Below are 229980 nucleotides of genomic sequence, written 5' to 3'. Positions count from 1 at the left end.
TCGTCTACGACTTCGGGGGTTTCCATCCGCGGTACTACGAGCTGACCTACCCCACCCCCGACGCGGCCGCGCTGGCCGATCGGGTCGCGGCTTCGATGCCGGACTCCGAGCCGGTGTTCCGCCACCCGCGCCGCGGCCTCGACCACGGCGCCTGGGTGCCGCTCATGGCCATGTACCCGCTCGCCGACGTCCCGGTGCTGCAGGTCAGCCTGCCCAGCCACGACCCGGCCCGGCTCCTGGCCATCGGCGCCCGGCTGCGGGAGCTGCGCGGCGAGGGCGTGCTCGTCATCGGCTCCGGCTTCATGACCCACGGGCTGCCGTTCATCACCCCGGCGATGTTCCGCGGCGAGGTGCCCGCCTGGTCGTCGGACTTCGACGCCTGGATCGCCGACGCGCTCGCCCGCGGCGACGTCGACACGCTCGCGCAGTTCGGCCGCGCGCCGGGCATGCCGTTCGCGCACCCGACGCCGGACCACTTCATCCCGCTGTTCGTGACGCTGGGCGCCGCGGCCGACCCGGCGGCCCCGGTGACCACGACCGTCGACGGCTTCATGTTCGGCTTCTCCAAGCGCTCGTTCCAGACCGCCGGCTAGATCGACGGGGTTGCGCTCACCGGGAATCCAGCCGCTTGACCCAGCGCCGCCACTCCGGCTCGGACGCGTAGCCCGCGGCCGCCCAGGCGTGGTGGGCGAGCGCGTTGTCCTGCCGCACCATCGCGTCGGCCCGGTGCCCGCCGAAGGCCCGGAAGCGCTCCTCGGCGGCGTCGAGCAGCAGGCGCCCGATGCCCTGGCGGCGCCGCTCGGGGTGGACGGCGAAGCGGTACAGGTGGCAGCGCCAGCCGTCGAAGCCGGCGATGAGCGAGCCGACGATCGCGTCGCCGTCCACCGCGAGCCGCAGGGCCTCGGGGTCGCGGGCGATGAGCGCGGCGACCGCGGCGCCGTCGTCGCCGACGCGGTTGGTGTCCTCGGCGGCGAGCTTCCAGAACGCGAGGACGGCGGGGATGTCGGCGGTCTCGGCCGCGCGCAGCGTGATCGTCATGTCAGAGCGCGATCGGCCGGTACCGCAGGATCTCGTCCACGACCGCCTCGGCCGGCTCGTCGCCCAGGGCGAGCGCGGCGGCGCCGGGACGGACGGTGTTCGTCTCCAGCACGAGCATGTAGTAGTCCTGGTCGCGGCCCACCACCCGCACGCGGCGCACGATCTCGACCAGCTCCGCCCGGCTGATGTCCGGCACCTTCGGCCGGGCCGGGCGGGCCGCCTCCAGCGCGAGGTCCTCGATGTCGCGCGAGGCGTAGTAGGTGCGGAAGTCGTGGGGCTCGTAGGCGTGGCCGGTGTCGGCGTTGAAGGCGGCGATCGCCTCGGTGGCGTCGCCCTCCTCCAGCAGGTCCTCGATGTGCGAGATGGCCGCGCACAGCCGCTCGATGCGGGACTCGGGCACGGCGGGCGCCGCGAGCGGGGGCCGCAGGTCCATCGTCAGGCCCTCCACGGGGCGCCGTGGGCCTCGCGCCGCGCGGACCGGCCCGCCTCCAGGTGCAGCACGTCGAGCAGCGTCGGATCCTCGTCCACGACGTGGTGCAGGTGCAGCAGCCGGGGGTTCGAAGCATCGGCGCCGTGCAGCTGCCACGTGTCGTCGTCGGCGTCGTGGCTGACGGAGAGCACCGGGTCGGGGCCGGCCTTGACGCACGCCGTGCCCAGCAGCCAGTGCCGCATCCACCAGGCCCGGCGGTCGCGCTCCATCACCTGCTCGGCGACCCACCACACGAACGGCAGGTCCTCGTGGGCGCGCGCCTGCTCGGCGGTCAGGTCCGGGCCGCCCTGGGGCACGTCCGCGAACGGCTCGTCGGTCAGCGAGAAGCCGGTGCCGCCGTCGTGCTCGATCACCTTGGCGTGGAAGGTGGCGCCGCCCGGGTTGCCGGCGCCGATGCCGATGCTCAGGCGGCCCACGCGCGGGTCCGCGTCGGTGGCCCAGCCGAACGCGTAGGACGCCAGCTCGCCCTGGGGGCCGACGAACTCGCCGGAGGCGCGGCGCTCCACGGCCCCCGCGCCGCCGGCCGGCGCCTCGGTGAGCTCGTCCTCCAGGACCTGCACGTCGGTGCGCCCGATCGCGTCGATGGTGACGTCGACGACGGCGGGGCGGTGCGGGTCGACCGGGTTGATCGCGGCGGACTCCAGGCGCTGCTCGAGCGCCTCCAGGCCGCGGGAGTGCCGGAACGTCTTCTCGTCCGCGGTGATGGGCAGCAGCCACAGCAGGCGCGCGTGGCCGCCCGGCAGCGGGCACGTCTCCAGCGCCGGTCCCCACGGGTAGGGCAGGCTGACGAGCAGGTGGTCGCACGCGGATTCGCCGGCCCAGGGCCGCCCGATCGAGACGGTGTGGCCGTGGTCGAGGGCGTAGTCGCCGCCGCTCGCGTGGTAGTACGCGACCATGGTCAGCGTCTCGGCGTGCAGCTCGTCGTCGGCGGCGGGGGCGTACAGCAGGAACTCGAGCCCGTGCCCGTTGCGCTGGGTGGCGTCCCAGAGGCCGCTGGTGACGTAGAGCCGGCCGCCTTCCTCCGGCGCCACGCTCAGGATGTGCAGGTCCGGGACCAGGTGGTGGACGGGCCCGGGCGCGGGCGGCAGGACGGCGACGTCGCGGCCGGGGAACCGGGCGCGCACATGCTCCAGCAGCGCCCGCGATGCCGGGGTCAGCTCGTGATCCACACCGGCAGTCTGCCACGGTCCGCCCACGGCCGGGACCCGGACCTGCTCCTCAGAGGCGCCCGCCGACTCGGTCCGCTCGAGGCCGGCGGCTGGCGCGGCAGCCGCCGCGCCGAGGGTCTCGTCGATCACGGCGACAGGATAGGGGGCACCGGCCAGACGGCCACGGGGTCCAGGAAGCAGGCGAGCCGGGAGCCGGAGACGGTGCACGGCACGGTCGTCCAGTGCTCGGCCCGGGCCAGCACCCGCACCGCCCCCGTCCCGGGGTCGAAGGCGCCGAGCAGCGCCGCGCCGTCGGCCAGCCGGGTGGCGACCAGGACGCCGTGGCGGCCGAGGGCGCCGGTGACGTACCAGTCGGGGACGCGCCGCAGCACGTGGCCCGTCGCGGGGTCGAGCACGACGATGCCCGGCTCGATCTCGGGGCCGGTGTGGACGAGCGGGGCGGCCAGCAGGTAGCGGTCGTCGGGGGAGCCGAGGCTGCCCAGCCGGTTGTGGCGCCAGCGCTCGCGGCCGGTGTCGGGGTCGAGCACGGCGATCTCGTCCCGGGTGCCGGTGCACATCATCGGGCCGCACCACCACAGCGGCGCGCCGCCCGGCCCGTCGTTGCGCTGCCAGAGCATCCGGCCCGTGGCCAGGTCGTAGACCGCGCTGGAGAGCATCTCGTTGCGCTCGGTCGTCTGGGCGAGCGTCAGCCGGTCGCCCCGGACCCCGAACCAGTTGAACGCGCCGGGGTGGTCCAGCCGGACCGTGCGTACCGCCGCCGCCGACTCGGCGCTGTGCACCAGCAGGGTGCCGTCGGGGCCGAGGTCCGCGATCGCGATCCCGGAGCCCCGCCCGGCGGGCACGAGCGACCGGGCGATGCCCGGCGATCGGGGCAGGGACCAGCGCACGGCCCCGGTGCGGATGTCGACGCCGGTGTCGGCCTCGACCGTGGCCGCGTCCGTGGTGGCGACCACGACGCCGGGGGCGCCGCCGGAGCCGTAGACGGCCGGGGTGAGGCCGGCCCGCCGCCACTGCCGGGCCCCGGTGGTCGCGTCGAGGCCGATGAGCGCCGCCGGCTGCTGCTCGGCCAGCACGACCCGGCCGTCCTCGACGCCGACCATCCGGGTGGTGGTGCCGGTCGCGGTCGTCCAGCGGCGGGCGCCGTCCGGCCACCGGTACGCCGTGAGCGAGTCGCGCGCGAGCACGAAGACCGTGCCGCCGCCGAATCGTCACGCCTCGCCGACGATGGTATCCGTGCGTAGCCGCGCGCGGGTGGGGCGTGACTCAGGCCGCGACGACGACGGCGAACTTGCCGCAGCCCCGTAGCCGTTCGCCGTCGACGGTGGCGTTGCCGACCATGAGCGACGTGAGCTCGCCGGTCTGGATGTCGAATTCGGCGTTGTCGACGGTACCGAGGCTGTCGCCGTCCGCCGTCAGCAGTTGCTTGCGCAGCAGGTGCCCGCCGGCGCCGGTGAGGCGATCGAGGGAAGCCGGCGGGGGCGCGATCCGGGCCGCCGACGCGATCGTGACCGCGTCCGCGCCGAATGCCGTCAGGTCCGACCACAGCAGGGTGTCGGCCCCGTGGACCTTGTGGCGCAGGCGGAGTGCCACGATCCGTTGTTCGTGCGGATCGACGACGAGATCGGCGACCGAGCCCACCGTGCGGGCCTCGTCCATGGCCACGACCGGGCGTCCGGCCGCCTCACTGAACAGCATCGGTACCGTCTCCCGTCTCGTGGCGCAGCGTGGCGACGGCATCGCCGAACTCGGCCAGGTTCGGCCGGACGAGCTCGACGGACTCGGTGGGCACGATGACCACCTCGCCCGACGCCGCGATGGTGTGGGGCAGCGGCAGCAGCACCCGGCGGCCGTCGCCGTACAGGGCCGGGCCGGCGACGATGTCGTAGCCGACCACGTCGACGACTCCGCCGGGCGCGACCTGCAGGATCACGTCGGCCACGGCGCCGAGGTCGGTCCCGCCCTCGGTGAGCACATGGTTGCCGAGCACGTCGCCGTTGCCGGCGCGGGCGGCCATGTCCCGCAGGCTCACGGTCGTCGTGGGGCCGGCGGTCATCACCGCGTCGCGGCCCACGCTGCTGACCGCGCCGGCCGGCAGGCCCTGGTCCAGCGGCCCCGCGAGCAGGCCCCGCCCGTTGAGCGTGAAGCCCCGCACGCGGCCGGTGTCGCCGTCGAAGACCACGTCCTTGATGTCGGCGATGTCGTCGCCGTCGAGCGTGACGACCGGCATGCCGATGATGTCTGTGGCACGTACGAGTCGCGTCATGTCCGACCGTCCCGATATCCGCCGGAGGCGTGCATGCCGCCCCGGATCACTCCGCCGCGCCGCTGCCGTCGCCGGCTCCACAGCAGCACCGCCGCGACGACCACCACCACGATGACCGCGATCACCAGCCAGATCCACCAGGCCATACCGCTTCGCTACCGCGCTGTGGTGGCCCGAAACCTGCGCGCCGGAACATTCCGATGCGGTCTCGGCCGGCCGCGAGCGTGACGCCGGGGTGCCCGGGTAGGTGGCCGCCGTGGCCGCTTGGCTGGACCGCTACCAGCGCCGGCACACCTGGCTCGGGTTTCCGGTGGCGGTGGTGTACAAGTTCCTCGACGACCGCGGCCCGCACCTCGCCGCGATGGTGGCCTACTACGGCTTCGTCTCGCTGTTCCCGTTGCTGCTGCTGTTTCTCAGCGCGGTGGGCTTCTTCCTGCAGTCCCACGCCGGCCTGCGCCACGAGCTCGTGCGCACGGCCGTCGGCGACCTGCCGATCATCGGGCCGCAGCTGCAGCACAACGTCGGCGAGCTGCGCGGCGGTGGCACGCGACTGGTGCTCAGCGTGCTCGGGGCGCTCTACGGCGGGCTGGGCGCGATACAGGCCGTGCAGGCCGGTTTCAACCAGATCTACGGCGTCCCGCGCTACGAGGAGCCCAACCCGGTGTGGTCGAGGTTCCGCAGTCTCGGGCTGCTGCTGGTGCTGGGCAGCGCGGTGCTGCTCTCGGCCGTGGCCGGGACGCTCGTTGGGCTCGCCGGCGCGTTCGCCGGCCACTTCGGGCCGGGCCTGCGGCTGCTGGGCTACCTGCTCACGTTCGCCATCAACACGGGGCTCTTCACGGCGGCCATGCGGCTGCTGACCGCCACGAAGCTGAGCACGCGGCAGGTCATCCCCGGAGGCCTGGTCGCCGCCGCGTCCTGGGTGATGCTGCAGACCGAGGGCGCCCAGCTCCTCGCGGCCTGGCTGCACCACGCCAGCGCGCTCTACGGCACGTTCGGACTCGTGCTCGCCGCATTCGCCTGGATCTACCTGCAGTCGCTCGTGCTGATGCTCTCCGCCGAGATCAACGTCGTCGCGCAGCGCGGGTTCTGGCCCCGGGCCCTGCTCACCCCGTTCACCGACGACGCCGAGCTGACCGAGGCCGACCGGCGGCTCTACACGATGTACGCCACCGCCCGGCGCTTCAAGGACTTCCAGACGGTGCGGGTCGGTTTCGACCGGCCCCCGCCGCGATGAGCCCGCCCGGCTGCGGCGCGGCCGGTCGGCGGGGTCACGACGGCGTGGCCGCCGGTGCCGAGCAGTTGAGGTTGCCGAGGTTCTTGCTGGCCAGCTGCAGATGCTGGCGCAGGACCGGCAGCTGGGCGGCGGCGAACTGGCGGACCTGGGCGTTGTCGGCGTGCTCCGCCTCCTGCTCGAACACGTGCACGTCCATCCCGTGCGCGGCGTAGATGGCCGGGGCGTACGAGCAGTCGAACGCACCCCCGCGCACGCTCGTCCAGATGGCGGCGAGATTGCGCTGATCGGTGCTGGGCGCGGACGACAAGGTGACGCCGAGCGTCTGGTCGAGCGACTGCAGCTGCTGCAGCTCCTTGCCGTGGTCGGTGACCATCCGCCGGCCGAACGACTGCACCGCCGCGCTCGCGGCCCGGTTGGCGGCGAGCCGCCCGGTGGCCACCTCGAACTGGGCTCCCTGCGCGGCCTGGTTCAGAAACGCCCGGTCCTGAGCGCTGACCGGGGTGCCGGTCGGCGTCGGCCCGCCGCCCGGCGCCGGGGTGGCCGCGCCGGACGCCGCGGCGGGCAAGGACGCCGCCGTCGCGCACGCGGCCGCGACGACGCTGATGGCGAATCGTGCTCGCATGACGTCCTCCCGGGGGAGTCGACTGCCGCTGAAGGCCCCCGACTACCCGCTCGGCGCGTTCCTACCGGGTTCCGGCCGCCTCGAATCGGCCGGCGGTCGCGCTCCCGCGAAGGGCGGGGCCGGGCCGCGGATCGCGTGCCAGACTTGAACCGTACCGACACCGCGGCACAAGGAGGTGCCATGGCTGTCCATGATCCGGTGACCTCGCCGGACCAGCGCAAGCCGGGACATCCACGCGCCGCCCGGCTCGGCGCGGCCGTCATCGCGGCGATGCTGATCGCCCTGGTGTTCGGCAGCGACCAGGAGAACAACGTCGCCACCATCTGGCTGGCGGCCGGCGCGGGCCTGCTGCTGATCGTCGTGACGCTCGACTGGGTGCTGCGCCGTCGCGGCCTGCGCTGATCCGGGACGGCGCGCGGCGATGTGCGATGCGTCGCCGGCACGCCTGAGGCCTGCCGTTTTCCGCCCGGCATCCGGCCGCGAGAAAGTGGTCGATCGGGCCGGCAGTGGGTAGGCGGAGCGGGTAGGCGAACGAACAGAGGAAGGCAGCAACGAACCAAGGAGGTGTGTCGTGGTCCAGACTTCGCAATATCAGGACCTCGCCGGACACCCGGACATCGCCGAGATGCAACAGCGCTATGAGCGGCTCGGCTCCAGCGGGCAGGCGGTCGTCATCGATGGCCTGGTGTTGCTGGCCGGCGCCTGGCTGGCGGTCTCGCCGTGGGTGGTGGGCTTCAGCGCCAGCGCGCCGAACCTGGCCATCAACGACCTGATTCTCGGGATCGCGATCGGCGTGATCGCCCTGGGGCTGACGATGGCGCCCGCCCGGATGTATCGGCTGAGCTGGGCTATGACGGCGATCGGCGTGTGGGTCATCATTTCGCCGTGGATCGTTCAGCGTGGGGCCACCGGGGCGACCACCGGCACCATCGTGTCGAACGTGGTGACCGGCGGCGTGACCGTGCTGCTGGGCCTCGGCGCCGTGGGTCTGCTGATGTCGGCCCACCGCCAGACCTCATTCAACCGCGGTATGGGAAGGCGCGGTCAGGAGCGTCCCGGCTATGAGCGCGGCTATGACCGTCCCGGCTATGACCGTGCCGGCTACGAGCGTGCCGGCACCGAACGGCCCGGCGGCGACCGGCCCGGGTATGACCGGCCCGGCTTCGACCGTGCCGGCGGCGACCGGCCCGGCTACGACCGGCTCGGCACGGAGCAGCGGCCCGGCTTCGACCAGCCCGGCGTGGAGCGCACCGTGTCCGACGCGGACCGTCCCGGCACGGAACGCCGGCCTCGCTAGCGATCGGCGTGGCGTTGCCGTGCGCCGCGGCGGTCATCCGACGACAGGAGCCCGTCCGCTGCCTACAGACGGGCTCCGTCGTGTGCCCGTGCACTGTGCGTGTTCGTCGATATACAGAAGGTTCGGCCGGGCGTAGCATTCGGCCATGAACAACTCCGGCGAGATTGCGCAGATCGAGGACGCGGAGGGCTACATCGCGTCGATCTGCTTCAAGACGGGTCCCCCCTCCGTCGGCGTCGAGATCGAGCAGCTCGTGCACGACGCCGATCATCCGCACCGGCCGCTCACCGCCGCGGCGCTCACCGCGGTCGTCGGCGGTCACGAGCCCGGCGACGGCGGGCGGGTATCGCTCGGGCCGGGCGGGCAGGTGACCCTCGCGGCGTGGCCGCAGGCCGGCCTCGAGCGGCTGCACGAGACCGTTCACGCCGAGGTCGACCGGCTCGATCTGCTCATCACGCGGGGCGGCCTGCGCCTTGCCGGGCTGGGCATCGATCCGCACCGGGCACCCCGGCGGGTGTTCGCCTCGCGGCGGCAGCGGGCCATGGCCGCCGCCTTCGCCCGGCGCGGCGGGGACGGGCGCATCCTGATGTACAGCACCGCCGGCCTGCGCCCCCTGCTCCCGGCCGGACCACCCGGCGAGCTCGAGGCGCGCTGGGCCGCCGTGCACGAGCTCGGGCCCGCGCTGCTCGCGCTGTTCGCCAACTCCCCGGTCCACGCCGGCCGCGACACCGGCTGGGCGTCCACCCGCATGCGCGCCTGGCAGGGCCTCGCCCGCGCCGGCGCCCGCCCGGCCGGAACCGACCCGGCCGCGGCCTGGGCCGACTTCGCGCTGCGGGCCCCGCTGCTCTACGCGCGCGGCCCCGGCGCCAGCTGGAGCGTGCCCGACGGGATCACGTTCGCGGACTGGATCGGCGGCGCGCTGCCCCGCCGGCCGACCTACGACGACCTCGACGAGCACCTCGGCACCCTCTATCCGCCGGTGCGCCCGCGCGGGCACCTCGAGGTGCGCTACCTCGACGCGCAGCCGGGCGGGGACTGGTTCGCGCCGGTCGCGGTGCTCTCGGCGCTGCTGGGCGACCCGGCCACGGTCGACGCCGCGCGCGGGCTGGCCGCGCCGGTCGCCGGGCGCTGGGTCGAGGCCGCCCGCTACGGGCTGACCGACGCCGCGATCGCCGCGGCCGTCCCGCCGCTGGTCGACCTGGCGCTGGGCGCGCTCGACCGCGGCGGGCTGCCGGGTCCGCTGCTCGAGGAGGTCTCGGGTGCGGTCCAGAGCCGGTTTCGTCGTGCCCATATGCTATAAATTCGATAGGAGACATCGGCTGATTGCGGGGGTCGTGATGGCGGTCGCGGCCCTGCTCTTCGCCGGCGCCCTGGTCGCGCTCGGCCTGCACCACGAGCTCGGGTTCTGGGTGCTCGCCGGGCTGGCGATCGGGTGGCAGCTGGTGGCGGTCGAGCGGGCGCTCAGCCGGTCGCGGCGCCGCGATACCGGAAGTCCGCCTCCGCCTGATGCGTGATGCGGTGCAGGGCGCGGTCCGGGGACAGCTCGGCCCACACGGGCGCCTCGGGCGGGGTGTCGACCCCGAAGCCGACGAGCTGATGGGCGAGCCGCACGACCCGGTTCACCACGAGCGTCATGGCCTGTTGTCTCATGCCAAAAGCATACTTCTCCGATAGGATTAAGTCGAGGGGTTGCCGGGCGTCACACGGGCTGCTGCTCGGTCATGCCGGGCCGGAGGTTGGCCGACGCGACCGCCTTGCCGTTGGGGCTGTAGACGGTGATCCGCGGGTACTGCGCCGCGGGCAACGGCGAGGTCTTGCCCTCGAAGGCGATGCTGGAGGGGGCCGGTTTGCCGCGCCGCTGGAGCCAGAAGACGACGACGGGCCCCTGGGCCGGCGCGGACCCGACGGGCGTGTCCGTCCAGCGGGCGAAGGTGGCATCGGTACTGGTGCCGTCGGCCTGGCTGGTGATCCGGGACACGGCACCCTTGTAGGCGCCGTACTCGATCAGCGAGCCGTCGGTCGCGACGCACTGGCGCAGCCCGAAGAACGGGTTCTGGTCGTCCGAGCCGGTGCCGGCCGTGCACAGGCCCTCGCCGTTCGGGTCGACCTTGCCGGTCGCGGTGTCGCGCACGGCCGCGTCGAGCTGGGGGCGATTGCCGAACACCAGGATGTACAGCACCAGCTCTTTGCCGTTGGCGGTGATGCCCGTCGGCATCGTGTTGCCGGCGACCTTGGCGCTGGGGCCGATGTCGATCGGGATCGACGTGGGAGTGACCGGCCCGCCCGGGTGCGACCCGTTGGTCGCCTTCGCGCAGGCGGCCGGGGCGAGCAGGAGCGGGACGAGAAGGAGCGGCAGGCTACGACGCATATCGACCAGACGCCGCGGGCGGGTCAGATGGTTGGCGGGGCGGTGCTGCCGCGTACGACGAGCTCCGTGGCCAGCTCGACCCGGGCCGGCTCGACGCTCTCGCCGACGGCGAGCCGCAGCACCATCCGGGCCGCGGTGGCGCCCATCTCCGCGAACGGCTGCCGGACCGTGGTCATCGGCGGGCCGCACCAGCGGGTCACCTCGATGTCGTCGAAGCCCACGACGCTCAGGTCCGCGGGGATGCGCAGCCCGAGGCGGCGCGCGGCCTCGTAGACCCCGAGGGCCTGCAGGTCGTCGCCGCACACGATCGCCGTCGGCCGGTCGGCCCGGGCGAGTAGATCGTGGCCCAGCTCGATGCCGTCCTCGAAGGTGAACCGCCCGTGCCGCACCAGCTCGGGGTCCAGGGGGCACCCGGCGGTCTCGAGCGCGCCGCGGGACGCCTCGAGCCGGGCCCGCGCGCACAGGTACTCCATCGGCCCCGTGACGACCGCGATCCGCCGGTGCCCGAGGTCGAGCAGGTGCCGGGTCGCGGCCACCCCGCCGCTCCAGTTCGTCGCGCCCACGGACGGGATGGTGTGCGTCGGCTCGCCGGTCGGGTCGAGCACCACCATCGGCACCCCGCTGGCGATGAGCTGCTCGTACTGGCGCATCCGGTACGCGGAGTTCACGGCGATGACCCCGGTGGGGCGGCGCGCGAGGAGCCGGTCGGCGGGGCGGCGGCCGCCGGGCGCCGGGCCCTGCAGGTCGGTGAAGCCGACGGCCAGGCCGCGTTCGCGGACGGTCTGCTCGACGCCGCGCAGGATCTCCATCGCCAGGTGGCTCTCGAGGCCGAAGAAGGCGACCTCGATGTTCGGGGTGGTGGTGGCGGTGTCGGCGCGGCGGTACCCGTGCTCGCGCAACAGCGCCTCGACCCGGTCGCGGGTCTCGGGCGCGATGCCGGCCCGCCCGTTGAGCACCTTGGACACGGTGGGGACGGAGACCCCGGCGAGCTGCGCGATGGCGGCCACGGTGACCTCCCCCCGGCGGCGCGCGCTCATGCCGTCACCTCCGCTTCGCTCCGGTGCCGGCCTGAGGGGAGGCTGTGCTGCTGATGAGCGGTCACTCCGCTTCGCTCCGTACCGCTCATGCGAGCGGGGCCGTGCTGCCGCGGATGACGAGCGGGGTGGCGAGCTCCAGCCGGGACGCGTCGAGGCGCTCCCCGGCGGCGAGGGTGAGCAGCATCCGGGTCGCCAGCGCGGCCATCTCCGTCAGCGGCTGCCGCACGGTGGTCAGCGGCGGGATCGCCCAGCGGGCCTGCTCGAGGTCGTCGAAGCCGACGACGGACAGGTCGTCGGGGACCCGCCGGCCGCGCTCGTAGAGGGCCTCGTAGGCGCCGCGGGCCATCTCGTCCGAGCACGCGAAGATGGCCGTCGGCGGGTTCGGCAGGTCGAGCAGGGCGAGGGTCTCGCGGTGCCCGGTCGGGCTGGTGAAGTCGCCGATGCGGATGAAGCCGGGCGGGATCTGCAGGCCGGCCGCGTGCATCGCGGCCCGGTAGCCGTCCATGCGGGCCTGGGAGCACAGCACGTCCTCGGGGCCGCCGATGACGGCGATGCGGCGGTGGCCGAGGCCGATCAGGTGCTCGGTCGCGGTCAGGGCGCCGGTCCAGTTCGTGGCGCCGACGGACGGTACCGCCGGATCGGGCTGCCCCACGGGGTCGATGACGACGACCGGGATGCCGAGCCCGGACAGCTGCTCGAGCTGCTGCGCGGACAGCTCCGACAGGACCAGGAGCACCCCGTCGGAGCGGCGCGAGGCGAGGCCGTCGAGCCAGCGGCGGTCCGGCTCGGTGCGCACCCGCCCGTGCACGGCGGAGACGACGACGCCGGTGCCGGCCCGGTGCGCGGTCTCCTCGACGCCGGCGAGGATCTGCATCGACCACGAGTTGCCCAGGTCGACGAAGACGACGTCGATGAGCCCGGCCGCGGTGGACGGCTGGGCGCGCCGGGGCTTGTAGCTGTGCCGGCGCAGCAGTTCCTCCACCCGGTCCCGGGTCGCCGGGGCGACATCCCGCCGCCCGTTGAGGACCTTCGAGACCGTGGGCACGGAGACGCCCGCCTCGGCGGCGATCTCCGCCATCGTGGCCCGTTGGTGCTGCGGCATCCGGTGTCCCTTCACGTGTACGGCCCGCAGAGTCTACGTCGAAACTTTCGCGAGCCATCGCACCTGGCGCGCCGTGTGCAGAGCCTCGCCGCCCTCGTGGCCGTTGAACTCGTACACGTGCATGGTCCGGTCCGCGCCGCCGTAGCGGTTGTAGGCCGCGAACGCGGTGCTGGGCGGGCACACGGTGTCGCGCAGGCCGACGCCGAAGTGGGCCGGGGCGGTGGCCCGGCGCGCGAAGTGCACGCCGTCCACGTAGGACAGTGTGCGCCGCACCCGCTCGTGGGCCTCGCGGTGGACGGCGAGGTACTGCGTGATCTCGCCGTACGGGGCGGCGTCGGTGAGCGCCAGGGCCCGCTCGATATGGCACAGGAACGGCGCCGAGGCGAGCACCGCGTGCAGGTCCGGCACCAGCCCGGCGACCGCGATGGCGAGCCCGCCGCCCTGGCTGTTGCCGGCCGCCGCGACCCGGGCGGGGTCGACCCCGGGCAGGGCGCGCACGGCGCCGACGGCGCGGACGGCGTCGACGATGAGCCGGCGGTAGTAGTACTCCGCCGGATCGAGGATGCCCCGCGTGGTGGGCCGGTGCCCGCCCGCGGCGCCGCGGTGCGGGTCGGGGGTGTCGCCGCCGTTGCCCCACTGGTCGCCCTGCCCGCGCACGTCCATGAGCAGGTGCGCGTAGCCGGCCGCGGGCCAGGTGAGCCGCTCGCCGGGCAGTCCCCGGCCGCGGCCGTAGCCGGGGAACTCCACGACCGCCGGCAGGTCTTCGGTGGCTCCCGCGGGCCGGGTGTACCAGGCCCTGATGGGCGCGCCGCCGAATCCTTCGAACACGACATCCCAGACGTCGACGAGCGTGAGCCCGGTGTCCCAGGGCCGGGCGCTGAGCACGGTGCCGCCCTGGGTTGACGCCCAGAACGCGTCGAAATCGGGCGGCTCGGGCACGTCGGGCGCGTAGTGCTCCAGTTCCGCCAGCGGCAGGTCGAACGCGGGCATGGCAGGGCCTCCGATAACCTCCGAAACTTTCCGATCGCCGGGCGGGCGGCGCCGCGCGCCATGGTAGCGCTACCAGGCTCTCCGCAACAGATCGGCGTTTGCAAGTGTTTGCAGCTCAAGGCGTCACCAGCGGGTCCCTTGACACCATCCATTGAAAAATCTACATTACGCGTTGCCTGACGACTGGTTTCCGAAACTTTCGGGAGGAAGCGTGATCCGAGCCCTGCGCCGGGACTGGCAGCTGTACTCCCTCGCCGTCGTCCCGCTCGCCTTCTTCGTGATCTTCCGGTACCTGCCCATGGCCGGAAACGTGATCGCCTTCCGCCGCTACAAGCCCGGCGGCGACCTCTTCGGCGAGCGGTGGGTGGGCCTGCACTACTTCGAGATGTTCTGGGACGACCCCACGTTCTGGCACGTCTTCACGAACACGCTCGTCATCGGCGCGCTGACGCTGGCGTTCACGTTCCCGCTGCCGATCGTGCTCGCGCTGCTGCTCAACGAGGTCCGCACCCGCTGGCTCAAGCGACTGGTGCAGACCGTCTCCTACCTGCCGCACTTCATGTCCATCGTGGTCGTGGCCGGCCTGGTCTTCCAGCTGCTGGCGCTCAACGGCGCGGTGAACGCGGGCATCAAGGCGCTCGGCGGGTCCCCGATCGCGTTCCTGCAGGAGCCGGGCTGGTTCCGCGGCATCTACGTCTCCTCGGAGATCTGGCAGACGGTCGGCTGGGGCACGATTTTGTACCTCGCCGCGCTCACCACGATCGACCAGGAGCTGTACGAGGCGGCCCGCATCGACGGGGCCGGCCGCTGGCGCCAGACCTGGCACGTGACCCTGCCCGGCATCCGGCCCACGATGATGACGCTGCTCATCCTCAACGTGGGCACGTTCATGGCCGTCGGGTTCGAGAAGATCCTGCTGCTCTACAACCCGCTGACGTTCCCGACCGCCGACGTCATCTCCACGTACCTGTACCGCGTCGGCGTCGTCTCGGGCAGCTTCAGCTACGCCGCCGCCATCGGGCTCTTCGAGTCCGTGATCGGGCTGGCCCTGGTGCTCACGACCAACTTCATCTCCCGGCGCACGGTCGGGGCGAGCCTGTGGTGAGGAGCCGCCTCTTCGGGGTCGTCAACGCGATCGTGCTCACCGCGGTCGTGGTGCTCACGTTGTACCCCTTCGTCAACGTCGTCGCCCGCTCCTTCAGCGCCGAGCAGTACATCCAGGCCGGCCAGGTCAACCTGTGGCCCCACGGGTTCAACACGACCACCTACCGGCGGGTCCTCGGCGACCCGGTGTTCTGGACCGGCTACGGCAACACCGTGCTCTACACCGTCGTGGCCACCGCGATCTCGATGGTGCTGACCACCACCTACGCGTACGTGCTGTCGAAGCGGCACCTCAAGGGCCGCCCGGTGCTCGTCGGCGTCGCGGTCTTCACGATGTTCTTCAACGGCGGGCTCATCCCCAACTACGTGCTGGTCAGCTCGCTCGGCCTGCGCAACTCCCTGTGGGCGATCGTGCTGCCCAACGCCATCAGCGTGTTCAACCTGCTGGTGATGAAGGCGTTCTTCGAGAGCATGCCGGCCGAGCTGGAGGAGGCCGCCGCCGTCGACGGGCTCGGCACCTACGGCACCCTCTGGCACATCGTGCTGCCGCTGTCGAAGGCCGTGGTCGCCACGATGACGCTGTTCTACGCGGTGTCGTTCTGGAACTCGTGGTTCTCGGCGTTTCTGTACCTCGACGACGCCGACCTGTTCCCCGTCACGATCTATCTGCGCAACCTCATCGCCGGGGCGACCGGCGGCACCGACATCAGCGCGCCCAGCGAGATGACGCTGCAGATCGCGGCCAACATCCAGGCCGTGACGATCGTCCTCACCGCGCTGCCGATCGTCATGGTCTACCCGTTCATCCAGCGCTACTTCGTCACCGGGGTCACCCTCGGCGCGGTCAAGGGCTGACGCGCCGCCCCGTTCGAGAAGGACCGAGGAGTCCACATGAAGGTTTCCAGACGGGCCGTGCTCGGCGCCGCCGGTGCCGCCGCGTTCGCCACCCTCGCCGGCTGCTCGGGCGACGACGGCGACGACACCGGCGACGGCAAGGCCCAGGACTACAGCGCCAACCGCGAGGGGGCGATGGACGGCTACGCCGCCGGCACCCAGTTCACCGCGAAGTCCCCGCTGACCTTCTCCATCATGATGCTCAGCAACGCCGCCTACCCGTACAAGGAAAACTGGACGTTCTTCCAGGAGCTCGCCAAGCGCACCGGGGTGACGCTTCAGTCGACGGTCGTGCCAGGCAGCGACTACAACCAGAAGCGCAGCGTCGTGGTCGCCTCCGGGGACGCGCCCACGATCATCCCGAAGACGTACCACCCCGACGAGGAGGCGTACATCGCCAGCGGGGCGATCCTGCCCGTCAGCGACCACCTCGACCTGATGCCCAACTTCAAGGAGCAGGTCGCGAAGTGGAAGCTGGAGCCGGACCTCGACGGCTTCCGGCAGGAGGACGGCAAGTTCTACCTGCTGCCCGGCCTGCACGAGGATGCCTGGCAGGACTACTCGCTGGCCATCCGCACCGACATCCTGCAGCAGCTCGGGCTGCAGATCCCCAAGACGTGGGACGACCTGCACGCCGTGCTCAAGGCCATGAAGCAGGCCTACCCGGACTCGTACCCGCTGTCGGACCGCTGGAGCACCCCGCCCCAGCCCGGCGGCAACAACCTGCTGAACCTCGTCGGCATGTCCTACGGGGCCCTGGCCGGCTGGGGCTTCCAGCACACCACCTGGGACGACGGGGCCAAGAAGTTCGTGTACTCGGGCGCCACCGACCAGTACAAGGCGATGATCCAGTATCTGAACACCCTGGTGGCGGAGAAGCTCGTCGACCCGGAGAGCTTCACCCAGCCCGACGACCAGGCCAAGCAGAAGTTCGCCAGCGGCAAGTCGTTCGTGATGAGCTGCAACGCGCAGACGCTCGTCAACGAGATCCGGCCCAGCATCAAGAACATCCCCGGCGCCACGGTGCTGAAGATCCCGGTGCCGACCGGCCCGATGGGCGAGACCATCTTCGTCTCCCGCCTCGAGTCCGGGGTGATGATCTCGGCCAAGGCGCGGCAGAGCAAGAACTTCGTCGCGCTCATGCAGTTCATGGACTGGCTGTTCTACTCCCCGCAGGGCAAGATGTTCGCCAAGTGGGGCATCGACGGCACCACCTATACGGGCAGCGTCGACGACGGCACCTTCAAGCTCGCCAGCGACGTCAACTGGGGCGGGCTCAACCCGTCGGGCACCAAGAACCTCCAGGTCGAGTACGGCTTCTTCAACGGCGTCTTCGCCTACGGCGGGTCCACGAAGCTGCTCAACTCCCAGTTCCCCAAGGAGGAGCTGGCATTCCAGGAGGTCATGAACAAGCGCACCAACCGGCCCCAGCCGCCCCCGCGGCCGCTCAACGCCGAGGAGCGCGAGCAGGCCACGCTGTGGGAGACCGCGCTGAAGGACACCGTCTACCAGCAGACCCTCAAGTTCGTCCTCGGCACCCGGCCGCTGTCGGAGTGGAGCGCCTACGTCGGCGAGCTCAAGGGCAAGAACATGGACAAGTACGTCGAGCTGGTCAACGGCGCCTACCAGCGCTACAAGAAGGCGCACGGCTGAGTGACCGCCCCGATGCACGTGCCGGACCGGCCCTCGGGCCGCCTCACCGACGCCTGGCGCCGCTGTGTCGGCGCCGGGCGGTTCGAGCTGGCGCTGCGCCGCGACTACCAGGACTCCCTCGCGCTCGTGCAACGGGAGATCGGGTTCCGGCACATCCGCCAGCACGGCCTGCTCAGCGACGGCGTCGGCGTCCACCGCCCCTACGAGTTCGCCGGCTCGCGGCGGGTCGCGCACACGTACACCTACGTCGACCAGATCGTCGACGCCTACCTGGCGCTGGGGGTGCGCCCGTTCGTCGAGCTCGGCTTCACCCCCGCCGCCCTGGCCTCGGGCGAGCAGACGGTGTTCTGGTGGCAGGGCAACGTGACGCCGCCGGAGTCGCCGAAGGAGTGGGCGGCGCTCGTACGCTCCACGGTGGCGCACCTCGTCGACCGCTACGGCCTCGACGAGGTGCGCGGCTGGCCGATCGAGGTGTGGAACGAGCCGGACCTGAGCGTCTTCTGGCCCGGCGCCGACCAGGACGCCTACCACCGCCTCTACGAGATGACCGCGCACGCGGTGAAGGAGGTCGACGCGTCGCTGCAGGTCGGCGGCCCGGCCCTGTCGCCGGGCGCCGACGACGACTGGCTGGCCCGCTTCGCCGACTTCGTCACCGAGCGTTCGGTGCCGATCGACTTCGTCAGCCGGCACGCCTACACGTCCGGGCCCGCGCAGCCGGTGCCGTTCGGGTCCTACCAGACCCTGCGCCCGGCCGCGGCGCTGCTGGAGCAGTTCGCGGCGCCCCGCCGCACCCTCGCCGGCACCGCGCTGGCCGGGCTGCCGGTGCACATCACCGAGTTCAGCTCCTCCTACCGCCCGGACAACCCGATCCACGACACCGCGTTCCACGCCGCCTACCTCGCGCCCGTGGTGGCCGCGGCCGGCGATCTCGTGGACTCGTTCTCGTACTGGACGTTCTGCGACATGTTCGAGGAGGCCGGCGTGCCGGCGACCATGTTCCACGGCGGCTTCGGGCTGCTGACCCACCGCCAGATCAAGAAGCCGACCTTCCACCTGTACGCCTTCCTCGCCCGCATGGGCCCCGACGTGCTCGCCCGCGGCGAGGACCACCTCGTCACCCGGGACGCGGCCGGGCACGTCACCGTGCTCGCGTGGGCGCCCGCCGACCACACCGGACAGTCCACCGTGGACGGCCACCGGGTGCGGCTGTCGGTGCCCGTCGGGCGGGCCGGGCACGCGTTCGCCGCCCGGTCCTCGGCCGGCGAGGACGCCGGGAACGCCCGGGCCGCCTGGGCCGCGATGGGCCGCCCGGCCTCGCCGAAGCCGCGCCAGCTCGACGCGCTGCGCGAGGCCGCCGAGCCGGTGCGCACCCACCGCCGCGTGCCGGTGCACGACGGCCGGGCCGAGCTCGACCTGACCCTCGGCCGCCACGAGGTGACCCTGGTCGAGGTGAGCCCCGTGACCGACGAGACGCCGCCCTGGTTCGACGACTCCCGGTTGTTCGGATGAGCACCCTCTTCCGCTGCGCCGCCCTGATCTACACGCTCCTCGTCGTCGAGCTGCTGTTCCTGCTCACGGCCGCCCCCGGGCTGGTGCTGCTGCTCCTGCTGGATCGCTCCGCGAGCAACGTGCCGCTGTTCGCCCTGTGCGCCGTGCCCCTGGCCCCGGCGGCGTCCGCCGCCGTGTACGCGTTCCGGCGTCGCAAGTCCGACCTCGCCGACCTGCGTCCGTTGCTGGATTTCATGCGCGGTTATCGGCTCAACGTCGTCGCGGTGCTTCGGATCTGGCTGCCCGCGCTCGGGCTTCTCGCGGTCCTCGGCGTCTCGCTGACGCATCGCGGCGCCGCGGGCATTCCGGCGTGGTGGGCGGCGCTGCTGGTCGCGCTGGGGGCCGCGGTGGTGCTGTGGAGCGTCAATGCGGTGGTCATCGCCTCCCTGTTCGTCTTCCGTACCGCCGACATCGCGAAGCTCGCGGCCTACTTCCTGGCTCGTCGTCCGGGTGTCGCGCTCGGCACCGCCGGGATTCTGCTGACGGCGGGCGCGATCACCGTGCTCGCCTCCGAGGCCGTCGCGCTGCTGCCGGCATCGCTGCTCATCGCCGGGCTGGTCCTCGTGAGCCGGCCGATGTGCGCCGAGATCGAGGAGCGGTTCTTGGCATGAGCAGCAGCATGAACGCGCGGATGGATGGCCTCCGGCAAAGGCTGGGCGGGTTCGCGTTCGGCGGGGACTACAACCCGGAGCAGTGGGACCGGGCGGTGTGGCGGGAGGACGTCGAGCTCATGCGCCGGGCCGGCGTCAACCTGGTCACCGTCGGCGTCTTCGCGTGGGCGTCGCTCGAGCCGGAGCCGGGCCGCTTCACCTTCGGCTGGCTCGACGAGGTGCTGGACCTGCTGCACGCCGGCGGCATCAGCGTCGACCTCGCCACCCCGACGATGGCCCCGCCCGTCTGGCTCTCCCACGGCCACCCCGAGGTGCTGCCGGTCATGGAGGACGGCGAGACCTTCGGCTTCGGCAACCGGCTGCACTTCGACCCGACCTCGCCGCGGTACCGCGAGCACGCCGGGCGCATCGCCGGGAAGCTCGCCGAGCGCTACTCGCATCATCCCGCGCTCGCGATGTGGCACGTGTCCAACGAGTACGGCCCGACCTCCTACGGCCCGAGCGCCGCCGAGGCCTTCCGGGCCTGGCTGCGGCGGCGGTACCGGGATCTCGACGCGCTCAACGACGCCTGGTACACCCGGTTCTGGGGGCAGCGGTACACCGACTGGGAGCAGGTCGCGCCGCCCGAGGTCCCGCGCTCGTGGTCGAATCCCGCGCGCCGCCTCGACTTCAAGCGCTTCACCTCCGACGCGCTGCTGGAGTGCTTCGTCGCCGAACGGGACGCGATCCGGCAGTACCGCGACGACCTGCCGATCCTCACGAACTTCATGCGGTTCTACCGCCATGCGGACTACTGGCGCTGGGCGCGGGAGGAGGACTGCGCCGCGCTCGACATCTACCCCGATCCCGGGCAGCCCGACGCGCACGTGTCGGCCGCATTGAACTTCGACCTCATGCGGTCCCTGCGCGGGGAGCCCTGGCTGCTCATGGAGCAGGCCGCGTCCGGGGTGTCGCAGTGGCGGGTCAACAACGTCAAGCGCCCGGGGCGGATGCGGCTGGGGTCGTACCAGGCGATCGCGCACGGCTCCGACAGCGTCCTGTTCTTCCAGTGGCGGGCGTCGCGGGGCGGGCACGAGCGCTTCCACTCGGCCATGCTGCCGCACTCCGGCCCCGCCTCCCGCACCTGGCAGGAGGTCTCGGCTCTCGGCAACGAGCTGAGGCGCGTCGGTCCGGTGGCCGGCTCCTCGTCCTCCGCGTCCGTCGCGTTGCTGTTCGACTGGGAGGCCTGGTGGGGCCTCGAGGACACCTACGGCCTGCCCCGCAACGACTTCGACTATGCGCGGATCGCGGTGGACCACTACCGGCCGTTGCTCGAGGCGCACTACGCCGTCGACCTCGTCTCGTTCGACTCGGCGCTCGACCGCTACCGGGTTCTTGTCATACCCAACGCCTATCTTGTTCCTGACGGGTTCGCCGAGCGCGTCCAGGAGTTCGCGGCGGCCGGCGGGACCGTCGTGATCTCCTTGTTCTCCGGTGTCGTCGACCGGGACAACCAGGTGCGGCAGCCCGCCTATCCGGGAGCGTTCCGGCGGCTCATCGGGGCCTCCATAGACGAATACTGGCCGGCCCGGGAGGGGGAGTCGTTCGAGGTCGAGTTCGCGGACGGGACCACCGCGACCGCCGACTGGTGGCAGGAGAGCGTGCACCCGGAGACGGCGACGGTGCTGGGGCACTACACGACCGGCGAGCTGGCCGGGCGGCCGGCGATGCTGCGCAACGACGTCGGCGCGGGACGGGTCGTCTACATCGGCACCCGGCTGCCGGCGGACGCGCTGCGGGACACGGTGCTCAGCGCGGTGCGGGCGGCGGGGTCCGCGCCGGTGGTCGAGGGTGCCCCGTCCCACGTGGAGGCGACGCGGCGGGAGCGGTTCCTGTTCCTGCTCAACCACTCCGGCGCCCGGACCGCGACGGTCGCCCTGCCGGGCCCGGGCGTCGACCTGCTGACCGGGTCCACTGTGGACGACGTCGTGGTGCTGGCGCCGCTCGCCGTGGCCGTGGTGGAGCTGTCGTGACGGGCGTGCACCCGGCCTGGCTGCCGCGGGACGTCGACGACAGCATCGTGCTCACCCGCGATCCGGACTGCGGGCTGGGGGAGGAGGGCTACACGATCGCGCGGGCCGGCGGGGTCACCACCGTCGTCGCCGCCGGGGAGCCCGGGCTCATGTACGGGGCGTTTCACGCGCTGCGGCTGCGCGAGGACTGTCCCGCCGCCACGCACCGGCCGGCCAAGGCCCGGCGGGTGATGCAGCACTGGGACAACGTGTTCGTGCACCCCGTGATGGGGCAGGTCGAGCGCGGGTACTCCGGCGGGTCCGTGTTCTGGGAGGACGGGGCGCTCACCGCCGACCTCGACCGGGTGTCGGACTACGCGCGGCTGCTGGCCGCGACGGGGATCAACCTGGTGTCGGTCAACAACGTTAACGTCCACGCGGGGGAGGCGCGGCTGCTCACCGACCGGATCGGGGAGGTGGCGGCGCTGGCCGGGCGCTTCCGGCAGTACCACATCCGGGTCCTGCTCTCGGTGTCCTTCGCCTCGCCGGTCACGCTCGGCGGGCTCGGCACCGCCGATCCGTGCGACCCCGCGGTGCGCGAATGGTGGGCGGCGGCGGCCCGGCGGGTGTACGCCGTCATTCCGGACTTCGGCGGCTTCGTCGTCAAGGCCGACTCGGAGGGGCAGCCGGGGCCGTTCGCCTACGGGCGCACGCACGCCGACGGGGCCAACGCGCTCGCGGCCGCGCTGGCGCCGTTCGGCGGGGACGTGTACTGGCGGGCGTTCGTCTACAACCACCGGCAGGACTGGCGGGACCGCTCCACGGACCGGGCCCGGGCCGCGTTCGACCACTTCGGCCCGCTCGACGGGCAGTTCGCCGACAACGTGATCCTGCAGGTCAAGCACGGGCCGATCGACTTCCAGACCCGCGAGCCCGTCTCGCCCGTGCTGCTCGGGATGGCCGCGACCCGGCTGGCGGTCGAGTTCCAGGCGACCCAGGAGTACACGGGGCAGCAGCGGCACGTCTGCTACCTGCCGCCGATGTGGTCGCCGGTGCTGTCGGCCGTGGCCGATCGCGTCGATGCCGTCGTCACCGTGTCCAACGTCGGCGAGGACCCCTACTGGACCGGGCACCCGCTCGCGCAGGCGAACCTGTACGCGGCCGGGCGGCTCGCCTGGGATCCCGCGCTGGACCCGATCGCGCTGCTGGACGAGTGGATTCGGCTCACCTTCCCGGCCGCGGCGGCCGGCGTGCTGCACGCGCTCATGGACTCGTCGTGGGCGGTGTACGAGTCGTACACGGCGCCGCTCGGGGTCGGGTTCATGGTCAAGCCGGGGCATCACTACGGGCCGGACGTCGACGGGTACGAGTACAGCCCGTGGGGGACCTACCACTTCGCCGACCGGGACGGGGTCGGCGTCGACCGGACCGTCGCGACCGGGACCGGGTTCTGCGGGCAGTATCCGCCGCCGTGGTCCGCGCGCTACGAGTCGCTCGAGACCTGCCCGGACGAGCTGCTGCTGTTCTTCCACCACGTGCCGTACAGCCACGTGCTGCACTCCGGCACCACCGTGATCCAGCACATCTACGACACCCACTTCGCCGGCGCGGCGGCCGTAACCGAGATGCGCCGGCGGTGGGATGCGCTGCCGCCCGCCCTCGTCGGGGAGGGCCTGCACGCGCGGGTCGGGGAACTGCTGGCCGAGCAGGAGCGGTCGGCCGGCGAGTGGCGGGATCAGATCAACACGTACTTCTTCCGCAAGTCAGGCGTTCCGGACGCGCTTGGCCGTCGCATCCACTGACGCCTCGATCGCGTCGATCACGGCCTCGAAGCGGGGGAGTGGAACAGGTCGAAGCCGTGCTGGCCGCCGGGCAGCTCGATGTAGCGCACGTCGGCGAGCCGCTCGACGAACGCCCGGGTGTGCTCGACCGGCACGAGCGGGTCGTGGGTGCCGTGGACGACGAGGAACGGCGGCGCGTCCGGCCGGATGCAGTCCCACGGCGACGTCCGGCCGTCGAGGCTGTCGTCGTACTTGCCGAGGTACGCGTTCATGCACACCGCCGCGTCCATCGTCGTGTCGGCGTCCTCGAAGCCCGGCTGCAACCGCGGGTCGTTCGGCGTGAAGGCGCACAGGGCGGTCAGGTGCGCGCCGGCCGAGCTGCCGGAGACCACGAGCGTCGACGGGCCCCGCTCGCGCGCCCAGGCCAGCACCCGCTTCGCGTCCGTGAGGTGGTCCAGGAAGCCGAACTCGGGCTGCAGGCGGTAGTACGGGGCCGTCATGATCCGCGCCCACGGCCAACGCCCCCTCCGCGGGGGCCGGTTTCAGGCCGGTTGCGCGGGCCGGTTCGCGGCTCGCAGCCGCAGGGCCGAGACGAGGAAGAAGATTCCGCCCACGGTCGCGTAGCCGGCGACGTTGGTCAGCGCCGGGTTGTCGGCGCCGGCCGCCAGGACGAACGACGCCCCGGCGAGGACGGAGAGGCCGCCGCTGAGGATCATCGCCCACTGGCCGCCCATCGCGCGCCGGCCGAGCGCCACGAACAGCTGGACGAGGCCGGCGACGATCGCCCACGCGCCCCAGACCCGCAGGACGGCCGGGATGCCGGACGCGCAGGCCACGGCGAGGCCGATCGCGGCGAGCGTGCTGATGGCGATGTTGGCGTAGAGGAGCCGGCGGTTGTGCGGCAGGGCGCCGCGGGCGTCGACGATCGCGGCCGCCACGTCGAACGCGGGGTAGAGCACGAGCAGCGCGACGGTCGCCGGTCCGAGGTGGTCCGCTCCGGTGACGAGCACGAGGGCGGCCCAGACGACGGCGAATCCGAAGCGGGCGAAGTAGAGCTGGCGCAGCGTCATCGGCGTTCCCTTGTCCTTCGAGGGGTAGAACGTTCTGTCTCTCTAAACCTGACTGCTGGGGGTACGGTTTGTCAAGACCGAACGTTCTATCTAGTACGATGGCGGCATGAGTCGCAGCGAGGCCGGGGCCCGGCCGTCCGAGGCGCGCTCGCGGCTGCTCGGCACGGCGAGCCGGATCTTCTACGCGGAGGGCATCCACGCCGTCGGCATCGACCGGATCATCGCCGAGGCGCAGGTGACGCGGGCCACGCTGTATCGGCACTTTCCGGGCAAGGACGACCTGATCCTGGCCTACCTGCACGCGGCCGACCGGGCGATCCGCGACCAGACCGAGCAGGCCCTCGCGGACGGGCGGCCCGCGGCCGAGGCCGTGCGGGCGATCAGCCGGGCGATCGCGGACGGCATCAAGGGCACGGGGTTCCGGGGCTGCGCCTTCCTGAACGCCGTGGCCGAGTACCCGGACCCCGGCCACCCCGTGCACCGCGCGGTCCTCGAGCACCGCCGGTGGTTCCTGGACACGATCACCGGCCTGCTGGCCCGGATCGGCAACGAGCCCCCGGAGCCCGCCGCGCGCCACTACGTGATGCTGCGCGACGGCGCGATGGCGTCGGGCTGCCTGTTCGACCCGGCCCTGATCGGCGACACGTTCCTGTCCGGCGTCGAGGCGCTGCTGCTGACCCGTCAGAACAGTGCTCGATAGGGGTTCTCCCGCACTTTGTCATAGATGGCGCGGAGCCACGGCTGGCGGAGTTCGGGCAAGCCGGCCAGGGTCGCCAGGAAGACGCGGCCGTCCGGCGAGAAGCGGTACAGCTCGGGCAGAGGCGGGTCGTCGTGATACACCTCCCCGGGCGGCAGCCCGGCGCCGGAAACCGGCCTGCGGTCCCGTTGAGCCGCCAGGACGGCCCAGACGTCGAAGGCGATCGGCACGGCGACCTGGCCGTCCTTCGGCGACCACGCCGCCCCGGTCTGTGGATGCTGCGGCACCAGCAGGATGTCGGCGACCGCCGGCAGATTCGGTCCGGCGACGGCGAGCGTCTTGGCGCCGGGTCCAGGCGGCAGGAGGCGCTCCAGTGCCCGGCGGAACGTGGCGGCGACAAGGCCGTCGGGGACCGTGACCGGGGCACCACCGGAGGCGGCCACCAGATGCGCCAGCGATGCCGCGACGGCAGCCGTCCACATCGGTTCCCAGTGACCGTTCGGGAGGGCCGGTGGCGTTCCGGGCCGCTGCGCGATCAGCGTTGCCCAGTCGGCGATCCGAGCCGGCGCGGCATCGTCGATCCGGCGCACGGCGGTCGGGTCGAGCCAAGTGGCCTGCCACAGGGAGCAGTCGTCGACGCGGGTCGCCACCGGTCGTCCGCATCGGGCGCAGTTCATGTTCGGACCGTCCCGGCCGTCCAGTCCGCAACAGAACCCGTCGAGCCCGAGGACGAGCACGGCCCCGTGGACGTCGCCGGGCGCCAGCGCGATGGTTCCACCGGCACCCTGCGGCGATGCGGGACCGTGCCGTGCCGGATCCACGGCGAACGTCCCCGGTTCCATCAGCGTGCCGAGGGGGTAGCCGTTGCCGTACACCTGATGGGCATGCACGGGCAGCGCCACCTGCGAGACCGGCACGGTGAGGACGGCGCCGCACCCCGCGCACGCGAACACGGTCATGAGCCCTCCAATACACCGGGCCGGGTCGGAAACGTACCCGGTGCCATAGTGCCGCAGCGGCTGAGGAGCTTCCCGACCCGCTTGCTCGGGAGCGCGTCCGTGCCGCTCACGCAGATCGTGGCGGCCACGCTCGCGCGGGTGGCGCAGGAGGCCCGCAACGTGGCCGGGGACGGGGTCGGCGAGCTCGCCATGACCCATCCGGCCGAGTGGGGCTCGGCACGCCGCTGGCAGGCCCGCCGCCTCGCCGACGGCCGGGTGCGGACGCCGACCTGGCGTCCCTCGACGCCCGCCGCGCCCCGGTGCTGGCCGCCGCCTCCCGGTACAGCAGCGCGTAGCGGCCGGTCTCAGGCGGTCTTGCTGGTCCAGACGGACTGCTTGGCCGCGGTGTAGAGCACGGCCGCCCCGGCGTCCTCGACCTGCAGGTACGCCGCGGCCTTGCCGGTGGTCTTCGTGCTCCACAGCGCCTTGTTCGCGCTGTCGTACACGACCAGGTTCCCGTCGCCCTGCAGCATCACCGACGCGCCGGGGTGGCCGCCCGTGCCGCTCTTCCACACGACGGTCTTGGCCGCGTTCCGCAGCACCAGGTTCCCATCCGGCTGCATGAGCAGCGTGAACCCGCCCTTCGGGGCCGTCCTCGACTGGCCGGCGTGCAGGCGCTGGCCCACCGTCAGCCGGCTGATGCCGTCGGTCGCGCTGGACCAGACCGTCTTGCCGCCGGCCGTGACGACCAGGTTGCCGCCGTCGCCGAGCACCGCCGCCGCGCCGGTGCTGCCGAACGTGCCCGAGGACCACTGGGGCTGCTTGTCGGCGCTGTAGACGACGAGGTTGCCGTCCGGCTGCATCAGCGTGTACCCGCCCTGGTGGCCGCTCGTCTGCGCGGTCCAGACGACCTTCTTGTCGGCGCCCGCGACCACGAGGTTGCCGTCGGGCTGCTGGGTCAGCGTGAACTTCCCGTCGGCCGTGCGGCGCTGCTGGCCGGACGTCAGCCCCTGGCCGGGGTAGAGCCGCGTCCGTTCGGCCCGGCTCGACCACGCCTCCTGATGGTCGGTCCGCGACACCACGGCGTTGCCGTCGTCGTGGACCTCGAGCAGGGCGCCCTGGCCGCCGGTGGAGCTGCGCCACAGTGCGAGGCCGCCCTTGCCGTAGACGACGAGGTCGCCGTTGCGGTCGAAGCTGGCGGTGGCGCCGGGGTTCGAGGACGTCTGGGACGACCACTGCACCCGCTTCTGGTCATCGGCAAGCACGAGGTTCCCGTCCGGCTGCTGCGTGAGGGTGTACTTCCCATTCGGCGACCGCAGCGCCTGCCCCGAGCTCAGCTTGGCGCCCGGCTTCAGCTCGGCCGGCACCGCCTGCGAGGCCGTGTCCCGGTCGCCGCCGGTCGGGATCTCGCCCGCGAACTCCGACTGGCTCGCGACGGCCGACGGGTTCCCCTGCTGGGCCGCGGCCGGCGTGGGGGTGCTGTCATGGGATCCGACGAGCTTGACGGCCACGACCGCCCCGGCCGCGACCGCGACGGTGAGCCCGGCGCCCGCCAGCCACAGCCCGACCGGCCGGCGCCGCACCGGGGCGACCGGCGGCGTGAACGGCGCCACCACGGGGAGCTCGGTGGTGGCCAGGTCGCCGGGGTTGATCCCGGGCGGGGCCGCCCACGGGGAGGAACCGTCGCCGCCGCTGCCGTACCCCGTCATGCCGCCCGCCCCCGCAGTCCCTCGTGTCGACGATCGAGAACCGTAACGCCTCGGCGCCGTCCGCTCCAGTCCGCGATCCTCGGAAACCGGCGAAACCCCAGCATTTGCCGTATAACGTGACCAATATGCGGATGAACGGGTTGACCTGGCCGGCCGTTGCCGCCACCTCCGTCGTGCTGCTGGCCGGCGGGTGCGGCTCGACGACGGAGGACACCGGCGCGACGACGCCGGCCACCACCGCGGCGGCGACCACGAAGGCGGCCAGCGCCACCGAGCAGCTGACCGCCGCGGCGGCGAAGACGAGCGCGGCGGCGTACACGTACAAGGCGGCCGACCCGAGCGTCGAGGGCACCATCGAGGGTGCGATCGACCCGGCCGCGGCCACCGCCACCGGCAAGCTCTCCGTCGGCCTCGACGCGAGCACCAAGATGTCCGTGGAGACCCTGCTCGTCGCGGGCGGGTACTACGTGAAGATCGGCGGGCTGCCGATCCCGGGCATGGACGGGTCGAAGTGGTTCAAGTACGACCCGGCGAAGGTCGCCGCGGACAACGCGCTCGGCCTCGGCGACGCCAAGGACCCGGTCCAGCTCTCCGCGATGCCCGCGAGCATCGCCGCCGCGCAGAGCACCGACGGCAAATCGTTCACCGGCACGCTCGACCTCACGAAGAAGGCCTGGGGCCCGTTCAACGACCCCGAGCTGATCACGGGCCTCGGCGACAAGGCGAAGGCGGTGCCGTTCACCGCGACCGTCGACGCCGAGGGGCACCTGGCGGCGCTGAAGGTCAGCCTGCCCGCGTACGCGGACACGCCGGCGTCCGACACGGAGGTGACGTTCGCGGGCTTCGGCCAGCCGGTCACCGCGACCGCTCCGGCGGCGGCGGACGTCATGGAGGCGCCGGCGGCGCTGTACGACGTGCTGAACAACAAGTAGCTACCGCGCGGCGCGGCGGTCGCGGCGGATCAGGGGCAGGGCCGGCAGCATCAGCGCGGCGGTGAGCAGGAACGTCGCCGGGTAGCCGGCCGCGCCCACGATCAGGCCGGCGGCCATCGCGCCCGCGGCCATGCCGAGGTCGTACGCGCTGTTCCAGATCGCGCTCACGGTGTTCTCGCCGCCGGCGGGCACCCGGTTGAACATCAGCGTCAGGGTCGCGTTCTGCAGCACGCCGAAGCCGGCGCCGAGCAGCAGCGAGCCCGTCACCATCGCGGCGGGGCTGTTCGTCAGGGCGAGCGCGGCGGTGCCGGCCGCGGCCAGCAGGATGCCCGGCGTGAGCAGGCGGGCCGGGCCCTTGCGGTCGCCGAGGCGGCCGGCGAGCCAGCGCGCGGCGGTCGCGGCGGCCGGCTGGGCGAGCAGTGCCGCCGGGGCCACCCACGCCGGGAGCCCGGCCGCGGCGAGCGGAAGGTACGTCACGATCACGCCCACGGCCGTCGTCGACGCCGCGAAGATGAGCGCCGGGCGGGTCAGCGCCGGGCTGCGCAGGCCCGCGAGCACGCCGCGGTGTCCCTCGGCCGCCGGGGTGCGAGCCGGCAGGCCCGGCACGGACAGCAGCGCGAGCAGCGTGGCCGCCGCGGTCGCGACGAACACCGGGCCGAAGCCCCAGCGGTGCGCCGCCCACACGCCCAGCGGCAGCGCGATCAGGCTCGTCACGCCGCTCACCACGCCGATGAGGGCCAGGCCCTCGCCGCGCCGCTCGGCGGGGATCAGGGTCGCGGTGAGGGCGCCGCCGGCGACGGTACAGACGGCGAACCCGGCGCCCCGCACGAGGCTCACGGTGATGATCGCCAGCGGCGAGGACTCGAACGCGAGCACCACCGTCGGGGCGCCCAGCAGGAACAGCCCCAGCCCCAGCGACCAGCGGTAGCCGATCCGAGTCACCAGCTGCGGCGTCACCAGCTCGACCACCACCGTGGCCACGAGCAGGGCCACGGTCGCCAGGCCGGCGCCGGCGGAGGAGTGCGCCAGCATCGGCACCACGGACAGCGGCAGGTAGAACCCGACGGCCGACCCGGCGATGGAGACCAGGCGCAGCAGCACGGGACGGGTCACGAGGCGCGGGCGAGGGAGCGTCTGAAGGGCCATGGACAGCACGCTATGCGCGGACCGGCACACTGGTAAGGTCCAGTTCCATGCCTGTGGAGTGGGCCGGTTTGGGTCCGGAGCTGCTGGTGACGATCGACCGGACCGGCGGCACCGGCCTGCGCACCCAGCTGGAGGAGGCCCTGCGCGCCGCGATCCGCACCGGCCGCCTGGCCGGCAACGACAAGCTCCCGTCGTCCCGCGAGCTGGCGCAGCTCACCGGCCTGTCCCGCGGCCTGGTGCAGGACTGCTACGCGCAACTGCAGGCCGAGGGGTACCTGACCAGCCGCCCCGGCTCCGCGACGCGCGTCGCGCTGGGCGCGGCCACCCGCCCCGGACCCCCGCCGCGGCGGCCGTCGTCACCGGTGCCGCCGGCGATCGCGGACTTCCGCACCGGCGTGCCCGACTTGGGCCTCGTACCGCGCGAGGACTGGGCCTGGGCGGTCCGCGAGGCCTGCCGCACCATGCCCAACGCCGCCTTCGACTACGGCGACCCGTCCGGCCAGCGCGGCCTGCGCGAGGTCCTGGCCGCCTACCTGACCCGCGTCCGCGCGACGGCCACGACTCCCGGCCACGTGATCGTCTGCGCCGGCATGGCCCAGGCCCTGGCCCTGATCCTGCCGGTGCTGCGGGCGGACGGGGTGGACACCCTGGCGGTGGAGGACCCGGGCCCGGGCTCCTCGACGGCGGACCAGGCGGCCTCGGCCGGCCTGCGGGTGCTGCCCGTGCCCGTGGACGAGCACGGCCTGCGGCCCGAGGCGCTGGGCGACGCGCGCGCGGTGCTCGTGACCCCGGCCCACCAGTGGCCGACGGGCGTGGTGCTGTCCGGTCCCCGGCGCCAGGAGCTCATCGCCTGGGCCCGCGAGCGCGACGGCATCATCATCGAGGACGACTACGACGCCGAGTTCCGCTACGACCGCGACCCCGTCGGCTCGCTGCAGGGCCTGGCGCCGGACCGGGTCATCTCCCTCGGCACCGTGAGCAAGTCCCTGGCCCCGGCCATCCGCCTCGGCTGGATCGTCGCGCCGGACCGCTGGCTGCCCGCCGTCGCCCACGCCAAGCACCTGGCCGACCGCGGGAGCCCGGGCATCGACCAGCTGGCGCTGGCGGCGCTGCTGGAGTCGGGCCGCTACGACCGGCATCTGCGCCGGATGCGCACCGAGTACGCCGCGCGCCGCGAGACGCTGCTGCGCGCCCTCGCGCGGCACGCCCCGCGGCTGCCGGTGACCGGCCTGGCGGCGGGCTTCCACGCCGTGCTGACCCTGCCGGACGGCACCGACGAGGCGCGCCTGATCCAGCGCGCCCGCGCTCGCGGCGTCGGCCTGTACGGGATGTCCGGGATGTACCGCGGGACGGGCGCGCCGAGCCCGCGCCTGGTCCTCGGGTTCGGCGACACGTCCCAGCGGGCGATCGAGGCGGGCATCGAGGCGATCGCCGATCTGCTCGACGCCCCGTAGCGAGCGCCGCTCACGTGACGAAGAGGACCACCGCCACCGTCGTGGCGAACACGACGATGATCCAGCGCAGCACCTCGCCCGGGAGCCGGCGGGCCACGCGCGCGCCCAGGTAGCCGCCGGCGATCGTGGCCGGGGCCAGGATCGCCACCACGGCCCAGTTCACCGGCCCGAAGACGCTGTAGAGCAGCACCGTGGTCACGCCGACGACGGCCGAGAACACGTTCTTCAGGGCGTTCAGGCGGCGGAGGGGCTCGGGCAGTACCAAGGCCAGAAACGCGATGAGCAGGACGCCCATGGCGGCGTTGAAGTAGCCTCCGTAGAGGCCGCAGCCGAAGACCGACAGCTGGGTCTGCACCGCGGCCCGCCGTGGCGAGATGTCGTGCGGGTGGCCGGCCAGGGCTCGCAGCCGGGTCTGGAAGGCCATCATCGCCGCGGCGCCCAGCAGCAGGAACGGCACGACGACGTCGAAGACCTCGTGCGGGGTGAACAGCAGCAGGGCGCTGCCGCACAGGGTGCCCGCGACGATCGTCGGCAGGATGGCGCGGATGCGGCGCGCCTGGCCCTCGAGCTCCGGGCGGCTGCCGACCGCGCTGGCGGCGTAGCCGGGCGCCACCGAGAGCGCGTTGGTGACGTTCGCGGCCACGCCGGGCAGGCCCAGGCCCACGAGCAGCGGGAAGGTGATCAGGGAGCCGCCGCCCGCGATCGCGTTGACGGTGCCGGCCAGGAGGCCGCCGCCGAGCAGGAGCAGGGCCTCACCGGGGTTCACACGATCATCATGCCGGATCCGGGGGCGGGCGGCCCGCCCCCGGCACCGCGTCAGGCCCGGCTGATGGCGTCCAGCACGTCCAGCCGGGCGGCCCGGCGCGCGGGCAGCAGGCCGGCGACGAGCCCGGCCACGGTCGCGACCGCCACGATCAGCGCGATCCGCCCGAACGGCACCTCCACCGCGAGCGGGGTGGTCGAGCCGAGGGCGGTCACCGCGCCGGCCCCGAAGCCGAGCCCCAGGGCCACGCCGATCACCACCGCCAGCACGGCCACGAGCACCGCCTCGCCCCGCACCATCCAGCGCAGCTGCGTCCGGCTCATGCCGACGGCCCGCAGCAGGCCGATCTCGCGGGTCCGCTCGACGATCGACAGGGCGAGGGTGTTCGTGATGCCCAGCAGCGCGATGGCCACGGTGAACAGCAGTAGGGCCGTGGTCACGCCGAGGATCTCGTCGACGCCGCGGGTCCGGCCGGCCACCGCCTCGGCCTGGTCGCGCAGCTGGGCGGTGGGCGTGCCGGCCAGCGCCGCCTCGATCGCGCGCCGGGCGGCGGCCGGGTCCGCCCCGTCGGCGAGCCGGACGAAGACGCTCGCGTCGACGTTCTCGGCGTACAGGCGGGCGTAGGTGTCCAGGCCGATGATGTAGTCGGTCGACAGCGCCTGCGCGTCCGCGTCCCGCAGCAGCCCGGCGACCGGCAGGCGCTGCTCGCCGGTGCGCGCGAACGTCATCGGCAGCGTGTCGCCGACGCTGAGGCCGCGCTCGCGGGCGACCCGCTCGGCCAGGATGACGCCGCCGCCGGCCAGCGCGTCGAGCCGGCCCGCGACCAGGTGCAGGGACGTGACCCGGGGCAGGGTCGCGGGGTCGACCGCGGTCAGGGCGCTGGTCATGGTGCCGTCCTTCCAGTGGCCGTACCGCAGCCGCGACGCCACCGCGACCTCGTCCAGCGCCGCGACATGGTGCTGCACGTCCGGCGGCAGGCCGCCGAGCATCTCGTTGCGGCTGCTCTCGATGACGTAGTCCGCGGTGATGGTCTCGCCGTAGGACTGGCGGATCGCGGACCGCACCGACGTGCCAACGACCGCCATGAAGCCGATCAGCGCCAGGCCGAGGGCCAGGGCCATCGCGGTCGCGGCGGTGCGCCGGGGCGCGCGGGCGGCGGTCTGCCGGGCGAGGCGGCCCGGCGCGCCGGCAAGGTCCAGCGGCCGTCCGGCGATCCGGGCCAGGACGGGAGCGATCGCCGGGCCGAGCAGCGTCAGGCCGCCGACGGTGACGAGCGCCCCGGCGCCGAGCAGGCCGAGCGACCCGCGCCCGGCCAGGACCACCCCGAGGGCCGCCGCGCCGGCGAGGGCGACGACCGCCCCGCCGAGCGCGCGGGCGCGGCTCGTCGCCGGGCCGGTCGCGGCCTCGCGCATGGCCTCGACGGGCGCGATCCGCGCGGCCCGGCGGGCGGGCGCGACGGCGGCGGCGACGGTGATCAGGACGCCGATGACGGCCGCGGCGGCCACGGTGCGGGGGAGCAGGACGAGGTCGCCGTCCGGCAGCGGTACGCCCACCCGTCCCGCGAGCGCGCGCAGCCCGGCCGCGGCGGCGACGCCGAGCCCGATGCCCGCGGCCGAGGCGGCGGCGCCGATGAGCGCGGCCTCGCCGAGCACCGAGCCGAGCAGCTGCCGCCCGGTGGCCCCGGCGGCCCGCAGCACCGCCAGCTCGCGGGTGCGCTGGCCGACGACGACGGCGAACGTGTTGGCGATGAGGAACCCGCCGACGAGCAGGGCGGCCCCGGCCAGCGCGAGGAGCATCGCGCGCAGGTACCCGACCTGGCCCTTGGCCGCCGCCGCGCTCGCCGCGGCCACGTCCTGGCCGGTGACGACCTCGGCGTCGGCGCCCAGCCGCTCCGCGAGGCGCTGGCGCACCTGCGCCACCGTCGCGCCCTCGGCGACGGCGACGGCGATCTCCGGCACGCCGTCGCCGAGCCCGAGCAGTCGCTGCGCGGCCGGCAGGGTGACCAGCGCGACCGTCGTGTCCGGCAGGCCGGGCCGGTCGCCGAACCAGGCGAGCCCCACCACCCGCAGCGCGGCGGTCGACGCGGCCTGCACGGTCACCGTGTCGCCGAGCGCGACGTGGTACTCGCGCGCGGTGGCCGCGTCGAGCACGACCTCGTCGCCGGTCAGCGGCGGGCGGCCGGTGCGCACGGCGAACGCGTTGAACGGCTCCGGCGTCCACGAGCGCAGCAGCGACGCCCCGGACGGCACGAGGGTGCGCCCGCCGGCGGTGAGCAGCGCCTGGCCCCGGGCGGCCGGCTGGGCGTCGGCGACGCCGGGCACCGCGCGGACGCGCTCGAGGGTCGCGGCCGGGAGCGGGTCGCGCTCGACCTCGACGCCCATCGCGTCGTCGAACGCGGTGGCGCGCCGGACGGTGAGGTCGGTGCCGGCGGCGGCGGTGCGGAACTGGGCGTCCAGCGCGCGGCCGGACGTGTCGGTGAGCACGAGGGTGCCGGTGACGAACATGATGCCGAGGGCCACGGCGAGCAGCGTGAGCGCGAGCCGGGCCGGGTGGGCGGCGGCGTTGCGCAGGGTCAGGCGCCACATCGCGGTCACCGCCCCGCCCGCGCCGGCGCGTCCAGGCGCGTCATGCGGGACAGGACCGCGTCGGCGGTCGGCTCGCCGAGCTCGTCCACCACGCGGCCGTCGGCGAGGAAGACGACCCGGTCGGCGTGGGCGGCGGCCCGCGGGTCGTGGGTGACCATCACGATCGTCTGGCCGAGGTCCCGCGCGGCGTGGCCCAGGAAACCCAGCAGGGCCTCGCTGCTGCGGGAGTCGAGGTTGCCGGTGGGCTCGTCGGCGAAGACGATGTCGGGCCGGGCGATGAGGGCCCGGGCCACCGCGACCCGCTGCTGCTGACCGCCGGAGAGCTCGGCCGGGCGGTGGTGCAGCCGGTCGGCGAGCCCGAGGGTGGCGACGAGCTCGTCGAACCAGGCCCGTTCGACCGGGCGGCCGGCCAGGGCGAGCGGCAGGCCGATGTTCTCCGCGGCGCTCAGGGCCGGGATCAGGTTGAAGCCCTGGAACACGAAGCCGAGCCGTTCCCGGCGCAGCAGGGTGCGGCGGCGCTCGTCGAGCGCGGTCAGGTCGGTGCCGCCGAGCAGGACCCGGCCGGAGTCGACGGTGTCGAGGCCGGCGAGGGCGTGCATGAGGGTCGACTTGCCGGAGCCCGACGGGCCCATGACGGCCGTGAAGCTGCCGGCGGTGATCGCCACGCTCGCGCCGTCGAGCGCCCGGACGGCGGTGTCGCCGCGGCCGTAGGTCTTGACGAGGTTCTGGGCCTGTGCGGCCAGGTCTGGTTGCATGCCCGGCAGCCTGCGGCCCGGCGCTGTCCGGCCCCTGGCGCGGCGCGGACAGCGGGCGGACAGCGGCCTGCGGGAGGCTGCCCGGGTGACGACGGTGATGATCGGCGGGCCGGTCTGCCGGCGCTGCGTACGGCGGATCAGCGCCCGGGTGCGGGACCTGCCCGGGGTGGTGTCGCTGGAGCTGTGCGGGGACTGCGGCCGGCTGCGCGTGGTGGGCGAGGCCGGCCGGGCGGCGCTGCTGGCCGCGGTCAGGGAGCCGTGAACGCCCGCAGCTTCTCCAGCGCCCACGGGAACTCGTGCTCGCCGAGCAGGTCCAGCGCCCGGCGGCCCTCCGCGGCGGCGGTCGCCTCGTCGCCGTCCGCGCGGGCGATCCGGGCCCGGCCCCACGCCGCCCATGCCTGGCAGCGGGGGTTGCGGGCCTGCCGGGCGACCGCGTCGGCCTCGGCGAGCAGCGGGGCCGCGGCGGCCGGGTCGCCCGCGTCGAGCCGGGCATGGGCGAGGTGCACGAGGGCGAACGCGAGCCCGTGCGGCGCCTGCAGCCGGCGCGACCGATCGACGACCCGCACCAGCACCCGCTCCGCCTCGCCGGGCCGCCCGGCGCCGAAGAGCGCCACGCCGAGGTGCGCCGCGGCCGCCTCGGCCATCATCGAGTCGCCGGCGTCGAGGAAGCGCGACTCGGCGCCGCGCCACCGGGTCACCGCGGTGTCGAAGTCGCCGATGCGCAGGTCCAGCATGGCCTCGAGGTACTCCGCCGTGGCCAGCCAGTAGGCGTCGCCGAGCTCGTCGCGGCTGCGACGCACGAGGGCCCGGTGGTGTTCGGGGTCGCCGGTGTACTGCCCCTCCCAGGCCACGACGAGCCGGGAGATCGCGGCGTTGCCCGCGTCTCCGAGCCGCTCGAACAGCGCGAGGCTGGTCCGGGCCGCGGCCCGGGACTCGGCGGTGGGGTAGTACACCCCGAGCAGGCCGACGCCCTGCAGCAGCCTCGCCCGCTCGGCGGGTGGCGGGTCGCCGGTGGCGAGCAGCACCGTCAGCGCCCGGACGCCCTCGTACCGCACGCCGTAGTTCCAGTACGGCATGAGCGCCTCCACCAGGCGCATCCCCGCCCGCAGGTCCCCGGGCGCCAGTTCCAGGGCCCGCTCGACCGCGGCGCGCAGGTTGTCGGCGTCCTCGCGCAGCCGCTGCCAGGCGGGCGCGGCGGAGCGCACGGACGGCCCGAACCGCTCGGCGAGCCGGGTGTAGTGGCCGAGGTGCCGGTCGCGGCAGGTGCCCGTCTCGCCGGCCTCGGCGAGGCGGTCGGCGGCGTACTCGAGCACCGTGGCGAGCAGCCGGAACCGCCCGGTGGCCGGGTCGGGCACCACCAGCGAGCGGTCGACCAGGCGCAGCAGCAGATCCAGCACGTCGCCGGCCCCGATGGCCCCGAACGCGCCCACGTCCTCGGCCGCGGCCAGGTCCCAGCCGCCCCGGAACACCGCCAGCCGGCGCAGCAGCACCCGCTCGGGCTCCGGCAGCAGGTCGTGGCTCCAGTCGAGCACGGCCCGCAGCGTGCGGTGCCGGGCCTCGGCGGTGCGGGGACCGCCGGTCAGCAGGGCGAACCGGTCGCCGAGGCGCTCGGCGATCTCGGCCGGCGGCAGCGCCTTGACCCGGGCCGCGGCCAGCTCGACGGCGAGCGGGATGCCGTCGAGCGAGCGGCAGATGGCCTCGACCGCGGGCGTGGTGCCGGCGTCGAGCGCGAAGCCGGGGCGCACGGCCCGCGCCCGGTCGGCGAAGAGCCGGGTCGCCGACGGCAGGTCCAGCGGCGCGACGGGCACCTGCACCTCGCCGGTGACGGCGAGCGCCTCCCGGCTGGTCGCCAGCACCCGCACCCCCGGGGCGGCCTGCACGATCCGGTCCACGAGCGCGGCGGCGCTGTCGACGACGTGCTCGCAGTTGTCGACGACGAGCAGCATGCGGGCGCCGGCCAGGTGACCGGCGAGGGCGTCCCCGTCCGGGACCCCGAACTGCACGGCCACGGCCTCGGCGATCTCGGCGCCGGGCGGCAGCGCGGCGAGCCGGACGAGCCGGACCTCACCGTCGGCGGCCAGCTGGCGGGCGGCCTCGACGGCGAGGGTGGTCTTGCCGACGCCGCCGGGCCCGACCAGCGTGACGACCCGGGCCGTGCGCAGCTGGTCGAGCACGAGGGCGAGGTCGTCGTCCCGGCCGAGCAGCGAGGTGAGCCGGGCCGGCAGCGCCGGGCCGGTCCGCACGGGCATCGGCACGGACACGGCCGCGGGGCGGTCCGGCACCTCCTGGCGCAGGATGGCCCCGGCGAGCGCCTCCAGCTCGGGGGAGGGATCGATGCCGAGCTCGTCGGCGAGCCGCCGCCGCAGCGCCCGGTGCACGGCGAGCGCGTCGGCCTGCCGCCCGGCGCCGTGGAGGGCGAGCATGAGTAGCCGGGCCGGGCGCTCCCGCAGCGGGTGCTCGGCCGCGAGCCGCTCCAGGTCGGCGACGGCGCCGCCGGGCCGGCCGGTCGCGGTCAGCAGCTCGAGGCGGTCCTCCACGGCGCCGAGCCGCAGCTCCTCCAGCCGGTGCCGCTCCCGCCCGGCCCACTCGGCGTCGCCGACGTCGGCCAGCGCCGGCCCGCGCCACCAGGCCAGCGCCTCGTCGAGCGCGTGCTCGGCGGCGGCCGGGTCGCCGGCGTCCCGGGCCGCGCGGGCCCGCCCGAGGGCCGCCTCGAACCGGTGGACGTCGACGGACTCGGGCGGCACCGCGAGCCGGTAGCCGGGCGCGCGGGTGAGCAGCCGGTCGCCCGCCTCGCCGAGCGCCCGCCGCAGCTTCGACACCCGCGTCTGCAGGGCGTTGGCCACGTCGACGGGCAGGTCCTCGCCCCAGAGCGCGTCGGTCAGGGTGTCGACGGAGACCACCCGGCCCGCGGCGAGGACGAGCCGGGCCAGCAGCGGGCGCACCGACGGCGCCAGCGCGACCGGCGGCCGCCCCGGCAGGCGGACCTCGACCGGCCCGAGCAGGCGGAAGACGACCTCGGTGCTGTCCAGCGTCACGGGGGATCATGCTAATCGCCGTGCAGGAGCCGGTCGCCGAGCCGAGCCGCGTCGCGCCCGACCCAGCCGAGCACCGCGGAGCCGCGGGTGCGCTGCCACGGCAGGCCGAGGAAGAACAGGCCGGGCCAGTCGGTCACGCCGTGGCGGTGTACCGGGGCGCCCGTGCCGTCGAGCACGGGCACCTCCAGCCACGGGTAGTGCGGCCGGAATCCGGTCGCCCACACGACGGCGTCGACCGGCCGGGCCGAGCCGTCGGCGAGCAGGAGGTTCCGGCCCTCGGCGCCGGTGACCCGGTCCAGCCGGTCCACCTGCCGCAGCAGGGCGCGCACGTCGGTACCGATGATCGGGTTGGCGGCCCGGATGCGGCGGCCCAGCGGGCTGTGGGGTCCGAGGCCCATCGTGCCGAGGCGCGAGAACCACCAGAAGATGTCGCGGCCGAGCCAGCGCTGCGGCATGGCCGGGCCGATCGCCGCGACCGACAGGGCGACCCGGCGGCCGGCCGCGGCGAGCTCCTGCGCGATCTGGACCCCGGTGTTGCCGGCCCCGACCACGACGACGTCCGCGCCGGGCACCTGGGCGGGGTTGCGGTACCGGCTGCTGTGCACCTGCACGACCCGCGGCGCGAGCCGGTCGGCGAACGCGGGGACGTGCGGGGTGTGGAACGCCCCCGCGGCCACGACGACCCGCCGGGCCGCGTAGGTGCGGCCCGGGGCCCGCACTGTGAACCCGCCGCCCGGCTCGGGCCGGACCGCGCTCACCGGGCTGTCGAGGCACACCGGCAGGTCGAAGCGGTCCGCGTACGCCTGCAGATAGTCGGCGACCTCGTCCTTGGTGGGATGGGCGTCCGGGTCGCCGGGGAACGGCAGGCCGGGCAGGGCGTTGAACCGGTTGGGCGTGAACAGCCGCAGCGAGTCCCACCGCCGCCGCCACGCGTCGCCGACCCGGGCGTGCGCGTCGAGCACGGCGAACTCGCGCCCGGCCCGGCGCAGGTGCCAGGCCAGCGCGAGCCCGGCCTGGCCACCGCCGACGATCACCACGTCGAGCATCGCGGCCTCACACCGTCTCGTAGCCGGCGTCGTCGATCGCGGCCCGCACCGCGGCGGGATCGGCGGTGCCGAGGGTCCGGACGGTCTTCGCGGCGACGTCGACGCGGACCTCGGTGACGCCGGGCACGCGGCCGACGGAGGCGGTGATGGCGGCGACGCAGTGGCCGCAGGTGATACCGGGGACGTTCAGCATGATCTCGTTCATGCCGGCCAGCCTGCGAGGGGCCGCTGTCCGGCCGCTGTCCGAGCGCGGGCAGGGGCCGGACAGCGCGGCCCGGGATCGTCCGGCGCATGGAGAACTGCACCCTGGAGATCGGCGGCATGACCTGTGCGTCGTGCGTGGGACGCGTGGAGAAGGCCCTGCTGCGGGTCGACGGCGTCGGTACGGCCACCGTCAACCTCGCCACCGAGCGCGCGACCATCACCTTCGACCCGGCCCGCGTCACACCTGCCGCGCTGGCCGCCGCGGTGAGCCGTGCCGGGTACCGGGCCGAGGCCATGGCCGCGGAACCGGTGGACCGGGATCCGCGCAAGCGGACGTGGATCACGACCCTTGCCGCCGGCGTCGCCATGATGATCCTGATGTACGTCCCGCTGCCGCTCGACGCGATGGACTGGCTCATGCCGCTGCTGCTCGTCGTCGCGACGGTCGTGCAGATCGGGCCCGCCCGGCCCTTCTACGCCGCGGCGTGGGCGGCCGCCCGGCACCGCGCGGTCGACATGAACACCCTCGTGGTCCTCGGCACGACGGTCGCCTACGGCTACAGCGCCTTCGTGACCCTCTGTCCCGCCCAGGCCGAACGATGGGGCCTGCCGCTGCACGTGTACTTCGAGATCTCCGTCATCGTCACCGCCCTCGTCCTCGCCGGGCGGTGGCTCGAGGCCCGGGCGCGGCGGCAGACCGCGGCGGCGATCCGGACCCTGGTCGGGCTGCAGCCCCGCACCGCCCGAGTGCTGCGCGGCGGCGAGGAGCTCGACGTCCCCGTCGAGTCCGTCGCCGTCGGTGAGCTGGTCCGGGTCCGCCCCGGTGAGCGGGTGCCCGTCGACGGCGTGGTCACCGAGGGCGCCTCCAGCGTCGACGAGAGCATGCTCACGGGGGAGAGCCTGCCCGCGGCGAAGGCCGTCGGCGACGTGCTCATCGGCGCCACGGTCAACCGCACCGGCGCCGTGGTCATGCGGGCCACCGCCGTCGGCCGCGACACGACCCTGGCCCAGATCGTCCGTCTCGTCGAGGACGCCCAGGCCGGCAAGGCGCCGATGCAGCGGCTCGTCGACCGCGTCTCCGGCTGGTTCGTGCCCGCCGTGATCGCGCTGGCGGTGCTCACGTTCGCGGTCTGGGCCGTCGCCGGCTCGCTCACCGCCGGGCTCGGCGCCGCCGTCGCCGTGCTCATCGTCGCCTGCCCCTGCGCGCTCGGGCTGGCCACGCCGACGGCGATCATGGTCGGTACCGGCAAGGCGGCCGAGCTCGGCGTCCTCATCGGCGGCGGCGAGGCCCTCGAGCGGGCCCGGCGGGTCACCACCGTCGTGCTCGACAAGACCGGCACCCTGACCCTCGGCCGGCCCGCCGTCACGACCGTCGTGGCGCGGCCCGGCACCGACCCCGGGGACCTGCTCGCGTGCGCCGCCGCCGCGGAGGCCGGCTCCGAGCACCCGGTCGGCGAGGCCATCGTCGCGCACGCCCGCGACCGCGGCCTGGCGCTGCCGCTCCTCGACGCGTTCGAGGCCGAGCCCGGCCACGGCATCCGCGCCCGGGCCGGCGGCCGCGACGTCGTCATCGGCAACGCCGCCCACCTCGACGCCCACGGCGTGTCGACCGATCCGCTGGCCGCGGCGGCCGCCGAGGTCGCCGGCGCGGGCGGCACCGCGGTCTTCGCCGCCCTCGACGGCGAGCTCGCGGGCCTGATCGGGGTCGCCGACACCGTGCGGCCCGAGGCGCCGGCGGCCGTCGCGCAGCTGCGCGCCCTCGGCCTGGACGTCTGGATGCTGACCGGCGACGAGCGGCGCACCGCCGAGGTCGTCGCGGGCCGGGTCGGCATCGAGCGGGTCGTCGCCGGGGTGCGCCCCGACGGCAAGGCCGCGCACGTCGAGGCCCTCCAGCGCGACGGCGCCGTGGTCGTCGCGATGGTCGGCGACGGCATCAACGACGCCCCCGCGCTGGCCCGGGCCGATCTGGGCGTCGCCATCGGCACCGGCACCGACGTGGCCATCGCCGCCTCCGACATCACGCTCGTCGGCGGCGACCTGCGCGGCATCGTGACCGCGATCGCGCTGTCCCGCCGCACCGTCGCCACGATCAAGCAGGGGCTCGGCTGGGCGTTCGCCTACAACGTCCTGCTCATCCCGGTGGCCGCCGGCGTGCTGTACCCCCTGAACGGCACCCTGCTCGACCCGTCCCTCGCCGCCGCCGCGATGGCGATGAGCTCGGTCAGCGTCGTCACCAACGCGCTGCGGCTGCGCCGGTTCCGCCGTCCCGCCACCGCCGCGCGGCTGCGGCCCCGGCTCGGTGCCCGGCTCGCCGATCTCGGGTACCTGGCCGGCGTCGCGGCCCTGGCCGTCGCCGTCGGCGCCGGGCTCACCGGCCTGAGCCACACCGCCGCCGCCCGCCGCGGCATGAACGGCGTGCTGGCCTGGACGCAGGGCACCGGCATGCCGATGCGGCCGCCGATGAGCGTCATGATGGACGCCGACATCGCGCCCCGGCCCGCCGCGGACGACGGCGTGCGGGTCACGCTCGACGTGCCCGCCGGCATCGTGCCCGGCGAGCCCGCGACCGTCGGCATCCGGGTCGCCGACGCCGCGACCGGCCGCCCGATCGGCGACGTCGGCCGCAGCCACGAGGCCTGGATGCACTTCATCGCCACCCGCGCGGACCTGGGCACGTTCGCGCACGTCCACCCGGAGCCGACCGGCCGCCCCGGCGCGTTCGCGGTGCGCGTGACGTTCCCGACCGCCGGCCGCTACCTCGTGCACACCGAGTTCCGCCGCAAGGGGGCCATGAGCGACCTCGTCGAGCGGCACGAGATCGTCGTCGGTGACCCGTCCGGGGCGCCCGCCGGCCCCGCGCCCGCGCCCTCACCCCGCGACCAGGTCGTCGACGGCGTCCAGGTGATCCTGGCCGGCACCGCGACCGTCGGCGCGCCGAGCCGGTTCAGCTACTGGTTCGCCGACACGGCCACGGGTGAGCCGCTCACCGGGCTGCGGCCGTACCTGGCCGCCGCGGGCCACGTGGTCGTCATGCCGCTGGACGGCTCCGGCTTCGCCCACGAGCACGCCGAGGCGGTGGACGACGAGGGCCGGACGGTCTACGCGCTGCCGGGCGCCACCTTCGGGCCCGAGCTGCGGATGCACGCGGACTTTCCGCGCCCCGGCCTGTACCGCCTGTGGGGCCAGTTCCGCCTCCCCGACGGCCGCGTCATCACGACGACGTTCACCGTGGCGGCGTCGTGATGCTCCGCCCGGGTCCGTGCCGTTGACGGTATATACCGTTGGGAGTATGTTCGAGGGGTGCTTTCGATCTTCGAGGTGCTGTCGCTGCCCGCGCGGCGGGAGATCATCGAGCGGCTGCGGCTCGGGCCGCGGTCGGTGAGCGAGCTCGCCGACGAGCTCGGGGTCAGTCAGCCGATCATGTCGAAGCACCTGCGCGTCCTGCGCGATGCGGGGTTCGTGAGCGTGCGCGCCGATGCGCAGCGGCGGTGGTACGAGCTGCGCGCCGAACCGCTCATCGAGGTCGCGCAGTGGCTGGAGCCGTACCGCTGGATGTGGGAGCACCGCCTCGACCGGCTCGGTGACCGGCTCGACGCGATGCGCGACGAGGAAGCAGGAGGGCCACGATCATGACCGAACCCGAGCTCATCGAAACCGGGCCGCGACCGGCCGTACAGGTGATGCGTGTCTATGACCATCCGATCGAGCGGGTCTGGCGGGCGGTGACGACGCCGGAGCACCTGGAGCAGTGGTTCCCCACCGCCGCCGACTTCGATCTGCGGCCGGGGGGCCGGATCCGCTTCGGCGACCTCGGCGACGGCGGCTCCGAGGGGGAGGTGCTCGCCGTCGAACCGCCGCACCGGCTCGACTTCCTGTGGGGCGGGCAGCGCTTCGAGTTCCGCCTGGCGCCCGAGGGGGCCGGCACCCGCTTCACGCTCGTGCACCACTTCGACGACCGGGCCGGCGCCGCCAGCTTCGCGTCCGGATGGGAGACCTGCCTGCGGGCGCTTTCGGCGGTACTGGCCGATGAGCCCCCGCCCCCGCCCGGACGCGCCGTGGCCCGCCACGAGGAGCTGGTGGGCCGCTTCGGCCTCGACCGCCCGCAGGTGACCCGCGACGCGACCGGCTGGCACGTGCGCTTCGAGCGGCAGCTGACCTGCCCGGCCGAGGAGGCCTGGAGCAGCTTCTTCGGCGGCGACGCGCCCGGCGTGGGGGAGCCGTTCCAGGGATACGGCACCGTCACCGCGGCCGACCCCGCCAAGACGTTCGCGTGCCCGGGCGTGCGCCTGGCGCTCGGCCCCGGCACCGGGCACGGCGCGCGGCTGGTGCTGGAGGCCGACGGCACCGGCGAGCCCGAGCTCGCCGCGGCCGTCGAGCGGTGGGGCGGCGCGGTCGCCCGCGTCGCCCGCGAGGCCGCCGCGAGCGGCGCCTGACCCGGGGAGCGCCTGACCCGCCTGACCCGGGCTCAGCGGCCGCCGGTGACGTCGATCGTCGTGCCCGTCACGTAGGCGGCGTCGGGGGAGAGCAGCCACGCCACCGCGCCGGCGACGTCCTCGACCGTGCCGGCGCGACCCAGCGGCTGGTGCGGGCCGAGGCGGCGGGCGCGGCCCGGCTCGCCGCCGCTGGCGTGGATCTCGGTGTCGATGATGCCCGGGCGGACGCTCGTGACGCGGATGCCGAACTGGGCCACCTCCAGCGCCAGCCCCCGCGTGAGCGTGTCCACCGCGGCCTTGCTCGCGGCGTAGTCGACGTACTCGCCCGGCGCCCCCAGCTGCGCCGCCTTCGACGAGATGTTCACGATCGCCCGGTCCGGCCGGTCGCTGTTGCGCATCCGGATCACGGCCTCCCGGCAGCACAGGGCCAGCCCGACGACGTTCACCGCGAGGACCCGCGCCCACCGCTCGGCCGAGATCTCCTCGAACGCGCACTGCCGCTCGAGCACGCCGGCGCTGTTGACCAGGCCGGCCAGCGGGCCCATCGCGTCCGCGGCCGCGAACAGCTCGCCGGCCCCGGCCGGGTCGCCGACGTCGCAGGCGATCGCCCGCACCGGGCTGTCCGCGCGGTGCAGCTGCGCGACCAGTGCTTCGGCGCGTTCGGCGTTGCCGCGGTACCCGAGGATGAGCCCCCGGCCGGGCACTCCGGCGAGCCGGCGGGCCACGCCCGCGCCGATTCCGCGGGTCCCGCCGGTGATGACGTACACAGCCTGCATGGGTGGTGACCGTACGAGGACCCGAGGCCGGCCGCGAGGTCCAGAATCACTGAGTGAGTCACACGATGATCGGCCGGGTCCTGGCGCTGCTCGACGCCGTGGCCGGCGCGGGCGCCATCGGCCGCCGCGACCTCGCCCGCGCGGCCGGCCTGCCCCAGGCGACGGCCAACCGGATCGTGGCCACCCTGCTCGAACAGCGCCTGCTCGCCGAGTCGCCCGCGGGCCTGCGCCTGGGCCTGCGGCTGTTCGAGCTCGGCACCCTCGCCGGCGAGTCCGGGGTCAGCCTGCTCGACGTCGCCCGCCCGTACCTCGTCGACCTGCACGGCGCCTTCGGCTGGACGGCCCAGCTCGCCGCGCTCGACGGCGACGCGGTGATCTACCTGCTCAAGGTCGACTCCCACCGCCGCCCCCGGCTCGGCACCCGTGTCGCCGGACGGTTCCCGCCGCACTGCACCGGGGCCGGCAAGGCGCTGCTGGCGTTCGGCCCGCCCGAGGCCGCCGAACACCTCCCGCTGCCGGCCCGCACCCCGGCCACCATCACCGACCGGTCCCGCCTCGCGGCCGACCTGCGCGCGACCCGCCGCCGCGGCTACGCCGTCGACCGCGGCGAGTTCCAGTCGGGCATGCTCGGCGTCGCCGTACCCGTCCGCGTCGCCGGCCGCCCCCTGGCCGCCGTGACCCTGGCCGGCCCCGAGGACTCGCTGGACGTCCCGCGGGCCGCCCACGCTCTGCGCGTCGTCGCCCGCATGATCGAATCCCGGCTGCGATAGGGTTCGGCATGGGCGATCTTGATCGGCAGCGCGAGTACTGGGACACGACCGGCACCACGAAGACCTTCGGCCACCCGTTCGACCCGGCCTGGCTCGCCGGCCTCGCGCCCACCGCCCGCATCCTCGACTACGGCTGCGGCTACGGCCGCCTCACCGGCGAGCTCGCCGGCCACGGCTGGACCGGGGTCGAGGGCGTCGACGTCGCCCCGCAGCTCCTCGCCCGCGCCCGCGCCGCCCACCCGGCGGCCCGGTTCACCGTGCTCGACGAGCCGCCGCGGCTGCCGCACGCCGCGGCCGCGTTCGACGCCGCCCTGCTCTTCGCCGTCCTCACCTGCATCCCCACCGACGAGGGCCAGCGCGCCCTGCTCGCGGAGCTGCACCGGGTCCTCGCCCCGGGCGCGCTGCTCTACGTGAGCGACATGGGCCTGCAGGACGACGAGCGCAACCGGGCCCGCTACGAGCGGTTCGCGGCCGTCCACGGCACCTATGGCGTCTTCGAGACCGGTGACGGCGCGGTCGTACGGCATCACACCGACGCCTGGTTCGCGGACCTCTTCGCCGCCTTCGACCCCGTCGACTCCCGCGAGATCCCGGTGCGCACGATGAACGGCAACCCGGTCAATGCCCGCCAGTTCCTCCTGCGCCGGGCCTGACCGCAAAATCGGGTCTGGCGCAACCGCGCCGACTCGGGCTAATCTTCTCTGCGAGACCGGCATCTTCCCCCGTGGATGCCGGTCTCCATTACGTTGCGGCCCCGTCGGCTCGCTCGGTCCGCGCGATCAGCGCGACGATCCGGTGCTGGAGCGCAGCCGGGCAGGAGTCCACCCGCGACGAGTCGCCGGCGCCGGGCGCGAGCAGCTCGATCCGCTGGTGCAGCAGGCCCAGCCGCTCCCGGTCCCCGTCGCGCAGCGCGGCGTCGAGCTGCTCGGTCAGGCCGTCGAGGAGCAGCCACCCGTCCGGCGGCAGCCGCCAGGCGAGGGCCTCCCGCAGCACGGTGCCGACATCGCAGGCCGACCGGTCGTCCGGCGGATAGGGCAGGAACTGGTAGCCGACCCCGCGCACCGTGAGCAGATGCCGCGGCGTGGCCGGCTCCGGCTCGATCTTGTCCCGCAGCCGCTTGATGTGCACGTTGAGCGTGTTGCTGTCGCCGGCGACCCCGTCCCAGACCGAGGCGAGCAGCTGCTCGCGCGGCAGCGTCCGGCCCGCGTTGCGCACGAACGCCTCCAGGAGCCGGAACTCCTTGCCCGCCAGCTCGACCCGCTCCCCGGTGACGGTCGCGGTGCGCGCGGCCGGATCGAGCGCGACCGGCCCGGCGGCGATGACGGCCGGCAGCCGGTTCCCGGCGGTGCCGGGCCGCCGCCGCAGCACCGCCCGGATGCGGGCCACGAGCTCGCGCGTCCCGAGCGGCCGGATGACGCAGTCGTCGGCCCCGTGCTCCAGCGCGAGCAGGATGTCGTCCTCGCCGGCGCGGGCGCTCACCACGATGATCCCGACCCCCCGGCGGCCGCGCATGGTCCGGCAGAGCTCGAGCCCCCGCCGCTCGATCCGGGCCACGTCGAGCAGCACGAGATCGGCGCCGTGCTCGACGAGATCCGGGACCGCGTCGCCGAACGCGGCGACCCGGGCGTCGTAACCCTCACCGCGCAGCAGCGCGGCCGACGCGGCGGCCGACGACGGGTCCTCCGAGACGAGCAGCAGGCGGGTCACGCCAACCAACATAGGCGACGAGTGTTAACAGCAGGGTTCGCAAGGCCGACTCACCCGCGCCCTGACCCCCGGGTGAGCCGTGCCTGCCAACCCTGCCCGTCCCTGGGTCAGCCATCCAGCCGGTACACCTTGGAATCGCGCAGCTGGAATCCGAGCCGCTCGTACAGGCGGTTCGCCGCCTCGCGCGACGGCCGTGACGTCAGATCCACGGTCCGCGCGCCGTTGTCGCGGGCCAGCCGGACGGCCGCCTGTGTCAATGCCGCCCCGACGCCGTGGCCGCGCGCCGCATCGTCGACCACGACGTCCTCGATCCAGGCGCGCAGACCGGTCGGAATGGGAAACATGACCAGGGTGAGCGTGCCGAGGATCTCGCCGTCGACGCGAGCGATGAACAGGTGGTTGCCCGGCCAACCGGCAAGGGTCCGTAACGCCTCCGCGTCAAGCGGCGGGGCGGACCGCGACAGCTGGGGCAGCAACCGGCCGAACGCCTTGACCAACTCGTCCGTGATGTCCTGCACGACCTCGACGTCGACGCTCATACTCGACGACCTTAGAGGTGGAGGTGGCATACGGGTCGCAGGCGGGCGCGAAAGGCCGGCGGGGCATAAGGTCGGCTCGACACGGGGTTAGGGGGCACGCATGGACCGGGGGAGCCGCGACGAGGTGCTGGGCCAGCTGGCTGCGGCGGTCGGGTCCGTCGCCGTGGCGCATCCGACGCGGGTCGCCGTCGATGGACCGCCCGCCGCGGGCAAGACCACGCTCGCCGACGAGCTGGCCGTCGTCCTGCGTGCGCAGGGCCGGGACGTCATCCGCGCGACGATCGACGATTTCCTCTTTCCCCGGGCGCGGCGCTATCCGCGCGGCGAGTACTCGGCCGAAGGCTGCTACTTCGACACCCACGACTACGACGCGCTGACCCGGGTCCTGCTCGATCCGCTCGGCCCGGGCGGGGATCGACGCTTCCAGCACGCGGCCTACGACCACGCGACGGACACCGTGCTGTCCCCGCCGGTCGCGACCGCCCCCGCCGACGCCGTGCTGATCTTCGACGGCGTCTTCCTCATGCGCCCGGAACTGATCGACCGGTGGGAGCTGCGCGTCTTCGTGTCGACCGATCTCGAGAAGACCGTGGATCGTGCGGTGATCCGGGAGCGCTCGGTGTCGTCCCGGGCCGATGTCGAACGACGCTGGCGCGAGCGGTACATCCCCTCCCAGCGGCTCTACTTCGCCACGGTCCGCCCGGCCGATCACGCCGACGTCATCGTGCACAACGACGAGCCCCAGCGGCCGGTCTGGGAGAGCCGGACACGCTGACCGTGCCGCGCCGGGCGCCTCGGATTCGGCGGGCGCGGGCTTAACCTCGGCATCGGCGGGCTTTGACGTGCGAGAAGGGAACGCGCGATGAGCGACGAGGCAGCGGTGCCGGAGGCCGGCGGCGTCACGGTGGAGGTCCTGGCGACGGTCGACCTCACCGGCGAGATCGAGGGGCTGGCGGGACACCAGCTTCGCATGCGCATGGTGACCATCGCGCCGGGTGGCGTCTTCGGCCCGCTGCACGATCACAAGGGCCGGCCCGGCACCGTCTACGTCCTGCAGGGCACGATCACCGACCATCGCGACGGCGGCACCACGGACTACGGGCCCGGGGTGGGCTGGCCCGAGGACCGCCACACGCTGCACTGGCTGGAGAACCGGGGAACGGTGCCGGCCGTGGAGATCTCGGTCGACATCGTCCGGCCGGAGTAGACCGGCGCCGGTCAGGGGCGCAGGCCGGCCAGGAACACGTCGACCAGGCGGCGGCCGTAGCCGGGCTCCTCGCCCGGCACCGGCTGGCACAGCAGGGCGACGGCGTGCAGGATGTCCACGGCGCGCACGCCGGGGCGGATCTCGCCGGCCCGCGCCGCGGCCTCGATGAGCGCCTCCAGCACCGGGGCCATGCGGTCGTAGAAGTACACCCGCAGCCGCTGGTGCGCGGCGTCGCCGGCCTGCAGCGCGGAGGCGAGCCCGACCTTGGTCGCGACGAGCTCGGTGTAGCGCCGCACCCACATCGCGAGCGCCGCGGCGGGTGGCTGGGCCGCGCTCAGCTGCGCGGCCGCCGCCGCGCACGCGTCGATCTCGTGCTCGAGCACGGCGATGACCAGGTCCGAGCGCTGCGGGAAGTGGCGGTAGAGCGTGCCGACGCCGACGCCGGCCCGGTCGGTGATCTCCTTCGCGGGCGCGTCGACGCCCGACTCGGCCAGCACGATCTTCGCGGCCTCGAGCAGGGCTTCGAGGTTGCGCTGGGCGTCGGCGCGCCGCGGGCTGGACACCAAGGTGCTCCTTGTCCTGTTGCGGAAACGTTCTGTTGCGGAAACGGAAAACCTTTCCGTATGGTGAAGCGGAAGAGCTTTCCGGTTCACCATACGGCAGGAGTCCGCCATGCAGTACCGCACGCTCGGCCGCACGGGCATCAAGGTCAGCCCGTACGCGCTCGGCACGCTCATGTTCGCCACGTCCGTCGGCAACGCCGATCCCGCCGACTCGGCCCGGGTCCTGCACAAGGCGCTCGACGCGGGCATCAACTTCATCGACACCGCCGACGTGTACGGCGACTCGGAGGAGGTCGTCGGCAAGGCGCTGCGAGGCCGGCGCGACGACGTCGTGCTCGCCACCAAGTTCGCCCGCCCGACCGGCGAGGACCCGAACCACCAGGGCGGCTCGCGGCGCTGGATCATGCGGGCGGTCGAGCACTCCCTGCGCCGGCTGCAGACCGACTACATCGACCTGTACCAGGTCCACCGCCCCGACCCGTCCACCGACATCGAGGAGACGCTGTCGGCGCTGTCGGACCTGATCCACAGCGGCAAGGTGCGGGCGATCGGGACCTCCGGCCTGCCGCCGTCGGACATCGTCGAGGCGCAGTGGGTCGCCGAACGCCGGGGACTGGAGCGGTTCCGGACCGAGCAGCCGGTGTACTCCCTGCTGAACCGCGGCATCGAGCGCGAGGTGCTGCCGGTCGCCCAGCGCTTCGGCCTCGGCACCCTCGTCTGGGGCCCGCTGGGCCAGGGCCTGCTGACCGGCCGCGTGCGCAAGGGCGGCGAGAACGACCTGAGCCGCGCCCGCTTCTTCAAGCACCTCAACGACGAGCGCCGCCTCGACGTCGTCGAGCGGCTCATCCCGCTCGCCGCGGAGGCGGGCCTGCCGATGACCCACCTCGCGATGGCCTTCACGATCGCGCACCCCGGCGTGACCAGCGCCCTGCTCGGCGCCCGCACGGAGGCCCAGCTCGACGACCTGCTGGCCGGCCTGGAGGTCGCCCTGACCGACGACGTGCTCGACCGCATCGACGAGATCGTCCCGCCCGGCACCGACGTGAGCGCGGTCGACCAGGCCTCCGTCCCGCCGCCCCTGCAGACCCCGCACCTGCGCCGCCGCCCGCTCGCCGAGCGCTCCGCCGCCTGAGCGCTCTCAGGATCGAGGTGGAGGAGGGGCCGCGTCGAAGAGGGCGAGCTCCTCGGCGTCCGGCGGCTCGAACAGCGGGGCGTGCAGGTCGAGCATCTCGCGCGTGATCGGGGCCGTCGCCCACGGTGCCGCCGCGCCGCGCGCCTCCAGCCGGCGGGCCAGCTCGTCCAGCGGCACATCCAGGTAGTGCAGCTGGACCGCGGCCCCGAGCGCGCGAGCCTCGAGGCGCTTCTCGTCGCGCTCCGAGCGCAGCCAGAACCCGTCCTCCAGGATCACGCTCTGCCCGAGCCGGAGCAGTTCCCGCGCCAGGTGCCAGAGCTGCCGCTCCAGCCGCCGCCGGGCCGCCACGTCGAACAGGTCGACCTCGAGGCCGGCCAGCCACTCGTCCGGGCACAGCCGCACGGCCGGCACCTCGGCGGCCAGGCGCCGGGCGACGGTCGTCTTGCCGGAGCCGGGCAGCCCGCACATCAGCAGCAGCGTCGCTCGCCCCATCGGCCGATGGTCGCAGATCGCGCCGGGAGCGCTCCACGCCGGCGCCGGGCCGCCGGGTTGCGGCCTCGTGACATATGGCCGATCTGGCCCCTGAGCACTTGCCGCGCGGCGGCCGGTAACGGTGAGATCGTCGAATGGTCGATACGGCGCGGGTGGCTCAGTGGTGTGCGGGCGTGACGAAGTCGCGGGCGTTCGAGGTGGCGATCGTCCTGCTCGTCGGGGCCAACGCGCTGGTGCTCGCCGTCGAGACGTACCCGCATCCGGGCGCCCTCGGCGAGGTGCTCGACGAGCTCGAGTGGGGATTCCGGGTCGCGTTCGTGGCCGAGATCGCGATCCGCATCCTCGCGCACGGGCGGCGGCCGCAGGACTTCTTCAAGCAGGGCTGGAACGTCTTCGACTTCGTCGTGATCGCGGCGGCGTTCGTGCCGGGGCTGCACGGCGACTCGGCCGCGCTGCGCGTGATCCGCATCGCCCGCGTGGTGCGCCTGGTCCGGTTCTCGCCCGGCCTGCGCACGATCGTGACCGCGCTGCTGCGCAGCCTGCCCGGCGTCGGCGGCTTCCTCGCGCTGGCCCTGGTGACGCTCTACGTGTACGGCATGGTCGGCTGGCTGATCTTCGGCGACACGTATCCGGACGAGTACGGGACCATCGGCCGCGCGGTGGTGACCCTGTTCGTGCTGCTGTCACTGGAGAACCTGCCGGACCTGATCCAGCAGGGGGTGCAGCTGTCGCCGTGGACGCTCGTCTACTACGTGAGCTACGTGCTGCTGGCCGCCAACCTCCTCATGAACATCCTCATCGCCGTCATCGTCAACTCCATGGAGGAGGCGCGCCGGCTCGAGATGACCGACGGCCTGTCGCCGGGCTATGACGTCGACGGCGACGGGGTGCCCGACGAGATCGACCGGATCGCGGTCAGCCAGCGCCTCGACGACCTGCGCGCGCTCGTGCAGGAGCTGGAACGCGAGCTGCGCATCGACCGCGGACCGGGGCCGAAGTGAGCGAGTCCTACGTCGAGCGGCCGCCGCGGCCGGAGCTGTCGGGCGCGGTACGGACGGTGTGGATCCAGCGGACCGGCGCCGAGGCGTACGTCCAGCGGCACCTGCCCACGGGCGGCGTCGAGCTCCACGTCCCGATCGGCGGCCGGCCCCGGCTGCTGGGCCCGCTGACCGCCCCGCAGCTCGAGGTCATCCCGCCCCGCACCACCATCGTGGGCGTGCGCTTCTGGCCGGGGACACCGCCGCCGCTGCCGGCCGCGCTCGACGACCTCGTGGACCAGCGCGTGGACCTCGCCGACCTGTGGGGCCGCTGCGCGCAGCGCCTCGCCGAGCCGCGGGCGCCCGAGCGGGTGCTTGCCGCCGTGCAGCGTCACGTGCTGGACGACCTGCGCCGAAGCGCGGCCGTGGACCCGCTGGTGCGGGCCGCCGTGCGCGCGCTGATGCCCTGGCGGCCGGTCGGCATCGACCCGCTCGCCGAGCGCCTCGGCATCTCCGTGAGCCAGCTGCGCCGCCGCTGCCTGCACACTGTGGGCGTGAGCCCGAAGGTGCTCCAGCGCACGCTGCGGTTCCAGGGCTTCCTCGCGCTGGCTCAGGCCGGGGCCGCCGCGTCGGGGCGCCCGGGCGCGGACGGCGTCTCCACGCTCGCGGTCGACGTGGGGTACGCCGACCAGGCCCACCTCGGCCGCGAGTGCCTGCGCCTGAGCGGCCTCACCCCGCGGCAGCTGCTCGGCACCGGGTCGCTGGACCGGTGCGCGGGCGGCCACGACCACTCCGCACTCCAGCGGCTGGAGCGGCGGCAGTCCCCACCCGACCGCGCCGCTCTTCGTCGTCAGCCACCGCCCGGTGCCCGGCCTCGGCGCGAGCCAGACCCTCGCGGCGGGCATCGAGGACGCGGTCGCCGCGGCGCGCGAGGCCGCCGGCGCCAAGGACGTCGCCCTCATGGGCGGCGGCGTGGTCACCGCGGCGCTCGAGGCCGGATTGGTCGACGAGCTCGTGCTGCACCAGGTGCCCGTCCTGCTCGGCGGCGGCCACCGCTACTTCCGGGAGCTGCCCCGCCACGTCCGCCTGCGCCTGCTCGAGATCGTCCCGGCCGACGGCGTCACGCACCTGCGCTACGAGGTGATCCGGTGATCCTCGTGACGGGCGGGCTCGGCATGATCGGCGCGCACACCGCCCGCGCCCTGGCCGACCTGGGCCACGATGTCCTGGTCACGACCCATCACCGGGCCGAGGTCCCGTCGTGGCTCGAGGGCCGGGTGACCGTCGAGCCGCTGGACGTCACCGACCGCGCCGCCTTCCTGGCCCTCGCCGACCGTCACGCCGTCAGCGACATCGTCCACCTGGCCGCCGTCTGGGGCCCGCTCGTCGACCCGGAGTCGCCGTTCTTCCACATCCCGTCCTACATCAGCGCCGTGCTCCGCGGCGAGCAGCCTCCCCGGTTGTACGGCTCCGACGGCGGCGACCGCTGCTACGCACCCGACGCCGGCCGGGCGATCGCGCTGCTGATGACGGCGCCGACCCTGCGCCACGACACGTACAACGTCTCCAGCGGCGTGCCGTCCACCAACCGCGACTTCGCCGCCGGCCTGGAGTCCGCGATCCCGCGCCTGCGGCTGGACCTGCACCCCGGCCGCGAGCACGGCTCCGGCGAGGACCCGTACCTCGACATCGCGAGGCTGACCGCCGACACCGGCTTCACCCCGGCCTTCGACGTGCGCGCCGCGGTCGCCGACTACGTCGCCTGGCGCGCCGCCAACCCTCGCTGACCGGGTCACCAGGCTTGGGCGGGTGCGCCGTCGTCGTCGAGGCCGCGGTGAAGCCGGTGTACAACGCGTGCTCGGGGACGGCGGGGTCGGCGGTGCCACCGAGGCGCCAGGCGTCGACGGCGGCGTCGAGTGCCGCATCGGGCTCGGGCCGCCAGAGGCGCTAGAGGCCGGGCAGCGACCGGACCGCCGTCCACGCGGCGCGGGCGCGGGCGGGTCCCGGCGGGCCGACGAGCGCGAGGATGCGGCTCGTGCCGGAGCGGGCCGCGGCGACGATCCGGGCCGCGGTCTCGTCGGACTCGCGTTCGGCGGCGGGGTCGAGCGCGTCGGTGTCGGCGGACTCGCGCTCGGTAGCGGCGTCGGACGCGTCGGTCTTGTCTGACCCGCGCTCTGTGGCGGTGTCGGTCTTGTCGCGCTCGCGCTCGCGCTCGGTGGTGGCGCGGGCCGCGGCGGACCCGGGCCGTGTCACGGCAGGTCGCCGAAGAAGCGCACCGCGGCGGCCAGGACGCTCGCGACCTCGGGGTCGGCGAGGCGGTACACGATGCTGCGGCCGTCCTGGGCGCGCTCGACCAGCTGCGCGTGGCGCAGGATGCGCAGGTGCTGGGAGGTCAGCGTCTGCGGCGCGCCGGTGGCCGCGACGATCTCGTGGACGTGCAGCTGGTGGTGGACGATGAGCAGCTCGACGATGGCCAGCCGCAGCGGCGCGGCCAGCGCGCGGAACAGTGCGCTGACGCGCTCGTGGTGCGCGGCGTACGGCATCGGCGCTCCTCGACGGACCGGGCTGGACGCGGAGACGATACGCGTTGTCATTTCGGATAACGAGACATCGCATTGCGATATGCGCATGCGGCTGGGCGTCGGACCCGGTGCGGCTCTTGCCACCCACGGAGGCCGGGATGTCTGGCGGGAGCGACGGTCCGCAGGTGACGCGGCCCGAGCCATGGAATAAATGGTTTGCGCGTGCGAACTTCGCGCGCCTACAGTGGCCGGGCGCTTCCCGGTGCGAAGGCTACGGTTCCTTCCTTTACCGAAAACACGGCACCGTCGCCACACTGGTCTCGGGGAGCGCCCAGCACAGCATCCCGGCGGAGGTTCGACCCCTCCAACCATGCTTCGCAGTCGACAAGTGGTGTCATTCCGGGGGATTGCTGTGCCCAGGTTCAACCTCAAGCTGCGCGAGAACCAGCACGAGCGGCCCGACTACGGCTCCGAGTTCGACGTCAAGGTCGTGTACCGGCCGTGGCCGGTGCGGTGGCAGCCCGTCGCCCAACCGTTGCGCACCGAGGAGGGTGCCCCCGGGTTCGAGCGCGAGCCGCGGGCCGAGCTGTTCCTGCTCGCAGTGTCCAACATGGTCGGTGAGGACACCTTCTACGAGGCGGCCGACGCGCGCGGCGCGCGGTTCCGGGCGCTCGTGGCCGACGTCGCCGTGGCCGATTCCGGGTGGTTCGCGCGGTTCGTGCCGTGGCTGCGGACCGGGGCGATGCTGCGCACGGCGTCGGTCGTCGCGGCGCTCGAGGGGGCGCGCGCACAGCTCGCCGCCGGGATCGCGGGGTCGCGGGCGGTGGTGAGCTCGGCGCTGCAGCGGGCCGACGAGCCCGGCGAGGCTGTCGCGTACTGGCTGTCGCGCTACGGCCGCTCGCTGCCGAAGCCGGTGAAGCGCGGCATCGCGGACGCCGTGGTGCGGCTCTACCACGAGCGGAGCCTGCTCAAGTACGACTCCGACCAGCGCGCGGTGCGCTTCGGCGACGTCATCGAGCTGACCCACCCGGTCGCGCGGGACGAGCGGCAGGGCGAGCTGTTCCGGCACGCGCTCGACCGGCGGCACCGGCGCGGCGGCGACCCGCCGGCTTCCCTGCCGGTCGTCGCGGCGCGGGCCGCGCTCATGGCGGTGCCGGTCGGGGAGCGGGCGGCGGCCGGCGATCCGGCGCTGCTGCGCGCGGCCGGCATGACGTGGGAGGCGCTGGCCGGGTGGCGGCAGTCCACGATGGACGCTCGCGCGTGGGAGTCGATCGCGCCGTCCATGGGCTACTTCGCGCTGCTGCGCAACCTGCGCAACTTCGACGCGGCCGGGGTGAGCGACGCCGTCGCCGCGCAGGTGGCCGCGCGGCTGGCCGATCCCCGCGAGGTCGCGGCGTCGCGGGTGCTGCCGATGCGGTTCCTGTCCGCGTCCAACGCGGTGCGGCGGTCGCGGTGGTCCGGCGCGCTGGAAACCGCGCTGCAGCACGCGCTGCCGAACGTGCCCGCGCTCGACGGGCGGCTGCTCGTCCTCATCGACACGTCGGCCTCGATGGACAGCCCGTTCAGCAAGGACGGCACGCTGAAGTTCTGGGACGCGGCCGTGGTGTTCGGCATCGCGCTCGCCGCCCGCGCGCAGGAGCCGACGATCGTGTCGTACTCGTGGGGCAGCAAGGTGTTCCCGTCCGTGCCCGGGGAGCCGGTCCTCGCGGGGGTGCGCCGGTTCCGCCAGGGCGGCTACTGCATCGGCCACGGCACCATGACCGAGCGGGCGGTGCGCGAGCACTACGACGGGCACGACCGGGTCGTCATCCTCACCGACGAGCAGGCGCACTACCACGGCTCCGGCAACGTGGCGGCCGCGGTGCCGAAGGAGGTGCCGGTCTACACGTGGAACCTCGCCGGGTACCGGGTCGCGCACGCCCCGGCGGGCCCGAACCGGCACACGTTCGGCGGGCTGTCCGACGGGGCGTTCAGCATGATCCCGCTGGTCGAGTCGGGCGAGGACGGGCGCTGGCCGTTCTGAGCGCGGGCGGCGGGACGAGGAAGCCCCGCACACCTGGCAGATGTGCGGGGCCTTCCGGTTCAGCGCAGGGTGTCGATGTCGATGACGAAGCGGTACCGCACGTCGGAGGCGAGCACCCGCTCGTAGGCCTCGTTGACCGCGTCGGCGCCGATGACCTCGACCTCCGGGGCGATCCCGCGCTCGGCGCAGAAGTCCAGCATCTCCTGCGTCTCGGCGATGCCGCCGATGCTGGAGCCGGCGAACGTGCGCCGGTTGCGGAACAGGGCGAACACCGGCACCTCGAGCGGCTGCGGCGGAGCGCCGACGCTGACCAGGGTGCCGTTCAGGCGCAGCAGGCCGAGGTAGGCAGCCATGTCGATCGGGGCGCTGACCGTGTTGATGATCAGGTCGAACCGGTTCTTGAGCGCCTCGAATGTCGCCGGGTCGCTGGTGGCCTGGTAGTCGCCGGCGCCGAAGGCGAGACCGTCGTCCTTCTTGCCGAGGGTCTGCGACAGTACCGTCACCTCGGCCCCCATCGCGACGGCGATCTTCACGGCCATGTGGCCGAGCCCGCCGAGCCCCACCACGGCGACCTTCGTGCCCGGGCCCGCGTTCCAGTGGGCCAGCGGTGAGTACGTGGTGATGCCGGCGCACAGCAGCGGGGCCGCGGCCTCGTACGGGATCGCCTCGGGCACCCGCAGCACGAAGTCCTCGTCGACGACGACGTGCGTGGAGTAGCCGCCCTGCGTGACGGTGCCGTCACGGTCGACGCTGCCGTAGGTGCCGACGTTGCCCTTGAGGCAGTACTGCTCCTGCCCGGCCCGGCAGTTCTCGCACTCGCGGCAGGAGTTGACCATGCAGCCGACCCCGACCCGGTCGCCCACGGCGTGCCGGCTGACCTCGGCGCCGACCTCGGCGACCCGGCCGACGATCTCGTGCCCGACGGTCAGCGGGTAGGGCACCGTGCCCCACTCGCCGCGGACCGTGTGGATGTCGGAATGACAGATGCCGGCGTAGCGGATCTCGATGAGCACGTCGCGCGGGCCGAGGTCGCGACGCTCGACGGTGGCGCGCACGAGCGGGTCGGTGGCCGAGGTCGCGGCGATGGCGTTGACGGTGAGCAAAGTGTCCTCCGGTGCAGACGTTCAGGTGCCGGTGTCCAGTCAACCCTGTCCGGCGCGTTTGCGGGAGTTTCCAGCGAGAGGTGTACCAGCGGTACACCCCAGCGCGGACCGGCGGGCCGTACCTTCGAGGGGTGGACAACCGAGTCGAGGTGCGCGAGTTCCTCACGTCCCGCCGGGCCCGGGTCACACCGGAGCAGGCCGGGCTGCCGGCCGCCGGGCAGCGCCGGGTGCCCGGGCTGCGCCGTAGCGAGGTCGCCGCGCTGGCCGGGATGAGCGTCGAGTACTACGCCAAGGTCGAGCGCGGCTCGCTGGCCGGGGTGTCGGCCGGCGTCCTCGAGGCGATCGCCCGCGTGCTGCGCTTCGACGACGCCGAGCGGGCCCACCTGATGCGCCTCGCGCAGGAGGCGAACGGCGGCGGCGCGCTGCTGCGCCCGAGCCGGCGGCCGAAGGCGCGGGGCGTGCGGCCGAGCCTGCAGTGGACGCTGGACGCCATCACGACGCCCGCGATCGTGGTGAACAACCGCGCGGACCTGCTCGCGGCGAACCATCTCGGCCGGGCCATGCACGCCGACCTGTACGCCGACCCGGCGAACCCGCCGAACCTCGCGCGGTTCACGTTTCTCGACAGCGCGGCCCGCCGCTTCTACCCGGACTGGAGCCGCTTCGCCGACATGAGTGTGGCCAACCTCCGTACGGCGGCCGGCATCGACCCGCACGACAAGGGCCTGCACGACCTGGTCGGCGAGCTGTCGACCCGCAGCGACGAGTTCCGCCGCCGCTGGGGCGCGCACAACGTGCGCATCCACGGCGCCGGGGTCAAGCACTTCCACCACCACGTCGTGGGCGACCTCGCGCTCGCCTACGAGAGCATGGACCTGCAGGCCGACCCGGGCCTGACGCTGACCATCTACGCCGCCGAGCCCGACTCGCCGACCGCACACGCGCTCGCGCTGCTCGCGTCCTGGGCGGCCGACGTCCCGGCGGGCCGGTGAGAAGCGTCACCGGCGCGGCCGTCGCGTCGCCGCCGGATCTCGTGGAGATGCCGTGAAGGTCGTCCCACCGGCCGGCGCCGGCCGCCTACCATCACGCTCATGGATATCGCCCTGGTGCTGCTCATCGGCCTGATCGCCGCCTACGCCGGCGGGGTCGCCGCGCTGGTGCTGCGACGGCCGCTCGGACCGGCCCGGGCCCTGACGGCCGGCGCGGGCACGGCGGCCGCCGTCGTCGCGGCGTTCGCGCTCATGCTGCTCTTCGCCTACGTCTGGTTCCCGGGCACGCTGATCGTCGTGGCGCTGTTCGCCGGCGCCGTCGCCTACCTGACCCTGCTGCGCGACCTCGGCGGCGCGAAGGCCGGGCTGGCCGCGCTGGTCGGCGGCCTGCTGACCTGCGGGAGCTTCGTGTTCGTGTCGTACCTCGCGGTCATGGCGGTGCTCGGCGCCGCCGGCGTGTACCTGGTGCTGCGCCAGTGGCTGCGCATGCGGCCGGCCCTGCTGCTCATGGGGGGCACGCTGGGCGGCCTGCTCGCGGCGTCGGCCGCGGTGTTCGCGGTCGCGCTGGCGAACATGTGAAACGGCGCCGCCCCGCAGTTTCCGGGGCGGCGCCGCGTTTACGCCGGTCGATCAGGCGAGACGCCGGCGACCCTCGTCGCCGGGCAGGTCGTCCTCCGTCTCGATGACGTCCATCGGCTCGGTGTCGACGTAGACGTTCCGGCTGCGGTCGTACTGCGTCGTGCTCGCCGGGTCCATCTGGAGCTGGTAGTGCCGGTACAGCTCCTGCACCTGCTCGCCCGTCAGCGGCCGGTCGGCCTCGTGGTCCACGCGGGGCGCGTCCTTGACGGTGGCCTTGTCGAACGGCACCTGCACGCCGTCCTCGCGGCTCGTGGCCCCGGCCAGCGGCACCAGTGACTGGTGCAGGCCCAGGAGCCCGGTGCTGACACTCGCCCACGTCGGCCGGCCCGCGTTGTCCGCGTACACCTGGCCGACACTGCCGATCTTGTCGCCGTCGCGGTCGTACACCTCGCGGCCCAGCAACGTGGCGCCATCGGTCTGGTTGGAAGTCACGGGGGATTTCCTTCCTTCCTCGCTCGTGCGTGCTGCTTGCATCATCAGGGTTACCCGCCTGTCCGCCATCTATGCGACGTGTTCGTGGCGGTCGACATGTGATCCGGCCGGTGTAACGCACAGGGGCACCGGTCCGCCATTTGCCTCGTGGAACCTGTGTTCATGGATCGTCGCGGCCGGCGCCGGCGGCTGTTCACCGTGCTCGGCGCCGCCTTCGGCCTGCTGCTCACGGCCGGCGGAGCGCTGCTCGTCGCCGGCCTGGTCGGCTGGTCGCCCGGGCCGCTGCCCGGACTGCCGGGCGGCCGCCAGGGGCTGCTGGAACGCGGCGACGTGGGCGGGGCGGGGGTGGCGCCCGCCACGACTCCCGAGTCACGGGTGCGCACGTCCGCGCCGCCCGTCGGCCGGGCCGTCACCGGCGCCTCCACCGCGGCGCCGGCCGGCGGGACCACGACCGCCCGGCCCGGGAACCGCCCCTCCAGCAAGCCCGGCAATCCGAAGCCGAGCCGGACCCGGTAAGGGTGCGACGGCATCGAGCCCGCCGCGAGCCGCGGGCGCACTGGCTGCTGTTCCTGCTCGGCGTCGCCATCGTGCTGGCCGAGTTGTGTCTCAACGGATACGCGGGCGGCGTCGCCGCCGAGGGGCCGGCCGCCCCCGGCCCGCGCGCCGCCGCCGACGGTCCGGTGCTGCGCCTCGGCACGGCCGGCACCGGCGGCACGGAGGCGCTGCGGCTGCCGGCCGGGACGCTCGCGCTCACCTTCGACGACGGGCCGGACCCGCGGTGGACGCCGCGGGTGCTCGACGTGCTGCGGCAGTACCATGCACACGCCACCTTCTTCGTCGTCGGCGCCCAGGTGAACCGGTACCCGGAGCTGGTGCGCCGGATGGTCGACGAGGGTCACGAGGTGGGGGTGCACACGTTCACCCACGCGGATCTCGCCGCACTGCCGCCGTGGCGCCAGCGGGCCGAGCTCGCGCTCACCGCGAACGCGATCGCGGCCGCGACCGGGCGCCGGCCGGTGCTCATGCGCCCGCCGTACCTGTCGATGCCGGCCGCCGTCGACGGCTACCTGGCGGTGCTGACCGACCGTGACACCCGCGACTGGGAACGGCCCGGCGTCGAGGCGATCGTCCACAACGCCGTCGGCCACCCGGCCGGCGCCGGGGCGGTGATCCTGCTGCACGACGGCGGCGGCGACCGCTCGCAGACGGTGGAGGGGACGCGCCGCATCCTGGCCGGGGCCGGCGGCCGGTTCGTCACCGTGTCCGAGGGGCTCGGCTTGTCCGCACCGGCGGCGAGCGCCGGGATGGTCGCGCGGGGCACGGCCCTGCGGTGGAGCCAGACGGCCGGACGCCTGCTGGCGGCCACCGTCGAGTGGATCGTGGTCGCCGGCACCGTGCTGGCGCTGGTGCGGCTGTCGGTGCAGGTCTGGGCAGCCCGCCGGCACTCCCGCCGGGTCCGGCGCCGCCGCGGGCCGGCCCGCTACCTGGGTCGCGTGTCGATCATCGTGCCGGCCTTCAACGAGGCCGCGAACATCGCCGCGACCGTCCGGTCACTGGCCGCGAACGACTACCCGGGCTGCGAGATCATCGTGGTCGACGACGGCTCGACCGACGACACCGCGGCGATCGTGGACCGGCTGGCCCGGCACATGCCCGGGGTGCGGCTGCTGCGGCAGGCGAACGCGGGCAAACCGGCCGCGCTCAACACCGGGATCGCGGCGGCCGGCGGGGACCTGCTCGTGCTCGTCGACGGCGACACCGTCTTCGAGCCGGACGCGGTCGGGCGCCTGGTGCAGCCGTTCGCCGATCCGGCGGTCGGCGCGGTCAGCGGCAACACCAAGGTGGCCAACCGCGGCGGGCTGCTCGGGCGGTGGCAGCACCTCGAGTACGTGGTCGGGTTCAACCTGGACCGGCGCCTGTTCGATCTGGGTGAGTGCATGCCGACCATTCCCGGCGCCATCGGTGCGTTCCGCCGGGAGGCGCTGCGCGATGCTGGCGGGGTGGCGGGCGACACGCTGGCCGAGGACACCGATCTGACCATGGCGGTGCAGCGCTGCGGCTGGCGGGCGGTGTACGCGGACGACGCCGTCGCCTGGACCGAGGCGCCGGGGTCGCTGCGGCAGCTGTGGCGGCAGCGGTACCGCTGGTGCTACGGCACCATGCAGGCGGCCTGGAAGCACCGAGGGGCGGTGCTCGAGCGGGGCGGCGCCGGTCGTCTGGGCCGGCGGGGGCTGCTCTACCTCGTCCTGTTCCAGGTGCTGTTGCCGCTGGCCGCGCCGCTGGTCGACGTCTACGCGGTGTACGGCGCCGTGTTCCTGCCGTGGGCGCAGGTGCTCGCGGTCTGGGGCGGGTTCACCGCGTTGCAGCTGGCGACGACCGCGTACGCGCTGCGGCTCGACGGCGAGCGGCTGGCCCCGCTGTGGAGCGTCCCGCTGCAGCAGGTGGTCTACCGGCAGCTGCTGTACCTGGTCGTGGTGCAGGGCACCGTGGCGGCGCTGCTGGGCGGCCGGCAGCGCTGGAAGGCCGTGGCGCGGACGGGCCTCGCCGCGGCGGCGAGATGACCGCATCGATGCGCGAGATTCGCGACGAGGAGCTCGCCGACGCGCTCGCGGCGGCGGTCGGCGGCGACCCGGGCGGGTTCGCGGTGCTCTGGCGGGCCTTGCACCCGCCGATGCTGCGGTACCTGCGGGTCGTCTGCGGCGATGCCGCCGAGGACGTCGCGTCGGAGACGTGGCTTCAGGCGTCGCGGGACCTGGCCGGCTTCCGCGGGGGTGCCGTCGCGTTCCGCGTATGGCTGTTCCGGGTCGCCCGGCATCGCGGCATCGACGAGAACCGGCGGGCCTGGCGCCGCCACGAGGAGTCGTACGAGTCCGTCGACGACGTGCCCGGCGGCGGCGTCGCGCGCGATGTCGCCGCCGACGTCATGGAGCTCAGCGACACCGACCGGGCCGTGAAGATCATCGCCACCCTGCCCCGCGAACAGGCGGAGGCCGTCATGCTCCGCGTGGTGGCCGGTCTGGACGTCGCCGGCACCGCCCGGGTGCTGGGCAAGCGCCCCGGCGCCGTCCGGGTGGCCACCATGCGCGGGCTGCGGCGGCTCGCCGATCATCCCGAGGTCCTGGCGCACCGCGATGAGGACGGCGAATATGGATCTTGACGACGTGCGCGACCCGCGGCTCCGCCCGCTGCTGAGGGCGGCGGCCGCGCCGGGTCAGCCACACGAGGTCGCGGGCGAGGCCGAGGCCGTGGCCGGTTTCCGCGGCGCCTACCGCCCTGTCCGGCGCCGTCGCCGGCTCGTCGCCGCCGCGCTGGCGGCGCTCGCCGCGGTGTCGGTCGGCGGCACGGCGTTCGCGGCCGGCACGGGTCACCTGCCCGCCGCCGTCCGCTCGTGGCTCGACGACGGCGGTGATGCTGGTGGTGGTGGTGCGAGCCCGGTCCCGAGCACGGCATCATCGGAGCCGAAGCGGTCGCCGAGCCCCCGCACCGTCCCGGCCGGACCTGAGCCGAGCGGCTCTGCGGGCGCCGCCCCGGTGCCGCCGGCGGAGGCCTGCCGGGCCTGGCAGGCGTTCCGAGCCGATCCGCGGTCGGGGCCGATCACCGCCGCGCAGCGCCGTGCGCTGGCCGAACTCGCGGGCGGGCCGGGTGAGCCGGCGATCGACGAGTTCTGCCGGCGGCTGCTGGGCGGTGCCGCGCCGGAGGCGTCGCCGACGCACGGCCCCCGGTCGCCGGTGCCGCCGAGCAGCCGGCGCACCGGGCGCGTGTAACGCTCCGGCCGCCCGCCCCGCCACTTGGTGCATGCATCGAAGCATCGCTCTGGTGGCGGTGGCGGTCGCGGCCGCCGTCATCCCGGCACCCGCCGCGCAGGCCGCCGCCACCTCGGCGCCGGGAACCGTCTTCTACCCGAACCCGGTCCAGGCCCTCGGCCGGCAGGACCTGACCGACGCGAAGGACGCCGACTCCCCGGCCTTCGCCCCGGCGTACCGCCGGGTGACGCTGACCGACCTGGACGGCACCGGCCGGCTGTCCGGGCGGTACGTCGTGGTCAAGAGCTCGACCGGCAAGGCGGCCGTCCTCGTCGACGGGGCCTTCCCGGCCTGGCACCGCGACAGTGACCAGTTCGAGCAGGTGATGGGGTACTACTGGGTCACCACCGCCCAGCAGTACCTGCAGCACCTCGGCTTCGGCTCGGCGCTGCGCCCGGTGAACCAGCGCCGGATCGAGCTGCGCATCGACCAGTACGGCGGCGACAACTCGTTCTTCCGTGAGGACAAGGCGAACATCAGCCTCGGCAAGGGCGGTGTCGACGACGCCGAGGACGCCGAGGTGATCGTCCACGAATACGGGCACTCCGTGCAGGACGGCCAGGTTCCCGGCTTCGGTACGACGCTCGAGTCGGGTGCGATCGGCGAGGCGTTCGGGGACTATTTCGCCGTCGCGGTCACCAGCTGGGCCGCCGGGCCGCCGACGCTGACCCCGGAGGCCTGCGTCGCCGACTGGGACTCGGTGTCGTACACCACCGCCGCGCCGCACTGCCTGCGGCGCCTCGACGGCGACAAGCGCTACCCGGCCGATGTCGTCGGCGAGGTGCACGCCGACGGGGAGATCTGGTCGCGGGCGCTGTGGGACATCCGCTCGGCGCTGGGCGACACGCGGGCCACGACGCTCATCGTCGAGGCGCAGTTCTCCTTCACGCCGGACGTCACGTTCCGCGCCGCGGCACAGGCGACGGTCGACGCCGCGCAGCGGCTCTATGGCTCCGCGGCCGCCCAGGCCACGCGCTCCGCCTTCTCGGCGCGCGGCCTGTTGTAGGGCGTGGAAGATCCGTCCGGGGCCGGTTCGGTTGCCCGCCGAGCCATACCCGGACGGATCGGGGCCGTTATGCTGGGCGTTCATGAGCTGGTGGCAGGTGTACCCGCTGGGCTTCGTCGGTGCCCCGGTGCGCCCGGACGGTACCGATGCCGCGGAACAGGTCGTGCACCGGCTGGGGCGGATCGAGCACTGGCTCGACCACGTGGTGGGCCTCGGGCTGGACGGCATCGCGCTCGGGCCGGTCTTCGCGTCGATGACGCACGGCTACGACACCGTGGACCACTTTCGCATCGACCCGCGGCTCGGGGACGACGCCGACTTCGACCGGCTCGTCGCCGCGGCCCGGGAGCGCGGGCTGAAGGTCCTGCTCGACGGGGTGTTCAACCACGTCGGCCGGGCGCACCCGCTCGTGGGGCGGCCCGGGACCAGGGACGACGTGTTCGAGGGCCACGACTCGCTGGTCCTGCTCGACCACGACAGTCCCGCCGTCGCCGATCTCGTGGTACGCGTGATGGAGCACTGGCTCGACCGGGGCGCGGACGGGTGGCGGCTCGACGCGGCGTACGCGGTGCCGCCCCGCTTCTGGGCCGCCGTCCTGCCCCGCGTCCGCGAGCGGCACCCGGGGGCCTGGTTCGTGGGCGAGGTCATCCACGGCGACTACGCCGCGATCGTGCGGGAGTCCACCATGGACTCGGTGACGCAGTACGAGCTGTGGCAGGGCATCTGGCACGGCATCGCGGACCGGAACCTCTTCGAGCTCGCGCACGCGCTCAAGCGCCACAACGACCTGCTCGCCGGGTTCGTCCCGGCGACGTTCGCCGGCAACCACGACGTGACGCGCATCGCCTCGGCGGTCGGGGCGGACTTCGTGCCGCACGCGCTGGCGGTGCTGCTCACGGTCGCGGGCGTGCCGAGCGTCTACGCCGGGGACGAGTACGGCTGGACGGGCGTGAAGGAGCAGCGGCTGGGCGGCGACGACGCCGTACGACCGGAGTTTCCGGAACATCCGCCCGAGGACAACGACGTGGTGCGCCTGCACCGGGAGCTGCTGGCGGTGCGCCGGGCGCGTCCGTGGGTCGTGCGGGCCCACACGGATGTGGTGCACCTCGACAACCGCCAGGCGGTCCTGCGCACGGCGACCGGCTGGGGCGCCCTGATCACCGCGCTGAACCTGGCCGACGACCCGGCGGCGGTGCCGTCGGCCGGCGCCGAGTCCAGCGCGGCCGGCCCCGCCACCCTGGACGGCGCCCGGATTCAGCTCCCGCCGCGCGGCTGGGGCGTGTTCACGTCCTGAGCGTTGGGTGACGGGACTGTCTACGATCGGGGCATGCAGTCGGTCCGTGGGGTGGTGGCCGCGTCGGCGGTCGGGGGTGTGGCGGGTATTGCCGTGGCGCTGTACCTCGCGCCACGGGCCGAGATGCCGCCGGCCGTGGTGGTCGGGCTGGGTCTCGTCTTCGGGGTGCTGTTCGGCTTCGTCGTCGCCGTGTTGGTGGAGCAGCGGGTGTACGGCAGCCGGCCGTTCACCGACGAGGAGCGCTCGGCGGCGCACCTGGCGATCCGGCGTGCCGAGCCGCCCGCCGACCCGAAGCTGCGGGCGGTCGCCGACGAGGTCGCGCGGCGGCAGGCCGGCCGGGACGGCCTCCAGGTCGCCGCCGTCGTGCTCCCCGCGGTGTTCGTGGTCCATGCCGCGGTCAGCGTCGCGCTGGGGCACCCGTCCGGCTGGATGCGCGGCGCGTTCTGGCTACTGCTCGGGTCGGCGATGCTGGCCCTCCGCGCCCGGCTGCGTGGGCAGGCGCGGCGGTACCTTGCGGCCGCCGAGGGGCGCTAGGCCGCTGCGGGCACCGTGGTGGACGGTGCCGGCGTCCTGAGCGGTGCGCTGGAAGGCGTGGAGCTGGTCGCGCAGCTCGGGGTCGGACATCACGAGGTAGACCGTCGGGCAGTCGGCCGGCCCGGTCGCGCCCGGCACGCACAGCGTGCACGGCTCGCCCCGGCGTAACGGGCACCGCGCGTCTCGTCTCATGCCTCGAGCGTGCGCGTGGGTCGCGATGGGCCGTCAGGGCCGAAGGTCCCGAATTCGGCGCAGGGCGAGGACGCCGCCGAGGACCGGGACCGCGGCGAGCAGGGTGGCGGGCGCCGTGCGGGTCAGGTGCCAGGTGGTGCCGATGACGAGCAGGTAGGCGCAGCCGTGGATCGGGCCGATCAGCGACGCGACCGGGGCGAGGTGGACGGTGGCGAGGTTGACGAGGAGGACGGCGAGGCTGGCGAGTTCGGCGAGGGCGGCGGCGCGCAGCAGCGTGATCGGCGCCACGTCACGCGCCGGTGGTGGAGCCGGGGCGGACGATCATCAGGATCACGACCACGGCCCAGAGCAGGTTGAACACGCCGGTCAGCATGCCCAGGGGGCCGGGGTCGGTGCCGTCGGCGCCGTCGGCGGTGCGGCGCTGGCGGGGCAGGATGACCAGGCCGAGCAGGGCGGCCGCGGCGGCGGTCAGGGCGATGGACGTGAGCAGCCACGCGTCGGTGAGCACGCCGAGGTTCGCCGCGGTGGCCAGGCCGAACACGGGCACGGCGACGCCGATGAGCGCGTAGACGACGCAGATGCGGTGCAGCAGCCGCAGCGTGGCGATGTCCCCTCGGCGGGCGGCGGGCGGGAACATGCTCGCCGCGACGGTGACGGGGCCCACGGCGACGATCGCGGCGAGGACGTGGATGGACAGCAGGACTTTGGTCACGGCGACCGACCGTAGATCGGTTCGTAACGGGGCGGGAGTGGCGAGAGTGCCACAGACCGGCGGAATCCGGCCAGCCGGGCGCGTGACACAATCTGCGCGTGCAGATCCGGCTCCTGGGACCGTTCGAGGTGCGTGCGGACGACGGCGTGCTCGCCGACGTGCCGGGGGCCCGGCTGCGCGGGTTGCTGGCCGCGCTCGCGCTGCGGGCGGGGCACGCGGTGCCGAAGGCGACGCTCGTCGACTGGATCTGGGGTGAGCAGCCGCCCGCGGACGCGTCGAACGCGTTGCAGCGGCTGGTGTCGCGGCTGCGCAAGGCGCTGCCGGACGGGGCGATCGAGGGGCACACGGACGGGTATCGGCTCGCGGTGCCGGCCGATGACGTGGACGCGGTGCGGTTCGAGCGGCTGCTGGGCGCGGGGCAGGTGCGTGAGGCGCTGGCGTTGTGGCGGGGCGCGGCGATGCAGGACGTGGCGCTGCCGGACAGCGCGGCGTTCGACGCGGCCGCCGGGCGGCTCGAAGGGATGCGGCTGGCGGCGCTGGAGGAGCGCTTCGACGCCGAGACCGGGCACGGCGGCGGGGCCGAGCTGGTCACCGAGCTGACCGACCTGGTGGCCGCGCACCCGGTGCGGGAGCGGCTGGCCGGGGCGCTGATGCGGGCGCTGGCGGCGGCGGGGCGCGACAGTGAGGCGCTGCTGGTGTTCCAGCGGGCGAAGGAGGCCCTGGCCGACTCGCTGGGGGTCGATCCGGGGCCGGAGCTGTCGGCGCTGCACGTGGCGCTGCTGCGGGGCGAGCTGGGGCGGCGGGAGGAGAACCGCAAGACGAACCTGCCGGCCGAGCTGACCACGTTCATCGGGCGGGACGCCGACGTGGCCGCGGTCCGGGAGCTCGTCGCCGGGCACCGGCTCACGACGCTGACCGGGCCGGGCGGGGCGGGCAAGACGCGGCTGGCGGCGGAGACGGCGCGGACCCTCGCCGGGGCGATGCCGGACGGGGTGTGGCTGGTCGAGCTCGCGCCGATCGGGGCGGGCGCCGATGTGGCGCAGGCGGCGCTGGCGGGGCTGGGGCTGCGGGACACGCTGCTGGGCGGCGCGCCCGACGCGGACCCGGAGGACCGGCTCATCGCCGCCGTCCGGGACCGGGAGGCGCTGCTGATCCTGGACAACTGCGAGCACGTGATCGAGGCCGCGGCCGGGTTCGCGCACCGCGTGCTGGGCCGGTGCCGGCGGCTGCGGATCCTGGCCACGAGCCGGGAGCCGCTGGGCATCACCGGTGAGGCGCTGTGGCCGGTCGAGCCGCTGGGGCTGCCGGACGGGCATGCCGGGCCGGACGCGATCGAGGCCTCGCCGGCGGTGCGGCTGCTGCGGGACCGGGCGGGGGCGGTACGGCAGGATCTGACGGCCGACGAGCGCACCCTGGCGACGATGGCGCGGGTGTGCCGGGCGCTGGACGGGATGCCGCTGGCGATCGAGCTGGCCGCGGCGCGGCTGCGCACGATGTCGGTGGAGCAGCTCGCGAACCGGCTCGATGACCGTTTCCGGTTGCTGACCGGCGGGAGTCGTACGGCCCTGCCGCGCCACCGCACCCTGCGCGCGATGGTCGACTGGAGCTGGGAGCTGCTCACCGACGACGAGCGCACGGTGCTGCGGCGGCTGTCGGTGTTCTCGGGCGGGGCGAGCCTGGAGGGCGCCGAGCGGGTGTGCGCCGGTGACGGGGTCGACGCCGAGCTGGTCCTGGAGCTGCTCACGTCGCTGGCGGAGAAGTCGCTGGTGGTCGTCGCGGGCGGGGGCGCGCCGCGGTACCGGCTGCTCGGCACGATCAAGGAGTATGCGGCGCAGCGCCTCGCCGAGGCGGGGGAGACGGATCTGGCCCGGCGCGCGCACCTGGCGTGCTGCATCGAGCTGGCCGAGGCCGCGGACCCGCACCTGCGCCGGGCCGAGCAGCTGCAGTGGCTGGCGGTGCTGGAGGCGGAGCACGACAACATCGCGGCGGCGATGCGCGCCGCGATCGCGGCCGGTGACGCGCACGCGGCGATGCGGCTCGGGGCGGGCGCCGGCTTCTACTGGTGGCTCGCCGGGCACAAGGCCGAGGGCATCGAGCTGCTGGGCGCCGCCATCCGGCTGCCGGGCGCGGTGCCCGATCTGATCCGGGCGCGCGCGCTGGCGTTCATGGGTATGTTCGCCAGCGGTGGCCGCAACGACGAGCACCACGCGGCGGAGTACATCCATGAGGCGTACGAGCTCGGCGGGCGCGGCCAGTCCAGCGACCCGCTGCTGGAGTTCATCGCGCCGCTGGAGCGGATGCTGCAGGGCGCGGATCAGGCGCTGCCCGCGTTCGAGACGCTGCTGGACGCCGAGGACCCGTGGGCGCGGGCGCTGGCCCGGCTGCAGCTGGGCAAGATGCGGATCGTGCTCGGGCACGGCGGGCGGGACGCCGACGCGTTCCTCGAACTGGCGCTGGCGGAGTTCCGGGCGATCGGGGAGCGGTACGGGATCCAGTTCGCGCTGACGGAACTGGCGGACCGGGTCGCCACGCGGGGCGAGTTCGCGACCGCGTGCGAGCTGTTCGAGGAGGCGATCGCGGTCACCGTCGAACTCGGCTCGGCCGAGGACATCATCCGCACCCGGGCGCGCCTGGCGCCGCTGTACCGGCTGGCCGGGGACGAGGCGGCCGCTGCGTCGACGATCGCGGAGGCGGAGCGGCTCGCGGAGCGGGTCACCTGGCCGGACGCGCTCGCCGATCTCGCGCTGGCGAAGGCCGGTCTGGCGGCGACGGCCGGCGACGGCGAGGAGGCCCGCCGGCAGATCGCGGTCGCGAGGACGCTGCTCGGGCCGGAGGCCGACTGGCCCAGCAACCGGGCGGTGGTCCACGATCTGCTCGGCTACGTCACCGACGATCTCGGCAAGGCGCGGGTGCACCGGGCGGCGGCGGTCGCGGCGGCGGCCGAGATCGGCTACCTGCAGACGATCGCGCACGTGGTGGTCGGGGTCGCGGATCTGGCGCTGCGGCTGGACCGGCCGGAGGAGGCGGCCCGGCTGCTCGGTGCCGCGGCGGCGGTGCGGGGGCTGCCGGACCGGTCGCATCCGCGGATGGCGGGCATCGAGCGGGAGGTGCGGAGCCGCCTCGGCGACGCGGGGTACGCCGAGGCGGCTCGGGAGGGTGCGGAGTCGAGCTGGCGGGAGCTGGCCGAGGTTACGCTCGCCGCTTGAACGAGCGCAGCGCCCACAGGTAGCCGACGAGCCCGATCCCCGCGCACCAGGCGACCGCGGCGAGGGCCGTGCCGGTCGACGGGGTGCCGGTCAGCAGGCCCCGCAGGGTCTCGATGATCGGCGTGAACGGCTGGTATTCGGCGAACTGCTTGACGCCGGTCGCCATCGTCCCGGCCGGGGAGAAGGCGCTGGACAGGAACGGCAGCATGATCAGCGGTACGGTGCCCAGGCCGGCGGACTCGGCGCTCTTGGCCGCCAGCCCGAGGGCGACGGTGAGCCAGCTGGCGGCGAAGGCGAGCAGCACGACGAGCCCGGCCGCGGCGAGCCAGTCGACCGGGCTCGCGGCGGGGCGGAAGCCCATCGCGAACGCGACGCCGACGATGGCGGCCACGGCGACGACCGCGCGCAGCGTCGTCTCGACGACGTGCCCGGTGAGCACGGCGGCGCGGGACACGTCCATGGCCTTGAAGCGGTTGATGATGCCCGTGGTCATGTCGGCGTTGACGGCCGTCGCGGTGGCGCCCAGGCCGTAGCTGACGGCCATGATGATCAGGCCCGGGGTGACGTAGTTGATGTACTTGACGCCGACGTCGAAGGCGCCGCCGAGGACGTACACGAACATCAGGGCCATGACGATGGGGAACAGCACCGCGTTGAACACGGTGACGGGGTTGCGCAGCGTGTGCTTGAAGTTGCGGCGCAGCATGATGGCCGAGTCGGTCACAGCGCTCACTGGGTCACCTCCGCGGTCGGGCGGCCCGTGAGGGCCAGGAAGACGTCGTCGAGATCGGGGGTGTGCACGGCGAACTCCTCGATGGCGATGCCATGGGTGTCGAGGCGGTCGAGCAGGGCCCGCAGCGAGCGCACGTCGCTGTCGCCGGGCACCCGCAGGGTCAGGTCGTGTTCGTCGCGGGTGGCGTCGGGCAGGATCCCGGCCGCCGCTTCGAGCTGGGTGTGGTCGGGAAAGCGCAGCCGGACGTGGTTGCCGCGGACCTGGCGCTTGAGCTCGGCGGGGGTGCCGTGGGCGACGATGCGGCCGTGGTCGAGCACGGCGACGCTACCGGCGAGCTGGTCGGCCTCGTCCAGGTACTGGGTGGTGAGGAAGATCGTGACGCCGTCGGCGACGAGCTCGCGGACGATGTCCCACATGGTGCGGCGGCTGCGCGGGTCGAGCCCGGTCGTTGGCTCGTCCAGGAAGATGATCTGCGGGCGGCCGACGAGCGTCATCGCCAGGTCGAGCTTGCGGCGCATGCCGCCGGAGTACGTGGCCGCCAGCTTCGGCGCGGCCTCCGCGAGGTCGAAGCGCTCCAGGAGCCCGGTGACGACCCGCTCGGCGTCGGGCACCCGCTTGAGGTCGGCCATGAGCCGGAGATTCTCGCGGCCGGTGAGCAGCTCGTCGACGGCGGCGAACTGGCCGGTGACGCCGATGGCCTTGCGCACGGCCTTGGTCCCGGTGGCGATGTCGTGCCCGGCGACGCGGGCGGTGCCGCCGTCGGCCTGCATGAGGGTGGTGAGGAGGTTGACCGTGGTGGTCTTGCCGGCGCCGTTCGGGCCGAGGAGGGAGAAGATCGAGCCGGCCGGGACGTCGAGGTCGATGCCGTCGAGGACGACCTGGCGGCCGAAGGTCTTGCGCAGCCCCGAGGCTGTGATCGCTGATCCGTTCATGCCGACAACGATCGGCGCGGGCCCTGACACTCGCCTGTCACGCCTCTGTCACGGCGGCCGGCCGGGGCCGGCCGCCGTGACACCGTGCTACTTGAGGTGCGGCTTGACCTGCGAGTTGTAGATGCCCTCGAGGGTGCCCTTGAGCTTGGTCATCTGGGCCTGGACGTCGCCGTTCTTGGTGAGGATCTCGGCGCAGGCGTTGGCCATCTCCTGGTCGGCGCCCGGCAGGAACACCCGGGCCCAGTCCTGGTTGCGGGTCACCGCGAGCTGGTCGATGGCGACCTTCGACTGGGGCGCCTTGGCGATCAGCGACGACGGGTCGGCGGACTTGCGCACCGGCATGTATCCGGTCGCGGCCGCGAACTTCAGCGTGTTCTCGGGCGAGGTGAGGAACTTGATGAAGGTGGCCGCGGCGACCTGGTTCTCCGGCTTGATCTTCTTCGGGATGCCAATGCCGGCGCCGCCCGTCGGGCACACCGGCGAGGTCTCCTTCGGGCCGCCGGGCAGGAAGCCGGCGCCGACGTCGAACTTGGCGGTCTTGAGGATGCCGACGAGGCTGCCCGTCGAGCCGACGGTCGCGGAGACCGCGCCGGCCGACAGGTCCTGGGTCGAGTCCTTGCCGGCGACGCCCGACCACTTGCCCTTGTAGACGGCGTCGGCGAGGAACTGCAGCGCCTGGACCGACTCGGGCTTGTCGCAGGTGAGGTCGAAGCTCTCCTTGGCCGACCAGCCGCCGCCGGTGCCCCAGAGGTTGTTCTGGAAGCTCCAGCCGGCGTATCCGGCCAGCGCCGGCAGCTGGAACGCGTTCTGCAGGCCGGCGTTGGCCGACTTGAGCTTGGGCGCCCACTCGGCGAACTCGTCCCAGGTCTTCGGCGCCCGGTCCGGCAGCCCGGCCGCGGCGAAGTGCGCCTTGTTCCAGTAGAACAGCGGCGTGGAGCGCGCCCACGGCACGGCCCAGATCGAGTCCTTGTACTTGTAGTCGGTGAGCAGCTGCTCGCGGAAGTCGCTGGTGTCCCAGTTGAGCGCCTTGAACAGCCCGTCGAGCGGGACGATCGAGTCCTGCAGGTAGTAGCGGAACCACCACACGTCGGAGAGCACGACCGCGTCGGGCAGCGTGCCACCGGCCTGCGCGGCCTGGAACTTCTGCGCGATGTCCTCGTAGTTCGACCCGGCGGAGACCAGCTGCACCTTGATGTCGGACTGGCTGGCGTGGAACGCGTCGATGATCTGCTGGGTCACCTCCTGCGACGAGCCGGGGTTCGACGACCAGAAGGTGATGTTGCCCGCCGGCTTGACGCCGGTGTAGTCGAGGGTCTCCGGCTTGGCGGAGGAGTCCGTCGAGGTCGTCGACGGGCCCCCGCCGCACGCGGCCAGGGCCGCGGCCGACAGCCCGCCGGCGGCGAGGCCGAAGAACCGTCGCCGGCTGAGCTCGGTGGCTTGAGGCTTGGACAAGGACATGGTTGGTTACCTCTCTGGAGAAGAGTGCAGTTGGGCGTGGTCATCCCTTGACGGCGCCCTGCGTCAGGCCGGTGACGATGTACCGCTGGAGCGCGGCGAAGACGACGAGGACGGGTAGCAGGACCATGACGGTGCCGGCCATGACGATGCCGTACGAGGCGGCGGCACTCTCGCTGTTGTGCAGCAGGGTGAGCCCGACGGGCAGCGTCATCATCTGCGGGTTCGACACGATGACCAGCGGCCACAGGTAGTCGTTCCACTCGAAGACGATGTTGACCAGCGCGACGGTGGCGATGCTCGGGGCGGCCATCGGTACCACCATGTGCCAGAGGCGCCGCCAGTGCCCGGCGCCCTCGGTCTCGGCCGCCTCGAGCACGTCGGCGGGCAGCTGCAGGAACGCCTGGCGCAGCAGGAACGTGCCGAATCCGCTGCCGAGCCCGGGCAGGATGATGCCCCAGTACGTGTCCTGGCCGCCGAGGCTGCTGATGAACGTGAAGTTCGGCACGACGCTCACCTGCGGCGGCACCATGAGCGTCGCGAGCACGGCGAAGAACACGTACCGCTTGCCCGGGAAGCGGACGAACACCAGCGCGTAGGCCGTGAGCACGGACAGCAGGACCTTGATCCCGGCGCCGATGACGGTGACGATCGCGGAGTTGAGGAACAGCCGCCCGAGCGGCACCACCCGGGCCGCGTCCTCGTAGTTCTGCGGGTGCCACGGGTTCGGCAGCACGACGAGCTGCCGCGTGATGACGTCGGCCGGCGTCTTGAACGACGACAGGATCATGTACGCCAGCGGCAGGATCACCACGAGCATGGCGAGCAGGATCGGCACGTACCCGGTGACCAGCGTGGCCGCGAGGTTGCGGCGGGACAGCGGTTTCGCCTCGGCGGTGCTCACCGGTAATGCACCCGCCGCTCGAGGACGACGAGCTGCACGAGGGTCAGGATGACCAGCAGCACGAACAGGACCGTGGAGAGCATCGCCGAATAGCCCGCCTGGTTGTACCCGCCGAAGGCGCGCAGGTACGCGTCGTAGATGAGGGTCGTGGTGCCGCGGCCCAGCGGTGTCATCGCGCGGATGAGGTCGAAGGCCTGCAGCGAGTTGAGGATGCTCGTCACCAGCAGGAAGAACGTCGTCGGCGACAGCAGCGGGAACGTGACGGAGAAGAACTTGCGGACCGGCCCCGCCCCGTCGATGGCCGCGGCCTCGAGGATGTCGGACGAGATGGCCTGCAGCCCGGCGAGGTAGATCACCGCCGCGTAGCCGAGGTTCTTCCAGACGTACACGATGACGACCATGACGAGGCTGAGCGTCTCGTCGTTGAACCACTCCGGGCTGGTGCCGCCGAAGGCGCGCACGATCGCGCCGAGCGCGCCGACGGTCGGGTCGAAGATGTACTGCCACGCGAGCCCGACGCCGACGCCGGACAGCACGTACGGCGAGAACACCGTCGCCTGAGCCAGCCCGGCGCCGCGGACCTTGCGGTTGAGCCCGAGCGCGACGAGCAGCCCAAGGCCCATCGACAGGACCACGGTCGCGACGGTGAACATCGCGGTGGTGAGGAAGACCTGCCCGGCCTCCTCGGACTGGAAGAACTGCGTGTAGTTGTCGAGGCCGACCGCCCGGGCCGTGTCCGAGCCCAGGGTCCAGTCGAGCGTCGAGTAGTACACGTTGAGCACGAGCGGCCGGTAGGTGAACCAGACGATCAGCGCGATGTTCGGCAAGGCCAGCGCCACGAACACGGCCGCCTCGCGCAGTGTCCGTCGCCGGCGGGCACGCCTCGCCGAGCCGCGACTGTCCGCGGCGACGGGGGCGAGCGGAACCGGCTCGGCCGTTGTCGGCCGGAGCCCTCCAATCATGATCGGCAGCTAACCGAGGCCAGTTGTACGTGTGGATACCTGGCGGTGAACGGCTTCCATCGACACCTCGAAGACCCAGTCCCGCATTCGGGCACCGGCGCTCGCCACTGGACGGCCGTCGGCCCCGGGCCGACCCGGATCGTTCAGAGATCGATGATGTCGCCCCGCACGGCGAAAGCGGTCACAGCGCTGAGTAGCCGTTCTAGGAAGTCGCGAAGGTCCGCGCCCACGACAGTGATGCCGCGGGCGGTGCCGTCGTAGACGCCGCCGAGGTAGGCGGCATCCCGGAGCCGGAAGACCCGGCCGTCGGTCACCGCCATGGCATACAGGTCGCCACCACCGTTGCTGCCGAAGACGACCACGTCGATGTTTTCGGCGAACGGCCCGCCGATCTGATCCGCGCGATCCTGTTGATCGAGCACGGCCGGCAGCCCGTCGAGCGCATGGATGAAGTAGCCGTTACCGATGTCGGGCAGGCTGACCGGTCCGACATGCCGGTGCAGCGCGACGATCTCATCCGGCGTCCACGGCATGCGCTGTCGCAGCAGAGCGAGGTCGGCGTCTGATGCCGGTGGCCCCACCTGATGGTCATCCATCTGCAATTGCGTCGCCCACTCGGCCAGCCAGCGCGCGGTCAGCACCGATTCCCCCACCTCGCGTCCCTCGTCCACGGATCGTCTCACGGCTCGCAGCAGCAGGCCGTGAGCGCGCCTAAACGGGCGCCGATATGCGGACGAATGCCAACGAAACGGATGTTTCGCACTCCTGCGGGCCGGGTCGATCCCGCCGATTGTGATGTGGCCGATCCGGGCAGAAGTGGCGGCGGGCGTGCATCGGGGGCATCGTCGAGGCCATGAGATCTTCTCACCGTTGGCGGGTGACGACGCTCCTGGTCGGTCTCGGTCTGGGGCTGGCGGCGTGCGGCGGGAACTCCGCGCCGCAGGCTTCGTGGTCGGGTGCGCCGTCGTCGGCCCAGGGCGCGTCACCGTCGGTGTCGCCGGCGCCGACCGGCAAGCCGGTGCACGTGCGGCTGTACGAGAAGGACGGGGCGACGTACGGCGTGGGCATGCCGATCATCGCGTACCTGTCGGCGTCGATCACGAGCGCCAAGGACTTCAGCGCGGCGACCAAGGTCACCGTCAACGGAGAGCCGGCCCAGGGCGCGTGGTACTTCCAGAAGTCCACGATCTACTCCGGCTACCCGATCGAGGCGCACTACCGCCCGGCCGAGTACTGGCCGGCGCACGCCTCGATCGCGATGAACCTCGACACGAAGGGGAAGTCGGGCGGGACCGGGCTCGTGTACGACAACAGCCTGACCCTCGACATGAAGACCGGGGCGGCGAACATCGGCAAGGTCGACGGCGGCACCCTGCGGATGGTCGTGACCTCCGACGGCAAGCAGGTCTTCGACTTCCCGGTGTCGCTGGGCAAGGCGAGCACCCCCACCTTCAACGGCGTCAAGGTCGTCATGGAGAAGGACGCGGTCGAGCGCATGGTCGGCGAGGGCTACGACGAGCAGGTGCCGTGGTCGGTGCGGATCACCAACTCCGGCGAGTTCGTCCACTCGGCCAGCTGGAACGGCGGCAACATCGGTCAGCGCAGCACCTCCCACGGCTGCACCAACCTGACCGAGGCCAACGCCAAGTCGTACTTCGACTTCGCCCAGGTCGGCGACCCGATCACCTACACCAACACCGGCGGCCCGACGATGCCGACGTGGGACGGGTACGGCGACTGGAACGTGGCCTGGACCACCTGGCAGGCGGGCGGCGCGGTGCCGGCCAACTGACAGGCGGGGGCTGCCGGTGGGGCAAGCCGTGGCGACGACCGCGGGCCGGCTCCCGGCGCGCTGGGTCGTCCACACCGTCGGGCCGGTGTGGAGCGCCACCGAGGACCGCTCGGCGCTGCTGCGCGACTGCTACCGCAACTCGCTGACGGTCGCGGCCGGCCTCGGCGCGACGTCGGTCGCGTTTCCGCTGATCTCGTCCGGCGTGTACCGCTGGCCGAAGGAGGACGCCGTCATCCAGGCGTTGACCGAACTGCGGACGCTGCCGCCGGGCATTGAGCGGGTACGTCTTGTCCTCTTCGACGACGACACCCGGCAGGCCGCCGAACGCGCCATGAACTCCGGCAGGCACTGACCCGGGCCGCCATGACGTGGGCGCCGCCGAGCCCCGAAGCGTGTACGCGCTTATCCGCCGGGGTAGACGGCCGGGGTCCGCCGCCGGACGGCGATGTCGGCGAGCCGGGACAGCATCTCGGAGCTGCGCGGGCCGAGCAGCGCCGCTTGGACCCGGCGCGGGAGGTACCGGCCGATCCCCTCGGTGAGGTCGTACGTCAGGGTCACCCGGGTGCCGGCCTCGACCGGTTCGAGGTCCAGCCGTACCGTCGCCGCGCCGAGCGGCCACGCCCGCGCGTGCAGTTCGAGCATCTGGCCCGGGATCACCGCCCGCACCGAGGTCACGTCCGTGATGTGCAGTGGCCAGGGCCCCACCTGGTGGCGCAGGCGGGTCCCGGCCGCGGGCCAGGCCTCGTCGACGTCCCGGATGTGGGACGCGCCGACCACCCAGCTGGCGTACGTCCAGCCGTCGGCCAGGACCGCGAAGATACGATCGGGTGAGGTGCGGACGAGTTTGCGTCGCTTGGCCACTGCCGTCTCCCTTCGACGCGCCGGGATCCGCAGCCTTCCCGATCCTGGCCGGATTAAAAGCCCGCGTGGTGCAGCCGTACAGCTCCGCTCGGGCACGAGCGCGCCAGTGCCGTCGCCTCGGCTGCCGTCGCCTCGGCCAGGTCCGCGGCGCCGGTCGCGGTGAGGCCATCCACCGCGCACGCCCACTCGGTGCGTGCCCGTGCCGCGTCGCCCCCGTCGGGGTAGTCGCCGCGCACCCGATGGGCGACGTGCAGCGCGAGCGCGGTCTTGCCGACCCCGGGCAGACCGACCAGCAGCACCGGGGCGGGCGCGAGGCGACGCCGGTGACCTCGGCGTCGCGGCCGACGAAGCCGCTCGCCGACGGCGGCAGCCGCGCCGGCCGGGTCGCGGGGTGGGCCGGAGCCTTGTCCGGCGCGCCGGCCAGGATCGCGGCCTGCGGGTGCCGCAGCGGCGCGCTCGGGTCGACGCCGAGCTCGCCGTGCAGAGGTCACCCGCACCCGCTGGTAGGCCGCGAGGGCGTCGCCGGGCCGGTCCGAGCGGGTCAGCTCCGTGAGCGGGCCGACCGCCGCGCCTGACGAGCACCAGGCGCCAGTCGGTGCGCGGAAATGCCGAATTGAGTGCACTCGATCGTGGCGGTCTTTACCGACGTCGGCTATCGAGCCGACGGCGGATGAGGTCGAGTTGGTTCGCCGGCATCTCGCCGAAGTCCCGCCGGTTGTCGCCGCCGGCCTTGTCTTTCGCTCTTGGCGCGACGATCTCGCGGCCGGAGAACGGCTGGCTCCCAACGTGCGACGGCCGGGCTGATCGCGCCGTACGGCGGCTCACTTCGGAGCGCACGTTCAGCGGATGACGATTCGGGGTCGCGGACGCGGACCTGCGGCGGGCAAGATGTCAGCCGTGACCGAGGATGATCCACTCGCCGATGCGATTTTGGAGCATTGGAGCGCCTGTACGCTGCCGTTGGGACAGCGTACGCATGCGGGGACAGCGTTCTTCTACAACGAGCTCGTGGACTCCGCGCCTGAGGGCGAGCGTGTCCGCGAATGGTGGCTGACCGCCGACCACGTGACGCGTACCAAGGTGGGCGAGGTGCGGCTTCGGCCCGAACTCATCGAGCCGACCGGCGCGGCTTCGGCCTACCTGGCCGTGGTGGACTTCGACGAGCTGTGGTCGCGGCGCTCGGGTGTGGCGGTGACGCGCACGTTCGTCCTTCACGACCACGCGGCGAAGAAGGGCTGGACGTGGGCGGCCGGGCAGATCACGGACGGGGTTGCCGCCAAGGCTGAGCACGTGCGCGCCGTCGATGCGCAGCCGCGCCGGGCGTACGCGCTGGGTCACATCACGCGGGAGGTCGGCGCGTTGGGCGAGCAGCGTCCGCTGGCCATCGCTACCTCGAATGTCGCACGGGACCCCGACGGCGTGGTGCGTTGGCAGGGCTCATTGCCCGACGGGTTCGCGGGCGGTCCGGTCTTCATCGCCGAGCAGCGCGGCGACGGCCGCGAGTTCGTCCTGCTCTGCCTTGGGCTCATCGCTTCGGCCGACCGCAACCCGGACGTGCGCACGTTCGATGTGATCCGTTCGCTGATCGAGGAACTCACGAGGCCGAAACCGGCGAAGCGCGGGTTCTTCCGCCGCCGCTAGTCGGACGCCCTCGACCACCTACGTCACCTGACCCGATCAGCGGTTGCGTCACCGGCCGGGTGCGGGCCGGGTGCGGTTCGGCGGGGACCGGACGACATCGCGTCGGGTGGTCGGGCAGGACCGGCGGCCGAGCGGGCAGACTCGGCCCGCGACCCCTGGCCTGGCAACCAAGGCCCGGCATGGTGGAACCCGTCGCCGCAGGGAAGCGGCGGGAACGGAGCACCCCATGCCATCGAGGGCAAAGCGGCGACGGATCGTCGCGTCCGTCGCGGCCACCGCTGCGGCCGTCGCCGGACTCGGCGCGGCCGCGGCACCGACCCACCCGATCAGCGACGCGGCCGGGTGGGCGTCGAGCGCCTGGCTCGGCGGTAGCTCGAGCGGCACCGGCACGAGCCTCGCGACGGTTCGCGCGGCCATCAACGCCTCCACCGGTACGGCGGCCACCCTGACCGGCGCCGGGGTCGGCGTCGCGCTCATCGACACCGGCGTCGCCCCCGTCGCCGGGCTGCCCGCGTCGCAGATCGTCAACGGGCCCGACCTGTCGTTCGAGTCGCAGTCCCCGGACCTGCGCTACCTCGACACGTACGGCCACGGCACCCACATGGCCGGCATCATCGTCGGCAACGACACCGCGACCGGCACCGTCGGGCTGGCCCCGAAGGCGAAGCTGACCTCGATCAAGGTCGGCACCGCCAACGGCGCCGTCGACGTGTCGCAGATCGTCGCCGCCGTCGACTGGGTCGTGGCCCACCGCAACGACGACCCGGCGAACCCGATCCGCGTGCTCAATCTTTCGTACGGCACCGGCGGCACCCCCGACTCGTGGAGCGACCCCGTCCAGTTCGCGGTCGAGCAGGCCTGGCTCAAGGGCATCGTCGTGGTCGCGGCCGGCGGCAACGGCGGCACCAGCGACCTCACGCTGACCGACCCGGCCAGCGACCCGGCGGTCATCGCGGTCGGCGCCGCCACCACCAAGGGCACCACGATCGCCACCGACGACGACTTCGCGAGCTTCACGACGGTCGGCGGCAACAACCGCCGCCCCGACTTCATCGCCCCCGGCGAGTCGATCCTGTCGCTGGCCGACCCCGGCTCCAACGTCGACCTGTCCTACCCGTCGGCGAAGGTCGGCACCACCCTGGTGCGCGGCAGCGGCAGCTCCCAGGCGGCGGCGGTCACCTCGGCGGCGGTCGCGCTGCTGCTGCAGGCCCGCCCGACGCTGACCCCGGACCAGGTCAAGACCGTGCTCAAGACCTCGGTCAGCAACACCTCCGGCCTGTCCAACGCCCGTAACGTCGGCGAGCTCAACCTGGGCGCGGCCCTGACCAGCCAGAACACCTGGGCGTCGGGCTGGAACCGGTCCAGCGGGACCGGCGCGCTCGAGGGCGCCCGCGGCCCGAGCCACGTGGTCCGCGACAACGTGACGCTCAGCGGCGAGAACACCGTGTGGGGGCCGATCAGCACCCCCGCGTGGGCCCCGAGGAGCGCCGCCCAGACCGCCTGGTCCGGTGGCACCTGGCTCGGCTACCGCGTCGCCGGCGACAGCTGGACCGGCACCTCCTGGGCGTCGAAGACGTGGGCCGCCGCGTCCTGGTCCGGAAAGCCGTGGAACGGGGCGTCGAGCTGGACCGACCCCGACTGGTCCGGGCACTACTGGTCGGGCCACTACTGGTCCGGGCACTACTGGTCCGGCCACTACTGGTCCAGCGACGACTGGTCGACGGCCTACTGGAACTGATCGAGGCCCCGCACCGCGGCGACGACCGCGGGGGAGTCCTTACTGAGGATCTTGGAGTGGTTGCTCGCGACCCGGGCACTGATGCCGATGTTCGGGTTGCGGGCGACGATCGGGTCGAGGGTCGACCGGCCCTCGTCCATCTCGCCGTCCTGGCTGCCGAGGCTGTCCCCGGTGGCCAGGACGAACCGCACCGGGCGGGTCAGCCGCTCCAGGACCGGCCCGCTGGCGGCCGCGATCTCGTTGAGCTCGATGTTGACGTCGGCGTGCTCGTCGGCGCTCATCCGCGCGCCCATGCCGAGCCGGGCGGTGATCGGCAGCAGCAGCCGCATCCGGCGGAACAGCTTGCGGATGCGGGCGGCGCCCTCCGGGCCGGTCAGCCCGACCGGGAACGCGTCGACCGTCACCAGGCCCACGACCCGCTCCGGGTGCCGGTCCGCCCAGTGCCAGCCCAGGACGCCGCCGTAGGACCAGCCGACGAAGATCGCCCGCTCGACCTCGCGGGCGGCGAGGACGGCGTCGAGGTCGCGCAGGCAGGCCTCGAACGAGTAGTCGGCCGAGCGCCTGGACTTGCCGCGGGCCCGCTCGTCGTAGCGGATGTGCCGGTAGCCGTCGCCCAGCCCGGCCACGACGTGGCGCCAGTGCGACTGGTCGGCGTAGGCGCCGTTGAGGTAGACGACCGGCAGGCCGGGGCCGCCGGTGTCGGTCACGTACAGCGCGGTGTCGTCGACCGGAACCCAGTACTGCTGCTGCTGTGTCATGGTGAGAACGATCGAGGGCCGCCCTGACACGGAACCGCCACTGCGCTGACACCGCCCGGGATATCGTGGACGACCGTGATAGCGCTGGCGTTCGCCGTGGCCGGCGCGCTCGGCTACGGCATCGGCTCGATCGCCCAGGCGGCCGGCGCCCGGCGCAGCCGCGACACCCTGCGCGCCCTGGGCCACCCCCTGTACCTGGCCGGCCTCGCCTGCGACCTGCTGGCCTGGTTCGCCTCCCTCGTCGCGCTGCGGACCCTGCCGGTCTACCAGGTCCAGGCCGTCCTGGCCGGCTCCCTCGCGGTGACCGTTGTCGCCGCCCGGCTGTTCCTGGCCGCCCGCATCCGTCCGCGGGACGCGGCGGCGGTCGTGGTCACGATCCTGGCGCTGGCTGTCGTGGCCGCGGCCGCCGGGCCCCAGGACGAGGTGCGGCCGTCCGCGGCGCTGCGGTGGGGCCTGGTGGCGTCGGCGGCCGTGCTCGCGGGCGGTGGATGGCTCGCGACCCGTGCGCTGCGGCCGGCCGCGGCCGCGCTGGCCGGGCTCGCCTACGGGGGAGCGGCGCTGTGTGCGCGGGCCCTGCCCGTGCCCGCCCACCGCGATGTCCTCGCCGTCGCCGGCTCGCTGCTGGCCGAGCCGCTCACGTGGGCCCTGGCCGTGTTCGGCGTCACCGGGACGCTGCTGTACGCGTTCGCCCTGCAGTACGGGCAGGTCGGGCCCGTGACCGCGGTGCTGTGGATCACCGAGGTCGTGGTGCCGTCCGTGGTGGGGGTCGCGGTCCTGCACGACACGGTCCGGGCGGGCTGGGCCCCCGCCGCCGTGCTCGCGGTCCTGGCCACCACGGCCGCCGCGGTCGTGCTGGCCACCGCCCCGGCCACGGCGACCGCCACCGCGGAGGGCGCCGAATGGGCCGAATAAGCTGTGCCGAGTGGGATGGGAAGCACTCGGGCGATGGGGTGAGGACGCCACTCGCCTCGAACCGCTCGCCGGCGGCGTCGCCAACGACGTGTGGAGCGTGCGCGTCGACGGGCGGCTCGCAGTCGGTCGTCTCGGCACCCGGAGCGACGCCGATCTCGCCTGGGAGACCGGGCTCCTCCAGCACCTCGACCGGGCGGGGCTGACCGTTCCGGTCCCGATCCCCACCACGGACGGCCGGCCGTTCGCCGACGGTCTGGTGGTGATGAGCTACGTGGACGGCGGACCGCCCGAGACGCAGGACGACTGGCGTCGCGTGGCGGCCACGCTCCGCGAGCTGCATCGCCTGACGCGGGGCTGGCCGCAGCGCCCGGGCTGGCGCTCGTCGACCGACCTCCTGCACGCCGAGACCGGGACGAAGATCGACCTCGGCGCGATGCCCCCCGAGGGCGTCGCGCGATGCCGGGCGGCGTGGGCGCGGCTCGCCGGACGTCAGACGTGCGTCGTGCACGGCAACCCCGCCAACCCGGGCAACGTCCGGGTGACAGCGGGCCGGGTCGCGCTGATCGACTGGGACGAGGCGCACGTCGACGTCCCCGACCTCGACCTCGTGCTGCCCGGCAACGCCGCCGGCCTCGACGACGGCGCGCTCGACATCGCCGGGCAGGCGTCGGCCGCGTGGGAGGCCGCCGTGTGCTGGGACGACGAGTACTCGGCCAGGCGCCTCGCCGAGGTCCGGGCAGTCTGAGAACGGCCTACGGCCGCCCGTCCGCCGCGCGAGAATGTGGTCGCGGGTATGAGATGCGCCTCGTCTTCACCGACCGAGTTGCACCCAGTGCATCGTTGCACCTAGTGTAAGTGGACGTGAGTGATCATGGGGGACGGCGGGAGGCGCTCAAGGCCCGCCACCGCGCGGCCATCCTCGATGCCGCGCGGAGCCTCATCGACGAGCGGGGCGGGGCGCACTTCTCCGTCGACGAGCTCGCGGACCGGGCCGACGTCGCCCGCCGTACCGTCTTCAACCACTTCGCCTCCCTCGACGACGTGCTGCTCACGCTCGGCACCGACGTGCTCTCCGTCGTCATCAACGACTTCCTCGCGCAGGTCGCGGCCGCGCCCGTCGGCGACGGCAGCCGGGCCTCCATGTTCGACGAGCTCGCCCGGACCTTGCGCGCGGCCGACCTCGCGGCGGTGATCGTCTCCGTGACCGCGATCGTCGGCGTGGCCGGCGAGGACGACGCCCGCTCCCCGATGCTCACGCACACCGCGTTCCGGCGGACCGGGGGCGCGCTCGCGGCCGAGGTCACGCGCCGGTACCCCGGAGCCCACCCGCTCGACGTCGAGCTGCTCATCAACTCGCTCATGAGCGGCATGACCGTGATCGCCGGCCGCTGGATCGCGATGACCGGCGCCGCCCTCGACGACGAGTCCCGGGCGGTGTGGGACGACCTGCTCACCCGGCTTCTCGACAACATCCGCAACGGATATCTGCCTGCCTGAAAGGAATACCGCGGCCATGGCCGAACTGTTGTACCGGCTCGGGCGTTTCAGCGCCCGCCGCCATTGGGTGGTGATCGCGACCTGGATCGTGGTCATCGGACTCGCCGGGGGCGCCTACGCGCTGTTCCACGGCTCGCTGTCCGGGGCGATCACGATCCCCGGCACGCCCACGAGCAAGGTGGCCGACGAGCTCGCGGCGAAGTTCCCGAAGGCGAGCGGGGGCAGCGGGACCGTCGTGTTCGCCACCACCTCCGGCTCGGCCTTCACCGACCAGCAGAAGGCGGGCATCGCCGCGCTGCTCAAGGACCTCGGCGGCGAGCCCGGCGTGAAGGGCACGACCGACCCGTTCCAGACCCAGACCGAGCGCGACGCCCAGCAGCAGAAGATCACCGACGGGCGGGCCCAGCTCACCCAGGGCAAGCAGCAGCTCGACGCCGGTCAGGCGCAGCTCGACACCGGCAAGCAGCAGCTCGAAGCCGCCCAGCAGCAGCTGGACGCGGCCAAGGCGCAGTCGCCCGGCTCGGCCCAGCTCGCGGGCCAGCAGCAGCAGCTCGACAAGAAGAAGCAGGAGCTGGAGGCCAGCCAGAAGCAGATCGACGACGGCCGGGCCCAGCTCGAGGCGCAGGGCAAGCAGCTCGAGGTCGGCGCGCAGCTGATGGACCTGGCCAAGGAGCTGCGCACGGTGTCCAAGAACGGCTCCGCGGCCGTCGGCGTCGTGCAGTTCGACACCCCGACGTACGCGGTGCCGAAGGAGGTCAAGGACGACATCGTCCAGAAGGCCGCCGACGCGAAGATCGACGGGGTCGAGGTCAACGTCTCCAACGACATCGCGCAGACCGTGCCCAGCGTGCTCGGGCCCGGCGAGGTCGTCGGTGTCGTCATCGCCGCGATCGCGCTGTTCGTGATGCTCGGCACGCTGCTGGGCGCCACCCTGCCGCTGCTCGGGGCGCTGCTCGGCGTCGGCGTCGGGGTCCTCGCCGCGCTGTCGTTCTCCGACGTCGTCACCATGATCTCGGTGACGCCCGTGCTCGGCGTCATGCTCGGCCTGGCCGTCGGCATCGACTACGCGCTGTTCATCCTCAACCGGCACCGGCGCCAGCTCAAGCAGGGCGTGGAGATGGGGGAGTCGATCGGCCTGGCCAACGGCACCTCCGGCAACGCCGTGGTGTTCGCGGGCTCGACCGTGCTCGTCGCGCTGCTCGCCCTCAACGTCACCGGAATCCCGTTCCTGGGACTCATGGGTACCGTCGGCGCGGTCTGCGTCGCCGTCGCCGTGCTCGTCGCGATCACGCTCACCCCGGCGCTGCTGTCGCTCGTGGGCCTGCGCATCCTCAGCCGCAAGGAGCGGGCCCGCATCGGCGAGGCCGCCGCGCTGCCGGCGGTGCCGCAGACCACGATGTCGACGGGCCGCTCGGTGCTTACGCTCATCGCCGGGGTGCTCGTGCTCGGGGTCATCGCGATCCCGGCCATGTCGATGCGGCTGGGGCTGCCGGTGGGCTCCTCGGAGGCGGAGGACTCGCAGCAGTACCGCGCCTACAAGACGGTCGAGCGGGAGTTCGGGGCCGGCGTGAACGGGCCGCTGCTCGTGGTCGCCCACCTGCCCGGCAAGCCCACCGGCACCGACCTCACCGCGATCGAGGCGGCCATCGGCGCCAAGCTCGCCGCCCAGCGGGACGTGGTCGCGGTCGCCCCGATCGGCGCGTCCGACGACGGGACCGTGGCCGCGTTCCAGGTCGTGCCCAAGGACGGGCCGTCCAGCGAGTCCACCGCGCAGCTCGTGCGGGACCTGCGCGCCGCGTCACCGCTGAGCGTCGAGGCCGGGAAGGTCGAGCTCGGCGTGGCCGGCAACGCCAGCGGCAACATCGACGTGTCGCAGAAGCTCGCCGACGTCCTGCCGCTGTACCTCGCGCTCGTCGTCGGACTCTCGCTGATCATCCTGATCTTCGTGTTCCGGTCGATCCTCGTTCCGCTGACCGCGACCGCCGGCTTCGTGCTGTCGCTGCTGGCGGCGTTCGGCGGCCTGACCGCGATCTACCAGTGGGGCTGGCTCGGCGGGGTCTTCGGGGTGCACGACCCGTCGCCGGTGCTGAGCTTCCTGCCGACGATCGAGATCGGCATCCTGTTCGGCCTGGCCATGGACTACCAGCTGTTCCTGGTCTCGGGGATGCGGGAGGCGTACGTCCACGGCGCCCCGGCCCGCCTCGCCGTGCGCCGCGGCCTGCACGCCGGCCGGGCGGTCGTCACCGCGGCGGCGATCATCATGATCGCCGTGTTCGCCGGCTTCATCTTCTCGGAGTCGGCGACCATCCGGCCGATCGGCTTCGGGCTCTCCTTCGGCGTGCTGGTCGACGCCTTCGTCGTGCGCATGCTGCTCATCCCCGCCGCGATGCACCTGCTGGGCCGGTCGGCCTGGTGGCTGCCGAATTGGCTCGACCGCATCCTGCCCGACGTCGACGTGGAGGGCGCGAAGCTCGAGCGCACCCACCCGATCGACCCGCACGCCGCTCACCCCGAGCCCGTCCCGGCGGAGGCCGCGACCGGCAAGGCCTGAGTCGTCGCAACTGCCCGGCCGGCATTCGTCCGGCCGGGCAGTCCGCCGCTCAGGCTCGACCGGCGCCGGCCGGGGCCGCGACCGGCACCGGCCGGGCGTCCGCTTCGGCCGGGGTGCCGCTCCGGCCGGGCAGGAGCAACGCGAGCACCAGCGCGATGCCGGTGAAGCCGACGGTCCACCAGAACGCGATGTCGAACGCGGACGCGAGCGAGCCGGTGCGGGTGGCCGAGGTGGCCAGGATGACGGCGAGCAGCGCCACCCCGACCGAGCCGCCGACCTGCTGCGCGATGCGGGTCACGGTGCTCGCGTGCGGCACCTGCTCGCGTTCGAGGCCGACGAACGCGACCGTCATCAGCGGGATCATCACGATGCCCATGCCGAGGCCCCGCACGAACAGCGTCGCCAGGAGCCACCAGGTCGCCGTGTGGGCGCCGGCGAACGCGAACGGCACGGTGCCGAGCCCGACGAGCAGGAACCCGAACACGGTCACCGAGCGGGCGCTGAAGCGCTCCATCAGCCGGCCGGCAACGCTCCGGCTCAGCAGCGAGCCGACGCCCTGCGGGATCAGCAGCAGGCCCGCGCCCAGCGCGTCGGTGCCGCGCAGCTGCTGCCAGTACAACGGCAGCAAGAGCATCGCACCGTAGAGCGACGCGCCGGAGAGAAACATCAGCCCGGAGGCGGCCCACGTCGGGCGGGAGCGCAGCACCTCGAGGTCGACGAGCGCGGCTCCCCGGCGGTGCAACGCCCACAGCACGAAGGCGACCAGCAGCGCGGCGCCGGCGATGAGCGGCGCGAGGACGTCGGCGCGGCCGAAGCCGCCCGGCTTGGTCACGTTGGACAGGCCCCACAGCAGCGCGACCAGCGACGGGGACAGCAGGATCAGGCCCACGGCGTCCAGCGGGGCGCGGCGGGCCGGGCCGTCGGCCGGAATCATCCGCCAGGCCAGGAACAGGCCGGCCAGGCACAGCGGCACGTTGACCAGGAACAGCCAGCGCCAGTCGCCGACGCCGAGGATCAGCCCGCCGATCACGGGTCCGAGGATCGGGCCGACCGCGGCCGGCAGCGCGACGGTGCTCATCAGCCGCGCGCGGTCCGGGCCGGTCGCCGCCTGCATGACGATCGTGGTCAGCAGCGGCATCATGACGCCGCCGCCGAGGCCCTGGACCACGCGGAACGCGATGAGGCTCGGGGCGTCCCAGGCGAACGAGCACAGCACCGAGCCGAGCAGGAACACCGTCAGCGCGGCCATCCACAGCCGCTTCGCGCCGAGGTGGCTCTGCAGCCAGCCGACGAGCGGGATGACCACGCCGAGGGCGAGCAGGTAGGCCGTGGAGACCCACTGGATGGTGCCCACGTCGGCGTGCAGGTCGCCGCCGAGCTCGTGCAGGGCGACGCTGACGATCGTGGAGTCGAGGATGACCGCCACGGCGCCCACGAGGACGGCGACGGCGGTGCGCATGGCGGTTCGGTCGGTCATCGGAGCCACCTTAAGATACGCGGTTGTACCTAACCGACGGTACGGCGGCATGTTAAGATACGCAAGTGCACCTTAAAACGCGTCGACGTGGCGCCGATCTCGAGGACGCGATCCTCGAGGCGGCGTGGGAGGTGCTGAACGAGCACGGCTACGAGGGCTTCACCTTCGAGGCGATCGCCGCGCGGGCGGGGACGAGCCGGCCGGTGCTGTACCGGCGCTGGCCGCAGCGTGACGACCTGCTCCTGGCGACCCTGCGCAAGCACTGGACCGCGACGCCGATCCCGGTGCCCGACACCGGCAGCCTCCGCGACGACGCCGTCGGCGTGCTGCGCAACGCCGACGGCTCGCGATCCCAGTGGATCACCCTGGTGAGCGTGCTGCTGGTCGACTACTTCCGCGAGACCGGCCAGAGCTTCAGCGACCTGCGCGCCGCGATGCGCCCGCCGGGCCTGGCCACGCCGTTCGAGCGGCTCGTGGCCCGCGCCGTGGAGCGCGGCGACCTGCCCGCCGCGCCGCGCTCGCCCCGCGTGGTGAACCTGCCGTTCGACCTGCTCCGCCACGAGATGCTGATGACCCTGCGCCCGGTCCCGCCCGAGGTCATCGACGAGATCGTCGACGACGTGTGGCTGCCGCTGCTGTATGCCACCACCGGTGCCGCATGAGGCTGCTCATCGACGACCTGCGCGACTTCCTCGACCCGGCCCCGGCGCACGTGGCGCGCACGAGCCTCGCCGGCCTGGAGCTGCTGCGTCGGTACCGTCACGAGCGCATCGACGAGCTCTGGCTCGATCACGACCTGGGCGGCGACGACACCGTCTGGCCCGTCGTCGAGGAGCTGGAGCGGGCCGCCTTCGACGGCGCCCCCTTCGACGTCGGCACCGTCTACGTGCACTCCGCCAACCCGCCGGGCGCCGCGAAGATCCTGCAGGCGCTGCGCCGCTGGAACTACCACACGGTGGCGGCGACGCATTCGGCCGCCGTCGGCTACCGGGACGTGTGAGGCCCCGGATGCCCTGGCGGCTGCGGGTGTTCTAGTCGCAGCCTGAAGGAATAGTTAACAAACCTTGACATTAGCGGACCGACCCACTCTCATCAATGCATGCGTAGGTGGAGAGGTCTGGCGATCGGCGCCGGGTGCGTCACGGCCGCCGTGGTGGCGATTTCCGCGATGGTGCTGCCGGCCAGCGCCGGCACGAACGCCGTCGGCGATCCGGGCTTCGAGTCCGGCCTGTCCGGGTGGACGTGCAGCGGCACCGCGAGCGCGGCGACGGGCACCGTCCACTCCGGGACGTACGCGCTGAAGGCCACGCCCAGCGCCGCCGACACGGCCCAGTGCACCCAGTCCGTGCCGGTGTCGCCGAACACCACGTACACGCTGACGGCGTGGGTGAACGGCAGCTACGTGTACATCGGAGCCTCCGGCGCGAGCATCTGGACGCCGTCCACCGGCGGGGCGTTCCAGCAGCTCTCCACGTCCTTCACGACGTCGTCCACCACGACGAGCGTGACGGTGTTCGTACACGGGTGGTACGGGCAGCCGACGTACTACGCCGACGACTTCGCGCTCACGACCGGCTCGGGCGGCGGCGGTACGACGCCCCCGCCGACCACCGCGCCGGCCAGCCCGTCGCCGTCGAAGAGCCCGTCGCCGACGAGCAGCCCCAGTCCCACCAAGAGCCCGACCACCAGCCCGACGGGCGGCACGGGGCCTGGCGCGAGCCTCGCGGCCTGCCCGTTCTGGTCCACCGTCACCCCGCCGGCCCGGGTCATCGGGCCGAGCCACAACGCGACGAGCCAGGCCCCGATGATCAGCCTGAGCGGCCGGCTCCCCGCCCCGTCCACGGTGACCGGCTCACTGAGCGGCTCGAGCGTGACGATCACGTTCAGCCGGGTGGCGGGCGCCGCGGCGTACCGCGTGTGGCGCAACAGCCAGTCCGTCGGCTGGGTCGACGACTGGGGCCAGGCGACGCTCTCCGTGACCGACACGGCCCCGTGCCGCAACGCGCACTACACGATCGCGGCCCTGCGCTCCGACGGCAGCGACGCCTCCACCGGCGCGCTGTCCCAGCCGTACATCCTCGCCGACAGCGGCGCCGTCCAGCCCTTCGCGCTCGCCCCGGGCACCCAGTTCCAGTACGAGATCACGTCCTACAACGACGCCGGCCAGACCGCGAGCGGCTTCAACACGGCGCTAGGCATCTGCGCGGTCGACACCCGCTACATCCCGTGGGGGACCCGCTTCAAGGTCGACGGGTACGGCTACTGCTACGCGGCCGACATCGGCACCTGGATCCAGGGCCAGATCGTCGACGTGTGGCTCCCCGGCGCGGAGGCGGACGCCTGGGGCGTGCAGAAGCGGACGATCACCATCCAGTGAGCGGTGGTGAGTGACCGCCCACCGAACCTGCACATGTTCGCCCCGGCGCTTGCACGCCTGCGTCGCGAGTGTCGCGTAGCGTGCGTGCGATGGGTGTGCGCTGGGCTGCTTGGGTCTCAGCCCTGGGGTTGACGCTGGCGCTGCTCGGCGGGGTACCCGGTCCTCTCCGCGACTTGCCGGGACACGGGTGCGGTAGAACCGAATGACCGCGCTCATGACGGATGGGAAGAGGACGGATGATGACCAGCACGGCCGCCGGGAAGGTCAGTCTCGTGACCGGGGCCAACAAAGGCATCGGGTTGGAGATCGCGCGACAGCTGGCCAGGCTCGGCCATACGGCATTGGTCGCGGCGCGCGACACCACGCGCGGGCAAGCGGCGGTGCGGCAGCTTCAGGCGGAGGGACTGGATGCGGTGTTCCTCCCGCTGGATGTCACGGATCAGTCGAGCATCGATGCGGCGGCGCACGCGGTCGAGGAGCGTTTCGGCCGGCTCGACGTGCTGGTCAACAACGCTGCCGTCGCCCTGGACGACGCGCCGCCCAGCGGCCTGGACGTCGCCATCCTGCGCCGGACCTACGAGACCAATGTGTTCGGTGTCTTCGCGGTCATCCGGGCGATGCTGCCTTTGCTGCACAAGGCGGACGCCGGCCGGATCGTGAACATGTCCTCCGGTGCGGGATCGCTCACGCTGACCAGCGGCCCGGACTGGCGACCGGAATGGAACACGCTGGCGTACAACACGTCGAAATCGGCGCTCAACGCCATCACGGTGCATCTCGCCGTCGAGCTGCGGTCCACTCCGATCAAGGTCAACGCGGTCAATCCCGGCTACGTCCGCACCGACATGTCTCCGGAAGGCGACCGCACCGTGGAGCAAGGAGCGATCGCCCCGGTCCGGCTTGCCACCCTGCCGGCCGACGGCCCGACCGGTGGCTTCTTCGACGAAAACGGCATCGTTGCCTGGTGAGGCTTACGAACTTAGCGAGGCCCGGTACTGCCTGGACATGAAATCCGAAGACCCGGCCGAGGGGGCCGGGGCGCAGCTGTGGAACTGCACGCACGTAGCGGAGCAGCAGTTCATCCTCGTCGGGGCGAGCGGGCCGGTGCTCGGCCTGCAGACCATCCGGTCCAAGAGCGCCGGCAAGTGTCTGGCGGTCGCCGGCACGACGGCCGGGTCCGGCGTCATCCAGCACCCCTGTTACAGCGGCCCGGTTCCCAACCCGGGCGGCAGCTTCACCCAGGCCGAGAACTGGGACCTGCGCACGACCGGTGAGATCGTCAACGAGCTGACCGGCATGCGCCTGGACACCACCGCCGACAGCAAGGGCGCGTTCCTCATGGTGTGGCCCTGCAACGGCAACATCGCGCAACGCTGGTTCTTCTAGGAACCCGGCTGCCCTGCGCCCACCCGCGTCACCGTTGCGGGTGGGCGCAGGACCCTGCGCGGGTTCGGTGGACGCGCTTGCTGGCAACCCCGGCGGCCGCGTAGTCTGCACGAATATTAGCGTAGTGCTAACTGGTCGAGGCCAGCCCGAGTCGCACCCCGTTGGGTCCGGGTGCGATCCAGGGGAACCATCTGCGGGGAGTGACATGCCGGGGGTACACGAGATGCCGGATGCGGCCCCGGCCCTGCCGACGTGTGAGGTGCACACGCGTCAGGGTGCGGTGCGTGGAGTGGTGCGCGGGGGTGTTCGCACCTTCTGGGGCCTGCGGTACGCCAGTCCAGCAGTGCGTTTCCAGCGTGCCCGGCCGAGCCTCGGCTGGAGCGGCGTCTTCGACGCGACGGTGCCGAAGGCGATGGCCCCGCAGGCCCCGTTCGGCGACATCTTCCGGACCCCGCCGGGTGGCTTCTCCGAGGACTGCCTCTACCTGAACCTCCATGTGCCGGATGAGCCCGCCCCGGCTCCGCGACCCGTCCTCGTCTGGATCCATGGGGGCGCCGGTGGCTCCGGGGCCGCGAACCAGTACGACGGAACCGCGCTCGCCCGCCAGGGCGACCTCGTCGTCGTGACGATCAACTACCGGCTCGGGCCGCTCGCCCAGGTCGACGTCGCGCAATGGGGGCCCGACTATGAGGGCTCGGGCGATCTCGCCTTCTACGACCAGGTGGTGGCCCTGGAGTGGGTGCGCGATCACGTCGGCGACTTCGGCGGGGACCCGCGGCGCGTCACCATCGCCGGTGAGTCCGCGGGCGCCGGCGCGGTCGTCGAGTTGTGCGCGTCCCCCGTCTCCGCCGGCCTGTTCCGCGGTGCCATCGCCTCCTCCGCGCCGGCCCTGTCCGACCGGCGGCAAGGTGGGCACCTCGAGGAGCTCGGCAAAAAGCTCAAGCTGGCGCCGGAGGAGTTGCGGCGCCGCCTCGTCGAGTGCTCCTGGCCCCAGCTGTTCGACCTGGCGGCGAAGGCGCGAGGGCGGCGCGAGGTGGCGAAGACCTACCTGCGCGGGCGGGTCGCCGATCTCATCGCCGCGAAGGGGGAGCGGGCCCCGGACCTGGTGATCGGATACGCGTGCCACGAGGGTGACTCGATGGAGTTCCTCATGCGGCGGGGTCTGCGGCGGCTCGGTCCGCTCGCCGGGCCGGCGCTGCATCTGCTGATGCTGCAGGTCGTGCCGCACGTGGCGGGTGGACGGGGCCTGCGAGGCGAGTACCTGCGGCGGCTGCGGCGCGAGCACGGTGTCCGGTACGGCGCGCGATTCAACGACCTCGTGTGGACCGACCTGTTCCGGCGCGGCGCAGTCGAGGCGGCGGAAGGCACGACGCGCTCGGGCGCTCGGGCGTACCTGTACGAGCTCGACGTCCCGACCGTCATCGACGGGCAGCGTATGCGATCCACCCACGGCGTGGACATCAGCCTGACGTTCAACTGCTGGCGCGATCCGGGCGCGATGGACGAGCCGCTCACCGACGATCCGCACGCCCCGGCACTCGCCGACCGATGGGTGGCGATGATCGCCCAGTTCTGCCGGACGGGCTCGGCGGACGGTCCCCTGGGTGCATGGCCGGCGTACGACCTGGTTGCACGCCGGGTGCTGCGGGTCACCCCGCAGGAGAGCCGGGTCCTGCTCGACCCCGACCCGGAGTACCGGCAGCGCGTCTGGCCCGAGCGGGCCGAGTAGGCGGATCTCTTGACGCCGCACTGATCGAAAGTTTAGCGTAATGCTAAATCGGCTGTGAGTCAGGAGTGCAAATTGGTGGCCGTGCCCGCTGAGTGCCACTTCGCGACCCTCTGGGAGGCCGTCGCCGATGTCATCGGCGACGAGCCCGCGGTCACGCAGGGCACCCGAACCGTCACCTGGTCCGACTATGAGCGGCGGGCCGCTCAGCTGGCCGGGGCGCTGAGCGACGCCGGCATCGGGGCCGGCAGCAAGGTCGCGCTCTACCTCCACAACGCCCCGGAGTATCTCGAGGCGCAGTTCGCCGCCCTGAAGATCCGGGCGGTGCCCGTCAACGTCAACTACCGGTATCTCGACACCGAGCTCAGCTACGTGCTGGACAACAGCGACGCGGAAGTGGTCGTGTTCCACGCTTCGCTGGCCGGGCACGTGGCCGGGGTGATGGACCGGCACCCCGCCGTGCGGCTGTGGTTGCAGGTCGACGACGTCGGGGCCGCACTGATCCAGGGCGCGACGTCGTACGAGCACGCGATCGCCGCGGCGCAACCCGCTCCGCGGCAGGCCAGGGACGAGCGCGACGTCTACATGCTGTACACCGGCGGCACCACGGGGACGCCGAAAGGGGTGATGTTCCCGATCGGGGAGTTCACCCGGCGCTGGGTCAACTCCATCGCCGAGCTCCTCGAACAGCCACCGCCGCAGGACCTCGGCTGGTGTATCGAGACCGCACGACACCTGGCGGCCGCCAAAGCCGCGCCGGTGGTGCTTCCCGCCTGTCCGCTGATGCACGGTACGGGCATGTGGCTCGGGGTCTTCCTGACCCACTCCATCGGGGGGCACGTCGTCCTGGCGCCCAGCGGGTCGTTCGATCCCGACGAGATCTGGGCCACCGTGAGCGCGCATGCGGTGACCGCGCTCGTCATCGTCGGGGACGCGTTCGCGCTTCCGCTGGCCCGGGCGCGCGAGACCGCCAGAGCGGCCGGGGCGGAGGACGACGTGTCCAGCCTGACGTTCGTCATGAGCTCCGGCGCCATGCTCAGCGCGCCCGTCAAGGCCGCGCTCATCGACGTGCTGGGCGACTCCGCGGTCATCGGGGACCTGATGGGGTCGACCGAGGGTCCGGGCGGATCTGCCACCACGACGAAGCACGAGGCGACGGACACCGCCCGGTTCATGCCGGCGCCGGGCGCCCGGGTGCTCACCGAGGACGGAACCGACGTCCGGGCCGGCTCCGGCGTCCCGGGCCTGCTCGCCATCACGGGGCTGGGGAATGTGCCCATCGGCTACTACAAGGACCCGGAACGCAGCGCCCGGCTCGTCCGCACCGTCGACGGGGTGCGCTACTCGATCCCCGGTGACTGGGCGACCGTCGACACGGACGGCACGATCGTGCTCCTCGGGCGCGGGTCGGGCTGCATCAATACCGCCGGGGAGAAGGTGTTTCCCGAGGAGGTGGAGGAAGTCCTCAAGCGGCATCCGAGGATCGACGACTGCATCGTCGTCGGCCTTCCCGATGAGCGCTTCGGCGAGCGCGTCGCCGCCGCGGTAGCGGCCGCCCCCGGCGCCGATCTGGGCCACGACGAGGTTCGGTCGTGGGCCAAGACACAGCTCGCGGGCTACAAGGCCCCCCGGGTCGTGCTCATCCTGCCCAGCATCCCGCGGGCGGTCAACGGCAAGGCCGATCTGCGTGCCGCCCGCACCCTGCTGCTCGAAGCCGAAGCGCAGCAGCGCGCCGCGGGCCGGTCCGACGAGCGGCCCACGACGACACGAGCCGCCTGTGCGGACGAGGAGAACCTGTGACCGACCCAGTGGCGATCATCGCCGACCTCGCGGACGAACACGCCGCCCTCGACGAGCGGGTGCGTGACCTGGACGAGCGCCAGTGGCAGGCGCCGTCGCCCGCGGCCGGCTGGACGATCCGCGACTCCATCAGCCACCTGTACTACTTCGACGCCCGCGCGCTGTTCGCGATCACGGACCCGGACGGGTTCGCGCGGCATCGCGCCGAGGTCCATGCGTCCGGCCTGGCCCCGGGTATCGACGTCGCCCCCGGCCGCGAACTCGGCGGCCGCGGCCTCCTGCGAGCCTGGCGCGAGACCAGAGCCGACCTGCTCGCCGGGCTCGCCGCCTTCGACCCCGGCCGCCGGGCGCTGTGGTACGGGCCGGACATGTCGCTGACCAGCTTCGTGACCGCTCGCCTGATGGAGACGTGGGCCCACGGCCAGGACGTCGCCGACGCGCTCGATCTGCCGCCCGTGGTCACCGACCGGCTGCGCAGCGTCTGCCACATCGGGATCGGGGCGCGCGCCTACTCGTTCTGGCAGAACGCCGTGACGGACCCCGGGGACCCCATCCGTGTGGAGGTCACCGGCCCCTCCGGACAGCTCTGGACCTGGGGACCCCGGGACGCCGCCGACCGGGTCACCGGGACGGCCCTTGACCTCGCCCTGCTCGTGACCCATCGGCGCCATCGCTCGGACACCTCGCTCACCGTCACGGGCGAGACGGCCGAGGCCTGGCTTGCGATCGCCCAGGCGTTCGCCGGTCCCAGCGGCGGCGGCCGGCAACCCCTGTCGGCGAAGGTGGCGTGATGGCCGTCCTGACCTCGCAGCTCGACACCCGCTCCGAGCAGTTCAGCAAGAACCGGGCCGACATGCTGGAGCAGCTCGGGCACATCGAGGAGCAGCTGCGGCTGGCCGGCATGGGCGGTGGCGAGAAGGCGATCGCGCGTCACCACGCCAACGGCAAGCTCACCGTTCGCGAGCGTGTTGCCCTGCTCATCGACCCCGACAGCCCCTTCCTGGAGATCGGGGCCCTCGCCGGCTACCACACCGACTATCCGGTCGGCGGCGGTGCGCTGCTCGGTATCGGGACGGTCAACGGGACCGAGTGCGTGATCTTCGGCAACGATCCGACGGTGCTCGGCGGTGCCATGACCGCGACGAGCGCCCCGAAGATCGACCGGGCACTGCTCGTCGCCCGGCAGAACCGGATGCCGTACATCCAGCTGATCGAAAGCGCCGGCGGCGACCTGCGTTCCGACGGCGGCGGCGAGGACGTCGACAGGGTGCTGCGCAAGACGCTCGGGCACTGGGCCGGTTCGGGCCGGTTCTTCTACGAGACGACCGAGCTGTCCGGGCTCGGCATCCCCACCGTTGCCGTGGTGTTCGGCAGCTCCACGGCCGGCGGCGCGTACCTGCCCGGCCTGTCGGAGTACACGATTCTCGTCCGTAACCAGGCCAAGGTGTTCCTCGGCGGTCCGCCGCTGGTGAAGATGGCGACCGGCGAGGAGAGCACGGACGAGGAGCTCGGCGGCGCCGACATGCACGCCGCGGTGAGCGGCCTCGCGGATTACGTCGCGGAGGATGAGCACGACGCGCTGCGGCAGTGCCGCGACGTGGTCGGCCACCTGCACTGGCGCAAGGCGGGCTACGGCCCGACGGGTCCCGGCGACGATCCGGTGCTCGACCCGGAAGACCTGCTGGGCATGGTGTCGCGCGACCTCAAACAGCCGCTCGACGTGCGCGAGGTCATCGGCCGCATCACCGACGGCAGCCGGTTCGAGGAGTTCAAGGCGCGGTACGGCACGACGCTCGTCTGCGGCTGGGCCGAGATGCACGGGTACCCGGTCGGCATTCTCGGCAACAACGGCCCGCTGTTCCCGGAGTCGGCGGTCAAGGCTTCGCAGTTCATCCAGCTCTGCAACAAGATCAGTACGCCGTTGCTGTTCCTGCAGAACATCACCGGCTACATGGTCGGCAAGGAGTACGAGCGGGCCGGCATGGTCAAGCACGGCAGCCAGATGATCAACGCGCTGTCGAACTCGAAGGTCCCGCACATCACGGTCGTCCTCGGCTCGTCCTACGGCGCCGGCAACTACGGCATGGGCGGCCGCGGCTTCGACACCCGCTTCCTGTTCCTGTGGCCGACGGCCAAGCTCGCGGTCATGGGGCCGCAGCAGATGGCGGGCGTCATGTCCCTGGTGCGGCGGGGGCAGGCCGCGCGCAAGGGCATCGCGATCGACGAGGCGGCCGAGCAGGCGCTCACGGACGCGGTCGCGGACATCACCGAGCGGATGTCGCTCGCCCTGTACGCGACCGGTCGGGGCGTGGACGACGGCGTCATCGACCCGCGCGACACCAGGACGGTCGTGGGGCTGTGCCTGTCCGCCTGCCACAGCGCGCCGGTCGAGGGCGCCACCACCTTCGGAGCGTTCCGGCCGTGATCACCACGCTGCTCGTTGCCAACCGGGGCGAGATCGCCCGCCGGATCATGCGCACCGCCGCGGCCATGGGCATGCGCACCGTCGCGGTCTACAGCGACGGCGACGCGCACGCGCCGTTCGTGCGCGACGCGGACCTGGCCGTGCCCCTGCACGGGCAGACCGCGGCGGAGACCTACCTCGACGTGGCGAAGGTGCTCCACGCGGCGCGTCTGGCGGGAGCGGACGGCGTGCACCCCGGCTACGGCTTCCTGTCGGAGAACGCGGGCTTCGCCCGGGCCGTCGCCGAGGCGGGGCTGACCTGGGTCGGCCCGACGCCCGCCGCGATCGCCGCCATGGGCGACAAGCTCGCCGCCAAGACCCTCATGGAGGAGGCCGGCGTCCGGACGCTTCCGTCCCTGCGGCTCGAGGAGGGCGCGGACCTCGCCGCCGCGGCCACCAGGGTCGGCTTCCCCGCCCTCGTGAAGGCCGCCGCCGGCGGCGGAGGCAAGGGCATGCGGGTCGTCGAGCGGGAGGAGGAGCTCGAAGACGCGATCGCGGGCGCGCGCCGCGAGGCGCAGGCCGCATTCGGCGACGGCACGGTCTTCCTCGAGCGCTACCTCACCGGGGCACGCCACGTCGAGGTGCAGATCCTCGGCGACAAGTACGGCAATCTGGTGCACCTGTTCGAGCGGGAGTGCTCGATCCAGCGCCGGCACCAGAAGGTGATCGAGGAGTCGCCGTCCCCGGCGGTGAGCCCGGCGCTTCGCGAGCGGATGGGGCAGGCCGGACTGCTGGCCGCGAAGGCGATCGGCTACGAGAACGCCGGGACGGTGGAGTTCCTGCTCGCGCCGGACGGCGCGTTCTACTTCCTGGAAGTGAACACGCGACTCCAGGTCGAGCACCCCGTCACCGAGATGGTCACCGGGCTCGACCTGGTGCGGGAGCAGCTGCTGGTGGCGCAGGGCGCGGCGCTGTCGTTCACGCAGAGCGACCTGGCTCTGACCGGGCACGCGGTCGAGGCGCGCCTCTACGCCGAGGACCCCGGCAACGACTTCCTTCCGGTCACCGGCACAGTGCTCGTGTGGGAACCGGCGACCGCGCCGGAAGCGAGGTACGACAGCGGCATCGAGTCCGGCAGCCGCATCGGCGTCGAGTTCGACCCGATGCTGGCCAAGGTCATCGCGCACGCGCCGAGCCGCGCTGAGGCCGCGCTGCGGCTGGCCCTGGCCCTGGAGCGGACCGCGATCCAGGGCACGACGACCAACCGCGACTTCCTCGTCGCCACCCTGCGGCACCCGGCGTTCCTGGCCGGCGACACCAGCACGGACTTCATCACCACGATCGGCCCGCCGCGCTCGCGCGAGGTCGCTCCGGCCGACCTGGAGGCGGCGGCCGTGCAAGCCGCGCTCGCGGCCCAGTCCTGGCGCCGTGCGAGCTCGGCGCTGGGGTGCTTCCCGAGCGGATGGCGCAACAGCGTCCTGCCGCCCGAGACGTTCACGTACCTGCACGCGGACCGCGCTGTGCCGGTCACCTACCGCGCGCTGCGCGACGGCAGCTACGCGGTGACCGTGGCCGAGCGCGCCACGACCGCGCGGGTGCTCGCATGCACCGAGCGCGAGATCGAGGTCGAGTTCGACGGGATCAGGCACCGCTCGATCGTGCGCAACCACGGACCGCGCTGGTGGGTGCAGGGACCGCACGGCGACGTGGAACTCTCGCTCGCGCCCCGCTTCCCCCAACCGGAGGCCGAGGGCGTCGACGGCGGCCTCGTGGCCCCCCTGCCCGGTGCGGTCATCGCCGTCCAGGTGAGCGCCGGGGACGCGGTCGAGCCGGGCCGGCTCCTGGTCATCGTGGAGGCAATGAAGATGGAGCATCGCATCACCGCCCCGCACGCGGGGACGGTCGCCGAGCTGCGTGTCGCGGTCGGCGACCAGGTGGCGGCCGGTGACCTGCTCGTCGTCCTGGAGGAAGCGTGACCGCGCGGCGTGCAGTACGGATCGCGAACTGCAGCGGCTTCTACGGAGACCGGCTGGCCGCCGCACGCGAGATGGTCGAGGGCGGTCCCATCGACGTCCTCACCGGCGACTGGCTCGCCGAGCTCACGATGCTCATCCTCGCCAAGGACCGCTTCAAGAACCCGGACGGCGGCTACGCCAAGACGTTCCTGAAGCAGATGGAGCAGGTCATGGGCACCTGCCTCGACCGCGGCATCAAGGTCGTCGCGAACGCCGGGGGCCTCAACCCGAAGGGCCTGGCCGGCGCGCTCGAGCGGCTCGCCGAGACCCTCGGGCTCGCCCCGGCGATCGGGTACGTGGCCGGCGACGACCTGCTCCCTCGGCTCGACGAGCTCAAGGGCGCCGGGCACGAGCTGCGCAACCTCGACACCGGCGAGGCCATCGGGGACCGGGCCGTGCTCACCGCCAACGCGTACCTCGGCGGCTGGGGAATCGCCGAGGCGCTGAGCCGGGAGGCCGACATCGTGGTCACCGGCCGGACCACCGACGCCGCCGTCGCGATGGGCCCGGCGGCGTGGTGGCACGGCTGGGGGCGCACCGACTACGACGCCCTCGCCGGCGCGCTCGTGGCCGGGCACGTCATCGAGTGCGGCTGCCAGGCGACCGGCGGCAACTACGCGTTCTTCCAGGAGGTTCCCGGCCTGGAGCACCCGGGCTTCCCGATCGCCGAAATCGCCGCGGACGGCTCGTCGGTCATCACCAAGCACGACAGCCACGGCGGCCTGGTCTCGGTCGGCACCGTGACCGCGCAGCTGCTGTACGAGATCGCCGGGCCGCGCTACCTCAACCCGGACGTCACGGCGCGCTTCGACACCATCGCCCTCGCCCCGGTGGCGCCGAACCGGGTACGGATCAGCGGGGTCCGCGGCGAGGCGCCGCCCGCGACCTCGAAGGTGTGCGTCAACCTGGCCGGTGCGGTGAAGGCGTCACTCACGTTTCCGCTGGCCGGCCTCGACGTGCGGGAGAAGGCCGACCTGCTGGTGCGATCCCTGTTCGCCGCGGTTCCCGGCGGCCGCGAGAGCTTCCAGTCGGTCGAGGTCGATCTGGTGCGCTCGGACCACGAGGACCCGCAACGCAACGAGGCGGCGATCGCCAACCTGCGCATCACGCTCAAGGACCCGGACGAGAAGAAGTTCGGCAAGCCGCTGACCTCGGCGATCACCGAACTCGGGCTCGCCTCGTACCCTGGCTTCTTCGGCGGCCCGAGCTCCGTTCAGGCGTATGGCGTGTACTGGCCGGCCGCGGTGCCCTCGGACCTGCTCTCGCACGAGGTCGTGGTGGGCGGCGAGGTGACGCGGGTCGCGCCGACACTGCCCACCGGGGCGGAGCCGGCGGTCGAGGTCGAGCGACCCGCGATGCCGGGGCCGGCCGGTGGGCGGACGCGCCGGACGCCCCTGGGCCGGGTTGCCGGGGCCCGGTCCGGCGACAAGGGCGGGAACGCGAACGTCGGGGTGTGGACCCGCACCGACGAGGCGTTCGCGTGGCTGAGCGGCTACCTGACCGTCGACCGGCTCAAGGCGCTGATGCCGGAGACCCATGGGCTCGAGGTCGAGCGGTTCGACCTGCCCCGCATCCGGTCCCTGAACTTCGTCATCCACGGGCTGCTGGGGGAGGGGGTCGCGTCGAGCGGCCGGATGGACCCGCAGGCCAAGAGCCTGGGCGAGTACCTGCGGGCCAAGCACGTCGAAGTGCCCGTCGAGCTGCTCGAGGGCAAGCCGTGACCGCGGTCCGCTACGAGGTGCGCCACGGTGTCGCCACCCTGACCCTGGCCGAACCCGAGCACAAGAACGCACTCAACGCACGCATCATCAACGGTCTCGGCGACGGGCTGTCGGCGGCGGCCGCGGACGAGGCGGTACGGGTCATCGTCCTCACCCACGAGGGCACCACGTTCTGCGCGGGCGCCGACCTCAAGGGGGGCGGGCCGGCGGAGACACCGAGGTACTCCTTCCCGGACGTGCTGGCCGGCATCCAGGACTCGCCCAAGCCGGTCGTCGCCGTGCTGCGGGGGCATTGCATGGGCGGCGGCGTCGGGCTCGCGGCCGCGGCCGACCTGTCGGTGGCATCCACCGACGTGACGTTCGGCTTCACCGAGGTGCGCATCGGTGTCGCGCCCGCGATGATCTCGGTCGTCTGCCTGCCCAAGCTCTCCAGGGCCGACGCGGCGGAGCTCTTCCTGACCGGGCGCAGGATTGCCGCCGCCCGGGCCGCCGAGGTCGGCCTCATCAACCGGGCGGTCGCGCCACCCGACCTGGACAACGAGGTTCGTGCCCTCCTCGACGAGATCGTCGCGGGAGGCCCGCAGGCGCTGGCCGCCACCAAGATGCTCCTGTCGAGCGTGCCGGCCCTGAGCCGATCGGAGGCGTTCGCGGTCACGCAGACGCTCTCCACGGAACTCTTCCGCGGTTCGGAGGCCGCCGAAGGGATCGCGGCGTTCCGTGAGCGCCGGCCTCCGGCGTGGATGCCGTCCTAGCGGGCTCTCCCGTCGAGTTGGCGCTACGCTAATATCAGGGCATGGCTGAAGCGGCGGCGAACGACAACGACGAGGCGCAGGGTCGCCGGCGGAGTCGGCAGGAAACCGAGGCTGTGCTCATGCGTGCCGCCCTGGAGCTGCTCGCGCGAGAGGGTGTGCTGGCGGGCCTGAACCTCAAGGACGTGGCGGACGAGGCCGGGGTGAACCGCGGCCTGATCCACCACTACTTCGGCAGTCGCCAGACGCTGCTCCGCAACGCCCTCGACATGGAGATGCACAACCTCGCCGAGCGCGTCGGCATGGAGGCCTACGTCAACCCGGCACGACGTGGCGCACGGAGCTTCCGGGCCCAGGCCGACGAGATGCAGCTCGCCCGCGTCGTCATGCTCCTGGCGCTCGACGGGGACGACGAGCTCGCGCCCATTCCGTTCTACGAGAGCTCGCTGGAGTTCCTGAAGGACGAGCAAAGCCGAGGCATCTGGGACGAGGATCTCGACCCGCGGGCTCTGCTGGCGCTGTGGTATTCCTTCCTCAGCGGTTACCTCGTGCTGCGTCCGGCGCTGGCCCGGCAGCTCGGGTTGGCGGTCAAGACCCTGGACGCCCGGGTGATGAGCACGATCGGCCGCATGTGGGGACCGCTGTGGCACGAGGGCGACGGCACCGCGGCGCACTGAGGACCTGACCTCGTCACCACGCGTTGACGGGTCCGCGCTGCGGGCCTCGTCTACGCGGGCTTCCGCGTGCGCCGGTGTCGCGCACCGAATTCGACTCGCTCGCAGTCACCGCGGCCGCGGACGGCATCGCGGTGGCTGACGCGCGCCCACCGGGGCGCCGCGACCGCTTCCCCGCGACTTAGCATAATGCTAATCTCTGGGGCATGCGCGGACTGGTGTATCACGGCCCCCGGGACGTTCGTCATGACGTCGTGCCGGATCCGATCCTCTCCAACCCGGCCGGCGCGATCGTGAGGGTCAGCAAGGCGAGCATCTGCGGCAGCGACCTGCACATCTTCCACGGCGAGAATGCGCGCGGCACGGGCTTCACCATCGGGCACGAGGCCATCGGGCAGATCGTCGAGGCCGGTGCGGAGGTCCACCGCTTCAAGGCGGGAGACCGGGTGCTGGTCTCGGCGGGGGTGCGCTGCGGCCGCTGCGAGGGATGCGCCTCCGGACCCCACTGCACCGTCCAGGGGGACGACTTCTGCTACGGCCTGGGCCCCGACCTGCCGGGCAGCCAGGCCGAACTGCTCGAGGTGCCGTACGCCGACGCCAACCTGCTGCGACTGCCCGCGGATGTCAGCGAGGAGAACGCCCTGCTGCTGGCTGACTGCGCCAACACCGCCTGGTACGGCGCGAAGAAGGCGAAGATCGCCCCCGGCTCCGAGGTCGCGGTGATCGGCCTCGGCCCGATCGGCCTCGTCGCCGTCATGTCGGCGTTCATCCAAGGAGCCTCCCGCGTGTTCGCCGTCGATCCCGTGGCCGATCGTCGTCGCAGGGCCGAAGAGCTCGGGGCATCGGGGCTCCCGCCGGAGGGGGCAAAAGCGCTCATCGTGGAAGCCACGCGTGGCGGTGTGGGTCACGTCGTCGACGCGGTCGGCACCGACGAGAGCATCGGCTTGGCCCTTCGGGTCGTGCGGAACCGGGGAGCGGTCTCGGTGATCGGCCTGTCGCCCTCCAGGCGCATGGCCTTCCCGATGATGCGCGCCCAGATGCTCTCCCTCGATTTCCATATCGGGCTCGCCACCGGCGAGGACACTCCTGGACTGCTGAACCTGATGCGCGCGGGACGCTTCAACCCCTCCGTCGTCTTCAGCCACAGGCTCCCGCTGTCCGCCGGCGTGAGCGCCTACGACCTGCTCGATCGGCGTGCCGACGGCGTCTGCAAGGTGCTGCTGGATGCGACCGCCTGAAGCGCCGCTCCGGCCCGCGCCGCCGGGTGCGCCGCACCCGGCGACCGGCTCAATCGAAAGGAACGCGCACGTGACATCGCTCGGCGAGCGTGCGGCCGCAGACCCGCTGTTCGACGTGACCGGGAAGGTCGTCGTCGTGACCGGCGGCAGCCGCGGCCTGGGACGGGCAATGGTGCGGGCCTTCGCCGCGAGGGGAGCCATCCCGGTCATCGCCAGCCGGAAGCTGGACGCCTGCCGGGAGCTCGCGGACGAGGTACGCGCCGCATGGGGCACGGACGCCTATCCGGTTGCGGTGAACGTCAACCGGTGGCCGGACTGTGACCGCCTCGCGGACGAGGTCTACGCCCGGTACGGCCGGGTGGACGTGCTCATCAACAACGCCGGCAGCTCCCCGACCTTCCCGAGCGTCGACGCCATCACCGAAGAGCTCTACGACAAGGTGTTCGCCCTCAACCTCAAGGGCCCGTTCCGGCTCATGGCCAACATCGGGACCCGGATGGCCGCGGCCGGAGGCGGGTCGATCATCAATATCGGATCGGTGTCGAGCATGCGACCGCAGCCGATGCTCGTCACGTACGCGGCCGCCAAAGCCGGGCTCAACGCGTTGACCGAAGGCATGGCTCGCGCGCTCGCGCCGAAGGTGCGGGTGAACTGCATCGTCGCGGGGCCCTTCGCGACGGACGTGTTCAAGGCCTGGGATCCCGATGTCTTCCAGCAGGTCATGGCCGAGCCGCTGGCGCTGGGACGGGCCGGGCAACCGGAGGAAGTCGTCGGAGCGGCGCTGTACCTGGCTTCTTCGGCATCGACGTTCACGACCGGCGCGCTGCTGCGGGTCGACGGCGGAACCCCCTGAGAGCGGAGAAGATCACGATGGAGTTTCTGACGCCGCCGGCCGACCACCCGGCGCGCGAACAGGTGCGGGCGTGGCTGCGGGAGCACCCGCATCCCACGCCGAGGCAGCTCGCCGAGTCCGGTTACGTGGCGCCGCACTGGCCCGCGCCGTACGGCCTCGCCGCGGACCCGATGAGCCAGCTGGCCATCGACGCCGAACTGCGCGCGGCAGAGGTGGCCATGCCGGAGAACCCGATCGCGATCGGCTGGGCGGGACCGACGCTGCTCGCCGGCGGCACCGAGGCCCAACAGGAGCGCTACCTGCGCCCGCTGCTGGCCGCGGAGGAGATCTGGTGCCAGCTGTTCAGCGAGCCCGGCCACGGCAGCGATCTCGCGAACCTGTCCACCCGGGCGGTCCGGGAGGGCGCGCACTACGTGGTCAACGGGCAGAAGCTGTGGACGTCGGACGCGCACGTCGCGCACTTCGGCATCCTCATCGTCCGCACGGATCCCGATGCGCCCAGGCACAAGGGCATCTCGTACCTGATCTGCCCGATGGACACGCCCGGTATCACGATCCGCCCGGTGTACGACATGACCGGAACCTTCTACCTCAACGAGGTCTTCTTCGACGACGTGCGGATCCCCGTCGAGAACCTCGTCGGGGAGGAGAACAACGGATGGCGTCTGGCCAAGGTCACGCTCGGCAACGAGCGCGTGTCCCTGTCCGGCGAGGGCGCGCTGTGGGGGCACGGACCCTCGGCGGCCGACCTCCTCGCCAAGGTGCGAGCGGCGAAGCTGGACCTCGACCCGGTACTGCGGCAGGAGCTCGCCAAGGTCTGGATCGAAGGCGAGGTGCTGCGCCTGATCCGGCTGCGCACGGTCACGGCGGCCGTCCACGGACGCCCACCCGGTCCGGAGGCGAGCATCCGCAAGGCACTCTCGGACGAACACGGCCAGCACATCATGAACTTCGTGCGCGACCTCGCCGGCAGCCATGGCCTGCTGACCGGGCACGACCCGTTCGGTTCGCACGATGCGAAGACGTGGGACCACGGCTTCTGCTTCGCGCCCGCCCTGACCATCGGGGGCGGCACCGCTCAGGTCCAGCGCAACATCATCGCCGAGCACGTGCTCGGGATGCCACGCGAGCTCGACGTCGAGAAGGGCATGTCGTGGTCCGAGGCCAGGAACGCGGTGCTGGGGGCGCAGCGGTGAGCATCACGTTCAACGGGCGCGTCGCCGTCGTCACCGGCGCGGGAGGAGGACTCGGCCGCACCTACGCGCTGGAGCTCGCGCGGCGCGGAGCCGCGGTCGTCGTCAACGACCTCGGCGGGTCGCTCGACGGGGCGGGATCGAGTGCTTCCGCGGCCGACCAGGTCGTCGAGGAGATCCGGGCCGCCGGCGGCCGGGCCGTCGCGGAGCACAGCTCGGTCGCGACCGCGCAAGGAGGCGCGGCGATCGTCGACGCGGCCCTGCACGAGTTCGGCAGGCTCGACATCGTGATCAACAACGCCGGCATCCTGCGGGACCGCAGCGCCGCCAAGATGGCCACCCAGGACGTCGACGGGGTGCTCGACGTCCACCTTCGTGGCGCCTTCAACGTGTCGCTGCCCGCCTTCCGCGTGATGAAGGAGCAGCGGTACGGGCGGCTGCTCTTCACGACGTCCGTGGCCGGCCTGCTCGGCAACTTCGGCCAGGCGAACTACAGCGCGGCCAAGATGGGACTGGTCGGCCTGGCCAGCACCCTGTCCATCGAAGGCGAACGTGCGGGCATCCTGGCGAACTGCATCGCGCCCGTCGCCCTGACGAGGATGACCGAGGCTCTGATGCCGGCGGTGTCGCGCGACACCCTTCGCGCCGAGTACGTCACCCCGTTGGCGGTGTACCTGGTCAGCGAGGAGTGCCAGGTGACCCGGGAGATCTTCTCCGTCGGTGGTGGCCGCTACGCCCGCTTCTTCGTCGGGGTGACACCGGGCGTCTACGTCGGTGCGGCAACCCCGACCGTCGAGGATCTCGCCGCGCGGCTCCCCGAGATCCGTGACCTCAACGACCATCTCGTCCTGCGCAGCGCGGACGAGGAAGTCACCTTGCTCGCCAAGTTTCTGCCCGCCAACCCCGCCGAAGGAGCACACGCCAATGCGTGAAGTCGTCATCGTCGAGGCCGCCCGCTCCGCCATCGGCAAGCGCAACGGCAGCCTTTCCCACCTGCACCCGGTCGACCTGCTCGCGAACGTCCAGCGCGGCCTGTTCGAGCGCTCTGGCATCGACCCGGCCGTTGTCGGGCAGGTGGTGGGCGGCTGCGTCAGCCAGGTCGGGCGTCAGGCCGCGAACGTCACCCGCAACGCCTGGTTGGCCGCCGGGCTCCCGCTCGAGGTGGCCGCCACCACCGTCGATGCTCAATGCGGCTCGTCGCAGCACGCCACCAGCCTCGCCCACGCGCTCGTGGCTTCCGGGACCGTCGATGTGGCGGTCGCCTCCGGCGTCGAGGCCATGAGCCAGGTCCCGATGGGCTCCTCCTACGTGCCCGGCCTCGGAACACCGATGGAGTCGGCGTTGTACGGCTATCAGTGGACATCGCAGTTCCAGGGGGCGGAGCTGATCGCGCAGCGCTGGGCTCTCACCCGCGAGGACCTTGACGCCTTCGCTGTTCAGTCGCAGCAGCGGGCCGCGGCCGCCTGGCAGGACGGGCGCTTCGACTCGCAGATCATCGAGGTGTCGGGCGTCGCCCGGGACGAGGGGATGCGCGAGACGTCGATGGAAGGCCTGGCCGGCCTGCGTACCGTCATGGGAACGGACGACCCGATCGTGGGTCCGGCCGGGGGCCTGCACACCGCCGGGACGGCCTCGCAGATCTCCGACGGGGCCGCCGCCGTGCTGCTGATGTCGGCGCAGCGGGCGCAGGAGCTGGGTGTGCGGCCGCTGGCGCGCATCGTCGACACCTGCCTCGTGGGCTCCGACCCGGTGGCGATGCTCACTGGCCCGATCCCGGCGACGCAGCACCTGCTCAAGCGCAACGACCTGGCGATGTCCGACATCGGCGTCGTGGAGGTCAACGAGGCGTTCGCCTCCGTCGTCCTCGCCTGGCAGCGCGAGCTCGATGCCGACCCGGACACCGTCAACCCCAACGGCGGTGCGATCGCCCTGGGCCACCCGCTCGGGGCCACCGGCTGCTTCCTGCTCACCAAGACCGTTCACGAGCTGCGGCGCAGTGGCTCCCGCTATGGGCTCGTCACGATGTGCTGCGGTGGCGGCATGGGCACCGGCACGCTGCTGGAGCGGTGCTGATGGCCTCGCTCGCCACCGACGCGCTCGGGTTCGTGTTCACACCGGAGCAGGAGACGCTGCGCGGCATCGTCCGTACCTTCCTCAGCGACAAGTGCTCGGAGGCGGACGTGCGCCGTCTCATGGCCTCCGACGAGGGATTCGACCGCGCGACCTGGTCGCAGCTGGCCCAGCAGCTCGGGCTGACGGGTCTGGCCGTCCCGGAGGAGTACGGCGGCAGCGGTTTCGGCTTCGTCGAGACCGCCATCGTTCTCGAGGAGCTCGGCCGGGCGCTGGCACCCGTGCCCTACTTCGCCTCCGCCGTCCTGGCCACGCAGACATTGCTGCACAGCGGCGACGAGCAGGCCATGAAGCAGTGGCTGCCCCGCCTCGCCTCGGGTGAGATCATCGGGACGCTGGCGTTCAGCGACGCGAACGGCACCTGGAACCTCGAGGCGCCCACCACGACCGCCACGGCGCGCGCCGGGAAGTGGGTGCTCGACGGCGTGACGAGCTTCGTGATCGACGGGCTCGCCGCCGACCTGATTCTGGCGGTCGCACGTACCTCCGCGGGTCCCTCGCTGTTCGCCGTGGCGGCATCCGCGGCCGGCGTGCACCGTGAGGCGCTCGCCGCGCTGGACGGGACCAGGAAGCTTGCCCGGATCACGCTGGACGGCGTCGTCGCCGAACTCGTCGGCGATGAGGGCGCCGCCGGCTCCACCCTGCGGCTGGTGCTGGACCTGGCGCTGGTCGGGCTCGCGGCCGACGCCGTCGGCGGGGCGCAGTTCCTGCTCGAACGGACCGTGCGGTACACGGGGGAGCGTTATCAGTTCGGGCGGCCGATCGGAGCGTTCCAGGCGGTCAAGCACCGCTGCGCGGAGATGCTGCTGGCGGTCGAGTCGGCCAAGACGGCCGCCTACTACGGTGCGTTCGTCGCGGCCGACCTCGACGAGGAGCTGCCGGTGATCGCCGCTCTGACGAAGGCCTACTGCAGTGACGCGTACTTCAAAGTCGCCGGCGACGCGATCCAGCTGCACGGCGCGATCGGCTTCACGTGGGAGCACCCGGCGCATCTGTACTACAAGCGTGCGAAGAGCGCGCAGTTGCTCTTCGGGCCACCGTCGCTGTGGCGCGAGCGGCTGCTGCAACGACTGGGTGTCTGAGCGATGCCTGACCTGACAGGTACCGCTTCCGTCGTCACGGGCGGGGCGTCCGGGCTCGGCGAGGCCACCGCACGCCGGCTGGCCGGGCTGGGCGCGACAGTGGTGATCGTGGACCTGCAACGGGACCGTGGCCGGAAGGTGGCCGGCGAGATTGCCGGGCATTACGCGCACGCCGATGTGACCGACGAGGATGCGGTGATCGCGGCGGTCGAGCTGGCATCCGGGCTGGCGCCCCTGCGGACGTTGGTGTGCGCGGCCGGCATCGGCGCGAGCCGGCGCGCCATCGGGCGGGACGGGAAGTACGACTCCGCGCTGTCCCTGGCGGAGTTCAAGCGGATCGTCGACGTCAACCTGGTCGGCACGTTCAACTGCGCGCGGCTGGCCGCGACCGCCATGTCGCGGCTCGCGCCGGTCGACGCTGACGGGCAGCGCGGTGCGATCGTCACGATCGCCTCCATCGCCGCCATGGACGGGCAGACCGGGCAGACCGCGTACGGCTCGTCGAAGGCGGGCATCTGCGGCCTGACGCTGCCCCTCGCGCGCGACCTGGCCGCCATCGGCGTGCGCGTCAACTGTGTGGCGCCCGGTCTCTTCGACACGCCCATCTACGAGGGGCACCCGGACCCGGAGGCGTTCAAGGCGGCGCTGACGCGGGACACGCTGTTTCCACGCCGGCTCGGGCGCAGCCCGGAGCTCGCGCGGTTGGTCGTGGAGATGCTCGTGAACGACTACGTCAACGGCGAGGTCATCCGCATCGACGCCGGAACCCGGTTGCGCGCGAAGTAGGTCTGTGACAACGGTGTTGCGAGCATGTTAGCGTATTGCTAAATCCGGCTCGGGCGAGAGGAACGCCGTGAAGCGATTCGGCGGGGTAGGGCTGACACCGGTCGTGGTGCTCTTCTCCTTGAAGATCCTGGACGAGATGAACGGCACGGCCTTCTCCGTGCTCACGCCGGAGATCAAGCGCGAATTCGGCCTGTCGATCTCGGGCGTCACGTCGTTGTTCGGCGCCGGCGCGGCGGTCGGATTCTTCGGCGGCCTGTGGATCGGATGGCTGGCGGACCGCCGGTCACGGCTGGCGATAGCCCTGACCGGCGCCGCGCTCTGCGCGGGATTCACCTTGCTCACCGGCCTCGCGGGCGGCATCACCCTGCTTGCCGTCGCGCGCCTCGGGGCGGGACTGGGCAAGACGGTCAACGACCCCACGCACCGGTCCCTGCTGTCGGACTACTACGCGCCGGACGATCGCGGGAAGGTGCTGGGTCTGTACCTCAGCGCCGCGACGGTCGCCGGAATCCTCGTGCCGCTGCTCGCGGGCGGCCTGGGCTACGTGTTCGGCTGGCGGAGCGTCTTCGTCATCATGTCGGTCCCGCTCGTCGTCTGCGTCGCGCTCGCCGCCCGCCTGCTGCGCGAGCCGATCCGGGGAAGGTTCGAGCGGATCGCCGCCGGCGGCAGTGGCGAGGTGCTCGACGTCGAGGAGCGCCCGGTCTCGTTGCGCGAGGCGTGGCGCGTCATGCGCCGCATCCCCACCCTGCGGACGCTCCTGCACTGCGTGCCCTTTGTCACGGTGTCGTTCGCCGGGCTGCTGACACTGCTGTCGATTCAGTACAGCGAGCGCTACGGCTTCAACGAGGCGCAGCTGGGCTTCCTCATCTCCGGTGCGAGCGTCGCCAACGTGTTCGGGCTGGTGCTGATCGGCAAGTGGGTGGGGCAGGACCCCCGGCGCGTGTACAGCTCGTTCCGGCTTGCGATTCCGCCCCTGGCGGTGGGCTACCTCGTGATGGGCTTCGCGCCGAACGTGAGCGTCAACCTGATCGGCGTGCTCATCATCATGGTCTTCGCCGCGCCGCTGCTCATCGGGCCGGCCCTCGTGGTCGCCCTGGTGACTCCACCGGCGCTGCGCGCGAGCGGGTTCGCCATCGCGACGTTCTACGAGCTGCCGGCCTTCTTCATCATCGTCGGCATCGGAGCCCTCGCCGACACCGCCGGGTTCGCCGTCGCGTTCGCTTCGATGATCGTACCGCTCGCGATCGGTGCGGTGATCTTCCACCGGGGGGCCAGGACGGTGCTGGCCGACATGGCCGCGATGCAGAAGACGACGCTGGAGCACTCCGAGCAGCGCCTGGTCGAACAGGAGCCCGCCTCCTAGGCTTCACCGCCCGGGTTGGCCGGGCCACGGGCATGCGTACCCGCGTGATCCGGGTGACTGGTCACGTACCGACCCGTCGGGCAGCCGCACCCGCGCCGTCGTGCCCGGCGGCACGGTGACGTCCAGCAGGAACCGACCGTCCCGGATCTCCCACGCGCTCACGATGCGCCCGTATGGACTGTCGTGCTCGGCCCGGGCCCATGTCAGCCCGCCGCCGGGGCGCGGACTGACCTCGAAGCGCCGGTAGCCGGGGGAGTCGGGCAGGCGGCGGACCCCGGCGACGTACTCGTGCAGAAAGGAGATGACCGCGCCCTTGCTGTAGTGGTTGAGCGACATGGGCTCGCCCACCTGGCCGGGGTCGCCGTCCCGCACGGGTGCCCAGTTCTCCCAGATTGTCGTCGCCCCCTGCGCCAGCATGTACAACCAGGACGGCTCCTCGTCCTGCAGCAGCAGGTCGTAGGCGACGTCGACGTGGCCCGAGTCCGCCAGCGCCGGCAGCAGCAGCGGTGTGGCCAGGAACCCGGTGCCGACGTGGTTGCCCGCCTCGCGCACCAGCGCCGCCAACCGGCCGGCCGTCTGGTCGCGCAGCGCCTCCGGGACGAGGCCGAAGGCGAGGGCACGCGCATGATTGGCCTGCGTGTCGGGAAGCAGGCGGCCGCCGTCGCCGATGAACTCGCGGCGCCAGGCGTCACGCGCGCCGCCGGCGAGCTGACGGTAGCGATCGGCCTCGGCGGCGTGCCCGAGGCGTTCGGCGATCTGCGACAGCAGCGCCGCGGAGCGGTACAGATACGCCGTGGCTGTGTCCGAGGCGTCGTTGCGCTTCGTGAAGACGGCGACCCGGTCCTCGCCGGGCTCGGTCCACTCGCCGAACTGGAATCCCGTGTCCCACAGGTACCGTTCGTGCGGCTCGGCCGGTCCGGTGCGGCGCGGGTGCCGTCCGTCGCGTGCCTGCGCGGCCGCCCAGTCGACCCAGGCGACCATCGAGGGGAAGGCCTCGTCGAGGAGGCGTACGTCCTCGTAGATGCGCCACATGTACCAGGGCACGATGACGGAGGCGTCGCCCCAGCCGGCCGATCCGGTGAGGTACGCCTGCGTCGGGTCGTGCGCGCCGCCGGACCCGTGACCGTTCGGCACCACGTTGGGCACGCGGCCGTCGGGCCACTGGTCCGCCCACAGGTCCCGCAGCCACTTCGCGGTGAACCCGCCGACGTCGAAGAGGAAGGCCGCGGTCGGCATGTACAGCTGCCAGTCACCGGTCCACCCGGACCGCTCGCGCTGCGGGCAGTCGGTCGGGATGTCGCACATGTTGCCGCGCAGGCTCCAGACCGCGGCCTCGTGCAGGCGGTTGAGGCAATCGTCGCCGCACGAGAACCAGCCGGTGCGTCGCAGGTCCGAGTGCACGACGATCCCGTCGACGTCGGCTGCCGCCAGGTCGTCCGCGAGTCCGTCCACCCGGACGTAGCGGAACCCGTGGGTCGTCAGCCGCGGCTCGAACACGTCGCCGGCGCGGCCGGCTGAGACAACCTCGTCCACCTGGCCCAGGGCGTGGAACACCGGGCCCCGGCCGGAAATGACGGGCCTGAGGTGCTCGAGGTCGACGTCGCCCGACGGGCCGAGGCGCTCACCGTGGGTCAGCGTGATGCGCGTGCCCGCTTCGCCGAGCCGCCGTAGCCGTACCCATCCGTTGATGTTCTGCCCGAGATCGACGATGTGGCGGGCCGGCCCGATCCGGGTCACGGCGGTGGGCGTGAGCGCCTCGACGCGCCGGACGCCGGGGGCGGCGGAGCTGCGTAGCCGGCCGTAGTCGTGCCTCACCGGTCGAACCGGTCGCCAGCCCGGCCCGGCAGGCTCGGAGCCGTCACCGTTGTCGTCGCGAAGGTCGACGAACTGGCCCTGGATGAGGTCGGCCGTGATGCTCGTCGGCCGGGACAGCCACGCTTCGCCGGTCCGCGCGAGCACCTGGCCGTCGACGTGGATCTCCGCCAGGAAGGCGAGCTGCTGGCCGAAGCAGTCGAAGTCCCTGGCGTAGCCGAGCTGGCCTCGAAACCAGCCGTCCGCGAGACGGGCGGTGACATGGTTGCGGCCGGCCCTGAGGTAGTCGGTGACGTCGAAGGTCTGCACCTGCAGGTTCGTGCGGTAGGCGGTGAACCCCGGGGTGAGCTCCTGGTCGTCGACGCGCCGCCCGTTGATGAACAGCTCGTAGAGCCCGTGCGCGGTCGCGTACACGCGCGCGGCCCGGTGCGCCGGCGGGACGAGGAAACCGGTGCCGACGACGTGCACCCGTCGCGCACCGGGTGGGGCGAGCTCGTCCTCGGCGGGCGCGATCCAGGAGGCGGTCCAGTCGGCCGGCCCGAGCATCCCGGTCTCCCACCAGGCGCTCGCCGACCATGGACTCTCGCCGAGGTCGGTCCAGACCCGCACCCGCCAGTCGACCCGGGTGTGGGCCGGGACCGGCGGGCCGTCGTAGGGGACGAGCAGGTGGGAGGGTGAGCACCGCCGGCCCGAGGTCCAGCTGCCGACCTCGAGCTCGTACGCATGCTGGGCAGCGGCGCCCTCCGGCAGCCGCCACGAGAGACGAGGCTGTGACTCGCTGGTTCCCAGCGCGGTGGTCAGGTGCTCGAAGCGCAGATGCGATGGAATGAGGACCATTCGAGAACATTAGCGTTACGCTAATAGCATTCACCAGTCCTGGCGAGTGGCAGGCTGCCCGTAGACCGAATCTCCGGGATTTAGCGATCTGCTAAACTCCACCCATGGCGTGCGGGGTCGCGTTCGTGCGCGGACTGCAGGCGTCCGGCGACGTCCTGGCCACGGGGAAGCACTTCCTTGCCTGCATGGCTCCCGAGGGGGCGCTGAACATGGCCGAGGGTGCACGCCGGCCCGCGCGAGCTCTACCTGGACCGGCGTCGCGCCTTCTCCTCGGTCGGTCGCGCCGGCGGCGCAGCAGAGTAGACGCCGGTGCGACCGGGTCGGTGGCCCCGTGCGGCACCGACCCGGTCGCCATTCAGCGTCTACGGCAGGTTGCTGACGAGCGAGTGCCGGCCGGGCTGCAGTTCGACCTGCGCTCCGTCGGGCAGCCGCACCTCGGCGGTGGTCCCGGGCGCGACGGTCACGCTGAGGTGCAGCCGGCCGTCCTGCTGCTGCCAGGCCGACTCGATCGGGCCGTAGGGGGTGTCGAGCCGGGCTCGGGCCCAGGTGAGGCCGCCGCCCGGGTGAGGCTGTACCAGAAATCGCCGGTAGGCCGGGAAATCCGGAAGCAGGCGAATGCCTGCCACATGCGTGTGCAGGAAGGAGATCACGGCGCCCTTGCTGTAGTGGTTGAGCGAGTCCCGTGGGACGCCGTGCTCGTCGAGCCCGTCCCATCGCTCCCAGACCGTCGTCGCTCCCCGCTCGAGCATGGTCAGCCAGGACGGTTCCGTCCGCTGCAGCAACAGCTCGTACGCGACGTCGAGGTGTCCGGTGTCCGCAAGCACCGGAAGCAACATCGGCGTCGTCAGGAACCCCGTTCCCACGTGCGTGCCGGCGGCGCGGACGGCGGCGACGAGATGTGCGGCCACCTCCGCGCGCAACGCGCTCGGCACCAGGTCGAAGGCCAGCGCCCGCGCGTAGTTCGCCTGCGTGCCCGGCGCGATCGTCCCGTCAGGGGCCAGGTACTCGATCTGCCACGCGTGCCGGATCCGCGCTGCGAGATCGGCAAACCGCTGCGCGTCGGCGTCGCGGCCGAGCACGGCCGCGGCCGCCGCAACCTGCTGGGCGGACCGGAAGAAGTATGCGGTGGCGACGATCCCCATGTCGGTTTCCATGCGCATCAGCGACTGGATCACGTCGTCCGGGTCGTCCGGTTCGAGCCACTCGCCGAACTGGAACCGGCTGTCGAGCAGGAAGGCCTCGTGTGGCTGCGGGTCCCCGGTCCGGCTGGCGTGCCGTTCCTCGCCGGCGATGCGCTCCTGGAGCCGCACCCAGCGAAGCATCGTGGGGTAGAGCCGTTCGAGCAGCCGGCGGTCTTCGTAGTGGAGCCAGTGCTGCCATGGCACGTGCGCGGCCGCATCCGCCCAACCCGCCGCGGTCGCGAAGAACGCCGCTTCGAACGGGTACTCGTCGCGCAGTGACTCGTGCCGGTCCGGGACGATCGTGGGGACGCCCCCGGACGGGTGCTGCTGTGCGGCGAGGTCATGCAGCCACTTGGCGTTGAAGCCGGCGACGTCGTAGAGGAAGGCGGCGGTCGGCAGGAACAGCTGCCAGTCGCCGGTCCAGCCGGCTCGTTCCCGCGTCGGGCAGTCCGTGGGCACGTCGCAGGCGTTGCCCCGGAAGCTCCAGTCGCTGATCTCGTGCAGCTGGTTCAGCTCGTCGTTGCTGCAGGCGAAGTGCCCGGTCCGTTCCAGGTCGCTGTGCACGACCTTGGCCGTCACGTCCGCGGCGGCCAGGTCGCGCGGGTGGCCGGTGATCGAGACGTACCGGAATCCCTTGGTGGTGTGCCGCGGCTCGTACGGCTCGTTGCTCCCCGCGGAGATGACCGAGTCGGTCTGCGCCACGCCGTCCAGGTGCGCGAAGTGCAGATGCTCGATCGTGACGTCGCCGCCGGCATCCAGCGCCTCCCCGTACACCAGTGAGACCTTGCTGCCGGCGGGTCCCGCGTCGCGCAGCCGCAGCCAGCCGTTGATGTTCTGCCCGACGTCGACGACCTGGGTGCCGTTCGGCAGCTTGTGCACCGCGGCGGCGGGCAGTTCCTGGACCTGCCGGACGGGTGGTGCGACCGGGCCGACGAGCGTGTCGTGGTCGCGGTCCGCGCGGAGCACCGGCTGCCAGTCCGACGGCGTGATGCGCTGGTCCTGGTGCTGCCCGCGGGTCAGCTCGACCGCGGTGACCGAGCTCGGGGCGCACTGCCAGGCCGGGCCGGTGCCGAAGACCGTCGTCGTGCCGTCCTCGAGCTCGATGTGCAGCTGCCCCAGGAAGGCGGTCCGGGCGCCGTAGCCGTCGGCGATGCTCATGTGCGGACTCACCGACCGGTACCAGCCGTCGCTGAGCAGTGCCGACACCTCGTTGCGGCCCACGCGCAGCATCGGCGTCACGTCGTAGGACTGGACCTGCGTGCGGTGCGCGTAGGCGGTGGAGCCCGGAGTCAGCTCCAGGTCGCCCACGCGGGTGCCGTTGACGAACGCCTCGTACAGGCCGTGCGCCGTGGCGAGCAGTGTCGCGCGCCGCACGGCGACGTCGAGGTCGAACGCACCCTTCAGCCAGTAGGCGGGCCGCTGACCGCCGGGCGGCAGGGGCATCGTCTCATGTGGACCGATCCAGGCGGAGACCCACTCGGTGAGCGTGAGCAGCCCGGTGCAGAAGCGTTCCGGCTCGGACCAGTCGCTCTGGCCCAGGTCTGTCCAGACGCGCACCCGCCAGCTCAGGTCCTGCAGGCTCCGCAGGCGAAGGCCCGCGGCCTCCACCAGGACGCTGCTCGTGGACTCGACGCGACCGGAATCCCATTCGCCCACCTGGAGTTGGTAGGCCACCTGGTGGATCGTGCCGGCCGGCAACCACCAGGAGAACCGTGGCGAGGGGAGCGTCAGGCCACGCGGGCTGCGCAGCCCCTCCACCCGAAGCCGGGATGGCCGTCCCACAACCAGTTCCGACACGTAGCCCCCTCGAGTCTTGAATTTAGCAAAACGATAACACGGGTCGGAGAGGGTTCCGCCGGGCATTCGCGGGCGCGACGAGCGCGCCGGAAGCGCTCGGGGCGTGGCGCCGTGAACGGGATGCGCGCGGGATGATGCGTACGGTCGTACACTGAGTGTACGATCGTACGCATGACGTTCGTTGATCCCGCTGACGGTGACGTGCGGTCCATGCGGGAACGCATGCTGGCCGGTGACCTGTACCGAGGTGCCGACCCGGAGTTGGAAGCCGAGATGCGCCTGGCGATGGTGCGGACGAAGGCGTTCAACGACAGCGAGCCACAAGACCCGGACGCACGCCGGAAGCTGCTGGAGCAGCTGCTCGGGTCGGTCGGCGTCGATGTGGACATCCGTCCGCCGTTGCACGTCGACTACGGCAGCCACCTGCACGTCGGTGACCGCACCTTCATCAACTTCGGGCTGATGGCCCTGGACGTGGCGCAGATCCGTATCGGCCAGGATGTGCTGATGGGGCCGAATGTGCAGCTGCTGACGCCGACGCATCCGATTGACCCGCAGCTGCGTCGCGCCAAATGGGAAGCAGCGTTGCCGATCACGATCGGGGACAACGTGTGGATCGGCGGGATGGCGGTGATCTGTCCCGGCGTCACCATCGGCGACGACTCGATCGTCGGGGCCGGTGCGGTCGTCACGAAAGATGTCCCGGCCGGCGTTGTCGTTGTGGGCAACCCGGCGCGCGTCGTTCGGTCCGTCCACGACCGATGACCTCCGGTCACGGTTCCCCCGGTAGGGCACGCCGCCGGTACGAGCCGGACCGGCGGCAGCGGCTGGTCGAAGCAACGCTCGATGTCATTGCCGAACGTGGCGTCGCCGGCACGACGCACCGTCAGGTGGCGGCGGCCGCCGATGTGCCACTGGGCTCGGTCACCTATCACTTCACCGGCCTCGACGATCTTCTGACGTCTGCCTTCACCCACCTCGCGGAGACGATGGCGGCAACGTTCGAAGCGCGGATGGCGGCCATCGAGCGCGGCGCCGACGCCCGCGCGAGAGTCGTCGAGGCAATGCTGGCCGACCTGGCCGACAACCAGAGAAGCGCCGTGCTCACCTACGAGCTGTACGCCGCGGCGGCGCGCAATCCGCAGCTGCGCGTGGTGACTCAGGCGTGGATGGAACGCAGCCGCCGGTCGCTGCGGCGGCACTTCGATCCCGACACCGCCGAGGCGCTCGACGCTCTGATAGAAGGACTCGTCCTGCACGCGACCTTGTCCACCGACCCGGTCGACCCGGACAAGATCAAAGGTGCCGTCTACCGGATGATTCCCGGGATCTCCCGCGACGACCGGCAGACCTGACGCTTCCGCGCCGCTCGCGCCCATGCCCGGGCGTGGCCGGACCGTCGGGCGGCGCCGGGAGCACAGGCGGGCCTCGCCGCCGGTCACCCTCGGCGGGCGAATCTGCCGCGCTCGGGTGTGGGTCTCGTCGAAACGGAGAGCGTGCGTGTCGCACCCGTGTGGTGCTCAGGGATCGGAGGGACCACGATCGTGACGCCGGTTGCCGGCCGACGAGGAGGAGGCGATGATGCCGACCCGCATCATCCTCGGTTACGACGGTTCCCCGGCAGCGACCGCGGCGATCGAGGCGGGCGCCCGGCTGTTCCCGCAGGCGTATGCGTGGGTGGCGCACCTGTGGACGCCGCCGTTCGGCAGCACGAGCCTGCGCGAGCGGCTGTGGGCCGGTGCCGAGCACGTCGACGAGTTCGTCGAGGCGGTCGAGCGGGAGGGCCGACGGGAGGCCGACCGGATGGCGGCTGTCGGCGTCACCCTCGCCGCGGCCGCCGGTTGGACTGCCGAACCGCTCGTCGTGTCCAGCTACGGCGGGGAAGGACTCCGGTTCGCCGAACTCGCCGAGCGTGTCGACGCCGATCTCGCCCTGGTCGGATCGCGCGGGCTCGGCGGCACTCGAGCGGTGCTGGGCAGCGTGTCGGACATGGTCGTGCACTACGCGTCCCGGCCCGTCCTCGTCGTCCCGTATCCGCTGGTGACCGACGAATTCGCGGCCCTGGCCGAGGGACCGGTGCTCGTCGGGTACGACGACTCCGCCGGGGCACAGGCTGCGCTGGCGACTGCGGGCCGGCTGTTTCCGACCCGGACGCTGCTGCCGGCGACAGTGCAGGACGGTCAGGTCACCGGCGAGGCAGCACAGTCGCCGCCGGCGGGCAACCGAGTGGCGGCGCGGCTGCGGCTGGCCGGCGGGCAGGGGCCGCACGGACGTTCGGTTGCCGCGGCGCTGGCGGGATGCGCCCGGCAGCGCGCGGCGGCCGTGCTGGTCGTCGGGTCGCGCGGCCGCTCTGCCGTTCGTGAGATTCTGCTCGGCAGCGTGGCGATGGCCGCGTTGCACCACGCTCATCTGCCGGTGCTCGTCGTGCATACTGCCTCGGCAGGGGTCGAGCACGAATCCGCTGGGACGGCGGCGTCGCGGCCGGCCGCAGCACCGTGAGCAAGCGCGGGGCCAGGGTTGCCCGCGTCGGCGTCATCAAGTGGCGGCGGTGGGCAGGGTCAGGCTCACGGTGAGCGCGCCGCCAGGGGCGGCGTGGTGGCGCAGTGTGCCACCCATGGCCTCGGTGAGCGCACGGGCGGTGTCCATCGGGATGCTGCGGACAGAGTCGACACCGATCGTCCCGGGCGTTGCCCGGGTGTGCCGTTCGTCCACGGCCGGTGGGCGCCGGTCGTCGCCGGTGACGTCGATCGCGAGACCATCGGGCAGCACGTGCACGCTCAGCGTGGCCTGCGCCGGCCGCGGGGTGCGGCGCAGGACATCGGAGGCGAGGCTGGTGATCACGCGGGTGAGCAGGTTGGCATCCGCGATGACGTCGGGCATGTCTTCAGGGGTGTCCACCGCGATGTCGCGACCTCCCGGGCCGAGGTCTTCCAGTGCCACTGACAGAACCTCGTCGAGTTCGACCGGGCGCAGGTGGATGTCCAGTGCTCCCGCATTGGCCTGTGCGAGGTGCCGCAGGTCGGTGAGCACGCCCGCGATGTGGTCGAGGCCGGCTCGTCCGGCCGCGGTCCGATCCCGTCGTTGCCGGACGCTGAGCGGGTCGTCCGTGGCGAGGCGGTCGAGCGTGTCGCGTACCAGGGCCAGTGGCTCCTGCAGTTCCCGTTCTGTGGCCAGCAGCATCGTGGTGCGCGCCCGGTCAGCGGCGATCTGCTGGTCGGCGCTGGCGACATGCGCGGCAAGCCGCTGGCGGTCGCGGCAGGCGGCGAGCTGGGCGGCGCACGCCACCAGCACCCGCTGGTCGTTGTCGCCCAGGACGCGGCCTCGCCCGGCGAGGGTGAGCGACTGTCCCGCCGGGACGCTCGTGTCGGCCTCGTCGGGGAGTTCCGGCGGGCGGTCGCCGGCCGAGGCGAGCACCTGCCAGGGCCGCCCCGACGCGCCCGTCGGTTCCCGACCGAGCAGGCTGACCGCGTCCAGTGCGAAGAGCCGGCGGATACGCTCCACCTGGGCGGGCAGGTTCGGCTCACCCAGCGCGGCGCGGGCCAGCGAGCTGAGCGCGGCCGCCTCCGCCGACGCGCGCACGGCGCGGCGGGTCTGCCGGGTGGCGGTGTCGATCGCCCAGCCGAGGATCGTCGCGACCGCGACGAAGAGGACCAGCGCGGCGATGTCGTCCGGCCTGGTGAGCAGCAACGCGTGCTGCGGCGCCATGAACCAGTAGTCGGCCAGCAGCACGGCCGCCAATGCCGTTGCCGTGGCCGCGTACAGGCCGCCGGTCAGCGCCGCGACGATCACGGGTAGCAGGTAGCCCAGCAGGACGCTGGAGTGGGTGAATCGTGTTTGCAGCCCGGCGAGTGTGACGGCGGACAGCAGCAGCACCGCCAGGACCACCGCGGCGAGATACTGCCGGGCACCCCGCCCTCGGCCCGCGCGTGGCAGCCGCAGCCCGGGTGCGCCGGCCGCGTGCTCGTGCGCGACCATGTGGACGTCGATCGGCCCCGACAGGCGGATGACCCGGGCGCCCACGCCTTCACCGGTCAGCGCCGACATCGGCCACGGTGTACGGCTGGCGCCGAGGACGACCTGCGTGGCGTTCTCGGCCTGGGCGAACTGCAGGATCGCCTTCGCCACATCGTCGCCCACGACCTGGTGGTAATGACCGCCGAGCGACTCGACGAGCACACGCTGGGCGGCCAGCGCCGGTTGGCTGCCCAGCGTCAGGCCCCCGCTGGGGATGACGTGGACCGTGAGCAGTTCGGCGCCCTGGATGCGTTCGGCGATGCGGGCGGCCCGGCGGATGAGGGTTTCGCCCTCGCGGCCCCCGCTGAGCGCGACCAGGATTCGCTCGCGGGTCTCCCAGCCGGTGGCGATGCCGTGCTCGGCGCGATACCGCTGCAGGCACTCCTCGACCCGGTCGGCCACCCACAGCAGGGCCAGTTCGCGCAGGGCGGCGAGGTTGCCGGGGCGGAAGTAGTGGGTCAGCGCCGCCTCGATCCGGTCCGGCGGGTAGACGTTGCCGTGCACCATGCGCCGGCGCAGCGCCTCCGGCGTCATGTCGACCAGTTCGACCTGCTCGGCGCGCCGCGCCACCGAGTCCGGCAGGGTCTCGTGCTGGGTGATGCCGGTGATCTGGCGCACGACGTCGTTCAGGGACTCCAGATGCTGGATGTTGAGCGTGGTGACCACGTCGACGCCGTGGTTGAGCAGCTCCTCGACGTCCTGCCACCGCTTGGCGTTGCGGCCGCCGGGAGCGTTCGTGTGCGCCAGCTCGTCGATGAGCGCGACCTGCGGATGCCGGGCGAGCACCGCGTCGAGGTCCATCTCGGTGAGCCGGGCGCCCCGGTACTCGACCTCACGCCGGGGCACCAGCTCCAGACCATCGGCCATCGCCGCGGTGAGCCTGCGGCCGTGTGGCTCGATGAACCCGATCACGACGTCGGTACCCCGCGTTCGGCGGCGTTGCCCCTCCGCCAGCATGGCGTAGGTCTTGCCGACGCCGGGCGCCGCGCCAAGGTAGATACGCAACCGCCCCCGCGTCGTCGTGCCGGTCTTCAGCGCCACGTCGACCTCACCGCCCTACACGGAACCGGTCCCAGCGGCCGGATCACCCACGACGGCGTCGAGCACGCCGATCCTGTGCGGGCAGCGCACCGAGTTGGCGGCGGACGACGGGAAGTTGCGGGTGCATGTGCTCGGCGGCACGCATCAAGCGTACGTCGTTGATTGCGACCTCGTTGGTCGACCAGGACTCGAAGTTCCCCCAGTGTCGATTCGCCGCGCATTGCGCACGGTGTGGACCGCGCCCTCGTCGCGGCGCTGGGCTGAACGCACAGTGGCTTGCCCGCGTCGGGCGAGCGCCGTCGTTAGTATTCCGGCATCGTCGACGGCCAATGTCGGCTGTGACGCGTCTTGACCGTACCGTGCTGCCCAATCGGCGCTTGGTGGCGGGAGCCGGACGATGGCCGGCATCCGTGCGGCCCTCGTCCGGCCTTCGCGTGGATTTTCCGTCAGGCGAAACGGTACGTCGCTGGTGCGGAAGTAGTGGCCCGGTGCGGCGGGAGATCATCCAGCGCCGCCGTCGCGAGCAGGCCGCCGGGCGGCAGGCGACATGGCTCCGTATTTTTCGGGAGTTGGAATGTTTTGCTTTCCATCCTTCATGTCGCGGAACAAAAGCAATCCGCCATTGACACTAGGCGCATCGATGTCAATATTGGTGACGGGTTCGATCGGTCTCGGCGGCGAGTCAAACAATTTAGGAGAGTCAATGATTGGGTCGATTAGTGACTCTATCTACTACCCGGTCAGTGACATAATAATGGTGCGGGGTGAAGGTATCTACGTCTACGACGACGGCGGAAACCGATACATCGACTGCGCCTCCGGGACATTCAATCTCAGTCTCGGCTACTCGCACCCCGCGGTTGTCGCGGCCATTCAGAAACAGGCCGAGAGCCTCGTGCACGTCACCTCGTCGTTTCAGACGGAGCCGGTCAACACGCTCGTGCGGCAACTGCTCGCCGCCGCACCGGCGAACCTCGTCAAGGTCCACCTGAAGGTCGGCGGGGGCTCCGAGGCCAACGAGGGCGCGATCAAGATGGCGCAGCACGCCACCGGCCGCGGCGAGGTGATCTCGCTGTTCCGCAGCCACCACGGCCAGACGATGATGACGACCTCGCTGTCGGGCAACGCCTTCCGCAAGGCGCCGTTCCCGCTGCTGTACCCGGGCTCGCTGCAGGTCCCCGACCCGTACTGCATGCGCTGCTTCTACGGCCAGCGACGCGACACCTGCGGGCTGATGTGCGTCGAACGCATCGACGACTTCTTGGAGTACGCCAGCGGCGGACAGGTCGCGGCGATCATCCTGGAACCGATCTCCGGCAACGGCGGCAACATCGTGCCGCCCGAGGGCTACCTGCCCCGCCTGCGCGAGTTCTGCGACGAGCACGACATCCTGCTCATCTTCGACGAGATCCAGACCGGCATCGGCCGCACCGGGCGGATGTTCGCCGCCGAGCACTTCGGCGTACGGCCCGATGCCATCACCGTCGGCAAGGGCCTCGGCGGCAGCGGCGCGCAGATCGCCGGGATTCTGGCCGGCGAACGTCTCGCGGGGCTGCCCGCCCACCACCACTCGTTCACCTATGGCGCGAACACGCTGGCCGCCGCGGCGGCTGTGGCCGCCCTGGAGGTCATCGACCAACCCGAGTTCCTGGCGAACGTCCGCGCCACCGGCGAACACATCATGCAGCGCCTGCGCGACCTGCAGCGGCGGATGCCGGTCATCGGCGATGTGCGTGGTGTCGGCCTCATGATCGGCATCGAGCTCGTGCAGCCGGGCGGCGCACCGGCCGTAGACCTGGCCAACGAGGTCGCCCGCCGCGGACAGGGGCACGGGCTGCTGCTGCGTACGTCGCGGTACGGCTACGGCAACGTCGTGAAGATCCGGCCCCCGCTCATTCTCACCCACGAACAGGCCGACGACATCTGCGACGCGTTCGAGACGGTGCTGCGGGAGGTCGTGGCGTGAAGGACCTCGTGACCGGCACCGCGGCGGCGGTGCGCAGCGCGTTGATGGCACAGGGGCAGCGCCGGCGCAGTGTGCACGGCGACTCGCCCGGCGGCGATGCCCAGTTCGACATCGACAAGGTGGCCGAGGAAGCGGTCTGGGAGTACGTGTGGCGGCACGCGCCGGTGCCCGTGGCCGTCTACACGGAGGACGAGGGGCTGCGAACCACCGGCCCCCAGCCCGAGCACGTGCTCGTCGTGGACCCGATCGACGGCACCCGCCCCGCGTCGGCCGGGCTGGAGATGGCCACCGTCTCCATCGCCGCGGCGCGGATGGGCGAAGGCCGCCCGACCGTCGGCGATGTCATCGCCGCGCACGTCCTGGAGATCAAGTCCGGTGCGTGGTTCTACGCGGACACCCACACCGGACTGCGAACGGGCGGACACGACCGGCCGGTGCCGTGCTTGAGCCCGAACACCGACCTGACCCGGATGTTCTGGTCGATGGAGCTCAACGGGCACCCGATGCGGCTCATGTGCGGCGCCTACGGTCACCTGGTCGACGCCTCGGCCAACACCGGCGGGGTGTTCCTGTTCAACAGCGCGTCGTACTCCATCACGCGCATCATCACCGGCCAGCTCGACGCGTTCGTCGACGTAGGCAACCGCATTCTGCGCGATCACCCGGAGACCGAGGCCGCGTTCCGGCGGGTCGGCCGGGGCAGCGTCCTGCACTTGTTCGGGTACGACATCGCGGCGAGCGTCTATCTGGCCCGTCGTGCGGGTGTCGTCATCACCGATGCCTACGGCGATTCGCTGGACACCATGCCGCTGCTCGCCCTGGACCCCGCCAGTCAGCGTTCCTGTGTCGCGGCCAGTACGCCGCAGCTGCACGCCGCGCTTCTTGCGTCCATCACCTGGAACACCGTCAGTGGAGGTACACCGTGAAAGCGCTTGTCCTGCAAGAGGATCGAAGCCTGCGCCTCGTCGAACGGCAGCGGCCCGCCTGCGCCGCGCCCGACGACGTCATCGTCCGCATCACGCAGACCGGCATCTGCGGCACCGATCGCGGCGTGCTGCTCGGCAAGTTCCACGCGGAGGCCGGTGTGGTGATGGGCCATGAGGCCGTCGGCGAGGTCGCCGAGACCGGGGCCGGTGTCACCACGCTGAAGCAGGGCGATCGGGTCATCATCAACCCGACGCTGTACTGCGGACTGTGTCACTGGTGCCGCCGTGGCGCGCTCAACTTCTGCCTGAACAAGGCGGGCAACGAGATCGGCATCGACCGCGACGGCGCGTTCGCCGGGTTCATGCGGCTGGAGGAGCGGTTCCTGCACCTGGTGCCGGAAGGGATGTCGGACGACCAGGCCGTGCTCGCCGAGCCGATCGCATGTGTGCTCAACAATCTCGAGGCCGCCGCCATCCGCCCGGACGACGAGGTCGCCGTGCTGGGCGGCGGGCCGATCGGCACGCTCGTCGCCCTCGTCGCCGGGCACTTCGGCGCCGCGGTGCGGGTGGTGGAGGTCGACCCGTACCGGCGCGCCGTCGCCGAGGCGTTCCTGGCCGCCGTGCCCGGCTGCACGGCGCGCGTCGAGGAGCCGGGCGCCATCGCCGCGCGTTCGGCGTCGCTCGTGGTCGACAGCGTCGGATCGTTGACCGCGGAGGCATGGGAGTTGGCGGCGAACCTCGGCCGGATCGTCGTGATGGGGTTCAACGACCGCGCCACGTGGACGATGCGCCCGCTGGAGCTGCTGCAGCGAGGCCTACGCGTCATCGGCGCCGGCGACTACAACAGCCTGCTGTTCGACCGGGCCGTCGACCTCGCATCCCGGCTGCCGTTGTCCGGCCTGATCAGCCACCATGTGCCCATCGACCGCTTCACCGAGGCCCTGGCCGCGATCGGGGCCGCCGGCGGCGACCACGACCAGTACGCCGGCATGAAGGTCGTCATCGATCTGCGGGACGCGGCATGAGCACCGGATATCCGTTCGGATACGAACGACCGGTGATCTTCGGCGAGTACCCCTACTATCGGGCGGACCCCGATCGCTGGGGGCCGAACCTCGCCGCGCTCGCCGAGGCCGGCGTCGATGTCGTCACGTGCTACGTCCCGTGGCGTTTCCACGAGTACGCACGGCACCGCTACGACTTCCGTGGCGTCGGCGACAAGCAGCGCGACCTGCTGCGGTTGCTCGACCTCGCCGCCGCGGCCGGCCTGCGCGTGCTGCTCAAGCCGGGGCCGTTCATCCACGCCGAGGTGCAGCTCGGCGGTCTGCCGGACCGGGTCAGCCCGACCGTCGATCCGCGGTTCGCGGCGGTGCTCGACGTGGGCGGCCGGGCGGTGACGTCGCAGGGGCTCGCGTTGCCGAGCCTGTTCTGCCCGCTGTACCGCGAGGAGGTCCGCCACTGGCTCGGTGCCGTCGAACGGCACGTCCTGGCGACCGCGCTGGCGCCGCACGGACCGGTCGTGGCGGTGCAGCTGGGCAACGAGGGAATCTACAGCGACGCCAATCAGCCGGTGACCGCGCACGATTTCAGCGCACCGGCCGTGGCGGCGTTCCTGCGCGACACCGGCCGGTCCGACGCCGGCGACCCGCCGACGTGGCCGGTCGAAGTGCGCGAGGCGTGGGCCGAACACAGCGGCACGGTGCTGCGTCGGCACTACCTCGACCTGGCCGAGGGGCTCTCCCCGGCCGTACGTCAGGCGGCGACGGTCAACCTGCCGTTGCCCGCGCTGGACGGCGCGGCCGGTGGCGCCGCGGCGTGGTTGCTGCGCACCGCGCCGCTGGCCGGGATCGGGTTCGCGCTGGGGTACACCGGCTGGGTCGGCAGCGTCGCACGCAGCCGCAGCGCCTTCGCGTCGCACTGGTTCGGGGTGCGCGCCCGCCGGTACAGCAACGTCGAGGACAACTGGGGCTTCACCTGGACCGACCCGGCCTTCGACCGGCCCGGCAACGCCATGTTCCAGGCGCTGCTGGCCCTCGCTCTGGAGTCCCGGACCTACAGCGTCTACACCGCCTGCGCCACCGAGCACTGGGGAGCGGCGATCGACTTGGACGCGCAGGCGCTGCTGGCGGAGGGCATCGACCCGATCGACTACGCGCCGCCCTACTGCCCCGGTGCGCCACTGCGCGAGGACGGCGGCACCGGCGCGAACATCGCGGCACTGCACGCCCTGCGCGACGTCGTCCGATCTGCCGCGCCGCTGCCGGAGTCGTTCAGCGCGGACCTGGCGCTGCTGGTGCCCTCGGCGCTCGCCCGGTCCGAGGCTTGGCCGGAGGAGACCGCACCGGCCGGACCCGCGCTGCGCGACGCCGCCGAGTTCTGCGTCGAGCTGATGGAGCGGCAGCAGTACCAGATCGAGGTCCTCACCGAGGAGAACGCCGAGCACAGTTCGCTGCCGTGGCTCGTGCCGGTAGGGCCGGACGGGCCCGGCGAGCGGCTGGCCGGGCTGATCCGCGACCACCGGCGCGCCGGTCACCTGGTCGTGCTCCTCACGGGCGCCGGCGGAGCCCCGCGCACCCCGCACGACCCGCTGCCGGTGTTCCCGCTCGCAACGCGCGATCGGGCACCGCTGCTGCGGATACTGCCGGCGGCGCGGCACGCGCACCCGGCGACCGATCCCGCCGTCGTCCTGGTGCACACCGGTCCCGACGGCGCGGCGCGCTCGGTCTTCGTGTTCAACCTCGGGGCCGAGCACGCCACCGTCCGCCGGGCGATCGACGGAGGCACGGTGAGCGTGGAGGTGCCGCCCCGCAGCGCGGCCCTGCTGCGTCGCACCGGCGACCGGTTCACCCGCATCATCACCAGCGCCGAGCTGGACCCGCCACCGCCACCGCCGACGGGCATCTTCGCCACCGTCCCGGCCAGCATCGAGGAGAGCCCATGACCGCCGACACCATCGCGCCGCCCGCGGAGATCACGTTCGACAGCACCGTGCCGCGCGCGCTCGTCGACCGCGGCGACACGACCACCGTGCTCATCACCAGCTGGGTGAAGACCCCGACGTCGATCACCGCCGGTGCGGTATGGCCACGGCTGGGCGGCTACTACACGCTCCTGGATCATCAGCGGCACGACCCGATCCTCGTCCTGGAGACCTTCCGGCAGTGCGCGCTGCTGCTGGCCCACGTGGTCGACGATGTGCCGCTGGCGACGATGCAGATCCTGCGCGCGGCGCACTACACCGCCGACCCGGAGGGCCTGCGCGTCACCGATCGGCCGACCGAGGTCGTCGTCACCATCGACTCCGGCCGGATCGAGCCGACGGGTCACGCGATTCTGCAGACGTCGATGGACTGCCGGCTGTTCCGGGACGGTCGCCTCGTCGCGAGCGGCGGCGGCCGGGTCATCGTGCCGCCGAACGACCGGTACCTGAAGGTGCGCGGCCGCGACCCGCAGGAGGTGAAGATGCCCGCCGCGGCACCGGAGGCGTCCGTGCCGCCGGCGAGCGTCGGGCGGGCACTGCGGCGTGACGTCGTCATCGCGCCCGGATCACGCCCCGGCGCCTATCTGCTGCACATCGATGCCGCGCACGCCAACTTCTTCGACAACCCCACCGACCACACGCCCGGCATGCTGCTCACCGAGGCGATGCGGCAGGCGGTCGTCGCGGAGTCCGGCGACCCGTACTTCGCGCCGATGACCCTCGCGGTGCGGTTCCACCGCTTCGTCGAGCTCGACCAGCCGGGCGAGGTCCTGGTGCGCCGCACCCGGCAGGGCTTCCACACCGAGGTCCGGCAGGACGGCAAGCTCGCCGCGCACGCCGACTGGCCCGTGACCGGCCAAGCCGATGGATGAGCTGCTCGCGGCCGGCGCGGTGCGGACGATCGCGGCGCTGCGCTCCGGCGAGGTGAGCCCGGCGGAGCTGCTCGACGCCGTCGAGGCCCGCATCGCCGAGACCGAACCGCGGCTGCACGCGATGACGGCGGTCTGCGTCGACCGCGCCCGGCGGCGACGATCCGGCAACGACGGCCCGCTCGCCGGGCTGCCGGTCACGGTGAAGGACGTCGTCGACGTCGAGGGGGTGCCGACGACCTTCGGATCCGAACCGTATCGCGGCAACGTCCCACGGCGTTCGGACCGGCTCGTCACGCGTATCGAGGCCGCCGGCGGCGTGATCGTGGGCAAGACGAACCTGCCGGAGTTCAGCGCCGGCGCCGACACCGTCAGCCCGGTCGGCGGTCGTACCGTGAATCCGGCCGACCCATCCGTGTCGTGTGGTGCGTCCAGTGGCGGCGCCGCGGTCTCCGTCGCCGCGCACCAGGCGTGGCTGGCCCACGGCGCGGACACCGCCGGTTCGATCCGCATCCCGGCCGCGTTCTGCGGCATGGTCGGGGTGCGGCCCACGCCGGGGCTCGTCACCACCGACCGCGACGACGATCCGTCCGGGCTCGAGGTGCACGGACCCCTGGCACGCACCGCCGCCGACGCCGCGCTGTTCCTGCGGGTGATGGCGTCGCAGGACCTGCCGGTGCCCGAGCCGGGTGCCCGGCTGCGGATCGCGTTCAGCCCGGACCTCGGCGGCATCGTGCGGGTCGAGGACGGGGTCGCCGCGGCGTGCGCTCGAGCCGTGGCGGACCTCCTCCGGCTGGGTCACCAGGTCGAGGAGGCGGTGCCGCCGGTGCGCGGGGTCCACGACGCCTGTCTGATCCTGCTCGGGCACCGAGCCGTGGCGTTGCACGCCGAGCGGGTCGAGCGGCACGGCACGGCGCTGGGCCCGGCCCTGCGCGCCGAGGTTTCCGCCGGGCTGGCGATTCCGGCCGGCCAGGTCGCGTCCGCGCTGCGTCGCCGGGCCGGGCTGCGGGCGGCGATGGAGACGTTCTTCGGCCGGTTCGACGTCCTCGTGACGCCGGTGTTCGGGGTCGGGCCGTGGCCGTTGCCGCACGGGACGAGCCCGTACCCGGACGAGCCGTACCTGAGCCTGGGTGCGGCCACTTGGCCGCTGACGACCCTCGCGCCGATGGCCGGATGCCCCGCGGTCGCGGTGCCTTGCGGCAGCGCCGGCGGGCTGCCCGTGGGCTTGCAACTGCTCGGCGCGCCGTACAGCGACCTGCGACTGCTGCGCCTCGCCGCCGAACTCGAGACGGCCGGCCTGGACACGGCCGCCGCGACCGCGGGGCCGGCGACCCGCGATGGGACCGGCGACGGGAGGCGATCGTGAACGAGTATCCGGCCGCTCGTGAGGCTCCGGACCTGGTGCCCGCGCGGTACGCGGACTGGCGGGAGGAGAGCCCGGCGACCCGGGTGAAGCTGCCGGACGGACGGCCCGCCTGGCTGGTCACCCGCTACGACGACGTGCGCAACGTGCTGCGGAACGCGACGCTGAGCTCCGACACGAGCGCGCCGGCCTGTCCCCGCTTCGGCTCGGCGGTCGAGGTACCGCCGCTGAACACGACGTTGATCGCGCTCGACGGACCTGCGCACTCCCGGCTGCGCCGCATGCTCGGACCGGAGTTCTCGGTCGCCTCCGTTGCCCGGCTCACGCCGGTGGTCGATCGGATCGTGCGGGAGTCGCTCGACCGGCTCACGGCTGGGCGGCATACTCCTGACGCGCCCGCCGACCTGGTCGAGGGGTTCGCGCTGCCGGTCGCCTCGCGGCTCATCTGCCACATCCTCGGTCTGAGCTACGAGGCACACGCGACCTTCGAGCAGAGCACCCACGTGCTCTCCGCGGGCACCAGCACAGCGCAGCAGAAGCTCGACGCGGGAGCCACCATCGTCGGGCTCGTCACCGAACTCGTGGCCCAGCGGCTGCGTGAGCCCACCGACGCGGACCTCACCGGCCGGCTGACCGGACGCTACGTGGCCACCGGTGAGCTGACCGAGCAGGAGGCCGTCCACAACCTGACGCTGCTGCTCGGCGCCGGGCACCACACCTCCGCCAACATGACCTCGCTCAGCGCGCTGAGCTTCATGCTGCATCCATCCCTCGCGCGGCGCTTCCGCGACGAGCCGGAGGTGCGGCCGAACCTCGTCGAGGAACTGCTGCGCCATCACACGATCGTGCAGCTGGGGCTGTCGCGGGTGGCGGGAACCGACATCGCCCTCGGCGACACGGTGATCCGCGAAGGCGAGGGCATCGTCCTGAGCCTGCAGGGCGCCAACGGCGACCCGCGGCATTTCGCCGGTCCGGGCACGCTCGACCCCGACCGTGCGGAGGCGCGCTACCACCTGGCGTTCGGGTTCGGACCGCACACCTGTATCGGGCAGAACGTCGCCCGCGTCACCATCCGCAGCGCGCTGAGCGGGCTGGTGCAACGGCTGCCCGGCATGCGCCTCGCCGTGCCGCTCGAGCAGCTGAGCTTCAACGACGCCCTGGACTTCCACGGGCTGCGCCGGCTGCCGGTCCATTGGTAAACCGTCACCCAAGTTAGGAGCAACAATGAGCACCACCGAGACCAACCGTGAACTCCTGCGCCGCTGCTACGAGTCCTACTTCGTGCACGGCCGCCTCGACGAGGTCGCCGAGGCGGTCCACGAGGAATTCGTGCAGCACAGCCCGGACGCGCCGTCGGGCCGGGAGGCGTACCTGGCGCACCTGGCCGAGGCCGCGTTCAAGGGCGGCACCAGCGACGTCAAGCGGATCCTCGCCGACGGCGACTTCGTCGCCGTGCATCATCATCTGCGGCTGCGCGACGACAACGGCCCCGGTCTGGCCGTGGTCGACCTGTGGCGTGTCCAGGACGGCAAGCTGATCGAGCATTGGGACGTCGAGCAGCCGGTGCCAGACCCGCAGCGGGTCCCCAACGGCATGTTCTGACGGACACCTGGGCAGGCGCGCGCAGCCGGACAACGCGGTCCGTGCGCGCCCGGCCGCACCGAGAACCTGCACAGCAGCGAGGAGACCGTCAACGTGACGATCGGCCTAGAACTCGTACGTACCTCCAACGATCGGGTCTTCGAACTTCTCGACGCGCTCGCGTCGCTCGGCCCGGGGGCGCACCGGCTCCGGGACGTCGCCGCCCGCGCCCGACTCGCGACACCGACCGCCCATCGCATCCTGCAGGCCGCGATCCGCGCCGGTACCGTGTCCAAGGCCCAGCGCGGTCAGTACTCGCTCACGGTCCGCGCCGGATCGCCCGGCCCGCAGCCCGTCGTGTCCGCGCCGGCCACCGCGACGCGGCACGGCGCACAGGACGCGACCGGGCCGGGGAGCCTGTCGCTGGCGATCTCCCGGCGCATCCGGATCGGCTTGGCGGCCCTGCAGAAGGCGACCGGGCAACCGGTGCTGCTGTACGTCCCGCTCATCCTCGACGCTCCGATGCGGTACTGCCTGGCCTATTTCGCTCCCGAACGAGATGAGCTGCTCGGCGACGCGGAACGGTTGCTCGCCACCGACATGGTCTTCTGCGCGCCGCTCACCGTCGACGCGGCGGGACGGCTGATCGAAGCGCACATGATGGGCCACCTGCCGGGCCGGGCGGACCAGCGCGAGCGCGCGATCCTGCAGGCCGGCTACACGTACGGTCCCTCGCCGGTCGCGGGCTGGGACACCCTCGCCGCACCGCTGCGCAGGTACGGGCAGATCGCGGGGGCGATCTGCGTAGCGGCGCGAACCGCCTGGCTGGAAGAGCACCGGGACCGGACGGTCGGGCAACTGCGCCAGCTCGCCTCGGAACTGAGTGACGAGATACCGCCGCGATAGAGCCGCGGGTCCCTCACAGAAGGAAGGACGCTCGATGACATCGAAGACCCCCGCGGTCGTGCTCGGCGCCGGCATGGCCGGCCTGCTGGCGGCCGCCGCCCTGGCCCGAACGGCCGATGTCGGTGAGGTCGTGCTCGTGGAACGTGACCGGCTGCCGGCCGGCCCGCACCCGCGGCGTGGCCTGCCGCAGGGGCGGCACGCCCACGTGCTCATGTCCAGCGGTGCCCGTGCGATCGAGGCGCTGCTGCCCGGCACCACCGAGCGATGGCGCGCCGCGGGGGCGCACCGCATCGGACTGCCCGACGGCTACGTGATGCTGCTGCCGCAGGGCTGGCTCCCTCGCGGCGAAACCGGCCAGTTCGTCGTCAGCTGCAGCCGGGCGCTGCTCGACTGGGTGGTCCGCGAGCAGGTCCTGGCGCTGCCCGGGGTGCGCCTCGCCGACGAGACGGAGGCCGTCGCGCTGTGCGGCGACGCAGCGCGCGTCGACGGCGTCGAGGTGCGTGATCTGCGCGACGGCAGCACGCGGCGGCTCGACGCGGGAATCGTGGTCGATGCCACCGGCCGCGGTTCCCGGGCGCCGCACTGGCTGGCCACGCTGGGCCTGCCGAGCGTCGACGAGGACGTCGTCGACTCGGGGCTGCGCTACGCGACGCGGGTGTTCAAGGCACCGGCGGGTGCGGAGACCGCGTTTCCGATCGTCAACATTCAGGCCGATCCGGAGCAGGACCGTCCGGGTCAGACGGCCGCGCTGATGCCGATCGAGGACGGCCAGTGGCTGGTGACGCTGTCGGGCACCAGAGGTGGCCAGCCCCCCGCGGACGAACGCGAGTTCGTCGGCTTCGCCCGGTCCATGCGCCACCCGATCGTCGGCGACCTCATCGCGGGCGCCGAAGCCCTCGGCCCGGTCGCGGTGACGAACAGTACCGCGAACCGGCGCCGGCATTTCGAGCGGCTCGCCGGGTGGCCGGACGGCTTCGTCGTGCTGGGTGACGCGGTCGCCAGCTACAACCCGGTCTACGGCCACGGCATGACGGTCGCGGCGCACGGCGCGGCGGCCCTCGCCGCCGTGCTGGACACCGTGCCGGTACTGCAATCCGGCGCGGCCCGCAAGGTGCAACGGCGGCTCGCGTCCATAGCGGCGGACGCCTGGGGCCATGCGACCGGGACCGACATCCGCTTCCCCGGCGCGCGTGGTCCCGCGCCGTCGCGGGTCGAACGGGCGATGTGGCGGTACCAGAGCCGCCTCATGCGAACCGCGCTCGGCCGGCCCGGAGTGGCTCGCGAACTGGTCGAGGTGTTTACGCTGTCGGCGCCGGCGAATCGCCTGATCCGCCCGCGGATCGTGCTGGCGACGCTGCTCGGGCCCGGCCGTGCGCTGCTGCGCCAGCCCCCGTTCACCGCGACGGAGCGGGCGGCCGCGGCGGTGTGAACCCGCCGTGCCGGGAGGCGCCCGAGCGCGGTTCCCGGCACCGCGCGGCCCATACCCGGCCTCGTCCGGTACGGGTGGCGCCGGCTCCTGCCCGCCCGGGGGACGCTGGCGTCGATGACTGACGTGACTGACGTCCGGTACCGCACGGCCGAGGTCGACGGCCTGCCGGTCTTCTACCGGGAGGCCGGGCCGCCCGGCGCGCCCACGCTGCTGCTCCTGCACGGCTTTCCGTCCGCGAGCCACATGTTCCGCGAGCTGATTCCGCTGCTCGCCGACCGGTACCACCTCATCGCGCCGGATCTGCCGGGCTTCGGGCAATCGCCCACGATCGGGCGGCCCACCTTCGAGCGTCTCACCGACGTCATCGAGGGTCTGACCGAGCGGCTCGGGCTCGCCCGCTTCGCGCTGTACGTGTTCGACTACGGCGCGCCGGTCGGGTTCCGGCTCGCGCTGCGCCACCCCGAGCGCATCACCGCGATCGTCTCGCAGAACGGCAACGCCTACGAGGAGGGCCTCAGCGACGGCTGGAAACCGATCCGTTCGTACTGGCACGACCCGTCCCCGGCCAACCGCGAGGCGCTCCGGTTCATGCTGGCGCCGCAGACGACGATCTGGCAGTACACCGAGGGCGTCACCGATCGGTCCCGGGTGAGCCCCGACGGCTACGGGCTCGACAACGCCTACCTCGCCCGCCCCGGCGCCGACGCGGTCCAGCTCGACCTGCTCCTCGACTACGCGAGCAACGTGGCGTGCTACCCGGCGTTCCACGAGTACTTCCGCGCCAACCGGCCGCCCCTGCTCGCGATCTGGGGCCGCAACGACCCGTTCTTCCTCTCGGCCGGCGCCGAGGCCTTCCGGCGCGACCTGCCCGAGGCCGACGTCCGCTTCCTCGACACCGGCCACTTCGCGCTCGAGACCCACGCCGGGGACATCGCCGAGGCGATCGGAGGGTTCCTCACGTGACTTCGGAGCCGGTGGGTGCGCCGATCAGCCGGAGACGGCCGCATCGGTCAGCCGGGCGGGGACGATCGCCTGTCGGAGGGAGGGGCCGAGGACCATCGTGGCGCCCATGCCCGCTCCGCAGACGGCGAGCGCGAGGCCGGCGACGTACGGGTTCGGGGCTCCGGCAAGACCCAGGATGGCGAGTCCCTCGACGGCGGCCGTGCCGGTGAGCGCGGTGCCGGTGCCGAGCCGTCGGCCGAGGGCGCAGGCGATGCCCGCGCCGAGCAGACCGCCGGTGGCCTCTGCCGTGAGCAGCAGGCCGAAGCCGGAGGTGCCGATGCCGAGCCGGTCTCGGGCGAAGAGGGCGAGTACGGTCTCCACGGCGAGGAAGGCGATGTTCCCGACCGCCGGACGCAGCGCGAGCCCGAGCAGCAACCGATCTCGGAACACGTACGAGGCCCCGGCCCGCGCTTGCCGCAGCAGCGACTCACGGGCCTGCGGTGCGGGCCGGGGTACGGCCGGCAGCGACCGTACGAGCAGTGCGGAGAGCGCGAACGACACCGCGTCGGCGAGCAGCGGGACCGCCCGGCCGAGCGTGAGCAGGGCACTGCCCGCGGGTGGCCCCGCGAAGCCGGATGCGGCGGTCTGGGTGCCGCGCAGGCGGGAGTTGTCGCGTTCCAGGAGCGCGGGCTCGCCGCCGAGCAGATCCGGCAGATAGGCCGTGGCGGCCGTGTCGAAGAAGAGTCCGCCGAGGCCGAGCAGGAAGGCGACGGCCGCGAGCAGTGGAATGCTCAGCACGTCGAGCATGGCCGCTGCCGCCGGTATCGCGAGCAGTACCGCACGCACCGCATCCGCGACCCACATCGTGCGCCGACGGTCCCAGCGGTCCACCAGCGCACCGCCGAGCACCCCGAAGAGCAGCCACGGCAGCGTTCCGGCGGCCGTGACGACGGCGAGTGCCATCGGATCCCGCGTCAACGTCAACGCGAGCAGCGGCATCGCGGCATGCGTCACCCCGTCACCGAGCGAGGCGATCGTCTGCGCGGTCCACAGTCGTCCGAACCCGGTCGGCAACTTCCGAGCGTCCGAGGTCATTCGGCGTCCTTCGGAGCCTGATCGCGCCACGCCGGGTGGAACAGGGCGAAGACGAGTGACGCGTCCGGCAGCGACGGATCCGACAGTTCCCGGTACTCGTCCGCCAGTGCGTGCAGCCGAGCCCCCAGTTCCGCGAACTGTTCCTCGGTGAGCCGCAGGTGCGCCATCCTGACGTTCCCGGCCGACGTATGGATGGGCGTGCGTGACCCCGGCACAATGTGAGCGGTGAAGCCGTTTCGGCCGAGTGCCGTGTCTGTTGCCGCGGTCGGGCTCGCGCTCGCCGGCGGGGGAGCGGCCGCCCTCGCCAACTTCGTGCCCTGGCCCGTGGCCGTGGTGCTCGGCGCCGGCTCGGCCGCCGCCGCGCTCGGTGCCGCGGCCGTCGTGCGCCGGGGCGAGGCGGCGCGGGGGCGACAGGGGGCCCTGGGCGACGGGACCGACAGCGCCTACGACGTCGACGGGCCGCTCAACGCGCTCGACCCGCGGCTGGAGGTGGTCCGGTTCAACCAGGCGCGGCACCGGGAGCTGACCGGGCTGCGCGCCTGGGCGCTCGGCGAGACCGACGGGCCGGCGGTGTGGCTGCTGGCCGGGGAGCCGGGGGCGGGCAAGACGCGGCTCGCGGTACAGCTCGCGGGTGAGCTCGCCGAGCGCGGTGTCGCGGCCTCCTGGGCCCGGCCGGAGCGCGGGGCGGCGGCCGCCGGGCTGGTCGGTGAGCGGACGGCGCCGTCGCTGCTCATCGTCGACGACGCCGATCTCGCGCCCGACCTCGCCGACGTTCTCACCGCGTTTCTGCGGGAGCCCGCGGGCAAGGCGCGGCTGCTGCTCGTCGCCCGGGACTTCGGCGGTTGGTGGCTGCGGCTGTGCGCGAGCCTGCCGTCCGGGGTCGCCGCCGCGGTGCCGATCGTCGCGCCGGCCCCGCTCGGGCCGCTGACCGCTTCGCCGGCGGTACAGGGGCAGCTGTTCCGGCAGGCGCTGCGGGCCTACAGCGTGTGGTGGGAGCTCGACCCGCCCGCCGCGACCCTCGCGCCGACCGGCGAGCCGGTGCCGGTCGGCCTGGTCCACGCGGCCGCGGCCGTGCGGGCCTGGGAGTCGCAGGACGGACCGATCGAGCTCGGCGCCGCGCTCGAGGCGCTCTTCGCCGCCGAGGAGGAGCGCTGGCACGACGACGAGCGCGCCGCCGCGATCCGCCCCTACGGCCGGGCCGCCGTGCGGGCCGCGGTCGTCGCCGCCGTGGTGGCCGGCGCGCCCGACGACGACGGGGCGGTCGACATGCTGGGCCGGATCGACGACCTCGCCGGGCTGGACGACATCACCCTGCGGCGCATCGCGCTGTGGCTTCGCAGTCTGTACCCGCAGCAGCCCCCGGACTGGCTCAGCCCCCGGCTGCCGATGTACCTCGTCGAGCGGTACGTCGCCTTCGCCCTGACCCGCCAGCCCACCCTCGCCGCCACGCTCGCCCGGGCCGTCCCCGAGTCCCGCGAGGCCCGCATGGTCACGGCGCTGGCCCGGGCCGCCCGCCACTCCGCGGCGTCCGCGACCGCCCTGCGCGAGGCGCTGCTGGTCCGCCCCGCCCTGCTGCGTGGTGCGATCGCGGCGGTCCGCGCGGCGGCCGGCCCGGTGGACGCGGTCGTCGCGGAGGTCGTCGCCGAACTGCCGCCCACCGCCGAGACCCTGGCCGTCCTGCCGGTGGTGACCCCGCTGGACATCCGCCACGCCCCGCGCACCGCCCTCGCCGTGACGCTGCACCGCCTCGCCGCCGCGACCGGCGATCCCGGCCCCCTCCTGGAGACCCTCGGCACGGTGCTGCTGGCCGTCGCCGACGACGAGGCCGGCTACGCCGCGACCGTGGACGCGGCCGCCCTGGTCCGTGGCTTCGTCGCCGGCGGGCACCCCGGACTGGCCACGCCGCTGGGCCTGATGCTGACCGCGCTGGCCCGCCAGCTCGCCGCCGCCGGACGCCCCGCCGAGGCGCTCATCGCGGCCGAGGACAGTGTCGCCCTGCTGACCGCGGCGGCCGGCTCGCAGGGCTGGGTGCAGGCCATGACCACGCGCGCGATGGTGCTGCACAACAGCGGCCGGTACGAGCCGGCGGTGCAGTGCGCGGCTGAGGCCGTCGAGGGCGCCGCCGGGCCGGCCGCCCGCGCCCGGGCCCTCGTGCACCATGGTGGCCGGCTCGTCCTGCACGGTCAGGAGATCCGCGCGTACCGCGCCTACTCCGGCGGAGCGGAGGACTTGCCGATGTTCGCCGACCCGACCGCCGACGGCCGCCGCGAGCTCGACGAGGCGATCGAGCTGCTGGAGGCGGGCGGCCCGGGCGGCTCCGACCACGAGACGCTGCTCGCCGATGCGCTGATGCTGCGGGCGGTCGCGGGCGCCATGGACGACAACGAGCGCGCCATCGAGCTGCTGCGAGGGTGGGACGCGGCGGGCGGGTCGCGTTATGAGCTGCGGCTGGCCGCCGCGCTGACCAACTCGATCGCCGACCTCATCGTGCGCAACCGCGGCGACGAGGCGGTGGCCCGGGCCCGCGAGGCGGTCCAGATCGTGCGCCGCCTCGCGCAGCAGCGTCCCGAGCGGTTCCGGCACTGGCTTGCCGCGACGCTGCTGAACCTCGCCACCGCGGAGTTCTTCGTGCACCACGACGAGCGGGGGGGCCATGGCCGAGGCCCTCGACCTCGGCCGTGAGCTGCGCCGGGCCGAGCCGGCGCAGTTCACCGGCCTGCTCGCCGCGATCCTGGTGAACGGCTCGGCGATCCTGGGCGCCATGCGCCGCGAGACCGACGCGGCCAGGCTGTCCGACGAGTGCCTCGCCCTCGGCGCCGACGACGGCCCCGGAGCCTCGTCGATGCCCCTAGCGGTGAGCATCGTGGTGGCCAACGTCATCATGAACCGCATCAACGCGGGGCCGGCCCCGAACCTGCTCGCCGCCGAGGAGGAGACCCGGCGCATCGTCGTCGACCTGCGCACCGCGCTGCGCGACGCCTCGGTCCGCGGCGTCCCGAAGCTCGGCCAGAGCGACGACGGCGTGTACACCGTCTACATGGTCACCCTCATGATCTTTCCGTCGCTCGCGTCGCGGATGGCGTTCGCGGCCTGAGCCTCAGGCGAGGACCACATCGGCCACATCCAGGTCCGCTCCCTCAGGCGGTCAGCTCGGCGGCCGAGACGATCTGAGCGCGCAGCGGCGTCAGCGCCGCCGCGATCTCCGTGACGTCGTCGTCGGGCACGCCGAGATCGGTCAGGGTGGCGGCGAGGTGGCCCACCACGGCGTCGAAGGCGCCGTCGGTGATGTTCAGCCCGGCATGCGCGGCGGACATGTCCCGGCCCGCGTAGATCGCCGGCCCGCCGAGCGCTGCGGCGAAGAACGCCCGCTGGTGCGACTTCAGGCGGTTGATGTCCACGTCCTTGAAGTAGGGCGCGAGACCGGGATCGCCCAGCACCCGTGTGTAGAACTGCTCGACCGCCGCCTGCACGGCCGCCGCGCCGCCGATCCTGTCGTAGATGCTCATGTCGCCTCCGTCGTCGCGGCACTCCCACCGGCCGGGCGCGCCTGCGTTCGGCGGCGACGCTAGGCGTACCGCGTTGCCCGGCCGTTGGGGCGCGGCAACATCAGCGATTCCAACACTGCACAACGCCGCGCGGAGCGTCGTGAACGCCGCCGGAAACGGCCCGCTGCGGCGGTGGTACTTCCCCGTCTCGATCACTGCGACAGCGCCCGCGTCGACCGAACGGCCGATGTCGGACCGGCCGGGTGGTGCTAGCTTTAAATCATCCAAAATGGTATGATTTGGGTCTGGCGTGTCTAGCATTCGGGGCAACCTCACGGGTCGCCGGCGGCGGCCCGATCGTCCATTGTGGAGAGGATCCCCGCTCGTGTGCTACGACGCCGACGCCAGCCCACCGATCCACGGCCCGGCCGTCACGACGGTGAGCAGCGCGCCGCTGCTGCTCACCTCGGCCGACGCGACCGAGTTCGCCGCGTATCTGGCCGTACCGGCCCAGTCCACCGGCATCGGTGTACTGCTGCTGCCGGACAACGGCGGACTGTCCAAGTTCTACGAGCGCCTCGCGGTACGCATTGCCGAACAAGGCCACACCGCGCTGGCCGTCGACTACTACGGCCGTACGGCCGGCACCCGCTACCACGAGCGTCCGGCCGACTTCGCCGCCCTGCCGAACCTCATGCCACACCTGGCGCAGCTTCGGCCCGACACCCTGTACGGGGACTTCGACGCCGGCATCGCCCACCTGCGCGCCGACGGCGGCGGGCGGGCACACACCGTCGTGTCGCTCGGCTTCTGCCTCGGCGGGCGGTTCGCCTTCCTCACCGCGGCCGAACGCTTCGGCCTGGCCGGCGCCATCGGCCTGTACGGGGCGCTCGACGCCATCAACGGGGCACCGGGACCGATTCAGCGGGCCGGCGAGCTGCGGGCGCCGATCCTCGGCCTGTTCGGTGGCGCGGACCTCCACATCCCGGCCAGCACCGTCGAGGCGTTCGACGCCGCCCTGTCCGAGGGCGGGGTGCCGCACGAGATCGTCACCTACCCCGGCGCGCCGCACGGCTTCTTCGAACAGGAACTGCACGAGCAGGCCGATGCCTCGGCCGACGCCTGGCGACGCATCCTCGCGTTCCTGGAGCGGGCCAAGGGCTGAACACACGCCGTGCCACGCCGGCGGATGCCGGCGTGGCACAAGCGTCTGCTTGCGATCAGTGGCCCTGGTCGTGCGGAACGGTGACCGTCACGGTGCAGCCGGCCGGGCGGCCGATCTCGTCGTGGCCGCGATAGGTCAGGGTGTAGACCCGGTCGCCGCCGTTCCCGGCCCGCTCGGCCCGCAGCTGTCCGGTCAGCGAAGGCTGCCCCGCCACGAACCCCGTGACGTCGGAAGCATCGCCACCGGTGACGCTGACGAGCTCGAACCCGCGCGGCCCGAGGACGCCGTTCTGGAGGTCGACGCTCACGTTGACGTCGACCATGCGGTGGTTCGGCGGCCACAGCCGCGGCCGGTCGACCGTGCAGTTCAGCTGCCGCTCGGGCAGCGGCTCGTCCAGCGTGGCCACCGCGTGCCCGATGGTGGCGGTGAGCCGGGCGCCGGCCTCGTAGTACATGTGGACGGTGGTGCCGTCGAAGTAGAAGGTCGGTGCCGCGGAGCGGCCCGAGTCCGGCGCGGCCGTCATCGAGTCGTGTACGACGCCGAGGTGAATCTCCTGGTCGAAGTTGTCGCCGACGTCCACCGCGTGCATGTCGCCGTCGGACGCGTGGAAGATCACCAGGTTGCGGCCCTGCCAGCGCAGGAAGAACGGGCCGGAGGCGTTGGGGGCTTCGTCGCCCTGCGGGGTGACGATCGGCTGCGGCTGGATCGTCCAGTTCCGGGCGTCGGCGGAGACGGCCCAGCGGATGCGCCGCGCCACCGGACCGGTCGGGCTGGGGGGCGCGGAGATCGGGTTGTCCATGAACAGCATCAGGTACCGGTTGCCGAGCCCCGGAACCGACTGTTCGAAGACGCGGGCGTACGAGGTCTCGCCGCCGGTGCTGCTGTCGCGCTGGACCGCGGTGCCGCCGTACTCGAAGTGGATACCGTCGTCGGACGTGGCGTACCGGGTGATCGGGTTCTCGCCGTGGAAGTACAGGAACAGCTTCTGCTCACCCTCGACCCAGATGGCGTGTGGCGAGGAGATGTGGCTGACCGTGTTGTAGTACGGCAGCCAGGTGTTCGAGATCAGCGGGTTGTTCTGGTACTCGGTCCAGGGCCCGTTGATGGAGTCGGAGTAGGCCAGGGCGATGCCGCCCGGCTTCTCGTGCGGCGCGTAGTACATGTAGTAGGTGCCGAGCGGGTGGGCGAAGTAGTCGGCCGCCCGGATGACGCTGGGGAAGATGAACTCGCCCGTCGGGTTGTACTTCAGCTTCGTCTTGTCGAACGCCGTGCCGACATAGCTGAAGCTGGGAAAGCTGAACGAGGCGGCGTCGGCCGGTGACGCGGTCGCGGCCGGCGTCGCGGCGAGGGCGGCGGTGACGAGTCCGACAGCCGCGGCGCAGGCGGTACGGCGGACGAGGCGCTGAGATGTCACAGAAGGCTCCCTTGTGGACGGTGGTCGACATCGCGCATGGTCGCGACGGCGCCGATTGCGGCGGTCGTAGGACAGGCGCGACTGACCGTCCGGGCGATGAACGGTAGAGGGTGGAAAAGGCGATCAGCGGTGCGGTTGCGGAGCCAGAAGCTCCACAATGGACGGAAACGCCACGGAGGGCCGCGGGTGTCGGACACTCCGCGCCGAGCGGGTGCCGTCGAGCATCGGCGGCACCATGGTCCGGCTGAGGTCGACTTGACGAGGGACGTCGTGTCGAGCCGTGCGGTCGTAGCCGTACACCAGCTGTCCCTCCTGCCCATTCGTGTTAACGGCGTGTTATCGAATCGTGGCGGGCACGCTGCGTTAAGTCAAGACGCTAATACGTATTATCTATGGCTTGGCTCGATGCAAGATGTCTCCGAACACGCGAGCCGGGCCTGGGGGGTGCACATGGCCGACGGCCACCCGCGGAGTGCTGCGCCGGGTGGCCGTCGGCCGGATGGCTGTTGGGTCTGCCGCTGTGCGAGCAGGGGATACCGGGAATTGAACTTCTTCCGCCGCCGTCCCGAGGTGCGACGCGTATCCCCGGCTCAGGGCCGCCGGCGGTGACCGCGGCGCAGCGCGGCGGTGGCGTTGCTCGTGCGCGCGCCCCCGACCCGCTCGTCGGCGCCGAGGCCCCGCGGCGGCGCGTCCGGACGCGGCGACGCCTCCGGCCGCAGATGCTGGGCGAGCGCGGCGATGGTCGGATGGGCGAAGAACGCGGTCAGCGGGATGTCGATGCCGTGCCGGTCGCGCAGCTCCTGGCGGATCCGCACGATCAGCAGCGAGGTCGTGCCGGCGTCGAAGACGTTCTCCGTGACCCCGACCCGCGAGACGCCGAGCACGTCGCACCAGATCTCGTGCAGCAGGTCCTGGCCGGGCCCGCTCGGGGCCGCGGGCTCCGCGCTCGCCGGCTGCTGCCGGGCGATCGCGCGCAGCGCGTTGCGGTCGGTCTTGCCGTTCGGGGTCAACGGCAGCGCCGGCAGGGTCAGCACGCGGCTCGGCACCATGTACTCGGGCAGGCTCCGCCGCAGCGCCGCCCGCGTGCTGTGCCGCAGGACCCGCAGCAGCGCGCCGAGCCGCGGGTCGTTGCTGACCGGCCCGTCGACCGCCGGCCGATCGTCGACGAACGGGGCCGCCGGGCCGTCGGCCGCCGGGTTGCGTCGGGTGAAGGTGGTCCGGATGCGCCCCTGCTCGGGGTGGCGACCGGACCAGGCGTGGTGGGCCAGCCGGCCGCACCGGGCGGCCACCTCGTCGAGGTCCGCCGGCGACCACGCGGGCTCGGGCGCGCCGACGTCGCCCACGAGCCGGGCGAACCGGGCGACGCGGGCGTTCGGGATGCCGTCCACGACGACCGTCCCCGGCGCCGCGTCCAGCAGCCGGTGCAGCCCGGCCAGGTCGGCGACGTCGGCCCAGTCACTGTGCTCGACCGGTTCGGGCCCCGGCGGGGTGGCCGTGCCGATCCGCAGCAGCACGTCGTAACGGAAGCGGGTCATCTCGTTGTCGCGTCCGGAGGCCTTGAGCGTCACCTGGATGCCGGTGATCGCGGGGAGCGCCTGCCGCAGCAGCGTGAAGTACCCGGGGTCGAGCAGGAGCTCGTCCTCCTCCAGCGCCCGCCGGGCGGCGAGGGCACGCAGCTCGTCCGGGCCGATCCGCTCGTCGGCGCGCAGGACGCCGGCGTGGAACGCCTCGGCCAGGCGCAGGCTGCGCAGGTCGCCGACGAAGATGTGGCCGCCGGGCTCGACGATCCGGCTCGCCTCGGTCAGCACCGTCGTGAGGTAGTCCGCGCTCGGGAAGTACTGCGCGACGGAGTTGAGCACCACGCAGTCGAACCGCTCGCCGACGGCCGCCGCGCCGATCTCGGTGGCGTTCGCCGTGACCAGCCGCACCCGGTCGGACAGCCCGCGCCGGCCGACGGCCGCCCGGACCTGCTCGACGGCGTTGGCGGAGAAGTCGAGGCCCAGGTACCGCTCGGCGGCGGGGGCCAGCCGCAGCAGGAGCAGCCCGGTGCCGCAGCCGATCTCGGCGAAGGTGCGCGCGCCCGTCGCCGCGATCCGCTCGACGGTCCGGGCCACCCAGTCGCGCATGTCCGCCTCGGGCAGCGGTTGCCGGGTGTAGCTGTCCTGCCAGCCCCGCAGGTCGAAGTCGTCGGCCGCGGCGCGGTCGGGGGAGTCGGCCGCGACCCGGTCGGGGGAGTAGGTGCCCTCCCACAGGTTGCGCCAGTCGTCCGTCGAGTCGCCGGCCGCCTCCGGCGTCACGAAGGTCACCAGCTGGTCCTCGCCCGAGGGGGCCGGCACGGCCAGCGTGCAGGCGTCGCGGACGCCGGGGCAGGCGCGGGCGACGGCGTCGATCTCGCCCGGCTCGACCCGGTGGCCGCGGATCTTCACCTGGTCGTCGAGGCGGCCGAGGTACTCGAGGTTGCCGTCGGAGCGCCATCGGACGAGGTCGCCGGTGCGGTACACCGGGATCCCCCGCACCTCGGTGAACCGCTGCGCGGTGAGCTCGGGGCGGTTCAGGTAGCCCAGGGCCAGCCCGGCACCGCCGATGCACAGCTCGCCCGGCACCCCCAGGGGCAGCTCGCGGCCGGCCGCATCGGTGACGAACAGCCGCGTGTTCGCGATCGGGCGCCCGATCCCGGTCACGGTGTCGCGCCGGCCGAGCACCGCCCGCGTCGACCAGATGGTGGTCTCCGTGGGCCCGTAGAGGTTGTGGATCTCCGGCCCGAGCGCCGTCAGCGCCTGGGCGAGCGAGTGCGGGAGGTGCTCGCCGCCGCTCCAGATCTGCCGGAGCGCGGGCGGGGCGGCGGCGAGGGCCGAGACGTACAGCTTCCAGGTCGCCGGGGTCGCCTGGACCACGGTGACGGCCTCGTCGGCCAGCAGCCGGTGCAGCCGCTCCGGGTCGCCCCCGACCCCGGCCGGGCCGACGATCAGCGTCGCGCCGGTGAGCAGCGGAAGCCACAGCTCGAGCCCCGCGATGTCGAACGACAGCGAGGTCAGGGCGAGTAGGCGGTCGCCGGCGTCGAACCGCGCCTCGAACCCGAAGTCGTCCAGCAGGTTGCCGAGGCTCGCGTGCGTGACACGGACCCCCTTCGGGCGGCCGGTCGAGCCGGACGTGTAGATCACGTAGGCGACGCTGCCGCCGTCGACCGCCGGGGCCGGTCGGCCGCCGGAGGCCGCGGGCATCGGCTCGTCGAGGCGGAGCACCTCGGTGCCGGCCGGCACCGGGATGCGCTCGGCGAGGTCGCGCGTGCTCACGAGCACCTTGATGCCGGCGTCCTGCGTCATGTGCTCCAGGCGGGCGGGTGGGTAGGCCGGGTCGAGCGGCACGTAGGCGCCGCCGGCGATCCAGACACCGAGCAGGGCCGCCGGCAGGTCGCGGCAGCGGGGCAGGGCGACGCCGCCGAGGTCGCCGGGCCGCAGCCCGCGTGCGGCCAGCTGCGCGCCGATGGCCTCGGCGCGCTCGATGAGTTCGGCGTACGTGTACTCCCCGTCGGGCGCCCGCACCGCCGTGGCGTCCGGCCGGCGGTGCGCGGCCTCCGCGAGCCGGGCCGGCAGCGGGCGCGGGTCGACCGGGCGGGTCGGCCCGGTGCCGAGGCCGCGCAGCACGGCCCGCTCCGGGTCCTCGACGAGGTCGAGGTCGGCGAGGCGGACGTCCGGATCGGCCGCGACGAGCTCCCACAGGCGCCGCAGGTGCCGCGCGAACCGCTCCGCGGTGACGCGGTCGAAGAGGTCGGTGGAGTACCGCAGCCGGCACCGCAGCCGCCCGCCGACCGGGGCGACCTCGAGGTCCAGGTCGAACTGCGAGGCGCCGGTCTCGATGCCGGCCGCGTCGGCGAGCTCCGGCGGGAGGTCGGGTTGGTCCCGCCACGCCGCCATGACCTGGACCAGCGGGTGGTGGGACAGGTTGCGCTGCGCGGCCAGCCCGTCGACGAGGTCCTCGAACCCGACGTCGGGCCGGGCGTGCGCCGCCGCGAACGCGTCGCGGATGCGCTGGAGGTGCTCGGCGAACGACGGGTCGCCGGTCATGTCGGCCGGGACGACGAGGGTGTCGACGGCGGGGCCGATGAGCGGCGGTCCGGCGGGCGCCGGCGCGGCCACCAGGATGCGCGACTGGCCCGTCCAGCGCCCCAGCACGACCGCGAACGACGCCAGCGCCGTCATCGCCGGCGTGGCGCCGACCCGGCGGGCCACCCGGTCGAGCCCGAGGACCAGCGGGGCCTCGACGCTCCAGTCGACGTGCGCCGCCGCGAGGCTCTGCAGGGCCGGTCGGGGGCGGTCGGCCGGCAGGTCCAGCACGGTCGGGAAGCCGGTCAGCTCGTCGACGCGGGACTCCCGCCGCCCGGCGGCCGTCGACCCGGCCGCAAGCGCTCGCCGGCGCGCCGCGAGGTCGGCGTACTGCATGGCGGGCGGGGGCCGGTGGCCGCGGTACAGATCCGCGACCTCGCGTAGCAGCACGTGCAGCGACGGCGGGTCGGCGACGATCCGGTGCAGCACGAACACGAGCCGGTCGCAGCCCACCAGGCCGACGCGCAGCAGGGGCGCGTCGGCGAGGCCGAACGGCTCGCGGGCGAACTTCTCCACCGCGTCGTCGTCGAGCAGCCGGACGGCGACGCGGGCCTCGGCGAGCACCCGCTGGACCGGGGCGCCGTCGACGACGTCGAAGCGGGTGCGCAGCACCTCGTGCCGGGCGATGACGGCGTTGACCGCCCGTTCGAGAGGCGCCGGGTCGATCGGGTCGCGGGCGAGGACCGACACGCCGAGGTTGTGCAGCGCGGTGCCCGGCACCAGCTGCTCGACGAACCAGATCCGGTGCTGCGTCGGCGAAATGGGCGTCATGGGGCCTGCTCCCTCGACAGATCCGCGGGGTGGTGGTGGTCCTGCCGCAGCGCCGGGTGCACGTAGGCGGTCCGGTCGAAGCGGCGGGGCGCCGTGTCGATCCGCAGCGCGGGGTCGCGCTCGGCGTAGGCGTTCCAGTCGACGGGCACGCCGCGCTCCCACAGCTCGCCGACGGTCTGCGGCAACGAGCGGCCGATCACGGCGTCGTCGGCCGCGCCGCTGGCGGTGCCGCTCAGGTGGAGGTACACGGCGCCCGGGTGCCGCGCCGCCACCGTGCGCACGGCCGCGCCGAGGTCGGCGGGCGCCCGCAGCTGCGCGCCCCAATACCCGGGGTCGCGCGCCTCCTCGTCGGTCAGCCACGCTCCGGTGACGGCGGACAGGATCGGCACCGTCGGCGCGTGCAGCCGCAGCTCGCGCAGCCGACCGGCAAGGCGAGCCGCCTCCGCCGGGTCGGCGTCGGCGTCGGCCCGGCCGCGCCAGCACACCGCCCGGGCCGCGTCGTCGAAGGACAGCACGCCGCCGAGGTGGGCGGCCGTGAACTCGCCGACGCCCTCGCCGACGAGCGCGTCGGGCCGGATGCCGAGCGTGGCGAGCAGCGCGTGCTGCCCGACGGCGGCCAGGTGCAGCACCGGCTGCCGGACGGGCGCCGCGGCCGGAACCTCGCCGCGGCCGACGGCGTCGCGCACGGCCGCGAACGCCTCGGGGGCCAGGGCCCGCTCCATGACCGCGAGGCCGTCGTCCACGGCGGATCGGAACGCCGGCTCGTCGGTGTAGCCGGCGAACCCGCCGACGTCCCGGCCCGGCAGCACGAACACGAGCACCGGCGGCTGCTCGGGGGCGATCCGCGACCGCCGCGGCCACCGCGCCTCGGCCGGGCCGCCGTCGACGGGCACGAGGACGGCGGCGCGGGCGGCCAGCTGCGGCCGCCCGGTGCGCAGCGTGTGGCCGAGGTTGCGCCGCTCGTCCGGCGCCGCCGCCGCGACGGCAGCGCGCACCGCCTCCACCGCCGCCGTCAGCCGCGGTGGATCGTCCGCGGACACCGGCAACACCTGCCAGGAGCGGCCCCGGCGGGCGGCGGCGCGCCGCTCGGGCTCGGCGTCGCCGATGATGACGTGCGCGTTCGTCCCGCCCAGGCCGAAGGAGCTGATCGCCGCGTAGCGGCCCTGCTCCGCGCGCGGCCAGGCGATCGGCCCGTCTGCCACCGCGAACGGCGTGCCGTCGAGGTCCGCCGGTCGGGCGCCGTGCACCAGCGGGGCGTTGGGCGGGATCGTCCCGTGCCGCAGGGCCAGCAGGGCGGCGACGATGCCGGCGGCCCCGGCGGCCGCGGTGAGGTTGCCGACGTTCGCCTTGACCGAGTGCAGCCGGCATGCGCCCGGCTCGGCCCCGCCGGACCGGTAGGCCTGGCTCGCCGCGTCGATCTCCAGGGCGTCGCCGATGCGCGTGCCGGTGCCGTGGCCCTCCAGCAGCCCGATCTGGGTGGCCTTGAGCCGGGCGACCTCGAGGGCCTCCCCGATGAGCTCGACCTGGCCGGCGATCCCGGGCGCGGTGAAGCCGGCCCGCTCGCGGCCGTCGTTGTTCACCGCCGTGCCGGCCACGACGCCGAGGATCGGGTTGCCCTCGGCCAGCGCCACGTCGAGGCGGCGCAGGAAGAGCGCCGCGACGCCGTTGCCGTCGACCGTTCCGTCGGCCGTGGCCGTGTAGGGCTCGCAGCGCCCGCGGGGCGAGTACAGGCCGCCCTCGACGTAGCGGTAGCCCGCGTCCCGGACGTTCACCGCGACGCCGCCGGCCAGCGCGGAGTCGCACTCGCCGGCGAGGATCGCCTGGCACGCCAGGTGCACGGCGACGCTGGAGGAGGAGCAGGCGGTCAGCACGGCCATCGACGGGCCGGTGAGGCCGTAAGTGTAGGAGATCCGGCCGGCCAGGTAGTCGGGGTCGGTGCCGAGGGCGAGCCGGCCCGGGTCGAGATCGTCGCCGGCCGCGGCGTGGTGCAGCCCGATCCGCGCGCCGTAGTCGCTCGCGCGCAGGCCGACGAACACGCCGACGCGGTCCGGCAGCGCGCCGATGAAGCAGCCGGCGCTCTCGACGGCCCGGTAGCACGCCTCCAGCATCACCCGGTGCTGCGGGTCGATCAGCTCGGCCTCGGACGGGTCGATGCCGAAGGCCGGCGCGTCGAACGCCAGGGAATCGTCCATCGCAAAGGTGACGGGGACGAAGTCCGGATTCTGGTACCGGCGTTTCGCGACGCCCCGCCGCGCCAATTCCTCGGGGCTGATTTCGCGCCGGCCGCAACCGCCGGTGCTGAGCAGCCGCCACAATGAAGATGGGTCGCGCACCCGGGCCGCGCGGATCGACATGCCGACAACGGCAACACGATCGGACATTACGCTACTCACCTCACGAATAGCATCGGTGCACGGCAGATTCGGACCGATCCTGTCTCGCCGGCGAGACAAACGCAATGCGCGCGCGCCAACAATTGCCGCGATGGGCGGCGGGCGGTCACAATATGACGACTCCGTCGGTTACGGTGTCAAAATTCGAGGAGATTGCCATGACGAATCCGTTCGAGAACGAAGAGGGCACGTATCTGGTGCTCGTCAACGATGAGAATCAGCATTCATTGTGGCCGGCGTTCAGTGCGGTGCCGGCCGGCTGGACCGTGGTCCACGGCGAGGATTCGCGCAAGAACTGCCTTGATTTCGTCGCGGCCAACTGGACGGATATGCGGCCGGCCACGCTGGTTGCCGCAATGGGCGAGCGGGCGCGGTAGGGCGGTGGCGCAATCATGGTGACCGAGGACGAATTCCGCAATCCCATGGATGCGTTGGTAATCGCCAGCGTGCGCCGGCTCGTCGGCGACGCGACCGTCGGCATCGACGACGACTTCTTCGCGATCGGGGGCAACTCGATCGTTGCGATGCGACTCGGGCAGATCCTGAGCGAGGAGCTGGGCATCGCCCGCCCGGCCCGCGTCATCTTCCGCCATCCCGTGCTGGGCGACCTCAGCGACGCGCTCAGCGAGCTGACCGGCCGCCCGGCCTGACGGCTCAGCCGGATGCTGCGGCGCGTCGCAGCATCCGGGCCGCCCAGGTCTCCAGCGGCGCGCTCTCCTTGCTGGCGGCGCGCTCGAAGCTGGCCAGATCTTCGGGGGAGAGCTGCAGGTGCAGCAGCAGTGCCGTGGGCGTCGGGCGGTCGCCGACCGGCCGGCCGCGCTCCTCGTGCGGGCGCGCCGCCTCGCCGTGCTGGGTCAGCAGGCTGCTGCGGACCTCGGTGCGCAGCTTGTTGCGGCTCCAGCTCAGCTCCTCGGCCTTGCGCAGCCAGTAGTCCTGCTGGGGCTGGTCGAGGGCCACCACCTCGAGGTGGTGGCTGAAGCTCAGGCCCTGCCGGCGGCGCGGCAGCGGGAACTTGCGGGCGACCCAGGTGTAGTTGCGCAGGGTCTGGTAGCTCAGCGGCGTGCGCTTGACGGCCTCGCCGTAGCGGTCGCGAAAGGTGGTCTCGCCGTAGACCAGCCAGTCGGCGATCCACCACGCCGACGAATTCGCGAACGAGAACAGGTCGACGCCGATTTTCTCCCACATGTTGAGGCTCTGCCGCGACGTGAACAGCAGGCCCGACTTGTGCAATTGTACGCCCAGCCCGATTGGTTGCCCCGAAGTGCTGACGGCCACCGCACGCGAGATGGCCGCGCCGATTGGTCTGGCATGAATTGCATCTGTACCCATCGCTCCCCCGTTGGATGCGTTATGTATAACTTTCGATCGGCCACTATAACAGCGGCTCGCCAGTCCCGCCGCCCCACGCGGGCGAGGAACCGGTCAGGCGCGCGTGCCACATCGCACATCGACGCCTAACTGACCAGCGCTGATACGCGCCGCCGTTGCATCCTCCCAAGTTGCTGACAGTGCGGCGGTGATCGGCGAGCGCGGGCAAGGCCGACGATAGCCCGAGGGTGCGGTTGTCCCGCCGGTCCTGTCTCGCCGGCGAGACAGGACCGGCCCGGTCGTTGTGGCGGTATTGCATCGACGCGTCATGGTTCGGTTAAGCTCGCCTCCACCCGGGTTCGCCGGGCCATCTGCATCGCGGCTTCTTTGCCCAAAAGCAATAGGTGCCCGTAATTCTCTGTCCCGCCGTGCGGGAATGCTTTCTCGTTGCATACGGCCGATCGGTCGGAGGTTTTTCGTGTCGCAAACGCGCCAGACGGAATGGCAGGACAAGCCGGCTGCCCCGGCGGCCGCGCCCGGCCCGCGGGAGATCCCCGCGACGTCGGCCCAGCGAAGGATGTACTTCGCCTCGATGCTGCTGCGGCCGGGCAGTCTGGCCGATGTCTGGGGAACCGTCCTCGTCGTCGATGGAGAACTCGCGATCGACCGGCTCGAACGCGCGCTGGAGGTGCTGCACGGCCGGCATGACGCGCTGCGGGCGACGTTTCTGGAGCGCGGCGGCGACGTTCGGCAGGTCGTGCACGACGGCCCCGCCCAGGCGGTCCGGATCCGGTTCGTCGACGCCGAGGGTGAGGGCCGTGAATGGGCCGACGCCGAGGCCCGACGATTCATCGATGCCCCGTTCGACATCGTGTCGGGACCCCTCTGGCGAGCGGGCGTCATACGGCTGTCGGCCACCCGGCACCTGCTGGTCTTCGGGTTTCATCACCTCATTACCGACGACATTTCCGTACAGGTGTTCGCCGAGGAGCTACGGGTGGCCTACGCCGACCCGAATGCGCCCGAGCTGCTGGTGCCGGCGGCGCAGTACGCCGATTACCGTGCGGCCCAGAAACCGGATCGCGAGGGCCTTGACTATTGGTGCCGGCGGCTCGCCGGAATCGAGCCGGCGCGGCTGCCCGAGGACGGTTCGCCGAGCCCGGACGGGCTCGTCGGCGCGCGCCTGCCGGTCGCCGTGGCGCAGCCGGTGCTGGCCGAGTTCGAGGCGTTCTGCCGCGACCGCGCGGCCACGCCGTTCATGGGCCTGCTGGCGGTGTACTGCCTGCTGCTGCAGCGCTGGGCGGGCACGAGCGACGTCCCGGTCGGCACCCAGGTGCTCGGCCGGCCGCATTCGGCGCTCTTCGGCACCATCGGGTTCTTCGCCAACACCGTCGTGCTGCGCTGTCCGGCGGCGCCGACGCTGACCTTTGAGGAGTACCTCGATCAGGTTCGCGAGGCGGTCCACGACGCGCTCGACTACCAGGACGTGCCGTTCGAGGCGGTGGTGGACGCGCTGGCACCGCAGCGCGACGCCGACCGCAACCCGCTGTTCCAGCTCGCCATCGGCTATCGGGCGGTCGACCCGGCCGACGTGTGGGCGCTGCCCGGGCTTCGGGTGACGCCGGAGCCGGACCCTGCGCAGGTGCCCGGGGTCCAGTTCGACCTGACGCTGGACATCCAGCGGCTGGCCGGCGAGACGACGATCGCCGTCGAGTTCGACCGCCGACGCTTCTCGGAGGCCGCCATGCGGCGGTTCGCGGCGGCCTACGCGCACCTGCTGCCCGCGCTGTGCCGGGCGCCCGGCGCCCCGCTCGCGAGCATCGCGCTCATGGATGCGGCCGCCCGGGCCGAGACGCTGGCGCTCGGCGCCCCCGAGGCGCCCGGCACCGCCCCACCGGCCGTCACGTCGGTCTGGGAGCTCTTCGAGCGGAGCGCGGCCGGCGTCCCCGACCGGGAGGCGGTGCGTGCGGCGGGCGAGCGGCTCACCTTCGCCGAGCTGGCGGGCCGGGCCCGCGTGGCGGCTGCGGGCCTGCGGGCGCGCGGGGTGCGTGCGGGCACGACCGTGGGCATCTGCCTGCCCCGGCGCGCCGAGCTGATCGTCGCGATCCTCGCCACCTGGTGCGCGGGCGGTGCCTTCCTGCTGCTGGACCCGCAGCAGCCGCCGGCGCGTCGCCGGCTGCTCGTCGAGGAGGCGGGCGTCGGCCTGGTGATCGCGGACGAGCCCTTCGCCGGGGCGGCCACGGTCGCCGTGGCCGCGCTGCACGGGGAGCCGCCTGCGAGCGCCGTCGACCGTCCGGCCGTGGCCCCGGCGTACGTCGTGTTCACGTCGGGCTCCACCGGGCGGCCCAAGGGCGTCGTCGTCGACCAGGCGGGCGTGGTCGCCCTCGCCACCACCCAGCTCGCGCCGATGTACGCGCGGCTGCCGGCGGGCCGCCAGGTCAACGTCGGCGGGCTCAGCGCCCTGACCTTCGACGTGTTCATCAACCACTGCCTGGCCATGATGGCCTTCGGGCACCGGCTGCTGCTGCTCGACGACGAGGAGCGGACGGACCCGCTGCGGCTGCTGGAGCGCGGCTCGGACCCGGACACCGCGATCGAGGTGCTCGACGGCAGCAGCAGCCAGATCGAGGTTCTCCTCGACGCCGGCATCCTCGACGTGCCGCACCCGCCCAGGATCGTCGTGATCGGCGGCGAGGGCGCGTCGGACCGGCTGTGGCGGCGCCTGCGCGACCAGCCCGGGCTGCTTGCCTTCAACACCTACGGCGTCACAGAGTGCACGGTCGAGTCGGCCATCGTCGCGATCGGCGAGCACCGGCGGCAGGTGGCCGGCCGGGCGGCCGGCACGTCCCGGCTCTACATCGTCGACGACCACGGGCAGCTGCTGCCGCCGCTGTTCGTCGGCGAAGTGTGCATCGGCGGGCTCGGCGTGGCCCAGGGGTACGTGGGCCGGCCCGCACACACCAGCGAGCGCTTCGTCGCCGATCCGTTCAGCGGCGTCCCCGGCCAGCGCATGTACCGCACCGGCGACAAGGGCCGCCTGCGCCCCGACGGTCAGCTCGAGTTCTGGGGCCGCATCGACGACCAGGTGAAGGTGCGCGGCCTGCGGGTCGAGCCCGGCGAGCTGGAGGCCGCGCTGTGCGCCCACCCCGATATCGCCCGGGCCGCCGTCGTCGCGACCGATCCCGGCACGTCCATCGCGCGCCTGGTGGCCTACGTCGTGCCCGGCGCCGGCCGCGACGGGCTGACGTCCGCCGCGGTCCGGCAGTTCCTGCGCGGCCGCGTCCCGGCCGCGTTGCTGCCCGACCGGGTCGAGTTCGTCGAGGCATTCCCGGTCACGGCCAACGGCAAGCTCGACCGCGGCGCGCTGTCGCGCATCCGGTCGGCGGGCGCCGGGCCGGCCGCGGACCGCGGCGTGGCGCCGGCCGGCTCCCGCGAGCGACGGCTGTGCGAGATCGTCGCCGAGGTCGTGGGGGTGCCGGGCGCCGGCCCGGCCGACAACTTCTTCGAGCTCGGCGGCAACTCGCTGCTCGCCATGACGCTCATCGGCCGGGTGCGCACGGTGCTGGGCTGCGAGCTGCGGATGCGGTCGATCTTCGAGTCGGAGTCCATCGAGGACCTCGCGGCTCGGCTCGGTCCGGCGGCGGCGGCGCGGCCCGCGCTGGTCAGGAGGGATGGCTCGTGAACGCGGTGGATCGGCTGCCGCGGCAGCTGCGGGAGCGGGGCGGCGCCGTGGCCATGGCCGGGCACGGCGGCACGGTGACCTACGCCGAGCTGGCCGAGCGGAGCGCCGGATGGCTGGAGAGGCTGGATCGGTGGGCGGTGGCCCAGGGCGACGTCGTGGCCGTCGTCGGCGCCGCGTCGCCGGCCGTGGTCTCGCTCGTCGTCGCACTGGCCGTCCGCGGCGCCGTCGTGGTCCCCTTCGCCCCGGCCGACCCGCCGCCGCCGGAGCGGGCCCGTCGGATCGCGACCGCCTGCGCGACCCGGATCGTCGAGTTCGACGGCCAGGACGCGTGGTCGGTGCGGGCGCTCCCGGCGCCGGGCGCGCCGCGGCCGGCCCTCCTGGCGCGGCTGGCCGAGGCGGGCGAGGCCGGCCTGGTGCTGTTCTCGTCGGGCTCGACCGGCGAGAGCAAGGCGGCGCTGCTGTCCCTGCCGCGCCTCCTCGACGGGTTCGGGGCCTCGTCGCAGCCGCGCCGGACGCTGCAGTTCATGGCGCTGGACCACATCGGCGGCGTCAACACGCTGTTTCGCACGCTCGTCGGCGGCGGCACCGTGGTCACCGAGCCGCGCCGCACGCCCGGGAGTGCGTGCGCCGCCATCGAGCGGCACCGCGTCCAGGTGCTGCCGACGACGCCCACCTTCCTCAACATGCTGCTGCTGTCCGGCGCGTACCGCGACCGCGACCTGTCCTCGCTGGAGCTCATCACCTACGGCACCGAGCCGATGCGCGAGGTCACGCTGGCGCATGCGGCCGAGGTATTCCCGCACGTGCGGTTCAAGCAGACCTACGGCCTCACCGAGACCGGCATCCTGCCCACCCGCTCCGTCGCGTCCGACTCGCTGCGGATGAACGTCGGCGGCCCCGGGTTCGACACGCGGGTGCGCGACGGGGTGCTGTGGGTGCGGTCGCCGAGCAGCATGCTCGGGTACCTCAACGCGCCCAGCCCCTTCGATGACGACGGCTGGCTCAACACCGGCGACGCCGTGGAGGTGGCCGAGGACGGCGCCCTTCGCGTGCTCGGGCGGCTCTCGGCCCTTATCAACGTCGGCGGGGAGAAGGTGTCGCCCGCCGAGGTCGAGAACGTCCTGCTGCGCGCGGGCAACGTCAGCGACGTCGTGGTGACCGGGCGCCCGAACGCCGTCACCGGTGCGATCGTCGTGGCGACGGTGCAGCTCGTCGAGGCGGAGGAGCGCCCGGCGCTGAGCCGCCGGCTGCGCCGCTTCTGCGCCGAGCACCTGCCGCCGCACAAGGTGCCGGCCGTGGTCACCGTCTCGGACGGGCCGCTGCACGGCGGGCGGTTCAAGCGGATGGGAGCCGCGACGTGACCCGGCCCGAGCCGCCGCGTCCGGTGGCGGTCGTCAGCGGGGGCAGCCGCGGCCTGGGCCTGGCGCTCGTGACGGACTTTCTGCGGCGCGGCCACCGGGTCGCGACCTTCAGCCGGACCGAGTCCGCCGAGCTGGCCGCGTTGCGCGAGGCGACCGAGCCGGGCCTGCTGTCGTGGTCCGCGCTCGACGGCACGGACGCGGAGGCGGTCGACGGGTTCGTCCGGGCGGCGGTGCGCCGCCACCGCCGCATCGACGTCCTGGTGAACAACGCCGCGGTCGGGCTCGAGGGCCTGCTGACGCTGACGTCCGCGGCGGCGATCGACGCCGCGCTGCGGACCAACCTGACGCTGCCGGTGCTGCTCACCCGGGCGTGCCTCAAGCCGATGCTCGCCCGCCGGTCCGGCGTGGTGATCAATTTGTCGTCGATCAACGGGCTGCGCGGGCAGGCCGGCGTCGCGGTGTACGGCGCGGCGAAGGCGGCGCTCGACGGGCTGACGCGGAGCCTGGCCCGGGAGGCCGGCCCGGCGGGGGTCCGGGTGGTCAGCGTCGCCCCCGGCTACTTCGACAGCGACATGACCGCCGGCATCGGCGAGCAGCAGCGCCGGCGCATCGTGCGCCGCACGCCGCTGGGCCGGCTCGGCTCGGTCGAGGACGTGCTCGGCGTCGTGCGGTTCCTCACCTCGCCGGCGGCCGCGTTCATCACCGGCCAGACCATCGCCGTCGACGGCGGCTACACCTGCTGAAGTCCTGGCCGCGGGCCGGCCCGAACGTGAACGGGAGTGTGATCTGCATGAACAGGCGGGACGCGGTCATGGCTGTGCTGCTGGAGATCGTCAACGAGGCGGCCGGGCCGGTCGAGCGGCTGGAGGAGGACCAGCTGCTCGTCGACCAGCTCGGCCTGACCTCGCTGCACCTGGCCCGGTTGGTCGCGGTCCTGGAGCTGGAGCTGGACGCCGACCCGTTCACCGACGAGGTGCCCATCACGAGCGTGCGCACGGTCGGCGATCTGCTGCGGGCGTACACCCTCGTCGGCGAGCCGTCATGACGATCCGCGACCCGGACGGCCCGATCGCCGTCGTCGGCATCGCCGCGCGCTTCCCGGGCGCGTCCACTGTGGACGAGTTCTGGGACGCGATCGTCGCCGGCCGCGAGGCGATCCGCGACCTCGGCGACGACGAGCTGCTCGGCGGCGGCGTCGACCCGCGCTGGCTCGCCGACCCCGACTACGTCCGCACGACCGCCTCGATCGAGGACGTCGACCGGTTCGACGCGGCGTTCTTCGACATCTCCGGCCGCGAGGCCGCGGCCATGGACCCGCAGCACCGGATCTTCCTGGAGACGTGCTGGCACGCGCTGGAGGACGCGGGCCTGCGCACCTCGGCCGGCGCCGGCTCCCCGGTCGGCGTCTTCGCCGGCAGCGGTGGCGTGCTCACCAGCTACCTGCCCGAGGTGCTGGCCGCGGCGGGAACGCCGGCCGACCCGACCGCCTCGCTGGAGCAGCTCGGCTCCGACAAGGACTTCCTGGCCACCCGGGTGTCGTACAAGCTCAACCTGACCGGCCCCAGCCTCACCGTGCAGACGGCCTGCTCGACCTCGCTCGTGGCCGTGCACCTGGCCTGCCAGAGCCTGCTGCGCGGCGAGTGCGAGGCGGCGCTGGCCGGCGGGGTGAACATCCGGCTCCCCGTCGCCGCCGGGTACTGGTACCGCCGCGGCGGCATCCTCTCGCCCGACGGCCGCTGCCGGCCCTTCGACGTCGGCGCGCAGGGGACGATCTTCGGCAGCGGGGTGGGCGCGGTCGTGCTCAAGCCCCTCGCCGCCGCCCGGCGCGACGGCGATCGCGTCTACGCCACCGTGCTCGGCACGGGCATCAACAACGACGGCGGCGGCAAGGCCAGCTACGGCGCCGCGAGCCGGCCGGGCCAGCTCGCCGCCATGCGCCGGGCGCTCGCGGCCGCTGGCGTCGATCCCGCCACGATCGGCTACGTCGAGGCCCACGGCACCGGTGTGCCGCTCGGCGACCCCGCCGAGATCGGCGCGCTGAAGCAGCTCTTCGGCCGGGAGGAGCCGTGCGCCATCGGCTCGGTGAAGGCATTGATCGGGCACATGGAGGCGGCGTCGGGCATCGCCGGGCTCATCAAGGCCGCCCTGGCGCTGCACCATGGCCAGATCCCGCCCAGCCCGTACTTCACCGCGCCCAGCCCCCGGCTGCGGCTGGACGGCTCGGGCCTGTTCGTCAACCCCGAGCCGCTGCCGATGCCCGGCACCCCGGCCCGGGCGGCGGTCAACTCGCTCGGCATCGGCGGCACCAACGCCTTCGCGGTCCTCGAGCAGGCGCCGCCATGCGCGCGGGCCGAGCCGCGCCCGGGCCCGGAGCTCATCACCGTCAGCGCGCGCAGCGAGGACGCGCTGCGCACCCTGGCCGGACGCTGGGCGCAGCGGCTGCGGGAGCCCGGCGCGGCGCTGCGCGACCTGGCGTACACCAGCCACGTGGGCCGCACCGGACTGCGGCACCGGCTCAGCGTGCTCGCCGACACCGCACCCGCGGCGGCGGAGCGCATCGACACGTGGCTCGCCGGCGGTGGCGCAGCGGCGGACGCCGGCGTGACGGCGCCGGTCCGCCCGCGGGTGGGGTTCCTGTTCCCGGGCCAGAGCGCGGAGTACGCCGGCATGGCGGTCGGGCTGTACCGCGCGCACCCGGCGTTCCGCGCCGCGGTGGACCGGCACGCCGAGCAGTTCCGCCGCATCACCGGCGTCGACCCGCTCGACGTCTTCGCCGACCCGGCCGCGCAGACGCGCGCCGAGCTGCTGCAGCCGGCGATCTTCCTGCTGCAGGTCGCGCTGGCCGAGCTCTGGGCGTCGCTCGGGGTGCGCCCGGACGCCGTCGTGGGCCACAGCCTCGGCGAATACGCGGCGGCCTGCGTGGCCGGGGTGTTCGACCCGGCGGAGGGGCTCGAGCTGGTCGGTGCGCGCGGTCGCGCGTTCGCGGCCGTGCCGGGCGCCGGCCGGATGACCGCCGTGGGCTGCACCGACGTGGCGGAGCTGGAGCGCCTGGTCGCGGCGCACGGCGACGCGGCGGCGGTCGCCGCGTACAACGCGCCGCAGCGCGTCACCGTCTCGGGCACCGATGCGGCGATGCGCGAGCTGGTCGGCGCGTTCGAGCGGCGGGGGTGGATGACGATCCCGCTGGACACGACGCACGCCTTCCACTCGGCCGCGGTCGCCCCGGTCGTCGCGCCCCTCGTCGCGGCGGCGGGCCGGATCGCCCACCGGGCGCCGGCCGTGCCGCTGGCGCTCAACCTCACCGGCGCCCGGGCGGGCGCGGACGAGCTCGACGCGCACTACTGGGGGCGCCAGCTCACCGCGCCGGTCAGGTTCGCCGACGGCGTGGGCGAGCTCCTGGCCGCGGGCTGCACGGTCCTGCTCGAGGTGGGCCCGGGCCGGACGCTGAGCGCCGCGGGCCGCGCGCAGTCCGACGGCGACGTGCTCTGGCTGCCGGGCCTGTCCGCCCGCATTCCGGACACCGACACCGTGCTGGCCCACCTGGCCCGCCTGGCGCGCGCCGGGCTGGCGGTGGACTGGGCGGCGTACTACGCGCCGTTCCGCCCCGCCAAGGCGTCCGCCCCGCGCTACCCCTTCGCCCGCACCCGGCACTGGATCGCCCCGGCGCCGGCCGCGCCGCCGGCGCAGGAGCCGCCGGAGCTGCGCCGGCTGCCGCTGCCGCAGTCCCCGCAGCGGCGCTACGAGACCACGGTGAGCGCGCGGTCACCGCGCCCGCTCGCCGACCACGAGATCTCCGGCCGCCTCGTCGTGCCGGGCGCGTACCACACGGCGTGCCTGATCGAGGCGGCCGGCGCCGGGGCGGACGCGGTCGTCGAGGACCTGGTGTTCCCGCGGGCCCTGGTGGTCGGCGAGGCCGAGAGCCGGGTGCAGCTGGTGCTCACCCCGGACGGCGAGCGCGGGCTCGTCGCCCAGGCGCTCGGCCTGGCCCGCGCGGAGGACCCGTTCGCCGACGGCTCCTGGCAGGTCCAGGCGGAGGGGCGGATCCGGCCGGTCGACGCCCCGCCGGCGTCGTGGACGGCGCCGCCCGCAGACCATGGCGGCCGGGCCGTCACCCCCGACGAGCTCTACGCACTGTTCGAGGCGGCCGGGTTCCGGTTCGGCCCGGCGTTCCGGTGGATCACGCGGCTCCGCCTGAACGGCGTGGACACCACCGGCAGCGTCGACCTCGCGGCCCGCTCGCCGCGCGAGCACACGATGGCGCTGCTCGACGCCTGCGTGCAGGTGGCGATCGCGGCCCGGGTCGCCCGGTCCGCGCCGACCGACGGGGTGCTGCTGCCGTTTCGCATCCACCGCGCCGTGCTCCACGCGCCGCGCGGCGCGGCGCGCACCGGCCTGGTTCACGTTCGGCAGCGGGCGGCCGAGGCGGCGCGGGCCCTGGCCGACGTGTCGCTGACCGACGAGCAGGGCAATCCGCTGCTCGACCTCGTCGGCCTCGAGCTGCGGGCGGTGCGCCTGGGCGCGGCCGCCCCCGACGGCCCGGCCCGCCCCGGCGCCGAGCCGCAGATCTACGCCGAGGCGTGGGAGCCGGCCCCGGCGCCCGGTCCGGCGACGGCCGGCGGCGCCGCGTGGATCGTGCTCGCGGACCGCCGGGGGCTCTGGCGGCCCGCCGTCGCGGCGCTGGAGGCCGCCGGGCACCGGTGCGCGGTCGCGGAGGCCGGAGCGGGCTTCGCCCGCCGCGACGACGGCCGCTACGAGCTCGATCCGGCCGACGCCGGCGACCTGGCGCGGCTGCTGCACGAGACGGCCCCGACGGGCGTCCTGAGCTGCCTGGGTCTGGACGGCCCCGAAAGCCCGGACGGCCCCGGAAGCCAGAACGGCCCCGGAAGCCAGCACGGCTATGACGGCCGGGACGTGCGGGCCGCTTGCGGGTTCGTGCCGGCGCTCGTGCAGGCCGCCGAGCGCGGGGGCCGGACGCCGAACGCGGTGGTCCTGCTGACCCGCGGTGCCGTCGCCGTGCACGACGCCGCCGAGGTCGACGATCCCCACGGCGCCATGCTCTGGGGGCTCGGCCGCAGCGCGGCGCTGGAGTCGCCGCAGCTGGGCGTGCGGCTGCTCGACCTGGACCCCCGCGACCCCGCGGGATCGCTACGCCGGCTCCCCGACGCGCTCGGCGCCGAGGCCGCGATCCGCAACGGCCGGATCTACCGCTGCGTGCTGCGTCCGGCGTCGGTGCCGGCGGCACCGACGGTCCGGGCCGGCGGCGACGGCTGCTACCTCATCACCGGCGGGACCGGGGCGCTCGGCCGGCGTACCGCCGCGTGGCTGGCCGGGCGGGGCGTGCGCCGCGTCGTGCTCGCGTCGCGCCGGGCCGACGACCCGGCCGGCGCGTTCGAGCACCCGGGCCTGGAGGTGATCCGGGCCGGGCTGGACGTGACCGACCGGGCCGCGGTCGACGCGCTGGTCGGGCGCGCGCAGCACGAGTGGGGCGGGCTGCGGGGCATCGTGCACGCGGCCGGGGTGCTCGACGACGCGGTGCTGTCCCAGCTGAGCTGGGACCGGTTCGCGGCGGTGCTCGGCCCGAAGGTGGCGGGCGCCTGGAACCTGCACCGCGCCACGGAGGGCATCGAGCTCGAGCACTTCATCCTGTACTCCTCGACGGCCGCCTTGCTCGGTGCCCCCGGCCAGGCCCACTACGCGGCGGGCAACGCGTTCCTCGACGGGCTCGCGCACCACCGGCGCGGGCGCGGGCTGCCCGCCCTGAGCGTCGGCTGGGGGCCGTGGTCGGCCGGCATGGCGGCCGGGCTGAGCCCGCGCCTGCGGGCCAGGATGCGCGACGCCGGATTCGCCCCGCTGGAGCCGGATCCGGCCCTCGCTGCGCTCGACCGGCTCATGGCCGGGCCCGGCGGACGGTACGGCGTCTTCCGCGTCGACTGGTCCCGCTACCGCGCCCGCCACCGCGGCGGGCCGGCCGTCGACGCCGACGAGCAGCCGGGGGCCGTCGCCCCGGACGGCTCCGAGCCGCTGCGGCGGCTGCGGAGCGACTGGCCCGGCGCCGCGGCCGGGGCCCGCCGCGGCCTGGTGCTGCGGTACGTGCGGGTCATGCTCGCCGCCCGGCTCGCCCGACCGGTGGCCGACATCGGCGAGGACCTGCAGCTGCAGGCGGCCGGGCTGGACTCGCTGGTCGCGGTGGAGGTCCGGGGCCAGATCTTCCGCGACCTGGACGTCGACCTGCCGCTCACCGGCCTGCTGGAGGGCAAGGACCTGGGGGCGCTCGTCGACGAGCTGCTCGACCGGCTGTCGCGCGAGGCGCCGGCCGCGGCGCCCGCGGCGGCGTCGACCGGGGCGTCGACGGGGGCGCCGTCGCGGCCCGAGGCCGAGCCGTTCTCGCCGCAGGAGGCGGAGCGGCTGCTGGCCTCGCTCGACACGTTGACGCCGGACCAGCTCGACGCGCTGCTGCCGTGGCTGGCCGAGCAGGGCACGGCCGGATCGACCGAGGGATGATGCTGTGAGCGAGTACGACGTCCGCAAACGACTGGAGGCGGTGCTGCGGTCGCGGGCCGCCGAGGCGCGCGCCGAGCACCCGCTGTCGCCCGCGCAGCGTTCGCTGCTGATCCTGCACCAGACGGACCCGGCGAACGCGGCGTACAACGTCGCCTTCACCGCCCGGTTCACCGGCGGCTTCGACGCCGCCGCGTTCCACGGCGCGCTGCGCTCCCTCGTCGGCCGGCACGCGGCGCTGCGCACCACCTTCGGGCGCGTCGGCACGCCGGGCGCCGGGGCCGTCGAGGGCCGGCAGAGCGTGCACGGCTGGCTCGAACCCGGCTTCGCCGAGACCGACGCCGGGGACTGGGGCGACGAGCGGCTCGCCGAGACGGTGCGCGACGACCATCGGGAGCCGTTCGACCTCATGAGCGGTCCGCCGATCCGGGCGCGGGTCTACCGCACCGCACCGGGTGCGGCGGTCGTGCTGTTGAGCGTGCACCACATCGTGTGCGACTTCTGGTCGCTCGGGCTCATGCTGGCCGAGCTGGAGCAGCTGTACCGCGCCGAGTCCGAGCGGCGCCCGGCGAACCTGCCCGCCCGCAACGCGCCGTACACCGACTTCGTCACGTACCAGCGCGACCTCATCGCCACGGCGAGGGGCGAACGGGCCCGCGCGTACTGGCACGGGCGGCTCGCCGGCCGCCTGGAGCCGACCGCGTGGCCGCGCTTCGAGCCCGACCCGGCCGACGCCGACGGGGGCGCCTCGATCGTGTTCGCGTTCCCCGACGCCCTCGCGCGCGACGTGTTCGCGCTGGCGCGGGAGGCGGGCTCGACGCCGTACGTCGTGCTGTTGACGGCCTTCCAGATCCTCATCGGGCGGTACACCGGCCGGCGCGACGTGCTGATCGGGACCCCGGTCGCCGGCCGGACCGACCCGGCGCTGGCCGAGAGCGTCGGCAACTTCGTCAACCCGGTGGTGCTGCGGGCCGAGCTGGACGGCGCGGCGTCGTTCGGGGAGCTGCTCGAGCGGTCCCGCCGCACGGTCGCGGAGGCGCTGGAGCACCAGGACTACCCGTTCGAGCGGCTCGTCAGGGAGCTCAGCCCGCCGCGCCGCGACGGGCGCAACCCCATCTTCCAGGCGATGTTCAGCTACCAGCAGCCGCATCGGTACCCGGCGCACGCCGGCCTGTACGTGGCCGACGAGGGCGCGACCCCGGTCGCCTGGGCCGGGCTGACCGCGGTGCCGTTCCGCCTCGCGCAGCAGGACGACCAGCTGGAGCTCGTGCTGGAGGTCGTCCACGACGGTGACCGGCTCGTCGCGGTGCTCAAGCACCGCACGTCGGTCTTCCCGTCCGCGGCGGCCCGGCAGGTCATCCGGTGCTACCTGACCCTGCTCGGGGCGGCGGTGGCGAATCCGCGGCGCCGCGCGGACGACCTGCCGCTGCCGGCCGTGGGCGACTCCGGCCGCGTCGGCGACGCGGTCGGCGCGGGCGACCCGGCCGGCGACGCCCTCGCGGACGCGGCGGCTCCGGCCGACGAGCCCGCGCCGACCGGCCTCGGCGCGCACGAGCGGCGGGTGACGGCGGTCTGGCGGCAGGTGCTCGGCCGCGAGGCCATCGGCCCCGACGACAACTTCTTCGACCTCGGCGGCAACTCGATGCTGCTCATGCAGGTCCATCAGCTGCTCACCGACGAGGCCGCGGACCGCCCGCTGACCGTGCCCGACCTGTTCCGCTACCCGACCGTGACGAGCCTGGCCCGGCGGATCGGCCAGGCCGCCGCGCCGGCCGGCGAGGGCCCGGGCCGGGGGCGCGCCTCGAGCCGGCGGTTGCAGCTGGCGGACGGCACGGCGCGCGGCGCGCGGCTGCGGGCGCGGGGGCGTCAGCGCGTGGACGGCGACGGAGGCCGGGATGCCTGACGCGACCGAGGCCGCGGCGCCGATCCGGCCCAACGACATCGCCGTGATCGGGATGTGCGGCCGGTTCCCCGGCGCCCCCGACGTGGCCACCCTCTGGAGCCGGCTGCGGGCCGGCGACGACCTGCTGACCACGTTCACCGACGCCGAGCTCGCGGCGGCCGGGGCGCCCCCGCGGGTGCTGCGCGACCCGGCCTATGTCAGGCGCGCGGCGGTCCTGCCCGACGCGTTCCGCTTCGACCACGAGTTCTTCGGCTACACCCGGCGTGAGGCGATGCTGCTCGATCCCCAGCAGCGGATCCTGCTGGAGGTCGCCTCGGAGCTGCTCGAGACGATCGGCTACGCCGGCGCGGCGGGCGAGCAGGCCGTCGGGGTGTTCGCCGGCGCGTCGATGAACACGTACCTGCCCAACCTGCTGGGCCGCCACTGCGATCCGCTCGGCTACGACGGTACCGAAATCATGATCGCCAACGACAAGGACTACCTGACCACCCGGATCTCCTACAAGCTCGGGCTGCGGGGGCCGAGCGTCAACGTGCAGACCGCGTGCTCGACGTCGCTCGTGGCGGTACACCTGGCCGTGCAGAGCCTCGTCACCGGCGAGTGCGACATCGCCCTGGCCGGCGGCGTCTCGGTGATCGCCAACCCGTACCCCGGCTACACGTTCAGCGAGGGGATGATCCTGTCCCCGGACGGGCGGTGCCGCCCGTTCGACGCCGCGGGGGCCGGCACGACGTTCGGCGACGGGGTCGGCCTGGTCGCCCTGAAGCGGCTGGCCGAGGCGATCGCGGACGGCGACCGGGTGCTGGCCGTGGTGAAGGGCTCGGCGATCAACAACGACGGCTCGGACAAGATCGGCTACACGGCCCCCAGTACCGCCGGCCAGCGGGCGGTGATCGCGGAGGCGCAGGCGGTGGCCGAGGTGGGCGCCGACACCATCACCTACGTCGAGGCCCACGGCACCGCGACCACGCTCGGCGACCCCGTCGAGTTCGCCGCGCTGCGCGAGGCCTTCGTCGCGGGCGGCGCGCGGCCGGGGCGGCGGGAGTGTGCCCTGGGCTCGGTCAAGGCCAACGTCGGGCACCTCGCCGCCGCGGCGGGCGTCACCGGGCTCATCAAGGCGGTGCTGGCGTTGCAGCACCGGGAGATCCCCGGCCACCCGACCTTCGCCCGGCCCAACCCCGAGATCGACCTGGACGACAGCCCGTTCTTCGTCAACACCGCCCCGATGCCCTGGGCGGCGGGGCCCACCCCGCGGCGGGCCGGCGTGAGCTCGTTCGGCATCGGCGGCACCAACGCGCACGTCGTGCTCGAGGAGGCACCTCCGGCGCCCGCCGCCCCGGCGCCGGCCGACGGCCCGTGGCTGCTCGCGGTGAGCGCCAAGAGCGACGCGGCGCTGCGGGAGCTGGCCCGCCGGGTGGCCGACGAGCTGGCGGGGGCCGACGCGCCCGGTCTGGCCGACGCGGCGTACACCCTGCGGGCGGGCCGGCGCGTCTTCGCCCACCGCCACGCGGTCGTCGCCGACGACCACGCCGGCGCGGTGGCCGGGCTGCGAGCCCTGGCCGGCCGTCCGGTCGCGCCGGCGCCGTCCGCCCCGGCCGTGTCGTTGCTCTTCGGCGCGACGGGGGCCGAGGAGCTGCGGGCCCTGGCCGGGCGCCTGCCCGCGGTCGCGGACCTCGTCGACCGCTGCACCGCCGGCGCCGGTGTGGCCGACGATCCCTCGGCGGCCGCGGTGACCGCCGCGCAGGTCCTGGCGGCGCTGTGGACGGAGTCCGGCGTGCGGCCGGCGGCGGTCGGGGGAGCGGGGGCCGGCGAGGTCCTCGCGGCCTGCGTCGCCGGCGCCCTCGACCCGTCCGCGGCGGCGGCCCTGCTGTCCTGGAGGGCCGGACGGCTCGACCGGCCGCCCGCGGTGCGGCCGCGGGCGCCGCGGATGCCCATCCTGTCGGCCGTCACCGGCGGCGAGCTGCCCGCGGCGCGGGTGCTCGATCCGCGGCACTGGACGCGGGACGTCTGGGTGGGCGACCGGCTCGCCGAGGCGTTCGCGGGCGCGGGCGCGGCCGTGCTGGCCGTCGGGGCGGCGCCGGCCGGTGCCGGATTCGACCCGGTGCCGGCCCCGCCGACGGTGGCCGGCCTGCTGGCCGCTGCGGCCCGGCTGTGGGTCGAGGGCGTGCCGGTGGACTGGTCGGCGTGGTCGGGCGGGCGGCCCCGGCGGGTGCCCCTGCCGACCCACCCGCTGCGGGGGCCCACCTTGCGGCCCGATGCGCCCGGCGCCCCGGCCGTCCCGGGCGGGGCCGCCGCGCGGGCGGACGGGCCGTGGCTGCTGTTCGCCGACGCCGGCGGGGCCGGCGACGCCCTCGCCGGGGCGCTGCGCGAGGGCGGCGCCGCCGTGTGTGTGGTGCGCGCCGGTCGCCGGTTCGAGCGGGTCGACGCCGACTCCTTCGTCGTCGACCCGGCGGAGGCGGGCGACCGCGAGCGGCTGTCGGCTGCGCTCGCGGCGGCCGGGTTCGTGCCCGGGCGGGTCGTGCACCTCTGGTCGTTCGACCCGCCCGCGGGAACCGACGCAGACCGGGACGTCGGGCTCGATCGGCCGGAGCCGCCATGGACCGAAGCCCTCGACCTCGTCCTGCACGCTGGGCTGCGCCGGCTGGCGGCCGCGGCCGGCGACCGGCGCCCCGCGGCGGGCGCCGGGCTGCGCCGGACGCTGGCCCGGCTGTGGTCCGAGGTGCTGCGTACCGACGTCGACCGCTACGACCTGAGCCTCTTCGACCTCGGCGGCGACGAGCTGCTCGCGGTCCGCCTCGCGCGGCGGATCGAGCAGGAGCTCGCGCTGCCGCTGACGGCGCGGGAGCTGCTGGCCAACCCCACCATCGACCGCCTGGCGGCGCGCCTGGACCCGACGGTGACCGCCTGATGCGCCGCCATCCGGGCGCCGAGCACGAGGAGAACAGCGTGGAGCCACTACTGCCAGGCATCGCCGCCATCGTCGGCGGCTACTTCGACATCCCGCCCGACCGGCTGGACCCAGACGTCGCGTTCACCGAGCTCGGCGCCGACTCGATGGCGCTGCTCGGCCTGCTGCGGCTGGTGGAGGACCGGTACGGGTGCAAGGTCACCCTGCGGCAGCTCTTCGGCGAGGTGCAGACGCCGGCCGAGATGGCCGCCTACCTCGCCGCGCACGCGCCGGCCGAGAAGCTGCCGGGCGCGTCTCCGGCTCCCGTCGTCGCGCCCGATCCGCTGGTGGCGGCGCCCTCCGTCGCGGCGCCGGTGCCGGCCACCGTGACGGCAGCGGTGCAGGAGCTGATCCGGGAGCAGCTGCTTGTCATGCGACGGCAGCTCGAGGTGCTGGGCGGCGCGCCGGCCGTGGTCCCGTCGGCAGTGGTCCCGTCGGCCGTGGTGCCGCCGGCCGCGACGCCGGCCCCGACGCGGTCGGTGGTGCCGCTCGCGCCGGGCATGCGCCGGGCCGCGGCCGACCCCGAGGAGACGGCGCAGCGCACCCGCTATCTGCGGGCCCTGGCCGACCGGTTCGGCGCCCGCACGAAGGGCTCCAAGGCGTTCGCCCAGCGATTCCGCCCGATGGTGGCCGACAGCCGCTCCACGCTGGGGTTCCGGCCCGCGACCAAGGAGATGCTGTACCCGATCGTCGCCGAGCGCGGCCGCGGCGCGCGGCTGTGGGACATCGACGGTAATGAGTACGTTGACCTGACCCTCGGCTACGGCGTGCACCTGCTGGGGCACAACCCGCCGTTCGTCACGGACGCGCTGCGCGAGCGGCTGGACGTCGGCTTCAGCCTCGGGCCGCGCACCCGGCTGGTCGAGGACGTCGCGGCCGCCGTGCTGGAGCTCACCGGCATGGAGCGGGTCGCCTTCCTCAACACCGGGACCGAGGCGGTCATGACGGCGGTGCGCCTGGCGCGCGCGGCCACCGGGCGCGACAAGATCGTGGTGTTCTCCACGGCGTACCACGGCCACTCCGACGGCGTGCTCGCCGTGCCCTCCCACGAGAACGGCGTGTTCGGCACGCGGCCGCTGGCGCCGGGCGTCTCGCCGCGCGCGGTGGAGAACGTGTACGTGCTGGAGTTCGGCACCGACGAGGCCCTCGACTTCATCCACCGGCACGGCCCGCAGCTGGCGGCGGTGATGACCGAGCCGGTGACGCTGCGCACGCCGGGCGTGCAGAACCCCGAGTTCCTGCGGCGCGTCCGGGAGATCACCCGGGAGCACGGCACGAAGCTCATCTTCGACGAGATGGTGACCGGCTTCCGCTGCCACCCGGCCGGCGTGCAGGGCCTGTACGGCATCGAGGCCGACCTGGCCACCTACGGCAAGATCATCGGTGGCGGCCTGCCGCTCGGCGTGATCGCCGGCCGCGGCGGGGTGATGGACCCCATCGACGGCGGCGTCTGGCACTTCGGCGACGACTCCGGCCCGACGGTCGAGTCGACGTTCTTCGGCGGGACGTTCAACCAGCACCCGATGTCGATGGTGGCGGCCAAAGCGGTGCTCGACCACCTCCGCGCGGCCGGGCCGGCCCTGCAGCGCGACCTCGACCGCACGACCGAGGCCTTCGTGGACGACCTCAACGCCGACTTCCGCGAGCTCGACGTGCCGATCGAGGTCCGCCGGTTCTCGTCGCTGTTCCGCTTCGAGCACGAGCAGAACATGGACCCCTTCTACTTCAACCTGCTCGACCGCGGGGTGTTCGTCTGGGAGCTGCGCAACTTCTTCCTGTCCACCGCCCACCGGCCGGAGGACCTGGCGCACATCCGCGCGGCCGTCCGGGACTCCGTCGCCGAGCTGCGGTCCCACGGAATGCTCGGCGACCGCCGCACGGGCCGGTCCGGCACCCGCCCGGCGCCGCCGCGCAGCACCCTCGCGCAGCGGCAGCTGGCGGCTCTCGACGAGGGCGGCGTCGCCGCCTACGAGATGTCCATCGGCTTCTGGCTCGACGGCGAGCTGGACCGCGACGCGCTGCGCGCGGCCGTGCACGGCGTGGTCGCGCGGCACGAGGCGCTGCGCAGCACGCTCGGGGTGGACGGCGAGACGCTCGTCGTCCACCCCGCGGCCGAGGCGACGCCGGGCGTGCTGGTCGAGCACGCCTGCGCCGACGCGGAGGAGCTCGAGCGGTTCCGGCGCGAGTGGGCCGAGCGGCCGCTCGCCCTGGCCGGCGGTCCGGTCTTCCGCGCCGCGGTGGTGCGGGTCGCCCCGCGCCGGCACCAGCTGCTGCTGTCGGTGCACCACGCGGCGGTGGACGGCTGGTCGTTCAGCACCATCGTCGGCGACCTCGTCGAGCTGTACAACGCCGGACGCCGCGGCGCGGACGCCCAACTGCCGCCGGCCGCGCAGTTCCGCGACTACGTCGCGTGGCACCACCGGGTCGCCGCCGGGCCGGGCGCCGCGGCGCACCGCGACTACTGGCGGTCCCTGCTCAAGGAGGCGCCGCCGGTCGAGCTGCCGTCGTCGGGCGGGCCGGCGGGCTACCCCTTCCGGGCGGTGCGGCACAGCGTCCGGCTCGACGCCGCGTTTCGCGACAGGATGCGCGAGGCCGCCCGGGAGGAGGGCGTGACCGTGTTCGCCTACCTCGTCGCGGCCTGGGGCGCGCTGCTGCATCGGCTGACCGGGCGTGACGACGTCGTCGTTCCGGTCGCCGCCGCCCGGCGGTCGCCGGAGCTCGACCTGGTGGTCGGGTACTGCTCCAACCTGCTCCCGCTGCGGCTGCGGCGATCGGCGGGCATCCGGGTCGCCGACTACGTGGCCGAGGTCCTCGAGCAGCTGGTGACCGGGCTGGAGACCCAGGACCACCCGTTCGCGGACCTCATCGCGGAGTCGGGCGGGCCGGGCGCGGGGCTGCGCGACGAGCTGTTCACCACGTCGATCTCGTTCTACCGCCAGGTCGCGGTGCCGGCCGTGGACGGGCTCGCGGTGGCGGAGGCCGACCCGCTGCCGATCGCGCGCACCGGCCATCCGCTGGCGCTGAACATCGTGGACGGCGCGGACGGCGTGCGGTGCGACTTCGACATCGCGGTGGACGTCGTCGCCCCGGAGCTGCTGGAAAGCATCCCGCCGGACTACCGCAACCTGCTCGACGCCATGGTCGCCGACGGCCGGCGACCGCTGGCCGACCTGCTGCACCACCCGACGGCCCCTCAGGCACACCCCGACAACGGACACAGGGGAGATGCGAACTCATGATCACCGCTGGCCTCAAGCTCACCCAGAGCGGCGGCATCGCGCTGCTCGACGGCGACCGCCTCGCGTTCAACATCGAGATGCAGAAGATCGGCAACGGCGCCCGGTACAGCAACGTCGACGAACTGGACGACCTGGCCGCGATCATGGGCCGGTTCGGCTACCAGCTCGGCGACGTCGCCACGTGGGCGGTGGACGGCTGGGACGGCGCGCGGCACGGCCGCGTGTCGCTGCTCAGCGGCGGCGTGCCGACCGAGGTCCTCGTCGCCCCGTACCGGGAGACCGAGGCGGTGCCCGACCCGGGCCGCCCCGGCCTCACCGGCCAGATCGTCATCGGCGGCAAGGGCCTGGACTACGTCAGCTACGTCCACGTGGCCGGCCACCTCGCCTCCGCCTACTGCTCCAGCCCGTTCGCCCGGCGCGGCGAGCCGTCCATGGTGCTGGTGTGGGACGGCGGCTGCTTCCCGCGGCTGTACTGCGTCGACGCCGACGGGCGCATCGAGGCCGGCGGCGAGGCGTTCCCGCTCATCGGCCACTCGTACTCCATGGCCTCGCAGTACTGGGGACCCTTCAAGCGGCCGAACAAGTCGACCCACGTCGATGACCTCTCGGTCGCCGGGAAGATGATGGCGTACATCGCCCTGGGCACGGCCCGGGAGGAGATCAAGTCGATCTTCCGCGAGGAGTTCTTCGAGCACTTCGAGGCCGGCTCGCCGCGGGTGCGCGCCTACCGCCGCACCATCATCGGCTGCGGCAGCACGGGCGAGAAGTCGCACTCCTTCGTGCACGAGTTCATGTCGGCGGTCCAGCGGCGCACGGCCGGCGCGGGCGTGTCCGACGAGGACGTGCTGGCCAGCGTCCACGCGTTCCTGGAGGAGCTGCTGCTGGAGCGGGTGACCGCGAAGATCCGGGCGTGGAAGGGCGGCGGCCCGTGGAACCTGTGCTTCGCCGGGGGCTGCGCGCTGAACATCAAGTGGAACAGCGCGCTGCGGGCGCACCCGATGATCAAGGAGATGTGGGTGCCGCCGTTCCCGGACGACTCGGGGGTCGCGATCGGCACCGCCTGCCTCGCCGCGGCCGGCGGCGAGGGGCTTCGGCCGATCGAGTGGGGCACCCGGCTCGGGCCGGACCTGGAGCCCACGCCGGGGGTGCCGGCGGGGTGGAGCATGTCGCCGTGCTCGCCCGAGGAGCTGGCCCGGATGCTGCACGCCACGGGCCGGCCCGCCGTCGTGCTCAACGGCCGCGCGGAGCTGGGGCCCCGGGCGCTCGGCGGGCGCAGCATCATCGCCCCGGCCACGGAGGCCTCGATGAAGAAGCTGCTCAACGACGTGAAGGGCCGGGAGCACTACCGGCCGGTCGCGCCGATCTGCCTGGAGGAGCACGCGCCCGCCATCTTCGACCCGGGCACCCGCGACCCGCACATGCTCTTCGAGCACGTCGTGCGCCCCGAGTGGGTCGACCGGGTGCCGGCCGTCATGCACCTGGACGGCACCGCCCGGCTGCAGACCGTGAACGCGGACGACGACCCCAACCTGCACGCCATCCTCCGCGAGTACCACCGGTGCAGCGGCATTGCGGTGCTGTGCAACACGAGCGCGAACTACAACGGCCGCAGCTTCTTCCCCGACGCCGCCTCGGCGATGCGGTGGGGCCAGCTCGACCTGGTGTGGAGCGAGGGCGTCCTGTACCGCCGGGACGACCCGACCTGCTAGTGCGAGCCGTCGCCCCGGACCGCCGCGTGGCGCGGTCCGCCGAACAACGCCGTTGGAGGAGACGTTGATGCCCAGGCCCGATGTGTCGAAGGTTCTCGAGAAGCACGCCGCCGAGCGGGCCAAGCGCCTGCGCCCGGACGGCAACGACCAGTACCGACCGCTCGCCGGCGACCTCGCGCACATGGCCGAGGACCCGTTCACCGACCGCGTGGAGCGGGAACCGGTGCGCGACCACGTCACCGTCGCCTTCATCGGCGGGGGCTTCGCCGGCCTCATGACCGGGGCGTACCTCAAGGAGGCCGGGGTCGACGACGTCCGGATCGTCGAGACCGGCGGCGACGTCGGCGGCACCTGGTACTGGAACCGGTACCCGGGCGTGCAGTGCGACGTCGCCTCGCTGATCTACCTGCCGCTGCTGGAGGAGACCGGCTACGTGCCGACGGAGTGGTACGCGCACGGCCCGGAGATCCTGGAGCACTGCCAGCGCATCGCCAAGCAGTACGGGCTGTACGAGCAGGCCCTGTTCCACACCCGGGTGACCGGCCTGGAGTGGGACGAGGCCGCCGGGCGGTGGACGGTGCGCACCGACCGCGGCGACGCGTTCACCGCGCAGTTCGTGGCCTGGGGCCTGGGCAACCTGTCGGTGCCGAAGCTGCCGGGCATCCCCGGCATCGAGACGTTCGCGGGCCACGCCTTCCACGCGAGCCGGTGGGACTACGCCTACACCGGCGATCCGGCCGGCGGGCCGCTGGGCGGGCTGCGTGACCGGCGGGTGGCCGTCATCGGCACCGGCGCCAGCGCCGTGCAGTGCGTGCCGCACCTGGCGACGGCGTGCGGGGAGCTGTTCGTGTTCCAGCGCACGCCGTCGGTGATCGAGGTCCGCAACAATCGGCCCATCGATCCGGAGTGGTTCGCGCGCATCGCCACGCCGGGCTGGCAGCAGCGGTGGCTGGACAACTACGCGGCGAACATGACCGCGGCCGAGCAGCCGGCCGAGGACCTCGTCGACGACAGCTGGACCGCCCTGGCCCGGCGCGGACGCGCCGCCGGGGAGGGGCCTGACCCGGAACAGGACGGCGCCGACGGGATCGGCCGCGAGGTGTACGCGGATCTGGAGAAGATGGACGAGATCCACGCCCGCGTGACGGCGACCGTCCGGGACCCGCGCACGGCGGAGCTGCTCAAGCCCTGGTACCACCTGCCGTGCAAGCGCCTGACCTTCCACGACGAGTACCTGGCCGCCTTCAACGTCCCGACGGTCCACCTGGTGGACACCGGCGGCAAGGGGGTCGAGCGGATCACGCCGAGCGGCGTCGTGGTGGACGGCACCGAGTACCCGGTGGACTGCATCATCTACGCCTCGGGGTTCGAGGTCGGCACCGACCCGATCCGCCGCGGCGGCTTCGACCCGGTCGGCCGGGACGGCCGGCGGCTGTCGCAGGCCTGGGCCGACGGCCTGCGCACGATGCACGGCCTGCACGTGCACGGGTTCCCCAACGCGTTCCTCGTGCAGCCGTTCACGGGCGGGATGCGGTTCTCCAACCTCTCGCACAACCTGTCGGAGGCGGCCCGGACGGTCGCGGCCGTGGTCGGCTTCGCCGTGCGGGCGGGCGTCGACGTCGTGGAGGTCACGCAGGAAGCCCAGGACGCCTGGATGCGCGAGGTGGGCGTCGACGCGGAGTGGCGCTCGTTCCTGGCCACCTGCACGCCGGGCTACAGCAACAACGAGGGCACCGACCTCGGTGCGTACTCGATCTGGGAAGAGTATCTGTGCGCCGACGGCCTGGGCTACTTCCGGCTGCTGCAGCAGTGGCGCGACGCCGGGGACTTCGCCGGCTTGCAACGACACCACCTCGGCCGGTGAGTGCGCGCCCGCGGTCGGAACTCAGCGAGGGAGCCTGCATGAATCCGTTGTCCTTTGCCCAGCAGCGACTGTGGCTCGTCGGCCAGCTGGCCGGGCCGAGCGCGGCGTACAACGTGCCGCTGGTGCTGCGCCTGTCCGGCCGGCTGGACCGGGCCGCCCTGGCGGCGGCGCTGCACGACGTGGTCGGGCGGCACGAGAGTCTGCGCACGGTGTTCCCGGTCGTCGACGGCGGGCCGGTGCAGTCCACCCTGCCGGCCGGCGAGGTCGGGCCGCCGCTGGAGTGGGTGGACGCCGGTGCCGACGAGCTCGCCGACCTGGTGGCCGCGGCCGCCGGGCACGTGTTCGACCTCGCGGCTGAGATTCCGGTGCGGGCCCAGGGGTTCGTCGTGGCGCCGGACGAGCACGTGCTGGTGCTGCTGCTGCACCACATCGCGTGCGACGGTTGGTCGGTGGGGCCGCTGACCCGCGACCTCGCGGCGGCGTACGCGGCCCGGGTGGTCGGGGTGGCGCCGGGCTGGGACGAGCTGCTGGTGCAGTACGCGGACTACACGCTCTGGCAGCGCGAGCTGCTCGGGGCGCCGGACGACCCGGACAGCGCCATGGCCCGGCAGTCGACGTACTGGCGCGACGCGCTGTCCGGGCTGCCGGACGAGCTGGCGCTGCCGTTCGATCGGCCGCGCCCGGCGGTGGCCAGCCATCGCGGGGCCGAGGTGCCGGTGGCCCTCGACGCCGAGGTGCACGAGCGGATCGAGGCGCTGGCCCGCCCGGCCGGCGCGACGCCGTTCATGGTGGTGCAGGCGGCGCTGGCCGTGCTGCTGTCGCGGCTGGGGGCCGGGACCGATGTGCCGCTCGGCACGCCGGTGGCCGGCCGGGACGACGAGGCGCTGCACGACCTGGTCGGGTTCTTCGTCAACACGCTGGTACTGCGCACCGACGTCTCGGGCGATCCGACGTTCCGGGAGCTGCTGGCCCGGGTGCGGGACGCCGACCTGGCGGCGTTCGAGCACCGGGACCTGCCGTTCGAGCGGGTGGTGGAGGTGCTGGACCCGCCCCGGTCGCTGGGCCGGCACCCGCTGTTCCAGGTGATGCTGGCCTTCGACGCCGACGCGGAGATCGCGGTGTCGCTGCCCGGCCTGCGGGTCGGCGAGGTCGAGGTTCCGCCGTGGGAGACGGCCAAGTTCGACCTGAACTTCGAGCTCCGCGCGCGGTACGGGCCGCAGGGGCGGCCGGCCGGGATCGTGGGGGTCGTGGAGTACGCCACCGAGCTCTTCGAGCGCGCCACGGTCGAGGCGCTGGTGGCTCGGCTCGGCCGCCTGGTCGAGCAGCTCGTCGCCGACCCCGACCGGCTCGTCGGCCGGGCGGACCTCCTCAGCGGCCCGGAGCGGGAGCTGCTGCTGGCCGCACGCGCGGACGATCCGGCCGGGCCGGCGGCCACGCTGCCCGCGTGGTTCGAAGCTCGGGCCGCGGCGACGCCGGACGCGGTGGCGGTGGTGTTCGGCGACACCGAGCTGTCGTACGGGCAGCTCAACGCGCGCGCCAACCGGTTGGCGCGAGCGCTGGTCGAGCGCGGTGCCGGGCCGGAGCGGTTCGTGGCGGTGCTGCTGCCCAGGTCCGTGGACATGATCGTCGCGGTGCTGGCGGTGCTCAAGGCCGGGGCGGCGTACCTGCCGGTCGAGCCGGCGCTGCCGGCGCGGCGGATCGAGCTGATGCTCAACGACGTCGAGCCCGTCGCGATCGTCACCGCGTCCACAGTGGACGATCCGGTCGCGCACCGGGCCCGCATCGTGCTCGACGACCCGGACACGGCGGCCGCGCTGCGGGCTCGGCCGGGCGGCGACCTGGCCGACGGCGAGCGGGTCGCCCCGCTGCTGGCGCAGCACCCGGCCTACGTCATCTACACCTCCGGCTCGACCGGCAACCCGAAGGGCGTGCTGGTCGCGCACCGCAGCGTGGTGAGCCTCATGAGCGGCACCCGCGACACGTACCGCTTCGGCCCCGACGACGTGTGGGCGATGGTCCACTCGCTGGCCTTCGACGTGTCGGTGTGGGAGATCTGGGGCGCGCTGCTGCACGGCGGGCGCCTGGTCGTGGTGCCCGCGGAGGTCACCCGGTCCCCGGCCGACCTGCTGGACCTGCTCGCCGCGCACCGGGTGACGGTGCTCAACCAGACGCCGTCGGCGTTCTACGAGCTGCTGCGGGCCGACCGGCCCGGCGAGCGCCCGCTCGCCCTGCGCACGATCGTCTTCGCCGGAGAGGCGCTGTCGTTCGAGCGCGTGCGGGACTGGTACGCCGGCCGCCCGCACGACCCGGCCCGGCTGGTGAACATGTACGGCATCACGGAGACGACCGTGCACACCACGACCCTGGCGCTGGACGCCGGCCTCGTGACGGACTTCCCGAGCCGCAGCCTCATCGGCCGGGCGATCCCGGGGCTGGCCGTGCTCGTGCTCGACGCGGGCCTGCGGCCGGTGCCGCCGGGGGTCACCGGCGAGCTGTACGTGGTCGGGCCGCAGCTGGCCCGCGGCTACCTCAACCGGCCGGCGTTGACCGCCGAGCGGTTCGTGGCCTGCCCGTTCGGCGCGCCGGGCGAGCGGATGTACCGCTCGGGCGACCTGGGCCGGTGGCGGGCCGACGGGAGCCTGGAGTACCTCGGCCGGGCCGACCAGCAGGTGAAGATCCGCGGGTTCCGCATCGAGATCGGCGAGGTCGAGACGGTCCTGGCCGAGCACCCCGGGATCGCCCACGCCGCCGTCGTCGCGCGCGAGGACGTCGCCGGCGACCGGCGCCTGGTGGGGTACGTGGTGCCCGGGCCCGCGCTCGACCCGCGCGCGGCGGCGGAGCTGCCCGGCCGGCTGCGCCGGCACGCGGGCGCGCGGCTGCCCGAGTACATGGTGCCGGCGGCGGTGGTGGTGCTGGACCGGCTGCCGCTGACGGTCAACGGCAAGCTCGACCGCCGGGCGCTGCCCGCCCCGGACTACGCCGCGGCCTCGACGCGCCGCGCCGCGCGCACCGTGCGCGAGGAGCTGCTGTGCGACGCGTTCGCCGCGGTGCTGGGGCTGGCGGCGGTCGGCGTCGACGACAACTTCTTCGACCTCGGCGGCCACTCGCTGCTCGCGACCCGCCTGGTCGCCCACGTCCGCGCGGTGCTCGGGGTCGAGCTGACCGTCCGCACCCTGTTCGAGTCGCCCTCGGCGGCGGCGCTGGCGGCCGCGCTGGCCGGGGCCGAGTCGTCGCGCCCGGCGCTGACGGCCGCGGCCCGCCCGGAGCCGATGCCGCTGTCCTTCGCCCAGCAGCGGCTATGGTTCCTCGGCGAGCTGGAGGGGCCCAGCCCGACGTACAACCTGGCGGCGGTGCTGGACCTGTCCGGCCCGCTCGACGTCGCCGCGCTGGCCGCGGCGCTGCGCGACGTGCTGGCGCGGCACGAGGTGCTGCGCACGGTCTTCCCGTCGGCCGACGGCCGGCCCCGCCAGCGGGTGGTGCCCGTCGAGGAGCTCGGCGAGGTGCTCGCGGTGACGCCGGCCGACCGCGTCGGGCCGTCCGGCGTGGCCGCGGCGGTCGCGCGGGCCGTCGGGCACGGCTTCGACCTGTCGACCGAGGTGCCGCTGCGCGCCCGGCTGATCGGCACCGGCGCGCGGACGCACGTGCTGGTGCTGCTGGTGCACCACATCGCCGGCGACGGATGGTCCCTGGCGCCGCTGGCGCGGGATCTGTCCGTGGCGTACGCGGCGCGCCTCGCCGGCCGGGAGCCGGGGTGGTCGCCGCTGCCGGTGCAGTACGCGGACTACACCCTGTGGCAGCACCGGCTGCTCGGCGCGGCGGACGATCCCGGGAGCCGGCTGAGCGGCCAGCTGGCCTACTGGCGCCGGGCGCTGGCCGGCCTGCCCGAGGAGCTGCCGCTGCCGGTCGACCGCGTCCGCCCGGCGACGGCCTCGCACCGGGGCGCGAGCGTGCCGCTGCGGCTGCCGGCCGCGCTGCACGCCGGGATCGCCGAGCTGGCCCGGGAGGCCGGCGCGACGGTCTTCATGGTGCTGCAGGCCGGGCTGGGGGTGCTGCTCATGCGCCTGGGCGCCGGCGAGGACGTGCCGATCGGCACCCCGACGGCCGGGCGCACCGACGCCGCGCTCGACGACCTTGTCGGGTTCTTCGTCAACACGCTCGTCCTGCGCACCGACCTGTCCGGCCGGCCGTCGTTCCGTGAGCTGCTCGCCCGGGTGCGCGAGACGGCGCTGGACGCCTTCGCGCACCAGGACGTGCCGTTCGAGCGGCTGGTCGAAGACCTGGCGCCGGCCCGCTCCATGGCCCGCCATCCGCTGTTCCAGGTGCTGCTCGCGCTGCAGAACAACGCCGACGCCGTCCTGGAGCTGCCCGGCGTTGCGGTCGAGGTCCGGCCCGACGGCGACCCGCCGGCGAAGTTCGACCTCGCCGTCGAGCTGCGCGAGTCGTTCGACGAGCACGGCCGGCCCGCCGGGCTGACCGGCGACGTCTCCTACGCCGTCGAGCTGTTCGACCACGACAGCGTGCGGGGCATCGCCGAACGCTTCGCCCGGGTGCTCGACACGTTGACGGCCGCGCCCGACCTGCGGGTCGACCTGGTCTCGGTACTCTCGGCCGAGGAGCGGGAGCGGGTGCTGTACACCTGGAACGACACCGCCCGTCCGATCCCGCCCACGACGCTGCCGGCGCTGTTCGAGGCTCAGGTCGCCCGCACGCCCGCGGCCACCGCGGTCGTCTTCGACGGCGTGGTGCTGACCTACGGCGAGCTCAACGCCCGCGCGAACCGGCTCGCCCACTACCTCATCGGCCGCGGCGTCGGACCCGAGCACGTCGTGGCCATGGCGGTGCCCCGCTCGATCGAGCTCATCGTGGCGCTGCTCGGCGTGGTCAAGGCGGGCGCGGCCTATCTGCCCATCGACATCGACTACCCGGCGCAGCGCGTAGCGTTCATGCTCGAGGACGCGGCGCCGTCGTGCGTGGTGACGGTCGGCGCGGTCGCGGACCGGCTGCCCGCCGGCGCGCCGCGGCTGGTGCTCGACGATCCGGCCACCGACCGGGAGCTGTCGGCCGAGCCGGGCTGGGCCGCCGACCCGACCGACGCGGCGCGCACCCGGCCGCTCGACCCCGCCCACCCGGCCTACGTCATCTATACGTCGGGCTCCACCGGCACGCCCAAGGGCGTGGTGATGCCGCACCGCGGGATCACCAACTTCATCACCGTCCATCGCGAGTCGGTGTTCGCCGCCGGCTCGGTGCGCGGGCGGCCAATGCGGGTCGCGCTGACCAACTCCATCTCGTTCGACGCGTGCTGGGACCAGCTGGCGAGCCTCGTCGAGGGCCACGAGCTGCACATCGTGAGCGCGGCCGAGCTGGCCGACCTCGGGCTGCTCGCGGCGTGGCTGGACGCGCACGACGTCGACTTCCTGGAGCTGACGCCGTCGCACATGGCCTCGGCCCTGTCGGGCGGGCTGTTCGACACCGTCCGGCGCCGCCCGGCGCTGCTCGTCGTCGGCGGCGAGGCGGTGCCCGACGCGCTGTGGGAGTGGCTGGGCGCGCTCGACGGCAGCCGCAGCTTCAGCTTCTACGGGCCGACGGAGTGCACGGTGTACCAGGTCTTCGCCGAGCCGAGCCGCGCGCCGCGGCCGATCCTGGGCCGGCCGACGTTCAACATGCGGGTGTTCGTCCTCGACGCCGGCCTGCAGCCGGTCGCCCCCGGCGTGACCGGCGAGGCGTACATCGCGGGCCCGGGCCTGGCGCGCGGGTACCTCGGGCGGCCGGCGCTGAGCGCGGAGCGCTTCGTCGCGTGCCCGTTCGGCGGGCCGGGGGAGCGGATGTACCGCACGGGCGACCTGGTGCGCTGGCGCTCCGACGGCACGCTCGAGTTCGTCGGGCGGGCCGACGACCAGGTGAAGATCCGCGGGTTCCGCATCGAGATCGGCGAGGTCGAGGCGGTGCTGGCCGAGTGCCCCGGCGTCGCCCGGGCCGCGGCCGTGGTCCGCGAGGACGTCCCTGGCGACCGGCGTCTGGTCGCGTACGTGGTCGCCGACCCGGCGGCGGGGCCGGGCGGTCCGCCGGCCGCCACGGTGCGCCGGTACGCGGCGGGGCGGCTGCCGCAGTACATGGTGCCGGCCGCGGTTGTCGTCCTCGACCGGCTGCCGCTGACCGCCAACGGCAAGCTGGACCGCAAGGCCCTGCCGGTCCCGGACCACGCGCCGGTCACCGCGCACCGGGCCCCCGGCACGCTGCGGGAGGCGCTGCTGTGCACGGCGTTCGCCGAGGTGCTGGGGCGGCCCGCCGTCGGCGTCGACGACAGCTTCTTCGAGCTCGGCGGCCACTCCCTGCTGGCCACCCGGCTCGTCGCCCGCATCCGCGCGGTGCTGGGGGTGGAGGTCGGCATCCGGGCGCTGTTCGAGGCTCCGAGCGTCGCCGCGCTGGCCGGTGCGCTCGAGGCGACGGGGACCGCGCGGCCGGCGCTGGTGACCGCGGACCGTCCGGATCCGTTGCCGCTGTCGTTCGCCCAGCAGCGGCTGTGGATCGTCGGGCAGCTGGCCGGGCCGAGCGCGGCGTACAACATGTCGCTGATCCTGCGGCTGTCCGGCCGGCTGGACCGGGCCGCCCTGGCCGCCGCGCTGCACGACGTGGTGGGGCGGCACGAGAGCCTGCGCACGGTGTTCCCGGTCCTCGACGGCGAGCCGGTCGCCCGGGTCGTGCCGGCGGGCGCGGTCGAGCTGCCGGTGGCGTGGGCCGACGCCGAGGCCGACCGGATCGGCGAGCTGGCGACCGCCGCCGCGACCCACGTGTTCGACCTGGCGACCGAGATCCCGGTGCGGGCCCAGGGGTTCGCGGTGGCCCCGGACGAGCACGTGCTGGTGCTGCTGCTGCACCACATCGCGTGCGACGGCTGGTCGGTCGGGCCGTTGGCGCGGGACCTCTCGGTGGCCTACGCGGCGCGCTGTGCCGGCGGGGAGCCGGGCTGGGCGCCGCTGCCGGTGCAGTACGCCGACTTCACGCTCTGGCAGCGCGAGATGCTCGGCGCGGCCGAGGACCCCGAGAGCCGGCTGAGCCGGCAGCTGGCCTACTGGCGCGGCGCGCTGGCCGGTGTGCCGGACGAGCTGCGGCTGCCCTACGACCGGCCGCGCACCGCGGAGGGCGGCCGCCACGGCGCCGAGGCGGCCGTGCGCATCGGCGCGGAGGCACACGCCGGGATCGAGGAGCTGGCGCGGCGGGTCGGCGTGACGCCGTACATGGTGGTGCAGGCGGCACTGGCGGTGCTGCTGTCGCGGCTCGGGGCCGGGACCGACATCCCGCTGGGCACGCCGGTGCTCGGGCGCACCGACGAGGCGCTGCACGACCTGGTCGGCTTCTTCCTCAACACCCTCGTGCTGCGCACCGACGTCTCGGGCGACCCGACGTTCCGGCAGCTGCTGGCCCGGGTGCGGGAGGCCGACCTGGCGGCGTTCGAGCACCAGGACCTGCCGTTCGAGCGGCTGGTGGAACTGCTCGCCCCGCCCCGCTCGGGGGCCCGCCATCCGCTGTTCCAGGTGATGCTGTCGTTCAACACGAACGCCGAGGTCGCCTACGACCTGCCGGGGCTGCGCATCAGCGAGCTGGAGTTCCCGGGGCGCGAGGAGGCGAAGTTCGACCTGAACTTCCTGCTGCGCGGGCAGTACGACCCGGACGGGTGTCCGGCCGGGATCGTCGGTGTCATCGAGTACGCCACCGACCTGTTCGACCACGATACGGTGCAGGCGCTGGCCGGGCGGTTCAACGAGGTGCTCGCGCAGGTGCTCGCGGACGTCGATGTACCTGTCGGCCGGGTGGAGGTCCGGCCGCCGTCGGCGCGCGGCGCCCACCGCGGCGGTCTCGCCCCCGGCCGGCGGCGGGTGCTGGCCGGGCCGGGGGCCCGGGCGCTGAGCGCGCCCGGGCGGTTCGGCGGAGATTTCGAACAGAGAGGAACCCTGTGATGACGAGCGAGGCCACCGCGACGAAGCCGCGGTCGCTGCTGCGGCAGCGCACCTTCGCGCTGCTGTGGGTCGGCCAGTCGGTGTCGGTCTTCGGCACCCAGATCACCTATGTCGCGGTACCGCTGACGGCCGTGCTGCTGCTGCACGCGACGCCGATGCAGGCCGGCGTGCTCGGCGCCCTCGACACGCTGCCGTTCCTGCTGTTCGGCCTCTTCGTCGGCGTGCTGCTGGACCGCCGGGCGCGCCGCTCGGTGATGATCGCCGCCGATGTCGTGCGGGCGGCGGCCCTCGGCTGGATTCCGATCGCCTACGCGTTCGGGTGGCTGACGATGCTCCAGCTCTACGTCGCGGTCTTCGTCGTCGGCGTCATGACGGTCTTCTTCGACCTGGCCTACCAGTCCTACCTGCCCGGCCTTGTGGGCCGGGACCGGCTCACCGAGGCGAACGGGAAGCTGCAGCTGTCGGACTCCTCGGCGCAGGTCGCGGGGCCGGGCCTGGCGGGTCTGCTCATCACCTGGCTCGGCGCGCCGGTCGCGCTGCTCATCGACGCGGCCAGCTATGTGCTGTCGTTCGCCACGGCGGCCGCCCTGCCGGCCGACGAGGCGCCGCGGCGGCCGCCCGGCGCGCCGGCCGGCTCGGTCCGCGCCGCGATCCGCGAGGGGTTTGTCGCCATCGGGCGGCGCCCGCTGGTGCTGTGGTGCACCATCGCCGCGGCGATCATCAACCTGTTCTCCGCGGCGATCATGTCGGTGTTCTTCCTGTTCCTGGTCCGGGTGGTGGGGATCGGCGCGGCGCAGGTCGGCCTCGTCGTCGCCGCCTCCAGCGCGGGCGCGCTGGGCGGCGCGATCCTGGTCGACCGGCTCATCGGATGGTTCGGCGTGGGGCCGACGCTCGTGTCGTCGATGACGCTGACGGCGCTGGGCTTCCTCGCACTGGGAGTGGTGCCCGCGCACTCGCCGGCGGCGTTCCCGATCGCGGCGGTGGCCGGCTTTGTCGTCATGTTCGGCGTGCCCGTCTTCGACGTGACCGTGATCAGCTTTCGGCAGGCGTCCACCCCGGACGAACTGCTCGGTCGCGTGAACGCCACGGTGCGCACCTGCATCCTCGGGGCCGCGTCGCTCGGCGCGTTGCTGGGCGGCGCGTTCGCTACCGTGGCCGGGCTGCGGGCCACCGTCCTGGCGGGCACGGCGGGCACGTTCGTGGCCGCCCTGGTGCTGCTGTGCTCGCCGGTGCGCACCGTCCGCCGCCTCCCCGCGCCGCCCGCCGCCTCCCCGTCCGCCGACATCGCCCCGCCCGCCGATGCCGAGCCGTGCGATGCCGCGCCGGCCGCCGTGGCGTCGACGACCACCGAGCAACAGACGCCATGACAACGACGCCGAGGCCCGCGGCCGCGGATCGGCCGGACCGCCACGACGGACACCGGAGGGATGGACGATGACGAGCGTCGAGACGTGGCAGGAGGAGGGCTACCAGCTCGCCCCGCAGCAGCTCGCCCGGCTGGGCGAGGCCGGGAGCACGGCGGTGCGCACGGTGCGCACCGCCGCCCGGGTGCCGGCGCAGCGGCTGGAGACCCGCCTGGCCGCGGCCGTCGCGGCGCACGAGATTCTGCGCACGCGGTACACCGAGCTGCCGGGCCTGGCCGCGCCCGTGCAGGTGGTGGCGCCGCCCGGGCCGGTCGCGGTCGAGCGGATCGGCGCCGAGCGCACCGTGCTGCGCGCCGGCGAGCTGACCGTCGAGCACGAGCTCGGCGCAGCGGGCACGCGGCTGGTCGTCTCCCTGCCGCGGCTGAGCGTCGACGACGCCTCCTGGAGCCGGCTCGTCGGCCTGCTGCTCGACGACGTCGTGGAGGAGCCGGCGGGGGAGGTGCTGCAGTACGCCGACGTCGCCGCCTGGCTCAGCGAGGCCCTGGACCCGCCTGCGTCGGCGCCGGACGGGCGGGCCTCGGCGCTGCCCTTCCTCGTGCCGGCCGAGCGCCGGGACCCGGCCGCCGAGCCGGTGATCGCCTCGCTCGTGGTCGCCGGCGCGGGGCTGCGGCGGCTGGAGGCGCTCGCCGGGCGGTGCGGCGTGAGCGAGGCGGCGGTGCTGCTGGCCCTGTGGCGCTCGCTGCACCTGCGCTACGACCGCGACGCCGACGACCCGGTGGTGGTGCTGGCCGCCGGCCGGTCCGAGGACGGCCTGGAGGGCGTGCTCGGCCTGCTGGAGCGCCCGGTGCCGGCCCGGGTGGAGCTGGCCGCCGACGCGACGGTCGCCGACGCGCTGCGGGCGGCGCAGGACGCGCTGCGCGCCGCGGCGGCGATGGAGAACCAGGTCGACCCGGGCCTCGTGGCCGCCGGCGGCCCGCTGTCGTACCGCCACCGCCGCGACCGCTGGGCCGAGGAGCTGTCGGCCGCCGGCTCGCCGCTGGATGCCCCCGGCCAGCTGCACCTGGACTGCGTTCGCGGGCCGGACCGCCTCCGGCTGACCCTCGTCGGCGCCGTCGGCCGGATCGCCCCGGCCGACCTGGCCCTCGTGGCGGACGCCTTCGAGCACCAGCTGGCCGACGCGGTGGACGGCGACCCGGGGCGCGCCGTGGGCACGCTGCGGCTGACCGCGCCGCGCGGGCCGGCCGCGGTGTGCCCGCCGCCCGCCCGGTCCGCCTCGGTGCTCGAGCGTTTCCTGGCGCAGGCCGACCGCACGCCCGACCGGCCCGCGCTGCGCTGCGGCGAGACCGTCGTGTCCTACCGCGACGCGGCGCTGCGCGCGGACGCGCTGGCCCACCTGCTGCGCGGGCACGGCGTGCGGCCGGGGCAGCGGGTGGCGATGCTCGCCCCCGCCGCGACCGGGACGGTCGTCGCGATGCTCGGCGTCTGGCGCTGCGGTGCGGCGTTCGTGCCCCTCGACCCCGGGTGGCCGCGCCGGCGGGTCGAGGCGATCCTGGGGGAGGCCGATCCGGCGCTGCTGCTCGCCTCCGGGCTGGACGCCGAGGGGTGGGGCACGGTGCGCGTCGTCGACCCGGCCGCGGCGGTCGTGGACCCGGGGCGGGCGGTCACCGCCGACGCGCCGGCCGGCGGCGCCGCCTACGTGATCTTCACGTCGGGCACGTCGGGGCGGCCCAAGGGCGTCGTCATCGGGCACGAACAGGTGGCGCACTACGCCACGGCGATCGGCGAGACGCTCCGGCTGTCCGAGGGCGCCGAGTTCGCGGCGGTGTCGACCCTCGCCGCCGACCTCGCCTACACCGCCATCTTCCCGACCCTGGCCGGCGGCGGGTGCGTCCAGCTCGTCCCGGCCGGGACCGCCACCGACCCGGCGGCGCTCGCCGAGTGCTTCGGTGCGCATCGCCCGGCCGCGCTGAAGCTGGTCCCCTCGCACCTCACGGCGCTGCTGGCCGAGGCGGCCGACCCGCTCGCGCTGCTGCCGGCCGAGGCGCTGGTGCTCGGCGGGGAGCGGCTGCCCCGCCGGCTGTACGAGCGGCTGCGCGAGATCGCGCCGGGGCTGCGGGTGTACAACCACTACGGCCCGACCGAGACGACGGTGGGCGCCTCCTGCATCGCGCTGGACGCGTCGGTCGACGAGCGCTGCGCCTCGATGCCGGTCGGTGGTGGCCTCGGCGCGAACGTGCTCACGGTGCTCGACCCGGCGGGCGCCGCACTGCCGCCCTGGTGCCTCGGCGAGGTGCAGGTCAGCGGACCCGGCGTCGGCCTGGGCTACCTCGCACGGCTGCGGGAGGGCCGGGCGGGCTTCGGCACGGCGGACACGCCGTACGCCCATCGGACCGGCGACCTCGGCCGCCTGGTGCCCGGCGGCGGCGTCGAGATCGTCGGCCGCCTGGACGACCAGGTGAAGGTGCGCGGATACCGGGTCCAGCTCGGCGAGATCGAGGCGCTGGTGGCCGCTCAGCCCGGCGTCGACGCCGCCGCCGTCGTGGCGCGCGCGGACGAAGCCGGCCTCGTGACGCACCTCGACGCCTACCTCACCGCCGCGGCCGGCGGGCCGGCGCCGTCGGTCGAGCAGGTGCGGGCGGCCGTCGGCGGCCAGCTGCCGGCCGCGCTGGTGCCGACCGGCTGGCAGGTGCTGCCGCGGCTGCCGCTGACCGGCAACGGCAAGCTCGACCGCCGGGCCCTCGCGCCGGTGGCGGCGCCGCGGGCCGGGACCGGCCGGCCGCGCGACTCGGTGGAGCAGCGGCTGCTGACGATCTGGTCGTCGATCCTGGAGCAGGACGTCTCGTCGCCGGACGCTGACTTCTTCGAGCTCGGCGGGCACTCGCTGCGGGCGATCAAGCTCATGGCGCAGATCAACAACGCCTTCGGCTGCCGGCTGCCGATGTCCGCGGTGTTCACCGCCCCGACCGTCGCGGCGATGGCCGCGCTCGTGCGCGGCAGCGACGTGCAGGACTCCAACCTGGTCCCGCTGCGCGCGGCCCCCGCCGGGCCCGGCGGCGCCCCGATCTTCTGCATCCACCCGGGCGGCGGCAACACGCTGAGCTACTGGGAGCTGGCCCGGCTGCTGCCGGCGGACCGGCCGGTCTTCGGCATCGAGTCGTGGGGCCTGCACGGCCGGGAGCCGCAGCGGGACTACGCCGCCATGGCCGAGGGGTACGCGGCGAGTATCGCGGCCGTCGGCGGGGGCGCGCCGGTGATCATCGGCTGGTGCTTCGGCGGCGCGATGGCCTACGCCACGGCCGAGGCGCTGCGCCGCGGCGGGCACGACGTGGCCCGGCTGATCATCGTCAACGGGGCCCTGCCGAGCGAGCAGGACGGGGCCGACTGGACGTCGCCGGAGTACCTGGTGCGCCGCTTCGCCTTCCACTGGCAGCTGCTGGACCTGCCGGACGGGCCGATCGGCCACCGAGAGCTGCTCGACGCCATGCACCGGGCCGGGCGCCTGCCTCCCGGCGCCGGCGAGGCGGAGCTGCGCAGCATGCTCGACGTCTTCACGGTCAACATGACCGCCCTCGACCGCCACTTCGTGCGGCAGGGCGCCACCTTCGACCCGCCCGACTTTCCGGTACTGCTGGTGCGGGCGGAGCCGGCCGACGAGGAGCCCGACCCGGACCGTACCTGGGGCTGGGCCTCGGTGGTCGGCGCGCCGCTCGGCCTCGCGTCGGTGGCGGCCACGCACCACGGCATCATGCGCCAGCCCGCCGTCGCCGAGCTGGCCGACCTCATCGGCCGGGTGCTGCCGGCATGACGCCGGGCCCGGCCGGACTCCATCGCGATCGAAATGAGGCCCATCCATGAGTGACGTCACGTCCCGGCGCCCGCCGCTGGGGGCGGCCCGGCGCACGGTGTCCTCCGCCGGTGGCGAGCCGGTCAGCATCGGCTTCCTGCCGGAGGCGCCGTCGGCACCCGTGCTCATCACCCCGAACGGCCCCGGCGTCGACCTGCCCGGGTGGCTGCGCGCCAACCGTGAGCCCGTCGAGGCCCGGCTGCTGCGGCACGGCGCGGTGCTGCTGCGCGGGTTCAACGCCGGCTCGGTCGAGCGCTTCGAGCAGGCCGCCGCCGCCCTGTGCGCCACCCTGCACCGCGAGTACGGCGACCTGCCGCGCGAGGGCGAGTCGGACCGCATCTACCAGTCCACGCCGTACCCGCAGGATCTGTCGATCCTGTTCCACAACGAGAGCTCGCACCTGCCGCGCTGGCCGATGCGGCAGTTCTTCTCCTGCATCGTGGCCCCGCGCTCCGGCGGCCAGACGCCGATCGTCGACTGCCGCACGGTGCTGGCCCGGATGCGGCCGGAGCTGGCCGAGCGCTTCGCGACCCGGGGGCTGCGCTACGTCCGCAACTTCATCGAGGGCGTCGACGTGAGCTGGTCGCGCTTCTTCGGCACCACGGACCGGGCCGAGGTCGAGCGCCGGTGCGCCGAGGAGGGCACGAGCCTCGAGTGGACGGCCGACGGCGGCCTGCGCACCTCGCGGCGGGCGCCGGCGGTGCTGCGCCACCCCGTGACCGGCGAGGCGGTGTTCTTCAACCAGCTGGCGCTGCACCACCCGTCGGCGCTGGACCCGGAGACCCGCTCGGTGCTGCTCGGGATCTGCGGGGCGCAGGGGATGCCGCGGAACGTCTTCTGGGGCGACGGCGGCGTCATCGAGGACGAGGTGGTCGACGAGGTCCGCGAGCTGATGGACCGCGAGTCGGTCGCGTTCGCCTGGCGGGAGGGCGACGTGCTCGTCATCGACAACATGCTCGTCGCGCACTCGCGTAGCCCGTTCACCGGCCCGCGGAAGATCGTGGTGGCGATGGGCGAGCTGACCGGGGAGCCCGTGACGCCATGAGCCCCGCGACGATCGAGGTGGACTACCTGGTCATCGGTGCCGGGGCCGGCGGGATGGCGTTCGCGGACGTCATCGCCGAGGACAGCGGCCGCACGATGGCCGTCGTCGACCGCTACGACGCCCCCGGCGGGCACTGGACGATGTCGTACCCGTTCGTCCGGCTACACAGCCCGTCGCACGTCTACGGCGTGCACTCGCGGGCGATGCCCAGCGACGCCGACGCGACCGGCCGCGCGTCGCGCCACGAGATCCTCGACTACTACGACCGGCTCATGCGCGAGCGCCTGCTGGAGTCGGGCCGGGTCGTGTACCTGCCGATGCACCACGTCGAGGAGGTGCTCCCCGGCCGGCCGGCCACGGCCCGGGCCCGCTGCCTCGTCAGCGGCGAGACCACCCGGATCGTGGCCGCCCGGCGCGTCGTCGACGCCGCGTACCTGGACGTCACCGTGCCGGCGATGGGCCGCCGGCCCTTCGAGGTCGCCGACGGCGTGCCGGTCGTGCCCGTCAACGAGCTCGTCAACCTCGCCGCGGCGCCGCAGCGGTTCACCGTGATCGGCGCCGGCAAGACCGGCATCGACGCCTGCCTGTGGCTGCTGAACCGGGGCGTGGACCCGGCCCGCATCACGTGGATCTCGCCCCGCGACGCCTGGCTGCTGCCGCGCGGGCAGGGCGGCCCGGAGCCGGAGTACCGCCACCTGCAGCGGCTGCGCGACTGCCGCTCGCCCGGCGAGGCGATCGGCGCGCTCGAGCGGCTGGAGATGATCGTCCGGCGGGATCCGGCCGTGACGCCCGGCGCGTTTCGCTGCGCCACCGTCAGCACGTTCGAGCTGGCGCAGCTGCGCCGGATCGAGCACGTGGTGCGGCTGGGCCGCGTGCGCCGCGTCGACGCCGGCGGGGTGCGCCTGGAGGGCGGGGACATCGCGTCGCCGCCGGGCACGGTATACGTCGACTGCACCGCCGACGGTCTCACGCGGCGGCCGCTCCGGCCGGTCTTCGCCGACGGCGCGATCACCCTGCAGCCGCTGCTGCCGTGCCTGCTCGCGCCGAGCGCTGCCGTCATCGGGCACCTCGAGCGCCTAGAGCTCGACGACGACACGCGCAACCGGCTCGCGGTGCCGGCCGCCAACCCGAGCGCGGCCGGCGACGTGATCGCCTTCTACGCCACGCGCATGCAGCGGCTGCACCAGTGGTCCGGCGCGCCGGACCTGTTCGACTGGCTGCGGAGCTCGCGGCTGGCGGCGGCGCTGCCGGGCCTGGACGACATGGGCGAGGCGGGCAACCGCGACGCGGCCGGGCTCGTCGCCGCCCACCTGGGGCAGCTCGCCCGGCCGGACGGCGGCGACGGCCGCCCCCGCCCGGTGGCCCGGGCGGCCCGGCGGCGGCTGGTGCCGGAGCGCTAGGGCGCGCAGGTGCACCGTGCCGGGCGAGGTTCGGGTAGGGGCCGAGCAGCTCGGCGGCCTCCTGCTCGGTCGCGACCGGGCCGCCGACCGGGTCGCCGACCTCGGCGAGCACGTGCCCGATCGTGAACGACCGCAGCGCGTTGACCATCACGAGGAGCTCACGGTCGGCGAACCCGGACCGGCCGAGCGCGCCGAGTGCGTGGTAGAAGGCCATCGGGTTGGTGCCGAGCTCGGCGCCGAGTTCAAGCCGTTCGGGCTGGGCGGCCGCAGCATCGCCCGCGTCGGGCCGGTCACCCCGGCGCGTCGGTGGGGGTGGCGGTCGAGGTGTCGAGCAGGTGCAGGGCCTGGTGGGCGGGTGTGCCGGAGCGGGCGGTGTAGGCGACGATGGTGAGGCCGGGGTCGGCCGGCAGTTCGAGGGCGTCGTAGTCGAGGTCGAGGTCGCCGACGGCGCGGTGGTGGAAGTGCTGGACGCCGCTGCGGTAGTAGCGCACGTCGTGAGCGGCCCAGCGGGTCCGGAACTGGTCGCTGCGGATGGCGAGGTCGCCGATGAGCGCGGACAGAGCCGGGTCGTGGGGGTCGCGGCCGGCGGCGGTGCGCAGGCTGCCGACGGCGTCGTTGGCGATGGCGTTCCAGTCGCGGTAGAAGGTGGCGGCGTCCGGGTCGAGGAAGACGAACCGGGCGAGGTTCGCGTCCAGCTCGGGGCGGTCGAGGACCTGGGCGTAGAGGGCGGCGCCGCGCCGGTTGGCGGCGAGGATGTCGAGGCGCTGGTTGCGCACGAAGGCGGCGGCGCCGGTCATGCTGTCGAGCAGCTGCCGGACGCTGTGGCGCAGGCCCGGGCCGGCGGTGGCGCGCCGGCGGGTGCGGTGTGGCGGGGTGTTGGCGACGCTGATGAGGTCGATGAGGTGGGCCCGTTCCACGTCGTCGAGTTGCAGGGCGCGGGCGAGGCTGTCGACGACCTCGTCGGAGACGCCGCGGGCGCGGCCGCGTTCGAGCTGGGTGAGGTACTCGACGCTGATCCCGGCGAGCAGGGCGAGTTCTTCGCGGCGCAGCCCGGGCACGCGGCGGCGGCCGCCGTAGTCGGGCAACCCGGCCTGCTGCGGGGTGATGCGGGCGCGGCGGGTCATGAGGAACTGCCGGATGTCGCCGCGTACGTCGGGGCCGGTCACGACTCGAGCGTAGGACGGCGTGGCGGGCAGAGAGGGGTGCTGGTAGTACCCCCTGTCGACAGCGTCTGCCTCATCGGCAGCCGCGGTGGTTGCCTTGGCTACATGTCCGCTGCTGTCATCTCCGAACTGCGCCCGGCCGCCACCGCGGCGGGCGCCGGCGTGCACGCCCGCTCGACCCTCGCCGCGGCCGTGCTCGGGTTCTTCGTCATCACCCTCGACGCGACCATCGTCAACGTGGCGCTGCCGTCGATCCGGGCCGGCCTGGGTGGGGGGATCACCGGCCTGCAGTGGGTCGTCGACGGGTACACGCTCATGTTCGCCGCGCTGCTGCTGTCCGCCGGCGCACTGTCGGACCGGGTCGGCGCCAAGCGCGGCTTCGGCGCCGGCCTGCTGCTCTTCGCGGTCGCGTCCGTGCTGTGCGGCATCGCGCCCAGCCTGACCGTCCTCGTCGCCGCCCGGTTCCTGCAGGGCGTCGGTGCCGCGGTGGTGATGCCGGCGTCGATGGCCCTCGTCCGGCACGCCTACGCCGAGCCGTCCGCCAGGGGCCGGGCGGTCGCGGTCTGGGCGATGGGCGGCGCGGTCGCCGCCGCGGCCGGGCCCGTCCTCGGCGGCCTGCTCAGCCTCGCGTCGTGGCGGCTGATCTTCTGGGTCAACGTGCCCGTGGTGGCGCTCCCCCTCGCCCTGCTGGCCCGGATGCCTCGCAGCCCGCACCACCGGGTGCCGTTCGACTGGACCGGGCAGGTCCTGGCGATCGCCGCGATGGGCGCGCTGACCTTCGGCGCGATCGACGCCGGCCCACACGGACTGACCAGCCCGCGCGTCCTCGCCGCCCTCACGGTCGCGGTGCTCGCCGGGGTGGCGTTCGTGCTCGTGCAGGCTCGGGTGGCGCACCCGATGGTGCCGCTGGGACTGTTCCGCTCGGGAACGGTCAACGTCGCCGTCGCGATCGGGTTCGCGTTCATGGTCGGCTTCTACGGCCTGCCGTTCCTGTTCAGCCTGTACTTCCAGACCGAACGCGGCCTGTCACCCCTCGCCGCCGGGGCGGCGTTCCTGCCGATGATGCTGCTCAGCGCCCTCCTGACCCCGTTCACCGCGCGGATCGTCGAACGCGTCGGCCCCCGGGTGCCGGTGGTGACCGGACTGGTCCTGCTCGCCGCCGGCTCCGCCGCCCTGGCGTTGCTGCCCGCATCCGCACCGATCTGGCTGGTGGCGCTGCTGCTGGTGCCGATCGGACTGACCGGCCCGCTGATCATGCCACCGACCACCGCGGTCCTGCTCGAGAGCGTCCCGGCCCGGCGCACCGGAGTCGCCTCCGGCGTGTTCAACACCAGCCGTCAGGTCGGCGGGGCGCTCGCCGTCGCCGTGTTCGGGGCGCTGGCCTCCGCCTCCGGCGGCTTTCTGCACGGGGCCCGTATCAGCCTGCTCATCACGGTGGTCATCGCCTTGGCCACCGCCGTCGCCGGGCTCGCACTGCGCCCCCGCCCGGCCGCCGAAGGGGTCGCTACCGGCTGATCGGTTGGCGGCGGCTCAGGCGAGGTCGCGCAACCAGTCGCGGCTGGCGCGGGCCACCCGGGCCGGCACGCCCAGGCCGTCGAGCAGTTCCGCCGCGGCCTGCATCTCGTGGGTTCGGCGCACCGCGTGCCTGCGCGAGCCGGTGACGAGGCGGTCCAGTGTCGCCGCGTCGGCCCGGGTGAGTTCGTCGGCGATGTTGCCGGTGAGCCACTCCTCCAGGCCTGCGGCGCGGGCGGCGGCGAGGGCCTCCACCGCCGCGGCGGCCATGCCTTTGTAGAAGATGCTGCGCAACAGCTTCCGGGTGGCGGCGAGGCCGACCGGGCCCTCGAGCACCTCCACGGGGGTGCCCAGCGGGCCCATGATCGCGGCGAACCGGTCGGCGCCCGGGCCGGAGACGGACATCGGGGTGCCGAGGCCGCGGGGCGGGACCGGCGCCATGATGGCCACGTCGGCGACGACCGCGTCGTCTCCCGCGGCGCGCTGCACGGCCTCCTTCACCGCGGGCGCCGCGGTGTTGAGCTCGGCCCACACGGTGCCCGGCGCGCAGCCCGGCAGGCCCTGCGAGAGGGCATCGAGGGCGTCGGCGGCACTGTTCACGCTGAGCACGAGCCCGGCGCCGTGACACGCCTGGGCCGCGGTGTCTGCCGGGTGTACTCCCGGCGGCGCCACGACGCGAGGGTCGTACCCGCGCACCGTCGCACCACTGGTCACCAAGTCGCGGGCGAAGTGCCCGCCGGCCTCACCGAGGCCGAGGACCGCGATTACCGGCGTCGCGCTCACATCAGGCCCGCCCCGTCGATGCCGCGCAGGTTCTCGATGACGCTGGCGATGTGCTCGCGCATCGCCGTCTCGGCCTCCTTCGGGTCACGCTGCCGGATCGCCTCGATGATCCGCTCGTGCTGCGGTAGTGACACCTGGGGTCGTCCCGGCTGCATCGACAGCATGAACTGGTGGCGGACCAGTTGCCCGCGCAGCGTGGCGATGATGCTGTCGGCGGTGCGGTGCCCGGCGATCGTGCGGATCAGCGCGTGGAGGCGGTGGTTGAGATCGCTGTAGCGGCGGAACTCTCCGGCGCTGACGGCCCGGCGCATGAGCAGCGCGACCTCGTCGAGCTCGCTGGCCTGCTCGTCGGTGACCCGGGTGGCGGCGCGGGCGGCGACGAGGCCCTCGACGACCATGCGGACCTCGCTGATCTCGATCGCTTCCTCGACCGACACTTTGCGTACGACCGCACCGCGGTTGCGCTGCACCTCGACGAGCCCGTCGGCGGCGAGGTCCTGCAGGGCGGTGCGCACGTTGAACCGGCTCACACCGAGGCGCTGACTGAGCTGCGCTTCGACGAGTCGTTCACCCGGTAGGTACTCGCCACGCAGGATGGCCTCCCGCAGCGCCTCCCGGGCCTGCGTGGCCGGGGTGTCGGAATGCGGCTGAACTGGCACGTGATGAGTGTGGCAACCCGCCCACAGTATTGTCAACAATCTCCCGCAAGTAGGGCTATGGCCGCAGGACGACACCAGGCAGACATCGTTAACAATCCGGTCGGTGCAGGCGGCGGGCACTCGAATGCGAGCGCGGCGCCTTCCGCCGAACGGAGGCGCCGCGCCGGCGGGGCGGTGCGGATCAGAGGACGAGCCGGCCGTTCACCACACGGGGCCAGGTCTGGTAGTCGCTGGAGAACAGTCGCTGCCCGACCCAGTTCGCGTCGTTGCGGACGGTGTCGCGAGGGGTGTACGGCACGAAGCTGGCGGCGTCGTCGACGCTGCCGGTGCCGTCGTAGCGGGCGACGGTCGGGTACGGGTAGATCGGGCGGGTGCGGGTGATCGTGCCGTCGGTGCTTCGGCTGGCCACGATCTTGCCCGGCTGGGCTCCGCTCTCGACCCACGCCATGACCGGGGTGAGGACGTCGAAGGTGTTCGGGCCCTCGCCGCCGCCGCAGTGGGCCATGCCGGGGAAGAGGTACAGGCGGGCGAAACGGTCCACGGTGCGCTCGCCCATGGTTGTGTTGACGGTGTCCCAGTACACCAGCGTGTTCTGCGGCGAGATGTGCTGGTCGTTCCAGCCGTGCCAGAGGATGAGCTTGCCGCCGCTGCGCTGGAAGCGGCTGAGGTCCGGGTCGAGCGCGGCCATGTAGGTGGACGACGGCAGCACGGTCTTCCAGAACGCCGACACGGTGAACCGCAGGTCGGTGAGCTGGTAGCCGGGGCTGGGGTGGTTGGGGTCGGCGAGGTGGCGCAGGTAGGACAGCGCGAACATCTCGCTGGCCACCGGCTGACCCTGGGCAGCCGGAATGAACAGCGTCCACTCCAGCTCGGAGCCCCATTCGTGGGCGATGGCGGGTTCGAGGCGGTTGCCCTGGGTGTCGGTGGCGCCGTCGTGCAGCTTGCGTACGACGGTGGCCTCGGCGGGGGACAGGCAGGTGGTCGGGGCCTGGCCGGTCGCGCAGCGCAGGGTGTCGGGGTTGAACCGGCACAGCCGCGGGTCGTCGATCAGGCCGTCGGTGAGCCCGTCGAGCCTGTCGCAGGCCCGCAGCACGGCGGTGTGGACGAGCGGGAGCTTGCCGGCCAGCAGGATGGAGTTGCCGTTGGCGTCCTTGTTGGCCAGCACGTTCCAGGCGTGGTGGAAGGTGTTCTGCACGGCCATGTTGCTCGCGGGCGCGCCGGCGGCGATGCCGTCGAAGTCGTCCGGGTAGCGCTGGGCCTCCATGAGCGCCTCGCGGCCGCCGTCGGAGCAGCCGGTGAAGTACGAGTAGACCGGTCCACGCTTGTAGAAGGCCTTGATGAGTGCCTTGGCGGCGACGGCGGTCTCGTGCACGCCCCGGTAGGCGAAGTCGATCTGCGCCTGCGGGTTGCCGGCGGCCCAGGAGCCGTCGTTCTGGCCCTGGTGGCCCATGTCGGTGGTGGCGCTGGCGACGGTGCCGTCGGCGATGACGGGGCAGCCGGCCGCCTGTCCGTAGTTGATGTTCGCGTTGCCGCACAGGCCGCCGCAGCCGGTCTGCACGTACCGCTGGGTCCAGCCGTTGACGGGCATCCGGACGACGATGGTGTTGTTCGGGGTGATGCTGCCGCGGACCTCGCAGTAGGGGGCGGGGGTGTTCGCGGTGACGATGGTTGCCGACTGCAGCGTGACATTGCTGATCTTCAGGCCCAGCACGTCCGCGCATGGGATGACGGGCTGGACGGCCGGGAGGGCGGCGAGGCCCTGCGGGGTGGTGGCGGGGCGGCGGGCGGCGTCGGCGGTGGCGGGGGTGACGCCGACCACGGCGGACAGGACCGTGGCGGCCGTGGCCACCAGGATCGTGCGGATCGGTTCGGGCACGGCTCGTCTCCTCGGTGCGAACGATGGGACGTGGTGCGATAGGGGTGCGGGGTCAGGTTGTGGCGGCCTGCCGCCGCAGCAGGGCGCCGTCCAGACGCGGGTATACGCGCCGGGCGTTGGTCTCGTAGACCTTGCGCCGGTCGTCCGCGCTCAGGCCGAGCGTGTCGACGTAGCGGCGGGTGTCGTCGAAGTGGTGGCCGGTCTGCGGGTCGATGCCACGCACGGCGCCGACCATCTCGGAGCCGAACAGGATGTTGTCGACGTCGACGACGCCGAAGAGCAGGTCCATGCCGGGCTGGTGATAGACGCAGGTGTCGAAGAAGACGTTGCGCATGACCGCCTCGGCCAGCGGCGGCCGGCCGAGCATGTCGGTGAGCCCGCGGAAGCGGCCCCAGTGGTAGGGCACGGCGCCGCCGCCGTGCGGGATGACGAACCGCAGGTCCGGGAAGTCGCGGAACAGGTCGGCCTGCAGCAGCTGCATGAACGCGGTGGTGTCGGCGTTGAGGTAGTGCGAGCCGGTGGCGTGGAAGTTCGGGTTGGTGACGGCCGAGACGTGCACCATGGCCGGCACGTCGAGCTCGACCATGACCTCGTACAGCGGGTACCAGCCGCGGTCGGTCAGCGGCGGCGCGGTCCAGTGCCCGCCGCTGGGGTCGGGGTTGAGGTTGACCCCGACGAACCCGAGCTCCTCGACGCAGCGGCGCAGCTCGGCGATCGAGCCGGCGATCGGCGCGCCTGGCGACTGCGGCAGCTGGCCGACGCCGATGAAGTGCCCGGGGTACAGCTGAACGACCCGGGCGATGAGGTCGTTGCAGGCGCGGGTCCATGCCCGGCTCACCGCCTCGTCGCCGAAGTGGTGGCCCATGGCGGAGGCGCGGGGCGAGAAGACGGTCAGGTCGACGCCGCGCTCGCGCATCAGTCGCAGCTGGCTGCCCTCCACGGAGGCGCGCAGGTCGTCGTCGGAGATGTCCGGGTACGCCGGCGCGGCCTGCCCGGCCCGGAACGCGGCCTGCTGCGCCGCACGCCACGCGGTGTGGGCTGCGGGGGCGGTCGTGTAGTGGCCGTGACAGTCGATGATCATTCCGGGTCTCCGGTGGGGGCGACGACCGGCGTGCCGTGGGTGTGGAAGGTCTCGATGGTTTTGAGCCCCCAGGCCTGGCCCTTCGCGCGCTCCTCCTTCGTCCAGCTGATCGTCTTCCAGTCCGGGGCGAGGATGAGCCGGGCACCCGCGTTGCAGATCTCGATGCGGTTGCCGCCGGGCTCCCAGACGTACAGGAAGAAGGTCTGCTGGATGGCGTGCTTGTGCGGGCCGGTCTCGATGTGCACGCCCGCGTCGAGGCACACGTCGGCGGCGCGCAGGATCTCCTCGCGGGTGTCGGTGGCGAACGCGATGTGGTGCAGCCGGCCGGGGGTCCCGGTCCAGTCCTCGGTGTAGACGAGGTCGTAGGTCTTGTTGCCCAGCGAGTACCAGATCGCCTGAGGGCTGCCGTCGTCCTTGACGATCTGCTCGGTGCAGCGGGCGCCGAGCACGTCGCGCAGGTAGGCGGAGGTGCCGGGAACGTCGGCGGTGAGGTAGTTGACGTGGTCGAGGCGGCGCAGGTTGGCGCCGCGGCCCGGGTAGGCGGCGGCCTGGTTCTTCAGCGCCGGGCGGTCGGTGTCGTCGGCCTGGTACCACTCGACGTTCCAGTACAGGCCGAGCTCGTGCCCGTCGGGGTCGGTGCACACGTGCACCTCACCGAGGTTGTACACGTCGGTGACCACGCGGGTCGCGCCGGTGCTCGCCACCAGCCGTCGCAGCGCCTCGGGGCCGGCGGCGCGCAGGTAGGTCCGGCCGATCCCGGCGGCGTCGCGCTGGATGAGCCGCAGCGTCCACGACTGATAGTCGTCCCAGGTGTGCAGGTAGACCGAGCTTTCGTCCCGGTGTACCGCACGCAGCCCCATGATCCGCACGAAGAAGTCGGCGGACTCGTCGAGGACCGGGGTGTACAGCTCGATCGGCCCGACGTGGGCGATGTCGCGCCGGCCGTCCGGGTCGTGCGGGATCGTCATCCGGTTGCCTTTCCACTGCGGGGCCACACGAGCCCGTCGGAGATCTTGCGCGCGGTGCGGACCACGCTGCTGCGCAGCACCCGGGTCGCCGCGCCGCCCGGGTCGAGCTCGATGCCGACGTCGAACGTTCCGGTGGGGTGCTCGACGCGGACCAGTGAGTCGTCGCTGCCGGCGGGCGCCACGGTGCCCGGGGTGCGGACGGCCGCGGCGACGGAGACCGCGCCGAGAACGCCGATCGCGGTGTGGACCCGGTGCGGGATGAACGTCCGGGTGGTGACGGTGCCGCCGTTCCTCGGCGCGGAGACGATGCTCAGTTTCGGCACCGTCATGTCGGCCACGTCCCCGAGCCCCATCGCGGCCCCTGCGACCAGGCGCACCTGCTCCAGCTTTCCCCGCAGTGCGGAACGGCTCTCGAGGTCGGCCGGGTCCTCGGTGCCGTCGAGCCCGAGGTCGGCGGCGCGCAGCACGACGACGGGCATGCCGGCGTCGACGCAGGTGACCGCGACGCCGGCGAACTCGTCGACGAGGGCGCCGGTCGGGAAGACCGGCGCTGCGCCGCCGGGGAACGTGAGATCGATCGGGGCGGCCGGGAACGGGGTGCCGGCCATGACCGTGTCACCGTCGTAGCGGACCCGGCCGCCGGGCGTACGCACGCGGGCCTCGACCAGGCTGACCGACGGGTTGACGATCCGGATCCGCACGGTGGTCGTGTCGCCGGTGACCGGGACGAGGCCACGCTCGATGGCGAACGGTCCGACTCCGGCGAGGAGATTGCCGCAGGTCTGGGCGTCGGTGACGACCGCACGGCCGGGCACGATCTGCAGGAACAAGTAGTCGACGTCGGCGTGCGCGTCGGCCGACGGTGAGACGACAGCGACCTTGCTGGTCAATGGATGTCCTCCGCCGAGGCCGTCGATCTGGCGGTCGTCCGGGGAACCCAGGATGCGCAGGAGCAGGTCGTTGCGCTCGGCCGGGTCGGCGGGCAGGTCCTCGGCGAGGAAGTAGGCGCCCTTGGAGCTGCCGCCGCGCAACTGCATGCAGCGGATGCCGTCGCTCATTCGGGGAGCCGATCCACATACCGCACGCCGAGCTCCTCCAGCAGGGGGCGCAGGTTGTACAGGTCGACGCCGAGCACACCGCCGGTGAGGGTCTCGCGCTTGCCGGCCTCGTTCTCGAGGCGCTTGGCCGCGGCGTCGGCGACCGCCGAGCCGGAGGCGGCCGGTAGCACGAGCACGCCGTCGTCGTCGGCGATGACGATGTCGCCGCCGCGCACCAGCTGTCCGGCCGCGACGACGGGCACGTTGACCGAGCCGGGGCTGGCCTTGACCGTGCCCTGGGCGTGGACGGCCCGGGACCAGACCGGGAAGCCGATCTCGCGCAGCGTGGCGATGTCGCGCACGCCCGCGTCGATGACCAGGCCGACGACGCCGCGGGCCATCAGCGAGGTGGCGAGCAGGTCGCCGAACATGCCGTCGGTCGACGGCGAGGTCGTGGTCACTACGAGCACGTCGCCGGGCCGGCACATCTCCACGGCCGCGTGCAGCATCAGGTTGTCGCCGGGGTGGCTGGAGACGGTGATCGCGGAGCCGCCGATCGCCGCGCCGGTCTGGCGGGGCCGGACCTCGGGGCCGAGCAGGCCGATGCGGCCGGCGGCCTCGTGGACGGTGGCGACGCCCGCCGCGCGCAGGGCGGCGATGACGTCGGGTTCAGCCCGGTCGACCGACCGGACGATGTAGTGCGCTGCCATGCGTTCTCAGCTCCGTCGGACTCGACCGGTGGCGCGATTCGATTGTCAACAATCCACTCCGCAATAGATGCTGTCAACCTCCGAAGCCCGGGTATCGTGCTCAGATCCCGGCGGTCGATTGACTTCACAATTGTTGACGATATGTGTAACGTCCGGCTCGTCGGCCTCGCGAGCCCCCGCCGGGGTGCTCGTCGTCCACAGGAGGACCCATGCCCCGACCCCACACCCCCGCCCCAGCACGCATGCGCCGTCGCTCCGTCCTTGCTCTCACCGCCGTCGCCGCCCTCGCCCTCGCCGGCTGCGGCGACGACGCCGGCTCCGGCTCCACCGGCTCGACGTCATCGGGCGGCACCACCAAAATCAAGGTCGGCGTCATCGCGATCGTCGACGTCGCCCCGATCTATCTCGGTGTCAAGCAGGGCTTCTTCACCGCCGAGGGCCTCGACGTGACACTCGAGACGGCCCAGGGCGGCGCCGCGATCGTGCCCGCCGTCGTCAGCGGCCAGTACCAGTTCGGCTTCTCCAACACCACGTCGCTGCTGCTGGCCAACTCGCAGGGCCTGCCGCTGAAGGTCGCCGCCGCCGGTGTGGCCTCGACCGGCACCGAGGGTAAGGACTTCGGCGCCGTCATCGTCAAGGCCGACAGCCCGATCAAGACGGCCAAGGACCTAGCCGGCAAGAAGGTCGCCGTCAACACCCTCAAGAACATCAACACCACGACCATCAACAACGTGGTGAAGAAGGACGGCGGCGACCCAACAAAGATCAACTTCACCGAGCTGGCGTTCCCTGACATCACCGCGGCCGTCGGCAAGGGCGACGTCGACGCCGGGCAGGTCGTCGAGCCGTTCCTGACCATCGCCATGAACCAGGGCTACCGGCAGGTCGCGTCCAACTACGCCGGCACCGACCCCGACCTGACCATCAGCATGTACTTCACCTCGCAGCAGTACGCATCGCAGAACGCCAAGGTCGTCGCGGCGTTCACCGCCGCGATGAAGAAGTCCATGGAGTACGCACAAGCGCACCCCGACGAGGTACGGGCCATCCTGAGCACCTACACCAAGCTCGACCCGGCGGTCCAGGCGAAGCTGACCCTGCCGAGGTGGCCCAGCTCGGTCGACAAGGAATCGGTGCAGCTGCTCGGCGACCTGGCCAAGAACGACGGCCTCATCACCAAGCCGCTGACCCTGGACACCCTGCTGCCGTGACCTCCACGACCACGGATGGGTCGGCGATCGGCCGGCCCATCCGCCGCAACCGGCCGACGCCGAGCCGCCCCGCCCTGGGCCTGCTGGGCCTCGCCGTGGTCGCCGCGCTGGTCGAGGCCGTGTCGCGCATCGGCCTCGTCGACCGCAACTACCTGCCGCCCTTCACGAGCATCGTCGCCAAGCTGGGCGTCGTGCTCACTGAGCACGACTTCTGGACGGCCCTCGGCCAGACGGTACGCGGCTGGGCACTCGGCCTGGCGATCGCGATGGCGGCCGGCATCGTCATCGGCGTCCTTGTCGGCTCGGTGCCGATCCTGCGCGCGCTGACCGCCTCGACGATCGAGTTCCTACGCCCGATCCCGTCGGTCGCGCTCATCCCGCTCGTCGTGCTCATCTACGGCAGCCAGATGCAGTCCGCGCTCGTCCTTGTCGTCTACGCCTCGTTCTGGCAGGTGCTCGTCCAGGTGCTGTACGGCGTCGCCGACATCGACCCGGTCGTACGCGACACTGCCCGCTCCTACCGCTTCTCTCGCTGGGCGGTCGTGCGCACCGTCGTCTGGCCCACCGCTCTGCCCTACGTGGTGACCGGGTTCCGGCTCGCCGCCGCCGTCGCCCTCATTCTGGAGATCACCGCCGAGCTCATCATCGGCGTGCCCGGCCTGGGCAAGTCCATCGGCGTCGCCCAGGGCTCCGGAGCCGTGGCCGAGACCTACGCGCTCGTCATCGTCGTCGGCATCATCGGCGTCCTGGTCAACCTGTCCGCCCGCGCGGTCGAGCGCCGGGTGCTGCGCTGGCACACCTCGGTCCGGAGTGATCTGTGAAGACCGTCGACATCCTCAAACGCATCCTGCTCGCTGTTGGCCTGCCCGCTGTCCTCCTCGCCGTGTGGTGGTCGGCGTCCGCTGGCAGCGTCAGCTTCTTCTGGCCACCGCTGTCCACCATCGTCCAGGCGTTCCCGGAGACCTGGTTCGCCGAAGACCCGATCATGCACGACGTGCTGCCCAGCCTGACCCGGCTCGTGCTGGGCTACCTCATCGCCCTGGTCGCCGGCGTGGGCCTCGGCACCGCGATCGGCTCCTCACCGACCCTGCGCGCGCTGTCCGAGCCGACGCTGGAGTTCTTCCGCGCACTGCCCCCGCCGGTGCTCATCCCGGTCATCGCACTCTTCGCCGGCTTCACCGGCTGGACCCCGAAGCTGGTCACGATCGCGCTCGGCTGCGTATGGCCGATCCTGCTCAACACCGTCGAGGGCGTGCGCTCCGTCGACGAGGTCCTACGCGACACGGCCCGCTCCTATCATCTCGGCCGCCTGGCCACCCTGCGGCACGTGATTCTGCGCGCTGCCAGCCCCCGCATCGCCACCGGCGCGCGGCAGGCCCTGTCCATCGGCGTGATCCTCATGGTCATCAGCGAGCTGTTCGGCGCGAACCGCGGCCTCGGCGCCGCGATCGTGCAGTTCCAGCGTGGGTTCGCCATTCCGCAGATGTGGACCGGCATCATCCTGCTCGGCCTGATCGGGGTCGCGCTGTCCGGTCTGTTCCGGCTCGTCGAACACAAAGCCCTGGCGTGGTACCGCGGTCAGCGCCAAGCCGAACGGGAAGTGTGATGATCAAATCTGTAGCGCTGGACGTCGACGGCCTCGCCAAGACCTACACCGGGCAGGGCCGCGCCGTCGAGGCCGTCCGCGACCTCACCTTCCGCATCGACCGCGGCGAGTTCGTGTGCATCGTCGGGCCGTCCGGGGCCGGCAAGACCACCCTGCTGCGCTGCATCGCCGGCCTGCTGGACGTCAGCGGCGGCCGGATCACGCTCGACGGCACCCCCGTCACCGGACCGCCGGCCGGGATGGCTGTCGTCTTCCAGGAGTACGGCCGCAGCCTCTTCCCCTGGCTGACCGTCCGCAAGAACATCGAACTGCCGCTCAAGGAGAAAGGGCTGAACAAGGCCGACCGCACCGCCCGCGTCGACACGGCCCTGGAGGCGGTCGGGCTGCGTGACAGCGCCGACGCCCACCCCTGGCAGCTCTCCGGCGGCATGCAGCAGCGCGTCGCGATCGCCCGCGCGGTGGCGTACGAACCCAGCGTCCTGCTCATGGACGAACCGTTCGCCGCCGTCGACGCCCAGACCCGCGCCGACCTCGAAGACCTCGTCCGCACCCTGTGGAAACGGCTCGGCATCACGGTCCTGTTCGTCACCCACGACATTGACGAGTCTGTCTACCTCGGCCAGCGCGTGCTCGTGCTGTCCAACCGCCCGACGGTGGTCCTGGAAGACGTCAAGGTGGACCTGCCCGACGAGCGCGACCAGCTGCAGACCCGCTCCTCGCCGGCGTTCGCCGACATCCGCACCCACGTCTACGAGCTGGTCCAGCAGGCCAAGAAGGGCTTCCGTCCCGATGCGGACCGGGACACCGGCGATGGCTGAGCGTGCCTCGACACCACATCGCTGGCCGCCGCGGGTCCGCCTACTCAGCAGGAACGCCGGGGCCGGATGTGGCAGGGATGGTGGCCAGGAGCAGGGTCCCGCCGCCGGTGGGGCTGCTGATGGTGAGGTGTCCGCCGAGCGCCTCGACGCGGTCCTGCAGACCGGTGAGGCCGGACCCGCGCTGTGGGTCGGCGCCTCCGACGCCGTCGTCGCAGACCGTCAGGTGCAGCGTGCCGTCCCGGCTTGCCGCCTGCACCTGCACGATCGTGGCGTGGGCGTGCCTGGCGGCATTGGCCAGCGCTTCGGACACGAGGTGATAGGCGGCTACCTCGACGACCGAGGGCATGCGTGGGCAGGTGTGGAGGTCGAGGTCGACCGGTACCGGGGATCTGCGGGCGAGCGCTTTGAGCGCGGATGACAGACCGCCCGCGGCGAGCAGGGTGGGGTGGATGCCCCGGGCGATCTCCCGCAGGTCGTCCACGGCACGGTTGAGGCTGCACAGGACGCTCGACAGTTCCGCCTTGGTCTGCTGCAGCCCTGGCGGGAGGCCGGCCTGCACAACACCGAGTTGCATGGCGACGGCGAGGAAGGGCTGCAGTGCGCTGTCGTGCAGGTTGCGTTCGATGCGCTGGCGGGCCTGGTCGGCGGCGGTGACGAGCCTGGCCCTGGACGCGGCGAGCTCGGCCCGGCTGTCGGCGTTGGCGATGGCGGTGGCGGCGAGGTCGGTGAAGGCCGCGACGCGTTCCGCGGTGTCGGGTGGCAGCGGCTCGGGCCGGGCCCACGCAACGCACGCCACGCCCCACAACCGCCCGTCAACCACGATCGGCACGCCGACCGCGGAGCGGATGCCCTTCTCGCGGGCGTACGCGGCGGCAGGGCCGGCCGCATGCACGAAATCGTCCACCCTGGCGGCACGGCATGTGTCTCGCACCTTGATCAGGACGTTCTCGCCCTCGAGCGGCCAGCGGATCTGGTCCGCTCCCGGTCCGGTGAGGCTGCTCGACAGGCCACTGGCCGTGCCGTCGGGTTCGTAGCGACACAGCCACGTGCTGTATTCGCTCAGCAGTCCGTGCAACTCTGTGGTGATCGCGTCGAAGACGGCGAGTGGATGACTGCCGTGGGCCACGAGGTTCGCTACTCGCCCCAGCGCGGCTTGCTCGGCGGCGAGCCGGCGCGATTGCTCCCGGCTTGCTTCCAGCGACTCCAGCACGGCCGCACGTTCGTAGCCTGCTTGCAGCAGCGATGCCAATGACGGCACGACCCACTCCCGCAGCCGCTGCATTGTTCGCTCGGGCACGTCCCCCGGCACCATCAGCGTCCCGATCCGGGCGGTGCCGACGTGCAGGGGTAACGCCGAGCGTCGGTCATCATCCGGGACGACGGCGAGGTGGATCTCGGCGTGCGGCAGTTCGAGCGATCGCGCGATACATGCTGCGACCGCGGGTAGCACCGTGCGGAGGTCGTCCGCGTGCAACAGCAGCCGGGCCATCTCGGCGGTGAGATCGGATTTTTCGGCCTGGACCGCGCGCACCCGGGACAGGTCCGCAACCGCGCTCGTCGCCACCGCGACAAGGAGCAGAACCGCCAGCCCGACGACTTCTCGCATGTCGGAGGCGGCGAACCCGCCGATGGGCGAAACGTGAAAGTAGAGGAACGCCAGCGTGCTCGCCACCGCCGTGGCCAGCCCGAGCCACAAACCCCACACCATCGAGGCGACCAGTACCCCGAGGATGTAGATGACGCCCGGGTCGAACGGTGCCATCACCTGGTGGAGCGGATAGACCAGGAGCGTCTCCGCGACGACCAGCGCGGCGGCGACCGCGATCCCCAACCCGTAGGGCGGGGGTGTCGGTCGCACCAGCCGGGACAGCGATCCGACATGCATTTATGCTATTTTAGTGCGATTTACGGCAAGGTCTAGAAGCGCATTGCAGGCGTCAGGGCCTTTCCTGCTCCGGGCCCGGTCGGTCCGGGTGGCCGCCGGACGCTGGTCGTGCGGGCGGAGGCAGGTTGTCCGTGTCCGGCGCCGGATGCGGCTCCCTCAGGATTTCGATGCTGCGTACGACAATTGCGGTCACCGGCGTGGCCAGGGCCAGCCCGGCGACGCCGGCCAGTACGCCGCCCACCAGCGTGGCGAGCAGGATCGCCGGTGGACTCATGCGCAGCGTGGCGCCGAAGACGACCGGGTTGACGAGATTCTGGAGCACGACGTTGGCGAGCACGACGACCACGATCATCCACAGTGCGGCCGACTGCCCGCCGCTGCCGAGCGCGATCAGCACGGCGAACATCGAGGCGATCGCGGCGCCGAGGTAGGGCACGTACGTTCCGAGGAACATGATCACCGCGATCGCGCCCACCAGCGGTACACGCAGTGCCAGCGCGCCGATCGCGACCGCGGCGGCATTGATCGCCCCGACCAGGGTCAGCCCGCCGTAGTAGCGCCGTACGACGGTGGCGGCCCGGCCGAGCAGGCGCTGACCCAGGTCTTCGGGCAGCGGGAGCCGTGCGGCGACCCTGGCGGTGATGGCGTGACCGTTCATGAGCAGGAAGAAGCAGACGAACAATGCCACGAACACGCCGAGCAAAATGTTGACGCTGGCGCCGAGCAGGTTGCCCAGTGCCGGTAGCAGGCCGGCCAGGAGGTTGTTCCCCACCTGGCGTACGGATTGCCGGCCGGCCTCGGCGATGTTGCCGTTGGCTCCTGCCGAGGTGAGGATGCGGTGCAGTTCGCCGACGGCTGCGTTCAGGCTCTCATTGATCTGTTCCCCCTGGCTCGCTACGCCCCATACCACGAGCACGATTGCTCCGGCGCCCACCGCGATCACGAGCAGGAGCGCCGCCGCGGCGCCGGCACTGCGGGGCACGCGACGCCGCGCGAGGCCGTCGACGATCGGCAGGAACCCGGTGGCCAGGAACAGGGCGACCAGCAGCGAGATCACGATGGACCGCAGGACGACCAGGAGGAAGATCGCCCCGACGAGCAGCAGCGCCACACCGACAAGCGACCAGGCCGCAGCGCCCACCGTCAGCAGCCGGTGGGACAGGCGCCCTGACGGTGCCCGGCCGTGGCGGACCATCAGGCCGGGACCTTCCAGCCGTGAACGGCCAGTGCCCAGATCACGAACACATCGAGCGCGATGATCAGCAGCGCAGCCATGCTCGGCACCCCCTCCACCTGGCGGGCGCCGTTCAACGGGTCACGCCGCGCGTAGCCCGGGTCAGCGTCCGCAACGCCGGATGCGGGACGCCACCCGGGAAGGATGGCACCGGGCATACCCCCGCAGAGCGCGGACAATCCTTCTGGGCGGCCATCTTCAGGGACGGCCTCCGCCCTGGATGCCTCACGGAGGCGTTGACCCGATGGGCTCCTGACGCAGCGGGGACGAGCGGGCAGCCGAGCGTGACACGGGGGTGGTGGGGTAGGTGCCCGTCGTGGTCGCGTGGTTGGATCGTTTCCAGCGTCGGCACGCCTGGCTGGGATTCCCGCTGGCGGTGATCTACAAGTTCGTCGACGACCGTGGTCCCTATCTTGCCGCGATGGTGACCTACTACGGCTTCATCTCGCTGTTCCCGCTGACACTGCTGTTCCTCACCGTGCTGGGCTTCGTCCTGGAGGCCAACCCTGACCTGCGGCAGCAACTGGTGCACACGGCGGTGGGGGACCTGCCGGCCATCGGGCCGGAGTTGGAGCGCAACGTCAGCGGGCTGCGCGGCAGCGGCACGCGTCTGGCACTCAGCATTCTCGGTGCACTGTACGGCGGGTTGGGGGCGATGCAGGCCGCGCAGGCCGGCTTCAATCACATCTACGGCGTCCCGCGCTACGAACAGCCCAGTTCGGTCAGGTCCAGGCTGCGCAGCCTTGGCCTGTTGCTGACGCTCGGCACCGCGGTGCTGCTGTCGGCGGCGGCGGCGACGTTTGTGGCCTTCATTCATGAGCTCACCGGCCGGTCCGGCGCCGGACTGCAGGTTTTTGGCTACCTGTTGACGTTCGCGATCAATGCCGGCCTGTTCACCGCGGCGTTGCAGTTGCTGACCGCCCGGAAGCTGCGTGTACGCCAGGTCATCGCCGGCGGGTTGATCGCCGCGACTTTCTGGATGGCGTTGCAGACCGTAGGCGCTCGATTCGTCGCCTCCCGGCTCAGCCACGCGAGCGCGCTCTACGGCGCATTCGGACTCGTACTCGCCGCTTTCGCCTGGATATATCTGCAGGCGCTCGTGCTGATGCTCTGCGCCGAGATCAACATGATCGCGAACTACCGCCTGTGGCCGCGGGCGCTGCTCACCCTGTTCACCGATGATGTCGAACTGACCGAGGCCGACCGGCGCATCTACACGATGTTGGCGGAGGCGCAGCGATTCAAGTGCTTCGAGGTGGTGCGGGTCGACTTCGGCCGGCCGTCGCGACGGTAGGCGTCGGCCCGCAGTCCTGGCCCGGGCCGAGATCAGGCGGGCCCCGGGTTGGCCGCGGCGTCGCGGGCGGCCGTGGCGAGGGCGACGAACGCCCGGAACCGCTCGAACGTCGCGGCATCCATGGTGAGCGACACGCCGCCGTAGACCTGGCCGCGGACCACTGCGCCGACCCGCACCTTGTAGCCGTCCCCTTTCGGCTTGACGTCGACGCCCATGAAGGCGACGTGGAACCGCATCGCGTCCGGCGTGCCCTGGTGGAAGACGTCCATGACCCGTCCGTCGAGGACGAAGATGTACCCGTCGTGGTGAAACTCGGCTGCCATGCCGGCGACGATAGGTGATCACCGCCAGCCCTGCCAGGACGTCCGCATGGTGGCGTGCCGGTGGCGGCCCCGCGTGAGCGGACCGGGCCGGGTTCAGGCGGTGCCTCAGGTGCGGTGGCGCCGCAGCCACGGTTGGCACAGGACGATCGCGCCGCCGATGAGGCCGCCGATCACCGTCTCGACCCCCCGGTCGAAGAGGAGCTGCCCGGCCGGGCGGGCCACCGTGAGCTGCCCCATCAGCAGCGCCATCGGGGTGATGAACAGCAGCGCCAGCCCGTAGTGCCGCCCGACCAGCAGCTCCGTGACGATCTGCAGCGCCGCCACGACCAGCACGGTCTCGTACGGCGGGAGGTGCATCGCGAGCAGCGCCGCGCTGGGCAGCAGCCCGAGCAGCGTGCCGAGGATCCGGTGCGCGGCGCGGACCAGTTGGGCAGTGTGGCCGGGGGCGCTGAGCGGAGCGACCGCCGCCACCATCGCCCAGTACGGGTGGCCGATCCCGATCCCGGTCGCCAGGCCGCCCGCCAGCACCACGGCGAGGGCGTAGCGCACCGGCTCCCACGTCCACACGTGCGCCAGCCGGGCCGGCCGGCTCCGCTGCCGCCGGACGAGGCTGCCCACGTTCCCGACCACCAGCGCGAACAAGCTGCTGGCCCCGGCCACGGCGGCGGCGACCGCGACCTCCGGCACCTGGTGCGGGGCCGAGGCGACCGCACCGAACGCGAAGACCAGGAAGAGCGGCCCCGGCGGGTGCCAGTCCTGCGCGGCGGCGAGCACGGCGCCCAGTGCCGCGACGAGCGCGGCGACCGGCACCGCGACCCACGCCCGCGACTCCAGCGAGCCGACGAGCACGCCGAGGACGACCGACACCGTCAGCGCCGCCGCGGCGCTTGCCTGCATCGCGGCGCGGGACAGGTGCACGTGGTTGCGCCCGTACAGCGAGGTGAACGCCCCGAAGGCGGCGTAGGCCGTCCAGCTCGGGTGGCCCAGCGCCACCACGGTGAGCAGGGGGACCAGGATGCTGACACCGGCCCGCAGCGCGACCCGGTGGGTGCCTCGCATCGGGCGGATGTGCAGCAGGCCCGTGAGCATCGCCCGTACCTGCTCACCCATCCTCTTCACCCGCTTCTCAGCGCCTGCGATGGCCGCCCATCCTTCATACCGCGCCGGTCAGCTCCGGCCGGGGCAAGGGCGGAAGGGCGGTGATGCGCCGCGCCCAAGGTGAATCGAGGGGTGATCCGCGGCACCCGGACCGCAACGAGTCCGGCGTTCGATGCCCGCCGCCCTAGCATCGACTGGTTGCCTCCTCGACCGGCTCCGCCTGCCCAGCCACGCCGGAACCGACGTCTTCGACAAGAGGGCCGATTGATGCACGGACGCCTTACGTCATGGCTGGTGCGGGTCAGCCGGCCGTCAGCCGCCGTGGGGATCGCAGTCGGCGCCGGGTTCACCGTCGTGGAGACCCTGCTGGTCTTCCCGCTGCGGCAGGTCGCTCCGATAGAAGCCCTGGCCATCGTGTACCTGCCCGGTGTCCTCGTCGTCTCCACGGTGTGGGGCCTGTGGCCGGGTGTGGCGACGTCGATCCTCAGCGCGCTCGCGTTCGACTACTTCCACACCCCGCCGGTCGGGCGCCTCGAGACCGAGGACTGGCGGGACTGGCTCGGGCTTTCGGTGTACCTCATGGTCGCCATGGTCTCCGGTTCGCTGGCGCAGCTGGCCCGCGTGCGGGCGGTCGAGTCCATCGAACGAAAACGGGAGGCCGACGCGGTCGCCGAGATGACCCGGCTCATCCTCGGCGCCGACGATGTGCGCGCTGTACTTCCGGAAGCCTCCGACCGGATCGCGTACGCCATGAACTTGCCGTATGCGGCGATCGAGCCTGACCCGGTGCCGCGGCGCGAGGGCCAGATCCAGCTGCCATTGGACCCGGGCGCGCTCGTCGTCCCCGCAGATGTCCCGGACCGTGTCCTGCGGCGTCTGCAGGACGGGGTGGTGCCGGGGCTGGCGACCGTGCTGCGGGCCGGCCGATCCCTGCAGGCGAACCGGGCCGGGCGGGAGGCGCTGCTCACCCAGCAGGCGGCGTTGCGCCGGGTGGCAGTGCTGGTGGCCAACGGCGTCGCCTTCGCCGAGATCGTCACAGCGGTCGCCACCGAGGCGGCCGACCTGTTCAACGCGGACGCCACGCGGGTCTGGCGCTGGGATGGTCCCAGGACGGTGACCGGCGTCGCCGAGTACAACAGAGAGCCGGCATCCGAGTCGATGCTGGGCAAACAGGTTGACTTCGTCGGTGGCGTGACGGAGCTGGTGCTGCACGGCTCCCGTCCGGCCCGCTTGGACTCGTATGAGGGCCGCAGCGGCCCGCTGGCCGATCTCGCCCTGGCGGGGGGCATGCACGCTTCGGTCGGCGCGCCGATCGTCGTCGAGGGCCGGGTCTGGGGCGTCCTGGTTGCCCTGTGGCGCCAGGCCGGCCGGCCGCCGCTCGGCATCGAGCATGAGCTTGCGAAGTTCACCGAGCTCGTCGCGACCGCGATCGCCAACACCGAGAGCCGGGCGGAGCTCACGGCGTCGCGGGCCCGGCTCGTCTTCGCCGCGGACGATGCTCGCCGCGGCATCGAACGCGAGCTGCACGACAGTGTGCAGCAGCGGCTCATTTCGCTCGGGCTGGAGCTGCGCTTCGCCGAGGCGATGATCCCCGAGGAGCTCGGCGAGGTGCGGTCCCGGTTGTCGGACACCTCCGCGGGGCTGTCCGCCGCCTTCGACGACCTTCAGCGGATCGTCCGCGGTATCCATCCGGCGCTGCTCTCCCAGGGCGGACTGGTCCCCGCGGTCAAGGCGCTCGCCCGCCGCAGCGCGGTCCCGGTGGCGGTGCGCGGCAGGCTGAACCATCGCCTGCCCGGCTACGTCGAGGTCGCCGCCTACCATGTGATTTCGGAGGCGATCGCCAACTCGGCCAAGCACGCCGACGCCTCGGAGGTCTCCGTGGAGATCGGCGTCGTCGCCGACGAGCAGGCGCCGGACGAGTCGGCGGCCGGCGAGATCTTCAGCGTGACCATCCACGACGACGGCGCCGGCGGCGCGGACCCGAACCAGGGCTCCGGCCTGGCCGGCCTGCGCGACCGCGTGGAGGCGCTCGGCGGCACATTGACGCTGACCAGCCCGGCCGGCTGTGGCACGTCCGTCAACGTGAAGCTGCCCATGGACGGCCAAGGCCGGCAGGGTCCGGGGGCCGACTGGTCAGTCGGTGGAACGTGACGGAGCGGGATGCGGCGGCGTTTCAGCTGCTCAGCAGGGTCGAAAGCACGCCGGCGTTGCGTTGGGCGAAGTCCCGATAGCAGTTGTTCATCAACACATGGGTCTCGGCGGTGCTCGCGGCCAGGGTCTGCAGGCGCGGGGCCCACGCCGACAGCTCCGCGTCTGAGTACAGGTAGCCGAACTTCTCGTGGATGTCCTTGCTCGTCCAGCGCTCGCTGTGCCCGTGGAAGCGCACGACCGCCAGCTCGGAGGTGGCCTCGACGACCGGGGGGATCGACGAGCGGTGGCCCTGAGGCATGTCGACCACCACGTACGGCAGGTCGTGCGCGCGCAGGAAGTCGAGCGTCTCGCGCTCGTTGTCGCCGTCGAACCACGACGCGTGGCGGAACTCGACGGCGGCGCGCAGGGGCTTGCAGCGGGCGGCCGCCTCGAGCAGGGTTTGCTTGTTGTCTCGGCGAATCGTGAACCACGGCGGGAACTGGAACAGCACCGAGCCGATCTTGCCGGTCAGCGGGTCGAGGGCGGACAGGAAGCGCGCCCAGACCTCGTCGACGACGGCGGGTGGCAGGTCCCGCGGGTACACGTTCGGCTTGTCCGTGTCGGGGCGCACCTCGCGGGGGAGCGCGCTCACCTTCGTCGGGTGGCCGGTCAGCAGGCTGAAGGCCTTGATGTTGAACGTGAAGCCGGGCGGGGTCCGTGCGGCCCAGAGGCGGGTGGTCTCCGCGTTCGGCGGGGCGTAGTACGTCGCGTCGACCTCGACCAGAGGGAACTGCCGCGCGTAGTAGGCCAGCCGCTCCTGCGCGGTCGTGGCCGACGGCGGGTACCAGCCCGACTCCAGCAGTGTCCGGTCGGTCCACGATGCCGTGCCTACCTTGATGTCGCCCATCGGCACTGCTGTTTCCCGCGGCGGCCGGGGCAAACGTCAGACCGCAGGCGCGTGCGGGCGCGTTGTTGGGCGCGTCCGCACGCACCTGCGGGTCAGCGGAAGCGGCGGAAGAAGGTGCGCACGTCCCGCACGAGCAGATCGGGTGCCTCCATGGCGGCGAAGTGCCCGCCCCGGTCGAACTCCGACCAGTGCACGATGGTGTTGCCGCGCTCGGCGTATCGGCGGATGGCGATGTCTTCGGCGAACACGGCGACGCCGGTGGGTACCTCGCCGGGGGTGGGCCAGCTCTTGGTGTGCATGCTTTCGTAGTAGAGGTTCGCGGCGGAGCCGGCCGTGCCGGTCAGCCAGTACAGCATGACGTTGGTGAGCATCCGGTCCCGGCCGACCGACTCCTCGGGCAGGTTGCCGTGGGTCCATTCCTTGAACTTCTCGACGATCCAGGCCAATTGCCCGACCGGCGAGTCGTGCAGCGCGTGTGCGAGGGTCTGCGGACGGGTTGCCTGGATCTGGAAGTATCCGTTGCCCTCGCCCAGGAACGTCTGCATCCGCGCCACGCGCACCCGTTCCGCGTCGGTGAGCGCGGCCAGCTCGGCCTCGCTGATCTCGCCGAACGGGATGAAGCCCATCGTGGCGGCGTTGACGTGCACGCCGACCACGTGCCGCGGATCGACCCGGCCGAGGTCCGGCGCCACGAACGCGCCGAAGTCGCCACCCTGCGCGCCGTACCGCTCGTAGCCGAGGCGGTGCATCAGCTCGGCGAACGCGGTCGCGATCCGCCGGCTGTCCCAGCCCGGCCCGGACAGCGGTCCGGAAAACCCGAATCCGGGCAGCGACGGGATCACCACATCGAACGCGTCGGCCGGATCGCCACCGTGGGCCCGTGGGTCGGTCAGCGGGCCGATGACGTCGAGGAACTCCACGATCGAGCCCGGCCATCCGTGTGCCAGCAGCAGCGGCAGCGCGCCGGGTTCGGCGGCTTTCACATGGACGAAGTGCAGCCGCTGCCCGTCGATGTCGGTGACGTACTGCGGGTGGGCGTTGAGCTCGGCCTCGTGCGTGCGCCAGTCGTACTTCGTGGCCCAGTGCTCGGCCAGTTCCCGCAGATAGCCGACCGGCACGCCGCGCTCCCACGCCGGGCCCGGCAGTTGCCCGCCCCACCGCGTGCGGGTGAGACGCTCGCGCAGATCGTCAAGGTCGATCTGGGGAATGTCGATACGGAACTCGGTGATCGCTGTCATGGAGCCAGCCTGACGAACACTGCGGACAGCTTCTGTCCTCAACGCCTACCGCCATTCGCGTGATCTCCACGTGCCGGTCAGGACCTGTCCTGGATCTCCCAGACATGATCGAGGACATGCCAGGCGAACCGGCGGGCGGCATAAGCCGGTGGCCAGCCGCCGCCGGTGAGCGGCCCACCGCCGGCCGGGTTGCCCAGTGCATCGAGGACCGCGGCCCGCAGCGCGGCCAGGGCGGTCCGGTCCTGGGCCGCGAACGGCCGGTGCCGGATGCCGATCTTGCGGGCGTATGCCCGATCGTTGTCCCCGACGTGGGTGACGATCTCGTCCCGGTCGCGTCCGCCGCCGCGAGGGCCTTTGCGGAGGGTGTGCGGAGCGGTTTCGGCGAGGTCGGCGCCGCGCTGCCGCCCCTGCTGCTCGACGACGACGAGGCCGTCGCCGTGGCCGTCGGCCTGCGCGCCGCCGCCACCGGCACGGTCACCGGGATCGAGGAGACCTCGTTGCGCGCCCTCGCCAAGCTCGAACAGGTCCTGCCTTCCCGGCTGCGCCACCGCGTCGGCGCGATGCAGTCGGCCATCCTGCCGCTGACCGGCCCAGGCCCCACCGTGGACCCTGATCTGCTCACCGCGCTGGCAGCCGCATGCCGCGCCCGCGAAGGCATCCGCTTCGGCTACCAGCAACAGACTCGCCGCGCCGAGCCGTACCGCCTTGTCCACACCGGCCGGCGCTGGTACCTGCTCGCCTTCGACCTCGACCGCGACGACTGGCGCACCTTCCGCGTCGACCGCATCGACCGCGCCCCGCAACCCGGCCCGCGCTTCACACCCCGGCCCGAACCCGCCGAGGGAGTGCACACCTACGTCTCCAACGCTCTCACCGCTGCCCCGTACCGGTACCGGGCGACCATCCTGTTCCACGCACCACTCGACGCCGTCGCCGAACACACGTCACCGACCGCCGGCCGTCTCGAACCGCACGACGCCGGCAGCTGCCTCTTCTACGCGGGCGGCGACTCACTCGACAGAATCGCCCTCTACGTGGCGCTCAAGGGCATCGACTTCCAGGTACTCGACCCACCCGAACTCAAGGATCACATCCGAGCGCTCGCTCACCGGCTCACCCGCGCGAGCGCCGAGGACCAGCCGCTCGACGTCGACGAGCACGGCTGACGCAACACGTCCTCGGCCGATGCGCCGCCGCGACGCTTCGCGGTGCCGGAAACGCTACAGACCGGCCCCGGCGCGCCGATCAGCCGGAAGGACGAGATCGTTTCGCACAGGACGGGCAGGCCGGTGAGTGTCACCCATACCGCCGCAGAGGACGCGGAGCACGCCGGCGGTCTCGAGGCCGGGCGATACCTGACGTTCACGCTGCACGGCGAGGCGTACGCGCTGGACATCTTCCACGTCATCGAGATCATCGAGTATCGGACGCTGACCGCGGTGCCGATGGCGCCCGACTTCGTGCGCGGGGTGATCAACCTGCGCGGGCGGGCGGTGCCCGTCGTCGACCTGGGCATCCGGTTCGGCCAGGGTGCCACGGCCGTGGCCCGGCGCACCAGCATCATCATCGTGCGCAGCGGCGACGCCGGCGGCACCGAGGGCCAGGACGTCGGGATCCTCGTCGACATGGTGAACAAGGTCGTCGGGTTCGGCCCCGGCGACGTCGAGCCGCCGCCGACGTTCGGCACCGGCATCCAGCCCGAGTTCATCAGCGGCATGGCCCGCCGCGAGAACGACTTCATCATCGTGCTCGACCTGGAGCGGGTCCTGTCGCCGGCCGAGTTCGCCGCGCTGTCCCGGGCCGGCCGCGAGGCGCCGGACGACGGCCCGTGACCGGGTCGCTGGAGGCGCCACCGGAGATCACCGGCGCCGACTTCGCCGCGATCAGCGCGCTCCTGCAGCAGCGTACCGGCATCCGGCTCCAGCCGGGCAAGGAGACGCTCGTCATGGGGCGGCTCAGCAGGCGGCTGCGGCAGCTGGGGGTCGGCGGCTACGACGAGTACGTCCGGCTGCTGCACGCCCCCGACGGCCGCGAGCTGCGGCAGGCGATCGACCTGCTCACCACCAACGAGACGTCGTTCTTCCGCGAGCCGCAGCACTTCGACTACCTGCGCGACGAGATCGTGCCCGCGCACCGGCCGGGGCGCATGTTCCGGCTGTGGAGCGCGGCCAGCTCCAGCGGCGAGGAGGCGTACACGGCCGCGATGGTCCTGCTGGAGCGGCCCCCGTCCGGCGGCTGGGAGATCCTCGGCACCGACATCTCGACCCGGATCGTGACCGGGGCGCGCCGCGGGCTCTACCCGCTGGAATCGGCCGGGCGGATCCCGCTGGAACTGCTGCGACGGTACTGGCTCAAGGGCCGCGACGAGTACGCCGGGCTGATGGCGGCCGGCTCGACGCTGCGGGAGCGGGTCGCGTTCCGGCACGCCAACCTGCTCGACGACCTGAGCGACCTGGGCCTGTTCGACGTCATCATGCTGCGCAACGTCATGATCTACTTCGACCAGCCGACGAAGGTGGCGCTGGTCGCGCGGCTGCAGAAGATGCTGTACCCCGAAGGTCACCTCGTCGTGAGCCTGTCCGAGACGCTCAACGGCATCCCGTCGCGGCTGCGGATGGTCCGCCCGTCGATCTACCGGCTCCCGGCGGGCACCCGTGACTGACGACGTGTTCCTGTACCCGGGCGGGTTCCACTTCGCGCACGCCGGAACCCGCATCTCGACGCTGCTGGGCTCGTGCGTGGCCGTCTGCCTGTGGCACCCACGGCGGCGCATCGGCGGCATGTGCCACTTCATGCTGCCCAGCCGCCGCCGCGGCCCGGACACGCCGGGCGACGGCCGCTACGCCGACGGGGCGTTCGAGCTGTTCCTGCGCGAGCTGGCGCGGACCGGGACGAGGCCCGCGCAGTACCGGACGAAAATCTTCGGCGGCGGCGCGCAGCTGACCGAGGGCCGGGTCGCCGGCGCCAACGTGGCGGCCGGGCTGACGCTGCTGGACCGGCACGGCTTCGCGGCCCCGACGGGGGACGTCGGCGGCGGCGGGGCGCGGTTCCTGCGCTTCGACCTGGCCACCGGCGACGTATGGGTGCGCCGCAACGAGCGCTTCGAGCTGGACGTGGCGTCGTGAGCATCCGCACGCTCATCGTGGACGACTCGGCCGTCGTGCGCCAGGTGCTGTCGGCCGTGCTCGGCGCGGCGCCGGGCATCGAGGTCATCGGCGCGGCCTCCGACCCGCTGCGCGCCATGACGCTGATGCGGCGCAGCTGGCCGGACGTGATCGTGACGGACATCGAGATGCCGGGCATGGACGGCCTGGCGTTCGTCAAGCAGGTGATGTCGACCCGGCCGACGCCGATCGTGGTGTGCTCCTCGCTCGCCGGCCCCGGCGCCCGGGCCGGGCTGGAGGCGCTCGCCGCGGGCGCGGTCGCCGCCGTCGCCAAGCCGGCGAGCGGTCTGAAGCGGTACCTCGAGGACGACAGCGGCCACATCGTGCCCGCCGTGCGCGCCGCGGCGGCGGGCACGGCGCGGCGCCCGCAGCGTCCGGCGGCCCGCCCGGCGGACCCGGCCCGCGCGCCTCGCCGGGCGGAGCGGCGGATCGTGGCGATCGGCACGTCCACCGGCGGCACCCAGGCGCTCGAACGCGTCCTCACCGCGCTGCCGGCCCGCCCGCCGGCCGTCGTCGTCGTGCAGCACATGCCGGAGAAGTTCACCGCCGCGTTCGCCGAGCGGATGAACGCGCTGTGCGCGGTCGAGGTACGCGAGGCGGCCGACGGCGACCGGGTCCGCGACGGCCTGGTGCTCGTCGCGCCCGGCGGCCGGCACCTGGAGCTGCTGAGCGACCCGCTGGCCGGCTACCGGGTGCGGGTCTTCGACGGCCCGCCGGTCAACCGGCACCGCCCGTCCGTCGACGTGCTGTTCCGCTCGGTGGCCAAGGCGGCGGGCCCGGACGCGCTGGGCGTGATCATGACCGGTATGGGCGACGACGGCGCCCGCGGCCTGCTGGAGATGCGCCGCGCCGGCGCCGCGACCGTCGCCCAGGACGAGGCGACCTGTGTCGTGCACGGCATGCCGAAGGAGGCCGTGGCGATCGGCGCCGTCGAGCGCGAGGTGCCGCTTCCCGCGATTGCAGAGGTGATCCGTAACCATGGCTGAGGTCTTGTACGTCATCGTGGCCCTGCTGGTGGGCCTCGGGATCGGCTTCGCGGCCGGCCGTCGCCGCCCGGCACCGCCGCCGGCGCCCGGCACGGCTCCGGACGCGTTCCGCCGCGGCGTCGGCGAGTTCGCCGAGGCGGTGGCGCCGGTCTGGTCGGCCCAGATCGAGTCGTCGCGGGCGCAGATGGAGTCCGGGATCGGCGCCGTCACCCAGCAGTTCAGCCAGATCGTCGACAACGTCGACGCGGTCCTGGCCTCCTCGGCCGACGCGCTCGGCCCGCACGGCGGCGGCGCGGGGTCCTTCGACCGCGGCCGGGAGCGCCTCGGCAACGTCGTGCACACCCTCGACAACGCGATGCGGGCCAAGCGCCAGGCCGTGCACGATCTGGCCGGGCTCGCCGGGTTCAACGACGAGCTCAAGCAGATGACCGCCGACGTGGCCCAGATCGCCGCCCAGACGAACCTGCTGGCCCTCAACGCCTCGATCGAGGCGGCCCGGGTCGGCGCGGCCGGCGCCGGCTTCGGCGTCGTGGCGCTGGAGGTCCGGCGGCTGGCCGATCGGTCGCTGCAGACGTCGGAGCAAATGGCCGAGAAGGTCGGCGGCATCGGCTCGGCCATCGCGGGGGTCCTGGCCGGTGCGGAGGGCGACGCGGAGCGGGAGAGCGTCGCGGTGGCCCGGGCCAACGACGACGTCCAGGAGGTCATCGACGACCTGCAGGAGGTCGTCAACCGGTCGCGGGAGTCCTCGCAGCGGCTGGAGCGGGCGGCGGTCGAGATCCGCTCGTCGATCTCCGACGCGATCGTGAACCTGCAGTTCCAGGACCGGGTCGGTCAGGTGCTGCAGCACCTGGAGGACAACATCAAGCGTCTGCCCCACCACGTTGCCGAGGCCCCGGACGCCGGGCCGCAGGCGCACACACTCCTGTCCGAGCTCGAGCGCACGTACACCATGCAGGGGGAGCTGCAGGCGCACCGATCCGGTGCGGCGACGGAGGCACCCACCTCGGAGATCACGTTCTTCTAGGAAGGCGGCACACATGTCCAAGACCGTTCTGATCGTCGACGACTCGGCCTCGGTGCGACAGGTCGTCACGATCGCGCTGAAGGGCGCCGGCTACGAGGTCATCGATGCCGTCGACGGCCAGGACGCGCTGCGCAAGCTCGTCGGCAAGCGGGTCCACCTGATCATCTCGGACGTCAACATGCCCAACATGGACGGCATCACCCTCGTCAGCGAGGTACGCAAGCAGCCCGACCACCGGTTCACGCCGATCATCATGCTGACCACCGAGTCGCAGGAGGAGAAGAAGCGGCAGGCGCAGGCGGCCGGGGCGAAGGCGTGGGTCACCAAGCCGTTCCAGCCGGCGCAGATGCTCGCCGCCGTGTCGAAGCTGATTGCTCCGTGACCGGCCCGGTGCCGGCCCGGCTGGAGATCGAGGGCGAGCTGACCATCATCTCGGCGGCCGAGCACCACGAGCGGCTGCTGCGCTTCCTCACCGGCGGCCCGGACCTGGAGATCGGGCTGTCGGGCGTGATCGAGCTGGACACCGCCGGGCTGCAGGTGCTGCTGATGGCCCGGCACGAGGCGCGGCGGCGGGACCTGCGGCTGCGGCTGACCGAGCACAGCCCGGCCGTACGCGATGTGCTGGCCCTGGCGTGGCTGACCCCGGACCTGGAGGCGGCGGCATGAACGACGACGATTTCCGCGACGCCCTGGACACGTTCCTCACCGAGGCCCGCGAGCTGGTGCAGGACTTCGAGGAGGGGCTGCTGGAGCTCGAGTCCGCGCCCGACGGGCCGGAGGCGGTCCGGGCACTGTTCCGCGCGATGCACACGCTGAAGGGCTCCGCGGGGCTGTTCGGGCTGAACCACCTGGTGTCCTTCACGCACGTGCTCGAGTCGGTCCTCGACGAGCTGCGCGAGGGCCGGCTGCAGGTCAGCGCCGGGCTGGTGAGCGCGCTGCTGCCCTGCGCGGACCACATCACCGCCCTGGTCGACGGGGTCGCCGAAGGCCGGCAGGAGCCGACCGCGGCCGAGCAGGAGGTGAGCGCGCGGCTGCTCGCCGGGCTGGCGCCGTTCCAGGCCGGCGCCGTGTCGCCGCCGCATCCGGCCCCGGCCCCGCCGTCCGGGCCGCGCACCTGGCTGCTGAGCATCCAGTTCGGGCCGGACTGCCTGCGCAACGGGATGGACCCGCTGTCGTTCGTGCGGTACCTCGCCAGGATGGGCACCGTCACCCGCCTGGTGACCCGCACCGACGCCCTGCCACGGGCCGACGAGGCCGACCCCGAGGTGTGCTACCTCGGCTTCGACCTGGAGTTCACGAGCGACGCGTCGAAGGCCGACATCGAGAGCGTCTTCGAGTTCGTCCGCGACGACAGCACGATCCGCATCCTGCCCTCCGACGAGGCCGCCGAGGTCATCGCGGCGCTGGAGGAGGAGGACCGGCTCGGCGACCTGCTGCGCCGCGGCGGCGTCGTCACCGACCGGGAGCTGGCCGCGGCGCTGGCCAAGCAGCACGCGGGGGAGTCGGCGGGCCGCCCGCTCGGCGAGATCCTGGTCGAGGAGCAGATCGTCCAGCGGCCGGTCGTCGAGGCGGCGCTGAGCAAGCAGCGCAAGACCGCCGAGGGCCGGGTGCAGGACACCCAGACGATCCGGGTGTTCGCCTCCCGGCTGGACAAGCTCATCGACCTCGTCGGGGAGCTGGTGATCGCGCAGTCCGGGGTCGCGCTGGTCGATGGGCACTCCGAGGAGCAGGCGCACGTACTGCGGCTGGTCGAGGAGGTCCGCCACACCGCCCTGTCGCTGCGGATGGTGCCGATCGGCACCACGCTGCGCCGCTTCGAGCGGGTGGTCCGCGACGTGTGCGTCGAGCTCGGCAAGGACGTCGACCTGGTCATCACCGGCGGTGACGCGGAGATGGACAAGGCGCTCGTGGAGCGCATCGGCGACCCGCTGACGCACCTGGTGCGCAACGCCCTCGACCACGGCATCGAGACCCGCGCGGAGCGCGAGCGGCTCGGCAAGCCGCCCCGGGGCCGGCTGGCGCTCAACGCGTTGCACGACGCCGGCAGCATCGTCATCGAGATCTCCGACGACGGCCGCGGGCTGGACCGGGAGCGCATCCTCGCCAAGGCCGTGGAGCGGGGCCTGGTCGCGCGCGGCGACACGCTGAGCGACCAGGAGGTCTACGCCCTCATCTTCGAGCCGGGCTTCTCCACCGCCGAGACCGTGTCCAACCTCTCCGGCCGCGGCGTCGGCATGGACGTCGTCCGCGGCGCCGTCACCGCGCTGCGCGGCAGCATCGACGTGCAGACCACCCCCGGCGCCGGCACGGTGATGCAGATCCGGCTGCCGCTGACCCTCGCGATCATCGACGGGTTCCTGGTCTGCGCCGGCGACACGCACTTCATCGTCCCGCTGGACCGGGTCGTCGAGTGCGTGGAACTGCCGGCCGGGGCCCGCGGCCGGCAGTTCATGGACCTGCGCGAGCAGGCGCTGCCGTTCGTGCGGCTGCGCGAGGTGTTCGGCCTCGGCGGGCAGCCGCCGCGCCGGCAGAGCGTCGTCGTCATCGAGCACGCCGGGCAGCGCGCCGGGCTCGTCGTCGACCAGCTCCTCGGCCAGTCGCAGACGGTCATCAAGCCGCTCGGCAAACTCTTCCAGGATGTGCGGTGCGTCGGCGGGTCGACGATCCTCGGCAACGGCAGCATCGCGTTGATCCTCGACATCGACGCGCTGGTCTCGCAGTACATCGCGCGCGACCGGCGCGCTCAGAACCGGTCGAACTTGCTCTCGTCGATGGTGGACACGTCCTCGGCCGAGCGGCTCGCCCCGGCCGGGACCAGCGCGGGCGCCGGGCGCTGAGCCCGGCCGTTGCCGCCGCCGGTGTAGTGCGCGCCGCGCTCGTAGGAGGCGGGCAGCGCCGGGGCCCGCCCCGCCCGGCCCGGGTCGGTGACGAAGAACGTCATCATGTCCTGCAGCTGGTGAGTCTGTGCCGCCATCTGCTCGGCGGTGGCGGCCAGCTCCTCGCTGGACGACGCGGTCTGCTCGGTGACCTTGCCGATCTGGGTCATCGCGATGTTGATCTGGCGCACGCCGGTGGCCTGCTCGCTGCTGGCCGCCGCGATCTCCTGCACCAGGTCGGACGTCCGGGTGATGCTCGGGATGATCTCGCTGAGCAGGCTGCCGGCCCGCTCGGCGGTCTGCACGCTGCCGGCCGCGAGCTGGCTGATCTCCTGCGCGGCGATCTGGCTGCGCTCGGCGAGCTTGCCGACCTCGGTGGCCACCACCGCGAAGCCCTTGCCGTGCTCGCCGGCCCGCGCCGCCTCGATCGTGGCGTTGAGCGCCAGCATGTTGGTCTGGAACGCGATGTCGTCGATGATGCTGATCTTGCTGGTGATCTGCTTCATCGCGTCGACGGTGCGCTGCACCGCGTCGCCGCCCTGGTCGGCCTCGGTCGCGGCCTGGGTGGCGATGCCCTCGGTGGTGGTGGCGTTCTCGCTGTTCTGGCTGATGCTGGCGGTCATCTGCTCCATGCTCGCGGTGGTCTCCTCGACGCTGGCCGCCTGCTCGGTCGCGGCCTGCGACAGGCTCTGCGACGCGCCGCTGATCTGGTTGGAGGCGTTGGCGAGCTGGTGCGTGGAGTCGATGACCGTGCGGACCGTCTCGGAGAGCCGGTCCAGGGCGCTGTTGAGCGCGGTACCCATCCGGCCGACCTCGTCCTGGCTGTTGACCGCCAGACGCTGGTCGAGCCGGCCCTGCGCGAGCCCGGTGAGCACGGCGACGGTCTCGCGCAGCGGGCGGGACACGGCCCGGACCACCATCGTCACCATGCCGAACGTGACGACGATGGCGACCAGGGTCAGCGCGAGCAGCAGCAGCCGGGCGGTGCCGTAGTCGCGCTTGGACTCGTCCAGCGCGGCCTGCGCCACGGCGTTCTGCCGCTCGACCAGGCTGCCGATCGCCGTGGACAGGCGCTGCGCGATCGGGTCGACCTCCTCGCGGCTGATCCGGTTGTACTCCGCGTAGTTGCTCGCCCGCGCCGCCGGGATCGACTTGCCGTTGAGCACCTTCTGGTACTCCGACCAGGCGGCCTCGAACGCGGCGCGGTCCGCCTTGGCGGCCGCGTCGGTGTCCTTGGCCGCGTACGCCTGCCAGCTCTGGTTGAGCCCGGCGACCGCGTCGGTGACCTTCTGCTCGGCGGCCGCGCCCTCGGCGTCGCCCTGGGCCAGGGCCAGGCCGCGGACCTGGAAGCGGACCTGCAGATAGTCCGCCGCGACGTCGTCGAGGATCTGCACGGACTGCAGGTTGCGGTGGTACAGCGCGTTGAGGCGGTCCTGGCTGCCACCGAGGTAGAACAGCCCGATCAGGCCGACAGCGGCCAGCAACGCACACACCACGATCGCGACGATGCGGAGTTTCCACGCGACGGACACGTTGCGGAATGCGGACCCGATACTCACAGCTGCTGCTCCCCCCGGACGGCGCACTTCAACCGCACCAATCGGACCGGGGCCGCCTCACCTGAGCGTTCTGCCGCCGAGTGATCGGCGGGTTCACCGGCGCGTTCAGACGCGCGCCCGCGGCGAACCGGTTCAATAGCCCGCTTCGCGGTCCACCACCGCGGCCAGCGGCGCGCCCGCGGCGAAGCGGCGCAGGTTCTCGGCGGCCGTGTCGAACGACCGTCGCCGGGACTGCCGGGTCGTCGAGCCGTTGTGCGGCGTCACGATGACGTTCGGCAGATCCCACAACGGGCTGCCGGCCGGGAGCGGCTCGACGTGGTGGGCGTCGAGACCGGCGCCGGCGATCCACCCCTCGAGCAGCGCCCGCTCGAGGGCCGACTCGTCGGCGACCTCGCCGCGGGATACGTTCACGTAGTAGGCGGTCGGCTTCATCGCCCGGAACTCGGCCTCGCCCAGCATGCCCCGGGTCTGCGGCGTGAGCGGCGCGGTGACGACGACGGCGTCGCACTCGGCGAGCATCTCCGCGATCCGCTCCGGCGGGTAGAGCGCGTCGACCTCGGGCGTCTCGACGGGCGTGCGGCGGGTCGCAAGGATTCGCAGGCCCAGGCCCCGGGCGATCCCGGCGAGGTGCCGGCCCGCGTGGCCGAGCCCGACCAGGCCGAGGGTCCGGCCGGCCAGCTCGCCGTGCATCGCCGGGTCCCAGCGGTGCTCCCGCTGCGCCCGCGCCCAGTGCCAGCCGCCCCGGTCGAGCAGCAGGAGCAGCAGGACCGCGTGCTCGGCCAGCCCGATCGCGCCGTTGCCGACCGACGCGGTCAACGTGACGTCGGGGCGGGCGGCCAGGCCGGGGGTGAAGGCGTGGTCGGCCCCGGCCGTCCACAGGTGGACCCAGCGCAGCGCCGGCGCGGCGGCCAGCTCGGCGTCGTAGATCCGGCCGATGACCGCGCCGACGTCGCCGAAGCCGACGGGCTCGCCGTCGGCCGGGAAGCGCAGCTCGAGCCCCGGGCCGGCGGCGTCGCGCAGCTCCTGCCGCTCCCGCTCGTCCAGGCCGAGGCCCCGCACGACGACCGGGGTGCGCATCATCGGGCCGCTCCGGCCGGGTGCGGCGCCGTCGCCCGGTGCCGGCCGGGGCCGAGGCGTTGCGGCGGTACCCCGTCCAGGTCGAGGACCGCCGTGGTGCCGGTCGGCACCGTCGTGTCGACCTCGATGCCCTCGGCCGTCAGGCGCCATGCGATGGCCGCCTCGCCATATGGCGTGATGTGGCGCGCGGACGCCGACGTCAGCCCGCCGCCCGGGCGGGGCCGGAACAGGATCTCGCGGTAGCCCGGCGCGGCCGGGGCGAGGCCGGCGACGACCCGGTGCATCCAGTCCGCCACGGCCCCGAGGGCGTAGTGGTTGAACGACGTCATCTGGCCGGGGTTGACCGTGCCGTCGGGGAGCAGGGCGTCCCAGCGCTCCCACACCGTGGTCGCGCCCTGGGTGACGGCGTAGAGCCAGGACGGGCACTCCCGCTCGAGCAGCAGGTCGTAGGCCGTGTCCAGATGCCCGTTGGCCGACAGCGCGTCGCTGACGAGCGGCGTGCCGACGAACCCGGTCGCGATGCGGTTGCCGGCCTGGGCGACGAGCTGCGCCAGCCGGGCGGCCGCCGCCGCGCGCTCGGCCGCATCCGGGATGAGGTCGAACGCCAGCGCGAGCGAGTAGGCGGTCTGGGCGTCGCTGGTCATCCGCCCGTCCGGCCGGACGTACTGGGCGGCGAAGGCCTTGCGGACCGCCTCGAACAGGTCCGCGTAGTGCGCCCGGTCGTCGGCCCGGCCGAGCAGCTCGGCCATCCGGGCGGCGGCGCGGGCGGAGGCGGCGAAGTATGCGGTGGCCACGAGGTAGCGGTCGGTCGTCGCGTCGGCCGGGTCCTCGGGCGGCGCGGCCGGATCGAGCCAATCGCCGAGCTGGAACCCCTCGTTCCACAGGTGGTCCGGGCCGGCGAGGCGGTCGATGAGGTCGACCCAGCGCCGGGCGCTGTCGAACTGCCGCTCGACGAAGGCCAGGTCCCCGGAGCGGTCGAACATCGTCAGCGGCGTGAGTGTCGCGACGTCGCCCCAGGCCGCGCCGGGCCGGATCGGCGTCCACATGTACTTCGACGGGATCACCGGCACGTACCACGGGATCGTGCCGTCGGGCAGCTGCTCGCGGGCCACGTCCTGCAGCCAGCCGCCCAGCATCCCGGACACGTCGTAGAGGAACGCCGCCGTCGGCGCGAAGACCTGCAGGTCGCCGGTCCAGCCGACGCGCTCGTCGCGCTGCGGGCAGTCGGTGGGAATGTCGAGAAAGTTCCCCCGCATGCCCCAGACGACGTTGCTGTGCAGTTGCTCCAGCATCGGATCGGAGCAGGCGAACCAGCCGGTGCGCTCCAGATCGGTGTGGTAGACCCGGGCCACGATGTCGCCCGCGTCGACGGCGGCGTCCAGGTCGCCCGGCCAGCCGGACACCTCGGCGTAGCGGAAGCCGTGGAACGTGAACCGCGGCTCCCACTCCTCGGCCCCGCGCCCGGCCAGCGTGTAGTGGTCCGTGGACCGGGCCGAGCGCAGCGGGCGGGTGTACAGCTCCCCCTCCTGCAGCACCTCGGCGGTCCGGATGCGTACCGTCGTGCCCGCCGGGCCCTGCACCCGGATCCGGGGCCGGCCGACGAGGTTCTGCCCGAAGTCGAGGATGCGCGCGCCGCTCGGGGCGGTGAGCACGGCGACCGGCGCGACCTCCTCCGTGCACCGCACCGGTGGGCCGCTGGGCGCCCGCAGTACAGCCGGATCCTGCTGGTGCACCGCGACCGGGGTCCACGTTGCGTCGTCGAAGCCGGCCGACGACCATCCGGGCTGCTCCTCCCGGGCGTCGTAGTCCTCGCCGTCGTAGTTCCCGGTCCGGATGATCGGGCTCGGCGCGGCCCGCCAGGACGCGTCCGTGGCCACCGTCTCGGTCCGGCCGTCGTCGTAGCGCAGTTCGAGCTGGGCGAGCAGGGACAGGTCCGAGCCGAAGAGGTTGCGGAACCCGCCGCGCCAGCCCAGGCGGCCGCGGTACCAGCCGTCGCCGAGCCACGACCCGATGGCGTTGCCGCCCGTCCGCAGCAGCGGCGTCACGTCGTACGTGTAGTAGCGCAGGTGCTTGCCGTAGACGGTCCAGCCGGGCGACATGGCGTCGTCGCCCACGCGCCGGCCGTTGAGCTCGACCTCGTACAGGCCGTGCGCCGTCACGTAGAGGCGCGCCGAACGCAGCCCGGCACCCACTTCGAACTCGCGTCGGACCAGGGAGGGGCGCCGGTCGTCGGAGTCCGGGTCCTCGTCCCACGCCGCACCCACCGGCGCGGCCACCCAGTCGCCCGGCTCGAGCAGGCCGGCCTCGAGTTCGGTCGGCGCCGACCACGGGCCGTAGACACCGTCGGCGCCCGCGACCCGGACGCGCACGGTGGCCCGCTCCCGGGACGCGAGCGGGGCGGACGGCCACGGGACGAGGATCTGTTGGGACGTTTCAACGCGAACCTCATCGACGGTACCGCCCCGCGTGACCTCGAGTTGGTATGCGTGCTGACGCCAATGCGGTTCCGCCGTAGTCGTCCACGAGACGCGCGGAGCGGGCTCGCCGATGCCTCGGGGCTCGCGGTGATGTTCAATCCGCGGCGCGGAAGGCGTGCCCGGCATGCGTTGCCCTTTCATCGAAACGGCTGGGGGACCGAACTGTAACAACAGTTCTTGACACGTTTCAACCGGCGAAACAAGATGGACCCCGTGCCGATCTACACCCCCTCGGACTGGCTCAACGACGCCACCCGTCCGTCCGCCGCCTCGTTCGGCTCCGCCGGGCGGTTCGCCGTGCCGCTGCACGGTGGCCGGTTCGACCGCCACTTCCACGACACCTCGGAGCTGTGGTTCGTGGCCGAGGGGCGGGCGAAGATCCTCGTCGACGGGGCCGAGCGGTACGTCCAGTCCGGCGACATCGTGCTCACGCTGCCGGCCGACGAACACGACTTCATCGAGGTCTACGAGACCGTCCGCGGCTTCTTCGTGGAGAGCCAGGGCGGCCGCGGCGGGCACCGGCACACCGACCCGGGGCTGGCCGCCGGTCACGACGTGCCCGCCCGGCCACTACCCGGTGATTTCCCAGCTCGTTACGGGGACGAGGCCTCACGGGAGGGGACGGCATGAGGATCGCGGTCACGGGTAGCTCCGGCAAGCTCGGGCGGGCCACCACCGCCCGGCTGCGCGACGAGGGGCACGAGGTGCTCGGCTTCGACCGCGGCGGCGAGGCCGGTTTCGGCTTCACCCGCGTCGACCTGACCGACTACGGCCAGGTGCTCGACTCACTGCTCGGCGTCACGGCCCGGCACACCGGGCTGGACGCGCTGGTCCACCTGGCGGCCATCCCGGTCAACGGCCTGGTGCCGGACGCCACGACGTTCCACAACAACATGGTCGCGTCGTTCAACGTGCACTTCGCGGCGCTGCGCGCGGGCCTGCGCCGGATCGTGTTCGCCTCGAGCATCACCGCGATGGGCTTCCCGTTCGACCAGGCACCGCCCGCGCTGCCGGTGACCGAGGAGCACCGGGCCGCCCGGAACACCTACGGGCTGGGCAAGGTCCTCGAGGAGACGATGGCCGAGCAGCTCGCCACATGGCAGCCGGAGCTGTGCATGACGGCGCTGCGGTTCACCAACGTCGTCGGCCCCGGGGAGTACGGCGGGTTCGCCCGGGCGTCCGACCCGGGCTACCGCCGGGACCTGCTCGGGTCCTACGTCGACGCCCGCGACGGCGCGCTGGCCGTGTCGCTGGCCCTGGCCCGGGACGAGCCGGGCCTCGCGGTCTACAACGTCGCGGCGCCCGACACCGGCCTCGACATCCCGTCGGCGGAACTGGCCGCGCGGTGGTTCCCGGGCGTCCCGGTCGCCGCCGACCTGGGCGAGTTCGAGTCGCTGATGTCGACCCGGAAGGCGCGCGACGAACTGGGCTTCACCGCTGTGCACCGCTGGCGGGACGAGTACCGCCCGGCGTGAGCCGGCCGGCCGAAGGAGACGAATTGGGACAGCTAGAGGGCCGGCGCGCGATGGTCACGGGGGCCGCGGGCGCGCTGGGCGCGGTCATCTGCGAGGTCTTCGCGCGCGAGGGCGCGGACGTCGGCGGGCTCGACCTCAACGCGAGCGGCCTGGCCGCGACCGGCGAGCGGGTCCGGGCCGCGGGTCGCGAGTGGGCCGGCGCGGCCGTGGACCTCACCGATTTCACCGGGGTCCAGGAGGCGACCGCCGGGCTCGTCAGCCGCCTCGGCGGCGTCGACATCCTGGTCAACTGCGCCGGTGGCGGGGCGGTGAGCTTCTTGCACGAGATGAGCCCCGAGACCTGGCGCACGCAGATGGCACGCAACCTCGACCAGGTCTTCAACGTCACCCGGGCGGTGCTGCCGACCATGCTCGCCGCGCGGTCGGGGCGCATCGTCAACATCGCCTCGATCGCCGCGGTGTCGGGCGGCCGGCTGGTGCGCGGGGCGACCGCGTACGCGGCCGCGAAGGCCGGCGTCGTCGGGCTCACCAAGGCGCTCGCCATCGAGGTCGCCGAGCAGGGCGTCACGGTCAACGCGATCGCGCCGGGCGCCCAGGCGACGCCGGGCCGGGACCGGGACACGCCGGAGCGGCGCGAGGCCCTGCTCGACCAGATCCCCACCCGGCTGCTCGGCGAGCCCGAGCACCTGGCCGCGGCGATCGTGTTCCTGGCCGGCCCGGCCGGGGTCAACGTCACCGGCGTCGTGCTGCCGCTCGACGGCGGCCACTCCATCTGACGACCGGGAGGTCAGCTTGAAACGGTTCGAAAAGGGCGCGCACTGGTTCGAAGAGGTCTACGGCGCCGGCAAGGCCGACGGCCTGGTCGAGATGCAGACCGGGCTCGCCCAGGACCTGGCGCGCTTCGGCGTCGAGTTCAACTTCGGCGACATCTACTCGCGCCCGGGTCTGACGCTCGCCCAGCGGGAGCTGCTGTCGCTCGCCTCGCTGGTGACGATCGGCGGCCTCGAACCGCAGTTGCGCGGGCACACGCGGGGCGCGATCCGGGTCGGCTGCACGCCGACCGAGATCCTCGAGACGGTCATCCACGTGGTGCAGTACTGCGGCTTCCCGAAGGCGCTCAACGCCATCCGGGTGGTCACCGACCAGCTGATCGAGCTGGGCGTGGAGATTCCCCCGGCGCTGGGGGAGGGTGGGCAGTGAGCGTGCCGCCACTGGTAGGGATTCAAGTCGGCGCCATCTCGTTCGCCGACGAGGGCGTCGAGACGGTCCTCGACACCGTCGTGGAGAAGGCGGCGGTCAACGCCGTGTTCGTCGCGACCCAGGCGTTCGA

196 protein-coding genes and 2 pseudogenes (2 of these 198 only partly in view) are annotated in these 229980 nt (G+C 73.3%); 124 read left to right on the top strand and 74 right to left on the bottom strand.

Annotation, left to right across the window (positions count from 1 at the left end; all coding sequences use genetic code 11):
• Nucleotides 1–593, top strand: the 3' portion of a protein-coding gene (locus AC6JBM_RS24250) for a dioxygenase family protein (protein ID WP_350623689.1). The gene continues 265 nt to the left of window position 1, outside the view; only the last 593 of its 858 coding nucleotides appear in the window; its start codon lies beyond the left edge, outside the window; the stop codon is at nucleotides 591–593.
• A gap of 16 nt (nucleotides 594–609) precedes the next feature.
• Here AC6JBM_RS24250 and AC6JBM_RS24245 read toward each other — a convergent pair whose 3' ends face one another.
• From AC6JBM_RS24245 to AC6JBM_RS24215, 7 genes and pseudogenes are all read right to left on the bottom strand, one after another.
• The gene (locus tag AC6JBM_RS24245) at nucleotides 610–1038 is read right to left on the bottom strand and encodes a GNAT family N-acetyltransferase (protein WP_497985863.1); all 429 of its coding nucleotides are present in this window, start codon (nucleotides 1036–1038) and stop codon (nucleotides 610–612) included.
• 1 nt (nucleotide 1039) lies between these two features.
• Complete coding sequence (locus AC6JBM_RS24240) at nucleotides 1040–1471, bottom strand: hypothetical protein (protein ID WP_497985862.1); 432 nt, start codon at nucleotides 1469–1471, stop codon at nucleotides 1040–1042.
• Between the two features lie 2 nt (nucleotides 1472–1473).
• Nucleotides 1474–2826: a suppressor of fused domain protein gene (locus AC6JBM_RS24235; protein ID WP_497985861.1), complete on the bottom strand. Its 1353-nt coding sequence runs from the start codon at nucleotides 2824–2826 to the stop codon at nucleotides 1474–1476.
• Nucleotides 2823–3887: pseudogene (locus AC6JBM_RS24230) on the bottom strand (outer membrane protein assembly factor BamB family protein); the annotation flags it as partial. The pseudogene AC6JBM_RS24230 and the gene AC6JBM_RS24235, both read right to left, overlap by 4 nt.
• Nucleotides 3888–3960: 73 nt before the next feature.
• A complete protein-coding gene (locus AC6JBM_RS24225) occupies nucleotides 3961–4392 on the bottom strand; it encodes a PRC-barrel domain-containing protein (protein ID WP_350623678.1) in 432 nt (143 codons plus the stop codon).
• Entirely contained in the window at nucleotides 4379–4960 is a 582-nt protein-coding gene (locus AC6JBM_RS24220; protein ID WP_497985860.1) for a PRC-barrel domain-containing protein, read from the bottom strand. Before AC6JBM_RS24220 ends, AC6JBM_RS24225 begins: the two co-directional genes overlap by 14 nt.
• The gene (locus tag AC6JBM_RS24215) at nucleotides 4957–5106 is read right to left on the bottom strand and encodes a hypothetical protein (RefSeq protein WP_497985859.1); all 150 of its coding nucleotides are present in this window, start codon (nucleotides 5104–5106) and stop codon (nucleotides 4957–4959) included. The genes AC6JBM_RS24220 and AC6JBM_RS24215 overlap by 4 nt, the downstream gene beginning before the upstream one ends.
• 110 nt (nucleotides 5107–5216) lie before the next feature.
• Here AC6JBM_RS24215 and AC6JBM_RS24210 point away from each other — a divergent pair, with 110 nt between their 5' ends.
• Nucleotides 5217–6194: a YihY/virulence factor BrkB family protein gene (locus AC6JBM_RS24210; RefSeq protein ID WP_497985858.1), complete on the top strand. Its 978-nt coding sequence runs from the start codon at nucleotides 5217–5219 to the stop codon at nucleotides 6192–6194.
• Nucleotides 6195–6228: 34 nt separating this feature from the next.
• Here the strand turns inward: AC6JBM_RS24210 and AC6JBM_RS24205 are convergent, their stop codons facing one another.
• Nucleotides 6229–6816 (bottom strand): DUF4142 domain-containing protein, encoded by a 588-nt coding sequence (locus AC6JBM_RS24205; protein ID WP_497985857.1) that lies wholly within the window; start codon nucleotides 6814–6816, stop codon nucleotides 6229–6231.
• 180 nt (nucleotides 6817–6996) lie between these two features.
• Between AC6JBM_RS24205 and AC6JBM_RS24200 the strand changes: the two genes are divergently transcribed.
• The 3 genes from AC6JBM_RS24200 (at nucleotide 6997) to AC6JBM_RS24190 (ending at nucleotide 9413) form a co-directional block, all read left to right on the top strand.
• Nucleotides 6997–7218, top strand: a complete 222-nt coding sequence (locus tag AC6JBM_RS24200; protein WP_497985856.1) for a hypothetical protein — start codon at nucleotides 6997–6999, stop codon at nucleotides 7216–7218.
• Between the two features lie 169 nt (nucleotides 7219–7387).
• Entirely contained in the window at nucleotides 7388–8113 is a 726-nt protein-coding gene (locus tag AC6JBM_RS24195; RefSeq protein WP_497985855.1) for an SPW repeat protein, read from the top strand.
• Between the two features lie 145 nt (nucleotides 8114–8258).
• Nucleotides 8259–9413, top strand: a complete 1155-nt coding sequence (locus tag AC6JBM_RS24190) for a glutamate-cysteine ligase family protein (RefSeq protein WP_497985854.1) — start codon at nucleotides 8259–8261, stop codon at nucleotides 9411–9413.
• A 161-nt stretch (nucleotides 9414–9574) separates the two neighbouring features.
• Here the strand turns inward: AC6JBM_RS24190 and AC6JBM_RS24185 are convergent, their stop codons facing one another.
• The 5 genes from AC6JBM_RS24185 to AC6JBM_RS24165 all read right to left on the bottom strand — a co-directional run bounded on the left by AC6JBM_RS24185 (nucleotide 9575) and on the right by AC6JBM_RS24165 (nucleotide 13610).
• A complete protein-coding gene (locus tag AC6JBM_RS24185) occupies nucleotides 9575–9763 on the bottom strand; it encodes a hypothetical protein (RefSeq protein ID WP_350623665.1) in 189 nt (62 codons plus the stop codon).
• A gap of 49 nt (nucleotides 9764–9812) precedes the next feature.
• Nucleotides 9813–10481 (bottom strand): hypothetical protein, encoded by a 669-nt coding sequence (locus AC6JBM_RS24180; protein WP_497985853.1) that lies wholly within the window; start codon nucleotides 10479–10481, stop codon nucleotides 9813–9815.
• A 23-nt stretch (nucleotides 10482–10504) separates the two neighbouring features.
• Nucleotides 10505–11518: a LacI family DNA-binding transcriptional regulator gene (locus tag AC6JBM_RS24175; protein WP_497985852.1), complete on the bottom strand. Its 1014-nt coding sequence runs from the start codon at nucleotides 11516–11518 to the stop codon at nucleotides 10505–10507.
• Nucleotides 11519–11603: 85 nt separating this feature from the next.
• On the bottom strand, nucleotides 11604–12620 hold the full coding sequence (locus AC6JBM_RS24170) for a LacI family DNA-binding transcriptional regulator (RefSeq protein WP_497985851.1): 1017 nt from the start codon (nucleotides 12618–12620) through the stop codon (nucleotides 11604–11606).
• Nucleotides 12621–12653: 33 nt separating this feature from the next.
• The gene (locus AC6JBM_RS24165; RefSeq protein WP_497985850.1) at nucleotides 12654–13610 is read right to left on the bottom strand and encodes an acetylxylan esterase; all 957 of its coding nucleotides are present in this window, start codon (nucleotides 13608–13610) and stop codon (nucleotides 12654–12656) included.
• Nucleotides 13611–13821: 211 nt separating this feature from the next.
• Here AC6JBM_RS24165 and AC6JBM_RS24160 point away from each other — a divergent pair, with 211 nt between their 5' ends.
• The 7 genes from AC6JBM_RS24160 to AC6JBM_RS24130 are packed head-to-tail and all read left to right on the top strand — an operon-like array spanning nucleotide 13822 to nucleotide 23213.
• The gene (locus AC6JBM_RS24160; RefSeq protein WP_350623655.1) at nucleotides 13822–14715 is read left to right on the top strand and encodes an ABC transporter permease; all 894 of its coding nucleotides are present in this window, start codon (nucleotides 13822–13824) and stop codon (nucleotides 14713–14715) included.
• The gene (locus AC6JBM_RS24155; RefSeq protein ID WP_497985849.1) at nucleotides 14712–15569 is read left to right on the top strand and encodes a carbohydrate ABC transporter permease; all 858 of its coding nucleotides are present in this window, start codon (nucleotides 14712–14714) and stop codon (nucleotides 15567–15569) included. Before AC6JBM_RS24160 ends, AC6JBM_RS24155 begins: the two co-directional genes overlap by 4 nt.
• Nucleotides 15570–15605: 36 nt before the next feature.
• Nucleotides 15606–17261, top strand: coding sequence for an ABC transporter substrate-binding protein (locus AC6JBM_RS24150; RefSeq protein ID WP_497985848.1), 1656 nt, complete (start codon nucleotides 15606–15608; stop codon nucleotides 17259–17261).
• Nucleotides 17262–18770 carry a GH39 family glycosyl hydrolase gene (locus AC6JBM_RS24145; RefSeq protein WP_497985847.1) on the top strand — a complete coding sequence of 503 codons (1509 nt, stop codon included), beginning with the start codon at nucleotides 17262–17264 and terminating at the stop codon, nucleotides 18768–18770.
• Complete coding sequence (locus AC6JBM_RS24140) at nucleotides 18767–19420, top strand: hypothetical protein (protein ID WP_497985846.1); 654 nt, start codon at nucleotides 18767–18769, stop codon at nucleotides 19418–19420. Before AC6JBM_RS24145 ends, AC6JBM_RS24140 begins: the two co-directional genes overlap by 4 nt.
• Nucleotides 19417–21432: a beta-galactosidase gene (locus AC6JBM_RS24135; RefSeq protein ID WP_497985845.1), complete on the top strand. Its 2016-nt coding sequence runs from the start codon at nucleotides 19417–19419 to the stop codon at nucleotides 21430–21432. The genes AC6JBM_RS24140 and AC6JBM_RS24135 overlap by 4 nt, the downstream gene beginning before the upstream one ends.
• Nucleotides 21429–23213 (top strand): alpha-glucuronidase, encoded by a 1785-nt coding sequence (locus AC6JBM_RS24130; protein WP_497985844.1) that lies wholly within the window; start codon nucleotides 21429–21431, stop codon nucleotides 23211–23213. The genes AC6JBM_RS24135 and AC6JBM_RS24130 overlap by 4 nt, the downstream gene beginning before the upstream one ends.
• Before the next feature lie 17 nt (nucleotides 23214–23230).
• Here the strand turns inward: AC6JBM_RS24130 and AC6JBM_RS24125 are convergent, their stop codons facing one another.
• The gene (locus tag AC6JBM_RS24125; protein WP_497985843.1) at nucleotides 23231–23692 is read right to left on the bottom strand and encodes an alpha/beta hydrolase; all 462 of its coding nucleotides are present in this window, start codon (nucleotides 23690–23692) and stop codon (nucleotides 23231–23233) included.
• A gap of 42 nt (nucleotides 23693–23734) precedes the next feature.
• Nucleotides 23735–24262: a hypothetical protein gene (locus AC6JBM_RS24120; RefSeq protein WP_497985842.1), complete on the bottom strand. Its 528-nt coding sequence runs from the start codon at nucleotides 24260–24262 to the stop codon at nucleotides 23735–23737.
• Nucleotides 24263–24368: 106 nt separating this feature from the next.
• Between AC6JBM_RS24120 and AC6JBM_RS24115 the strand changes: the two genes are divergently transcribed.
• Nucleotides 24369–24962, top strand: coding sequence for a TetR/AcrR family transcriptional regulator (locus AC6JBM_RS24115; protein ID WP_497985841.1), 594 nt, complete (start codon nucleotides 24369–24371; stop codon nucleotides 24960–24962).
• Here AC6JBM_RS24115 and AC6JBM_RS24110 read toward each other — a convergent pair.
• Nucleotides 24944–25861, bottom strand: coding sequence for a hypothetical protein (locus tag AC6JBM_RS24110; RefSeq protein WP_497985840.1), 918 nt, complete (start codon nucleotides 25859–25861; stop codon nucleotides 24944–24946). The genes AC6JBM_RS24115 and AC6JBM_RS24110 overlap by 19 nt on opposite strands.
• 156 nt (nucleotides 25862–26017) lie before the next feature.
• On the opposite strand from AC6JBM_RS24110, the gene AC6JBM_RS24105 reads away from it, so the two are divergent.
• On the top strand, nucleotides 26018–26308 hold the full coding sequence (locus AC6JBM_RS24105) for a hypothetical protein (RefSeq protein ID WP_497985839.1): 291 nt from the start codon (nucleotides 26018–26020) through the stop codon (nucleotides 26306–26308).
• Here AC6JBM_RS24105 and AC6JBM_RS24100 read toward each other — a convergent pair.
• Nucleotides 26263–27606: a hypothetical protein gene (locus AC6JBM_RS24100; RefSeq protein ID WP_497985838.1), complete on the bottom strand. Its 1344-nt coding sequence runs from the start codon at nucleotides 27604–27606 to the stop codon at nucleotides 26263–26265. The genes AC6JBM_RS24105 and AC6JBM_RS24100 overlap by 46 nt on opposite strands.
• Before the next feature lie 131 nt (nucleotides 27607–27737).
• On the opposite strand from AC6JBM_RS24100, the gene AC6JBM_RS24095 reads away from it, so the two are divergent.
• Entirely contained in the window at nucleotides 27738–28538 is an 801-nt protein-coding gene (locus tag AC6JBM_RS24095; protein ID WP_497985837.1) for a hypothetical protein, read from the top strand.
• Here the strand turns inward: AC6JBM_RS24095 and AC6JBM_RS24090 are convergent, their stop codons facing one another.
• On the bottom strand, nucleotides 28539–29684 hold the full coding sequence (locus tag AC6JBM_RS24090) for an MFS transporter (RefSeq protein WP_497985836.1): 1146 nt from the start codon (nucleotides 29682–29684) through the stop codon (nucleotides 28539–28541).
• Between the two features lie 47 nt (nucleotides 29685–29731).
• On the opposite strand from AC6JBM_RS24090, the gene pdxR reads away from it, so the two are divergent.
• Nucleotides 29732–31138 (top strand): MocR-like pyridoxine biosynthesis transcription factor PdxR, encoded by a 1407-nt coding sequence (pdxR, locus tag AC6JBM_RS24085; protein ID WP_497985835.1) that lies wholly within the window; start codon nucleotides 29732–29734, stop codon nucleotides 31136–31138.
• A gap of 10 nt (nucleotides 31139–31148) precedes the next feature.
• Here the strand turns inward: pdxR and AC6JBM_RS24080 are convergent, their stop codons facing one another.
• The 3 genes from AC6JBM_RS24080 to AC6JBM_RS24070 are packed head-to-tail and all read right to left on the bottom strand — an operon-like array spanning nucleotide 31149 to nucleotide 35241.
• Nucleotides 31149–31904, bottom strand: coding sequence for a sulfite exporter TauE/SafE family protein (locus tag AC6JBM_RS24080; protein WP_497985834.1), 756 nt, complete (start codon nucleotides 31902–31904; stop codon nucleotides 31149–31151).
• Nucleotides 31905–31954: 50 nt separating this feature from the next.
• Nucleotides 31955–34486 (bottom strand): ABC transporter permease, encoded by a 2532-nt coding sequence (locus AC6JBM_RS24075; RefSeq protein ID WP_497985833.1) that lies wholly within the window; start codon nucleotides 34484–34486, stop codon nucleotides 31955–31957.
• Between the two features lie 5 nt (nucleotides 34487–34491).
• On the bottom strand, nucleotides 34492–35241 hold the full coding sequence (locus AC6JBM_RS24070; protein WP_497985832.1) for an ABC transporter ATP-binding protein: 750 nt from the start codon (nucleotides 35239–35241) through the stop codon (nucleotides 34492–34494).
• 85 nt (nucleotides 35242–35326) lie between these two features.
• On the opposite strand from AC6JBM_RS24070, the gene AC6JBM_RS24065 reads away from it, so the two are divergent.
• Entirely contained in the window at nucleotides 35327–35503 is a 177-nt protein-coding gene (locus tag AC6JBM_RS24065) for a hypothetical protein (protein ID WP_497985831.1), read from the top strand.
• Here the strand turns inward: AC6JBM_RS24065 and AC6JBM_RS24060 are convergent.
• The 3 genes from AC6JBM_RS24060 to AC6JBM_RS24050 are packed head-to-tail and all read right to left on the bottom strand — an operon-like array spanning nucleotide 35490 to nucleotide 39527.
• The gene (locus tag AC6JBM_RS24060) at nucleotides 35490–38276 is read right to left on the bottom strand and encodes an AfsR/SARP family transcriptional regulator (RefSeq protein ID WP_497985830.1); all 2787 of its coding nucleotides are present in this window, start codon (nucleotides 38274–38276) and stop codon (nucleotides 35490–35492) included. The genes AC6JBM_RS24065 and AC6JBM_RS24060 overlap by 14 nt on opposite strands.
• 11 nt (nucleotides 38277–38287) lie before the next feature.
• The gene (locus tag AC6JBM_RS24055) at nucleotides 38288–39322 is read right to left on the bottom strand and encodes a flavin-containing monooxygenase (RefSeq protein WP_497985829.1); all 1035 of its coding nucleotides are present in this window, start codon (nucleotides 39320–39322) and stop codon (nucleotides 38288–38290) included.
• Between the two features lie 7 nt (nucleotides 39323–39329).
• Nucleotides 39330–39527 (bottom strand): heavy-metal-associated domain-containing protein, encoded by a 198-nt coding sequence (locus tag AC6JBM_RS24050; RefSeq protein ID WP_433606267.1) that lies wholly within the window; start codon nucleotides 39525–39527, stop codon nucleotides 39330–39332.
• Between the two features lie 86 nt (nucleotides 39528–39613).
• On the opposite strand from AC6JBM_RS24050, the gene AC6JBM_RS24045 reads away from it, so the two are divergent.
• From AC6JBM_RS24045 to AC6JBM_RS24035, 3 genes are read left to right on the top strand one after another with little or no spacing between them, the layout of a single operon-like run.
• On the top strand, nucleotides 39614–42769 hold the full coding sequence (locus tag AC6JBM_RS24045; RefSeq protein WP_497985828.1) for a heavy metal translocating P-type ATPase: 3156 nt from the start codon (nucleotides 39614–39616) through the stop codon (nucleotides 42767–42769).
• A 57-nt stretch (nucleotides 42770–42826) separates the two neighbouring features.
• Nucleotides 42827–43159, top strand: coding sequence for an ArsR/SmtB family transcription factor (locus AC6JBM_RS24040; RefSeq protein ID WP_497985827.1), 333 nt, complete (start codon nucleotides 42827–42829; stop codon nucleotides 43157–43159).
• Nucleotides 43156–43959 carry an SRPBCC family protein gene (locus AC6JBM_RS24035; protein ID WP_497985826.1) on the top strand — a complete coding sequence of 268 codons (804 nt, stop codon included), beginning with the start codon at nucleotides 43156–43158 and terminating at the stop codon, nucleotides 43957–43959. The genes AC6JBM_RS24040 and AC6JBM_RS24035 overlap by 4 nt, the downstream gene beginning before the upstream one ends.
• A gap of 32 nt (nucleotides 43960–43991) precedes the next feature.
• Here the strand turns inward: AC6JBM_RS24035 and AC6JBM_RS24030 are convergent, their stop codons facing one another.
• Nucleotides 43992–44735 carry an SDR family oxidoreductase gene (locus AC6JBM_RS24030; protein WP_497985825.1) on the bottom strand — a complete coding sequence of 248 codons (744 nt, stop codon included), beginning with the start codon at nucleotides 44733–44735 and terminating at the stop codon, nucleotides 43992–43994.
• A gap of 53 nt (nucleotides 44736–44788) precedes the next feature.
• On the opposite strand from AC6JBM_RS24030, the gene AC6JBM_RS24025 reads away from it, so the two are divergent.
• Both AC6JBM_RS24025 and AC6JBM_RS24020 read left to right on the top strand, forming a co-directional pair.
• On the top strand, nucleotides 44789–45505 hold the full coding sequence (locus AC6JBM_RS24025; protein ID WP_497985824.1) for an IclR family transcriptional regulator: 717 nt from the start codon (nucleotides 44789–44791) through the stop codon (nucleotides 45503–45505).
• 8 nt (nucleotides 45506–45513) lie between these two features.
• Entirely contained in the window at nucleotides 45514–46158 is a 645-nt protein-coding gene (locus AC6JBM_RS24020; protein ID WP_497985823.1) for a class I SAM-dependent methyltransferase, read from the top strand.
• A gap of 88 nt (nucleotides 46159–46246) precedes the next feature.
• Here the strand turns inward: AC6JBM_RS24020 and AC6JBM_RS24015 are convergent, their stop codons facing one another.
• Entirely contained in the window at nucleotides 46247–47212 is a 966-nt protein-coding gene (locus tag AC6JBM_RS24015) for a CATRA system-associated protein (protein ID WP_497985822.1), read from the bottom strand.
• Between the two features lie 107 nt (nucleotides 47213–47319).
• Nucleotides 47320–47751, bottom strand: a complete 432-nt coding sequence (locus AC6JBM_RS24010; RefSeq protein ID WP_497985821.1) for a GNAT family N-acetyltransferase — start codon at nucleotides 47749–47751, stop codon at nucleotides 47320–47322.
• A gap of 100 nt (nucleotides 47752–47851) precedes the next feature.
• On the opposite strand from AC6JBM_RS24010, the gene AC6JBM_RS24005 reads away from it, so the two are divergent.
• Entirely contained in the window at nucleotides 47852–48526 is a 675-nt protein-coding gene (locus tag AC6JBM_RS24005; RefSeq protein WP_497985820.1) for a cytidylate kinase family protein, read from the top strand.
• 87 nt (nucleotides 48527–48613) lie between these two features.
• Nucleotides 48614–48958, top strand: coding sequence for a cupin domain-containing protein (locus AC6JBM_RS24000; protein ID WP_497985819.1), 345 nt, complete (start codon nucleotides 48614–48616; stop codon nucleotides 48956–48958).
• Nucleotides 48959–48969: 11 nt separating this feature from the next.
• On the opposite strand, the gene AC6JBM_RS23995 is transcribed toward AC6JBM_RS24000, so the two are convergent.
• Nucleotides 48970–49521, bottom strand: coding sequence for a TetR/AcrR family transcriptional regulator (locus AC6JBM_RS23995; RefSeq protein ID WP_497985818.1), 552 nt, complete (start codon nucleotides 49519–49521; stop codon nucleotides 48970–48972).
• 109 nt (nucleotides 49522–49630) lie between these two features.
• Between AC6JBM_RS23995 and AC6JBM_RS23990 the strand changes: the two genes are divergently transcribed.
• Nucleotides 49631–50653: an aldo/keto reductase gene (locus AC6JBM_RS23990; protein ID WP_497985817.1), complete on the top strand. Its 1023-nt coding sequence runs from the start codon at nucleotides 49631–49633 to the stop codon at nucleotides 50651–50653.
• Nucleotides 50654–50659: 6 nt separating this feature from the next.
• On the opposite strand, the gene AC6JBM_RS23985 is transcribed toward AC6JBM_RS23990, so the two are convergent.
• Nucleotides 50660–51145: a P-loop nucleotide/nucleoside kinase family protein gene (locus tag AC6JBM_RS23985; protein WP_497985816.1), complete on the bottom strand. Its 486-nt coding sequence runs from the start codon at nucleotides 51143–51145 to the stop codon at nucleotides 50660–50662.
• A 173-nt stretch (nucleotides 51146–51318) separates the two neighbouring features.
• Between AC6JBM_RS23985 and AC6JBM_RS23980 the strand changes: the two genes are divergently transcribed.
• From AC6JBM_RS23980 to AC6JBM_RS23965, 4 genes and pseudogenes are all read left to right on the top strand, one after another.
• Nucleotides 51319–52146: an ion transporter gene (locus AC6JBM_RS23980; protein ID WP_497985815.1), complete on the top strand. Its 828-nt coding sequence runs from the start codon at nucleotides 51319–51321 to the stop codon at nucleotides 52144–52146.
• Nucleotides 52143–52856: pseudogene (locus AC6JBM_RS23975) on the top strand (DUF6597 domain-containing transcriptional factor); the annotation flags it as partial. The gene AC6JBM_RS23980 and the pseudogene AC6JBM_RS23975, both read left to right, overlap by 4 nt.
• A gap of 130 nt (nucleotides 52857–52986) precedes the next feature.
• The gene (locus AC6JBM_RS23970) at nucleotides 52987–53274 is read left to right on the top strand and encodes a dihydrofolate reductase family protein (RefSeq protein ID WP_497986519.1); all 288 of its coding nucleotides are present in this window, start codon (nucleotides 52987–52989) and stop codon (nucleotides 53272–53274) included.
• A complete protein-coding gene (locus AC6JBM_RS23965; RefSeq protein WP_497986518.1) occupies nucleotides 53271–53909 on the top strand; it encodes an NAD-dependent epimerase/dehydratase family protein in 639 nt (212 codons plus the stop codon). The genes AC6JBM_RS23970 and AC6JBM_RS23965 overlap by 4 nt, the downstream gene beginning before the upstream one ends.
• Nucleotides 53910–54069: 160 nt before the next feature.
• Here AC6JBM_RS23965 and AC6JBM_RS23960 read toward each other — a convergent pair whose 3' ends face one another.
• The gene (locus AC6JBM_RS23960; RefSeq protein ID WP_497985814.1) at nucleotides 54070–54375 is read right to left on the bottom strand and encodes a hypothetical protein; all 306 of its coding nucleotides are present in this window, start codon (nucleotides 54373–54375) and stop codon (nucleotides 54070–54072) included.
• A complete protein-coding gene (locus AC6JBM_RS23955) occupies nucleotides 54372–54665 on the bottom strand; it encodes an ArsR/SmtB family transcription factor (protein WP_497985813.1) in 294 nt (97 codons plus the stop codon). The genes AC6JBM_RS23960 and AC6JBM_RS23955 overlap by 4 nt, the downstream gene beginning before the upstream one ends.
• 391 nt (nucleotides 54666–55056) lie before the next feature.
• Here AC6JBM_RS23955 and AC6JBM_RS23950 point away from each other — a divergent pair, with 391 nt between their 5' ends.
• The gene (locus tag AC6JBM_RS23950; RefSeq protein WP_497985812.1) at nucleotides 55057–56667 is read left to right on the top strand and encodes a TROVE domain-containing protein; all 1611 of its coding nucleotides are present in this window, start codon (nucleotides 55057–55059) and stop codon (nucleotides 56665–56667) included.
• 59 nt (nucleotides 56668–56726) lie between these two features.
• Here AC6JBM_RS23950 and AC6JBM_RS23945 read toward each other — a convergent pair whose 3' ends face one another.
• A complete protein-coding gene (locus AC6JBM_RS23945) occupies nucleotides 56727–57770 on the bottom strand; it encodes an NAD(P)-dependent alcohol dehydrogenase (RefSeq protein ID WP_497985811.1) in 1044 nt (347 codons plus the stop codon).
• A gap of 131 nt (nucleotides 57771–57901) precedes the next feature.
• Between AC6JBM_RS23945 and AC6JBM_RS23940 the strand changes: the two genes are divergently transcribed.
• Together AC6JBM_RS23940 and AC6JBM_RS23935 are read left to right on the top strand one after the other, a co-directional pair.
• Nucleotides 57902–58762: a helix-turn-helix transcriptional regulator gene (locus tag AC6JBM_RS23940; protein ID WP_497985810.1), complete on the top strand. Its 861-nt coding sequence runs from the start codon at nucleotides 57902–57904 to the stop codon at nucleotides 58760–58762.
• A gap of 99 nt (nucleotides 58763–58861) precedes the next feature.
• Nucleotides 58862–59338, top strand: coding sequence for a hypothetical protein (locus tag AC6JBM_RS23935; protein WP_497985809.1), 477 nt, complete (start codon nucleotides 58862–58864; stop codon nucleotides 59336–59338).
• A gap of 51 nt (nucleotides 59339–59389) precedes the next feature.
• On the opposite strand, the gene AC6JBM_RS23930 is transcribed toward AC6JBM_RS23935, so the two are convergent.
• Nucleotides 59390–59830, bottom strand: a complete 441-nt coding sequence (locus AC6JBM_RS23930) for a PRC-barrel domain-containing protein (protein ID WP_497985808.1) — start codon at nucleotides 59828–59830, stop codon at nucleotides 59390–59392.
• A gap of 162 nt (nucleotides 59831–59992) precedes the next feature.
• On the opposite strand from AC6JBM_RS23930, the gene AC6JBM_RS23925 reads away from it, so the two are divergent.
• The 7 genes from AC6JBM_RS23925 to AC6JBM_RS23895 all read left to right on the top strand — a co-directional run bounded on the left by AC6JBM_RS23925 (nucleotide 59993) and on the right by AC6JBM_RS23895 (nucleotide 66467).
• Nucleotides 59993–60346, top strand: a complete 354-nt coding sequence (locus AC6JBM_RS23925) for a hypothetical protein (protein ID WP_497985807.1) — start codon at nucleotides 59993–59995, stop codon at nucleotides 60344–60346.
• Nucleotides 60347–60348: 2 nt separating this feature from the next.
• On the top strand, nucleotides 60349–62391 hold the full coding sequence (locus AC6JBM_RS23920) for a bifunctional polysaccharide deacetylase/glycosyltransferase family 2 protein (protein WP_497985806.1): 2043 nt from the start codon (nucleotides 60349–60351) through the stop codon (nucleotides 62389–62391).
• A gap of 8 nt (nucleotides 62392–62399) precedes the next feature.
• Entirely contained in the window at nucleotides 62400–62987 is a 588-nt protein-coding gene (locus tag AC6JBM_RS23915) for an RNA polymerase sigma factor (protein WP_497985805.1), read from the top strand.
• A complete protein-coding gene (locus AC6JBM_RS23910) occupies nucleotides 62977–63594 on the top strand; it encodes a hypothetical protein (RefSeq protein WP_497985804.1) in 618 nt (205 codons plus the stop codon). Before AC6JBM_RS23915 ends, AC6JBM_RS23910 begins: the two co-directional genes overlap by 11 nt.
• A gap of 31 nt (nucleotides 63595–63625) precedes the next feature.
• Nucleotides 63626–64639, top strand: a complete 1014-nt coding sequence (locus AC6JBM_RS23905) for a M4 family metallopeptidase (RefSeq protein ID WP_497985803.1) — start codon at nucleotides 63626–63628, stop codon at nucleotides 64637–64639.
• 82 nt (nucleotides 64640–64721) lie between these two features.
• Nucleotides 64722–65933: an alpha-amylase family protein gene (locus AC6JBM_RS23900; protein WP_497985802.1), complete on the top strand. Its 1212-nt coding sequence runs from the start codon at nucleotides 64722–64724 to the stop codon at nucleotides 65931–65933.
• A gap of 33 nt (nucleotides 65934–65966) precedes the next feature.
• Nucleotides 65967–66467, top strand: coding sequence for a hypothetical protein (locus AC6JBM_RS23895; RefSeq protein ID WP_497985801.1), 501 nt, complete (start codon nucleotides 65967–65969; stop codon nucleotides 66465–66467).
• Here the strand turns inward: AC6JBM_RS23895 and AC6JBM_RS23890 are convergent.
• From AC6JBM_RS23890 to AC6JBM_RS23880, 3 genes are read right to left on the bottom strand one after another with little or no spacing between them, the layout of a single operon-like run.
• A complete protein-coding gene (locus tag AC6JBM_RS23890) occupies nucleotides 66381–66659 on the bottom strand; it encodes a DUF6767 domain-containing protein (protein WP_497985800.1) in 279 nt (92 codons plus the stop codon). The genes AC6JBM_RS23895 and AC6JBM_RS23890 overlap by 87 nt on opposite strands.
• Nucleotides 66660–66692: 33 nt before the next feature.
• Nucleotides 66693–66947 carry a DUF3817 domain-containing protein gene (locus AC6JBM_RS23885; protein ID WP_497985799.1) on the bottom strand — a complete coding sequence of 85 codons (255 nt, stop codon included), beginning with the start codon at nucleotides 66945–66947 and terminating at the stop codon, nucleotides 66693–66695.
• Nucleotide 66948: 1 nt separating this feature from the next.
• The gene (locus tag AC6JBM_RS23880; RefSeq protein WP_497985798.1) at nucleotides 66949–67371 is read right to left on the bottom strand and encodes a hypothetical protein; all 423 of its coding nucleotides are present in this window, start codon (nucleotides 67369–67371) and stop codon (nucleotides 66949–66951) included.
• Between the two features lie 98 nt (nucleotides 67372–67469).
• Between AC6JBM_RS23880 and AC6JBM_RS23875 the strand changes: the two genes are divergently transcribed.
• On the top strand, nucleotides 67470–70577 hold the full coding sequence (locus AC6JBM_RS23875; protein WP_497985797.1) for an ATP-binding protein: 3108 nt from the start codon (nucleotides 67470–67472) through the stop codon (nucleotides 70575–70577).
• Here AC6JBM_RS23875 and AC6JBM_RS23870 read toward each other — a convergent pair.
• The 6 genes from AC6JBM_RS23870 to AC6JBM_RS23845 form a co-directional block, all read right to left on the bottom strand.
• Nucleotides 70561–71283, bottom strand: coding sequence for an ABC transporter permease (locus AC6JBM_RS23870; protein ID WP_497986517.1), 723 nt, complete (start codon nucleotides 71281–71283; stop codon nucleotides 70561–70563). The genes AC6JBM_RS23875 and AC6JBM_RS23870 overlap by 17 nt on opposite strands.
• A gap of 23 nt (nucleotides 71284–71306) precedes the next feature.
• Nucleotides 71307–72242, bottom strand: a complete 936-nt coding sequence (locus tag AC6JBM_RS23865; RefSeq protein ID WP_497985796.1) for an ATP-binding cassette domain-containing protein — start codon at nucleotides 72240–72242, stop codon at nucleotides 71307–71309.
• Nucleotides 72243–72329: 87 nt separating this feature from the next.
• Nucleotides 72330–73700: an ABC transporter substrate-binding protein gene (locus AC6JBM_RS23860; RefSeq protein WP_497985795.1), complete on the bottom strand. Its 1371-nt coding sequence runs from the start codon at nucleotides 73698–73700 to the stop codon at nucleotides 72330–72332.
• 40 nt (nucleotides 73701–73740) lie between these two features.
• Nucleotides 73741–74601 carry a carbohydrate ABC transporter permease gene (locus AC6JBM_RS23855; protein ID WP_497985794.1) on the bottom strand — a complete coding sequence of 287 codons (861 nt, stop codon included), beginning with the start codon at nucleotides 74599–74601 and terminating at the stop codon, nucleotides 73741–73743.
• A complete protein-coding gene (locus tag AC6JBM_RS23850; RefSeq protein ID WP_497985793.1) occupies nucleotides 74598–75446 on the bottom strand; it encodes a carbohydrate ABC transporter permease in 849 nt (282 codons plus the stop codon). Before AC6JBM_RS23850 ends, AC6JBM_RS23855 begins: the two co-directional genes overlap by 4 nt.
• Nucleotides 75447–75706: 260 nt before the next feature.
• On the bottom strand, nucleotides 75707–76234 hold the full coding sequence (locus AC6JBM_RS23845; protein WP_497985792.1) for an SMI1/KNR4 family protein: 528 nt from the start codon (nucleotides 76232–76234) through the stop codon (nucleotides 75707–75709).
• Between the two features lie 206 nt (nucleotides 76235–76440).
• On the opposite strand from AC6JBM_RS23845, the gene AC6JBM_RS23840 reads away from it, so the two are divergent.
• Both AC6JBM_RS23840 and AC6JBM_RS23835 read left to right on the top strand, forming a co-directional pair.
• Nucleotides 76441–77355 (top strand): L,D-transpeptidase, encoded by a 915-nt coding sequence (locus AC6JBM_RS23840; protein ID WP_497985791.1) that lies wholly within the window; start codon nucleotides 76441–76443, stop codon nucleotides 77353–77355.
• A gap of 28 nt (nucleotides 77356–77383) precedes the next feature.
• Nucleotides 77384–77707 (top strand): macro domain-containing protein, encoded by a 324-nt coding sequence (locus AC6JBM_RS23835; protein ID WP_497985790.1) that lies wholly within the window; start codon nucleotides 77384–77386, stop codon nucleotides 77705–77707.
• Between the two features lie 50 nt (nucleotides 77708–77757).
• On the opposite strand, the gene AC6JBM_RS23830 is transcribed toward AC6JBM_RS23835, so the two are convergent.
• The gene (locus AC6JBM_RS23830; protein ID WP_497985789.1) at nucleotides 77758–78216 is read right to left on the bottom strand and encodes an SRPBCC family protein; all 459 of its coding nucleotides are present in this window, start codon (nucleotides 78214–78216) and stop codon (nucleotides 77758–77760) included.
• 53 nt (nucleotides 78217–78269) lie between these two features.
• Entirely contained in the window at nucleotides 78270–78515 is a 246-nt protein-coding gene (locus AC6JBM_RS23825; protein ID WP_497985788.1) for a hypothetical protein, read from the bottom strand.
• A 598-nt stretch (nucleotides 78516–79113) separates the two neighbouring features.
• Here AC6JBM_RS23825 and AC6JBM_RS23820 point away from each other — a divergent pair.
• Both AC6JBM_RS23820 and AC6JBM_RS23815 read left to right on the top strand, forming a co-directional pair.
• Nucleotides 79114–79857, top strand: a complete 744-nt coding sequence (locus tag AC6JBM_RS23820) for a hypothetical protein (protein ID WP_497985787.1) — start codon at nucleotides 79114–79116, stop codon at nucleotides 79855–79857.
• 226 nt (nucleotides 79858–80083) lie between these two features.
• Nucleotides 80084–81595, top strand: a complete 1512-nt coding sequence (locus AC6JBM_RS23815; RefSeq protein WP_497985786.1) for a S8 family serine peptidase — start codon at nucleotides 80084–80086, stop codon at nucleotides 81593–81595.
• Here AC6JBM_RS23815 and AC6JBM_RS23810 read toward each other — a convergent pair.
• Complete coding sequence (locus tag AC6JBM_RS23810) at nucleotides 81583–82353, bottom strand: alpha/beta fold hydrolase (RefSeq protein ID WP_497985785.1); 771 nt, start codon at nucleotides 82351–82353, stop codon at nucleotides 81583–81585. The two genes, AC6JBM_RS23815 and AC6JBM_RS23810, sit on opposite strands and share 13 nt — an antisense overlap.
• Nucleotides 82354–82428: 75 nt before the next feature.
• Between AC6JBM_RS23810 and AC6JBM_RS23805 the strand changes: the two genes are divergently transcribed.
• From AC6JBM_RS23805 to AC6JBM_RS23790, 4 genes are all read left to right on the top strand, one after another.
• Nucleotides 82429–83265, top strand: coding sequence for a hypothetical protein (locus tag AC6JBM_RS23805; protein WP_497985784.1), 837 nt, complete (start codon nucleotides 82429–82431; stop codon nucleotides 83263–83265).
• Nucleotides 83266–83275: 10 nt separating this feature from the next.
• On the top strand, nucleotides 83276–84010 hold the full coding sequence (locus tag AC6JBM_RS23800; RefSeq protein WP_497985783.1) for a phosphotransferase enzyme family protein: 735 nt from the start codon (nucleotides 83276–83278) through the stop codon (nucleotides 84008–84010).
• Nucleotides 84011–84126: 116 nt separating this feature from the next.
• Nucleotides 84127–84762, top strand: coding sequence for a TetR/AcrR family transcriptional regulator (locus AC6JBM_RS23795; protein ID WP_497985782.1), 636 nt, complete (start codon nucleotides 84127–84129; stop codon nucleotides 84760–84762).
• Nucleotides 84763–84778: 16 nt separating this feature from the next.
• The gene (locus tag AC6JBM_RS23790) at nucleotides 84779–87313 is read left to right on the top strand and encodes an MMPL family transporter (protein ID WP_497985781.1); all 2535 of its coding nucleotides are present in this window, start codon (nucleotides 84779–84781) and stop codon (nucleotides 87311–87313) included.
• A gap of 49 nt (nucleotides 87314–87362) precedes the next feature.
• On the opposite strand, the gene AC6JBM_RS23785 is transcribed toward AC6JBM_RS23790, so the two are convergent.
• Nucleotides 87363–88790 carry an MDR family MFS transporter gene (locus AC6JBM_RS23785; protein ID WP_497985780.1) on the bottom strand — a complete coding sequence of 476 codons (1428 nt, stop codon included), beginning with the start codon at nucleotides 88788–88790 and terminating at the stop codon, nucleotides 87363–87365.
• Nucleotides 88791–88855: 65 nt separating this feature from the next.
• On the opposite strand from AC6JBM_RS23785, the gene AC6JBM_RS23780 reads away from it, so the two are divergent.
• The 21 genes from AC6JBM_RS23780 (at nucleotide 88856) to AC6JBM_RS23680 (ending at nucleotide 112287) form a co-directional block, all read left to right on the top strand.
• Nucleotides 88856–89452 (top strand): TetR/AcrR family transcriptional regulator, encoded by a 597-nt coding sequence (locus tag AC6JBM_RS23780; RefSeq protein ID WP_350610359.1) that lies wholly within the window; start codon nucleotides 88856–88858, stop codon nucleotides 89450–89452.
• Nucleotides 89449–89790, top strand: coding sequence for a cyclic-phosphate processing receiver domain-containing protein (locus AC6JBM_RS23775; RefSeq protein ID WP_497985779.1), 342 nt, complete (start codon nucleotides 89449–89451; stop codon nucleotides 89788–89790). The genes AC6JBM_RS23780 and AC6JBM_RS23775 overlap by 4 nt, the downstream gene beginning before the upstream one ends.
• 99 nt (nucleotides 89791–89889) lie before the next feature.
• Nucleotides 89890–91167, top strand: coding sequence for a carbohydrate binding domain-containing protein (locus AC6JBM_RS23770; RefSeq protein WP_497985778.1), 1278 nt, complete (start codon nucleotides 89890–89892; stop codon nucleotides 91165–91167).
• A 236-nt stretch (nucleotides 91168–91403) separates the two neighbouring features.
• Entirely contained in the window at nucleotides 91404–92135 is a 732-nt protein-coding gene (locus AC6JBM_RS23765) for an SDR family oxidoreductase (protein WP_497985777.1), read from the top strand.
• Nucleotides 92098–92553, top strand: a complete 456-nt coding sequence (locus AC6JBM_RS23760) for an RICIN domain-containing protein (RefSeq protein WP_497985776.1) — start codon at nucleotides 92098–92100, stop codon at nucleotides 92551–92553. Before AC6JBM_RS23765 ends, AC6JBM_RS23760 begins: the two co-directional genes overlap by 38 nt.
• A 205-nt stretch (nucleotides 92554–92758) precedes the next feature.
• Complete coding sequence (locus AC6JBM_RS23755) at nucleotides 92759–94282, top strand: carboxylesterase family protein (RefSeq protein WP_497985775.1); 1524 nt, start codon at nucleotides 92759–92761, stop codon at nucleotides 94280–94282.
• Between the two features lie 81 nt (nucleotides 94283–94363).
• Nucleotides 94364–96079 (top strand): AMP-binding protein, encoded by a 1716-nt coding sequence (locus AC6JBM_RS23750; RefSeq protein WP_497985774.1) that lies wholly within the window; start codon nucleotides 94364–94366, stop codon nucleotides 96077–96079.
• Entirely contained in the window at nucleotides 96076–96870 is a 795-nt protein-coding gene (locus tag AC6JBM_RS23745; RefSeq protein ID WP_497985773.1) for a TIGR03084 family metal-binding protein, read from the top strand. Before AC6JBM_RS23750 ends, AC6JBM_RS23745 begins: the two co-directional genes overlap by 4 nt.
• A complete protein-coding gene (locus tag AC6JBM_RS23740) occupies nucleotides 96870–98504 on the top strand; it encodes an acyl-CoA carboxylase subunit beta (RefSeq protein WP_497985772.1) in 1635 nt (544 codons plus the stop codon). The genes AC6JBM_RS23745 and AC6JBM_RS23740 overlap by 1 nt, the downstream gene beginning before the upstream one ends.
• The gene (locus AC6JBM_RS23735; RefSeq protein WP_497985771.1) at nucleotides 98501–100459 is read left to right on the top strand and encodes an acetyl/propionyl/methylcrotonyl-CoA carboxylase subunit alpha; all 1959 of its coding nucleotides are present in this window, start codon (nucleotides 98501–98503) and stop codon (nucleotides 100457–100459) included. The genes AC6JBM_RS23740 and AC6JBM_RS23735 overlap by 4 nt, the downstream gene beginning before the upstream one ends.
• Nucleotides 100456–102219, top strand: coding sequence for an acyclic terpene utilization AtuA family protein (locus AC6JBM_RS23730; RefSeq protein WP_497985770.1), 1764 nt, complete (start codon nucleotides 100456–100458; stop codon nucleotides 102217–102219). Before AC6JBM_RS23735 ends, AC6JBM_RS23730 begins: the two co-directional genes overlap by 4 nt.
• On the top strand, nucleotides 102216–102971 hold the full coding sequence (locus AC6JBM_RS23725) for an enoyl-CoA hydratase-related protein (protein ID WP_497985769.1): 756 nt from the start codon (nucleotides 102216–102218) through the stop codon (nucleotides 102969–102971). The genes AC6JBM_RS23730 and AC6JBM_RS23725 overlap by 4 nt, the downstream gene beginning before the upstream one ends.
• Before the next feature lie 41 nt (nucleotides 102972–103012).
• Nucleotides 103013–103645 (top strand): TetR/AcrR family transcriptional regulator, encoded by a 633-nt coding sequence (locus AC6JBM_RS23720; protein ID WP_497985768.1) that lies wholly within the window; start codon nucleotides 103013–103015, stop codon nucleotides 103643–103645.
• Nucleotides 103646–103848: 203 nt separating this feature from the next.
• Nucleotides 103849–104880 (top strand): alcohol dehydrogenase catalytic domain-containing protein, encoded by a 1032-nt coding sequence (locus AC6JBM_RS23715; RefSeq protein WP_497985767.1) that lies wholly within the window; start codon nucleotides 103849–103851, stop codon nucleotides 104878–104880.
• Between the two features lie 70 nt (nucleotides 104881–104950).
• Nucleotides 104951–105733, top strand: a complete 783-nt coding sequence (locus AC6JBM_RS23710; protein ID WP_497985766.1) for an SDR family NAD(P)-dependent oxidoreductase — start codon at nucleotides 104951–104953, stop codon at nucleotides 105731–105733.
• Between the two features lie 17 nt (nucleotides 105734–105750).
• A complete protein-coding gene (locus tag AC6JBM_RS23705) occupies nucleotides 105751–106929 on the top strand; it encodes an acyl-CoA dehydrogenase family protein (protein WP_497985765.1) in 1179 nt (392 codons plus the stop codon).
• Nucleotides 106926–107858 carry an SDR family oxidoreductase gene (locus AC6JBM_RS23700; RefSeq protein ID WP_497985764.1) on the top strand — a complete coding sequence of 311 codons (933 nt, stop codon included), beginning with the start codon at nucleotides 106926–106928 and terminating at the stop codon, nucleotides 107856–107858. Before AC6JBM_RS23705 ends, AC6JBM_RS23700 begins: the two co-directional genes overlap by 4 nt.
• Nucleotides 107851–108999, top strand: a complete 1149-nt coding sequence (locus AC6JBM_RS23695; RefSeq protein ID WP_497985763.1) for an acetyl-CoA C-acyltransferase — start codon at nucleotides 107851–107853, stop codon at nucleotides 108997–108999. The genes AC6JBM_RS23700 and AC6JBM_RS23695 overlap by 8 nt, the downstream gene beginning before the upstream one ends.
• On the top strand, nucleotides 108999–110138 hold the full coding sequence (locus tag AC6JBM_RS23690; protein WP_497985762.1) for an acyl-CoA dehydrogenase family protein: 1140 nt from the start codon (nucleotides 108999–109001) through the stop codon (nucleotides 110136–110138). Before AC6JBM_RS23695 ends, AC6JBM_RS23690 begins: the two co-directional genes overlap by 1 nt.
• Nucleotides 110139–110141: 3 nt before the next feature.
• Complete coding sequence (locus AC6JBM_RS23685; protein WP_497985761.1) at nucleotides 110142–110924, top strand: SDR family NAD(P)-dependent oxidoreductase; 783 nt, start codon at nucleotides 110142–110144, stop codon at nucleotides 110922–110924.
• Between the two features lie 67 nt (nucleotides 110925–110991).
• Nucleotides 110992–112287 (top strand): MFS transporter, encoded by a 1296-nt coding sequence (locus AC6JBM_RS23680; protein WP_497985760.1) that lies wholly within the window; start codon nucleotides 110992–110994, stop codon nucleotides 112285–112287.
• 3 nt (nucleotides 112288–112290) lie between these two features.
• Here the strand turns inward: AC6JBM_RS23680 and AC6JBM_RS23675 are convergent, their stop codons facing one another.
• Nucleotides 112291–114936, bottom strand: coding sequence for a family 78 glycoside hydrolase catalytic domain (locus AC6JBM_RS23675; RefSeq protein ID WP_497985759.1), 2646 nt, complete (start codon nucleotides 114934–114936; stop codon nucleotides 112291–112293).
• A 362-nt stretch (nucleotides 114937–115298) separates the two neighbouring features.
• Nucleotides 115299–117875, bottom strand: coding sequence for a family 78 glycoside hydrolase catalytic domain (locus tag AC6JBM_RS23670; RefSeq protein ID WP_497986516.1), 2577 nt, complete (start codon nucleotides 117873–117875; stop codon nucleotides 115299–115301).
• 210 nt (nucleotides 117876–118085) lie between these two features.
• Between AC6JBM_RS23670 and AC6JBM_RS23665 the strand changes: the two genes are divergently transcribed.
• From AC6JBM_RS23665 to AC6JBM_RS23655, 3 genes are all read left to right on the top strand, one after another.
• On the top strand, nucleotides 118086–118679 hold the full coding sequence (locus tag AC6JBM_RS23665) for a sugar O-acetyltransferase (RefSeq protein WP_497985758.1): 594 nt from the start codon (nucleotides 118086–118088) through the stop codon (nucleotides 118677–118679).
• Nucleotides 118676–119269 (top strand): TetR/AcrR family transcriptional regulator, encoded by a 594-nt coding sequence (locus tag AC6JBM_RS23660; protein WP_497985757.1) that lies wholly within the window; start codon nucleotides 118676–118678, stop codon nucleotides 119267–119269. Before AC6JBM_RS23665 ends, AC6JBM_RS23660 begins: the two co-directional genes overlap by 4 nt.
• Nucleotides 119270–119492: 223 nt before the next feature.
• Nucleotides 119493–120413 (top strand): universal stress protein, encoded by a 921-nt coding sequence (locus AC6JBM_RS23655; RefSeq protein ID WP_497985756.1) that lies wholly within the window; start codon nucleotides 119493–119495, stop codon nucleotides 120411–120413.
• A 36-nt stretch (nucleotides 120414–120449) separates the two neighbouring features.
• Here the strand turns inward: AC6JBM_RS23655 and AC6JBM_RS23650 are convergent, their stop codons facing one another.
• Nucleotides 120450–122969 (bottom strand): sensor histidine kinase, encoded by a 2520-nt coding sequence (locus AC6JBM_RS23650; protein ID WP_497985755.1) that lies wholly within the window; start codon nucleotides 122967–122969, stop codon nucleotides 120450–120452.
• A 15-nt stretch (nucleotides 122970–122984) separates the two neighbouring features.
• Entirely contained in the window at nucleotides 122985–123110 is a 126-nt protein-coding gene (locus AC6JBM_RS23645) for a hypothetical protein (RefSeq protein WP_497985754.1), read from the bottom strand.
• Between the two features lie 562 nt (nucleotides 123111–123672).
• Here AC6JBM_RS23645 and AC6JBM_RS23640 point away from each other — a divergent pair.
• From AC6JBM_RS23640 to AC6JBM_RS23590, 11 genes are all read left to right on the top strand, one after another.
• The gene (locus tag AC6JBM_RS23640; RefSeq protein WP_497985753.1) at nucleotides 123673–124935 is read left to right on the top strand and encodes an aspartate aminotransferase family protein; all 1263 of its coding nucleotides are present in this window, start codon (nucleotides 123673–123675) and stop codon (nucleotides 124933–124935) included.
• Nucleotides 124932–125861: an inositol monophosphatase family protein gene (locus AC6JBM_RS23635; RefSeq protein WP_497985752.1), complete on the top strand. Its 930-nt coding sequence runs from the start codon at nucleotides 124932–124934 to the stop codon at nucleotides 125859–125861. Before AC6JBM_RS23640 ends, AC6JBM_RS23635 begins: the two co-directional genes overlap by 4 nt.
• The gene (locus AC6JBM_RS23630; protein ID WP_497985751.1) at nucleotides 125858–126886 is read left to right on the top strand and encodes a zinc-dependent alcohol dehydrogenase; all 1029 of its coding nucleotides are present in this window, start codon (nucleotides 125858–125860) and stop codon (nucleotides 126884–126886) included. Before AC6JBM_RS23635 ends, AC6JBM_RS23630 begins: the two co-directional genes overlap by 4 nt.
• Nucleotides 126883–128802 (top strand): beta-galactosidase, encoded by a 1920-nt coding sequence (locus AC6JBM_RS23625; RefSeq protein WP_497985750.1) that lies wholly within the window; start codon nucleotides 126883–126885, stop codon nucleotides 128800–128802. The genes AC6JBM_RS23630 and AC6JBM_RS23625 overlap by 4 nt, the downstream gene beginning before the upstream one ends.
• The gene (locus AC6JBM_RS23620; protein ID WP_497985749.1) at nucleotides 128799–129713 is read left to right on the top strand and encodes a ScbA/BarX family gamma-butyrolactone biosynthesis protein; all 915 of its coding nucleotides are present in this window, start codon (nucleotides 128799–128801) and stop codon (nucleotides 129711–129713) included. Before AC6JBM_RS23625 ends, AC6JBM_RS23620 begins: the two co-directional genes overlap by 4 nt.
• Entirely contained in the window at nucleotides 129706–131076 is a 1371-nt protein-coding gene (locus AC6JBM_RS23615) for an amidase (RefSeq protein ID WP_497985748.1), read from the top strand. Before AC6JBM_RS23620 ends, AC6JBM_RS23615 begins: the two co-directional genes overlap by 8 nt.
• The gene (locus AC6JBM_RS23610; RefSeq protein WP_497985747.1) at nucleotides 131073–132272 is read left to right on the top strand and encodes a cytochrome P450; all 1200 of its coding nucleotides are present in this window, start codon (nucleotides 131073–131075) and stop codon (nucleotides 132270–132272) included. Before AC6JBM_RS23615 ends, AC6JBM_RS23610 begins: the two co-directional genes overlap by 4 nt.
• Before the next feature lie 25 nt (nucleotides 132273–132297).
• On the top strand, nucleotides 132298–132675 hold the full coding sequence (locus AC6JBM_RS23605) for a nuclear transport factor 2 family protein (protein ID WP_497985746.1): 378 nt from the start codon (nucleotides 132298–132300) through the stop codon (nucleotides 132673–132675).
• 93 nt (nucleotides 132676–132768) lie between these two features.
• Complete coding sequence (locus tag AC6JBM_RS23600) at nucleotides 132769–133560, top strand: helix-turn-helix domain-containing protein (protein ID WP_497985745.1); 792 nt, start codon at nucleotides 132769–132771, stop codon at nucleotides 133558–133560.
• 34 nt (nucleotides 133561–133594) lie between these two features.
• Nucleotides 133595–134989: an NAD(P)/FAD-dependent oxidoreductase gene (locus AC6JBM_RS23595; protein ID WP_497985744.1), complete on the top strand. Its 1395-nt coding sequence runs from the start codon at nucleotides 133595–133597 to the stop codon at nucleotides 134987–134989.
• A 114-nt stretch (nucleotides 134990–135103) separates the two neighbouring features.
• Entirely contained in the window at nucleotides 135104–135952 is an 849-nt protein-coding gene (locus AC6JBM_RS23590) for an alpha/beta fold hydrolase (protein WP_497985743.1), read from the top strand.
• A gap of 24 nt (nucleotides 135953–135976) precedes the next feature.
• On the opposite strand, the gene AC6JBM_RS23585 is transcribed toward AC6JBM_RS23590, so the two are convergent.
• Both AC6JBM_RS23585 and AC6JBM_RS23580 read right to left on the bottom strand, forming a co-directional pair.
• On the bottom strand, nucleotides 135977–137026 hold the full coding sequence (locus tag AC6JBM_RS23585) for an MFS transporter (RefSeq protein ID WP_497985742.1): 1050 nt from the start codon (nucleotides 137024–137026) through the stop codon (nucleotides 135977–135979).
• The gene (locus AC6JBM_RS23580; protein WP_497985741.1) at nucleotides 137023–137193 is read right to left on the bottom strand and encodes a hypothetical protein; all 171 of its coding nucleotides are present in this window, start codon (nucleotides 137191–137193) and stop codon (nucleotides 137023–137025) included. The genes AC6JBM_RS23585 and AC6JBM_RS23580 overlap by 4 nt, the downstream gene beginning before the upstream one ends.
• Before the next feature lie 58 nt (nucleotides 137194–137251).
• Between AC6JBM_RS23580 and AC6JBM_RS23575 the strand changes: the two genes are divergently transcribed.
• Both AC6JBM_RS23575 and AC6JBM_RS23570 read left to right on the top strand, forming a co-directional pair.
• Nucleotides 137252–139708 (top strand): hypothetical protein, encoded by a 2457-nt coding sequence (locus AC6JBM_RS23575; RefSeq protein WP_497985740.1) that lies wholly within the window; start codon nucleotides 137252–137254, stop codon nucleotides 139706–139708.
• A complete protein-coding gene (locus AC6JBM_RS23570) occupies nucleotides 139680–140120 on the top strand; it encodes a hypothetical protein (RefSeq protein WP_497985739.1) in 441 nt (146 codons plus the stop codon). Before AC6JBM_RS23575 ends, AC6JBM_RS23570 begins: the two co-directional genes overlap by 29 nt.
• 43 nt (nucleotides 140121–140163) lie before the next feature.
• Here AC6JBM_RS23570 and AC6JBM_RS23565 read toward each other — a convergent pair whose 3' ends face one another.
• Nucleotides 140164–140532 carry a group I truncated hemoglobin gene (locus AC6JBM_RS23565; RefSeq protein ID WP_497985738.1) on the bottom strand — a complete coding sequence of 123 codons (369 nt, stop codon included), beginning with the start codon at nucleotides 140530–140532 and terminating at the stop codon, nucleotides 140164–140166.
• Nucleotides 140533–140896: 364 nt separating this feature from the next.
• On the opposite strand from AC6JBM_RS23565, the gene AC6JBM_RS23560 reads away from it, so the two are divergent.
• Nucleotides 140897–141676, top strand: a complete 780-nt coding sequence (locus AC6JBM_RS23560; RefSeq protein ID WP_497985737.1) for a dienelactone hydrolase family protein — start codon at nucleotides 140897–140899, stop codon at nucleotides 141674–141676.
• 55 nt (nucleotides 141677–141731) lie between these two features.
• Here the strand turns inward: AC6JBM_RS23560 and AC6JBM_RS23555 are convergent, their stop codons facing one another.
• The 3 genes from AC6JBM_RS23555 to AC6JBM_RS23545 form a co-directional block, all read right to left on the bottom strand.
• On the bottom strand, nucleotides 141732–143090 hold the full coding sequence (locus tag AC6JBM_RS23555; RefSeq protein ID WP_497985736.1) for a glycoside hydrolase family protein: 1359 nt from the start codon (nucleotides 143088–143090) through the stop codon (nucleotides 141732–141734).
• A gap of 590 nt (nucleotides 143091–143680) precedes the next feature.
• On the bottom strand, nucleotides 143681–147964 hold the full coding sequence (locus AC6JBM_RS23550; RefSeq protein ID WP_497985735.1) for a non-ribosomal peptide synthetase: 4284 nt from the start codon (nucleotides 147962–147964) through the stop codon (nucleotides 143681–143683).
• Complete coding sequence (locus AC6JBM_RS23545; protein ID WP_497985734.1) at nucleotides 147961–150345, bottom strand: beta-ketoacyl synthase N-terminal-like domain-containing protein; 2385 nt, start codon at nucleotides 150343–150345, stop codon at nucleotides 147961–147963. The genes AC6JBM_RS23550 and AC6JBM_RS23545 overlap by 4 nt, the downstream gene beginning before the upstream one ends.
• 170 nt (nucleotides 150346–150515) lie before the next feature.
• Here AC6JBM_RS23545 and AC6JBM_RS23540 point away from each other — a divergent pair, with 170 nt between their 5' ends.
• Nucleotides 150516–150734 carry an MbtH family protein gene (locus AC6JBM_RS23540; RefSeq protein ID WP_497985733.1) on the top strand — a complete coding sequence of 73 codons (219 nt, stop codon included), beginning with the start codon at nucleotides 150516–150518 and terminating at the stop codon, nucleotides 150732–150734.
• Between the two features lie 45 nt (nucleotides 150735–150779).
• Nucleotides 150780–151007 carry a phosphopantetheine-binding protein gene (locus AC6JBM_RS23535; protein ID WP_497985732.1) on the top strand — a complete coding sequence of 76 codons (228 nt, stop codon included), beginning with the start codon at nucleotides 150780–150782 and terminating at the stop codon, nucleotides 151005–151007.
• A 4-nt stretch (nucleotides 151008–151011) separates the two neighbouring features.
• On the opposite strand, the gene AC6JBM_RS23530 is transcribed toward AC6JBM_RS23535, so the two are convergent.
• A complete protein-coding gene (locus tag AC6JBM_RS23530) occupies nucleotides 151012–151587 on the bottom strand; it encodes an LmbU family transcriptional regulator (protein WP_497985731.1) in 576 nt (191 codons plus the stop codon).
• A gap of 556 nt (nucleotides 151588–152143) precedes the next feature.
• Here AC6JBM_RS23530 and AC6JBM_RS23525 point away from each other — a divergent pair.
• The 15 genes from AC6JBM_RS23525 (at nucleotide 152144) to AC6JBM_RS23455 (ending at nucleotide 190479) form a co-directional block, all read left to right on the top strand.
• A complete protein-coding gene (locus AC6JBM_RS23525; protein ID WP_497985730.1) occupies nucleotides 152144–155347 on the top strand; it encodes a non-ribosomal peptide synthetase in 3204 nt (1067 codons plus the stop codon).
• Nucleotides 155344–156708, top strand: coding sequence for an ANL family adenylate-forming protein (locus tag AC6JBM_RS23520; RefSeq protein WP_497985729.1), 1365 nt, complete (start codon nucleotides 155344–155346; stop codon nucleotides 156706–156708). Before AC6JBM_RS23525 ends, AC6JBM_RS23520 begins: the two co-directional genes overlap by 4 nt.
• Nucleotides 156705–157451, top strand: a complete 747-nt coding sequence (locus AC6JBM_RS23515; RefSeq protein ID WP_497985728.1) for an SDR family NAD(P)-dependent oxidoreductase — start codon at nucleotides 156705–156707, stop codon at nucleotides 157449–157451. Before AC6JBM_RS23520 ends, AC6JBM_RS23515 begins: the two co-directional genes overlap by 4 nt.
• 47 nt (nucleotides 157452–157498) lie before the next feature.
• On the top strand, nucleotides 157499–157753 hold the full coding sequence (locus tag AC6JBM_RS23510; protein ID WP_350610410.1) for a phosphopantetheine-binding protein: 255 nt from the start codon (nucleotides 157499–157501) through the stop codon (nucleotides 157751–157753).
• Nucleotides 157750–163209 (top strand): type I polyketide synthase, encoded by a 5460-nt coding sequence (locus AC6JBM_RS23505; protein WP_497985727.1) that lies wholly within the window; start codon nucleotides 157750–157752, stop codon nucleotides 163207–163209. The genes AC6JBM_RS23510 and AC6JBM_RS23505 overlap by 4 nt, the downstream gene beginning before the upstream one ends.
• 4 nt (nucleotides 163210–163213) lie before the next feature.
• Nucleotides 163214–165109, top strand: a complete 1896-nt coding sequence (locus AC6JBM_RS23500) for a condensation domain-containing protein (protein ID WP_497985726.1) — start codon at nucleotides 163214–163216, stop codon at nucleotides 165107–165109.
• Nucleotides 165102–168017, top strand: coding sequence for a type I polyketide synthase (locus AC6JBM_RS23495; RefSeq protein ID WP_497985725.1), 2916 nt, complete (start codon nucleotides 165102–165104; stop codon nucleotides 168015–168017). The genes AC6JBM_RS23500 and AC6JBM_RS23495 overlap by 8 nt, the downstream gene beginning before the upstream one ends.
• Complete coding sequence (locus tag AC6JBM_RS23490) at nucleotides 168017–171295, top strand: aminotransferase class III-fold pyridoxal phosphate-dependent enzyme (RefSeq protein ID WP_497985724.1); 3279 nt, start codon at nucleotides 168017–168019, stop codon at nucleotides 171293–171295. Before AC6JBM_RS23495 ends, AC6JBM_RS23490 begins: the two co-directional genes overlap by 1 nt.
• Nucleotides 171292–173004 carry a carbamoyltransferase N-terminal domain-containing protein gene (locus AC6JBM_RS23485; protein WP_497985723.1) on the top strand — a complete coding sequence of 571 codons (1713 nt, stop codon included), beginning with the start codon at nucleotides 171292–171294 and terminating at the stop codon, nucleotides 173002–173004. Before AC6JBM_RS23490 ends, AC6JBM_RS23485 begins: the two co-directional genes overlap by 4 nt.
• A gap of 67 nt (nucleotides 173005–173071) precedes the next feature.
• On the top strand, nucleotides 173072–174868 hold the full coding sequence (locus AC6JBM_RS23480) for a flavin-containing monooxygenase (protein WP_497985722.1): 1797 nt from the start codon (nucleotides 173072–173074) through the stop codon (nucleotides 174866–174868).
• Nucleotides 174869–174906: 38 nt separating this feature from the next.
• Nucleotides 174907–182826: an amino acid adenylation domain-containing protein gene (locus AC6JBM_RS23475; RefSeq protein ID WP_497985721.1), complete on the top strand. Its 7920-nt coding sequence runs from the start codon at nucleotides 174907–174909 to the stop codon at nucleotides 182824–182826.
• Nucleotides 182826–184193 carry an MFS transporter gene (locus tag AC6JBM_RS23470; RefSeq protein WP_497985720.1) on the top strand — a complete coding sequence of 456 codons (1368 nt, stop codon included), beginning with the start codon at nucleotides 182826–182828 and terminating at the stop codon, nucleotides 184191–184193. The genes AC6JBM_RS23475 and AC6JBM_RS23470 overlap by 1 nt, the downstream gene beginning before the upstream one ends.
• A gap of 67 nt (nucleotides 184194–184260) precedes the next feature.
• Complete coding sequence (locus AC6JBM_RS23465) at nucleotides 184261–187995, top strand: amino acid adenylation domain-containing protein (protein WP_497985719.1); 3735 nt, start codon at nucleotides 184261–184263, stop codon at nucleotides 187993–187995.
• A gap of 46 nt (nucleotides 187996–188041) precedes the next feature.
• Nucleotides 188042–189079 (top strand): TauD/TfdA family dioxygenase, encoded by a 1038-nt coding sequence (locus tag AC6JBM_RS23460; protein WP_497985718.1) that lies wholly within the window; start codon nucleotides 188042–188044, stop codon nucleotides 189077–189079.
• Nucleotides 189076–190479 (top strand): FAD-dependent oxidoreductase, encoded by a 1404-nt coding sequence (locus tag AC6JBM_RS23455; RefSeq protein ID WP_497985717.1) that lies wholly within the window; start codon nucleotides 189076–189078, stop codon nucleotides 190477–190479. The genes AC6JBM_RS23460 and AC6JBM_RS23455 overlap by 4 nt, the downstream gene beginning before the upstream one ends.
• A gap of 290 nt (nucleotides 190480–190769) precedes the next feature.
• Here AC6JBM_RS23455 and AC6JBM_RS23450 read toward each other — a convergent pair whose 3' ends face one another.
• The gene (locus AC6JBM_RS23450; protein ID WP_497985716.1) at nucleotides 190770–191645 is read right to left on the bottom strand and encodes a helix-turn-helix transcriptional regulator; all 876 of its coding nucleotides are present in this window, start codon (nucleotides 191643–191645) and stop codon (nucleotides 190770–190772) included.
• A gap of 102 nt (nucleotides 191646–191747) precedes the next feature.
• Between AC6JBM_RS23450 and AC6JBM_RS23445 the strand changes: the two genes are divergently transcribed.
• Entirely contained in the window at nucleotides 191748–193157 is a 1410-nt protein-coding gene (locus tag AC6JBM_RS23445; RefSeq protein ID WP_497985715.1) for a DHA2 family efflux MFS transporter permease subunit, read from the top strand.
• 15 nt (nucleotides 193158–193172) lie between these two features.
• Here the strand turns inward: AC6JBM_RS23445 and AC6JBM_RS23440 are convergent, their stop codons facing one another.
• The 7 genes from AC6JBM_RS23440 to AC6JBM_RS23410 form a co-directional block, all read right to left on the bottom strand.
• On the bottom strand, nucleotides 193173–193937 hold the full coding sequence (locus AC6JBM_RS23440) for a DUF1932 domain-containing protein (RefSeq protein ID WP_497985714.1): 765 nt from the start codon (nucleotides 193935–193937) through the stop codon (nucleotides 193173–193175).
• Complete coding sequence (locus AC6JBM_RS23435) at nucleotides 193934–194596, bottom strand: GntR family transcriptional regulator (RefSeq protein WP_497985713.1); 663 nt, start codon at nucleotides 194594–194596, stop codon at nucleotides 193934–193936. The genes AC6JBM_RS23440 and AC6JBM_RS23435 overlap by 4 nt, the downstream gene beginning before the upstream one ends.
• A 181-nt stretch (nucleotides 194597–194777) precedes the next feature.
• Nucleotides 194778–196472: a tannase/feruloyl esterase family alpha/beta hydrolase gene (locus AC6JBM_RS23430; protein ID WP_497985712.1), complete on the bottom strand. Its 1695-nt coding sequence runs from the start codon at nucleotides 196470–196472 to the stop codon at nucleotides 194778–194780.
• A 52-nt stretch (nucleotides 196473–196524) separates the two neighbouring features.
• Nucleotides 196525–197553, bottom strand: coding sequence for an amidohydrolase family protein (locus AC6JBM_RS23425; RefSeq protein ID WP_497985711.1), 1029 nt, complete (start codon nucleotides 197551–197553; stop codon nucleotides 196525–196527).
• Nucleotides 197550–198521 carry a VOC family protein gene (locus AC6JBM_RS23420; RefSeq protein WP_497985710.1) on the bottom strand — a complete coding sequence of 324 codons (972 nt, stop codon included), beginning with the start codon at nucleotides 198519–198521 and terminating at the stop codon, nucleotides 197550–197552. The genes AC6JBM_RS23425 and AC6JBM_RS23420 overlap by 4 nt, the downstream gene beginning before the upstream one ends.
• Nucleotides 198518–199579 (bottom strand): 4-oxalomesaconate tautomerase, encoded by a 1062-nt coding sequence (locus AC6JBM_RS23415; protein WP_497985709.1) that lies wholly within the window; start codon nucleotides 199577–199579, stop codon nucleotides 198518–198520. The genes AC6JBM_RS23420 and AC6JBM_RS23415 overlap by 4 nt, the downstream gene beginning before the upstream one ends.
• The gene (locus AC6JBM_RS23410; RefSeq protein WP_497985708.1) at nucleotides 199576–200268 is read right to left on the bottom strand and encodes a 4-carboxy-4-hydroxy-2-oxoadipate aldolase/oxaloacetate decarboxylase; all 693 of its coding nucleotides are present in this window, start codon (nucleotides 200266–200268) and stop codon (nucleotides 199576–199578) included. Before AC6JBM_RS23410 ends, AC6JBM_RS23415 begins: the two co-directional genes overlap by 4 nt.
• Nucleotides 200269–200477: 209 nt before the next feature.
• Here AC6JBM_RS23410 and AC6JBM_RS23405 point away from each other — a divergent pair, with 209 nt between their 5' ends.
• From AC6JBM_RS23405 to AC6JBM_RS23390, 4 genes are read left to right on the top strand one after another with little or no spacing between them, the layout of a single operon-like run.
• Nucleotides 200478–201479, top strand: a complete 1002-nt coding sequence (locus AC6JBM_RS23405; protein WP_497985707.1) for an ABC transporter substrate-binding protein — start codon at nucleotides 200478–200480, stop codon at nucleotides 201477–201479.
• Nucleotides 201476–202300 carry an ABC transporter permease gene (locus tag AC6JBM_RS23400; RefSeq protein WP_497985706.1) on the top strand — a complete coding sequence of 275 codons (825 nt, stop codon included), beginning with the start codon at nucleotides 201476–201478 and terminating at the stop codon, nucleotides 202298–202300. The genes AC6JBM_RS23405 and AC6JBM_RS23400 overlap by 4 nt, the downstream gene beginning before the upstream one ends.
• Nucleotides 202297–203085, top strand: coding sequence for an ABC transporter permease (locus AC6JBM_RS23395; protein ID WP_497985705.1), 789 nt, complete (start codon nucleotides 202297–202299; stop codon nucleotides 203083–203085). Before AC6JBM_RS23400 ends, AC6JBM_RS23395 begins: the two co-directional genes overlap by 4 nt.
• Nucleotides 203085–203903: an ABC transporter ATP-binding protein gene (locus AC6JBM_RS23390; RefSeq protein WP_497985704.1), complete on the top strand. Its 819-nt coding sequence runs from the start codon at nucleotides 203085–203087 to the stop codon at nucleotides 203901–203903. The genes AC6JBM_RS23395 and AC6JBM_RS23390 overlap by 1 nt, the downstream gene beginning before the upstream one ends.
• Nucleotides 203904–203943: 40 nt before the next feature.
• On the opposite strand, the gene AC6JBM_RS23385 is transcribed toward AC6JBM_RS23390, so the two are convergent.
• Nucleotides 203944–205788, bottom strand: coding sequence for a GAF domain-containing sensor histidine kinase (locus tag AC6JBM_RS23385; RefSeq protein WP_497985703.1), 1845 nt, complete (start codon nucleotides 205786–205788; stop codon nucleotides 203944–203946).
• Between the two features lie 52 nt (nucleotides 205789–205840).
• Nucleotides 205841–206899, bottom strand: coding sequence for an AI-2E family transporter (locus AC6JBM_RS23380; protein ID WP_497985702.1), 1059 nt, complete (start codon nucleotides 206897–206899; stop codon nucleotides 205841–205843).
• A gap of 430 nt (nucleotides 206900–207329) precedes the next feature.
• Here AC6JBM_RS23380 and AC6JBM_RS23375 point away from each other — a divergent pair, with 430 nt between their 5' ends.
• A complete protein-coding gene (locus AC6JBM_RS23375; RefSeq protein ID WP_497985701.1) occupies nucleotides 207330–208316 on the top strand; it encodes a YihY/virulence factor BrkB family protein in 987 nt (328 codons plus the stop codon).
• Nucleotides 208317–208348: 32 nt separating this feature from the next.
• Here AC6JBM_RS23375 and AC6JBM_RS23370 read toward each other — a convergent pair whose 3' ends face one another.
• Nucleotides 208349–208639, bottom strand: coding sequence for a hypothetical protein (locus tag AC6JBM_RS23370; RefSeq protein ID WP_497985700.1), 291 nt, complete (start codon nucleotides 208637–208639; stop codon nucleotides 208349–208351).
• A 105-nt stretch (nucleotides 208640–208744) separates the two neighbouring features.
• Complete coding sequence (locus AC6JBM_RS23365) at nucleotides 208745–209749, bottom strand: FUSC family protein (protein ID WP_497985699.1); 1005 nt, start codon at nucleotides 209747–209749, stop codon at nucleotides 208745–208747.
• A gap of 309 nt (nucleotides 209750–210058) precedes the next feature.
• On the opposite strand from AC6JBM_RS23365, the gene AC6JBM_RS23360 reads away from it, so the two are divergent.
• Nucleotides 210059–211888 carry a sensor histidine kinase gene (locus tag AC6JBM_RS23360; protein WP_497985698.1) on the top strand — a complete coding sequence of 610 codons (1830 nt, stop codon included), beginning with the start codon at nucleotides 210059–210061 and terminating at the stop codon, nucleotides 211886–211888.
• A gap of 22 nt (nucleotides 211889–211910) precedes the next feature.
• Here the strand turns inward: AC6JBM_RS23360 and AC6JBM_RS23355 are convergent, their stop codons facing one another.
• Together AC6JBM_RS23355 and AC6JBM_RS23350 are read right to left on the bottom strand one after the other, a co-directional pair.
• Complete coding sequence (locus AC6JBM_RS23355) at nucleotides 211911–212774, bottom strand: DUF72 domain-containing protein (protein ID WP_497985697.1); 864 nt, start codon at nucleotides 212772–212774, stop codon at nucleotides 211911–211913.
• Between the two features lie 92 nt (nucleotides 212775–212866).
• A complete protein-coding gene (locus tag AC6JBM_RS23350) occupies nucleotides 212867–214012 on the bottom strand; it encodes an epoxide hydrolase family protein (RefSeq protein ID WP_497985696.1) in 1146 nt (381 codons plus the stop codon).
• Nucleotides 214013–214116: 104 nt separating this feature from the next.
• Here AC6JBM_RS23350 and AC6JBM_RS23345 point away from each other — a divergent pair, with 104 nt between their 5' ends.
• The 9 genes from AC6JBM_RS23345 to AC6JBM_RS23305 all read left to right on the top strand — a co-directional run bounded on the left by AC6JBM_RS23345 (nucleotide 214117) and on the right by AC6JBM_RS23305 (nucleotide 222023).
• Entirely contained in the window at nucleotides 214117–215178 is a 1062-nt protein-coding gene (locus tag AC6JBM_RS23345) for a helix-turn-helix transcriptional regulator (protein WP_497985695.1), read from the top strand.
• Nucleotides 215179–215301: 123 nt separating this feature from the next.
• Nucleotides 215302–215844 carry a chemotaxis protein CheW gene (locus tag AC6JBM_RS23340; RefSeq protein ID WP_497985694.1) on the top strand — a complete coding sequence of 181 codons (543 nt, stop codon included), beginning with the start codon at nucleotides 215302–215304 and terminating at the stop codon, nucleotides 215842–215844.
• Complete coding sequence (locus AC6JBM_RS23335; protein WP_497985693.1) at nucleotides 215841–216674, top strand: CheR family methyltransferase; 834 nt, start codon at nucleotides 215841–215843, stop codon at nucleotides 216672–216674. The genes AC6JBM_RS23340 and AC6JBM_RS23335 overlap by 4 nt, the downstream gene beginning before the upstream one ends.
• A complete protein-coding gene (locus tag AC6JBM_RS23330) occupies nucleotides 216667–217137 on the top strand; it encodes a chemotaxis protein CheD (RefSeq protein ID WP_497985692.1) in 471 nt (156 codons plus the stop codon). The genes AC6JBM_RS23335 and AC6JBM_RS23330 overlap by 8 nt, the downstream gene beginning before the upstream one ends.
• Nucleotides 217134–218162 (top strand): protein-glutamate methylesterase/protein-glutamine glutaminase, encoded by a 1029-nt coding sequence (locus tag AC6JBM_RS23325; protein WP_497985691.1) that lies wholly within the window; start codon nucleotides 217134–217136, stop codon nucleotides 218160–218162. The genes AC6JBM_RS23330 and AC6JBM_RS23325 overlap by 4 nt, the downstream gene beginning before the upstream one ends.
• Nucleotides 218155–219186 carry a methyl-accepting chemotaxis protein gene (locus AC6JBM_RS23320; protein WP_497985690.1) on the top strand — a complete coding sequence of 344 codons (1032 nt, stop codon included), beginning with the start codon at nucleotides 218155–218157 and terminating at the stop codon, nucleotides 219184–219186. The genes AC6JBM_RS23325 and AC6JBM_RS23320 overlap by 8 nt, the downstream gene beginning before the upstream one ends.
• Nucleotides 219187–219199: 13 nt before the next feature.
• A complete protein-coding gene (locus AC6JBM_RS23315) occupies nucleotides 219200–219568 on the top strand; it encodes a response regulator (RefSeq protein WP_350610470.1) in 369 nt (122 codons plus the stop codon).
• Nucleotides 219565–219852, top strand: a complete 288-nt coding sequence (locus AC6JBM_RS23310; RefSeq protein WP_350610471.1) for an STAS domain-containing protein — start codon at nucleotides 219565–219567, stop codon at nucleotides 219850–219852. The genes AC6JBM_RS23315 and AC6JBM_RS23310 overlap by 4 nt, the downstream gene beginning before the upstream one ends.
• Nucleotides 219849–222023, top strand: a complete 2175-nt coding sequence (locus AC6JBM_RS23305; RefSeq protein ID WP_497985689.1) for a chemotaxis protein CheA — start codon at nucleotides 219849–219851, stop codon at nucleotides 222021–222023. Before AC6JBM_RS23310 ends, AC6JBM_RS23305 begins: the two co-directional genes overlap by 4 nt.
• Here the strand turns inward: AC6JBM_RS23305 and AC6JBM_RS23300 are convergent.
• From AC6JBM_RS23300 to AC6JBM_RS23290, 3 genes are all read right to left on the bottom strand, one after another.
• Nucleotides 221930–223621: a methyl-accepting chemotaxis protein gene (locus AC6JBM_RS23300; RefSeq protein WP_497985688.1), complete on the bottom strand. Its 1692-nt coding sequence runs from the start codon at nucleotides 223619–223621 to the stop codon at nucleotides 221930–221932. The two genes, AC6JBM_RS23305 and AC6JBM_RS23300, sit on opposite strands and share 94 nt — an antisense overlap.
• Nucleotides 223622–223753: 132 nt before the next feature.
• Nucleotides 223754–224701: a D-2-hydroxyacid dehydrogenase gene (locus AC6JBM_RS23295; RefSeq protein WP_497985687.1), complete on the bottom strand. Its 948-nt coding sequence runs from the start codon at nucleotides 224699–224701 to the stop codon at nucleotides 223754–223756.
• On the bottom strand, nucleotides 224698–227301 hold the full coding sequence (locus tag AC6JBM_RS23290; RefSeq protein ID WP_497985686.1) for a family 78 glycoside hydrolase catalytic domain: 2604 nt from the start codon (nucleotides 227299–227301) through the stop codon (nucleotides 224698–224700). The genes AC6JBM_RS23295 and AC6JBM_RS23290 overlap by 4 nt, the downstream gene beginning before the upstream one ends.
• Before the next feature lie 87 nt (nucleotides 227302–227388).
• Here AC6JBM_RS23290 and AC6JBM_RS23285 point away from each other — a divergent pair, with 87 nt between their 5' ends.
• The 5 genes in view from AC6JBM_RS23285 to AC6JBM_RS23265 are tightly spaced (at most 23 nt apart) and all read left to right on the top strand, a layout consistent with a single transcriptional unit that may run on beyond the window.
• Nucleotides 227389–227805 (top strand): AraC family ligand binding domain-containing protein, encoded by a 417-nt coding sequence (locus AC6JBM_RS23285; RefSeq protein WP_497985685.1) that lies wholly within the window; start codon nucleotides 227389–227391, stop codon nucleotides 227803–227805.
• Complete coding sequence (locus tag AC6JBM_RS23280; RefSeq protein WP_497985684.1) at nucleotides 227802–228650, top strand: NAD-dependent epimerase/dehydratase family protein; 849 nt, start codon at nucleotides 227802–227804, stop codon at nucleotides 228648–228650. Before AC6JBM_RS23285 ends, AC6JBM_RS23280 begins: the two co-directional genes overlap by 4 nt.
• A gap of 23 nt (nucleotides 228651–228673) precedes the next feature.
• Nucleotides 228674–229426: an SDR family NAD(P)-dependent oxidoreductase gene (locus AC6JBM_RS23275; RefSeq protein ID WP_350610478.1), complete on the top strand. Its 753-nt coding sequence runs from the start codon at nucleotides 228674–228676 to the stop codon at nucleotides 229424–229426.
• Between the two features lie 16 nt (nucleotides 229427–229442).
• Complete coding sequence (locus AC6JBM_RS23270; protein WP_433088691.1) at nucleotides 229443–229850, top strand: carboxymuconolactone decarboxylase family protein; 408 nt, start codon at nucleotides 229443–229445, stop codon at nucleotides 229848–229850.
• Nucleotides 229847–229980: the start of a hypothetical protein gene (locus AC6JBM_RS23265; RefSeq protein WP_497985683.1), read on the top strand. The gene runs 1270 nt beyond the window's last position; only the first 134 of its 1404 coding nucleotides appear in the window; it begins with the start codon at nucleotides 229847–229849; its stop codon lies off the right edge, out of view. The genes AC6JBM_RS23270 and AC6JBM_RS23265 overlap by 4 nt, the downstream gene beginning before the upstream one ends.

The sequence above is a fragment of the Dactylosporangium thailandense genome (assembly GCF_059739745.1).
This window is presented reverse-complemented; position numbering and strand designations above follow the sequence as displayed.

What these genes read in the sequence shown, in the direction of transcription:
- AC6JBM_RS23810 (WP_497985785.1), bottom strand. Translation starts at nt 82,353, where the DNA reads ATGACACAGCAGCAGCAGTACTGGGTTCCGGTCGACGACACCGCGCTG.
- AC6JBM_RS24090 (WP_497985836.1), bottom strand. Translation starts at nt 29,684, where the DNA reads ATGGCCCTTCAGACGCTCCCTCGCCCGCGCCTCGTGACCCGTCCCGTG.
- AC6JBM_RS24010 (WP_497985821.1), bottom strand. Translation starts at nt 47,751, where the DNA reads ATGAGCGTCGACGTCGAGGTCGTGCAGGACATCACGGACGAGTTGGTC.
- AC6JBM_RS23785 (WP_497985780.1), bottom strand. Translation starts at nt 88,790, where the DNA reads ATGACCGACCGAACCGCCATGCGCACCGCCGTCGCCGTCCTCGTGGGC.
- AC6JBM_RS24215 (WP_497985859.1), bottom strand. Translation starts at nt 5,106, where the DNA reads ATGGCCTGGTGGATCTGGCTGGTGATCGCGGTCATCGTGGTGGTGGTC.
- AC6JBM_RS24000 (WP_497985819.1), top strand. Translation starts at nt 48,614, where the DNA reads ATGAGCGACGAGGCAGCGGTGCCGGAGGCCGGCGGCGTCACGGTGGAG.
- AC6JBM_RS24190 (WP_497985854.1), top strand. Translation starts at nt 8,259, where the DNA reads ATGAACAACTCCGGCGAGATTGCGCAGATCGAGGACGCGGAGGGCTAC.
- AC6JBM_RS23585 (WP_497985742.1), bottom strand. Translation starts at nt 137,026, where the DNA reads ATGACCTCGGACGCTCGGAAGTTGCCGACCGGGTTCGGACGACTGTGG.
- AC6JBM_RS23470 (WP_497985720.1), top strand. Translation starts at nt 182,826, where the DNA reads ATGACGAGCGAGGCCACCGCGACGAAGCCGCGGTCGCTGCTGCGGCAG.
- AC6JBM_RS23315 (WP_350610470.1), top strand. Translation starts at nt 219,200, where the DNA reads ATGTCCAAGACCGTTCTGATCGTCGACGACTCGGCCTCGGTGCGACAG.
- AC6JBM_RS23685 (WP_497985761.1), top strand. Translation starts at nt 110,142, where the DNA reads ATGCCTGACCTGACAGGTACCGCTTCCGTCGTCACGGGCGGGGCGTCC.
- AC6JBM_RS23495 (WP_497985725.1), top strand. Translation starts at nt 165,102, where the DNA reads ATGCCTGACGCGACCGAGGCCGCGGCGCCGATCCGGCCCAACGACATC.
- AC6JBM_RS23620 (WP_497985749.1), top strand. Translation starts at nt 128,799, where the DNA reads ATGACCGCCGACACCATCGCGCCGCCCGCGGAGATCACGTTCGACAGC.
- AC6JBM_RS23445 (WP_497985715.1), top strand. Translation starts at nt 191,748, where the DNA reads ATGTCCGCTGCTGTCATCTCCGAACTGCGCCCGGCCGCCACCGCGGCG.
- AC6JBM_RS24245 (WP_497985863.1), bottom strand. Translation starts at nt 1,038, where the DNA reads ATGACGATCACGCTGCGCGCGGCCGAGACCGCCGACATCCCCGCCGTC.
- AC6JBM_RS23280 (WP_497985684.1), top strand. Translation starts at nt 227,802, where the DNA reads ATGAGGATCGCGGTCACGGGTAGCTCCGGCAAGCTCGGGCGGGCCACC.
- AC6JBM_RS23535 (WP_497985732.1), top strand. Translation starts at nt 150,780, where the DNA reads ATGGATGCGTTGGTAATCGCCAGCGTGCGCCGGCTCGTCGGCGACGCG.
- AC6JBM_RS24020 (WP_497985823.1), top strand. Translation starts at nt 45,514, where the DNA reads ATGGGCGATCTTGATCGGCAGCGCGAGTACTGGGACACGACCGGCACC.
- AC6JBM_RS24175 (WP_497985852.1), bottom strand. Translation starts at nt 11,518, where the DNA reads ATGAGCGCGCGCCGCCGGGGGGAGGTCACCGTGGCCGCCATCGCGCAG.
- AC6JBM_RS23590 (WP_497985743.1), top strand. Translation starts at nt 135,104, where the DNA reads ATGACTGACGTGACTGACGTCCGGTACCGCACGGCCGAGGTCGACGGC.
- AC6JBM_RS23640 (WP_497985753.1), top strand. Translation starts at nt 123,673, where the DNA reads ATGATTGGGTCGATTAGTGACTCTATCTACTACCCGGTCAGTGACATA.
- AC6JBM_RS23690 (WP_497985762.1), top strand. Translation starts at nt 108,999, where the DNA reads ATGGCCTCGCTCGCCACCGACGCGCTCGGGTTCGTGTTCACACCGGAG.
- AC6JBM_RS23565 (WP_497985738.1), bottom strand. Translation starts at nt 140,532, where the DNA reads ATGAGCATCTACGACAGGATCGGCGGCGCGGCGGCCGTGCAGGCGGCG.
- AC6JBM_RS24240 (WP_497985862.1), bottom strand. Translation starts at nt 1,471, where the DNA reads ATGGACCTGCGGCCCCCGCTCGCGGCGCCCGCCGTGCCCGAGTCCCGC.
- AC6JBM_RS24045 (WP_497985828.1), top strand. Translation starts at nt 39,614, where the DNA reads ATGGAGAACTGCACCCTGGAGATCGGCGGCATGACCTGTGCGTCGTGC.
- AC6JBM_RS24180 (WP_497985853.1), bottom strand. Translation starts at nt 10,481, where the DNA reads ATGCGTCGTAGCCTGCCGCTCCTTCTCGTCCCGCTCCTGCTCGCCCCG.
- AC6JBM_RS24165 (WP_497985850.1), bottom strand. Translation starts at nt 13,610, where the DNA reads ATGCCCGCGTTCGACCTGCCGCTGGCGGAACTGGAGCACTACGCGCCC.
- AC6JBM_RS23660 (WP_497985757.1), top strand. Translation starts at nt 118,676, where the DNA reads ATGACCTCCGGTCACGGTTCCCCCGGTAGGGCACGCCGCCGGTACGAG.
- AC6JBM_RS23755 (WP_497985775.1), top strand. Translation starts at nt 92,759, where the DNA reads ATGCCGGGGGTACACGAGATGCCGGATGCGGCCCCGGCCCTGCCGACG.
- AC6JBM_RS23305 (WP_497985689.1), top strand. Translation starts at nt 219,849, where the DNA reads ATGAACGACGACGATTTCCGCGACGCCCTGGACACGTTCCTCACCGAG.
- AC6JBM_RS23720 (WP_497985768.1), top strand. Translation starts at nt 103,013, where the DNA reads ATGGCTGAAGCGGCGGCGAACGACAACGACGAGGCGCAGGGTCGCCGG.
- AC6JBM_RS23740 (WP_497985772.1), top strand. Translation starts at nt 96,870, where the DNA reads ATGGCCGTCCTGACCTCGCAGCTCGACACCCGCTCCGAGCAGTTCAGC.
- AC6JBM_RS23405 (WP_497985707.1), top strand. Translation starts at nt 200,478, where the DNA reads ATGCCCCGACCCCACACCCCCGCCCCAGCACGCATGCGCCGTCGCTCC.
- AC6JBM_RS23475 (WP_497985721.1), top strand. Translation starts at nt 174,907, where the DNA reads ATGAATCCGTTGTCCTTTGCCCAGCAGCGACTGTGGCTCGTCGGCCAG.
- AC6JBM_RS23595 (WP_497985744.1), top strand. Translation starts at nt 133,595, where the DNA reads ATGACATCGAAGACCCCCGCGGTCGTGCTCGGCGCCGGCATGGCCGGC.
- AC6JBM_RS23480 (WP_497985722.1), top strand. Translation starts at nt 173,072, where the DNA reads ATGCCCAGGCCCGATGTGTCGAAGGTTCTCGAGAAGCACGCCGCCGAG.
- AC6JBM_RS23580 (WP_497985741.1), bottom strand. Translation starts at nt 137,193, where the DNA reads ATGGCGCACCTGCGGCTCACCGAGGAACAGTTCGCGGAACTGGGGGCT.
- AC6JBM_RS24200 (WP_497985856.1), top strand. Translation starts at nt 6,997, where the DNA reads ATGGCTGTCCATGATCCGGTGACCTCGCCGGACCAGCGCAAGCCGGGA.
- AC6JBM_RS23370 (WP_497985700.1), bottom strand. Translation starts at nt 208,639, where the DNA reads ATGGCAGCCGAGTTTCACCACGACGGGTACATCTTCGTCCTCGACGGA.
- AC6JBM_RS23860 (WP_497985795.1), bottom strand. Translation starts at nt 73,700, where the DNA reads ATGTCCTTGTCCAAGCCTCAAGCCACCGAGCTCAGCCGGCGACGGTTC.
- AC6JBM_RS24095 (WP_497985837.1), top strand. Translation starts at nt 27,738, where the DNA reads ATGAACGGGTTGACCTGGCCGGCCGTTGCCGCCACCTCCGTCGTGCTG.
- AC6JBM_RS23775 (WP_497985779.1), top strand. Translation starts at nt 89,449, where the DNA reads ATGAGGCTGCTCATCGACGACCTGCGCGACTTCCTCGACCCGGCCCCG.
- AC6JBM_RS24050 (WP_433606267.1), bottom strand. Translation starts at nt 39,527, where the DNA reads ATGAACGAGATCATGCTGAACGTCCCCGGTATCACCTGCGGCCACTGC.
- AC6JBM_RS23550 (WP_497985735.1), bottom strand. Translation starts at nt 147,964, where the DNA reads ATGACGCCCATTTCGCCGACGCAGCACCGGATCTGGTTCGTCGAGCAG.
- AC6JBM_RS23385 (WP_497985703.1), bottom strand. Translation starts at nt 205,788, where the DNA reads ATGCATGTCGGATCGCTGTCCCGGCTGGTGCGACCGACACCCCCGCCC.
- AC6JBM_RS23415 (WP_497985709.1), bottom strand. Translation starts at nt 199,579, where the DNA reads ATGAGCGACGGCATCCGCTGCATGCAGTTGCGCGGCGGCAGCTCCAAG.
- AC6JBM_RS23505 (WP_497985727.1), top strand. Translation starts at nt 157,750, where the DNA reads ATGACGATCCGCGACCCGGACGGCCCGATCGCCGTCGTCGGCATCGCC.
- AC6JBM_RS24055 (WP_497985829.1), bottom strand. Translation starts at nt 39,322, where the DNA reads ATGCTCGACGTGGTGATCGTCGGCGGTGGCCAGGCCGGGCTCGCGCTG.
- AC6JBM_RS23715 (WP_497985767.1), top strand. Translation starts at nt 103,849, where the DNA reads ATGCGCGGACTGGTGTATCACGGCCCCCGGGACGTTCGTCATGACGTC.
- AC6JBM_RS24225 (WP_350623678.1), bottom strand. Translation starts at nt 4,392, where the DNA reads ATGCTGTTCAGTGAGGCGGCCGGACGCCCGGTCGTGGCCATGGACGAG.
- AC6JBM_RS23865 (WP_497985796.1), bottom strand. Translation starts at nt 72,242, where the DNA reads ATGAACGGATCAGCGATCACAGCCTCGGGGCTGCGCAAGACCTTCGGC.
- AC6JBM_RS23870 (WP_497986517.1), bottom strand. Translation starts at nt 71,283, where the DNA reads ATGCTGCGCCGCAACTTCAAGCACACGCTGCGCAACCCCGTCACCGTG.
- AC6JBM_RS24030 (WP_497985825.1), bottom strand. Translation starts at nt 44,735, where the DNA reads ATGCAGGCTGTGTACGTCATCACCGGCGGGACCCGCGGAATCGGCGCG.
- AC6JBM_RS24005 (WP_497985820.1), top strand. Translation starts at nt 47,852, where the DNA reads ATGGACCGGGGGAGCCGCGACGAGGTGCTGGGCCAGCTGGCTGCGGCG.
- AC6JBM_RS23290 (WP_497985686.1), bottom strand. Translation starts at nt 227,301, where the DNA reads ATGCCGGGCACGCCTTCCGCGCCGCGGATTGAACATCACCGCGAGCCC.
- AC6JBM_RS23545 (WP_497985734.1), bottom strand. Translation starts at nt 150,345, where the DNA reads ATGTCCGATCGTGTTGCCGTTGTCGGCATGTCGATCCGCGCGGCCCGG.
- AC6JBM_RS23790 (WP_497985781.1), top strand. Translation starts at nt 84,779, where the DNA reads ATGGCCGAACTGTTGTACCGGCTCGGGCGTTTCAGCGCCCGCCGCCAT.
- AC6JBM_RS23890 (WP_497985800.1), bottom strand. Translation starts at nt 66,659, where the DNA reads ATGAGACGAGACGCGCGGTGCCCGTTACGCCGGGGCGAGCCGTGCACG.
- AC6JBM_RS23540 (WP_497985733.1), top strand. Translation starts at nt 150,516, where the DNA reads ATGACGAATCCGTTCGAGAACGAAGAGGGCACGTATCTGGTGCTCGTC.
- AC6JBM_RS23345 (WP_497985695.1), top strand. Translation starts at nt 214,117, where the DNA reads ATGATCGAGGACATGCCAGGCGAACCGGCGGGCGGCATAAGCCGGTGG.
- AC6JBM_RS23910 (WP_497985804.1), top strand. Translation starts at nt 62,977, where the DNA reads ATGGATCTTGACGACGTGCGCGACCCGCGGCTCCGCCCGCTGCTGAGG.
- AC6JBM_RS23695 (WP_497985763.1), top strand. Translation starts at nt 107,851, where the DNA reads ATGCGTGAAGTCGTCATCGTCGAGGCCGCCCGCTCCGCCATCGGCAAG.
- AC6JBM_RS23765 (WP_497985777.1), top strand. Translation starts at nt 91,404, where the DNA reads ATGATGACCAGCACGGCCGCCGGGAAGGTCAGTCTCGTGACCGGGGCC.
- AC6JBM_RS23510 (WP_350610410.1), top strand. Translation starts at nt 157,499, where the DNA reads ATGAACAGGCGGGACGCGGTCATGGCTGTGCTGCTGGAGATCGTCAAC.
- AC6JBM_RS23410 (WP_497985708.1), bottom strand. Translation starts at nt 200,268, where the DNA reads ATGGCAGCGCACTACATCGTCCGGTCGGTCGACCGGGCTGAACCCGAC.
- pdxR (WP_497985835.1), top strand. Translation starts at nt 29,732, where the DNA reads ATGCCTGTGGAGTGGGCCGGTTTGGGTCCGGAGCTGCTGGTGACGATC.
- AC6JBM_RS23955 (WP_497985813.1), bottom strand. Translation starts at nt 54,665, where the DNA reads ATGCCGTACGCCGCGCACCACGAGCGCGTCAGCGCACTGTTCCGCGCG.
- AC6JBM_RS23905 (WP_497985803.1), top strand. Translation starts at nt 63,626, where the DNA reads ATGCATCGAAGCATCGCTCTGGTGGCGGTGGCGGTCGCGGCCGCCGTC.
- AC6JBM_RS23350 (WP_497985696.1), bottom strand. Translation starts at nt 214,012, where the DNA reads ATGACAGCGATCACCGAGTTCCGTATCGACATTCCCCAGATCGACCTT.
- AC6JBM_RS23605 (WP_497985746.1), top strand. Translation starts at nt 132,298, where the DNA reads ATGAGCACCACCGAGACCAACCGTGAACTCCTGCGCCGCTGCTACGAG.
- AC6JBM_RS23455 (WP_497985717.1), top strand. Translation starts at nt 189,076, where the DNA reads ATGAGCCCCGCGACGATCGAGGTGGACTACCTGGTCATCGGTGCCGGG.
- AC6JBM_RS23770 (WP_497985778.1), top strand. Translation starts at nt 89,890, where the DNA reads ATGCGTAGGTGGAGAGGTCTGGCGATCGGCGCCGGGTGCGTCACGGCC.
- AC6JBM_RS23365 (WP_497985699.1), bottom strand. Translation starts at nt 209,749, where the DNA reads ATGGGTGAGCAGGTACGGGCGATGCTCACGGGCCTGCTGCACATCCGC.
- AC6JBM_RS23420 (WP_497985710.1), bottom strand. Translation starts at nt 198,521, where the DNA reads ATGACGATCCCGCACGACCCGGACGGCCGGCGCGACATCGCCCACGTC.
- AC6JBM_RS23925 (WP_497985807.1), top strand. Translation starts at nt 59,993, where the DNA reads ATGGATCGTCGCGGCCGGCGCCGGCGGCTGTTCACCGTGCTCGGCGCC.
- AC6JBM_RS24220 (WP_497985860.1), bottom strand. Translation starts at nt 4,960, where the DNA reads ATGACGCGACTCGTACGTGCCACAGACATCATCGGCATGCCGGTCGTC.
- AC6JBM_RS24120 (WP_497985842.1), bottom strand. Translation starts at nt 24,262, where the DNA reads ATGACGCTGCGCCAGCTCTACTTCGCCCGCTTCGGATTCGCCGTCGTC.
- AC6JBM_RS24100 (WP_497985838.1), bottom strand. Translation starts at nt 27,606, where the DNA reads ATGACGGGGTACGGCAGCGGCGGCGACGGTTCCTCCCCGTGGGCGGCC.
- AC6JBM_RS24170 (WP_497985851.1), bottom strand. Translation starts at nt 12,620, where the DNA reads ATGCCGCAGCACCAACGGGCCACGATGGCGGAGATCGCCGCCGAGGCG.
- AC6JBM_RS23900 (WP_497985802.1), top strand. Translation starts at nt 64,722, where the DNA reads ATGAGCTGGTGGCAGGTGTACCCGCTGGGCTTCGTCGGTGCCCCGGTG.
- AC6JBM_RS23990 (WP_497985817.1), top strand. Translation starts at nt 49,631, where the DNA reads ATGCAGTACCGCACGCTCGGCCGCACGGGCATCAAGGTCAGCCCGTAC.
- AC6JBM_RS24075 (WP_497985833.1), bottom strand. Translation starts at nt 34,486, where the DNA reads ATGTGGCGCCTGACCCTGCGCAACGCCGCCGCCCACCCGGCCCGGCTC.
- AC6JBM_RS24135 (WP_497985845.1), top strand. Translation starts at nt 19,417, where the DNA reads ATGAGCAGCAGCATGAACGCGCGGATGGATGGCCTCCGGCAAAGGCTG.
- AC6JBM_RS23485 (WP_497985723.1), top strand. Translation starts at nt 171,292, where the DNA reads ATGATCACCGCTGGCCTCAAGCTCACCCAGAGCGGCGGCATCGCGCTG.
- AC6JBM_RS23295 (WP_497985687.1), bottom strand. Translation starts at nt 224,701, where the DNA reads ATGATGCGCACCCCGGTCGTCGTGCGGGGCCTCGGCCTGGACGAGCGG.
- AC6JBM_RS23655 (WP_497985756.1), top strand. Translation starts at nt 119,493, where the DNA reads ATGATGCCGACCCGCATCATCCTCGGTTACGACGGTTCCCCGGCAGCG.
- AC6JBM_RS23815 (WP_497985786.1), top strand. Translation starts at nt 80,084, where the DNA reads ATGCCATCGAGGGCAAAGCGGCGACGGATCGTCGCGTCCGTCGCGGCC.
- AC6JBM_RS24140 (WP_497985846.1), top strand. Translation starts at nt 18,767, where the DNA reads ATGAGCACCCTCTTCCGCTGCGCCGCCCTGATCTACACGCTCCTCGTC.
- AC6JBM_RS23615 (WP_497985748.1), top strand. Translation starts at nt 129,706, where the DNA reads ATGGATGAGCTGCTCGCGGCCGGCGCGGTGCGGACGATCGCGGCGCTG.
- AC6JBM_RS23665 (WP_497985758.1), top strand. Translation starts at nt 118,086, where the DNA reads ATGACGTTCGTTGATCCCGCTGACGGTGACGTGCGGTCCATGCGGGAA.
- AC6JBM_RS23625 (WP_497985750.1), top strand. Translation starts at nt 126,883, where the DNA reads ATGAGCACCGGATATCCGTTCGGATACGAACGACCGGTGATCTTCGGC.
- AC6JBM_RS24185 (WP_350623665.1), bottom strand. Translation starts at nt 9,763, where the DNA reads ATGAGACAACAGGCCATGACGCTCGTGGTGAACCGGGTCGTGCGGCTC.
- AC6JBM_RS24115 (WP_497985841.1), top strand. Translation starts at nt 24,369, where the DNA reads ATGAGTCGCAGCGAGGCCGGGGCCCGGCCGTCCGAGGCGCGCTCGCGG.
- AC6JBM_RS23465 (WP_497985719.1), top strand. Translation starts at nt 184,261, where the DNA reads ATGACGAGCGTCGAGACGTGGCAGGAGGAGGGCTACCAGCTCGCCCCG.
- AC6JBM_RS23570 (WP_497985739.1), top strand. Translation starts at nt 139,680, where the DNA reads ATGGCCGAGGCCCTCGACCTCGGCCGTGAGCTGCGCCGGGCCGAGCCG.
- AC6JBM_RS24150 (WP_497985848.1), top strand. Translation starts at nt 15,606, where the DNA reads ATGAAGGTTTCCAGACGGGCCGTGCTCGGCGCCGCCGGTGCCGCCGCG.
- AC6JBM_RS23490 (WP_497985724.1), top strand. Translation starts at nt 168,017, where the DNA reads ATGCGCCGCCATCCGGGCGCCGAGCACGAGGAGAACAGCGTGGAGCCA.
- AC6JBM_RS23390 (WP_497985704.1), top strand. Translation starts at nt 203,085, where the DNA reads ATGATCAAATCTGTAGCGCTGGACGTCGACGGCCTCGCCAAGACCTAC.
- AC6JBM_RS23425 (WP_497985711.1), bottom strand. Translation starts at nt 197,553, where the DNA reads ATGATCATCGACTGTCACGGCCACTACACGACCGCCCCCGCAGCCCAC.
- AC6JBM_RS23320 (WP_497985690.1), top strand. Translation starts at nt 218,155, where the DNA reads ATGGCTGAGGTCTTGTACGTCATCGTGGCCCTGCTGGTGGGCCTCGGG.
- AC6JBM_RS23355 (WP_497985697.1), bottom strand. Translation starts at nt 212,774, where the DNA reads ATGGGCGACATCAAGGTAGGCACGGCATCGTGGACCGACCGGACACTG.
- AC6JBM_RS24070 (WP_497985832.1), bottom strand. Translation starts at nt 35,241, where the DNA reads ATGCAACCAGACCTGGCCGCACAGGCCCAGAACCTCGTCAAGACCTAC.
- AC6JBM_RS23915 (WP_497985805.1), top strand. Translation starts at nt 62,400, where the DNA reads ATGCGCGAGATTCGCGACGAGGAGCTCGCCGACGCGCTCGCGGCGGCG.
- AC6JBM_RS23895 (WP_497985801.1), top strand. Translation starts at nt 65,967, where the DNA reads ATGCAGTCGGTCCGTGGGGTGGTGGCCGCGTCGGCGGTCGGGGGTGTG.
- AC6JBM_RS24125 (WP_497985843.1), bottom strand. Translation starts at nt 23,692, where the DNA reads ATGACGGCCCCGTACTACCGCCTGCAGCCCGAGTTCGGCTTCCTGGAC.
- AC6JBM_RS23985 (WP_497985816.1), bottom strand. Translation starts at nt 51,145, where the DNA reads ATGGGGCGAGCGACGCTGCTGCTGATGTGCGGGCTGCCCGGCTCCGGC.
- AC6JBM_RS24205 (WP_497985857.1), bottom strand. Translation starts at nt 6,816, where the DNA reads ATGCGAGCACGATTCGCCATCAGCGTCGTCGCGGCCGCGTGCGCGACG.
- AC6JBM_RS23935 (WP_497985809.1), top strand. Translation starts at nt 58,862, where the DNA reads ATGGATATCGCCCTGGTGCTGCTCATCGGCCTGATCGCCGCCTACGCC.
- AC6JBM_RS23705 (WP_497985765.1), top strand. Translation starts at nt 105,751, where the DNA reads ATGGAGTTTCTGACGCCGCCGGCCGACCACCCGGCGCGCGAACAGGTG.
- AC6JBM_RS23675 (WP_497985759.1), bottom strand. Translation starts at nt 114,936, where the DNA reads ATGGTCCTCATTCCATCGCATCTGCGCTTCGAGCACCTGACCACCGCG.
- AC6JBM_RS23460 (WP_497985718.1), top strand. Translation starts at nt 188,042, where the DNA reads ATGAGTGACGTCACGTCCCGGCGCCCGCCGCTGGGGGCGGCCCGGCGC.
- AC6JBM_RS24035 (WP_497985826.1), top strand. Translation starts at nt 43,156, where the DNA reads ATGACCGAACCCGAGCTCATCGAAACCGGGCCGCGACCGGCCGTACAG.